This is a genomic window from Polaromonas sp. P5_D5 (genome assembly GCF_054049435.1).
On record NZ_JBFUMJ010000003.1, the window covers coordinates 345059 to 568279 of the forward strand.

Annotated in this window: 217 protein-coding genes, 1 tRNA gene and 1 pseudogene (2 of these 219 only partly in view); 103 read left to right on the forward strand and 116 right to left on the reverse strand. The window is 62.7% G+C overall.

Features of this window, described 5'->3' with window-relative positions; genetic code table 11:
- The 5 genes in view from ACXJKE_RS14385 to ACXJKE_RS14405 are tightly spaced (at most 5 nt apart) and all read right to left on the reverse strand, a layout consistent with a single transcriptional unit that may run on beyond the window.
- A protein-coding gene (locus ACXJKE_RS14385; RefSeq protein ID WP_457281280.1) for a hypothetical protein crosses the window boundary here: on the reverse strand, nucleotides 1-196 show its start. Its footprint begins 554 nt before the window's first position; only the first 196 of its 750 coding nucleotides appear in the window; it begins with the start codon at nucleotides 194-196; its stop codon lies beyond the left edge, outside the window.
- Nucleotide 197: 1 nt separating this feature from the next.
- On the reverse strand, nucleotides 198-1475 hold the full coding sequence (locus ACXJKE_RS14390) for a TRAP transporter large permease (protein WP_457281281.1): 1278 nt from the start codon (nucleotides 1473-1475) through the stop codon (nucleotides 198-200).
- Entirely contained in the window at nucleotides 1472-2044 is a 573-nt protein-coding gene (locus ACXJKE_RS14395) for a TRAP transporter small permease (protein ID WP_457281282.1), read from the reverse strand. Before ACXJKE_RS14395 ends, ACXJKE_RS14390 begins: the two co-directional genes overlap by 4 nt.
- 1 nt (nucleotide 2045) lies before the next feature.
- The gene (locus ACXJKE_RS14400; protein ID WP_457281283.1) at nucleotides 2046-2504 is read right to left on the reverse strand and encodes a type II 3-dehydroquinate dehydratase; all 459 of its coding nucleotides are present in this window, start codon (nucleotides 2502-2504) and stop codon (nucleotides 2046-2048) included.
- A gap of 5 nt (nucleotides 2505-2509) precedes the next feature.
- A complete protein-coding gene (locus tag ACXJKE_RS14405; RefSeq protein ID WP_457281284.1) occupies nucleotides 2510-3541 on the reverse strand; it encodes a TRAP transporter substrate-binding protein in 1032 nt (343 codons plus the stop codon).
- Nucleotides 3542-3746: 205 nt separating this feature from the next.
- On the opposite strand from ACXJKE_RS14405, the gene ACXJKE_RS14410 reads away from it, so the two are divergent.
- Both ACXJKE_RS14410 and ACXJKE_RS14415 read left to right on the forward strand, forming a co-directional pair.
- The gene (locus tag ACXJKE_RS14410; RefSeq protein WP_457281285.1) at nucleotides 3747-4526 is read left to right on the forward strand and encodes an IclR family transcriptional regulator; all 780 of its coding nucleotides are present in this window, start codon (nucleotides 3747-3749) and stop codon (nucleotides 4524-4526) included.
- A gap of 27 nt (nucleotides 4527-4553) precedes the next feature.
- Nucleotides 4554-4907: a hypothetical protein gene (locus ACXJKE_RS14415; protein ID WP_457281286.1), complete on the forward strand. Its 354-nt coding sequence runs from the start codon at nucleotides 4554-4556 to the stop codon at nucleotides 4905-4907.
- An 18-nt stretch (nucleotides 4908-4925) separates the two neighbouring features.
- Here the strand turns inward: ACXJKE_RS14415 and ACXJKE_RS14420 are convergent, their stop codons facing one another.
- Complete coding sequence (locus ACXJKE_RS14420) at nucleotides 4926-5120, reverse strand: hypothetical protein (RefSeq protein WP_457281287.1); 195 nt, start codon at nucleotides 5118-5120, stop codon at nucleotides 4926-4928.
- Here ACXJKE_RS14420 and ACXJKE_RS14425 point away from each other — a divergent pair.
- Nucleotides 5104-5253, forward strand: a complete 150-nt coding sequence (locus tag ACXJKE_RS14425; RefSeq protein ID WP_457281664.1) for a hypothetical protein — start codon at nucleotides 5104-5106, stop codon at nucleotides 5251-5253. The two genes, ACXJKE_RS14420 and ACXJKE_RS14425, sit on opposite strands and share 17 nt — an antisense overlap.
- A gap of 38 nt (nucleotides 5254-5291) precedes the next feature.
- Here the strand turns inward: ACXJKE_RS14425 and ACXJKE_RS14430 are convergent, their stop codons facing one another.
- The 3 genes from ACXJKE_RS14430 to ACXJKE_RS14440 all read right to left on the reverse strand — a co-directional run bounded on the left by ACXJKE_RS14430 (nucleotide 5292) and on the right by ACXJKE_RS14440 (nucleotide 9120).
- Nucleotides 5292-6440, reverse strand: coding sequence for an ABC transporter substrate-binding protein (locus tag ACXJKE_RS14430; protein WP_457281288.1), 1149 nt, complete (start codon nucleotides 6438-6440; stop codon nucleotides 5292-5294).
- 194 nt (nucleotides 6441-6634) lie between these two features.
- The gene (locus tag ACXJKE_RS14435; protein WP_457281289.1) at nucleotides 6635-8035 is read right to left on the reverse strand and encodes an MmgE/PrpD family protein; all 1401 of its coding nucleotides are present in this window, start codon (nucleotides 8033-8035) and stop codon (nucleotides 6635-6637) included.
- Between the two features lie 110 nt (nucleotides 8036-8145).
- A complete protein-coding gene (locus ACXJKE_RS14440; protein WP_457281290.1) occupies nucleotides 8146-9120 on the reverse strand; it encodes a Bug family tripartite tricarboxylate transporter substrate binding protein in 975 nt (324 codons plus the stop codon).
- A 176-nt stretch (nucleotides 9121-9296) separates the two neighbouring features.
- Here ACXJKE_RS14440 and ACXJKE_RS14445 point away from each other — a divergent pair, with 176 nt between their 5' ends.
- Nucleotides 9297-10202 (forward strand): LysR substrate-binding domain-containing protein, encoded by a 906-nt coding sequence (locus tag ACXJKE_RS14445; RefSeq protein ID WP_457281291.1) that lies wholly within the window; start codon nucleotides 9297-9299, stop codon nucleotides 10200-10202.
- Between the two features lie 556 nt (nucleotides 10203-10758).
- On the opposite strand, the gene ACXJKE_RS14450 is transcribed toward ACXJKE_RS14445, so the two are convergent.
- The 6 genes from ACXJKE_RS14450 to ACXJKE_RS14475 all read right to left on the reverse strand — a co-directional run bounded on the left by ACXJKE_RS14450 (nucleotide 10759) and on the right by ACXJKE_RS14475 (nucleotide 17903).
- The gene (locus tag ACXJKE_RS14450; RefSeq protein ID WP_457281292.1) at nucleotides 10759-13173 is read right to left on the reverse strand and encodes a TIM-barrel domain-containing protein; all 2415 of its coding nucleotides are present in this window, start codon (nucleotides 13171-13173) and stop codon (nucleotides 10759-10761) included.
- A 33-nt stretch (nucleotides 13174-13206) separates the two neighbouring features.
- Nucleotides 13207-14208, reverse strand: a complete 1002-nt coding sequence (locus ACXJKE_RS14455; RefSeq protein WP_457281293.1) for an ABC transporter ATP-binding protein — start codon at nucleotides 14206-14208, stop codon at nucleotides 13207-13209.
- 14 nt (nucleotides 14209-14222) lie between these two features.
- Nucleotides 14223-15278 carry a carbohydrate ABC transporter permease gene (locus ACXJKE_RS14460; protein WP_457281294.1) on the reverse strand — a complete coding sequence of 352 codons (1056 nt, stop codon included), beginning with the start codon at nucleotides 15276-15278 and terminating at the stop codon, nucleotides 14223-14225.
- A gap of 9 nt (nucleotides 15279-15287) precedes the next feature.
- Nucleotides 15288-16277 (reverse strand): carbohydrate ABC transporter permease, encoded by a 990-nt coding sequence (locus ACXJKE_RS14465; RefSeq protein WP_457281295.1) that lies wholly within the window; start codon nucleotides 16275-16277, stop codon nucleotides 15288-15290.
- A 143-nt stretch (nucleotides 16278-16420) separates the two neighbouring features.
- A complete protein-coding gene (locus tag ACXJKE_RS14470) occupies nucleotides 16421-17710 on the reverse strand; it encodes an ABC transporter substrate-binding protein (RefSeq protein ID WP_457281296.1) in 1290 nt (429 codons plus the stop codon).
- Between the two features lie 49 nt (nucleotides 17711-17759).
- Nucleotides 17760-17903 carry a hypothetical protein gene (locus tag ACXJKE_RS14475; RefSeq protein WP_457281297.1) on the reverse strand — a complete coding sequence of 48 codons (144 nt, stop codon included), beginning with the start codon at nucleotides 17901-17903 and terminating at the stop codon, nucleotides 17760-17762.
- Nucleotides 17904-18211: 308 nt separating this feature from the next.
- On the opposite strand from ACXJKE_RS14475, the gene ACXJKE_RS14480 reads away from it, so the two are divergent.
- Nucleotides 18212-19240, forward strand: a complete 1029-nt coding sequence (locus ACXJKE_RS14480) for a LacI family DNA-binding transcriptional regulator (RefSeq protein ID WP_457281298.1) — start codon at nucleotides 18212-18214, stop codon at nucleotides 19238-19240.
- A 508-nt stretch (nucleotides 19241-19748) separates the two neighbouring features.
- Entirely contained in the window at nucleotides 19749-21779 is a 2031-nt protein-coding gene (fusA, locus tag ACXJKE_RS14485) for an elongation factor G (protein WP_457281299.1), read from the forward strand.
- A gap of 137 nt (nucleotides 21780-21916) precedes the next feature.
- Here fusA and ACXJKE_RS14490 read toward each other — a convergent pair whose 3' ends face one another.
- The 7 genes from ACXJKE_RS14490 to ACXJKE_RS14520 form a co-directional block, all read right to left on the reverse strand.
- A complete protein-coding gene (locus tag ACXJKE_RS14490; RefSeq protein WP_457281300.1) occupies nucleotides 21917-22960 on the reverse strand; it encodes a hypothetical protein in 1044 nt (347 codons plus the stop codon).
- Nucleotides 22957-23994, reverse strand: coding sequence for a hypothetical protein (locus ACXJKE_RS14495; RefSeq protein WP_457281301.1), 1038 nt, complete (start codon nucleotides 23992-23994; stop codon nucleotides 22957-22959). Before ACXJKE_RS14495 ends, ACXJKE_RS14490 begins: the two co-directional genes overlap by 4 nt.
- Nucleotides 23995-24157: 163 nt before the next feature.
- Nucleotides 24158-24319, reverse strand: coding sequence for a hypothetical protein (locus tag ACXJKE_RS14500; protein ID WP_007863796.1), 162 nt, complete (start codon nucleotides 24317-24319; stop codon nucleotides 24158-24160).
- 76 nt (nucleotides 24320-24395) lie between these two features.
- Entirely contained in the window at nucleotides 24396-25232 is an 837-nt protein-coding gene (locus ACXJKE_RS14505; protein WP_457281302.1) for an amidohydrolase family protein, read from the reverse strand.
- Nucleotides 25233-25235: 3 nt separating this feature from the next.
- Nucleotides 25236-26264: a tripartite tricarboxylate transporter substrate binding protein gene (locus ACXJKE_RS14510; RefSeq protein WP_457281303.1), complete on the reverse strand. Its 1029-nt coding sequence runs from the start codon at nucleotides 26262-26264 to the stop codon at nucleotides 25236-25238.
- Between the two features lie 36 nt (nucleotides 26265-26300).
- Nucleotides 26301-27041, reverse strand: coding sequence for a GntR family transcriptional regulator (locus ACXJKE_RS14515; RefSeq protein WP_457281304.1), 741 nt, complete (start codon nucleotides 27039-27041; stop codon nucleotides 26301-26303).
- A gap of 159 nt (nucleotides 27042-27200) precedes the next feature.
- Complete coding sequence (locus tag ACXJKE_RS14520) at nucleotides 27201-28163, reverse strand: Bug family tripartite tricarboxylate transporter substrate binding protein (protein WP_457281305.1); 963 nt, start codon at nucleotides 28161-28163, stop codon at nucleotides 27201-27203.
- Between the two features lie 259 nt (nucleotides 28164-28422).
- On the opposite strand from ACXJKE_RS14520, the gene ACXJKE_RS14525 reads away from it, so the two are divergent.
- Nucleotides 28423-29151: a hypothetical protein gene (locus ACXJKE_RS14525; protein WP_457281306.1), complete on the forward strand. Its 729-nt coding sequence runs from the start codon at nucleotides 28423-28425 to the stop codon at nucleotides 29149-29151.
- Nucleotides 29152-29164: 13 nt separating this feature from the next.
- On the opposite strand, the gene ACXJKE_RS14530 is transcribed toward ACXJKE_RS14525, so the two are convergent.
- Entirely contained in the window at nucleotides 29165-29998 is an 834-nt protein-coding gene (locus ACXJKE_RS14530; RefSeq protein ID WP_457281307.1) for an aldo/keto reductase, read from the reverse strand.
- Between the two features lie 156 nt (nucleotides 29999-30154).
- Here ACXJKE_RS14530 and ACXJKE_RS14535 point away from each other — a divergent pair, with 156 nt between their 5' ends.
- Nucleotides 30155-30466: a cupin domain-containing protein gene (locus tag ACXJKE_RS14535; protein ID WP_457281308.1), complete on the forward strand. Its 312-nt coding sequence runs from the start codon at nucleotides 30155-30157 to the stop codon at nucleotides 30464-30466.
- A gap of 28 nt (nucleotides 30467-30494) precedes the next feature.
- On the opposite strand, the gene ACXJKE_RS14540 is transcribed toward ACXJKE_RS14535, so the two are convergent.
- Both ACXJKE_RS14540 and ACXJKE_RS14545 read right to left on the reverse strand, forming a co-directional pair.
- On the reverse strand, nucleotides 30495-31568 hold the full coding sequence (locus tag ACXJKE_RS14540) for a DUF6352 family protein (RefSeq protein WP_457281309.1): 1074 nt from the start codon (nucleotides 31566-31568) through the stop codon (nucleotides 30495-30497).
- A 12-nt stretch (nucleotides 31569-31580) separates the two neighbouring features.
- Nucleotides 31581-31733 (reverse strand): hypothetical protein, encoded by a 153-nt coding sequence (locus ACXJKE_RS14545; RefSeq protein WP_457281310.1) that lies wholly within the window; start codon nucleotides 31731-31733, stop codon nucleotides 31581-31583.
- 174 nt (nucleotides 31734-31907) lie between these two features.
- Between ACXJKE_RS14545 and ACXJKE_RS14550 the strand changes: the two genes are divergently transcribed.
- From ACXJKE_RS14550 to ACXJKE_RS14575, 6 genes are all read left to right on the forward strand, one after another.
- On the forward strand, nucleotides 31908-34304 hold the full coding sequence (locus ACXJKE_RS14550; protein WP_457281311.1) for a DUF6600 domain-containing protein: 2397 nt from the start codon (nucleotides 31908-31910) through the stop codon (nucleotides 34302-34304).
- A 545-nt stretch (nucleotides 34305-34849) separates the two neighbouring features.
- Nucleotides 34850-35623: an ABC transporter ATP-binding protein gene (locus tag ACXJKE_RS14555; RefSeq protein ID WP_457281312.1), complete on the forward strand. Its 774-nt coding sequence runs from the start codon at nucleotides 34850-34852 to the stop codon at nucleotides 35621-35623.
- Nucleotides 35624-36328, forward strand: coding sequence for an ABC transporter ATP-binding protein (locus tag ACXJKE_RS14560; RefSeq protein ID WP_457281313.1), 705 nt, complete (start codon nucleotides 35624-35626; stop codon nucleotides 36326-36328). It begins immediately after the preceding gene.
- A 77-nt stretch (nucleotides 36329-36405) separates the two neighbouring features.
- Nucleotides 36406-37599, forward strand: coding sequence for an ABC transporter substrate-binding protein (locus tag ACXJKE_RS14565; RefSeq protein ID WP_457281314.1), 1194 nt, complete (start codon nucleotides 36406-36408; stop codon nucleotides 37597-37599).
- A gap of 172 nt (nucleotides 37600-37771) precedes the next feature.
- On the forward strand, nucleotides 37772-38656 hold the full coding sequence (locus ACXJKE_RS14570; RefSeq protein ID WP_457281315.1) for a branched-chain amino acid ABC transporter permease: 885 nt from the start codon (nucleotides 37772-37774) through the stop codon (nucleotides 38654-38656).
- A gap of 2 nt (nucleotides 38657-38658) precedes the next feature.
- Nucleotides 38659-39639, forward strand: coding sequence for a branched-chain amino acid ABC transporter permease (locus ACXJKE_RS14575; protein ID WP_457281316.1), 981 nt, complete (start codon nucleotides 38659-38661; stop codon nucleotides 39637-39639).
- 114 nt (nucleotides 39640-39753) lie between these two features.
- On the opposite strand, the gene ACXJKE_RS14580 is transcribed toward ACXJKE_RS14575, so the two are convergent.
- Nucleotides 39754-40776, reverse strand: a complete 1023-nt coding sequence (locus ACXJKE_RS14580; RefSeq protein ID WP_457281317.1) for a GlxA family transcriptional regulator — start codon at nucleotides 40774-40776, stop codon at nucleotides 39754-39756.
- A 121-nt stretch (nucleotides 40777-40897) separates the two neighbouring features.
- Here ACXJKE_RS14580 and ACXJKE_RS14585 point away from each other — a divergent pair, with 121 nt between their 5' ends.
- Entirely contained in the window at nucleotides 40898-41545 is a 648-nt protein-coding gene (locus tag ACXJKE_RS14585) for a cysteine hydrolase family protein (protein WP_457281318.1), read from the forward strand.
- A 28-nt stretch (nucleotides 41546-41573) separates the two neighbouring features.
- Here the strand turns inward: ACXJKE_RS14585 and ACXJKE_RS14590 are convergent, their stop codons facing one another.
- From ACXJKE_RS14590 to ACXJKE_RS14605, 4 genes are all read right to left on the reverse strand, one after another.
- Entirely contained in the window at nucleotides 41574-42440 is an 867-nt protein-coding gene (locus ACXJKE_RS14590; protein WP_457281319.1) for a transglutaminase-like domain-containing protein, read from the reverse strand.
- A 358-nt stretch (nucleotides 42441-42798) separates the two neighbouring features.
- Complete coding sequence (gene dbpA, locus ACXJKE_RS14595) at nucleotides 42799-44247, reverse strand: ATP-dependent RNA helicase DbpA (RefSeq protein WP_457281320.1); 1449 nt, start codon at nucleotides 44245-44247, stop codon at nucleotides 42799-42801.
- A gap of 23 nt (nucleotides 44248-44270) precedes the next feature.
- Nucleotides 44271-45551: an alpha-hydroxy acid oxidase gene (locus ACXJKE_RS14600; RefSeq protein WP_457281321.1), complete on the reverse strand. Its 1281-nt coding sequence runs from the start codon at nucleotides 45549-45551 to the stop codon at nucleotides 44271-44273.
- A gap of 7 nt (nucleotides 45552-45558) precedes the next feature.
- Nucleotides 45559-46530, reverse strand: coding sequence for a Bug family tripartite tricarboxylate transporter substrate binding protein (locus tag ACXJKE_RS14605; RefSeq protein WP_457281322.1), 972 nt, complete (start codon nucleotides 46528-46530; stop codon nucleotides 45559-45561).
- Nucleotides 46531-46636: 106 nt separating this feature from the next.
- Here ACXJKE_RS14605 and ACXJKE_RS14610 point away from each other — a divergent pair, with 106 nt between their 5' ends.
- Nucleotides 46637-47437, forward strand: a complete 801-nt coding sequence (locus ACXJKE_RS14610) for an IclR family transcriptional regulator (protein ID WP_457281651.1) — start codon at nucleotides 46637-46639, stop codon at nucleotides 47435-47437.
- A gap of 88 nt (nucleotides 47438-47525) precedes the next feature.
- Here ACXJKE_RS14610 and ACXJKE_RS14615 read toward each other — a convergent pair whose 3' ends face one another.
- Together ACXJKE_RS14615 and ACXJKE_RS14620 are read right to left on the reverse strand one after the other, a co-directional pair.
- Nucleotides 47526-48311, reverse strand: a complete 786-nt coding sequence (locus tag ACXJKE_RS14615) for a crotonase/enoyl-CoA hydratase family protein (protein ID WP_457281323.1) — start codon at nucleotides 48309-48311, stop codon at nucleotides 47526-47528.
- A 17-nt stretch (nucleotides 48312-48328) separates the two neighbouring features.
- A complete protein-coding gene (locus ACXJKE_RS14620; protein ID WP_457281324.1) occupies nucleotides 48329-48580 on the reverse strand; it encodes a DUF2917 domain-containing protein in 252 nt (83 codons plus the stop codon).
- A 95-nt stretch (nucleotides 48581-48675) separates the two neighbouring features.
- Between ACXJKE_RS14620 and ACXJKE_RS14625 the strand changes: the two genes are divergently transcribed.
- Nucleotides 48676-49599 carry a LysR substrate-binding domain-containing protein gene (locus ACXJKE_RS14625; RefSeq protein ID WP_457281325.1) on the forward strand — a complete coding sequence of 308 codons (924 nt, stop codon included), beginning with the start codon at nucleotides 48676-48678 and terminating at the stop codon, nucleotides 49597-49599.
- On the opposite strand, the gene ACXJKE_RS14630 is transcribed toward ACXJKE_RS14625, so the two are convergent.
- The gene (locus ACXJKE_RS14630; RefSeq protein ID WP_457281326.1) at nucleotides 49596-50555 is read right to left on the reverse strand and encodes a pyridoxamine 5'-phosphate oxidase family protein; all 960 of its coding nucleotides are present in this window, start codon (nucleotides 50553-50555) and stop codon (nucleotides 49596-49598) included. The genes ACXJKE_RS14625 and ACXJKE_RS14630 overlap by 4 nt on opposite strands.
- Nucleotides 50552-51205, reverse strand: coding sequence for a glutathione S-transferase family protein (locus ACXJKE_RS14635; protein ID WP_457281327.1), 654 nt, complete (start codon nucleotides 51203-51205; stop codon nucleotides 50552-50554). Before ACXJKE_RS14635 ends, ACXJKE_RS14630 begins: the two co-directional genes overlap by 4 nt.
- 139 nt (nucleotides 51206-51344) lie before the next feature.
- Here ACXJKE_RS14635 and ACXJKE_RS14640 point away from each other — a divergent pair, with 139 nt between their 5' ends.
- Nucleotides 51345-52235: a LysR family transcriptional regulator gene (locus ACXJKE_RS14640; RefSeq protein WP_457281328.1), complete on the forward strand. Its 891-nt coding sequence runs from the start codon at nucleotides 51345-51347 to the stop codon at nucleotides 52233-52235.
- A 60-nt stretch (nucleotides 52236-52295) separates the two neighbouring features.
- Nucleotides 52296-53663, forward strand: a complete 1368-nt coding sequence (gene gorA / locus ACXJKE_RS14645; protein ID WP_457281329.1) for a glutathione-disulfide reductase — start codon at nucleotides 52296-52298, stop codon at nucleotides 53661-53663.
- Nucleotides 53664-53790: 127 nt separating this feature from the next.
- On the opposite strand, the gene ACXJKE_RS14650 is transcribed toward gorA, so the two are convergent.
- From ACXJKE_RS14650 to ACXJKE_RS14660, 3 genes are read right to left on the reverse strand one after another with little or no spacing between them, the layout of a single operon-like run.
- Nucleotides 53791-55419 carry an alpha/beta hydrolase family protein gene (locus ACXJKE_RS14650; protein ID WP_457281330.1) on the reverse strand — a complete coding sequence of 543 codons (1629 nt, stop codon included), beginning with the start codon at nucleotides 55417-55419 and terminating at the stop codon, nucleotides 53791-53793.
- A gap of 54 nt (nucleotides 55420-55473) precedes the next feature.
- A complete protein-coding gene (locus tag ACXJKE_RS14655; RefSeq protein WP_457281331.1) occupies nucleotides 55474-56472 on the reverse strand; it encodes an FHA domain-containing protein in 999 nt (332 codons plus the stop codon).
- A complete protein-coding gene (locus tag ACXJKE_RS14660; RefSeq protein ID WP_457281332.1) occupies nucleotides 56469-57827 on the reverse strand; it encodes a S1 family peptidase in 1359 nt (452 codons plus the stop codon). Before ACXJKE_RS14660 ends, ACXJKE_RS14655 begins: the two co-directional genes overlap by 4 nt.
- A 116-nt stretch (nucleotides 57828-57943) precedes the next feature.
- Between ACXJKE_RS14660 and ACXJKE_RS14665 the strand changes: the two genes are divergently transcribed.
- A complete protein-coding gene (locus tag ACXJKE_RS14665) occupies nucleotides 57944-59443 on the forward strand; it encodes an AMP nucleosidase (RefSeq protein WP_457281652.1) in 1500 nt (499 codons plus the stop codon).
- 85 nt (nucleotides 59444-59528) lie between these two features.
- Entirely contained in the window at nucleotides 59529-60125 is a 597-nt protein-coding gene (gene ddpX / locus ACXJKE_RS14670) for a D-alanyl-D-alanine dipeptidase (RefSeq protein WP_457281333.1), read from the forward strand.
- On the opposite strand, the gene ACXJKE_RS14675 is transcribed toward ddpX, so the two are convergent.
- On the reverse strand, nucleotides 60112-61221 hold the full coding sequence (locus tag ACXJKE_RS14675; RefSeq protein ID WP_457281334.1) for a mechanosensitive ion channel family protein: 1110 nt from the start codon (nucleotides 61219-61221) through the stop codon (nucleotides 60112-60114). The genes ddpX and ACXJKE_RS14675 overlap by 14 nt on opposite strands.
- 367 nt (nucleotides 61222-61588) lie before the next feature.
- On the opposite strand from ACXJKE_RS14675, the gene ACXJKE_RS14680 reads away from it, so the two are divergent.
- On the forward strand, nucleotides 61589-62404 hold the full coding sequence (locus ACXJKE_RS14680) for a siderophore-interacting protein (protein WP_457281335.1): 816 nt from the start codon (nucleotides 61589-61591) through the stop codon (nucleotides 62402-62404).
- A 228-nt stretch (nucleotides 62405-62632) separates the two neighbouring features.
- Here the strand turns inward: ACXJKE_RS14680 and ACXJKE_RS14685 are convergent, their stop codons facing one another.
- The 3 genes from ACXJKE_RS14685 to pcaH all read right to left on the reverse strand — a co-directional run bounded on the left by ACXJKE_RS14685 (nucleotide 62633) and on the right by pcaH (nucleotide 64578).
- Nucleotides 62633-63097 (reverse strand): VOC family protein, encoded by a 465-nt coding sequence (locus ACXJKE_RS14685; RefSeq protein WP_457281336.1) that lies wholly within the window; start codon nucleotides 63095-63097, stop codon nucleotides 62633-62635.
- Between the two features lie 142 nt (nucleotides 63098-63239).
- Complete coding sequence (gene pcaG / locus ACXJKE_RS14690; RefSeq protein WP_457281337.1) at nucleotides 63240-63845, reverse strand: protocatechuate 3,4-dioxygenase subunit alpha; 606 nt, start codon at nucleotides 63843-63845, stop codon at nucleotides 63240-63242.
- Nucleotides 63846-63864: 19 nt separating this feature from the next.
- Nucleotides 63865-64578, reverse strand: coding sequence for a protocatechuate 3,4-dioxygenase subunit beta (gene pcaH, locus ACXJKE_RS14695; RefSeq protein ID WP_457281338.1), 714 nt, complete (start codon nucleotides 64576-64578; stop codon nucleotides 63865-63867).
- A 147-nt stretch (nucleotides 64579-64725) separates the two neighbouring features.
- On the opposite strand from pcaH, the gene pcaQ reads away from it, so the two are divergent.
- Nucleotides 64726-65682, forward strand: coding sequence for a pca operon transcription factor PcaQ (gene pcaQ, locus ACXJKE_RS14700; RefSeq protein WP_457281339.1), 957 nt, complete (start codon nucleotides 64726-64728; stop codon nucleotides 65680-65682).
- Here the strand turns inward: pcaQ and ACXJKE_RS14705 are convergent.
- The gene (locus ACXJKE_RS14705; protein WP_457281340.1) at nucleotides 65679-66608 is read right to left on the reverse strand and encodes a class I SAM-dependent methyltransferase; all 930 of its coding nucleotides are present in this window, start codon (nucleotides 66606-66608) and stop codon (nucleotides 65679-65681) included. The two genes, pcaQ and ACXJKE_RS14705, sit on opposite strands and share 4 nt — an antisense overlap.
- A gap of 126 nt (nucleotides 66609-66734) precedes the next feature.
- Between ACXJKE_RS14705 and ACXJKE_RS14710 the strand changes: the two genes are divergently transcribed.
- The 4 genes from ACXJKE_RS14710 to ACXJKE_RS14725 all read left to right on the forward strand — a co-directional run bounded on the left by ACXJKE_RS14710 (nucleotide 66735) and on the right by ACXJKE_RS14725 (nucleotide 70209).
- A complete protein-coding gene (locus tag ACXJKE_RS14710; protein WP_457281341.1) occupies nucleotides 66735-67193 on the forward strand; it encodes a MarR family winged helix-turn-helix transcriptional regulator in 459 nt (152 codons plus the stop codon).
- Between the two features lie 67 nt (nucleotides 67194-67260).
- On the forward strand, nucleotides 67261-67677 hold the full coding sequence (locus ACXJKE_RS14715) for an organic hydroperoxide resistance protein (protein ID WP_457281342.1): 417 nt from the start codon (nucleotides 67261-67263) through the stop codon (nucleotides 67675-67677).
- A 210-nt stretch (nucleotides 67678-67887) separates the two neighbouring features.
- On the forward strand, nucleotides 67888-68991 hold the full coding sequence (locus ACXJKE_RS14720; RefSeq protein ID WP_457281343.1) for a DUF2855 family protein: 1104 nt from the start codon (nucleotides 67888-67890) through the stop codon (nucleotides 68989-68991).
- A 144-nt stretch (nucleotides 68992-69135) separates the two neighbouring features.
- Entirely contained in the window at nucleotides 69136-70209 is a 1074-nt protein-coding gene (locus tag ACXJKE_RS14725; protein WP_457281344.1) for a serine/threonine protein kinase, read from the forward strand.
- Between the two features lie 165 nt (nucleotides 70210-70374).
- On the opposite strand, the gene htpG is transcribed toward ACXJKE_RS14725, so the two are convergent.
- Nucleotides 70375-72264 carry a molecular chaperone HtpG gene (htpG, locus tag ACXJKE_RS14730; protein ID WP_457281345.1) on the reverse strand — a complete coding sequence of 630 codons (1890 nt, stop codon included), beginning with the start codon at nucleotides 72262-72264 and terminating at the stop codon, nucleotides 70375-70377.
- 274 nt (nucleotides 72265-72538) lie between these two features.
- Here htpG and ACXJKE_RS14735 point away from each other — a divergent pair, with 274 nt between their 5' ends.
- The 14 genes from ACXJKE_RS14735 (at nucleotide 72539) to ACXJKE_RS14800 (ending at nucleotide 86475) form a co-directional block, all read left to right on the forward strand.
- Nucleotides 72539-73006, forward strand: coding sequence for a Csu type fimbrial protein (locus ACXJKE_RS14735; protein WP_348044688.1), 468 nt, complete (start codon nucleotides 72539-72541; stop codon nucleotides 73004-73006).
- 37 nt (nucleotides 73007-73043) lie between these two features.
- Complete coding sequence (locus ACXJKE_RS14740) at nucleotides 73044-73598, forward strand: hypothetical protein (RefSeq protein ID WP_457281346.1); 555 nt, start codon at nucleotides 73044-73046, stop codon at nucleotides 73596-73598.
- 2 nt (nucleotides 73599-73600) lie between these two features.
- Nucleotides 73601-74332 (forward strand): fimbrial biogenesis chaperone, encoded by a 732-nt coding sequence (locus ACXJKE_RS14745; protein WP_457281347.1) that lies wholly within the window; start codon nucleotides 73601-73603, stop codon nucleotides 74330-74332.
- A gap of 17 nt (nucleotides 74333-74349) precedes the next feature.
- On the forward strand, nucleotides 74350-76740 hold the full coding sequence (locus ACXJKE_RS14750) for a fimbria/pilus outer membrane usher protein (RefSeq protein WP_457281348.1): 2391 nt from the start codon (nucleotides 74350-74352) through the stop codon (nucleotides 76738-76740).
- Complete coding sequence (locus tag ACXJKE_RS14755) at nucleotides 76737-77603, forward strand: spore coat protein U domain-containing protein (RefSeq protein ID WP_457281349.1); 867 nt, start codon at nucleotides 76737-76739, stop codon at nucleotides 77601-77603. The genes ACXJKE_RS14750 and ACXJKE_RS14755 overlap by 4 nt, the downstream gene beginning before the upstream one ends.
- 168 nt (nucleotides 77604-77771) lie before the next feature.
- Nucleotides 77772-78668 (forward strand): hypothetical protein, encoded by an 897-nt coding sequence (locus tag ACXJKE_RS14760; RefSeq protein ID WP_457281350.1) that lies wholly within the window; start codon nucleotides 77772-77774, stop codon nucleotides 78666-78668.
- Nucleotides 78669-78980: 312 nt separating this feature from the next.
- Nucleotides 78981-79355, forward strand: a complete 375-nt coding sequence (locus tag ACXJKE_RS14765) for a hypothetical protein (RefSeq protein ID WP_457281351.1) — start codon at nucleotides 78981-78983, stop codon at nucleotides 79353-79355.
- 847 nt (nucleotides 79356-80202) lie between these two features.
- A complete protein-coding gene (locus tag ACXJKE_RS14770; RefSeq protein ID WP_457281352.1) occupies nucleotides 80203-80838 on the forward strand; it encodes a hypothetical protein in 636 nt (211 codons plus the stop codon).
- 35 nt (nucleotides 80839-80873) lie between these two features.
- On the forward strand, nucleotides 80874-81512 hold the full coding sequence (locus ACXJKE_RS14775; protein ID WP_457281353.1) for a hypothetical protein: 639 nt from the start codon (nucleotides 80874-80876) through the stop codon (nucleotides 81510-81512).
- An 86-nt stretch (nucleotides 81513-81598) separates the two neighbouring features.
- A complete protein-coding gene (locus tag ACXJKE_RS14780; protein WP_457281354.1) occupies nucleotides 81599-82261 on the forward strand; it encodes a hypothetical protein in 663 nt (220 codons plus the stop codon).
- Complete coding sequence (locus ACXJKE_RS14785) at nucleotides 82258-82749, forward strand: hypothetical protein (protein ID WP_457281355.1); 492 nt, start codon at nucleotides 82258-82260, stop codon at nucleotides 82747-82749. Before ACXJKE_RS14780 ends, ACXJKE_RS14785 begins: the two co-directional genes overlap by 4 nt.
- Nucleotides 82746-83573: a COG1470 family protein gene (locus ACXJKE_RS14790; protein ID WP_457281356.1), complete on the forward strand. Its 828-nt coding sequence runs from the start codon at nucleotides 82746-82748 to the stop codon at nucleotides 83571-83573. The genes ACXJKE_RS14785 and ACXJKE_RS14790 overlap by 4 nt, the downstream gene beginning before the upstream one ends.
- A complete protein-coding gene (locus ACXJKE_RS14795; protein ID WP_457281357.1) occupies nucleotides 83570-85663 on the forward strand; it encodes an SdrD B-like domain-containing protein in 2094 nt (697 codons plus the stop codon). Before ACXJKE_RS14790 ends, ACXJKE_RS14795 begins: the two co-directional genes overlap by 4 nt.
- 314 nt (nucleotides 85664-85977) lie before the next feature.
- Complete coding sequence (locus ACXJKE_RS14800) at nucleotides 85978-86475, forward strand: hypothetical protein (RefSeq protein ID WP_457281358.1); 498 nt, start codon at nucleotides 85978-85980, stop codon at nucleotides 86473-86475.
- A 34-nt stretch (nucleotides 86476-86509) separates the two neighbouring features.
- On the opposite strand, the gene ACXJKE_RS14805 is transcribed toward ACXJKE_RS14800, so the two are convergent.
- From ACXJKE_RS14805 to ACXJKE_RS14860, 12 genes are all read right to left on the reverse strand, one after another.
- Complete coding sequence (locus tag ACXJKE_RS14805) at nucleotides 86510-87844, reverse strand: esterase/lipase family protein (RefSeq protein WP_457281359.1); 1335 nt, start codon at nucleotides 87842-87844, stop codon at nucleotides 86510-86512.
- A gap of 231 nt (nucleotides 87845-88075) precedes the next feature.
- Nucleotides 88076-88453, reverse strand: coding sequence for a response regulator (locus ACXJKE_RS14810; RefSeq protein ID WP_457281360.1), 378 nt, complete (start codon nucleotides 88451-88453; stop codon nucleotides 88076-88078).
- Nucleotides 88454-88563: 110 nt separating this feature from the next.
- The gene (locus ACXJKE_RS14815; RefSeq protein WP_457281361.1) at nucleotides 88564-89424 is read right to left on the reverse strand and encodes a pseudouridine synthase; all 861 of its coding nucleotides are present in this window, start codon (nucleotides 89422-89424) and stop codon (nucleotides 88564-88566) included.
- Nucleotides 89425-89508: 84 nt separating this feature from the next.
- The gene (kdpE, locus tag ACXJKE_RS14820; RefSeq protein WP_457281362.1) at nucleotides 89509-90213 is read right to left on the reverse strand and encodes a two-component system response regulator KdpE; all 705 of its coding nucleotides are present in this window, start codon (nucleotides 90211-90213) and stop codon (nucleotides 89509-89511) included.
- 19 nt (nucleotides 90214-90232) lie between these two features.
- Complete coding sequence (locus tag ACXJKE_RS14825) at nucleotides 90233-92941, reverse strand: DUF4118 domain-containing protein (RefSeq protein ID WP_457281363.1); 2709 nt, start codon at nucleotides 92939-92941, stop codon at nucleotides 90233-90235.
- A gap of 33 nt (nucleotides 92942-92974) precedes the next feature.
- Nucleotides 92975-93151, reverse strand: coding sequence for a hypothetical protein (locus ACXJKE_RS14830; RefSeq protein ID WP_457281364.1), 177 nt, complete (start codon nucleotides 93149-93151; stop codon nucleotides 92975-92977).
- 11 nt (nucleotides 93152-93162) lie between these two features.
- Nucleotides 93163-93735, reverse strand: a complete 573-nt coding sequence (gene kdpC / locus ACXJKE_RS14835; protein ID WP_457281365.1) for a potassium-transporting ATPase subunit KdpC — start codon at nucleotides 93733-93735, stop codon at nucleotides 93163-93165.
- A gap of 24 nt (nucleotides 93736-93759) precedes the next feature.
- Nucleotides 93760-95835, reverse strand: a complete 2076-nt coding sequence (gene kdpB, locus ACXJKE_RS14840; RefSeq protein WP_457281366.1) for a potassium-transporting ATPase subunit KdpB — start codon at nucleotides 95833-95835, stop codon at nucleotides 93760-93762.
- Between the two features lie 25 nt (nucleotides 95836-95860).
- Nucleotides 95861-97660 (reverse strand): potassium-transporting ATPase subunit KdpA, encoded by a 1800-nt coding sequence (gene kdpA / locus ACXJKE_RS14845; protein WP_457281367.1) that lies wholly within the window; start codon nucleotides 97658-97660, stop codon nucleotides 95861-95863.
- Nucleotides 97660-97758 (reverse strand): potassium-transporting ATPase subunit F, encoded by a 99-nt coding sequence (locus ACXJKE_RS14850; protein ID WP_457281368.1) that lies wholly within the window; start codon nucleotides 97756-97758, stop codon nucleotides 97660-97662. The genes kdpA and ACXJKE_RS14850 overlap by 1 nt, the downstream gene beginning before the upstream one ends.
- A gap of 217 nt (nucleotides 97759-97975) precedes the next feature.
- On the reverse strand, nucleotides 97976-98167 hold the full coding sequence (locus ACXJKE_RS14855) for a hypothetical protein (protein ID WP_457281369.1): 192 nt from the start codon (nucleotides 98165-98167) through the stop codon (nucleotides 97976-97978).
- A 13-nt stretch (nucleotides 98168-98180) separates the two neighbouring features.
- Complete coding sequence (locus ACXJKE_RS14860; RefSeq protein ID WP_457281370.1) at nucleotides 98181-98966, reverse strand: sulfite exporter TauE/SafE family protein; 786 nt, start codon at nucleotides 98964-98966, stop codon at nucleotides 98181-98183.
- A gap of 92 nt (nucleotides 98967-99058) precedes the next feature.
- On the opposite strand from ACXJKE_RS14860, the gene ACXJKE_RS14865 reads away from it, so the two are divergent.
- The 3 genes from ACXJKE_RS14865 to ACXJKE_RS14875 are packed head-to-tail and all read left to right on the forward strand — an operon-like array spanning nucleotide 99059 to nucleotide 101026.
- Nucleotides 99059-100000, forward strand: coding sequence for a LysR substrate-binding domain-containing protein (locus tag ACXJKE_RS14865; RefSeq protein WP_457281371.1), 942 nt, complete (start codon nucleotides 99059-99061; stop codon nucleotides 99998-100000).
- A 10-nt stretch (nucleotides 100001-100010) separates the two neighbouring features.
- Nucleotides 100011-100673 carry an HD domain-containing protein gene (locus tag ACXJKE_RS14870; protein WP_457281372.1) on the forward strand — a complete coding sequence of 221 codons (663 nt, stop codon included), beginning with the start codon at nucleotides 100011-100013 and terminating at the stop codon, nucleotides 100671-100673.
- A complete protein-coding gene (locus ACXJKE_RS14875) occupies nucleotides 100670-101026 on the forward strand; it encodes a hypothetical protein (protein WP_457281373.1) in 357 nt (118 codons plus the stop codon). Before ACXJKE_RS14870 ends, ACXJKE_RS14875 begins: the two co-directional genes overlap by 4 nt.
- A gap of 210 nt (nucleotides 101027-101236) precedes the next feature.
- Here the strand turns inward: ACXJKE_RS14875 and ACXJKE_RS14880 are convergent, their stop codons facing one another.
- Nucleotides 101237-101953: a Crp/Fnr family transcriptional regulator gene (locus tag ACXJKE_RS14880; protein ID WP_457281374.1), complete on the reverse strand. Its 717-nt coding sequence runs from the start codon at nucleotides 101951-101953 to the stop codon at nucleotides 101237-101239.
- A 171-nt stretch (nucleotides 101954-102124) separates the two neighbouring features.
- On the opposite strand from ACXJKE_RS14880, the gene ACXJKE_RS14885 reads away from it, so the two are divergent.
- The 10 genes from ACXJKE_RS14885 to ACXJKE_RS14930 all read left to right on the forward strand — a co-directional run bounded on the left by ACXJKE_RS14885 (nucleotide 102125) and on the right by ACXJKE_RS14930 (nucleotide 114650).
- Nucleotides 102125-103324: an ABC transporter substrate-binding protein gene (locus tag ACXJKE_RS14885; protein ID WP_457281375.1), complete on the forward strand. Its 1200-nt coding sequence runs from the start codon at nucleotides 102125-102127 to the stop codon at nucleotides 103322-103324.
- A gap of 147 nt (nucleotides 103325-103471) precedes the next feature.
- Nucleotides 103472-105418: an AMP-dependent synthetase/ligase gene (locus tag ACXJKE_RS14890; RefSeq protein ID WP_457281376.1), complete on the forward strand. Its 1947-nt coding sequence runs from the start codon at nucleotides 103472-103474 to the stop codon at nucleotides 105416-105418.
- A gap of 124 nt (nucleotides 105419-105542) precedes the next feature.
- Nucleotides 105543-106325 (forward strand): ABC transporter ATP-binding protein, encoded by a 783-nt coding sequence (locus ACXJKE_RS14895; protein WP_457281377.1) that lies wholly within the window; start codon nucleotides 105543-105545, stop codon nucleotides 106323-106325.
- A gap of 78 nt (nucleotides 106326-106403) precedes the next feature.
- Complete coding sequence (locus ACXJKE_RS14900) at nucleotides 106404-107333, forward strand: branched-chain amino acid ABC transporter permease (protein WP_457281378.1); 930 nt, start codon at nucleotides 106404-106406, stop codon at nucleotides 107331-107333.
- Between the two features lie 25 nt (nucleotides 107334-107358).
- Nucleotides 107359-108435 (forward strand): branched-chain amino acid ABC transporter permease, encoded by a 1077-nt coding sequence (locus ACXJKE_RS14905; RefSeq protein ID WP_457281379.1) that lies wholly within the window; start codon nucleotides 107359-107361, stop codon nucleotides 108433-108435.
- Nucleotides 108436-108561: 126 nt separating this feature from the next.
- A complete protein-coding gene (locus ACXJKE_RS14910) occupies nucleotides 108562-109896 on the forward strand; it encodes an ABC transporter substrate-binding protein (RefSeq protein WP_457281380.1) in 1335 nt (444 codons plus the stop codon).
- Between the two features lie 182 nt (nucleotides 109897-110078).
- Nucleotides 110079-110888 carry an ABC transporter ATP-binding protein gene (locus tag ACXJKE_RS14915; protein WP_457281381.1) on the forward strand — a complete coding sequence of 270 codons (810 nt, stop codon included), beginning with the start codon at nucleotides 110079-110081 and terminating at the stop codon, nucleotides 110886-110888.
- A gap of 131 nt (nucleotides 110889-111019) precedes the next feature.
- A complete protein-coding gene (locus ACXJKE_RS14920; protein ID WP_457281382.1) occupies nucleotides 111020-112279 on the forward strand; it encodes a phenylacetate--CoA ligase family protein in 1260 nt (419 codons plus the stop codon).
- A gap of 190 nt (nucleotides 112280-112469) precedes the next feature.
- Nucleotides 112470-113465, forward strand: a complete 996-nt coding sequence (locus ACXJKE_RS14925) for a tripartite tricarboxylate transporter substrate-binding protein (RefSeq protein ID WP_457281383.1) — start codon at nucleotides 112470-112472, stop codon at nucleotides 113463-113465.
- A gap of 231 nt (nucleotides 113466-113696) precedes the next feature.
- Nucleotides 113697-114650 carry a Bug family tripartite tricarboxylate transporter substrate binding protein gene (locus tag ACXJKE_RS14930; RefSeq protein ID WP_457281653.1) on the forward strand — a complete coding sequence of 318 codons (954 nt, stop codon included), beginning with the start codon at nucleotides 113697-113699 and terminating at the stop codon, nucleotides 114648-114650.
- 83 nt (nucleotides 114651-114733) lie between these two features.
- On the opposite strand, the gene ACXJKE_RS14935 is transcribed toward ACXJKE_RS14930, so the two are convergent.
- Entirely contained in the window at nucleotides 114734-115036 is a 303-nt protein-coding gene (locus ACXJKE_RS14935) for a DUF1840 domain-containing protein (protein WP_436156923.1), read from the reverse strand.
- Between the two features lie 140 nt (nucleotides 115037-115176).
- Here ACXJKE_RS14935 and ACXJKE_RS14940 point away from each other — a divergent pair, with 140 nt between their 5' ends.
- From ACXJKE_RS14940 to ACXJKE_RS14975, 8 genes are all read left to right on the forward strand, one after another.
- Nucleotides 115177-115926 carry a 2OG-Fe dioxygenase family protein gene (locus tag ACXJKE_RS14940; RefSeq protein WP_457281384.1) on the forward strand — a complete coding sequence of 250 codons (750 nt, stop codon included), beginning with the start codon at nucleotides 115177-115179 and terminating at the stop codon, nucleotides 115924-115926.
- Nucleotides 115927-116084: 158 nt separating this feature from the next.
- A complete protein-coding gene (locus ACXJKE_RS14945; protein WP_457281385.1) occupies nucleotides 116085-118421 on the forward strand; it encodes a bifunctional salicylyl-CoA 5-hydroxylase/oxidoreductase in 2337 nt (778 codons plus the stop codon).
- 37 nt (nucleotides 118422-118458) lie between these two features.
- Nucleotides 118459-118947, forward strand: a complete 489-nt coding sequence (locus tag ACXJKE_RS14950) for a MarR family winged helix-turn-helix transcriptional regulator (protein ID WP_457281386.1) — start codon at nucleotides 118459-118461, stop codon at nucleotides 118945-118947.
- The gene (locus tag ACXJKE_RS14955) at nucleotides 118944-119798 is read left to right on the forward strand and encodes an enoyl-CoA hydratase family protein (protein WP_457281387.1); all 855 of its coding nucleotides are present in this window, start codon (nucleotides 118944-118946) and stop codon (nucleotides 119796-119798) included. The genes ACXJKE_RS14950 and ACXJKE_RS14955 overlap by 4 nt, the downstream gene beginning before the upstream one ends.
- A 26-nt stretch (nucleotides 119799-119824) precedes the next feature.
- Complete coding sequence (locus ACXJKE_RS14960; protein WP_457281388.1) at nucleotides 119825-121006, forward strand: acyl-CoA dehydrogenase family protein; 1182 nt, start codon at nucleotides 119825-119827, stop codon at nucleotides 121004-121006.
- A complete protein-coding gene (locus ACXJKE_RS14965; protein WP_457281389.1) occupies nucleotides 121003-122658 on the forward strand; it encodes a benzoate-CoA ligase family protein in 1656 nt (551 codons plus the stop codon). Before ACXJKE_RS14960 ends, ACXJKE_RS14965 begins: the two co-directional genes overlap by 4 nt.
- Nucleotides 122655-123095, forward strand: a complete 441-nt coding sequence (locus ACXJKE_RS14970) for an acyl-CoA thioesterase (RefSeq protein WP_457281390.1) — start codon at nucleotides 122655-122657, stop codon at nucleotides 123093-123095. The genes ACXJKE_RS14965 and ACXJKE_RS14970 overlap by 4 nt, the downstream gene beginning before the upstream one ends.
- Nucleotides 123092-123487 (forward strand): RidA family protein, encoded by a 396-nt coding sequence (locus ACXJKE_RS14975; RefSeq protein ID WP_457281391.1) that lies wholly within the window; start codon nucleotides 123092-123094, stop codon nucleotides 123485-123487. Before ACXJKE_RS14970 ends, ACXJKE_RS14975 begins: the two co-directional genes overlap by 4 nt.
- Nucleotides 123488-123630: 143 nt before the next feature.
- On the opposite strand, the gene ACXJKE_RS14980 is transcribed toward ACXJKE_RS14975, so the two are convergent.
- The 26 genes from ACXJKE_RS14980 to ACXJKE_RS15105 all read right to left on the reverse strand — a co-directional run bounded on the left by ACXJKE_RS14980 (nucleotide 123631) and on the right by ACXJKE_RS15105 (nucleotide 140983).
- A tRNA-Met gene (locus tag ACXJKE_RS14980) sits at nucleotides 123631-123707 on the reverse strand.
- An 18-nt stretch (nucleotides 123708-123725) separates the two neighbouring features.
- Entirely contained in the window at nucleotides 123726-124127 is a 402-nt protein-coding gene (rplQ, locus tag ACXJKE_RS14985; RefSeq protein ID WP_122954335.1) for a 50S ribosomal protein L17, read from the reverse strand.
- Nucleotides 124128-124212: 85 nt separating this feature from the next.
- A complete protein-coding gene (locus ACXJKE_RS14990; protein ID WP_122954336.1) occupies nucleotides 124213-125202 on the reverse strand; it encodes a DNA-directed RNA polymerase subunit alpha in 990 nt (329 codons plus the stop codon).
- Nucleotides 125203-125297: 95 nt separating this feature from the next.
- Nucleotides 125298-125921, reverse strand: coding sequence for a 30S ribosomal protein S4 (gene rpsD, locus ACXJKE_RS14995; RefSeq protein ID WP_457281392.1), 624 nt, complete (start codon nucleotides 125919-125921; stop codon nucleotides 125298-125300).
- A 132-nt stretch (nucleotides 125922-126053) separates the two neighbouring features.
- Nucleotides 126054-126458, reverse strand: coding sequence for a 30S ribosomal protein S11 (gene rpsK / locus ACXJKE_RS15000; RefSeq protein ID WP_007869288.1), 405 nt, complete (start codon nucleotides 126456-126458; stop codon nucleotides 126054-126056).
- Between the two features lie 13 nt (nucleotides 126459-126471).
- On the reverse strand, nucleotides 126472-126837 hold the full coding sequence (gene rpsM, locus ACXJKE_RS15005; RefSeq protein ID WP_074579313.1) for a 30S ribosomal protein S13: 366 nt from the start codon (nucleotides 126835-126837) through the stop codon (nucleotides 126472-126474).
- A gap of 24 nt (nucleotides 126838-126861) precedes the next feature.
- Entirely contained in the window at nucleotides 126862-126975 is a 114-nt protein-coding gene (rpmJ, locus tag ACXJKE_RS15010) for a 50S ribosomal protein L36 (RefSeq protein ID WP_028820150.1), read from the reverse strand.
- Nucleotides 126976-127005: 30 nt separating this feature from the next.
- A complete protein-coding gene (gene infA / locus ACXJKE_RS15015; protein ID WP_007869286.1) occupies nucleotides 127006-127224 on the reverse strand; it encodes a translation initiation factor IF-1 in 219 nt (72 codons plus the stop codon).
- A gap of 18 nt (nucleotides 127225-127242) precedes the next feature.
- A complete protein-coding gene (secY, locus tag ACXJKE_RS15020; RefSeq protein ID WP_457281393.1) occupies nucleotides 127243-128562 on the reverse strand; it encodes a preprotein translocase subunit SecY in 1320 nt (439 codons plus the stop codon).
- A gap of 19 nt (nucleotides 128563-128581) precedes the next feature.
- Nucleotides 128582-129013, reverse strand: coding sequence for a 50S ribosomal protein L15 (rplO, locus tag ACXJKE_RS15025; protein WP_122954339.1), 432 nt, complete (start codon nucleotides 129011-129013; stop codon nucleotides 128582-128584).
- 13 nt (nucleotides 129014-129026) lie between these two features.
- Nucleotides 129027-129209, reverse strand: a complete 183-nt coding sequence (gene rpmD / locus ACXJKE_RS15030) for a 50S ribosomal protein L30 (protein ID WP_122954340.1) — start codon at nucleotides 129207-129209, stop codon at nucleotides 129027-129029.
- Nucleotides 129210-129221: 12 nt separating this feature from the next.
- The gene (gene rpsE, locus ACXJKE_RS15035; RefSeq protein ID WP_457281394.1) at nucleotides 129222-129740 is read right to left on the reverse strand and encodes a 30S ribosomal protein S5; all 519 of its coding nucleotides are present in this window, start codon (nucleotides 129738-129740) and stop codon (nucleotides 129222-129224) included.
- A gap of 17 nt (nucleotides 129741-129757) precedes the next feature.
- Entirely contained in the window at nucleotides 129758-130123 is a 366-nt protein-coding gene (gene rplR, locus ACXJKE_RS15040) for a 50S ribosomal protein L18 (RefSeq protein WP_457281395.1), read from the reverse strand.
- An 11-nt stretch (nucleotides 130124-130134) separates the two neighbouring features.
- Nucleotides 130135-130668, reverse strand: coding sequence for a 50S ribosomal protein L6 (rplF, locus tag ACXJKE_RS15045; protein WP_457281396.1), 534 nt, complete (start codon nucleotides 130666-130668; stop codon nucleotides 130135-130137).
- A gap of 24 nt (nucleotides 130669-130692) precedes the next feature.
- The gene (gene rpsH, locus ACXJKE_RS15050) at nucleotides 130693-131088 is read right to left on the reverse strand and encodes a 30S ribosomal protein S8 (RefSeq protein ID WP_371436766.1); all 396 of its coding nucleotides are present in this window, start codon (nucleotides 131086-131088) and stop codon (nucleotides 130693-130695) included.
- A gap of 18 nt (nucleotides 131089-131106) precedes the next feature.
- Nucleotides 131107-131412 (reverse strand): 30S ribosomal protein S14, encoded by a 306-nt coding sequence (gene rpsN / locus ACXJKE_RS15055; RefSeq protein ID WP_188709725.1) that lies wholly within the window; start codon nucleotides 131410-131412, stop codon nucleotides 131107-131109.
- Nucleotides 131413-131420: 8 nt separating this feature from the next.
- Complete coding sequence (gene rplE, locus ACXJKE_RS15060) at nucleotides 131421-131993, reverse strand: 50S ribosomal protein L5 (protein ID WP_092130238.1); 573 nt, start codon at nucleotides 131991-131993, stop codon at nucleotides 131421-131423.
- 1 nt (nucleotide 131994) lies between these two features.
- Entirely contained in the window at nucleotides 131995-132315 is a 321-nt protein-coding gene (gene rplX, locus ACXJKE_RS15065) for a 50S ribosomal protein L24 (RefSeq protein WP_348045257.1), read from the reverse strand.
- Nucleotides 132316-132324: 9 nt separating this feature from the next.
- On the reverse strand, nucleotides 132325-132693 hold the full coding sequence (rplN, locus tag ACXJKE_RS15070) for a 50S ribosomal protein L14 (protein WP_007869247.1): 369 nt from the start codon (nucleotides 132691-132693) through the stop codon (nucleotides 132325-132327).
- A gap of 406 nt (nucleotides 132694-133099) precedes the next feature.
- Nucleotides 133100-134686 carry an FAD-dependent oxidoreductase gene (locus ACXJKE_RS15075; protein ID WP_457281397.1) on the reverse strand — a complete coding sequence of 529 codons (1587 nt, stop codon included), beginning with the start codon at nucleotides 134684-134686 and terminating at the stop codon, nucleotides 133100-133102.
- A 128-nt stretch (nucleotides 134687-134814) separates the two neighbouring features.
- Nucleotides 134815-136545, reverse strand: a complete 1731-nt coding sequence (locus ACXJKE_RS15080; RefSeq protein ID WP_457281398.1) for an ABC transporter substrate-binding protein — start codon at nucleotides 136543-136545, stop codon at nucleotides 134815-134817.
- A gap of 85 nt (nucleotides 136546-136630) precedes the next feature.
- Complete coding sequence (locus ACXJKE_RS15085; RefSeq protein ID WP_457281399.1) at nucleotides 136631-136939, reverse strand: DUF2160 domain-containing protein; 309 nt, start codon at nucleotides 136937-136939, stop codon at nucleotides 136631-136633.
- 134 nt (nucleotides 136940-137073) lie between these two features.
- Nucleotides 137074-137895, reverse strand: a complete 822-nt coding sequence (locus ACXJKE_RS15090) for a carbohydrate ABC transporter permease (protein WP_457281400.1) — start codon at nucleotides 137893-137895, stop codon at nucleotides 137074-137076.
- A complete protein-coding gene (locus ACXJKE_RS15095) occupies nucleotides 137892-138782 on the reverse strand; it encodes a carbohydrate ABC transporter permease (RefSeq protein WP_457281401.1) in 891 nt (296 codons plus the stop codon). Before ACXJKE_RS15095 ends, ACXJKE_RS15090 begins: the two co-directional genes overlap by 4 nt.
- Nucleotides 138779-139858, reverse strand: coding sequence for an ABC transporter ATP-binding protein (locus tag ACXJKE_RS15100; protein WP_457281402.1), 1080 nt, complete (start codon nucleotides 139856-139858; stop codon nucleotides 138779-138781). The genes ACXJKE_RS15095 and ACXJKE_RS15100 overlap by 4 nt, the downstream gene beginning before the upstream one ends.
- A gap of 39 nt (nucleotides 139859-139897) precedes the next feature.
- Nucleotides 139898-140983 carry an ABC transporter ATP-binding protein gene (locus tag ACXJKE_RS15105; RefSeq protein ID WP_457281654.1) on the reverse strand — a complete coding sequence of 362 codons (1086 nt, stop codon included), beginning with the start codon at nucleotides 140981-140983 and terminating at the stop codon, nucleotides 139898-139900.
- A 268-nt stretch (nucleotides 140984-141251) separates the two neighbouring features.
- Here ACXJKE_RS15105 and ACXJKE_RS15110 point away from each other — a divergent pair, with 268 nt between their 5' ends.
- The 4 genes from ACXJKE_RS15110 to proC all read left to right on the forward strand — a co-directional run bounded on the left by ACXJKE_RS15110 (nucleotide 141252) and on the right by proC (nucleotide 145666).
- The gene (locus ACXJKE_RS15110; RefSeq protein WP_457281403.1) at nucleotides 141252-142019 is read left to right on the forward strand and encodes a DeoR/GlpR family DNA-binding transcription regulator; all 768 of its coding nucleotides are present in this window, start codon (nucleotides 141252-141254) and stop codon (nucleotides 142017-142019) included.
- 48 nt (nucleotides 142020-142067) lie between these two features.
- On the forward strand, nucleotides 142068-143561 hold the full coding sequence (gene glpK, locus ACXJKE_RS15115) for a glycerol kinase GlpK (RefSeq protein WP_457281404.1): 1494 nt from the start codon (nucleotides 142068-142070) through the stop codon (nucleotides 143559-143561).
- Nucleotides 143562-143638: 77 nt separating this feature from the next.
- Nucleotides 143639-144823: an esterase-like activity of phytase family protein gene (locus ACXJKE_RS15120; protein ID WP_457281405.1), complete on the forward strand. Its 1185-nt coding sequence runs from the start codon at nucleotides 143639-143641 to the stop codon at nucleotides 144821-144823.
- 6 nt (nucleotides 144824-144829) lie between these two features.
- Complete coding sequence (gene proC, locus ACXJKE_RS15125; RefSeq protein WP_457281406.1) at nucleotides 144830-145666, forward strand: pyrroline-5-carboxylate reductase; 837 nt, start codon at nucleotides 144830-144832, stop codon at nucleotides 145664-145666.
- Nucleotides 145667-145879: 213 nt separating this feature from the next.
- Here the strand turns inward: proC and ACXJKE_RS15130 are convergent, their stop codons facing one another.
- The 5 genes from ACXJKE_RS15130 to ACXJKE_RS15150 form a co-directional block, all read right to left on the reverse strand.
- The gene (locus ACXJKE_RS15130; RefSeq protein ID WP_457281407.1) at nucleotides 145880-148564 is read right to left on the reverse strand and encodes a hypothetical protein; all 2685 of its coding nucleotides are present in this window, start codon (nucleotides 148562-148564) and stop codon (nucleotides 145880-145882) included.
- Nucleotides 148565-148635: 71 nt separating this feature from the next.
- Nucleotides 148636-154674 carry an SdrD B-like domain-containing protein gene (locus ACXJKE_RS15135; protein ID WP_457281408.1) on the reverse strand — a complete coding sequence of 2013 codons (6039 nt, stop codon included), beginning with the start codon at nucleotides 154672-154674 and terminating at the stop codon, nucleotides 148636-148638.
- A gap of 116 nt (nucleotides 154675-154790) precedes the next feature.
- On the reverse strand, nucleotides 154791-157433 hold the full coding sequence (locus ACXJKE_RS15140; RefSeq protein ID WP_457281409.1) for a beta strand repeat-containing protein: 2643 nt from the start codon (nucleotides 157431-157433) through the stop codon (nucleotides 154791-154793).
- A 118-nt stretch (nucleotides 157434-157551) separates the two neighbouring features.
- Complete coding sequence (locus ACXJKE_RS15145; RefSeq protein ID WP_457281410.1) at nucleotides 157552-158052, reverse strand: hypothetical protein; 501 nt, start codon at nucleotides 158050-158052, stop codon at nucleotides 157552-157554.
- A 677-nt stretch (nucleotides 158053-158729) separates the two neighbouring features.
- On the reverse strand, nucleotides 158730-160220 hold the full coding sequence (locus tag ACXJKE_RS15150; protein WP_457281411.1) for an aminotransferase-like domain-containing protein: 1491 nt from the start codon (nucleotides 160218-160220) through the stop codon (nucleotides 158730-158732).
- A gap of 121 nt (nucleotides 160221-160341) precedes the next feature.
- Here ACXJKE_RS15150 and ACXJKE_RS15155 point away from each other — a divergent pair, with 121 nt between their 5' ends.
- The 15 genes from ACXJKE_RS15155 (at nucleotide 160342) to ACXJKE_RS15225 (ending at nucleotide 171719) form a co-directional block, all read left to right on the forward strand.
- Nucleotides 160342-160953, forward strand: coding sequence for a LysE family translocator (locus ACXJKE_RS15155; RefSeq protein WP_457281412.1), 612 nt, complete (start codon nucleotides 160342-160344; stop codon nucleotides 160951-160953).
- The gene (locus ACXJKE_RS15160; protein WP_457281413.1) at nucleotides 160950-161906 is read left to right on the forward strand and encodes a DMT family transporter; all 957 of its coding nucleotides are present in this window, start codon (nucleotides 160950-160952) and stop codon (nucleotides 161904-161906) included. Before ACXJKE_RS15155 ends, ACXJKE_RS15160 begins: the two co-directional genes overlap by 4 nt.
- A complete protein-coding gene (locus tag ACXJKE_RS15165) occupies nucleotides 161906-162238 on the forward strand; it encodes an antibiotic biosynthesis monooxygenase family protein (RefSeq protein ID WP_457281414.1) in 333 nt (110 codons plus the stop codon). The genes ACXJKE_RS15160 and ACXJKE_RS15165 overlap by 1 nt, the downstream gene beginning before the upstream one ends.
- 69 nt (nucleotides 162239-162307) lie before the next feature.
- Nucleotides 162308-162769 carry a RidA family protein gene (locus ACXJKE_RS15170; RefSeq protein ID WP_457281415.1) on the forward strand — a complete coding sequence of 154 codons (462 nt, stop codon included), beginning with the start codon at nucleotides 162308-162310 and terminating at the stop codon, nucleotides 162767-162769.
- Nucleotides 162770-162774: 5 nt separating this feature from the next.
- Complete coding sequence (locus ACXJKE_RS15175; RefSeq protein ID WP_457281416.1) at nucleotides 162775-163104, forward strand: DHCW motif cupin fold protein; 330 nt, start codon at nucleotides 162775-162777, stop codon at nucleotides 163102-163104.
- Nucleotides 163105-163211: 107 nt separating this feature from the next.
- Entirely contained in the window at nucleotides 163212-163859 is a 648-nt protein-coding gene (locus ACXJKE_RS15180; RefSeq protein ID WP_457281417.1) for a DJ-1/PfpI family protein, read from the forward strand.
- Nucleotides 163860-163878: 19 nt separating this feature from the next.
- Nucleotides 163879-164340 (forward strand): DUF6196 family protein, encoded by a 462-nt coding sequence (locus tag ACXJKE_RS15185; RefSeq protein ID WP_457281418.1) that lies wholly within the window; start codon nucleotides 163879-163881, stop codon nucleotides 164338-164340.
- 114 nt (nucleotides 164341-164454) lie between these two features.
- Nucleotides 164455-165648, forward strand: coding sequence for an aminotransferase-like domain-containing protein (locus ACXJKE_RS15190; protein WP_457281419.1), 1194 nt, complete (start codon nucleotides 164455-164457; stop codon nucleotides 165646-165648).
- 21 nt (nucleotides 165649-165669) lie between these two features.
- Nucleotides 165670-166290, forward strand: a complete 621-nt coding sequence (locus ACXJKE_RS15195; protein ID WP_457281420.1) for a glutathione S-transferase family protein — start codon at nucleotides 165670-165672, stop codon at nucleotides 166288-166290.
- Between the two features lie 35 nt (nucleotides 166291-166325).
- Nucleotides 166326-167240: a PhzF family phenazine biosynthesis protein gene (locus tag ACXJKE_RS15200; protein ID WP_457281421.1), complete on the forward strand. Its 915-nt coding sequence runs from the start codon at nucleotides 166326-166328 to the stop codon at nucleotides 167238-167240.
- Nucleotides 167241-167255: 15 nt separating this feature from the next.
- Nucleotides 167256-167969 (forward strand): VOC family protein, encoded by a 714-nt coding sequence (locus ACXJKE_RS15205; protein WP_457281422.1) that lies wholly within the window; start codon nucleotides 167256-167258, stop codon nucleotides 167967-167969.
- Between the two features lies 1 nt (nucleotide 167970).
- Nucleotides 167971-168609: a LysE family translocator gene (locus tag ACXJKE_RS15210; protein ID WP_457281423.1), complete on the forward strand. Its 639-nt coding sequence runs from the start codon at nucleotides 167971-167973 to the stop codon at nucleotides 168607-168609.
- A 55-nt stretch (nucleotides 168610-168664) separates the two neighbouring features.
- Complete coding sequence (locus ACXJKE_RS15215; RefSeq protein WP_457281424.1) at nucleotides 168665-169687, forward strand: threonine dehydratase; 1023 nt, start codon at nucleotides 168665-168667, stop codon at nucleotides 169685-169687.
- A gap of 139 nt (nucleotides 169688-169826) precedes the next feature.
- The gene (locus ACXJKE_RS15220) at nucleotides 169827-170495 is read left to right on the forward strand and encodes a histidine phosphatase family protein (RefSeq protein ID WP_457281425.1); all 669 of its coding nucleotides are present in this window, start codon (nucleotides 169827-169829) and stop codon (nucleotides 170493-170495) included.
- Nucleotides 170496-170588: 93 nt separating this feature from the next.
- Nucleotides 170589-171719: a hypothetical protein gene (locus ACXJKE_RS15225; RefSeq protein WP_457281655.1), complete on the forward strand. Its 1131-nt coding sequence runs from the start codon at nucleotides 170589-170591 to the stop codon at nucleotides 171717-171719.
- Between the two features lie 96 nt (nucleotides 171720-171815).
- On the opposite strand, the gene ACXJKE_RS15230 is transcribed toward ACXJKE_RS15225, so the two are convergent.
- Together ACXJKE_RS15230 and ACXJKE_RS15235 are read right to left on the reverse strand one after the other, a co-directional pair.
- Complete coding sequence (locus ACXJKE_RS15230; RefSeq protein ID WP_457281656.1) at nucleotides 171816-173156, reverse strand: PQQ-dependent sugar dehydrogenase; 1341 nt, start codon at nucleotides 173154-173156, stop codon at nucleotides 171816-171818.
- Between the two features lie 133 nt (nucleotides 173157-173289).
- A complete protein-coding gene (locus ACXJKE_RS15235) occupies nucleotides 173290-173748 on the reverse strand; it encodes an Lrp/AsnC family transcriptional regulator (protein ID WP_457281426.1) in 459 nt (152 codons plus the stop codon).
- A 155-nt stretch (nucleotides 173749-173903) separates the two neighbouring features.
- Here ACXJKE_RS15235 and ACXJKE_RS15240 point away from each other — a divergent pair, with 155 nt between their 5' ends.
- Nucleotides 173904-174164, forward strand: coding sequence for a hypothetical protein (locus ACXJKE_RS15240; RefSeq protein WP_457281427.1), 261 nt, complete (start codon nucleotides 173904-173906; stop codon nucleotides 174162-174164).
- A gap of 144 nt (nucleotides 174165-174308) precedes the next feature.
- On the opposite strand, the gene ACXJKE_RS15245 is transcribed toward ACXJKE_RS15240, so the two are convergent.
- Nucleotides 174309-176441 carry an ATP-binding protein gene (locus tag ACXJKE_RS15245; protein ID WP_457281428.1) on the reverse strand — a complete coding sequence of 711 codons (2133 nt, stop codon included), beginning with the start codon at nucleotides 176439-176441 and terminating at the stop codon, nucleotides 174309-174311.
- Complete coding sequence (locus ACXJKE_RS15250; protein ID WP_457281429.1) at nucleotides 176438-177163, reverse strand: response regulator transcription factor; 726 nt, start codon at nucleotides 177161-177163, stop codon at nucleotides 176438-176440. The genes ACXJKE_RS15245 and ACXJKE_RS15250 overlap by 4 nt, the downstream gene beginning before the upstream one ends.
- 208 nt (nucleotides 177164-177371) lie before the next feature.
- Between ACXJKE_RS15250 and ACXJKE_RS15255 the strand changes: the two genes are divergently transcribed.
- Together ACXJKE_RS15255 and ACXJKE_RS15260 are read left to right on the forward strand one after the other, a co-directional pair.
- Nucleotides 177372-178655 (forward strand): SPFH domain-containing protein, encoded by a 1284-nt coding sequence (locus tag ACXJKE_RS15255; protein WP_457281430.1) that lies wholly within the window; start codon nucleotides 177372-177374, stop codon nucleotides 178653-178655.
- Nucleotides 178655-180079, forward strand: coding sequence for a hypothetical protein (locus tag ACXJKE_RS15260; protein WP_457281431.1), 1425 nt, complete (start codon nucleotides 178655-178657; stop codon nucleotides 180077-180079). The genes ACXJKE_RS15255 and ACXJKE_RS15260 overlap by 1 nt, the downstream gene beginning before the upstream one ends.
- A gap of 19 nt (nucleotides 180080-180098) precedes the next feature.
- Here the strand turns inward: ACXJKE_RS15260 and ACXJKE_RS15265 are convergent, their stop codons facing one another.
- Both ACXJKE_RS15265 and ACXJKE_RS15270 read right to left on the reverse strand, forming a co-directional pair.
- Nucleotides 180099-180941 carry a creatininase family protein gene (locus tag ACXJKE_RS15265; protein ID WP_457281432.1) on the reverse strand — a complete coding sequence of 281 codons (843 nt, stop codon included), beginning with the start codon at nucleotides 180939-180941 and terminating at the stop codon, nucleotides 180099-180101.
- Nucleotides 180942-181108: 167 nt separating this feature from the next.
- Nucleotides 181109-181336: pseudogene (locus ACXJKE_RS15270) on the reverse strand (IS1595 family transposase); the annotation flags it as partial.
- A gap of 228 nt (nucleotides 181337-181564) precedes the next feature.
- Between ACXJKE_RS15270 and ACXJKE_RS15275 the strand changes: the two are divergent.
- Nucleotides 181565-181777, forward strand: coding sequence for a hypothetical protein (locus tag ACXJKE_RS15275; RefSeq protein ID WP_457281433.1), 213 nt, complete (start codon nucleotides 181565-181567; stop codon nucleotides 181775-181777).
- Nucleotides 181778-181875: 98 nt separating this feature from the next.
- On the opposite strand, the gene ubiA is transcribed toward ACXJKE_RS15275, so the two are convergent.
- The 4 genes from ubiA to recG form a co-directional block, all read right to left on the reverse strand.
- The gene (ubiA, locus tag ACXJKE_RS15280) at nucleotides 181876-182724 is read right to left on the reverse strand and encodes a 4-hydroxybenzoate octaprenyltransferase (RefSeq protein WP_457281434.1); all 849 of its coding nucleotides are present in this window, start codon (nucleotides 182722-182724) and stop codon (nucleotides 181876-181878) included.
- Between the two features lie 166 nt (nucleotides 182725-182890).
- Nucleotides 182891-183415 (reverse strand): Dps family protein, encoded by a 525-nt coding sequence (locus tag ACXJKE_RS15285; RefSeq protein ID WP_457281435.1) that lies wholly within the window; start codon nucleotides 183413-183415, stop codon nucleotides 182891-182893.
- Between the two features lie 91 nt (nucleotides 183416-183506).
- Entirely contained in the window at nucleotides 183507-184508 is a 1002-nt protein-coding gene (locus ACXJKE_RS15290) for a LysR substrate-binding domain-containing protein (protein WP_457281436.1), read from the reverse strand.
- A gap of 47 nt (nucleotides 184509-184555) precedes the next feature.
- Nucleotides 184556-186706, reverse strand: a complete 2151-nt coding sequence (recG, locus tag ACXJKE_RS15295; RefSeq protein WP_457281437.1) for an ATP-dependent DNA helicase RecG — start codon at nucleotides 186704-186706, stop codon at nucleotides 184556-184558.
- 256 nt (nucleotides 186707-186962) lie between these two features.
- Here recG and queA point away from each other — a divergent pair, with 256 nt between their 5' ends.
- Genes queA through ACXJKE_RS15325 form a run of 6 tightly spaced genes read left to right on the forward strand, consistent with a single transcriptional unit; the run spans nucleotide 186963 to nucleotide 193659 of the window.
- A complete protein-coding gene (gene queA / locus ACXJKE_RS15300; RefSeq protein ID WP_457281438.1) occupies nucleotides 186963-188024 on the forward strand; it encodes a tRNA preQ1(34) S-adenosylmethionine ribosyltransferase-isomerase QueA in 1062 nt (353 codons plus the stop codon).
- Nucleotides 188025-188055: 31 nt separating this feature from the next.
- The gene (gene tgt / locus ACXJKE_RS15305; RefSeq protein WP_457281439.1) at nucleotides 188056-189219 is read left to right on the forward strand and encodes a tRNA guanosine(34) transglycosylase Tgt; all 1164 of its coding nucleotides are present in this window, start codon (nucleotides 188056-188058) and stop codon (nucleotides 189217-189219) included.
- A gap of 3 nt (nucleotides 189220-189222) precedes the next feature.
- Nucleotides 189223-190455 (forward strand): glycosyltransferase family 9 protein, encoded by a 1233-nt coding sequence (locus ACXJKE_RS15310; protein WP_457281440.1) that lies wholly within the window; start codon nucleotides 189223-189225, stop codon nucleotides 190453-190455.
- Nucleotides 190456-190465: 10 nt separating this feature from the next.
- Nucleotides 190466-191005: a GtrA family protein gene (locus tag ACXJKE_RS15315; RefSeq protein WP_457281441.1), complete on the forward strand. Its 540-nt coding sequence runs from the start codon at nucleotides 190466-190468 to the stop codon at nucleotides 191003-191005.
- Nucleotides 190992-192791, forward strand: coding sequence for an ArnT family glycosyltransferase (locus tag ACXJKE_RS15320; RefSeq protein WP_457281442.1), 1800 nt, complete (start codon nucleotides 190992-190994; stop codon nucleotides 192789-192791). Before ACXJKE_RS15315 ends, ACXJKE_RS15320 begins: the two co-directional genes overlap by 14 nt.
- 55 nt (nucleotides 192792-192846) lie before the next feature.
- Nucleotides 192847-193659, forward strand: coding sequence for a YiiX/YebB-like N1pC/P60 family cysteine hydrolase (locus ACXJKE_RS15325; protein WP_457281443.1), 813 nt, complete (start codon nucleotides 192847-192849; stop codon nucleotides 193657-193659).
- Nucleotides 193660-193704: 45 nt separating this feature from the next.
- Here the strand turns inward: ACXJKE_RS15325 and ACXJKE_RS15330 are convergent, their stop codons facing one another.
- Complete coding sequence (locus ACXJKE_RS15330; protein ID WP_457281444.1) at nucleotides 193705-194178, reverse strand: hypothetical protein; 474 nt, start codon at nucleotides 194176-194178, stop codon at nucleotides 193705-193707.
- 253 nt (nucleotides 194179-194431) lie between these two features.
- Here ACXJKE_RS15330 and ACXJKE_RS15335 point away from each other — a divergent pair, with 253 nt between their 5' ends.
- Nucleotides 194432-195436 (forward strand): aldo/keto reductase, encoded by a 1005-nt coding sequence (locus tag ACXJKE_RS15335; protein ID WP_457281445.1) that lies wholly within the window; start codon nucleotides 194432-194434, stop codon nucleotides 195434-195436.
- A gap of 47 nt (nucleotides 195437-195483) precedes the next feature.
- On the opposite strand, the gene ACXJKE_RS15340 is transcribed toward ACXJKE_RS15335, so the two are convergent.
- The 12 genes from ACXJKE_RS15340 to ACXJKE_RS15395 all read right to left on the reverse strand — a co-directional run bounded on the left by ACXJKE_RS15340 (nucleotide 195484) and on the right by ACXJKE_RS15395 (nucleotide 207445).
- The gene (locus ACXJKE_RS15340) at nucleotides 195484-196902 is read right to left on the reverse strand and encodes an FAD-binding oxidoreductase (RefSeq protein ID WP_457281446.1); all 1419 of its coding nucleotides are present in this window, start codon (nucleotides 196900-196902) and stop codon (nucleotides 195484-195486) included.
- On the reverse strand, nucleotides 196902-197930 hold the full coding sequence (locus tag ACXJKE_RS15345) for a serine endopeptidase (RefSeq protein ID WP_457281447.1): 1029 nt from the start codon (nucleotides 197928-197930) through the stop codon (nucleotides 196902-196904). The genes ACXJKE_RS15340 and ACXJKE_RS15345 overlap by 1 nt, the downstream gene beginning before the upstream one ends.
- Before the next feature lie 30 nt (nucleotides 197931-197960).
- On the reverse strand, nucleotides 197961-198776 hold the full coding sequence (locus ACXJKE_RS15350) for a DUF2145 domain-containing protein (protein WP_457281448.1): 816 nt from the start codon (nucleotides 198774-198776) through the stop codon (nucleotides 197961-197963).
- Nucleotides 198777-198789: 13 nt separating this feature from the next.
- Complete coding sequence (locus ACXJKE_RS15355) at nucleotides 198790-199248, reverse strand: hypothetical protein (RefSeq protein ID WP_457281449.1); 459 nt, start codon at nucleotides 199246-199248, stop codon at nucleotides 198790-198792.
- 30 nt (nucleotides 199249-199278) lie between these two features.
- Entirely contained in the window at nucleotides 199279-199743 is a 465-nt protein-coding gene (locus ACXJKE_RS15360; RefSeq protein WP_457281450.1) for a YiaA/YiaB family inner membrane protein, read from the reverse strand.
- A 128-nt stretch (nucleotides 199744-199871) separates the two neighbouring features.
- The gene (locus ACXJKE_RS15365) at nucleotides 199872-200891 is read right to left on the reverse strand and encodes an alpha/beta fold hydrolase (protein ID WP_457281451.1); all 1020 of its coding nucleotides are present in this window, start codon (nucleotides 200889-200891) and stop codon (nucleotides 199872-199874) included.
- Nucleotides 200881-201918, reverse strand: a complete 1038-nt coding sequence (locus tag ACXJKE_RS15370) for a hypothetical protein (protein ID WP_457281452.1) — start codon at nucleotides 201916-201918, stop codon at nucleotides 200881-200883. Before ACXJKE_RS15370 ends, ACXJKE_RS15365 begins: the two co-directional genes overlap by 11 nt.
- Nucleotides 201915-202793 carry a methyltransferase domain-containing protein gene (locus tag ACXJKE_RS15375; protein WP_457281453.1) on the reverse strand — a complete coding sequence of 293 codons (879 nt, stop codon included), beginning with the start codon at nucleotides 202791-202793 and terminating at the stop codon, nucleotides 201915-201917. Before ACXJKE_RS15375 ends, ACXJKE_RS15370 begins: the two co-directional genes overlap by 4 nt.
- 15 nt (nucleotides 202794-202808) lie before the next feature.
- Entirely contained in the window at nucleotides 202809-204185 is a 1377-nt protein-coding gene (locus ACXJKE_RS15380; RefSeq protein WP_457281454.1) for an FAD-binding oxidoreductase, read from the reverse strand.
- A gap of 21 nt (nucleotides 204186-204206) precedes the next feature.
- Nucleotides 204207-204563 carry a DUF805 domain-containing protein gene (locus tag ACXJKE_RS15385; protein WP_457281455.1) on the reverse strand — a complete coding sequence of 119 codons (357 nt, stop codon included), beginning with the start codon at nucleotides 204561-204563 and terminating at the stop codon, nucleotides 204207-204209.
- Entirely contained in the window at nucleotides 204560-206518 is a 1959-nt protein-coding gene (locus ACXJKE_RS15390) for an MFS transporter (RefSeq protein ID WP_457281456.1), read from the reverse strand. The genes ACXJKE_RS15385 and ACXJKE_RS15390 overlap by 4 nt, the downstream gene beginning before the upstream one ends.
- A 15-nt stretch (nucleotides 206519-206533) precedes the next feature.
- Nucleotides 206534-207445, reverse strand: a complete 912-nt coding sequence (locus ACXJKE_RS15395) for a hypothetical protein (RefSeq protein WP_457281457.1) — start codon at nucleotides 207443-207445, stop codon at nucleotides 206534-206536.
- 113 nt (nucleotides 207446-207558) lie between these two features.
- Here ACXJKE_RS15395 and ACXJKE_RS15400 point away from each other — a divergent pair, with 113 nt between their 5' ends.
- Complete coding sequence (locus ACXJKE_RS15400; RefSeq protein WP_457281458.1) at nucleotides 207559-208317, forward strand: helix-turn-helix domain-containing protein; 759 nt, start codon at nucleotides 207559-207561, stop codon at nucleotides 208315-208317.
- A 206-nt stretch (nucleotides 208318-208523) separates the two neighbouring features.
- On the forward strand, nucleotides 208524-209681 hold the full coding sequence (locus ACXJKE_RS15405; RefSeq protein ID WP_457281459.1) for a hypothetical protein: 1158 nt from the start codon (nucleotides 208524-208526) through the stop codon (nucleotides 209679-209681).
- 114 nt (nucleotides 209682-209795) lie between these two features.
- Here the strand turns inward: ACXJKE_RS15405 and ACXJKE_RS15410 are convergent, their stop codons facing one another.
- Nucleotides 209796-211073 carry an FIST signal transduction protein gene (locus ACXJKE_RS15410; protein WP_457281460.1) on the reverse strand — a complete coding sequence of 426 codons (1278 nt, stop codon included), beginning with the start codon at nucleotides 211071-211073 and terminating at the stop codon, nucleotides 209796-209798.
- A 37-nt stretch (nucleotides 211074-211110) separates the two neighbouring features.
- Complete coding sequence (locus ACXJKE_RS15415; protein WP_457281461.1) at nucleotides 211111-211962, reverse strand: PhaM family polyhydroxyalkanoate granule multifunctional regulatory protein; 852 nt, start codon at nucleotides 211960-211962, stop codon at nucleotides 211111-211113.
- Between the two features lie 297 nt (nucleotides 211963-212259).
- Between ACXJKE_RS15415 and ACXJKE_RS15420 the strand changes: the two genes are divergently transcribed.
- The 3 genes from ACXJKE_RS15420 to ACXJKE_RS15430 are packed head-to-tail and all read left to right on the forward strand — an operon-like array spanning nucleotide 212260 to nucleotide 214467.
- The gene (locus tag ACXJKE_RS15420) at nucleotides 212260-212682 is read left to right on the forward strand and encodes a VOC family protein (RefSeq protein ID WP_457281462.1); all 423 of its coding nucleotides are present in this window, start codon (nucleotides 212260-212262) and stop codon (nucleotides 212680-212682) included.
- Nucleotides 212683-212689: 7 nt separating this feature from the next.
- Entirely contained in the window at nucleotides 212690-213295 is a 606-nt protein-coding gene (locus ACXJKE_RS15425) for a MarC family protein (protein ID WP_457281463.1), read from the forward strand.
- Nucleotides 213292-214467 carry a toxin-antitoxin system YwqK family antitoxin gene (locus tag ACXJKE_RS15430; protein ID WP_457281464.1) on the forward strand — a complete coding sequence of 392 codons (1176 nt, stop codon included), beginning with the start codon at nucleotides 213292-213294 and terminating at the stop codon, nucleotides 214465-214467. Before ACXJKE_RS15425 ends, ACXJKE_RS15430 begins: the two co-directional genes overlap by 4 nt.
- A 100-nt stretch (nucleotides 214468-214567) precedes the next feature.
- On the opposite strand, the gene ACXJKE_RS15435 is transcribed toward ACXJKE_RS15430, so the two are convergent.
- On the reverse strand, nucleotides 214568-215551 hold the full coding sequence (locus ACXJKE_RS15435) for a fumarylacetoacetate hydrolase family protein (RefSeq protein ID WP_457281465.1): 984 nt from the start codon (nucleotides 215549-215551) through the stop codon (nucleotides 214568-214570).
- A gap of 180 nt (nucleotides 215552-215731) precedes the next feature.
- Here ACXJKE_RS15435 and ACXJKE_RS15440 point away from each other — a divergent pair, with 180 nt between their 5' ends.
- The 3 genes from ACXJKE_RS15440 to ACXJKE_RS15450 all read left to right on the forward strand — a co-directional run bounded on the left by ACXJKE_RS15440 (nucleotide 215732) and on the right by ACXJKE_RS15450 (nucleotide 218058).
- Nucleotides 215732-216544: an IclR family transcriptional regulator gene (locus tag ACXJKE_RS15440; protein ID WP_457281657.1), complete on the forward strand. Its 813-nt coding sequence runs from the start codon at nucleotides 215732-215734 to the stop codon at nucleotides 216542-216544.
- Nucleotides 216541-217620 carry a DUF3108 domain-containing protein gene (locus ACXJKE_RS15445; protein ID WP_457281466.1) on the forward strand — a complete coding sequence of 360 codons (1080 nt, stop codon included), beginning with the start codon at nucleotides 216541-216543 and terminating at the stop codon, nucleotides 217618-217620. Before ACXJKE_RS15440 ends, ACXJKE_RS15445 begins: the two co-directional genes overlap by 4 nt.
- Nucleotides 217621-217776: 156 nt before the next feature.
- Nucleotides 217777-218058, forward strand: coding sequence for a BTH_I0359 family protein (locus ACXJKE_RS15450; protein WP_457281467.1), 282 nt, complete (start codon nucleotides 217777-217779; stop codon nucleotides 218056-218058).
- A 140-nt stretch (nucleotides 218059-218198) separates the two neighbouring features.
- On the opposite strand, the gene ACXJKE_RS15455 is transcribed toward ACXJKE_RS15450, so the two are convergent.
- On the reverse strand, nucleotides 218199-219284 hold the full coding sequence (locus ACXJKE_RS15455; protein WP_457281468.1) for an AbrB family transcriptional regulator: 1086 nt from the start codon (nucleotides 219282-219284) through the stop codon (nucleotides 218199-218201).
- 80 nt (nucleotides 219285-219364) lie between these two features.
- Here ACXJKE_RS15455 and ACXJKE_RS15460 point away from each other — a divergent pair, with 80 nt between their 5' ends.
- A complete protein-coding gene (locus ACXJKE_RS15460) occupies nucleotides 219365-220201 on the forward strand; it encodes a ChaN family lipoprotein (protein WP_457281469.1) in 837 nt (278 codons plus the stop codon).
- A gap of 30 nt (nucleotides 220202-220231) precedes the next feature.
- Here the strand turns inward: ACXJKE_RS15460 and ACXJKE_RS15465 are convergent, their stop codons facing one another.
- Nucleotides 220232-221572 (reverse strand): aminotransferase class III-fold pyridoxal phosphate-dependent enzyme, encoded by a 1341-nt coding sequence (locus ACXJKE_RS15465; RefSeq protein ID WP_457281470.1) that lies wholly within the window; start codon nucleotides 221570-221572, stop codon nucleotides 220232-220234.
- 144 nt (nucleotides 221573-221716) lie between these two features.
- On the opposite strand from ACXJKE_RS15465, the gene purU reads away from it, so the two are divergent.
- Together purU and ACXJKE_RS15475 are read left to right on the forward strand one after the other, a co-directional pair.
- On the forward strand, nucleotides 221717-222565 hold the full coding sequence (gene purU / locus ACXJKE_RS15470) for a formyltetrahydrofolate deformylase (protein ID WP_457281471.1): 849 nt from the start codon (nucleotides 221717-221719) through the stop codon (nucleotides 222563-222565).
- Between the two features lie 142 nt (nucleotides 222566-222707).
- Nucleotides 222708-223221: the 5' portion of a LysR substrate-binding domain-containing protein gene (locus ACXJKE_RS15475; protein WP_457281472.1), read on the forward strand. It continues 386 nt past the right edge of the window; only the first 514 of its 900 coding nucleotides appear in the window; the start codon lies at nucleotides 222708-222710; its stop codon lies off the right edge, out of view.

Consider the following 223221-nt stretch of genomic DNA (forward strand, 5'->3'; position numbering starts at 1 on the left):
CATACGATGCCAGCTCGTACATCACGAAGAACCCTGTTCCTCCGTCAATATTGGACCAGCGTGAACCGCGCAGAAAGCCTTCGATGCCCATGCGTTCCGGAAAGTGTTCGCGGGAGTGCCACTCCTGGAACTCCTCGCGTTGCGCGGGCAGGATGTCCCACCACATGGCGACTGCAGCGTTGCCTAAAAGTGCCATGTCAGTAAAACCAGCTGGCCGGAACCGTGACCAGTTTGGGGAAAACCACCATCAGGAACATCACCGCGAACTCGGCGATCATGAACGGGATGACACCCTTGGTGACGTCGTCCATGCTGATCTTGCCGACCCCCGCCACCACATTGAGCACCGTGCCCACCGGCGGCGTCACCAGCCCGATCGAGTTGTTGATGATGAACAGCACGCCGAAGTAGACCGGGTCTATGCCTGCGGCCTTGACCACGGGCATCAGCACTGGCGTGAGGATCAGGATGGTGGGTGTCATGTCCATCGCCGTGCCGACGACCATGACCAGCACCATGATGGCGGCCATCAGCAAGATCGGGCTGCCCATGAAAGGCTTGAGCAGGTCCACCACCATTCCCGGGAGGTTGGCGACGGTGATCAGCCAGGCGCTGACCATGGCCGCGGCGATCAGGAACATCACGATGGCGCTGGTCTTGGCCGACGACACGAACACACCGTAGAGCTGCGCAGGCTTGAGCTCGCGATAGATAAAGATGGAAACAAAAAGTGCGTAGACGGCGGCCACCACGGCTGCCTCGGTGGGCGTGAACACGCCCATGCGCAGGCCGACGAGGATGATGACCGGCAGGACCAGCGCCCAGGTGGCATCGCGGAAGGCCGTCATGATCTCGGTGGCCGACTTGCGCGGCGGCGGCACGATCTTCTCGCTGCGCACCAGCCAGGCCCAGGTGATCCAGAGCGCGCCGCCAATCAGCAGGCCCGGCACAACGGCTGCGAAGAAGAGCTTGGAGATCGACACGTTGGCCGCCACGCCGAAGATCACCAGCCCGATGCTGGGCGGGATCACAGGGCCGATCACCCCGACGGCGGCGATCAGGCCGCCAGCGCGCGCCTTCTCGTGCCCTGCCTTGACCATCATCGGCAGCAGTAACGCGGTGAGCGCGGCCGCGTCGGCCACAGCTGAGCCCGACAGCGCCGACAGCAGGCAGCCAGCCATGATGGTCACATAGCCCAGCCCGCCCTTGACGTGGCCGACCAGCGCCAGCGCCAGGTTGACGATGCGGCGCGACAGGCCGCCGACGTTCATGATCTCGCCGGCCAGCATGAAAAACGGCACGGCCAGCAGCGGGAAGCTGTCGGCGCCCCCGACCAGGTTCTGCGCCAGGATCTGCGCATCGAACAGTTGTAGGTGCCACATCAGGGCGACACCGCTGGCCAGCAGCGCAAACGCAATGGGAATGCCCAGGGTCATGGTGGCCAGCAGCGAGCCGACGAAAATGAGGATGGTCATGGCCGTGCTCCTGCGGTGTTGTCCGGCTGGCGCGCATCGTCCAGCACCTGCTTGAGCTGCACGGCCTCTTCCGACTCCTGCACCATGACCAGTTCGTCATCCGACAGCTGGCCGGTGACGACCTTCCACAAATCCAGCACCAGCAAGCCGCATGCCAGCACGCCGAACACAAGACCCGAGAGGTAGACGATGGACATGGACCAGCCGGTCGTCGGCGCCGTGACGTCCCAGTTGATCTTGACCTGCTCCCAACTGCCCATGGCCAGCAGCACTACGATGAAGATCATCAGCGCGTGGCCGATGATGAGGCAGATCTTCTTGCCCATGACCGGCAGCCGCCCGACCACCATGTCGATGCCGAGGTGGCCGTGTTCACGCAGCGCCACCAGGGCACCGAGGAAGGTACCCCAGATGAAGAGCCAGCGCGACACTTCTTCAGACACAGTGATGCCCGAGTTGAAGCCGTAGCGCAACACGACGTTGCCGAACACCAGCACGACCATGATGGCCAAGCCGAAGGCGATGAGGAACTCAATGCCTTTGCAGGCCTTGTCGACGAACTTGTCCATGTCAGTTTTGCGCGGCAAGGGCCTGCGCTTCGCGCGCGATGTCGGTCACGACTCGAAGGCCCTGCAGGTACGAGCGCGGGCCGAAGCCCTGGATCGTTCCTTTCACAGCCGGCGAGATGATCGAGTGGTGGCGCCAGGGCTCACGTGTCGCGAGGTTCGACATGTGCACCTCGACCACCGGGAAAGGCATGGCCTTGATCGCGTCATGCAGCGGCACGCCATGCTGCGTTAAGCCGGCGGGGTTGACCAGCGCGCCCTGCGCCGTGTCGATGTGCTGGTGCAGGAAATCAATCAGCGCCCCTTCGTGGTTCGACTGGATGGTTTCAAGCGTGACGCCCAGTTCCCCGGCCAGTTGTGCCAGCATGTCGTTGATCTGTGCGAGCGTCGTGGTACCGTAGATGTGGGGTTCGCGGCGGCCGAACAGGTTCAGGTTCGGCCCGTGGAGGACAAGTATTTTCATGGGATTCAGAACTTCGACACGCGTTCCAGCTCGGACTTGAAGAGGGTGACGATGGCCGGGTCATAGGCGGCAGAGAACTTTTCGTAGACGGGACGCACTTCGGCGCGCATCTTGGCCAGCTCGGCGGGCGGCACATCGTTGTACAGCATGCCTTTGGCCGTGAGCTCGCCCAGGGCCTTGGCCGAGACTTCACGGCTGACCACGCGCTGCCAGTTTTGGGCTTCGATGGCGGCGTCCTGCAGGATCTTGTGCTCCGTCGCGGAGAGCTTGTCCCAGAAGCGCTTGCTGATCTGGATCGGGTTGGTGGCATAGACATGGTTGGTACCGCTCACGTACTTCTGCACTTCGTAGAACTTGCTCGAGGCAATCACCGCGAAGGGGTTTTCCTGGCCATCCACAGCCTTGCTTTCGAGCGCGCCGTACAGTTCGGCAAAGGGCATCGGCACCGGGTTGGCCTTGAAGGTCTTGAAGGTCTCCAGGAACACCGGGTTCGGGATCACGCGCAGTTTCAGGCCTTCCAGGTCGGCGCCCTTCATGATGGGGCGCTTGCTGTTGGTGACGTTGCGAAAGCCCAGGTCGAAGAAGCCCAGCACCATCACGCCCTTTTCAGGCAGTTTGGCGGTGAGCATCTTGCCCAGTGGACCGTCGACCAGCGCGTCGGCCTGTTTCGCATTGGCGAAGAGGAAGGGAAAATCGAGCAGGCCGAATTCCTTGACGATACCGTTCAGCGACGTCGTCGAGGCCACCAGCATTTCCTGCACGCCGCCCTGCAGTGCGGACTGCTGCTGCAACTCGTTGCCGAGCTGGGAGGCCGCGAATTCCTGCACCTTGATCTTGCCGCCGCTCTTGGCGGCGACGATCTCGGCGAACTTGCGCACGCCCAGGCTGGTCGGGTGGTCGGGGTTGTTCAGGTGGCCGAACTTGATGGTGCGTTCCTGGATGTCCTGGGCCATGGCGGCGGTCGAGAGGCCCAACAGGGCGGCTGCGGCCAGGGCGAGGGTGCGGCGGGTGAAACGGGTGGAGGGCATCGACGTCATGGAAGGTCCTTTGTCTCGGATTTGAATAGGGGAAAGTGAGCGAACCGGCGGCGCCGATACGCGCGCCACCATCAGGGCAGGCTGGATCATCAATTAAAGTGGAAAATCTTTCCATAATGGAAAACCATTATCATTTTGTGATTCGCCCGACCTCACGACGTGGCCAAATACCGTCCATGCCCCTGCCCAAAACCGTTTCCTGCCCATGAGCACCCTTCTCGAACGAAGCTTCAAAACCCTGGAGCATCTGGCCGTGCACCCCGAGGGGCAAACCGTCTCCATGCTTGCCGCCACGCTCAACATGCCGCTCAGCGCCACCCACCGCCTGCTGGCCGAACTGTGCCGCTGCGGTTATGTGCGCCAGGTGCGCGAGCAGGGCGAATACGTGCTCACCATCAAGCTCGTGTCGCTAGGCTTGGGCTTTTTGAGCGCGTCGGGCGTGGTCGATGTGGCACAGCCGCTGCTCGACAGCTTGGCCGAAGAATCGGGCGAGCTGGTGCGTCTGGCTGTGGTCGACGGTGACGACCTCACCTTTGTCGCCAAGGCTCAGGGCGCACGCCGCGGCCTGCGTTATGACCCCGACATGGGCTTGTCGGTGCGCCTCTCGTGCAGCGCCGCCGGCCACGCCTGGCTATCGACCATGAGCGACGAAGAAGCCATGCGCCTCGTTGCCGGGCAGGGCTTTGGCTTGCCGAAAGACTTCGGCCCCAAGGCCCCCACCACCGTCAAGGCGCTGCTGGCTTATGTGCAGGCAGCACGCAAGCGTGGCTTCAGCATGATCAACGAAGTGTTTGCACCGCAGATGACGGCGATGGCCGCACCGGTGATGTCACCCACAGGCGCAATAGGCGTGGTCACCATCGCCGGCCCGCTGGTGCGCCTGACCGAGGCGCGCATGGAGGAGTTGTCGGAAGCTTTGCTCGCCACGGCCGAAGAGATTCGCGCGGCGAGCGGTGCGTCAGCCATGTTCAAGAAGCGGGCCTGAGCAAGCGACCGCGAGCAGCTCAGCCTGATGCGAAAGATCCTGATTTCCATTCTCGCCGCGCCTTTCGCCGGCGCGGCTCTGTTCGCCTTCTGGATCAAGTGCGAACACAGGCCGGCGGAGGCCATCGCAGCGACCCACGCGTACATCGAAGGGGTGGACACTGACGCCGGCTGGAAAGCCCGCCTGCGCCGCTGCGTCAAACCGACCGGGTTTACACCGTTCCAGACCAACGGCAACCGCCTTCGCCGGCTGGCCGGCAACCAAGACCCTGACCCGGTGGAGGTCAGCGTGGATTTTTTTGATTGTTCGGTTCGCTTCTACCTGCGCAAGCAGAAGTCGGGCTCCTGGCTGGTCTACAAGGCCCAGAGCCATGCGGGCTAGGACTTCGTCCTTGCCTCGCTAGAGCTTCAGGGTCAGCCGCCTCCAGGCGCCTGCCTCTTCCAGTTGGTCCTGCACCAACGTTGCACCAGTAAAATCCAGCGTTCGCCGCTCAGCCGCCGGCATCAGCAGGATGAGACTGTCTTGCACAAGCGGCTGCGCGCCCTCACGGTGAACCGCGATGTGCAGGCCTTGCGCGGTGGATTCGACGCTCAAGCGCCTGGAGCAGGCCGTGATCGAAAACCTCAATGTGTTCGAGGTGTTGATGGAGGCGGTGCGCGTCTGTTCGTTGGGGCAGATCACCAATGCGCTGCTCGAGGTGGGTGGGCAGTACCGGAGGAATATGTAAATCGCCGGGGGCTGCTATTACCCAACTGATCAATGGCACTATTGACGAATCCTGCCAGCACTGGTGACGATGGATAACTCGACGAAGCTGGAGCCAGAGTGCTGTCCCGGTTTAAAGCTGATCAAGTAACCACCCAGGTCAAAATTACTCATGCCGTCCAAGGCTAGAACGGTCCCCTCGCGGCTGGGCCTGCTGCCTTGGCGGCGTATCGCTTCAGAAATGACGCGAGCGGCAATATAGCCCTCCATCATGGCGTAGCTCACAGGCACTTCCAGGTTGGGTGTCTTGGCAGCGGTCTCAGTAAATTCCTTGACTAGCTGACTGGAGACCTTGTACGGACTTGGCGTCACTTGGGCGATAGCCACACCTTGCATCTGCTCCGGAGACAGTCGTTTCGAGAGTTGCTCGATGTCGGCGCCCGAATGCGAAAGCAGTTGAGCCGCGCCACCTGCGATACGGTACTTCTCAATGAAGCCAGCCGCAGCAGACCCGCTGGAAACCATGATGATCGCTTGCGGCTGCATGTTCATGAAAGTGTCCACGGCGTCGGTGACGTTGACCGTGTTGGCGACGTAGGAGGCGCGTCCTTCGATCGTCGCTCTGACTTTCCTAGCTGACTCCTCGGCCGCGGCGATTACCGCAGTTGAGCCCGGCCCAGCCTCATGGAAAAGCCCCAGGCGCTTAATCCCGATGGTGGCCAAATGCTCAATGAGTTTGGAAATCTCGTCGCGCAGGCCTGCCCGCACGCTATACAGGTAGGGGGTGTCCGGCTGAATCTCCGAAGTACGGTAGCCCACCAGAGCGATCTTTTCTTTTGCCAAAATTCCCGCAGACACCAAGTCTGCAACATTCTTGCCGCCAAAGTAACCGGCCAGAACCAGTGGCTTATCTTCAGCAATCATCTGCTTGGTCAACGTGACCGTGTCGTCGGGCCTCCCGCCATCATCCTTGCGCAAGAGTGTGAACTTATGACCGTTAATGCCACCGGCCTTGTTCATGGCGTTGAAATGCAATTGCATGCCGGCGGCGTAAGCGCGGCCCTGACCGGCCTCCGGCCCTGACATGGGGGCGACTTGGCCTACTATGATCTCTGCGGCGAGTACCGGACCGGCTCCCGTCACAAGGGCCCCCACGGCCAGTGCCATCAGGGCCTCGGCGAAAGCCGACGATAAACAACGGTTGTGCATGATGAGAGTTTCCTTTGTGCCGCGAATCTGACGGACTTGGATATCGATCAGTGGTCAACCTGCTGCAACACGGTCGCGGACTCTCCGTTGCCAGCGCCGCTTCGGCTGTGATCCGCGCGGGGGAACCGTCGGGTTCGGGCCCGCCTGAGCAAGCTGGATTCCATGGATCAAGGAAGGGGGCCCGACCCGCCTCCTCATGGACGGCCGAAACGCGCGCCATCATCAACCCGGGCTTCGAACTGCAGCAGAGCGAGCACTTGGCGGACCTTGACGCCTTGCGGTCGAGCCAGGTTGTCGCGAAGCGGTGCCAAACGCTCTTCCGGAAGGATGCCCATGGTGCATTGTTCGAATTTGATTTGCCGCTCCAACGGCGAAAACGGATTCAGGAATGACCCTTTGGCGTGGTGAACCACACGCTCCAGGCGTCGTCCGTCCTTCAAGGTTACGACTGTGGTGTGGGGGAGCAGCTGCGTTGCGGTTTCCACGCGTGTCGAATCCAGGCGCATTTCGACGCGTGGCATGAGGCGCCGGGTCACGTCGTCTTGCACCGCTTGCGGCGTGAAGTCGGCCAACGTGACCGTGCCATAACGGAGCATCGTTGCCACCGCGTAGGGCATGGAAAACATGGCCTCGCGGGGATCCCTCGGCTCCGGGTATTTGAGATTCACCAGGTTGACGCGCCCGACCAATGTTTCGACACGCTCCACGTCCTCCATGCCGAATCGGTGTTCCGTGGCCAGGGCTTGCAACGCGTCCAGACAGCGGTGTGTGGACGCACAGTTGGGATACAGCTTGAATCCCAGGCCGTGGCTGTCGATCGCCAGCGGGCCATCGTTGACTGCAGTCATGGACCGCCAGTCGGCCGCCAAGCCCCCAGCATAGAGTGCGCCAAACCCATGCGGGCCTTCCAGGGCTTTATCGCTGCCGGTGACGCCTGAGGCCGCAAGCGATGCGGCCAGCACACCGCCTTGAGCCGCCAGTCCGGCATGCACGGGTTTCGTGTCGGTGCCGAACTGGACCTTGGGTCCAGCTGCCATGGAAACAGCCAGGCTGAGGGCGTGTGTCATACCGCCGACGCCCAGCCCAAGCAGTCTGGCGCAAGCGGCTGCGGCAGCAATTACACCAATGGTTTGAGTACCATGCCAGCCTTTTTCGGCATGGGACCGGTCCATCGCCATCCCGACGCGGGCCATCACCTCGCTTCCGACGATCAGTGCATCCAGCACCGCATCGAGCGTGGCATCAATCTCGTGCGCTTGCGCCAGGATGGCTGGGATCACAGCGCAGCCAAAATGGCCACCGGCGACGAAAAACATCTCATCCAACTCCCGCGCATGGGCGGCCGTGCCGTTGGCCAATGCACTGAAGGCGGCACAAGTCCCGGTGTTGCTACCCACCACCGGGACCGGTCCCGCGACACGCAATCCCGCACGTACCGAGGCGCAAACCGGATCCCCAGCACCCGCCACCATGGCGACGATGGTGTCCTCCAGGGAGTGCTCCGCCGTGCGCAGGGTGGATTCACCCCATTGACTGGGGACCGTGGCAGCCCAGTGCGCGAGAACCTGGGTAGCGGGGACGGGGGAACTGAACATGCTTGTCCTTGGGGTCTGTTTTTGGTATGTGGTTGCGCCTGTCAGCGCATCCTTGTGTGAAGCGAATAGCCGAAACGCAACAGCAGGCCTACGCGAAAGGCCAGGCACATTCAGTCAAGCTTTACTCCGGCGTTGCGGATCACGTCACCCCATTTTTTCGCCTCGCTGTCAATATGTGTCTTGAAAAACTCGGGCGTTCCCCCAAGCGCGACCTGCCCCACTTGTGCGAATTCGGCTTTGGTCGCAGGTGCCTGCAGCCAGTTGTTGATCTCACGGTTCAGGCGCAGGATCACCGACCGAGGCGTGCCCGTCGGTGCCACAATGCCGCCCCAGGCCACCACCTCGAAGCCTGCAATGCCCGCCTCTTCCATGGTCGGCACGTTGGGCAGCAGCGCCGAGCGACGTTTACTGGTAACCGCGAGCGGACGCACCTTGCCCGACTGGATCGCGCCCACCATGGACGGCAGGTTGTCAAACATGAAGTCGATCTGCCCGCCGATCAGGTCGGTCTGCGCCTGCGGAGCCCCGCGGTAGGGAATGTGGCTGAAGCTGATGCCGGCTTTTTCCTTGAGGATTTCGCCGCTGAGGTGACTGGTGGTGCCGTTGCCGCCGGAACCCATGGTCAGATTGCCCGGGTGGCTCTTGGCATAGATGACCAATTCGCGAACCGAGGCGATGGGCAGGCCATGGCGGACCACCAGCACATTGGGCACCTGCGAGAGCACGGCCACCGGCGCCAGGTCTTTATCGGGGTTGTAGGGCATCTTGGAAATCAGGCTGCGGTTGATGGCCATGGTCACGATATTGCCGAAGCCCAGCGTATAGCCGTCGGGTTTGGCGGTGGCCACCGCCTGCATGGCAATGGTGCCTGCCGCGCCGGGGCGGTTCTCGACGATCACCGCTTGTTTGAGCTTGTCCTGAAGGTAGTAGGCCAGTTTTCGGCTGGTCTGGTCGGGCGTGCCGCCGGCGGCCGAGGGCACGATCAGTTTGATAGGCTGGGTGGCGGGCCAATCCGCCGCCAGGGCGGTGCCAGCCAGCGTGGCCGCCACCAGCAGCAGTACAAGGCGCGCTTGAAATTTCGACATCTGTGACTCCAACTTCTGTTCTTGAGGGGCCGCCCACTGCGGCGCCCTGAATATCTGACATGCGCGCCGGCCTGTCCAACGGAATAAACGCATACCCCCCTGCATTTATTTCATGCCCGCATAGCCTTTTTCATTGCGGGCGAACGGATGCCATGCCAATAATGGCCGTAACCGCCATGAAATATCCGACGCAGCGCCACCTGCCCTCCATCGTCAACCTCAACACCTTCGAGGTGATTGCACGGCGCCTGAGCATCACTGCCGCAGCCGATGAACTGGGTCTGACGCAAAGCGCGGTGAGCCGCCAGCTGTCGGACCTGGAGGGCTTTGTCGGCGTTGCACTGTGCCGGCGCACAACTAGCGGGATGGAGCTGACGGTTGACGGTGCCAGCTACCTGCGACGGGTGCGCACCCTGCTGGACGAGTTGGAGTCAGCGACCATCGCCGCGTCCATGGGCTCCATGCCAGGCAAGATACTGCGGCTGTCTGTGCCCACCACCTTTGGCACGCTGTGGGCCATGCCTCGGCTGTGCGCCTTCGCCATCGCGCACCGGCAAATCCAGCTGGACGTGGCCACGCATACCGGGCCCATCAGCATGCGCGACTCGGGGCTGGACGCGGCTATCGTCTACTGCGAAGGGCCGGAGCCCGGCTGCGTGGCCGACCTGCTACACCCCCTGCACTCCTTTCCTCTTGCGGCGCCCACGCTGAGCCGGCTGGCGGCGCCGCTGACGGGCACGCAAATGGCAGCGCTGCCCTTGCTGCACCAGAGCATGGTGCCCAACTCATGGCCGGCCTACCTGCGGCAGCTGGGCGCGTCTGTAGAAGTCCCGATGCCGGGCGCCCACTACGGTCTGCTGTCGCTTGCATTGACGGCAGCGGAGGCCGGACTTGGCATCGCACTGGCGCCGGACTATGTGAGCGCATCGGCGCTGCAGACCGGGCGCCTGGTCAAGCTGAATGACAAGCCCTTTATTTCGCCGCGCAGTTACTTTCTGGTGACGACGAACGAGCGCGCCAAGGCGCCCGTAATCCAATCACTGCGCCAGTGGTTGACGAGCCAGTCGCCGCCTGCCCCTTGAGGCTCCGGCGGTGGCCAGCTGAATGAGGCAGAGGCGGCGTGGTCCAGGAGACTGATCAACGCGCGAAGTTGCCGCTCCAGGCCAATCACACCAGAGACGCCGGAGAGTGCAATGGGCCAAGTCACAACTTCCGTCGAAGTCCACCTCAATGGTGAGGACCCCAGGGGCCTTCCCAAAGCGGCATCGCCGGGTTCGTACCCAGCGTGCGTTTTGCCGCGGCCCTGGTTTTGGCCGCGTTGACCGGTTTGACACTGTGGTCCGGCACACTCAGGGTTTGCGTTTGGCTGGCTGGGCTGACCGGGCGGCCGGCGGCAACGTCTGAGGCGTGTAGGCCGGTTGTGGTGAAAGCGGCCGCCAGGCCGACAGATGCAAGGGGTCGCAAGATCAGGACCAACATTTGAAGCCTCCCGTAGTGAATTGTCGTCACCGCAGGACAGCATGCAAAGGACGTGCCAGAACTCCAGCCATCGTGTTGCACCGTCACGGCTTACCGCCAAGGCTGGTGATCCGCTGCCCGGGATCGCAGCGGCCCAGGACACATTTCCCTCATATAGGGTCAAAGCTTCAGCGTCAGCCGCCTCCAGGCGCCTTCGAGCTGATCCTGCACCAGCGCCCCGCCGTCAAAGCTAAGCGGGCGTTGCTCTGTTGCCGGCAACAGCAAGACCAGGTTGTCTTGCACAGGTGGCTGTGCGCCCTCACGGAACACCGCGATGTGCAGGCCTCGCGCGGTGCAATCAACGCGCAGGCGCCACTGCCCATAAGCGCCGCTGCGCCAGGCCTGGCTATGGCCGTCGTCTTCAAAACAGCTGGCTTCGAAACTGCCATCCCCCTTGAAGGGAAATACCTGGAAGCCGCGCAGGTCTTGGACCTTTGCGAAATGGATCTCTCCGAGGTTCAGCGGTACGGCACAGCCTTCGCGTGCCAGCAATGGGGGCGGGCCATCCAGCGGCGCATCCAGCGTGATCCACTGGCCGGCTTTCACGTACCGCGCGGTGTGCGCCTCGTACCAACCGCCGGTGCCGGGCAGCCACACGCGGCGCTCGGTCTGACCGGGCTCGACCACCGAGGCCACCAGCAAATGGGCGCCCAGCAGCATGTCGTCGTTTTCTTCCAGGCAGTGCGTGTCTTCCGGGAAGTCGTGGTACGTCGGCCGGATGATGGGTTCGTAGGCGCTGTGGTAACGCCATACCAGGTCGTACAGGTAAGGCATGAGCCGGTAGCGCAGGCGGATCAGCTCGCGCACCTGGGGCGTCACCTCGGGGTACATCCAGGGTTCATTGACGGTTTTGTCGTCGTTCCACGAATGGATGCTGAAGCGCGGCAGGAAGATGCCGTGCTGCACCCAGCGCAGCAGCAACTCGGGCCCCGGCGCAGGACCGGAAAAACCGCCTATATCGTGCCCGGTGTTGGACACGCCCGACATCGCCAGGCCCAGGCCCATGCGGATGTTGTAGCGCAGCGTTTCCCAGGCCGTGTAGTTGTCGCCCGACCAGGTCTGCACATAGCGCTGCATGCCCGCGGCGCCTGAGCGCGACACCAGGTAGGGCCGCTCCGCGGGCGCGAACTCGGTCTGCGCGGCATGCGACGCCTGCATCATCAGCAAGGTCTGCAGCGGGCGCACCTCGCGCGCGGGACGGGGCGCGCCGAAGCCGTGGGCCAGCGCCTTGTCGCTCCAGATCTCGTATTCGTTGTTGTCATTCCAGGTGGCGGGGATGCCGTATTCGAGCAGCTGCTCAGTCACCTGCCTCTTCCACCAAGCGATGGTCTTGGGGTTGGTGAAGTCGAGGTACGCACCGGTGCCGTCCCAGAACTGTATGGCCGTGGGTTGGCCGTCCGGGTCTTGCACCAGCAAGCCGACCTGCCTGACCTCTTCGAAGCGCGGGTGGTTGCTGAGCAGCGCGGGCTTGATGTTGGGCACCAGGCGTACGCCGCATTCCAGGTAACTCTGCACAAACGCTGCGGGGTCGGGAAACTTCTCGCGGTTCCAGTTGAAGACGTAACGGCCCGGGCCAATGGAGGTGTAGCCCGACGACAGGTGGAACGAGTCGCAGGGAATGTCGTGCTCTTCACAGCGTTCGAGGAACTCGCCCATGCGCTCTTGCGCATTCGGTGCGTCTGTGTAGCTCATGGTCGAGCCGGAATAGCCCAGCGCGTAGCGCGGCGGGAAGATGGGCCTGCCCGTGAGCCAGGTGTAGCGGCGCGTGATGGCGGCCTGGTCGGCGCCGGCGATGTAATACAGGTCGAGGTCGCCGTGATCGGCTACGAAGTAACGGTAGTGGCCGTGGTAGTTGTCCATCTCGCGGCCCATGTCGAAGCTGCAATCGGACAAGGTGTCGTAGAACAAACCGAAACACAGGCCGGCGTCTTTTTCACCACCTTTGCGCGTGATGTAGAACGGGATGTGCTTGTACAGCGGGTCGGTGCTGCGTGCGTTGTAGCCCATGGGGTCGAGGTTGCACATGCGGTAGCGCTGGCCGGCACGGTTGGCGTCGCCGGCGCGCTCGCCCAGGCCGAAGTAGGCTTCGCCGCGTTCGCGCTGCAGGTAGTGGTAGACCTTTTCGTCCCACCATCCAAAGTTGTAGCTCTGCGTGGTGCGGTCGGAGGCTGTGGCCTGCCAGCGGCCCTGTTGCCGGCTTTCCCAGCGGCAAAAGAAGCCTTCGAGCGCGATGGTCAGGCGCACGGCGCCTGTGGTGATCTGTAGTTGCGAGCCCTCTTCCTTGAGTTCGAATGCGGGCAGCGAAAAGCCGCTCACGTCGAAGCGGTCGCGGCCTTCAACGGGCAAGTTTTCAAGTCCAGGCGCCACGGTCCAGCTGCGCGGCATCTGCAGCCGTCCTTGCGGCAGCACCAGCACACGAACGATGTCTTCTTCGAGCACCCAGATGTGGGCCGTGGCACCACTGGTGCTGTTCAGGACGAGGTGGTTGCCGCTGCGCGATTGCAGGGCGAAAGTGGGAGCTTGGTCAAGGCGCATGGTCGGCTGGTCAATGTTTCGGGTGGCGCAGGTTCAAAGACGCAAGCCGTTCTGGTCGAAGAAATGCAGGTGCTCTGCGGGTGCGGTCACCTTGACGGTGTCGCCGCGCTGGATGTTGGTCTGCCCGCTCAGGATGATTTCAAAAGGCGCATCGGGCACCACGTTGCCATGCAAGATGCTGGTGCTGCCGAGTTGCTCGACCTGCGACACCTTCATCTCCAGCGGACCGTCGTTGGTGAGCTGCGCATGCTCGGGCCGGATGCCCACCGTGCTTGTTCCAGGCTTGGCGCCAGGCATCTGAGCCACCGGCACGAAGTTCATGCGCGGGCTGCCGATGAAGCCGGCCACGAACTGGTTGCAGGGCCGGTTATACAGCTCCAGCGGCGAGCCGACCTGCTCGATGCGGCCGGCGCGCAGCACCACGATCTTGTCGGCCATGGTCATGGCCTCGACCTGGTCGTGTGTCACGTAAATCATGGTCGCGCCAAGCCGGGCATGCAGGTCGCGGATCTCGGCGCGCATCGAAACGCGCAGCTCGGCATCGAGGTTAGACAGCGGTTCGTCGAACAGGAAGAGCTTGGGTTCGCGCACGATGGAGCGGCCTATGGCTACGCGCTGACGCTGGCCGCCGGAGAGCTGGGTGGGCCTGCGCTGCAGCAGCGGCGCGAGCTGCAGCATGGTGGCGGCGGCATTGACCTTGCTCTCGATCACGGCTTTGGCCACGCCCAGGTTTTCCAGGCCGAAAGCCATGTTGTCGTAGACGCTCATGTGCGGGTAGAGCGCGTATGACTGGAACACCATCGAGCAGCCGCGGTGCGCGGCGCTCACGTCATTGACACGCTGGCCGTCGATGCGGATGTCGCCGCTGCTGGCGGGCTCCAGCCCCGAGATGATGCGTAGCAGCGTGGATTTTCCGCAGCCTGAGGGACCGACGAAGACCACAAATTCACCATCGGAAACGGTCAGGTCCACGCCATGGATGATGGTGGCTTTGTCGAAGGTTTTGACGACGTTGGCGAGTTCAAGAGTGGCCACGGGAAAGTCCTTGGTTATTTGACGCCGGCACTGGCGATGCCAGTGGCGATGTATTTCTGCAGGAAGGCAAAGACCAGGGTGATCGGAATCAAGGTGATCACGGTCATCGCCAGCAGGTAGTGCCACTGCGTGTTGAGTTCACCCTGGAAGGCATTGAGCGCGAGCTGCAAGGTGAAGTGCTCCGACTTGGACAGCACGATCAACGGCCAGAGAAAGTCGTTCCAGCGCCACATGAACGAGAAAATGGCCAGCACCGCCATCGCCGGAGCGGCCAGCGGCAGGATGATCTTCCAGTAGATGCGCCACTCGCTGGCGTTGTCCATGCGCGCGGCCTCCAGCAATTCGTCGGGAATGGTCAGCATGTACTGGCGCAGCAGGAACACGCCCGTCGGCGTGGCCACCGCGGGCAGGATCACGCCCCAGAGGTTGTTCAAGAGGTTCAGCTCCGAGATCACCAGGAAAGCCGGCACCAGGATGATGGTGGGCGGAATCATCAGCGTGGCGATGATCAGCACAAACACCGTCTTCTGCCCGGTGAACTGGTACTTGGACAGCGCGAAGGCCGCCATCGAATTGAACAGCAGCGTGAGGATGGTCGCCACCACGGTGATGAACACGCTGTTCCATAGATAGGTGCCGAAGGCGAACTTGCCGAACAGCTCGGTGTAGTTGCCGCCGGCGAATTTGAGTTCATTCACCGGTTTGCGGTCATTGATGTTCACGCGCAGTTCGGTCTGCGGCGCCGCGGGATCGACCATGGTGGCGACCAGGCCGATGCGGCGCACCTGGGCCAGTTCGCGGATATTGCCCTGTTCGTCCTTGGCACGGAACAGCGGCAGGGGTTTGTCGTATCCGGCCACCACCGCTTCCTTCTGGCTGTAGGGCAGAAAGGTCGGCGGGAACTGGCTCAGCGCGCTTTCGGTCTTGAAGGACGACATCACGAGCCACAGCACCGGGCCGAACATCACGATGAGGCCGGCCAGCAGGTAGGCATAGGAGACCCAGTCGGTCCAATGCAGGCTGGTGCCACCGTATTTGTAGCCCTTGGTGCGGGTGAGGAAATTGGCCATGGCTTTTCCTTACTTCTTGATTTTTCCGGCCTCACCGGCTTTGGACAGCCGCAGTTGCGCGAGCGTCAGGGCCATCAGGCCGGCGGCCAGGATCAGCGAGGCCGCGGCGGCCAGGCCGTAGAGGTGGATCTGTTCGGCGAAACCGGTCTGGTAGATGTATTGCACGATGAAGGTAGTGGCCGAGCCCGGGCCGCCGCCGGTGAGCACAAACACTTCGTCAAAGCTCTGCACCGCGCGGATCATCACCAACACCAGCACCACGATCAGGTTGGGCATGAGCAGGGGCAGCGTGATGCGCCTCAGCACGCGAAACGGCGGTGCAGCGTCCATCTCGGCGGCTTCGTAGACGTCTTTCGGAATGGCCTGCAGGCCGGCCAGCAGAATGAGTGTGTAAAAACCCATGTGAGCCCAGATCGACACCACCACCACCCAGAAGAATGCCCAGTGCCGGTCAAGCAGCCAGTCCATCGGCGAGCCGCCCATGGCCACCAGGCCGGCATTGAACACGCCCTGGCTTTGCAACAGCCATTTCCAGATCAGCGCCACCACCACCGGCGACAGCAGCACCGGGTAGAAGAACACACCGCGCCAGAAGCCGCGGCCTATGATCTTGCGGTTCAGCACCAGGGCCGTCACCAGCGAGAAGAACACCATCAAGGCCACCTGGATCAGGCTGAACTTCACCGTGTTGGCGATGGAACGCCAGAAGATGTCGGTGCGGCAGGTCTGCAGGTCGGTGTAGTCGCGGCATTCAAGCAGGATGGCGAAATTTTCCAGCCCCGTGAAAGGCCGCTGCATGGGCAGTAGATTTACCCCGCCGGTCACCGCATACACCAGGTTCACCACGATAGGTAAAAAGGTGAAGATGCTGATCACCACCAGGTTGGGGCCGACAAAGAGCCAGCCTATGCGCGAGGCGCCCAGCCATTTCTGGCCCAGCCGGAAGACCGGCTCGAACAGGTTGAACAAAAAGCCCAGGAAGGCCGAAAAAACCGACATACCGACTCCGATCTACTGTGCCCAACATGACGCCCTCTGCGCCGTCTTATGCCAGTGACACCGCGGAACTGGCTCCGCCAGGCCGCAGGTGTCGCCCCCTGCAAGGGGGAGGCGCGCACGCAGTGCGCGCCACGGGGGTGCGCCTATTTTTCGGCTTGTTTTACCGCTTCGGCCATGTCGGTGCCGATTTTGGTCACGGCCTCATCCACGCTGATCTCTCCCACGATGGCCTGGGTGACCCGGGTTACGGTCGGCAGCATCAGGGCGCGGTTGTACTTGTAGCCTTGCAGCGCGTAGGCCGGCGGCACGATGGTGGAGGTGCCGCTGGTGAACACGCCGAGCGCGGCACGCGCCGTCGGGCCGGCGCTCGGGTAGTCCACGCCTTTTTTGGCCACGCCTGCATGGGCCGGAATATTGTTGGTACGGGACGCGAATTCGGCGACATTGGCCTCCTGCGCCATGAAGTCCAGGAAGCGGCCCACTTCTTTCGGCGACTTGGTGGTCTTCAGCGCCACCCAGGCCGCGCCGCCGGGCATACCCGAGCAGGCAGCCGGGCCACAGGGATTGGGCACGGCGACCCAGTCGAAGGCATTGCCGATTTCCTTTTGCATGCGGTTGATCTGCCATGAGCCCGAAAGGATCATCACCACACGGCCGTTCTTGAACTCACCCACCGCATCGGCATAGCTGGAGCCGCCCGAGCCGCCCCACACATCTTTAAGCATGGTGCCGTCCTTGTGCCAGGCGACGAACTTGCCCACGGCGGCCTTGTAGCCTGCATCCACCGTGAGGTTTCCCTTGGCGTCGAAAATCTTCGCGCCATAGCTCACGGCGGGGCCGGCGAAGCGGTGGCCCGAGCGGTCCCAGGCCATGGCGGCCGGGGTTTGCGTGGCCTTGGCCACCTTGCGCGCTGCATCGGCCCACTCTTCCCAAGTAGCCTTGGGGCCTGGCATGGGTACCTTGGCCTGCTCGAACAAGGTCTTGTTGACGAAGGGGCCGGTCATGGTCATCTGCGAGAGGAAACCGTAGATGCCCTTGTCGCCTGCCTTGTTGCGCATCCAGGGCAAGGTGCTGCCGAAGTTGTCTTCCCAGTACTTGCGGTCCTTCACATGGGCGCTGATGTCGATGTAGTTCTTCGACAGGCCACCGATCTCGGCGACACGCGCGATGTCGGGGCCCTGACCCGCCGCCAGCTGGACGGGCAGCTGCTCGACCACCGTCTTGTAGGGCACGGTGTCGAGGATGACCTTGGCGCCGGGGTTCTGCGCCTCGTAGCGCTTGATGAGGTCGGCGGTCACGTCGCACTCGTTGCCGTCCTGGTAGCACATAACCCGGATTTCGGCGAAGGCGCTGGTGGCCAGCGTGGCGACGGTGGCGCCCAGGAGGCCGGCGCGCGTGGCGTGCCTGGCGAGGGAACGAAGCTGGAAGTTCATGGTTGTCTCTTTCTGGAAAAAGGAAGGTGGGGCCGATCGTTCGCCGGCTTCAGGAATGCGCGTCGGCCCCGGAACGCAGCGCGGCATCCGTTCCACCGCCGGGCAGCATTTCCTCGGTGCGCGGATACGGATCGAGCAGGAGCACCGACAGGGGCTTGCCGGCGCTGTGCGTGCTGGTGGAGATGGAACCCATGTCGTCTTGTGCCGTTGTTTTGCGATCGTGGCTGACTTTGGGCTATTATGGCAAACGTTTGCCAACGCTTGGCAATCGTTTGCCATACTTGTCAGTCACGGCTTTCTCGGTTATATGTTGTCCTGGCACGCACCGATCGCGCCGCCGGTCGGCCATCCGCCGTCGGCCCTTGTTTTCCAAAAATACGACCCATCGATGCTTCGCTTTCCACTCGCCGGACTCTCGCCTCGCCATCCGCATGACCGGCCTTCGCGCCAACCCAATATTCGCTGCGGCGTCCAGACCCGGCAGACCTGCCGCCCGCACCGATGACCGACGACACCCCGCGCAGGCGCAAGGGCGTCGGCCCGGTTTCGCTGAGCGAAGTCGCCGCGCAGGCCGGCGTCTCAATCTCCACCGTCTCGCGCATCGTGAACGGCGAGACCCGGCGGGCTTCGTCGGAAACGCTGGCGCGCGTGCGCGAGGCGATCAAGACCGTGGGCTACCACCCGAACCAGCTGGGGCGCGCGCTGCGCAACCGTGAGAGCCGCCTGGTCGCGATGCTGGCCGCCAACCTCGACAACCCCGTGATGGCCACACTGGCCGCCTCCACCGAGGCCGCGCTGCGCGAGGCCGGCTACACGATGATTCTGTGCGATACGCACGACCGGCCGGAGCTGCAGGACGACTATCTCAACGCCATGCGCTCGCAGGTCGTGCAGGGCTACGTGATGGTCGCGGCTCAGCCCAGTGCCGGCCTGCGCGACTTCGTGGAGCGCGGCGCGCCGATGGTCTTCGTGAGCCGGCGCAGCCCGTTCGGCACCTGCGCCTTCGTGGGGCCGGACAACCTGGCGGCCGGCGCCGCCGCCGCAGACTACCTGCTCGACCGCGGCATCGACGCGCCGGCCGTGGTATTTCCGTCGCGCGGATCGTCCACGACCCGGGAACGCGTGCAGGGCTTCTGCGAGCGGGCCGGCGCCAGAGGCTTGTCAGCCGACCGGATCCGTCGGGTAGAGGCTCCGGGCATCTCGCACCTGGAAATCGGCTACGCCGCCGCGGCCCAGTTCGCGGCGCCCGGTGCCTGGCCGCGTGGCGCGATGTGCATCAGCGACCAGGTCGCCTATGGGCTGCACCGCGTGGCCCGCGAGAGCGGGATCCGGGTGCCCGGCGACTGCGAGCTGGTCGGCATCGACGGCAACCCGATCAATGCCTGGCTCGCCCCGTGGCTCACCTCGGTCGAAATTCCGCACCAGGATTTCGGACCGGTCATCGTGGACCTGATGCTGAGCCTGTGGGGCGGCGAAGCGCCACGCGAACGCCTCATGCCGCACCGCATGGCGGCTGCGCTTGAGACCTGAAACCGGCCAGCCTGCGCGCCTTCAGGAAAGCTTACTTTCTATCCCACGGCTTGAACCGGTTCTGCGGTGCAGGCACAGCATCGCCGGAAGCTTGCCCCTTCTTCGCCAGGTGTTGCGGAGTTGCCCATGCACTCTTTTTCGTCTTGCCATTCCCATCAATGACAGTAATAATCCGACCTCTTATGAATCTCACCAACGTGATCAAGGCAACTTTCGCCACCTGACTTCGCCTTTCGATCGCGTTCGGAAGGCTTGTGCCTTCCGGACAACAAAACCCCGGCAGGCTTTCCCTCCGGGGTTTTGTTTTTTTGGGCTTTAACCATGCGTACCTACGACAAGCTGATTGCCACGATTCCCGACCGCCGGAGCGCAAGCACCGTGCGCCTGGGCTCCGGCCGCAATTTCAACCTTCAACGCTAGCATCCAGGCGAATCCCGCCTGGGCTGGCCTTTGCCAACCAGGCGGCAGCCGCTCGCAAAGCCGAGTGCGGCCGCAAGAAAGATTCACCATGACTGCAAAAACCCACAAGCTCCGCAATATCGGCGTCATCGCCCACGTCGACGCAGGCAAGACCACGACCACCGAACGCATCCTGTTCTACACAGGTGAAAGCCATCGCATCGGCGACGTGAATCACGGCACCACGCGCATGGACTTCGACCCCCAGGAACGCAAGCGCGGCATCACCATCAACAGTGCGGCCATCACCGTTCACTGGAAAGGCGCGCAGATCAATGTCATCGACACGCCCGGACACATCGACTTCAACATCGAGGTGAACAGGTCCTTGCGCGTTCTCGACGGAGCGGTTGTCGTCTTCGACGGCGTGGCCGGCGTGGAGCCGCAAACCGAGACCAACTGGCGCCTTGCGGACAAATACCAAGTGCCCAGGATCGCCTTCATCAACAAGCTTGACCGCGTCGGTTCGGATTTCCAGCGCGTCGTGGCCATGATGAAAGATCGCCTGGGTGTGACGGTCGTTCCGCTGCAACTGCCGATCGGCTCGGAAGGCGACTTCCGCGGCGTGGTCGACCTGGTGGCGATGCGCGCAATGTTCTGGGACAAGGACGATGCGAGCGAGCCTTTCCGCGAGGCGGACATTCCCTCCGACCTGGTGGATCTGGCCGTTCGTACACGCGCCAGCCTGGTCGAACTCGCGGCAGAGCAGGAGGATGCCGCGCTGCAGGCCTACGTCAACGGCGAGGAGATCGAACTCGCCGTGTTGCGCCGCTGCATCCGCAAAGGTGTGCTGACTGGAGCGTTTGTGCCTGCGCTCGGCGGTTCGGCATTCAAGAACCGTGGTGTGGAGCCTCTGCTGGATGCCGTCGTGGACTACCTGCCCGCGCCGGACGATATGGTTCGCGAAGATGGAAAACCGGCTTCCGCCAGTGATCCGCTTGCCGCGCTGGCGTTCAAGGTCACCACGGATGACCATGGCTCGAAGGTCTTCGTGCGTATGTACGGCGGCAGGCTTGGCCGTGGCGACGTCGTGCTCAACGCGACGACCGGCAAGACGGAACGCGTGACGCGGCTCTATGAGGTGCATGCGGACGACCTCATTGAACGCGAGGAACTGGTAGCGGGAGATATTGCCGCCGTTGTGGGTCTCAAGGACACGCTGACGGGCCACACCCTGTGCGATCCGTCTCATCCGGTTCATCTGGAAGAAATCAGCGTTCCAGAGCCGGTGATTCACGTGGCAATAGAACCCAGGACCAGCGGCGACCAGCAAGGCCTCTCCAAGGCACTGCAGGCGATGTTGAGGGAGGACCCGAGCCTGAAGCTCCGGCATGACGCGGAGTCCGGGCAAACAGTCCTCTCCGGCATGGGAGAGCTGCAGCTCGAGGTTTCTATCGAGAAGCTGCGGGCCAAATATGGTGTCGAAGTGTCGGTTGGCCAGCCACAGGTTGCCTACCGGGAAACAATTTCACGAAATGTGGAGGTGAACCATGTTCACAAGAAGCAAAGCGGAGGGCCCGGCCAGTTCGCCGAGGTCAAACTCCTGCTGACGCCTCTGAACCGAGGCGAAGGCATCCGTTTCGACAGCCGTGTTGTCGGCGGCGCTGTGCCGCGGGAATTTATTCCAGCGGTAGAGACCGGCATACGGCGTGCCGCGCTTTCGGGTGTGGTGGCAGGCTATCCCTGTGTCGATTTTTCAGTCACGCTACTGGATGGCGGTTTCCATGAAAGAGACTCGTCGACGGTTGCGTTCGAGTTGGCCGCCATGGCGGCTTTCCGGGAAGGCTTTGCAAAAGCGGGGCCACAGGTCCTGGAACCGGTCATGGCCGTTGAAGTCATCACACCGGTGGATTACCTGGGCGACTGTATTGGCGACCTGAATCGCCGGCGCGGCATGGTGCGCGGGCAAGGCCAGCGCGGCAATGCGGCGTTGATCGAAGCCGATGTGCCTTTGAAGGAGATGTTCGGTTATATCGGTAGCCTGCGCGCGCTGTCTTCGGGCCGCGCGCAGTATTCGATGCAGCTGGCTCACTATGAGGTGATCCCAGCGGTGCAGCTTGCTGCGTTGTTGCAGAACTAAGCGCCTTGGGCGTGGACCTTGTGTTCACGCCCTTTTTTTTGCTCTCACTGGCCCGGTCCGAGGTCACCGGGCAACTGGCCGGCGAAGGTGCAGAGTCGGTGCAGGGCCGCTTCATCGAACACCTCGCGCCGGATGCGTCACGCGCCGGGTTTAGGCCTTTTCCAGATCACGCCGTCCACCAGGTAGTGATGGAAATTCACGGTGAAATGCAAAATGAACACGGCGGGCAAGCCTAGCCAGATCAATTGCCGACCCGCCACCGACAGCGCTTCGTACATCACGGCGCCCAGCACCAGGCATAAGGCAAGGTATTTGGCCGCATTTTTGAATGGGTTCATCAGGCGCTGAAGGTCTTGGCCGTCAAGGGATCGTTGATCGACGGCGCCCGGCAGTTGCGCGTCACGGCGGACATTCTGCAGCCATACAAACTGCAGGTATTGCAGGTTGTGCCAGATATTGACCACCAGCCACCCCGACGTGATGTTCGTGGCCCACAGGTAAGCGACTGCCGTGACAAGCAGGTGCGATGCCACAAACAGGCAATGCCCCGCGTTGAGTTGACCGGCCAGCGCAAGGCGCAGCTGCCGATATCCCCACCATGCGCACACAAACACGGCGACGATGCCTGTTGCGCCTGTCAACGCGGCGTCAACGGATGGAAGATAGATGGGGTAGCCATAAAAGAATTCAGGGGCTGTTGTACACCGATGCATCAAGCCCCAAAGCGGAAAGAGATAGATCAGGCTTTCAGACAAGCGATCAGGGCCCGTTGCCTGCGGGTCGGCCCTTCTGTACGCCCTTGCAATGCCGAACGACTGCCGGGTGACATGGTAGGTCTGCGCAATGAAATACAAGGTAAACAGGCCGCCCAACTCATAGGCCAGCGCGACCATCGTGACCCCGACCAGCACGATGGGCGGCAAACCAAAAATCAGGAACCAGTGCTTTTTGGCTTGGGCTTTGTCAAACCCGATGCGGGTGTAGGTCGCAATGACGTGGGGGCTGGCAAATAGCCAGATGTCGACCAGTACCACCGCTACAAACATCGCGGGTGAGATCGTCGCCAAAGCGCCCAGGACCAGCGCGATGCCGGCGGTGCCAAAGAGGAACAGCCTGTCAAACCACGGATCGTAGAGAAGCGGGCCGTGATTGGCGGTACCGACCGGCCAGCGCAGGCTCATGTCACCGGCAGAATAATGGGAGGTGGCCGCGCTGAGCCGGGAGGAACGAATTTTGGCGGCCGGACGAACTGGGTTCTCGGCCGAAGATTGCGTTCCGTCGTCGCCTTGATCTGCTCGTATGCGCTGTTGAGGCCGGCCTCAAACCGCGAAGCCAGCGTCAGCCTGCCGGGCATGGCAGACAAACCAGCGGGGGGCAATGTCTGGTAGGGGTCATACGACGGCCTGGCTTCACAAGGGTAGCAAAGCCCATCGGCATCAAACTGGCTTCGGAATTGAATGGAATAGACCACCCCACCGGGTTTATCGCTGTCGATGGGAAATGAAAAATCCACAACAGAATCAGAGGCATCGGCGGCAGGATTGCTGTCGCGCAACAGGATGAAACCGGAATCAGTGAAGGCGCGGACCCACTCCCGCTTCAGATCCGGCAGTTTGACCTTGACGTAGGAGTTGTCGTAAGTCCAGCGATTACGCTCTCCGCCCCATGCGTTTTTGTAATCAAACCCGCGCTGGGGATCCAGGTAGTTCAGGGATTTGTTTTTGATGGACGAATACGCTTGGTCGATGTCCGGGTAGAGCCTGCTGCTCAGGTCGTACTGGACCATCCATGGAAATTTCCCGATGTCCGTTTCGTCCTGTATTTTTCCCCATCGCAAAAAACAGTTCATGCACCGGCCATTGACAACGGTGCCGTCTACCTTGAATCCAAAAATCACAACGCCGTATTTGCCATTCTTGTCCACGGGATAAGAAAACCGGAAGACCGTGGCGCTGTCTGCGTCTTTTTTGGCGGCAAGCAGGGTGAAGCCGGATTCCACAAACGAATCAATCAGGATTTGATTCAAATCCTGCACTTTGATGCTTTTGTAGATCGCCATCGGGAATGCGTTCGGCGTTCCTATCTGCCTTGTTGCAATCGGGTTTGCAAGCGGCTGGGCGCTTGAAATGGAAAAACATCCCAACCCCAGGATCAATGCCAGGAAAACCGCCATTCTGGACAACATTTTTCGGTACCCCCCGTTGACGTTATCCATGGATTAAACATCATGGCCGTCTTCCATCAAGAGGAGTTTTTATCTGGATTGGATACCGCATCGAACCCAATTCACCGAACGCCAGCCATTTTGGCCATGAAAAAAGCGCCCGAAGAGGCGCTTTTTTCATGGATGCGACCTGGGGCCGCATCAGCAAAACAGCTCAACCCTGGTGAGGGCGCTTGCCTGGGTTCTTTTTGCTGCGGGTGTGCGAACCGCGCTCCAGGCTGATCTTCTGGCCGCGGCCGGTCGTGATCGTGTAGCCCTTGGGAGGGACTGGCTTGGGGGCGCAGATGTCGGCTTCGACTCTGATTTTCTTGGGCATGGAAGACTCCGGGTTAAAAATGGCGTAGCCCGTGATTTTAAGCCACTCCGGGGCTGCAGGGCTCCCGCCGGGCTTATTAGGCGTACAAGGCGGCCGGCGCCTGCTCCCGGACGCACTGTGTTTGGGCCGCCGCCAGCGTGCGCGCCACGGGCTCCCAGGTGCTGGCATAGGCGGGGAGCGCGTCGGGTGCAAAGGCGGTGTGCGGCCAGTCGGAGCCCCAGACCATGCGCCGCCCGAACAGCCCCGCGACCTTGCGGATGGTCTCGTCTAGCGTCTCATACGGCGCCTGCGCCCCCAGGCGGTACCAGCCCGAGAGCTTGACCCAGGCGCCCTGGTCGGCGAGCTGCTCCAGCGCCAGCCAGGCCGGGTGATCCGGAGGAACGCCGGCGTACATGCCGGCGAGGTGGTCCAACACCGCCGGTACCGGGCTGGCCGCATGCAGGGCCGCGATCACGGGCAGGTCTTGCGGTGCCGCATACCACTGCACATGCCAGCCCAGCGCACGCAGGCGCGGCGCCAGGGCCTGGAAGCTGTCCCGGGCGCCGTCACCCTCCCCGGCCTTGAGGCTGTCCCCGACGGGAGACACCAGATTAAAGCGCACGCCACGCACGCCGAGCGCATGCATGGCCTGCAGTGCCGCATCGTCGATGGAAGGCGGCAGCACCACCACACCGCGATGTCGCCCGCCACCGACACGCAAGGTGTCCAGCAACACTGTGTTGTCGGTGCCATAAACGCTGGGCTGCACCAGCACCAGGTGGCCGAAGCCATGGCTTTGGGCCAGTTGCTCGATGTCCGCCAGCGGCCGGTGCGCGGGCTGGTAATGGCCCGGCGCGACAGCCGCAGCGGCGTCAAAGACGTGGACGTGGCTGTCCCAGCCGGGCGCCACCGGGTCAGGCGTGGAACTCTGCACCGCTTAACCCGTGGTGATCTTGCGGTCTTTGATGATGCGGCCCCATTTGAGCTGCTGGGCTTTGAGGAAAGCCTGGGTCAGCGCTTCGGGGCCCTCAGGGAAGGCTTCGCCGCTCAGGCTGCGGATGCGGCCCAGCACTTCGGGGTCGGCCATGGTCTTTCGGATGGCGGCGACCAGCGCGGCTTTGGACTTGGCGTCTATGCCGGCGGGCGCCAGCACCGGATTCCACTCGAGCACCTCATAAGCCGGCACGCCGGCTTCTTCCATGGTCGGCATGTCGGGCAGCGAGCGCGTGCGGCGCCGGCTGGTCACCGCCAGCGGGCGCAGCCGGCCCGACTGGATCTGTCCCAGCGAGGAGGCCACGTTGGCGAAGAAGAGCGGCACCTGGCCGGCCATCACGTCGTTCATGGCCGGGCCGCCGCCGCGGTAGGGCACGTGCACCAGCTTGACGCCGGCCAGGTCTTCAAACAGCGCGCCAGCCAGGTGCTGGGCCGAGCCGTTGCCGGAGGAGGCATAGGCGATCTGCCCGGGTTTGGCCTTGGCCAGGCGTATCAGGTCCTTGACGCTTTTGGCTTCAAAACCGGGCGTGCACACCAGCACGTTGGGGAACTGCGCCAACACGGCCAGAGGCGCGAAAGCCGTGTCGGTGTCGTAGGGTAACTTGGGGTAAAGCGCGGGATTGACGGCGAAGGACGAGGCATCGACCAGCAACTGCGTACCGTCGGGCACGGCGCGCGCCACCTGCGTCGCGGCGATCTGGCCGCCGGCGCCGGGCTTGTTGTCGACCAGCACGGGCTGGCCCAGGAACTCCGCCATGCGCGGTGCGATCAACCGCGCCATCAGATCGGCGCCGCCGCCCGCGGCATAAGACACGACCAGCGTGATCGGCTTGCCACCGGCGATCTGGCCCGCGGCATGAGCGGCAAAGGTCCAGGGTGCAGCGACGGCCGCGCCCGCGGCCTGCAGCACGAGGCGGCGCGAACGGTTCAGCGGCTGCGCGGCATTTGAAGGGTTGTTGCTTGGGTGTGGCATGGTTTTCTCCAGTTCCAGGGTGTGTTCAGGGTGTGTTCAGGTGATGGTGACGGTGTAGTGAAAGGCGTGGGCGTCGCCCCGCGTGTAGCGCACTTCGACGCAATGGCCGGCAAGGTCGTAGGCGCAGCGCGTGACCAGCGCACAGGGATGGCCGGCCGACAGGGCCAGGTGGCCGGCCTGCGCCGCCGTCAACGCGCCGAAGCCGATTTCATCGACCGCGCGGGCCACGTGCACGCCGCAGCGTTCGGCAAACATCGGGTAGAGCAGGTCGCCCCAGCTGTCGGTATCGCTCTCGGCGAGCTCGGCAAACAGGGCCGGGGGCAGCCAGATTTCCTCGTAAACACAGGGCTGGCCAGAGAGCGAGCGCACGCGTTGCAGCCGCAGCGCCGTATCGCCGCGTGCAAGGCCGAGGCGCCGCGCCACCTCGGCGGGTGCGACCAGCAGCCGGCGCGAGACGATGTGCGAGGCTGGCACTTCACCCGTGCCCTCGCCGAAGCGGAAAAACCGCATCATGGTGCCGCCCGTCATGCCGGCACGCACAAAGGTGCCGCGGCCGTGGATGCGTTCGATCAATCCCTGGTCGGCCAGGAGTTCCAGCGCGCGGCGCAGCGTGCCCAAGGCCACGCCGTGCTCGGCGGCCAGGGTCTGCTCGGCCGGCAAGGCGCTGCCCGGCGGCCACTCGCCCGCCACCACGCGCGCGCGCATAGCGGCGGCCAGGGCGGCATAACGGCTTTGGCCCGGTTCGGCGGGGACCACAGTGAGGGTGGGCTTATGCATAATTGATCTAGTCCTATAGATGACTAGATCATGTCATGCGTCCCCGCATCTGTTCTCAGGGTTTTCACGTAGTTTTCGGGACCAGGAGCGGCCTTCTCCGAAAAAAAAAAAGCGGCGCCCATCAGGGCGCCGCCTCTTTGCGGAGAAGCAGCGAACCACTTACTCGATGGTCGCGCCGGAAGCCTGCACAATGCCCTTCCATTTGAGGTAGTCGCTCTTGAGCAACGCGGAGAACTGCTCGGGCGTCATGTTTTGTACCTCAGCGCCTTGCGCGTGAATGGCCGCCTTCATTTCGGGTGTGGCCAGCAGCTTGTTGACCTCGGCATTGACCGTGGCAACGATGTCTTTGGACGTGCCGGCCGGCATGAAGAGGCCATACCAGGTGCTGACGTCAAAATCCTTGTAGCCCAGTTCGGCCACCGTGGGCACATCCGGCAGCGAGGTGCTGCGGCGGGCCGAGGTGACGGCCAGCGGGCGCAGCTTGCCCGATTTGACCTGGGCGATGGCCGAGGGCAGCGAGGACACCATGAGGTCCACATTGCCCGCCAGCACATCCATCATGGCCGGGTTGGAACCCTTGTAGGGCACGTGGCGCAGCTTGATGTTGGCCGCGCCGTTAAAAATCTCGCCCGCCAGATGGATGGTCGTGCCGTTGCCGGGCGAACCGTAGGTGATGGAGTCAGGCGCAGCTTTGGCTGCCGCCACCACGTCGGCCAGCGTCTTGAAGCGCGACTGCACGCCCGTGACGATCACGACCGGCGTGTAGGCGACGTGGGCCACTGCCACCAAATCCCTGGTCGGGTCGTAGCTCAGGTTTTTGTACAGCCAGGGGGCAACAACCAGGTTGTCCTTCTGGCCCATGACCATGTCGTAGCCCGTGGGCGCAGCGCGTACGGCCTCTGCAATGCCGATGGTGCCGCCGGCGCCGCCGCGGTTATCGGGCACCACGGTCCACTTGCTGGCCTCCGCCAGTTTGGTGGCCACCAGGCGTGACAGGATGTCGGTGCCGCCGCCGGGCGGGAACGGAACGATCAGGCGGATCGGCTTGGCCGGGTATGTTTGGGCCTGCGCGGCACAGAGCACGAGCGCGAGGGCAATGAACGACAAAAACTTGCGAAGCATGGGGGAAGGTCTCCTTATGGGGCTTGCCAAGCATAAGGCGAATGAAAAAGACGCACTCGCTTGCAGCCGGTTTGACCTTCAATTTTATTCGCCGGCCTGTCTATACAACATGGCGGTGTAGCGAGGCCGGACCGTGATCCGCGGGGTCCGGCGTCTCGATCGGCGATGCCCTGGGCGGGCTGCAGCGCCTGCCATGCACCACCAGCGCCCCCGCAAGCGCCGTTTATGATCAGCCCTTTAAAAAATAAGAGGGCCTTGCATGTCATCAAACTCTTCTGCCGCGCCGTCCATGGTGCGCACCGGCGCCAAAGCCGGTGTGGCGTTTGCCAGTTCTGTCGCCATGGGAGGTTTGCTGGCTTTCCTGCTGGGCGGTGGCGTGTTCTTCTTCTACCTGAGCCGGCTGTCCGGCCCTGGCATGCCCGCCGCTGCGCATGCAGGCGGCGCCGGCGCCATCCTCGCCTTGCTGTTTTCACCGCCCTTGCTGGTCAGCATGCTGCTGCTGGCCTTTGTTCCGATTTACCTGATGCTGGGCGTGGCGCGTGGCCGCAGCCGGGCCATACAACAAGTCGTGACGGGTCATGGAGAGGCCATGTCGCAGCGATTGACAGACGCGATTGCCGGACGTATCGAGGCCATGCCGCGAACCAAGGGTGCACTCGAACGGGTGTCAGAGATGCTGTCGGCCGATGCCATCGGTCAGCAATTGGCGCCCGTGCTGGGCCAGGGACGCGCCGTGCGCGGCATGATCAATTTTGTGGTGAACCGCCTGCCGCTGGCTGATGTACTGGCGCAATGGCAGCAGGCCCGCGCCGCCGAGGCCGCACCTGCGCCAGCACCAGGTTCGCCTGACCCGGTGTTGCGCACTCTGCTCGCGCAGCGTATTGGCCAGACGCTTCAGGATGCCGCCACGCCTTCCCGCAAGCCGCTCTACATCGCCATGGCCGTCCAGGCGGCCTTGCTGGCAATAGGGATGTGGCTGACGCGTTGACCCCTGGAAAGGTCTAGATCATCTCCAGCGAGGTGGCGCGGGAAGGCGGCTTGAACAACACATCCAGTGCAGCCAGTTGTTCATCGCTGAGCCGGATTTGCGCTGCCGCGGCGTTCTCGCGCAGCCGTTCCGGATGGCCCGTTTTGGGAATCGCGATGACGCCGTCCTGCGCCAGCACCCAGGCCAGCGCCGCCTGGGCGGGTTGCATGCCGTGGCGCACGGCGAAGCCGGTCAGGCCTGCATGGCGCAGAAGGCGCGCCTGCTCGATCGGTGAATACGCCATGACCGGCACGCTGCATTCGCGCAGCCAGGGCAGCAGATCCCACTCAATGCCGCGGCGCGTGAGGTTGTACAGCAGCTGGTTGGTTTGCACGCCCTGACCGCCGGGCACTTGCCACAGCTCCTGCATGTCGGAGAGGTCAAGGTTGCTCACGCCGTAATGACGTATCTTGCCGGCCTTTTGCAGCGCCATCAAAGCCTGCATGGTTTCGGCCAGCGGCACCGAACCCCGCCAGTGCAGCAAATAAAGGTCAATGCGGTCGGTGCGCAGCCGCCGCAGGCTGCGCTCGCACGCGGCCACTGTTCCCGCCTTTGAGGCATTGTGCGGATACACCTTGGTGACGATAAAGGCTTCGTCACGCCTTCCCTGCAGCGCCTCGCCAACGAGTTCTTCGGCCAGCCCCTCACCGTACATTTCCGCGGTATCAACCAGCGTACAGCCCAGGTCCAGGCCCAGCTGCAGAGTCGCGAGTTCGTCGGCGCGCCGCGCCGGCACGTCGCCCATGTTCCAGGTGCCCATGCCCAGGGCGGGAACGGCTTCGCCGCAGGGAAGCAATACGCTTTTCATGCAAACCATCTTAGCGCCGCGCAGTCCCGAACGGCGCATTTCAGTGATGCGGATACGGAATCAATGGCCCCCGAAGAATTCATGGTTCCGCCGGCCCCGCGACGTAGCATGGCGGAGCTTTCACTGCGCCAGCGCGCTCACCTGATGGAGACCGACATGAAGATCATCCGAAGCAAGGATTTCACCGCAGCACGCGCCTGGGGCGCGGTGACGGTAGCCAACATGCAGGGCATCACCACCCGGCTGCACTGGACCGACAAACCCTACAAATGGCATATCAACGAGGGCGAAGAAGTGTTTGCCGTGCTCGATGGCCGCGTGGAAATGCGCTACCGCGACAACTGCGGGCAATGCTCCGTGATGCTGGAAACCGGCGACATCTTTTTCGCGAGCGTGGGCACCGAGCATGTCGCCTCACCGGTGGGCGAGGCCCGCGTGCTGGTGGTGGAAGTGGAGGGCAGCGACTGAAACGATCCGGCTTGATCCGCGCACGCCCCTAGGACGCTGCAGGCAGCAGCGGCAGGTTCACCAGCAGGTTTTGCGGCTTGAGCCTCACCACCCCGTCGGCGTTCATCATCAATCCCAGGTACACCGGCTTGCCGGCCACATCGCTGCGCATTTCCCGCGTGTCCACAAATTCCAGCCGGAACAGGCTGACCAAGCGCTGCAGCCGGTCGGGCGCAACGTCCATTCCCTCATACAGGTCATTGAGCAAGGCTGTGGACTCCACGTCCAGCCCCACATGCCAGCGCCAGGCTTCATCGTCCACTTTCTGCACCGGCCGGATGGTGACTTCAACGCCGAGAAAATGCTTCACCCACTTCTGCAACACGCTTGCCAGCGCCTTGAGGCCTGAGCGGGCGCGCACCATGGTGAAGACCAGGCCGTGGCTCAGGTCGTTGCTGACCTCATGCGTCAGGTCCAGCAGAAAACGGTGGCGGCCCGGCTGCTGCCAATACGTGAAAGCGTTATCGTCATTGAGCACCTGCAGTTCAACCACGGGCACCGGCGCCTTGGCCTCAGCCAGGAAGCGGCCGAAGTCGCCCACACCGCCGGTCTCATTGAACATGTCGATCACTTCCTGGTCGCCGCTCAGCACCTGGCCGTCCTGCGTACTGATGCGCTGGGGGCGAAACAGCATTTCAGCGGCGCGCACTTCATATGCGTCGGTGGAACCCTGCAACACATTGTGGACAACCGCCTGGGCAATCAGGTCGATGAACAACGGCGGTATGTCGATGCGGCCCGTTCCGTCCCGCGGGAACAGGCCCAGGTAGTACGCCTCAAGCGTGCCGGCGGCGAGCAAGCCATCGCGAAAGCGCAAAAACAGGTTGTAGTTGTCACGCGCATCCGCATCTTGCAGGGCCGCCAATTCGGCGGGCTCTACCGGTCGGGAGGGTGCAGCCACCAGTGCGGCGTGCAAGGCACGTTCGGCATCGCATGACTCCGCCACCAGCGCGAGTTCGGGCCGCACGAGAAAGAGCCGCAGATAGTCGTCAGAGGGTGCGAGCCAGCCGCGTGCATTGCGCTGGAGCCGGGAAAAGCCGCTGGAAGGCCAGAAATCTTGCATGGGGCAATCGTCTCATATTGCACGCGCCATTTTTTCGCCGCAGTCCTGTCGCTCCTTTTTTGATAGCTGCTTGCGCCCATCTGCATTGGCCTGCAGACATTTTTCTCTAACAAAAGTATCATTAACAGAACGATCGGCCGCTGCAGGCATTACATCCCGTTTCATTCCAGCCTTCTGTTTCGCAATCTTTACCGCCTGTTAGCACTCCATCCATCGTCACGCACGTTGTACTGGGTAAGGTCTCCTCATCAGGCGGCGATCACGATGCGATCACGACGGTTACGTCAGCCCGCCTTCCAGTCCATCCATGTCCCGCAAGACAGGAAGAGAGCGTTCAACATGACAGCAATCGACACCGGCGACACAAACGTGTCCCATACCGATCACATGGCCTTCCGGCCTTCGCACCTTTACGGCTACCTCACGCTGCTGGCCTTTGCAGTCCTGCTGGCATTGCTGCAGCCCGTTGCCTGGGCGCAGGAGCCTGCGCCTCAGGGCGCCCAGTTGGATCCACCCGGCCGGGTCGCCCGGCTTAACCTGGCCGAAGGCGCCGTGAGCTTCGCACCGGGTGACGGCAACAACCCGGCAGGAGCGTCGGCCTGGACACCCGCCGTGCTGAACCGGCCGCTGACAGCCGGCGACAGGCTGTGGACGGGCCCCGGCGCCCGCTCGGAGCTGTACGTGGGCTCTACCGCGCTGCGCATGAACGGCCAGACCAGCCTGGATTTCCAGGCACTGGACGACAACACCACCCAGTTGCGCCTGGCCCAGGGCACGCTCAAGCTGCGCGTACGGGCCCTCTATGAAGGCCAGCGGCTGGAAGTGGATACGCCCAACCTCGCGTTTGTGGTGTCGCAGCCAGGTGACTACCGGCTGGACGTCGACCCTGCCGGCAACACGACGCGCGTGGTGGCCCAGTCGGGCAGCGGCGTGATCTACGGCGACGGCGTCGCCCCTGTGACACTGGAAAGCCGACAGCAGGCCAACTTCAGCGGCACGCAGCTCACCCCGGCGGCACCGGGCGCCGCACAGCAGGACAGCTTTGATCTGTGGGCCGCTGACCGCGACCGGCGTGAAGACCAGTCAGTTTCAGCGCGTTACATACCGCGCGAAACCGTGGGCTACCAGCAGCTCGACAGCTATGGCACCTGGAGCCAGGACCCGGGTTACGGCGCCGTCTGGATACCGCGCGCCGTGCCCGCCAATTGGGCGCCCTACCGCGTCGGCCACTGGGCCTGGGTTTCGCCCTGGGGCTGGACCTGGGTCGATGACGCGCCCTGGGGGTTTGCGCCGTTTCACTATGGCCGCTGGGCACAGATCGGCCCGCGCTGGGCCTGGGTACCGGGCCGGCTGGCACCGCGCCCTGTCTATGCGCCCGCCCTCGTCGCTTTTGTGGGCGGCAGCAGCGGCGGTGTGAACTGGAATATCTCCATCGGTGGTTCACCGCGGCCCGGTGTGGGCTGGTTCCCGCTGGCGCCCGGCGAAGCCTTTCGCCCGGCCTACCGCGTGAGCCCGCGCTATGTCACGCAGGTGAACCACAACATCGTGGTCAACAACACCGTCAACGTGACCAACATTTACCGCTACCAGCGCCAGCCTGCAGCGGTGACGGCTGTCAGCCGCGAGGACTTCGAGCGCGGCCGGCCGGTGCACGGCAATCCCCACCGGCTGAGCAGCGCCGACCTGGGCCGCGCACAACTCGTGGCCGACCGCGGCGCCCTGCCGCAGCGCCCGAATCCGTCGGAGCTGCACGCGCAGCAGCGCCCCGTGGCCGCCGCCGCATTGCCGCCGCCCGCCGTGGCCACGCGGCCGGTGGTCAGCAGCCGCGACGACCGCAGGGATGATCGCCGGGACGGCCGGCGCGATAACAACAACCGGGACGAGCACCGCGCCGGTCCCGCCGCCGGCAGGGACCACGACGCCCGGTCACAAGCCGCCGCTCCCGCTTCCCCCGCCGCGCCTGTCGGCGCAGCGCCAGCCGCACGGCCCTCGCCCGCACCGGACCGCAGCGCCCTCGAGGCCAGCCAGCGCGCGCAACGCGAGCAGCAGCGCCAGCAGCAGGAGCAAAAAGAACGCCTGCAAGGCCCCCAGCTGGAACAGCAACGCCGCCAGGGCGAAGAGGCCATAGGCCAGCGCGCCCTGCGCGAGCAAGCCCAGCGCGATGCGCGGGCCCGCCAGGAAGCGCAGGAACGCGCCCAGGCCGCGGATGCCAATGCCAATGCCGATGCACGCGCCAACGCCGACCGCCATGCCGCCGAACAGGCCCGTCGCAGCCAGCAACAAGCGCAGCGCGAACAGCTGCGCCAGCAACAGGAACAACGAGAAAAGCTTCAGGGTCCCCAGCTGGAACAGCAGCGCCGTTCCGGTGAAGAATCCATAGGCCAGCGCGCCCTGCGCGAACAGGCCCAGCGCGACCAGGAAAACACCCGCCAGCAACAGGCCGCGCAAAGACAGCAGCAACACCAACAGCAACTGCAGCAACAACAACGTTTGCAACAACAGCAGCAGCATTTGCAACAACAGCAACAACAGCAACAACGTGCGCAGCAGGAGCAGCAGCGCCAGGCCCAAGCCCAGGAACAACAACAGCGGCGGCAACACCAATTGCAGCAACAGCAGCAGCAACAGCAGTCACAACGCGACGCCACCCCAGACAAACCGTCCCGCCAGGCCGACGCAACCAATCCGCGCGGCCAGCGCGGCGAAGGCGGCCCAGGCCGCAACCGCGAGCAATAAAAAAGCCAATACGGGCGCCGGTTTTCTACCGGAGGGGGCACTCCTCATCAAGCAGGGGCCGCGGAACCGGTTTTGCCGGGCAGAACAAGCCCACCCCTGTCCAGGCTCACTTCGTGTAGCCTGCTCCCCCTCAAGGGGGCGGCGCCTAGGGCCGGCAAAGCCGTACCCTCGGCCCCCGTTTGGTTGGGCCCGCTGAACTCTTAAACCAGCAGGGGCCGCGGAACCGGCTTTGCCGGGCCGCAGGCGCAGCGCCCCCGAGGGGCTGGAGCCCGCGGCTCCAAGCCTGCCTGCGCAGGCTTGGACGGGCGACAGAGGCGAAGCGTCTCGCAAGCTGCGGCCTGCAAGGCCTCGCGAACCACACGCAATGGGGAGCGTGGGGGCCTTAGGGGATCACGCAAAACTACTTAAGGGTCTGACCCGGTACCGCCTCGGAGGGTGGGTGGCTAGGATGACCACCTGTGTTTCACGGGTTCGCGCCTGCTGCCGCATCAGCCGCCGCGGCACCTTGCGCCCGTGATATCCAACCCATCTTCCGGAGAGCCAATTTGTCAGTGGAGTTCATTCTCGAAACACGAGGACTGACCAAGGAATTCAAGGGATTCGTGGCGGTCAACAACGTGGACCTGAAAGTCCAGCGAGGGCATATCCATGCGCTGATCGGGCCCAACGGCGCCGGCAAGACGACTTTCTTCAACCTGCTGACGAAGTTCCTCATCCCCACGCGCGGAAGCATTGTCTACAACGGTAATGACATCACGTTTGAGCAACCCGCGCAGACCGCGCGGCGCGGCATCGTGCGGTCATTCCAGATCTCTGCGGTCTTCCCGCACATGACGGTGCTGGAGAACGTGCGCGCCGCCTTGCAGCGCAACCTCGGCACCTCGTTCCATTTCTGGAAAGCGGAAGACACCCTGTTTCACCTGCATGGCCGTGCTCGCGAGCTGCTGGCCGAGGTCGACCTCAGCGACTTCGCCGACGAGCTCACCGTGAACCTGCCCTACGGCCGCAAGCGTGCGCTCGAACTCGCCACCACGCTGGCGCTGGAACCCGAACTGATGCTGCTGGACGAACCCACGCAGGGCATGGGCCACGAAGACGTGGACCGCGTGACGCAGCTGATCAAGAAAGTCTCGGCCGGCCGCACCATCCTGATGGTCGAACACAACATGAACGTGGTGTCGTCGATCGCCGATCGCATCACGGTGCTGCAGCGCGGCGCCATCATTGCCGACGGGCCTTATACAGAAGTGTCAGCGAATCCGTTGGTGATCGAAGCTTATATGGGCACAGCGAACACCGAGCTTCAAGGGGCGCACTAGATGACCAAAGAGCTCCTCAAGATAGAAGACCTGCACGCCTGGTACGGCGAGTCGCACATCTTGCATGGCGTGAACCTCAGCGTCAACGAAGGCGAAGTGGTAACACTGCTGGGCCGCAACGGCGCCGGCCGCACCACCACCATGCGCGCCATCGTCGGCATGACGGGTGCACGCAAGGGCTCGATCCGCATCAACGGCGAAGAAGCCATCAAGCTGGCGCCGCACAAGGTGGCCCGGCTGGGCGTGGGCTACTGCCCTGAAGAGCGCGGCATTTTCGCCAGCCTGACAGCCGAAGAAAACCTGATGCTGCCGCCCACCATAGCGCCCGGCGGCATGAGCCTGGACGAAATCTACGCAATGTTTCCCAACCTCAAGGAACGCGCCAGCAGCCCCGGCACGCGGCTGTCCGGCGGCGAGCAGCAGATGCTGGCCGTGGCGCGCATTTTGCGCACAGGCGCGCGCCTCTTGCTTCTCGATGAAATTTCCGAAGGCCTGGCGCCGGTCATCGTGCAGAAGCTGGCAGAGATGATCCTCACGCTCAAGGCCAAGGGTTACACCATCGTGCTGGTCGAACAGAACTTCCGCTTCGCCGCGCCGCTGGCCGACCGCTTCTATGTCATGGAGCACGGCCGCATCGTCAAGCAATTTGCGCAGTCCGAGCTGACACAAAACATGGGCATGCTGCAGGAATACCTCGGCGTCTGAGGCCGGGTGCGCCGAATCCCTTTTCAGTCCTCATTTGGTCCCCCCCAGTTCACCCCCCATCCATAACAGGAGACATCATGAAACTCAAAGCACTTGCCGCCGCACTCGCCCTTGGCCTCACAGGCGCAGCCTTCGCACAGAACACCGGCCCGATCAAGATCGGCATCATCACCGACATGTCCAGCCTTTACGCCGACATCGACGGCCCCGCCGGCGCTGAAATGCTGAGGTGGGCCGTGCAGGATTTCGGCGGCAAGGTCCTGAACCGCCCCATCGAAGTGCTGAGCGCCGACCATCAGAACAAGGCCGACGTTGCATCATCCAAGGCGCGTGAGTGGATCGACAAGGATGGCCTGCAGATGCTGATTGGCGGCACCAACTCCGGCACGGCGCTGGCCATGTCCAAAGTCACCACCGAAAAGAAAAAGCCCTTCCTCGTCATCGGCGCCGGCTCGGCCCGCCTGACCAATGAAGACTGCTCGCCCTACACCATCCACTACGCCTACGACACGGTCTCGCTGGCCAAGGTCGCCGGTTCCGCGCTGGTCAAGGCCGGCAACAAGAGCTGGTACTTCCTGACCGCCGACTATGCGTTCGGCTACTCGCTCGAAGGCGATGCCTCCACCGTGGTCAAGGCCAACGGCGGCACCGTCGCCGGCACCGTCCGCCATCCGCTGAACGCCTCGGACTTTTCGTCTTTCCTGCTGCAGGCGCAGTCTTCCAAGGCGCAAATCCTGGCACTGGCCAATGCCGGCGGCGACTTCACCAACGCCATGAAGGCCGCCAAGGAATTCGGCATCGGCAAGACCATGAAGGTTGCCGGCCTGCTGGTGTTCATCAACGACGTGCACTCCCTGGGCCTGGCCAACACCGAAGGCCTGCAACTGGCGGACAGCTGGTACTGGAACCAGGACGACGCCTCGCGCAAGTTCGCCAAGCGCTTCTTCGATAAATACAAGCGCATGCCTTCCAGCCTGCAGGCGGCCGACTACTCCGCCACCCTGAGCTACCTGAAGGCCGTGCAAACCGCCGGCACGACCGATTCCGACAAGGTCATGAGCACGCTCAAGGGCATGAAGATCGAAGACTTCTACAACAAGGGCCAGATCCGCGCCGACGGCCGCATGATCCACGACATGTACCTGTATGAAGTCAAGAGCTCCAAGGATTCGGGCACGCCATGGGACTACTACAAGACCATCGCCAAGGTGCCTGGCGAGCAGGCTTTCACCACGGTGGCCGAATCCAAGTGCTCGGCTCTCAAGAAGTAAAGCATCACTGCAACTGCGCAAACGTTGAACTGACGAAAAAACAAAAAACGGGGTAGAACGAGGGTTCGATCCAGCCGGTCATTTCGCAGAAATGCAGAATGACCGGCTGCTTCTTTGAAAAACCCTTGCGCTCCCGCCACAACTCACGGTATCGGTGTCCTGACAGGTTCCCATGGAAATTTTCGGTATTCCCCTGCAAGCGTTTATGGGCCAGCTGATGCTGGGCCTGGTCAATGGCGCCTTCTACGCCATGCTGAGCCTGGGGCTCGCGGTGATTTTCGGCCTGCTGGGCATCGTCAACTTTGCGCACGGCGCGCTCTACATGCTGGGCGCCTTCGCCGCCTGGATCATGCTGGACCAGTTCGGCATGAATTACTGGTTCGCGCTGGTGTTGGCGCCGCTGACGGTCGGCATTCTCGGCGTCATCATTGAGCGGCTCTTCCTCAAGCATCTGTACAAATTGGACCCGCTCTACGGCCTGCTGCTGACCTTCGGCCTGGCGCTGGTGCTCGAGGGCGTCTTCCGTGAAATCTACGGCGTCTCGGGCCAGAACTACAACGTGCCAGACCTGCTGGCCGGCTCCATGGACCTCGGCTTCATGCGCCTGCCCATCTACCGCGCCTGGGTAGTCGTGGTGTCGCTGGTAGTCTGCCTGGGCACCTGGTTCCTGATCGAACGCACCCGGCTGGGCGCTTACCTGCGCGCCGGCACCGAAAACGCGCCGCTGGTGCAGGCCTTTGGCATCAACGTCCCCATGATGGTGATGCTGACCTACGGCGCGGGCGCCGCCCTGGCAGCCCTGGCCGGCGTGCTGGCCGCGCCCATCATCCAGGTCAACCCGCTGATGGGCTCCAACCTGATCATCGTGGTCTTTGCCGTCGTCGTGATCGGCGGCATGGGTTCCATCCTCGGCTCGGTCATCACCGGCCTGGGCCTGGGCATCGTCGAAGGCCTGACCCGGGTGTTTTATCCTGAAGCGTCCAACATCGTGGTATTCGTCATCATGGTCATCGTGTTGATGTTCCGGCCCGCCGGCCTCTTCGGAAAGGAAGCCTGACCATGAGCGCCCTCTCCACCAAAGCCGCCAACATGCTGCGCATCACTTACCTCGTCCTGCTGGCTTTTGCGCTGGCTGCGCCCTTCCTGGGTCTCTACCCGGTGTTTGTGATGAAGCTGCTGTGCTTTGCGCTCTTCGCCTGCGCCTTCAACCTGTTGCTGGGTTTTACCGGCCTGCTCTCGTTCGGCCATGCCGCATTCTTCGGCTCTGCCGCTTATGTCACCGGCTGGTTCATCAAGTCGCAAAACTGGACACCCGAACTGGCTCTGCTGGCCGGCGCGGTGGCGGCCGGGCTGATCGGCCTGCTGGTCGGCCTGGTGGCCATCCGCCGCCAGGGCATTTATTTCGCCATGATCACGCTGGCGATTGCGCAGATGGTCTACTTCGTCTGCCTGCAGGCGAGCTTTACCGGCGGCGAGGACGGCCTGCAGGGCGTGCCACGCGGCAAGCTGTTCGGCCTGCTGCCGCTTGAATCCGACGTCACGCTGTATTACGTGGTGGTGGCGATTTTTGTGGCCTGCTTTCTGTTCATCTCGCGCATCGTGCACTCGCCCTTCGGCCAGGTGCTCAAGATGATCCGCGAAAACGAACCCCGCGCCATCTCGCTGGGCTACAACGTCGACCGCTACAAGCTGTTGGCCTTTGTGCTGTCGGCCGCGCTGGCCGGCCTGGCCGGTTCGATGAAGACCCTGGTCATGGGTTTTGCCACGCTGTCGGATGTGCATTGGTCCATGTCGGGCGAGGTCATCCTGATGACCCTGCTGGGCGGCGTCGGCACTTTCTTCGGCCCGGTCATGGGCTCGGGCATCGTGATCGCGCTGCAGAACCTGCTGGCCGACAAGGTCGGCTCCTGGGTCACCGTCATCATCGGCGCGATCTTTGTGCTGTGCGTGCTCGCCTTCCGCAAGGGAGTGATCGGTGAGTTGCAGGCCTTCCTCGAACGCCGCCGCGCCGCGGCCAAGGCTGCCGCGGCAAAACCCTGACCGGCAGGGCCGGGCGGCCGTCCCGTCCGGCTGCTTTTAAAGTCCTTCATTTGCTATTATTTTAATAGCTGCTTGCGCCCGTCACCATTGGCTAACAGCCTCATTTCCTCAAAATCAGTTGCCCCGGAACTCGCGCCGGTACATCGACGGCGAGGTTCCAAGCGTCGCCGCAAAGTGCTGCCGCAGGGATACCGCCGAGCCGAAGCCTGCGTCCTGGGCGATCTGCTCCATCGAGCGGCCGGTTGATTCGAGTTGCCGCTGCGCCAGCGCCAGGCGCTGGCTTGCCAGCCATTGGCCCACGGTGGTGCCGGTGATGTGCCGGAAGTGCCGGGTGAAGGTGCGCCGGCTCATCAGGGCACGTGCCGCCAGCGTGTCGAGGCTGTGGGGCTGGCGCAGGTTTTCCTGCACCCACGCCAGGATGGCCGACAGCCGGTGGTCGGAGCCCGTGGCCGGCAAGGGTTGCTCCACATACTGCGCTTGGCCGCCCTGCCGCTGCGGCGCCACCACCATGCGGCGCGCCACCCGGTTGGCGGTTTCTGCGCCGAAGTCCCGGCGCAGCAAATGCAGGCAGCAATCAATGCCGGCGGCCGTGCCTGCCGAGGTCAGCACGTCACCGTCGTCCACATACAGCACATCGGGCTGCAGCCTGACCTGCGGATAGCGCTCGGCAAAAGCCGGCGCCAGCGCCCAGTGCGTGGCGGCAGGCCGGCCGTCCAGCAAGCCGGCCTCGGCCAGCACAAAAGCCCCCAGGCACAGCCCGACGATGCGCGCGCCGCGCTTGTGCGCCGCACGCAAAGCCTTGAGCAGGGCTTCGGACGGCCGCTCCATCGGGTCCCGCCATGACGGCACCACCACGGTTTGCGCCTTGGCCAGCACGCTCAAGCTGTGCTCCACCGCAATGGTGAAACCGGCGGTCGTGCGCAGGTTGCCCGGCGTTTCGGCGCACACCAGCAGCCTGAAGCGCGGCAGGTCTGGCCCTGAAAAATCGCTGCCAAACACCATGCACGGCACGGAGAGGTGGAACGGACTGATGCCGTCAAACGCCACCACAGCGACCGTGCTGAGCTGACTTGTGGTGCGCGACTTGATGCGTGACTTGCCAGCGGTCGGCACCTGTGAAAGTGTGTTTTTCGACATGACCCGATTCTATCGAATATTGTCAATTGGGCCACTTTCATGAAAGCTCCCCCAGCCCAACAATCACACCATCAGCATTCGTTGATCACTTGATTCAGCAACAACCCGCAGGAGCAAACACATGGCCATCCCGAACTCAAAGCCCGCAGCACCACGCCGCGCCCTCGTCGTCATCGATGTGCAAAAGGAATATTTCAGCGGCGGCGGCCTGCTCATCGAATACCCGCCGGTGGAAAAAACCTTGCCCAATATCGGCCGCGCCATGGACGCGGCGCGCGCTGCGGGTATCCCGGTGGTGGTGGTGCAGCACAGCGAATCGGCCGCGTCGCCGCTGTTCGCCAAAGGCTCCCCCCTGTGGGAACTGCATGAGACCGTGGCGAGCCGCCCGCGCGACCACTACGTTGAAAAATCCTGGCCCAGCGTCTACACCGGCACCGACTTCGCCGGATGGCTGGAAAAGAACCGCATCGACACCCTCACGGTGATCGGCTACATGACACACAACTGCGACGCTTCCACGATTTTTGAGGCCACGCACCGCGGCCTGCATGTGGAGTTTTTGCAGGATGCCAGTGGCGCACTGCCTTATGCCAACGAGGCCGGCCGGGCCAGCGCCGAAGAAATCCACCGCGTGTTCAGCGTGGTATTTCACTCGCGCTTTGCCGCCACAGGCTCCACCGACACCTGGATCGCCGCTGTCCAGGCCGGCGGGCGGCTGGAGAAGAACAACGTCCTCGCGTCGAACCGCGCGGCGCTCGCAGCACGCTAGCAGCCAAGCCGGCTACCGACTCCCGTGCTCAAAGGCCGTCGGTCGAAAGCGCATGGTTCACGCGCTGCGGCACGACCAGTTGCCCATAGCCATCGGGCACAGCCTGGATGTGGATGATGGGTGCGCTGGACGTGACGCTGCCGAACAACATGGCAAAAGCCGCGTCGGCCGCATCACGGCCGGTGGCAAACCGCACAAAGCCCATGGGAATGGCGGTGCCTGACGGATCGAACAGGTACCACCGATGGCCCAGGTAAACCTCGACATAGGCATGGAAGTCGGTGGGGCCGAGCGCGGGGTCGGCGCCGTAATCAATGCCGGTGGCAAAACGCGCCGGCAGGTTGAGGGCGCGGCATAGCGCAATCATCAGGTGCGCGAAATCGCGGCACACACCGACGCGCTCCACCACCGTGTCGATCGCCGAGGTGCTGCCGTGCGAGCTGTTGGACTCGAAACTCACGCGCTGCTGCACCCACTGGCAGATGGCCTCTGCCCGGCTGTAGCCTTGCTGCAAATGACCGAACTCGTTGGAGGCCAGCTTCTGCAGCCGGTCGGACTGGCAGTAGCGGCTCGGGTAGATGTAGGGCAGCACGGCACCGGGAAGCTGGCAGACCGGCACCTCGCCCAACTCACCGGGCGCCGCTGTGTAGTGGTAAATGTCTACGGTGGCTTCATAGCGCACGCTCAGTGGGCCGGGCTGGGCCTGCAGGCGCAGGTAGCGGTTCCGGCTCGCCGGGTCGGTGTCGATGGTGAAGGGCACCGGCTGGCTGACCTGCAGGTTTTCGGCCTGCACGATCTGTTGCTGCGTGTGCGCCGCGTGGACGTTGAAGATGAAGTCGCCGCCCGGAGGCGCGACGTCGTAGTTGAGTTCGACGGAAAACTGGAGCCTGACCATGGATTCTTTCCTTGCCGGCTGCGCAAGGGTCAGGCCTGGAGCAAGCCTGCCGCCGCGCAATCGTCAATCAATGAAGGGAGCCTCTCAGCGTGGCGCTCGCCGCAGGCGGGCACCTGCGCAAAAGCGCGCTGATCTGGGGTACCAGTCATTGTGGACCTCTTCGAGGCGGATACCGGCGATTTGCGGCGGTTTGCGGCTTTGGCGTCCGCCATGACCACGCGGCGTCCGCTTGCGGGTGGCATGGGCGCCTACACGTCAGGGCTGCCGGCACGAATCAGCGCTCTCTTCGCTATAAATTTAATAGCTGCTCGCGCAATTCAGGTATGGGCTGAGGGCCGATTTTGCTTAAAAATCCAGGTCAGCGGCCCTCAGGCTCGTCATCCAGCAGCCGCACTTTCACGCTTTTGCCCTTGACCCGCCCGGTGGACAGCTTGTGCAGGGCTTCGGCAGCAATCGCACGGTCCACCGCCACATAGGTGGAGAACTCGTTGACGTTGATCTTGCCGACCTGCTCACGCGTGAAGCCGGCCTCGCCGGTCAGCGCGCCCAGCACGTCGCCGGCGCGGATTTTTTCCTTGCGCCCGCCCACGATCTGCAGCGTCACCATGGGCGGCAGTAGCGGTTCATTGCTGGCGGGTGTCAGTTCGGTCAATTTGTGCCACTCGGATTCAGCCTTTTGCAGCACCTCGATTTTCCCGACATAACCCATCTCGTCCATGCTGGCCAGGCTGATGGCCCAACCCTCTTCATCAGCGCGGCCAGTGCGGCCGATGCGGTGAATGTGCACTTCGGCGTCCGGCGTCACGTCGACGTTGATGACCATCGCGAGCTGCGCGATGTCCAGGCCGCGGGCAGCCACATCGGTGGCCACCAGCACCGAGCAACTGCGATTGGCAAACTGCACCAGCACCTGGTCGCGCTCGCGCTGCTCCAGCTCGCCGAACAGCGCCAGCGCGCTAAAACCCTGCTCTTTCAAATAGGCCACCAGTGCGCGGCACTGCGACTTGGTGTTGCAGAACGCCAGCGTGCTGACCGGGCGGAAATGCCGCAACACCTGCGCGACGGCGCCCAGGCGGGCTTCGTCATGGTCGCTGTCCGGCACCTGGTACCAGCGCTGCTGGATTTTGGTTTTTTCATGCTGCGCCTGCACCGTGATGGTTTGCGGCGCCTTCATGAATTGCTGGCTCAACTTGGCAATGCCTTCAGGATAGGTTGCCGAGAACAGGAGTGTCTGCCGCTCTTTCGGGCACTGCTTGGCGACGGTGACGATGTCTTCGAAGAATCCCATGTCCAGCATGCGGTCGGCTTCATCGAGCACCAGGGTGTTCAGCGCTTCCAGGGTCAAATTGCCGCGCGCCAGGTGGTCCATGATGCGGCCGGGCGTGCCCACCACAATGTGCGCGCCGTTTTCCAGGCTGGCGGTCTGGTTGCGTAGCGGCACACCGCCGCACAGCACCACCACCTTGGTGTTTTCCTCGGCCCGCGCCAGACGGCGGATCTCGGTCGCCACCTGGTCGGCCAGCTCTCGCGTGGGGCACAACACCATGGCCTGTATGGCAAAGCGCCGTGCATTGAGGTTGGCCAGCAGAGGTATCGCAAAGGCGGCGGTCTTGCCGCTGCCGGTTTTGGCCTGGGCAATCAGGTCTTTGCCCAGCAGCGCCACCGGCAAGCTGGCAGCCTGGATGGGCGTCATGCTGAGGTAGCCGAGCTGCCGCAGGTTGGCCAGCACGGCGGCATTCAGGGGCAGGCTGGCGAAGTCGGTATTGCCGGCGGAAGAGGAGGAGGAAGGGGAAGGAGAGGAGCTCATCCCCCATTATCGGTGCCGGGCCTTCAGCGGCCTGAACCAGACTGCATTTGCAGCCCATGGCCACCATCCCTCGCGAGTGCCAGCTCGCGCAACTGTGCACCGTGTACTTCCGAAATGGAGGTCAGACCGAGCAGGCCCAGATCACGCTGGACTTCGTCGGCCAGGATGCGGATTGCATGGCGCACGCCCTCTTCGCCGGCGACGGCGGCCGCATAGTTGAACGGGCGGCCGACAAACACGAACCTGGCGCCAAGTGCGAGCGCCTTCAGGACGTCCGTCCCGCGCCGGATGCCGCTGTCCATCATGACCGGGAAGTCGGCGCCAACCGCCCGGACAACCTCGGGCAGTACGCGCAGCGGCGAGACCGTGCCATCGAGCTGGCGGCCGCCGTGGTTCGACACGATCAGACCGTCGGCGCCCATGTCCCGCACCTTGCGTGCGTCCTCGTGGTTCATGATGCCCTTGACCACCAGGGTGCGTTTCCACTTGCGGCGGATGAGGGCCAGGTGCTCCCAATCCAGGTGGTCCTTGGCGCCGAAGTCACGTGCCACCCGCGACGAGAGGATCGGAGCGCCACGGGTCGCGTACGAGTTCTCGAAGTGCGGCATGCCGTGCACCACCATCGTCCGCAGGAAGGTGCCGATCGTCCAGCGGGGGTGGGTGAGCCCCTCCCACGCCAGGTGCAAGCCCGGTCGCAGGGGCGTGGAAAAGCCTGCACGGATGTTGTTCTCGCGGTTGGCGAGCACGGCGGTGTCGACCGTCAGCACGAGCGTCTTGACGCCCGCACGGTCAACGCGGTCGATCAACGCCTCGATCTTGGCGGTCTCGCCCGGCAGGTAAGCCTGGAACCACGTCTCCGGGGCCGCGGCCATCACCTCTTCCAGCGGGATAAGTGAGGAGCCGCTCATGATCATCGGCACGCCCTCGGCCGCCGCTGCGCGGGCCTGCACGAGGTCGCCGCGATACGCGCTGAGCGCACTGATGCCCATAGGCGCGATGCCGAACGGTGATGCGTAGCGCCTCCCCAGAAGATCGACCGCCTGGCTGCGGCCGGACACGTTGCGCAGCACTCGCGTGATGAAACCGAACTCCGAGAACGCTGCGCGGTTATCGTGCAGCGAGGCCGAGTCTTCCGCTCCGCCGGCGATGTATTCAAAGAGCGGGCGCGGCAGGTGGCGCCGGGCGCCTGTTTCGAAATCCTGCAACGACAGGAATTTTCGCAAGCTCGGTACCGCGACGGGACGTGCTCCCGGTGACAGGCGCGTCACCCTCGGCACGGCCTCGGAAGAGGCGAATTGCGACATATGGAGATCAGTTCACCTGGATGTTTGCTTCGCGGATCACCTTGTCCCAAAGTCCGGTCTCCTTGCGGATCATGTCGGTGAGCTCGGCCGCGTCCGCAAGCTCGATGTCGACCCCCTGTTCTTCGAAACGCCTGGCCACCCCAGGGTCGAGCGACGCCTTCTTCATCGCCGCATAGAGGCGCGCGACGACGGGCGCCGGCGTTCCGTTGGGCGCGAAGATGGCATTCCAGCTCTTGTAGCCGAAGCCGCGAACGGTGTTCGAAATCAAGGGGATCCCCTTCAGAGGTACTGCGGCGCTGGGGGCGGTGAGGCCGATGACGCGCAGCGAGCCGTTCTGGGCCATGCCGGTGAACGAAGGCATGGTTCCGAACATCGCATGGATCTGGCCGGAGACAAGGTCCGTGGTCGCCGCCGATGCCCCGCGGTACGGCACGTGCTTGATGTCGATCTGCGCGGCGCGCGCGAACAGTTCCGTGCCGAGGTGAGCCAATCCCCCGACGCCTGCAGAGCCGAAGTTCAGTTGGCCCGGATGTGCCCTGGCATACGCAACCAGCTCCGCGATCGTCTTGAACGGCATCTTCGCCGTCACCACCAGCACGTGTGGTGCCGTGGCGATCATCCCCACCGGCGTGAGCTGGGTCAGGATGTCCACACGCGGCTTCTGCAGCAGGGGTTGTGCCGTGATGTTGCCGGAGGCGGCGAAGAGCAGCGTATGGCCATCGGCCTTCGAGCCTGTCACCTTCTGCATGGCAGGCACGCCGGCGCCGCCGCCGGCGTTCTCGATGATGAAAGGCTGTCCCAGGGCGGCGCTCATGGCCTGGGCCAGATCGCGGCCGAGGACGTCCGTCGCGCCACCGGCGGCGAATGGAATCACCATCCTGGTCGAAACCGAAGAGGCGCCCTGCGCCCAGGCGCCGAACGCGGCGATTGCAGCCGCCGAAGCAAGGAAGCTACGGCGCCTGGCGTGCATGTTTGTCATGGAACGTGTCTCCTGGATCAAGGAGCGCATGATCCGAACAAAGATACAGGATAGGCAATGCGTTACGCCTGACGTAACGGTGCGCGGGCTTGAATACAATCCGGCCATGCCGCAAGAGTCCAGGTCCAAGCCGCCGCATGCGACGCCGAAGCGACTTCTCGCGGACGGGCCGGTGGGAACCTCGACGCGTCCAGGCGACGAGAACGTCACGGCCGTGGCGCGTGCGCTGGCTATCCTCACTGCCTTCGAAGGCGACGAGCTCTTTCTCCCGCTGGCGGAGCTCGCACGCCGTACCAGCATGCACAAACCCACGGTGCTGCGGCTTGCGCGCACGCTCGCTGCAGCCAGATTCCTCGTCAGGCGCGAAGACGGTGCGTGGCGGCTCGGCCCTGCAGTAGGCTGGATGGGCTCCCGCTACCAGGCGCAGTTCGACCTCGACTCCGCCATCGAACCCATCCTTCGCCAGCTTGGTACGGCCACGGGAGAAAGCGCCTCGTTCTTCGTCTTCGAAGGCAACCTGCGCAGCTGCCTGATGCGTTGCGAGGGAACGGCAGGTGTTCAGAGCCAAATTCGCTCTGGCGAGGTTTTTCCCCTGGACCGCGGATCCGCCGGCCGGGTGATTCTGGCTGCCCTGGGCGAACCGGGTGATCTGAATGAGCGCATCCGTCGATGCGGTTTCCACATCACCCGCGGCGAGCGGAACTCGAAAATCGCGAGCGTCTCCGCGGCCGTGCGCGGACGCCATGGCGCCGTGCTGGGCTCTGTCAGCACGGCGGGCCCGGTGGAACGACTGACGGGTGCGGTACTCGCGCGTTACGCGCCCGCCACGGTTCTGGCGGCGAAGCAGCTCGGGCAAGCGCTCGGCGCCATGCCTTCCACGGCGCTGCGGGCAACCTGGCATCCGTGATCTGCGTCGCAAACGACGCGAAATGTCACCCGGGCGCACCTGATGTGATGTGATGCACTATCCTGTGCGGCCTGCGAAAAATGCAGCCTCAGCGATGAAGAAATACAGGCTGCCGCTTCTCCACAAACGCTGCCGTTCCCTCCCGTGCGTCTGGCGAAGCCGCGGCGATCATGAACTGCGCGGCCTCGATCGCCAGGCCTTCGTCGATGGAAACATTCAGGCCGCGCGTCACCGCACGCAGCGAGGCTGTCACGGCCACGGCGGAGTTTTCGGCGATGCGGTCGGCCATTCGCAGGCAGGCCGGTATCAGTTCATGGGCCGGCACCACATGGTTGATGAGGCCGATCAGCAGGGCTTCCTCTGCACTGATGGCGTCGCCGGTGAGGATCATTTCGTTGGCGCGCTTGCGCCCTATGTGGCGCGGCAGGCGCTGCGTGCCGCCAAAGGGCGGTGGAAAGCCCAGCCGGATTTCCGGTTTGGCAAAGCTGGCGTGCTCCGCCGCAATCGCCAGGCTGCAGGCTTCCATGGTTTCGCAACCGCCGCCGAAGGCGATGCCGTTGACGGCCGCGATGATGGGCTTGGGGTAGTTTTCGATGCGCCGCGTCATCGTCTGGCCGCGCATGACGAAGTTGCGGTAAGCCGCCTCGGGCGACGCTGCGATGTCGGGCGCAAAGCCCGCGATATCGGCGCCCGCGCTGAAAGCCTTGTCACCCTGCCCCGTCACCACCAGGCAGCGCACGCTGTCGTCGCGCTCCAGGGCACTCAGCCTGTCCATGAGTTCATCGATCAAGGCGTAGCTCAGCGCATTGAGTTTTTCGGGGCGATTCAGGGTCAGTACCACGTGCTGGCCATGGCGTTCGGTTTCTATCAGCATGGGGTCTCCTCAGGGCTTCAGGCAGCAGCGTCGGGGAATACGAACGACAGCACACCGCAACCGCGCGGGGCGCCCACAAAATAAGTCGCGGCTTGCGGCGTGACAAAGGACTGGCCGCTCTCCAGCACGACGTCGCTGTCCCGGCGCCCGGCCAACGCATCGCTGGTGATCCAGAGGCAGCCCCCAGTGCAGGCCAAAACCTGGCCGCGCGGCAGGCGCAGGGGTTTGGGGATGGACCCGAGCTCCAGCGGGGTTTGCGAGGCATGCATGGCGGACTCCTTGAAAAGTGTGGTTTGATTCTTCTTTGGAACCGGTCCGCGCGGCCGGATGGTTTGTCATACGGGGTATTCCAATCATTCATGCCATGCTGAACAGCCCTTCCACCAGCGCATTGCGCGCCATGTCGCTCGATGCCATCCGCGGTTTCGAATCCGCCGCGCGGCACCTGAGCTTTACGGCAGCGGCCGAAGAGCTTTGCATCACGCAATCAGCTGTGAGCAAGCAAGTGAAAAGCCTGGAAGATGCGCTGGGCACGACGCTGTTCCTGCGTGGCGGCAAGGGCCTGAGCCTGACGCCGCAAGGCCGTGAGCTTTATGAGACGGCCCGCGCCGCGCTGGCGCAGCTGGCCTCGGCCGTGGACCGCCTGCTGGCGGTGGACAGGGTCTCTGTGGCTGTCACCACCACGCCCTCTTTCGCCGCGCTGTGGCTGGCGCCCAAACTCGCCAGGTTCCAGTTGCTGGAGCCCGCCATCGATGTGCGCGTCGACGCCACGGAAGCGCGCGTCAACCTGGAGCGCGAAGGCATGGATCTGGCCGTGCGGCTCTACCCTGTGCTGCCGGGCGGCGAAGACCCGCCACCCCTGCTGCAGGAGCAGGCCCTGCTGGTGGCGGCGCCGGCCGTCGCGACGCGCATTCGTAACGCCGCCGACATCACGGCCACACCGCTACTGGTCTATTACGACCCGGCCACGCGTTTCCCCTGGATGTCGTGGCCGGACTGGTACGAGCGCCTGGGCTTGAAACAATCGGCGCAGCAGCCGTGCCTGTATTTTTCGCAGTATGAGCATGTCCTGACCGCGGCCGTGCAAGGCGCCGGCGTCGCGATAGGGCGCACGCCACTGGTGCTGCCGCTGTTGCGCAGCGGCCAGCTCACGGTTGTCTTGCCCGGCGAGACGGTCGCGGGTTTGGGCTATCGCATCGTGATCTCAGCCCACAGTGCAGAGCGGCCGGCCGTGCAGAAGTTTCGCGCGTGGCTGGAGCGCGAACTCGCGCTCGAAGCCATAGGCTAAGCCCAGGCGCCGGTAGCTTCCAGCACCGGGGAGAGTTCCGCCTCGCCCCAGCGCAGCGGCAAGGAAGATTCCACCAACCGCATGGACTGCACCTTGAAACGCATCAGGCGCTGCGCGCCGGTGAAGGACTGCACCTCGGGCCCGTCCCAGATGATGTCGGCCGTGACGGCCAGGTACAGCAGGTCGCCGTTGTCGAAATCAATGAACAGCAAGCCGGCACGCGGGTTCACTACCAGGTTGCCCAAGGTGTTGAAGAAGTAGTTGCCGACGAAGTCCGGCACGGTCAGGGTGCCGTCGGCCTCCACGCGCACAAAGCCGGGCTTGCCGCCGCGGTGCGACACGTCCACGCCGCCGGCGCGGCCGGCTTGCTCACCGTTGCCCTCATAGGCTGTGGCGATGAACAGCGTGTCCGCCTGTTCAATCATGCGGCGCGCCGCGTCATTGAGCTGCGCCGACGCGTGCACCACCGGCCCGGCTGCGGGCGCGGGACGGTCCGCATAGACAGGCTCGCGCGCCTGGATGTATTTGGGGCAGTTGCCGAAACTCTGGCTCAGCTCCACAGCGAAGCCCGAGGCACTCACGCCGCGAACGATGCCGTTCATGCGGTTACGCCTGCGCGTGTGCGGCTCTATGCCCAGCAGGCCTATCGCGGCGCCGTCTGCCAGCGTGCCTTGCAGGGGATCACCTGCGAGCGGCTGCGTGCGCACCACCAGGTGATGCGCATCGGGCGAGTGGATAAAACCCGGCGGCTGGGCCAGCACCGAGGCCCAGGGCTGGCCGCTCGCGTCCACCGTGCCGGCAACCACAAAAGGCAGTTGCTCAAAAAACTCACGGTGCTGGTCGGGCATGAAGTCGCGAATCACGCGCGGGCCGATTTCCGCCATGCGCGCGCGCACGGCCGCGCCCACGCGCGCTTGCGCAGCGCGCTCGCCTTCGTGGAAAGTGGCGGTGCTCATGCGGCCAGCCCTATCGGCGTCCTGACCATGGGCACAAAGCGCGGCAAGGCCTCTATGCGGGCCAGCCAGGCGCGTATGCGCGGGTAGGCTTCCAGCGAGACCTTGCCCTCCGGCGCATGGGCCGAATAACTGTAGTTGGCGATGTCGGCCAGTGTGGGGGTGCTGCCCGCGAGAAAAGCCGACTGGCCCAGCTGCTGCTCCATCACCGCGAACAGGGCATGCGCGCGCTCAATGGCTTCCGGACTTTCCGGCCGCTTGAACAGCTGGATGACGCGCGCGGCGGCCGGGCCGGAGGCGAGCTGCCCCGCAGCGACCGACAACCAGCGCTGCACCGCCGCAGCGGCCAACGGGTCGCGCGGCAGCCATTGCTCGGCATCCGGCGCGTAGCGTGCGTTGAGGTAGACCAGGATGGCGTTGGAATCGGCCAGCGTGACGTCGCCGTCCTGGATCACCGGCACCTGGCCGAAGGCGTTCATGGCCAGGAAGTCCGGCGTCTTGTGCCCTTTGGTGGCGAGGTCGATCTCGATGCGCTCGAAGGGCAGGCCCAGCAGCGAGAGAAACAGCTCCACCCGGTGCGAATGGCCGGAGATGGCGACGCGGTACAGGCGTATGGGTTGTGCGGGCTGGGCTTTGGCGGCGGGTGTGCTCATGGTGGGGCTTTCGGCGGGTTGAAAATCTTGCTCTCGGGAGTGGATTCTGTTTGAGCCGTTATTTTGAATAAATGGCTCTCAAGACATTTAACTAATCCACTTAGTGGATGAATCCCCGCAACCGGCGTAGCATGTCGCCATGGACAAACTCCGGGCCATGCAGGCCTTTATTCACATTGCCGAACAAGGCAGCCTTACGGCCGCGGCCCAGGTCATGGAATCCTCGTTGCCGGCGATGGTGCGTATGCTGGCCGGCTTCGAGGCCCAGCTGGGCGTGCGCCTTTTCAACCGCACCACCCGGCGCATCTCACTGACCGAGGAAGGCCGGCGCCACCTGGAGAGCTGTCGGCAGGTGCTGGCCACACTCGCGGACGCAGAAGCGGCACTGACGGCCGACGCGGCCGAACCCGCCGGACACCTGACCATTACCGCGCCCATGCTGTTCGGGCAAATGCACGTGGCACCTGCCGTGACGCGCTTTGTGCAGCACCATGACAAGATGCGCTGCTCCATGGTGCTGCTGGACCGCGTGGTGAATCTGCTGGAAGAAGGCATCGACGTCGGCATTCGCATCGGCGAGCCCGAAGACTCCAGCCTGGTGGCGCAGAAGGTGGGCACCATCCGCCGCCTGGTGGTGGCCAGCCCGGCCTGGGTTCGCCGCCACGGCGTACCAAAACACCCCAAGGACCTGCTCAAGGCCAACTGCGTGCGACTGACGGACCATTCCCCCACATGGGGTCCGTTCATAGACCAGGGCCGACCGCTTCGGCTTGCCGTCAGTGGTAATCTGGAGTTCAACCAGATCGCACCGGCCGTAGCGGCCTGCGCGGCGGGTGCGGGATTCGGTTCTTTTTTGTCTTACCAGGTGGCGCCGTTTTTAAAGACCAAACAATTGCGCACCGTGCTGGAGGATTTCGAGCCGCCGCCCCGGCCCATCAACATTGTTTACCCGCATGCCCGGCTGCTGCCCATGCGCACGCGGGTGTTCATTGAGTGGATGAAAAAAGAGCTCCGGGAATTCCAGTCTTGAGAGCCGGCATCAAGGCACCCGAAAAAGCAACGTCAGCAGACACCAGAACAAGGACAGCGAATGCAGACTTTTGATTTTGACCTTTTCGTGATCGGCGGCGGCAGCGGCGGTGTGCGCGCCGCGCGCATGTCGGCCCAGCGCGGCGCCCGTGTGGGACTGGCCGAATTCGCTGCGATGGGCGGCACCTGCGTGAACGTGGGCTGCATTCCCAAAAAGCTCTACAGCTATGCGGCCCACTACGGCGACAGCTTTGAAGAGTCGCGCGGCTTCGGCTGGACCGGCGAGGCGCCGGTGTTTGACTGGGACACGCTCAAGGCCAACCGTGTCCGCGAGATTTCGCGGCTCAACGGCATTTATGTGCAGCTGCTTGAAAGCGCCGGCGTGCAGATCATCACCGGCTGGGCACGGCTGCTTGACGAGCACACCGTCGAGGTCGACGACAAAAAGTTCACGGCCAAAAACATCCTGATCTCCACAGGCGGTACCGCCACAGTGCCTGCCGTGCCGGGACGCGAACATGTGGTGACCTCGGACCACATGTTTGACCTCAACCCCTTCCCGAAGCGCCTGCTGGTGGTGGGCGGCGGCTACATCGCTTGCGAATTCGCCTCGATCTTCAATGGGCTGGGCTCACAGGTCACCCAGGTGCATCGTCGCGACATGCTGCTGACCGGCTTTGACGATGATGTGCGGCGCTTCATTGCCGCCGAGATGAGCAAGACCGGCATCACCCTGCAGCTGGGCGCAGAGATCGCCGCTATCGCCAAAACCGCCACAGGCCTGCAGGTGACGCTCAAGGACGGCGGCGGCCTGGAGGTGGACACCGTGCTCTACGCCACGGGCCGGGTTCCCAATGCGAATGGCATCGGGCTTGAAGCTGCCGGTGTGGCCGTCAACGCAGCCGGTGCGATCCAGGTCAATGCGCACTACCAGACCTCGGTGCCGTCCATCTATGCGCTGGGCGATGTGACGGCGCGCATGCAGCTGACACCGGTGGCGTTGGGCGAAGCCATGGTGGTGGTGGACCAGCTCTTCGGGCCGGCCGCCGGCAAAAAGCCGCGCAACATGAGTTATGAGTTTGTGCCGACCGCCGTCTTCACCCATCCCAACATCGGCACGGTTGGCTATTCAGAGGCCGATGCGCGCGCAAAGTTCGGCAAGGTCACGGTGTTCCGCGCCGACTTCAAGGCACTCAAGCACACGCTGAGCGGCAGCACCGAACGCACGCTCATGAAGCTGCTGGTCGAAGACGCCACCGACCGTGTGGTCGGCCTGCACATGGTGGGGCCGGACGCCGGCGAAATCGTGCAGGGTTTTGCCGTGGCCATGAAGGCCGGTGCGACCAAGGCAATATTTGACAGCACCATCGGCATCCACCCCACGGTGGCGGAAGAGTTTGTGACGATGCGCGAGCCGGTCAAGGACTGATTTCAGCGCCCTCCCGGTGCAATCTCAACGCAATGCCCGGCACGCACGTTGGCGGGCCGATGCAGCTGTGTTTCAAGGTCTTTGATGCACGACATCGCCACGAAAAAATGGCAAAACCGCCGAAACTTCAGTTAGCACGCGCCGCCACGCCGATCTCGCTCAAATACTCTTTGAGGGCGGTGCGCCATAAAGCAGGTTTGTGATAAATATGATGTCCGTCACCCTCGATCGGGGGCTGAAGCAGCAAGCGTCCCTTGCCCCCTGCCGCCTGAAACGCTTCGTAGGAAGCGCGTATGGTGTTGGCGGTATAGCGGCTGTCGTTTTCCGCGAAGACCCAGAGCGTGGGAACGCGCGTGGTTTTTCCGAACTCCGCGAACCCATCCACCATCATCCGGTTGAGGTGGCCGGGGCCGCTGCCGATTTTTCTTATATCGTTTCGCCCGCCTGAAAAATCGATGGCCCCGATGAGCCCCGTCGGGCTCTGGCTGGCGAGGTACATCGAGAGGTAGCCTCCGGCCGACTGGCCCGAGAGGATGAGCCGGCTGGCATCAAGCTCCGGGCGGGTCTTGAGCCAGACCAATGCGGGCAAGACGTCTTCGGACTGTACACGCGCCTTGTAAGTGGCGTCGCCGTCCTCATGGGAAAAGTTTTTCGGATAAGTGCCTTCAGACATGCCCACGCCACGGCGTGCGGGCATCAGCACGGCCACGCCCATTTGCAGAAACTCGCGCGCAACCACCATATCGCGGAACCGTTCCTTGTCGCGATTGAATACGATATCCCCGTGACTGAATACCGTAACCGGATAAGGGCCCCCGCCAAAACGACGGACCTCGGGTAACAGCAAAGTGGCTTCCAGCCGGTTGGTGCCGAAGGTGCCGGGCACCTGGTAAGTGATGACTTCCTCTCGCCAGGCAATGGGCGGGCTGGCATAGCCGATAACAGGGGCCGGTTCCTGCCCCTCAAGCCAGCCGGCGACGGCCTTGGCCACAATGGCCTCCTGCCCCTGCAGCACGTGCTGGCTACCACGCCCGCAATCATCCTTGCCGTCCTGCTGCTCGTAACCTACCTGGACAAAAGTAAAACGGCTGCGCTGGGCCAGGATTTGCGCCTCCGGAAAAGGTGCACTGTCGCATTGAGCGCCAGGCGCGTGCAGCATCAGTACGGGCTTGCGCAAGGCGCTCCAGTCGCTGGTGCGGTTGTTCTTCAATACGCTGGAGGCCACGACGATCTTCCCGAATCCTTCCAGGTCGTCGGCGATGTCCAGCAGCGGAGCCACCAGGGAAAAGCCGGCCAGATGAACCTGCGCTCCGGGAAACGACTGCTGCGCCTGCTTGAGCGCCGCGGCAAGGTCTTGCCGCACCTCCCGGCGCGGCCTGGCGTTGAGGTTACGGCGTTCGGCATCGCTGGGCGGGTCCACGTACACCAGGGCCACACCCTGGGCCTGCAGCTGAACCGCCCCACGCACCCAGGGCCCGCCGAGGGTTAACGCGGCAGGGCCGTTGGCAACCTTGAGTTGGGGTACACCGCCGGGTTGCGGGTAGACCAGCACGTGCCTGACCGGCTGGTTGCCCCCAACCGCATCGCCGTAAAGGGCAATGGCCAGCGTGACACTCTGTCCGGTTGGCGATACACGGGTGGACAAAGTCTGCACGGTCCAGTCCTGGGCCTTCGACTGCAAAGCGCCGCCCAGCAGCAGCACAGCCAATGCAAAACGAATGCAGGCGGAAAGCACCATCAGATGACGTGATTGCATTTCCCGGGCTCCACCTCGACTTTGAACTTGCATGAAACAGGCCGGAGGCTTTGCCTAGTCCGCGTCCGGATCTTCAGGCGTATCCGAATCCGGCTCGCGGTCTTTCAGGCGTTCGTCGAGGCGCTGGCGGATGGTGCCGGCCTCTCCGAGAAACTGCACCAGGGGCACAGCCGGCGCCATGCGCAGGGACGGCGGGTAGAGGGTGGACATGTAGAGCTTGTTGGACAGGCGCTTGTTCTGCAGCCAGTTGGTGCCCAGCATGGCCACAATGCCCAGCACGGTCACGCCGGCCACCAGCCCCGCCAGTCCACGGCGGCGCTGCGGGACGATGACCGACAGGTGCACATAGATGGCCGCAGCCGCCCCCAATAGCAGCAGCGGCGTTTCAAAGCGCGCCAGGCTTTCGAGCGAGAACATGAAAGCCAGCAGGCCGGCCAGCGTGGCCGCCAGCTGTATCGCCACGGAACTGGTGCAGGCAATGCGGACATGGCGCCAGAACTGCAGATGGCCGGTAAATAGCTTGGTGGCGAGAGCCCACAGGCCCGCCCACACGGTGATCGCCATGGCCACCATCGCCATGAGGCCGGGCAATTGCCGCGCCAGCTGGGAAGGCTCGGTCAGGGTCAGCCACGATTGCCCCACCACCAGGGTCAGCATGGCGGCCAATGCCAGCAAAGTCCAGCCGGTCGTGCGCCACGGAAAGTGCGGCAGCCGCTCTTCAGCGGCCACCGGCGCTTCCGCCAGGCGCAGCCCCAGCTTCAGCCGGCCCAGGGTCAGGGCCTCGCCGGCAGGCCAGCTGAACTGCGTGCCCTGGCCATGCAGCGTCCGGTTCAGCGCGACACCGTTGACCGTGTCCAGCACCTGCACCATCACTTCGCCTTCCGGCGTGCGGTCTATGCGCAGGTGTTCAGCGGCCACATGGCCGTCATCCAATACCAGGTCGGCGGTGAGTGCACGGCCCACGGTAACGGGCCAGTGCCGCACGTCAAGGCGGCCCACCAGTGCGCCATTGCGGTCGGTGGCCTGCAGCAGGGCGAGATTGCCGGCGCTCATGGTGCGGCCTCCCATTTAAAACCGCCCAGGTAATGCGCCACCAGCTTGAGGCCGTTGTCAAAACTTACGCCCTGCGCGTCCATGCGTCCCTGCACACCGCGTGTGGACTGGTTGACGGACATCGTCAGCACCGACACGTCATACAGGCCCGGCAGCTTGCGGTAGGCACTCATGCACACCACGGCGCGCATGGGCATGCCGCCCGTTTCGACGAAGCGTTCAGAGCACTCGGCCGCCGTGGCCTTGCGTGAACCCCGGGTGGAGAAGTACTCATTACCGAAGCTTTGCGAATACATGACGGCAAAACGCAGAGGGCCCAGCTTGGGCGCGTTGTAGGCTTCGTAGCGCAGGCGGATGTAGCCGGTGTTGAAATCGCCCGCGAACACGTGGCTGTCAATCTGGCAGTCGGTGCGCTCCAGGTCAAAGGCCTTGAAGTCGGGCTCGCGCCCGCGGCCCCAGCAGCGGGCCAGGGAATCTTCGGGCACGGGCACGCTGTAGCCACCGTGCTTTTGCGCCGTGAGCGGCACCGCGGTGAATTTTTGCGTCAGCAGTGCCTGGTGCTCGCCCAGCTGGCGCGCCACCTCGGCATGCGCCGGCTTGGTAATGGGCTTGGCCGAAGCGGCCTTTGCCAACAATGCCTGGGCGAATTCGGCAGGGATCAGAAAACTCAGCAGGTCGCCGTCCAGCCGCTTGGATACGTTGATACCGACCACCTGGCCGGCGTCGTCCAAAGCCGGGCCGCCGCTCATGCCGGGGTTGAGCGCGCCGCCGAAAAAGATACGCGGGTAAAAGCTGCGCTGCACGAGGCCGTTGTAGGTGCCTTCCGTGACCGCAAAACCGATGTCCAGCGGATTGCCCAGTGAATAAATGCGTTCGCCGCGCGCCAGGGGCCTGTCCGCCCCGCGAAAAGCCAGCTGCGGCATTCCCGTTGCCGGCGTCTTCACGCGCAGCAGCGCCAGGTCGTTGCGCACGTCAAAGGCGAGCAATTCAACCTCGGCTTCCTTGCCGTCCACCGGCACGTAGACGCCGCGGTAGCGCTCGGGCTCCAGCGCCAGCTGGCTGGCCACATGGAAGTTGGTAATGATGAGCCCGTTGGCCGAGACAAAAAAGCCCGAGCCCACACTGGCCTGGGTGTTGGAGTTACGCAGCAGGGTGCGGATCTGCACCAGTTTGTCGCGCGTGGTTTCATAGGCGCGCTGGGCGTCACGGGAGATCTGCGCCGGTGCGGCGGCAGCAGGCGCCTGCGGGGCACGGCCCGGTGCCGGGGCCTGCGCCTGGGCCACCTGCAGGCACAGGGTACCGAGCAAGACTGCCGCCAGCGTGCGCAGGTGCCCCGAAAGGTTGTGGTGTTTCATCAGGGCATTCTAGGGTGTGCCGCGGCACTTGCAGCACAATGATGTGCATGCCCTGCGGTGCTACGCTTTGCGAAAACCACCTGATGGACCTTCACCATAAAAACAAGGCTTTTTTCATGCCCTATCTGCCGCCTTTCATAGCCCCGACCCGCTACAGCGACCCGGCCGCCGCACTGGCACAGGTTCGCGCCATTTATGACCAGCAGATTGCCCACCTGCGCGATGCAATGCAGCGCTATGTGGCCGGCGAAACCCTGCCCGGCCATGTGCGCGCCTGCTACCCTTTCGTGCGCATCCATACCGACACCGTGGCCCGCGCCATCCTGGAGACGCCCGACATCTCGCAGCTGAGTTTTGGTTTTGTGGCCGGTCCCGGCCGCTTTGAAACCACACTGACCCGGCCGGACCTCTACGGCAACTATTACCTTGAACAGTTCCGCCTGCTGATGCAGAACCACGATGTGGAGCTGGAAATAGGCACCAGCACGCAGCCCATCCCCATCCATTTCTCATTTGCAGAGAACGACCATATTGAAGGCAGTATGGACGCAGCCCGCCGCATGCTGATGCGCGACGTGTTCGACCTGCCCGACCTGGCCGCCATGGACGACGGCATCGCGAATGGTACGTATGAACCCCTGCCCGGCGAACCGCAGCCGCTGTCGCTGTTCACCGCGGCGCGCGTCGACTATTCGCTGCAGCGCCTGCGCCACTACACCGGCACTTCGCCGCACTGGTTCCAGAACTTCGTGCTGTTCACCAACTACCAGTTCTACATCGACGAGTTCGTGCGCCTGGGCCATGAAGCCATGGCCGACCCGGACAGCGAGTACACCGCCTTCATCGAGCCCGGCAACGTGGTGACCCGGCGCGCCGGCCTGCCCGCCGAGGCCGGCGACGAGCTTGGCGTGCAGCCGCCCCGCCTGCCGCAAATGCCGGGCTACCACCTGCTGCGCGCCGACCGCACCGGCATCACCATGGTCAACATCGGCGTGGGCCCGGCGAACGCCAAGAACATCACCGACCACATCGCCGTGCTGCGCCCGCACGCATGGATCATGCTGGGCCACTGCGCCGGCCTGCGCAACAGCCAGCAGCTGGGCGACTATGTGCTGGCGCACGGCTATGTGCGCGAAGACCATGTGCTGGACGAAGAGCTGCCGCTGTGGGTGCCGATCCCGGCGCTGGCCGAAATCCAGGTCGCACTGGAAAAAGCCGTGGCCGACGTGACCCACGCCGTCGGCCCCGACCTCAAGCGCATCATGCGCACCGGCACCGTGGCCTCCACCGACAACCGCAACTGGGAGCTGCTGCCCGGCAACCAGCCGCAGCGCCGCTTCAGCCAGAGCCGCGCCGTGGCGCTGGACATGGAAAGCGCGACGATTGCCGCCAACGGCTTTCGCTTTCGCGTGCCCTACGGCACCCTGCTGTGCGTGAGCGACAAGCCGCTGCACGGCGAGATCAAGCTGCCCGGCATGGCCAACCATTTCTACCGCGAGCGCGTCGACCAGCACCTGCGCATCGGCATCCGTGCCATCGAGCTACTGCGCGCCGAAGGCATCACGCAGCTGCACAGCCGCAAGCTGCGCAGCTTTTCGGAAGTCGCGTTCCAGTAGGTCCGTCAGTTGCTATACTTTTGGTAGCTGCTTGCGCACGACCCTATTGGCCTGCAGCCTTATTTTTTATAAATATCACCCGCCCATGGAAAATCTTTCACCGCTCGTTCCTGTCACAGAAGCCAGTCATGGCGTGGTGATCGACCTGATCTACGCAAGCACCAACAACTTCACCGGCCAGGTGATTTATGACAGCCCGCTGTGCTTCTTGCATCCGCAGGCAGACGCCGGCCTGCGCAAAGCCATAGCGGCCGCAAAAGACATGGGCTTTCAGCTCAAGATTTTCGACGCCTTCAGGCCGCAGGAAGCGCAGGAGGCACTTTGGGCCGTGGCGCCCAACCCCGCCTACATCGCCGATCCGGCCAAGGGCTCCAACCACACACGGGGCGTGGCGCTTGATGTCACGCTGCTGGCGCACGACGGGCAGGAGCTGGACATGGGCACGCCGGTCGACACCATGACGCACGGGTCCCATCACTTTCACACGGCACACCCTGTGGCCGTCCAGGTCAACCGCATGCGGCTGCTCACGGTCATGCTGGAAGCAGGCTTTGTGCACCACCCCAACGAATGGTGGCACTACCAGTTGCCGGACGCCAAAGGCTTTCCGCTGATCGACAGCCATGCCTTCATGCGCTGCGTGGGCGAGGGCCAGCAGCCCGCCCGGCTCAGGGCCGCCTGAGCTCGCCGGCCGGGCCGGCCACCGGCAGTTCCGCCGGCTGCCGCGACTCGGCCGACTCCGTACGCACCAGCGGCAAATGCTGCGGGTATTCGCGCTGCATGAAATCCACCAACGCCTCGCGCACCTTGCAGCGCAAGTCCCAGTTCAGGCTGGAGTTGGCGGACGTCACCAGCACCCGCAGCTGCATGCTGCGCTCGCCTGATTCCACCACCTGCAGCAGGCACAGCCGCTTGTCCCACTCGGGCGCCTCCTCGCAGGCGCGCCGCGCCGCGTCGCGTAACGGGGCCAGGGGCATGCGGTAATCAACCCAGATGAACACGGTGCCGATGATCTGGGCGCCGGTGCGCGTCCAGTTCTGGAACGGGTTTTCAATGAACCACTGCAACGGAACGATCAGGCGCCGCTCGTCCCAGATTTTCAGCACCACATAAGTGCCGGTGATCTCCTCCACCCGGCCCCATTCGCCCTGCACGATCAGCACGTCGTCCAGGCGGATGGGCTGCGCCAGCGCCAGCTGCAGGCCGGCAATCAGGTTGCTGAACACGGGCCGGGCCGCGATACCGATCACCAGCCCCGCCACACCCGCCGAAGCCAGCAGGCTGGCCCCGAACTGGCGGGCGCCGGGAAAGGTCATCAGCATCAGGGCCAGCCCGGTCAGCAGTACGATGAACATGGCGGTGCGCGCCAGCATGCGGGTCTGCGTATGGATGCGGCGGGCATTGAGGTTGTCCTCCACGTCAACCGGGTGCAGGCCGATCACGCCCAGCGCAGCCCCGCGCGCCGCGCGCATGCCCGCCCAGGTCAGGGCGGCGAGCAGCAACAGGCCATTGGCATGGCGCACTCCGTTGATCAGCGGAAAGGTATCCGGCGCGCCGTGCCACACGGCCTGCAGGGCAATCAGGGGCAACAGCACCTGCACCGGAGAGCGGCATTGTTCGGCAACCCGGGCCATCACAGGCATGGAACGCGTCAGCCGCAGGACAACGACAGCACCTATGGTGTGCGCCACCAGCGCCAGAACGATGCTGATGCCGGCCGCCAGCAGCACGTGCAGCGAAGAGTCGTCCGCCCAGGAAAGAAGTTCTGCGAAGTTCATTCAGTGGCCCCCTCGTTCACCCTTCAGCTCTCCGACGGCCCTGCACGACTTTGGGTGGCGCGGGGAAAGCGGAGGTTCCGATGGTGGTCATACGCTGGAGATGAAGTGGCAAATGGAAACGGGGGACGGAAAACGGGGAATGGGGTAACGCCGGGGGCCGGAGGCCTTGGGGCATGGGTAACAGCTCACGCCCGAGCTTTTTACTTTGCCCGTCCTTACTCTACTGCAGCAGAGTTGCGCCTCAAGTAGGACGCGTGCCAGTCTTTCCCCTGCAAACCATCAGTCCATTGCAATCAGATGATAATTATTCTCAATTAGAGTTTTAACCTGTGGGCCGCAGCATGCGCCGCCCTCCCTGAAAGACACCATGTCCACAACACCCTCAGCAGTCGTCCCTTCTCCCGACGCCGCGCCGCGCAAGCGCCGGCCGCCGCGCCATGTGCAGGTCACCCGCGTGCAAACCTTGAGCCCGCTGATGCGCCGCATCACGCTGCAAGGCGCTGAGCTGGAAGGCTTTGAGGTGGCCGACCCGGCCTGCTACATGAAACTGATTTTTCCTGAGCCAGGTCAGACCGAGCCCGAGCGCCCACTGCCCGATGGGCCGCGGCCGAAGTCCATGCGCACTTACACGCCGCTGGCAGTGCGCAACGATGTGCACGAGGTCGATGTGGATTTTGTGCTGCACGGCGACGGCCCTGCCTCCACCTGGGCTGCGCAGGCTCAACCGGGCCAGGTGCTGTATTTGATGGGCCCCGGCCCTGGCTACAAAGTTCAGCTGGATGCGCCTGCGCATTTCCTGATCGGTGACGACAGTGCCTTGCCCGCGTTTGAAACCATTCTGGCCGCCCTACCCGCCACGGCGCAGGCGCGCGTGCTGGTCGAAGTGGTGGATGCGGCGGAAGAACGCGCGCTGCACAGTGCTGCCAAAGTAGAAGCGCACTGGACCGCACGCGGCAGTGACAACACGCAGGCTGGCCAGGCACTGGAAGCCGCGTTGCGCAAAGCCGGCGCGCCCGCACCCGGCACGCGCATTTACCTGGCCTGCGAGGCCGCGGCCATGCGCCGCATTCGCAAGTTGCTGATTGAAGAGCTGGGCATGGAGCGTGGACACATCGTGGGCCGCGGTTACTGGAAGCTGGGCACCGTCAATCACCCGGATCACGATTACGGGGAGGGTGACTGAGCCCCCACGGTCGCTCACTTCGTGTAGCTCCCTGCCCCCCAAGGGGGCCGCCCGCCTGCGGTCTGGCAAAGCCAGTCCCGCGGCTCATGCTGGGTTAAGAATTCAGGAGCGTAACAGGGGCGAAGTTATTTACCAGCGGGGGCCGAGGGTCCGGCTTCGCCGGCCCCAGGCGCCGCCCCCTTGAGGGGGGAACAGGCTACACGCAGTGAGCCTGGACGGGGGTGGATCTCATCCACGCGCATAACTCACCGTGAGCATCTCCCACTGGTGTCCTTCGGGCTCGTTCCAGTAGATGCCCTTGCCGCCAAGGTATGTGCTGACCTGCATGTCCATGGGGCCGCGAACCGAGCTACGGTATTGGATTCCTGCCGCCTGGATGCGCCCCAGGATCGCATCGAATTCCTGCTCGCTCACGCGAAAGCAGAAATGCTCGACGGGAAAGTCTTCGTCGGTGTCGATGAAGTCCAGCGTCAAGCCGTCGTTGATGTAGACGGCTGAAAAAGGCCCTATCGTGGTTTCAGCCCACCGCACGCCGAGCAGCTCTGCCAAAAACCTGGCCGAAGCCACCTTGTCTCGCGCCGATACGATGAAGTGGTCCAGATGAATGGTCATGGCAGGCCTCTTGATGGTGATGGCCTGTTTTATAGCGCGGGCGGGCCGCGCCTGTATACCGGCGTGCGTAACAACCTTCATGGCGGCATTGCCGCCATGGCCGCATGGCTGTAGCCTTACGGGCGGTTCTTATAAGAAAAGTGGGCGTAGGCCAATAGGGACGAGCGCAACAAGCTATCTTATTGATAGCAGACAAGGCCAGCCGCACAACCCCGGTCCACACTCACAGGTCGAAGAACACCGTCTCCTTGCCAGCCGCGCTGTCCTGCATGCGGATGTCAAATCGGTAAACCGGTCCGGCGCCCGTCAGGTCGCGTTGGGCAACCAGGGTGGCACGCCGTTCGGCCGGCACGCTGGCCAGCACCGCGTCTTTGCCGTTCACTTCCGCCTCATCATCAAAGTAGATACGCGTGAAGGTATGCACCAGCAGGCCGCGCATGGTGACGCAGACGTTGATGAACGGTGCTTGCCCCGCCACAGCGCCGGGCTTGACGGTGAAGAATTCGTAATGGCTTTGCGGCAGGGTGCCGGTGCCGCAGCGGCCAAAGCCGGTGAAGCCGCGTGCTTCGGCATCGGCCACCGACGAGATGGGCTGCCCGCTGCCGTCGGGCTGGGCAATCTCGACCATCGCGTCCATCACGGCATTGCCGGCGCCGTCAAACACCTGGCCGGTGATACGGATGTGCTCGCCCTTGGCATTCGGCTGGGCCAGCACGGGCGTGAACAGGCTTTTGAGGTCGTAGCCGTATTGCGTAGGTGTGAGGCCATAGGCAAAGAAGGGGCCGACGGTTTGCGAAGGGGTTTGTTTAAGTGGGCTTGTAGTCGTCATGGCGTTGTCTTCCTGCCGCTTATTCAAAACGCGTGGCTTTGGGGCCGCGCAGCACGATGTCGAACACATAACCGAGCGCGTAGTCGGGCTGGGTCACGTCGAGACTGAATTTCGAGACCATCAGCTCGCGCACGCTTTCGGGCGCGCCCATGTACATGGGGTCGTAGCCGAGCAGCGGGTCGCCGGGGAAATACATCTGCGTCACCAGGCGGCTGGCGAAGTAATCACCAAACAGCGAGAAGTGAATATGCTGCGGCCGCCAGGCGTTGGGGTGGTTGCCCCAGGGGTAGGCACCGGGCTTGATGGTCTTGAAGCTGTAGCGGCCTTCGTTGTCGGTCATGCAGCGGCCGGCACCCAGGAAGTTCGGATCCAGCGGCGCGTCGTGCTGGTCGACCTTGTGCACGTAGCGGCCGGCGGCATTGGCCTGCCAGACTTCCACCAGCGTATTGCGCACGGGCCGGCCGTCTTCGTCCAGCACGCGGCCGGTGACGATGATGCGTTCGCCCAGCGGGTCGCCGTTCATGACGGCATTCTTCGTCAGATCGTTGTCCAGCAGTCCCAGTTGGTCGGCGCCATAGACAGGTGCATTGAGTTGCGCCAGCGCCTGCGTGATGGGCACCAGCGGCTGCTTGGGGCCGCGCAGCAAGGTGGATTTGTAGCCGGGGTAGATATGGGGCGAATGGCTGGTCCAGTCGCGCGGGGCCAGAAAACTGTTGTTCAGGTCGGGTTTCATCGATGTCTCCAGAGGTCGAAAGAGGTGGGCGCCTTTTTAGCAGGCGCTTTTCGGGCTTTTCGTGCTGAGCTGACTTTAATCGGCCAAAACAGTTATGTATATTGACATTTTCTCGACTTATCCATAACCAAATGGTCAAATTGGAGCATGGTTGATGAACGCATCAAATACCGGCACCTGCAGTGCTTTCTGGCGGTGGCGCAGCATGGCAGCCTGCAAAAGGCGGCCGACGTACTCGCCATCACGCAGCCCGCCGTATCCAAAACCCTGAAAGAACTTGAGGGCCTGCTGGCGGTGCGATTGTTTGAGCGCGGGCGCAAGGGCGCCGTGCCCACGCGCGAGGGCGAAGCCTTTTTGCGGCATGCCGGCGCCAGCGTGAGCGCGCTGCGCGAAGCTGTCGCCAGCGTTGCGCAGACGCGGCGGCAGGGCAGCGCGGTGATTGCCATCGGTGTGCTGCCGACGGTGGCACCGTGGCTGATGCCCTTGCTGCTGGCGCGGCAAGAGGCCCAGTCCGGGCCGGATGCGCACACCAGCCTGCGCATCCAGACCGGCGCCAACCCAGAACTGCTGGCCAGCCTGCGCCAGCGCGCGCTGGATTTGGTGATTGGGCGTTTTGCCGAACCGGCCCATATGCTGGGCCTGACGTTTGAGCACCTGTATGCCGACCCACTGGTACTGGCGGTACGCCCCGACCACCCGCTGCTGGCGCAAGCAGGGCGCAAGGCCGATCCGCTGGTCGGCTTGCAGGCCTTCACCACGATCCTGCCCACGCAGGGCACGGCCATACGCCATACCGCCGACGGATTTTTCCTCACACGCGGCCTGCCGCCCCCCGTGCGCCTGGTCGAAACGCTGTCGGTGTCCATCGCACGCGGCTACACGCAGCAAAGCGATGCAGTCTGGCTTTCGCCGCTGGGGGCTGTGCGGCCGGACCTGGAGAGCGGCACGCTGGTGCGCCTGCCCGTCAGCATGGCCGGCACCGAAGAGCTGGTGGGGTTGACGCTGCGCGCCGACATGGCGCCCACCGAGGCTCAGCACCAGCTGATCACCACCATCCGGGTGCTGGCGGCAGAGCGCCGCAGCGAAGCGCCGGCCCTGCTCTAGGCTGGCTCGGCCTGCACCGCAAAGCGGGCGGTCAGTTCACCCAGGCCCAACTCTTCAAGCACCTCACGCAAACGCGCTTGGGCGGCACGGGTTTTACCGGCCTGCGGCTGCGCAGGCCGGCTGGCAAGAATGAGTTCGTTCTTCATCGAATGCTCCCAGCCCACGAGCTCGGTCACGGTGACCTGGTAGCCGTTGGCTTCGAGCTGCAGGCAGCGCAGCACATTGGTGATCTGGCTGCCGAATTCACGCGTGTGCAGCGGGTGCCGCCAGAGTTCGGCCAGCGGCGTGCGGGACAGTGACAGGGCACGGCTTTTCTTCAGCACACCGGCCACTTCGGCCTGGCAGCACGGCACCAGCACCATGTGGCGGGCATTTTTGGCCAGCCCGAATGCAATGGCGTCATCGGTGGCGGTGTCGCAGGCATGCAGGGCGGTGACGATGTCCACGGTGGGCGGGAGTTCAGCCGAAGTGGTGGCCTCCTGCACCGACAGATTCAGGAACGACATGCGCGCAAAACCCAGCCGCTGGGCCAGCACGCGTGACTTTTCAACCAGCTCGGCACGCGTTTCGATGCCATACACATGGCCTGCGGTTTTTTCGCCGCGGTGCGCGACATTAAAGAACAGGTCGTACAGGATGAAGCCCAGGTAGGACTTGCCGGCGCCGTGGTCGGCCAGGCTGAAGGCGGCCTTCTCCGCAGCCACCTCATTGAGCAAGGGCTCGATGAACTGGTACAGGTGATAGACCTGCTTGAGCTTGCGCCGCGTGTCCTGGTTGAGCTTGCCTTCGCGCGTGAGGATGTGCAGTTCCTTGAGCAGCTCAATCGACTGGCCAGGGCGAAGTTCTTCGATGACTTGCGGAATGGGCGCGGGCTTTCCACTGCCTTTAAGAGGTTTTGCGGCGCGCGCGGTACTGGGGGGTTGCATGGCCTCAAGTTTAGTGGCGCGCCCTCGTTACAGGCTGCCCCGGTACAAAGCCCTTGAAAAGCGCCCATGGAACATCCGGAAACAATTAACTTGCACACAATTTAATTGCTCGCTATAATTCAAATCATGCCCAACAAAACCGACACCGCCAATGCCACTGACGCCATGCTGCAGCTGGACAACCAGCTGTGTTTTGCGCTGTATTCCACCTCTTTGGCCATGACCAAGCTGTACAAACCCATGCTCGAAGAGATGGGCCTCACCTATCCGCAATACCTCGCGATGCTGGTGTTGTGGGAGCAAGACGGCCTGACAGTCTCGGAACTTGGTGAACGGCTTTACCTGGACTCGGGCACTCTGACCCCGCTGCTCAAGCGCATGGAATCCGCCGGGCTGCTTTCACGCATCCGTGCAGTCGAAGACGAGCGCCGTGTTCACATCACGCTGACGGCGGCTGGCCGCAAGCTCAAGGCCAAAGCCGCCAGGATTCCGGGCTGCATCCTGAGCGCCACCCAATGCTCCATTCCCGAGCTGGTGTCACTGACGCAGCAAGTGCAGTCGTTTCGCAACCGCCTCACCGCCTGATTTCTTTCACCATTTCACTGAATTTTTAACCCGCCCCGATCCGGGGTATTTTCCAAAGGAAGCCACCATGACCACACTCGAAAAAGTTCTCTACACCGCCCACGCCCACACCACCGGCGGCCGTGACGGCAAGTCCAAGACCGACGACGGCCGCCTGGACGTCACGCTGAGCTCGCCCGGCACCGCCGGCACCGGCACCAACCCCGAGCAGTTGTTTGCTGCCGGCTACGCAGCCTGCTTCATCGGCGCGATGAAGGCTGTCGGCGGCATGAAGAAAATCGACGTGCCTGCAGACGTTTCCATCGACTCCAGCGTTGACCTCGGCAAGATCCCGAACGGCTACGGCATCGCCGTGCGCCTGGACATCACCCTGCCCGGCATGGACCGCGCCGCTGCACAAGCGCTGGTGGATGCAGCCCACCAGGTTTGCCCTTACTCCAACGCGACCCGCGGCAACATTGATGTTGTGATCACCCTGAAGTAATAGAGCCCCGGCTCATGCTGGATTGAAGAGTTCAGTGACGTAACCCAGCGGGGTATTCACCAGTGGGGGCCGAGGGTCCGGCTTCGCCGGCCCCAGGCGCCGCCCCCTCGAGGGGGGAACAAGCTACACGCAGTGAGCTTGGACGGGGGTGTGTCACTAATGCGGCCCGCCGGTGTTGAACCGGCGGGCCGTTTCATTTACGGTGTGCGCATGAACACCGCAGCTTCAACCACCTTCCAGGTCCGAAAGGACGCCCTTGCCGAAACCCGCTGGCATACCGATGCGCCTCTGCCGCTCACGCCCGGCCAGGTGCGGCTCGGCATCGAATCATTTGCGCTGACCTCCAACAACATCACCTATGCGGCCTTTGGCGACGCTATGAATTACTGGCAGTTTTTCCCGACCGGGGAAGAGGGCTGGGGCAGCATCCCCGTCTGGGGTTTTGCCGTGGTGGCGGAGTCGCAATGCAAAGGCGTGGCTGTGGGGGAAAAGTTTTACGGCTACTACCCCATGGCGAGCGAGCTGGTGCTGCAGCCGGCGCGCGTGACGCCCGCCGGTTTCTTCGATGGCGCCGCGCACCGGCGGGCCCTGCCGGTGGCCTACAACCAGTACATGCGCTGCGGCGCAGACCCGTTTTACGACGCGGCCACCGAAGATGTGCAGTCGCTGCTGCGCCCGCTGTTCATCACCTCCTTCCTGATTGACGACTTCCTGGCGGACAACGACTTCTTTGGTGCCAATGCCATGCTGCTGTCCAGCGCCTCCAGCAAAACGGCGTATGGCACGGCCTTTCAGCTGGCCAAGCGGCCGGGTATTGAGGTGATAGCGCTGACTTCGCCAGGCAACGTCGCTTTTTGTGAAAGCCTGGGGTGCTACAGCCGTGTGGTGACCTATGACCAGCTCGACGCGATTGGCGCCGACACGGCTTGCGTTTACGTCGACTTCGCGGGCAGCGCCAGCCTGCGCCAGCGCATTCACAGCCGCTTTGGCCAGCTTCGCTACAACTGCTCGATAGGCGGCACGCACGTGGACGACCTGGCCGCCAAAGGCAGCGCCAAGGAGTTGCCCGGCCCCCGGCCCACGCTGTTCTTTGCACCTTCACAGGTCAAGAAACGCATCACCGACTGGGGTGAAGAAGGCTTTGGAAAGCAGCTGGTGCGCGCCTGGCGGGATTTCACGCGGCAAGTGACGGGCGCCAAAACGCCTTGGCTCATCGCCCAGCGGCATGCCGGGCAAGTTGCGGTGCAAGCCGCTTACCAGGAAGTGCTGGCCGGCAAGGGAGACCCGCGCACCGGCCATATCCTGCAGCCCTGAATCATCCTGCCTCACCGGCAGTTGCTATGATTTTTATAGCTTCTCGCGCAGTTTGGTATTGCGCTGCAGGCCTTTTTCATCCGAGAAACAGGCGTTTACAAGCCCTTGCTGGCAGCGCACCATCATCTGCGCCGACAATCAGGCATGACAGAAAAACACAAGGCTGAGGCGCACGCAACGCTGCACGCATACGAGACATTGACACCCGACGTGGTGCTCGATGCGCTGGCCAGCGTCGGTTTGCTGGGCGACGGCCGCCTGATGGCACTTTCAAGCTACGAGAACCGGGTTTACCAGATTCACCTGGAGAGCCCCGTGGGTGACGCCGACCTGGCGGGCGATGTCGTGGTGGCCAAGTTTTACCGGCCGGACCGCTGGACCGACGAACAGATTGCCGAAGAACACGCCTTTGCCGCCGAGCTGATGGCCGCCGAGATACCGGTGGTGGGCGCGCTGGTGCTGGAAGGCCGCACCGTGCACCACTTCAAGGGCTTCAGTTTCAGCGTTTCGCCCAGCCGCGGCGGGCGGCGGCCCGAGCTGGACAACCTGGAAGTGCTGGAGTGGATAGGCCGTTTCCTGGCCCGCATCCACACCGTCGGCAGCGCCAAGCCCTTTGCGCACCGGCCGGCCCTGAACCTGCAAACCTTTGGTTATGCCTCGCGCGACATCCTGCTGGCGGGCAGCGACCATGGTGCCAAAGGTTCCCACGGCTACATCCCGCTGGACATGGAGTCGCGCTGGCGCAAGGCCTTTGAAGAAGCCATGCTGGTGGCGCAAACAATATTTGAAAGCGTGGGCGACGTGAAAAACCTGCGCCTGCACGGTGACTGCCACCCCGGCAACATCTTGTGGACGCCCGAGGGCCTGCCGCTGGCCGGCCCGCATTTTGTCGACCTGGACGATGCGCGTACGGGGCCGGCGGTGCAGGATTTGTGGATGCTGGTGTCAGGCGACCGCGCGCAGTGCACCCGCCAGTTGGGTGCGCTGGTGGACGGGTATGAGGAGTTTCGCGAATTCGACCGGCGTGAGCTTGCGCTGATCGAGCCGCTGCGCACGCTGCGCCTGGTGCACTACAGCGCCTGGCTGGCGCAGCGCTGGCATGACCCGATCTTCCCGATCAACTTCCCCTGGTTCGGCTCCAGCGACTACTGGAAGAGCCAGGTCGACATGCTGGAAGAGCAAACCGAGGCCATGCAGGATCCGCCGCTGGTGTGCTGAGGGACTGCTGGCTCTCTCCAGGCAGTCAGCCATGTCCATGCTGTCGCTATGAATTTAATAGCTGCTCGCGCACACCCTTAAAGGGCCAGAGGCCGAATTGACTCACAAAAAGGCCTCTCTCCGCCTTTCTGGAGGCCCTGTATTCGCTCAGCCGGCGCGCGGTGCCTACACCAGCAACGCGTTCACCCGGCGCACGTATGCCGCCGGGTCTTCAGGCATGCCGCCTTCGGCCAGCAAGGCCTGGTCAAACAGGATGTGGGCCAGGTCGTCAAAATGCGCACCGTCCACGCCAGCCTCGAGCTTTTTGACCAGCGGGTGCTGGGCATTGACTTCCAGGATGGGCTTGGACTCGGGCACGGCCTGGCCGGCCTGCTTGAGCATGCGGGCCAGCTGGGTCGACATGTCGCCGTCCTGCACCACAAGGCAGGCAGGTGAGTCGACGAGGCGCGAGGTGGCGCGCACATCCTTGGCTTTGTCTTTCAATGCTTCTTTCAGCTTGTCGAGGATGGGCTTGAACTGTGTCTGCGCCTCTTCGGCGGCCTTCTTCTCGTCTTCGTCCTGCAGCTTGCCCAGGTCTACCGCCCCCTTGGCGACCGACTGCAGCGGCGTGCCGTCAAAGTCGTGCAGGTAATTGAGCGCCCACTCGTCCACGCGGTCGGCCATCAACAGCACTTCGATGCCTTTCTTGCGGAAAATTTCGAGCTGGGGGCTGTTCTTTGCCGCGGCCAGTGTGTCGGCGGTGATGTAGTAGATCGCGTCCTGGCCTTCCTTCATGCGGGCTTTGTAGTCGGCAAAGCCCACGCTGACGGTATCCGTCGTTGAGCTGGCAAAGCGCAGCAGCCTGGCCAGTCGCTCGCGGTTGGCAAAGTCTTCGCCCAGGCCTTCCTTGAGCACGGCGCCGAACTCGCCATAAAAAGCCTTGAACTTGTCGGCGTCATTGGCGGCCAGGTCTTCAATCATCGACAACACGCGCTTGGTGCAGCCTTCGCGGATTGCCTTGACGGCGCGGCTTTCCTGCAGCAATTCGCGCGAGACATTGAGCGGCAGGTCGGACGAGTCCACCACGCCCTTGACGAAGCGCAGGTAGGTCGGCATCAGCGCCTGGGCGTCGTCCATGATGAAGACGCGCTTGACGTAGAGCTTGACGCCCGCGGCCTTGTCGCGGTTGAACATGTCCATGGGCGCCTTGGCCGGGATGAACAGCAGCTGCGTGTATTCGGTGGCGCCTTCCACGCGGTTGTGCGTGGTGGCCAGCGGCGCTTCGCTGTCGTAGCTGATCTGCTTGTAGAACTCGTCGTACTGGTCTTGCGTGATGTCTTTTTTGGCGCGCGTCCACAGCGCCGCGGCCTGGTTGACGGTTTCCCATTCGCCGGTCACCACCATCTCGCCGGGCTGGTCGTTTTCGCCTTCCTTCCATGCTTCTTTCTGCATCAGGATGGGCAGCGAAATGTGGTCGGAGTATTTGTTGATGATGCCTTTGAGTTTCCAGGCGTTCAGGTAGTCGAGCGACTCTTCTTTCAGGTGCAGGATGATGCTGCTTCCGCGCTCGGCGCGTTCGAGCTCGCTGACTTCAAACTCGCCAGTGCCGTCGCTGCTCCAACGCACACCCTGGTTTGCCGGAAGGCCGGCGCGGCGGCTTTCCACTGCGATGCGGTCGGCCACGATAAAGCCCGAATAAAACCCGACGCCGAACTGGCCGATCAGCTGCGCGTCATTCTTCTGGTCGCCCGAGAGTTTGGCCATGAAGTCGCGCGTGCCGCTCTTGGCAATCGTGCCGAGGTTGTCGATGGCTTCCTGCCGCGACAGGCCGATGCCGTTGTCGGTGATGGTCAACGTACCGGCCGCCTTGTCAAAGCTCACTTTCACCTTGAGCTCGGGATCACTTTCATACAGCGACGCATCGTTCAACGCTTCGAAGCGCAGCTTGTCGCAGGCATCCGACGCGTTGGAAACCAGCTCGCGCAAGAAGATGTCCGGGTTCGAGTACAGGGAGTGCGTGACCAGCTTGAGCAGCTGCGCGACTTCGGCTTGAAAAGACAGGGTTTGTTTCTGCATGGTTTGAGGCATGGTTGTTTCAGGTTTGTTACTTATTCACTGGATCCGGAAAGAAAAAGCCGTTTCAGACGGGAGTATTTACGCTTGTTACTTGTAAGTCTTTTGACTCTATTTATGAATAAATCCAATAATTTCAACGGTTTGACGTGACAAATTCCCCACTAGAGTGCGCTGTTACAGATACAAATCACCCGATTTCAGAAATATCTAGTTACAGTCCATTCACCTTCACATTTCCCTTGTTTGTTATTCGTTTTTTAACTGGAGAACAGTCATGAAAAAGCTCATTTTAGTAATCGCCCTCGGCCTTGCCGCTATCGCCACCCTGCCTGCTTACGCTGCCACGGCTGCCGGCACCTTCAACGTGGTGATCAACCTGACCTCGAAGTGCGAGATCAACTCCACCAACGCCGCCACCGGCGCGGTCATCAACAACGTGGTGTTCAACTACACCTCGTTCCAGACCACGGCGGCCACCTCCACCGGCGGCGGTTTCAATGTTCGTTGCACCAACTCCCTGCCTTACACCCTGGCACTGAGCAACTCCGGCGTGACCGATGATGCCGTCAACCTGGCTTATACCCTGGCACTGAGCGCTGCTGCGGGCACCGGCAACGGCACCGACCAGGCCTTCACGGTCAACGGCACCATGGCCGCCGGCCAGGCTGGTACCTGCGCCACGGCGACTTGCACCAATACCGCCGCGACCAACAAGACCAAGACCCTGACGATCACCTACTGATCGCCCCCCGGGCTTGATGTCAGCCACGTCGACAGTCATGATCCGCAAGGCCGCCTTCGGTGTTCTCCTGATGCTTGCCGCTGCTGCCTGCTTTGCGGGCGCGGCGGCGGGGCAGTTGTCGGTCCAGATCACGCTGAACGTCCCGGGAAACACCACCGGCAATGGCAACGCCTGTACCAGCGCCACCGGCTCTGGCGGCAGCGGCGCCTCGGTACAGGTGACCTGCAATTCGAATGTCTTTGTCAATATCTCGCAAGTCCGCAGCCTAGGGGATGCCCGCTTCATGCCCGGTTACCGGCCCACGCGGGACTCCCTGCTGCCCGACTACTGCCGCAATGAGTTGTCCCGCAACGACCCTGGCGCCCGCTTTACCTGCCGGCTTCAAGACCAGCGCCAGGTGGCCACGGCCGATGAAGAATCGGATGACGGCTGGGAAATCGAAAGCCGGCGTTACGCCCTTGACACAGATGCCGCAGCGGTTGAAAAACAGGCCCGTTTGCGGCTTCAGGATGACCGCGGTACCGTGACGGCACTGCACCTCGCCCATGCCGGTAACCTCTCTAAATCGGTTGAGATGCTGGTATCCTTCTGAGGATGAACGTCTCACAGCGCCGAAGCAAGCTTGTTACCTACGCCTTCCTGCTAAGCCTGCTGGGGCCTTGGGCGGCTGCTACGGCAGGCGTTTTTTCCGTGACACCGGTGCGGCTCTACATGACCCCGCGCGATCGCGCCATCGCCGTCACACTGTCCAACGAAGCCGATACCGAAGTCGTGCTGCAGGCTGACATCAACACCTGGACCCAGAAACCCGACGGTACTGACGAACTCGTCCTGACCGAAGACCTGATCCTGGCCCCTCCCATCATCAAGCTGGCACCCAAGGCCCGGCAAGTGGTACGCCTTGCCCTGCTGAAACCCGCAGATGCAAGCCGGCAGCTGACCTATCGCATGATCATTCGCGAAGTTCCTGAAGCTGTACCCGCAACTGGCATTCAGGTTCCCATCGCGCTGGCCTTGAGCATGCCCGTGTTCATCACGCCCCCTGTGGCCAAACGCCAGGTTAGTTGCACTAACCAGCTGGCGGACGCCAAAACCCTCAACCTGCAATGCAGCAATACCGGTACGGCTTACGCCCAGATACGGGAAGCGACCGTTACGCGCAGCACACAAGTCCTGGCCCGGTTTGAGGGTGGCAGTTACATCCTGCCCGGTGCCCGTAAAACGGTCGGGCTTAAGGCAGAGCAGGCCCTTACAAAAGGGGACGCCCAACTGGTGGTGACCTTTGATGACGGACAAAGCCTGACGACCAGCATCACGCTGCCTTGATTTGGTACCCGATTTCAATGAGGCGCTGGTGGACTTTACGAAAACACCCCGTAGCGATTGGCATTGCAGGCCTTTGTTACGGCCTGCTGGCACACGCCCAGACACCCGCCTCCTCTAATGCGCCGCCAGCGGCCCGGTCATCCAGCGACCGGCTCCTTCCGCTGGAAGTCTTCATCAACAGCACCAAGGGCGGCGTCTGGACCCTGCTTGAGCGCAACGGCATCCTGTATGCGCCGGAAGATGCCTTTGAAGAGTGGCGGCTGAACCATCGGCCCAGCGCGCAGGACGTTGATTTCCAGGGCCAAAAGTGGTTTCCGCTGTCTGCTATTCCGGGATTCGAAGCGCGGCTGAATTTTGCCGACCAGTCAGTGGATCTGGTGTTTTCGCCGGCCGCCTTCAACGCCGTGCGCCTGACGCAGGAATCGGCCATGCGCCCTCCGCTGTCACCGTCGATTCCCGCCGCATTTGCCAACTATGACCTGAACTACATCACCACCCGCAACCGCGTCGGCGGCAACACCATGGACTCGAAAGACCTGGGTGCCCTGACTGAATTCGGCGTGTCGGGCGAGATGGGGCTGTTGACAAGCAGCTACGTGGGTCGCAACCTCATCAGCCAGGACCCGACGCTCAAGGCCTCATGGCGTCGGCTTGAAACCACCTACACCCGGAATTTCCTGGACAGCAACAGCTCCCTGCGACTGGGTGACAGCAGCACGCGCACCGGCATTTCGGGACGCCAGGTGTATTTCGGCGGGATCCAGTTCAGCAAAAACTTCTCGCTGCAACCAGGCTTCGTCACCCAGCCCATTCCCACGGTGACCGGCCTGTCGGCGGCGCCCAGCACCGTTGAGCTCTATGTCAACGACGCACTGCGGCAAACTTCCAAGGTCCCATCCGGCCCCTTCAGTATCGACAACTTTCCCGCGTTGACCGGCGCCGGGGAAGCCCGCGTGGTGGTGCGCGACATCCTGGGCCGGGAGACCGTCATTACCCAGTCTTTTTTCAGCAATGCCAACCTGCTGGAAGAAAACCTCAGCGACTGGAGCTTTGAGCTGGGGGCCGTACGCCGCGATCTCGGGCTCGAGAATGCCGACTATGGTGATCGCTTCGTTTCTGGCCTCTGGCGCCAGGGTCTGAGCAAAAGCCTCACGGTCGAGGCCAACGGCGAATGGTCGAAGTCTCTGATGCGCGCCGGCGCCGGCGCCAGCTATGAGCTGCCCTTCCAGATGCTGGGGCAGACAGCGTTTTCGGCCAGCCGCAGCGACGCGGCGGGCCAAGGCACCAACTGGATGGTCGGGGTCGAGCGCAGCGGACTGCGGCACGGCGTGTCACTCAGCGCGGAAGGCGCATCGCGCGGCTACCGGCAAATCGGTATCGATACGCCATCGCCCCGCCTGCAAACCACCGCCAGTTACAGCTACAGCAGCGACAACTTCGGCGCCTTCAACGTGAGTTACGCTGGCTTTGACAACTACGACCTCGGAAAGCTCAACACTCTCAGTGTGAATTACACCCTGCGCCTCGGTCAACGCGCAGCCCTGACTTTGAGCGCCACCCGCCTCAGCGGCATCAGCTCGGGGACTTCAGTGGGCGCCACCCTGATCGTGCCGCTTGAAAATCGGGTCACCATCGCCGCAGGTGTCACTACCCGCAGTGGAAGCACCGAAGGATATGTAAACGCCAGCCGAGCAGTGAGTGCCGAAACCGGCTGGGGCTGGCGAACGGCGCTGGGCTCCCGTGCGGACGGCCGCTATGCGGAAGGCGGCGCTTATTACCAAGGCACCAAGGGCCTGTTTTCGGCTGACGTCAGCAATGGAGAGAGCCAGCAAAACCTGCGCCTGGGCCTGATCGGGGGCATGGTGGCGGCCGAAGGCCAAGTCTTTGCCACGCGCCGCGTACAGGAAAGCTTTGCCATTGTCGAGGTGCCAGGTTATGCCAACGTGGGCGTGGGCTTCCAGGGCAGTACCCTGACCCGAACCAATTCAGACGGCGTCGCGCTGCTGCCGCGCCTGCTACCGTTCCAGCGCAACAGCGTACGCCTGGATCCGAGCGAGCTGCCGATCAGCGCCGAACTCGACTCCATCGAGCTCGAAGCCGTGCCGGCGCTTCGGGGTGCGGTCAAGATCGCGTTTCCCGTCCGCTCAGGACGGGGCGCCTTGATTCGTATTGAGCTGGACGATGGCGAGCCGGCGCCCTCGGGTGCAGAGGTTGAGCTGATCGGCGACAAGAAAGAGTTTTTTACCGCTCGCCGCGGCGAGGCCTTTGTCACCGGGCTGCAGGCCCAGAACCGCCTGCGCCTGAAATGGAACGGGGCTACCTGCACATTTGCGGTGGAGTTGCCGCCCGGCAACCTTGAGGATATCGCCCGGGTAGGCCCGGTACGCTGCAGTGGTGTCAAACGATGATTGACACCAAACCCTGGCGCCTCGCCGCTGCGGCCTGCCTGTCCCTGCTGGGCGCGGCACCGGCCTGGGCCGCGCTGATCTGCAACGCCACGGCGACGCCTGTGCAGACGGTGTACTTTGAGAACGACCCGAATCCCACAGACGGCGCGTGGACCGTGACGATCAACTGCACGCGCGGCCCCACAGATCCAGCCAGCTCAGACTACACCTTGCAGGCCGATAACGGCTTCAACCCCACCGGGAACACCAACCAGGCGGTCAACGGCAACGGCCAGACCAACCGCATCGCTTACGAGCTTTACAGGACGGCACCAGGCAACGGCGCATGGGGCGGAACCACGGCCACTGACTTCGCCGGAACGGTCAACTTCGGCGGCGCCCTGACGGCCAGTGCCACCCATGTCTTCTACAGCCGCATAGCGGCCGGGCTTAACAAGAGCGCCAAACTCTTCACCGACACCGTGACCATGCGTCTGCGCTATGACAACGGCCCCGGCAACGTGGATGTCTTCCCCACATTCCCCGTGAGCATCAACAACCAGTCCGTCTGTCTGCTCAGCACGCCGCCGGGCAACATCCAGTTCAACTACGCCTCCTTTCAGCTCGCCGCGGCCGCAGCCAGCACGGCATATGCCGTGCGCTGCACCATCGGCGAAACCTACACCATGGCGCTGGACGCGACGGCGGGAAACCTGCTCGCGCTCAATTACACCCTGGCTTTGAGCAATCCCGCAGGTCAGACTGGCACGGGTTTTCCGCAGAATTTCGCGATCAACGGAACCATCCCAGGCGGCCAATCCGGCACCTGTGCAACGGGCGCGTGCACCAGCACGCAGATGCGGACCCTGACCATTACTTACTGACATCCATCTTGTTTTCCGCCGGCGTGATTTTTGTCACGATTTTTCGACACCAGTACCCACGGGAACGACGCAATACGGCACCATGCACAGTACTGCTACAAAACGTTACCATCAGCAGTTAGAAGTCGTCCCGCCAGCGAAGGCCCGGGCGATTAACGGAGCCCATCGATGATTGTCTCTTACGCATTGCGCATTGCCCTGGCAGCCCTGCTGTGCACCTGCGCGCTGCAAGCTAAAGCAGCCATTACCTGCACACTCGCAGCCACGTCTGTAGACCTCAATTACACCAACGGGGCCGCCGCCGCCAATGCCAGCGGCACCATCACCGTGAACTGCACCCGGCTGTCGACGGACGCCAACAGCACCACTTATTGGGTCAGCATTGATTACGGCAGCCGCACGGGCCTCTCCCGCCGGGTTTTCCGTCACGGCGGCGGCACCATCAATGCCGACCGGCTCGATGTCAATATCTACAAGAATGCGACCACGACCGACTGGGTCAATACCGGCACCGGGCGGGTGAATGGGACCTTGAATTTTGGCGCTGCGCTAAGCGCCAGCACCACCCTGACCTACAACTTCCGCGTGGTGGCCGGACAAACCGGAAACACGGCAGGCATTTATGACGAAACCTTTATCACGACCCTTCAGCTAGCCACTGCCGGCCCCGTCGTTGCCACCACGACCTTTACACCCACCGTGAGCATCATCGCCCAATGCTTTGTGGGGCAGGTGGCTGCAGGCAATACGGCCCCGGGCGCCATTTCTCCGTCCACACTGACGCTGAACTACATCTCTTTTGCGCCCACCCCCCAGACCAGTACCATGAACTTCACGGTCGACTGCACTCGCGGCACCAGTTATGCCCTGGCGCTATCGCCGGCAGCGGGCACATTGCTGGGTCTCAACTACACGTTGGCACTCAGCAGTGCAAGCGCAACGGGCGATGGCCGGGCTCAGCCCTATACGGTGACAGGCACCATTGCAGCCGGCCAGGCGGGCACCTGTTCCACAGCCACCTGCACTGCCACCCAGACCGGGGTTACGGTCACCGTCACCTATTAACACTAACGGCCAGCGCGCATCCCTGGCGCGCTATTAGCAAGCGCCTGCCGCCGGGCGCTTTGCTGTTTTTATGCCCAATAAGGGCAGCATTCCACAGCCCTGTCGCGCCCCAATTGAGGCTGACACCCCTCATACTGAAGAAAACCCCAATAAAATTGGGATTTCATCAATTAAATGAATAAATCAAATTAAAAAATCAATTTGTGTGAAATGTCACTAATTAACAGTTATGAGGTGACTTTTACCAATTGATTCAAATTAATAAATTCGATAGCATGACTGCAACAACTGATAGTTTTAAGGAGTTGCACCATGAAAACCATCAAATTTGCTTTTATCGCCGTCCTGGCCGCCCAGTCCCTGCTCGGGATTCACGGTGCAGCCCAGGCGCAAACCAGTTCCGGCTCCTTTGGTGTGACCATCATGCTGCGCAGTTTCAGCGAAGCCGTCACGGCAGACCATCGCTGCACCCATCGCGGCCAGCCAGACGGCCAGGCCGGTACCTTGCGCATCAGTTGCCCGGCGACCGTGGATATTCAGGCCATTGCTGCCGCATCGACCAATAGAAGCGGTCAGACGCAACGCATGAACACCATGTCTGATTCCGCCGCAGGTAGCCGCCTGGCTGTGGTGGCGGGCAAACCCATGAATTCCCGCGACCCGGTTGAATTGACCATTTCCTGGTAGCGGCAGGCGACGCACCGCCCCATCTTCGCTCCGCGCCTCGCGAATCCGGCCTTCAAGCTGCTGTTGGCAATCAGCATGCGTGCGGCTACGCGCCTGACCGCCTGACCGCCATCTCCGCAAAAGGAACGGCGACCTGCTGGCGCCCCTGGAATACACGTCCCCACAGCATCTACCGTGACGCCGACACTGAGCGTTGCAGTTCTGCCGATAACTCTTCGCACGCTACACAGCCAACAGATCAGCGATCCAGCCTCTGCTGCTGTGTTGTCTGCGCGCCTGCGAATGCAGCACGCGATCCCAGCGGCGCACTCATCGCTTCCACGGACAAAGACCCTCACAAGCTTCGCGCGCCAGACCTTCTCGTTAGGGGCGCAGGCAACCTGCTCAAACCAAGCTCCCTTCTCTCGTGATCGCTTGAATGCCCGCTTCGAGCTGGAGCTTCAAGCAGCGCGTTCTACGGGCTCATCGACCAATGCCACCGCTCATCGCTCACACAAGAGCAGAGCGCCACCCCTCAAGCAACCGTACTGCTTCGCGAAAAGCAGAGAAAAACATCCGCCGAGCAGGTGACGGTAATTTGTTTCTGACTCGTTACAGTAATTTGGGAAATATCTCACAGTTAGCGACCATCGGCTTTCGTTACACCTCTCTCAGCAGGCTTCTTTCTTGTCGCCATTTCGCATAAATCCATTGTTTTCAATGACTTAAGCGTGACGTATTTACCATTTGTCGCCCGCGTTACGAATGTAAAGCCACCTTTTTTCGAAACGCCTAGTTACAGTCCACTCACGTTCAAAAAAAGCCTGAACACCCGATTCACCTCATCACCATGATCTGGAGAAACTTAATGAAGAAAATTGTTTTAGTAAGCGCCTTGAGCCTCGCTGGCTTGTTGGCCGTACCGGCCCATGCAGAGTCCACATTCACCACGCCCGCAGTAACTGGTTCAACAGCCACTGCGCGCCTGGACTTTTCAATCGTCATCCCGCAGGTCCTGTTCCTGCGCGTCGGCACCAGCAGCGGCAACACGGCTACCGATGGCACCATCAACAGTATTTCCTTTACTGTGCCCGGCGCCAATGTGGGCGACAGCACCGTGATCGCCGGTGTCGGCGGCGACCTGACCGCAGGTGCCGTGACAGTGCGTGTTTATGGCAACGGTGGCAACATCAACCTGAACTCAAACACCACCGGTCCGCTCACAAACGCCACCGGCCAAACAATTCCGTGGAGCCAGATCAGTGTGGCCAGCGCCGCACTGGCAGCCACCACACCCGGCTTTACCAACGCCGCCATTACCCATCCCACGTTCAACGCGACCGGTGGAGCTGGCACGTTGACCAGTTTGACCGCCACCAACAGGCTGGTTCGCGTCGAAGGCAAGTGGACTTACACCTACCTCAACGCCACCCTTCCCGCAGCCGGCACCTATGGCACTTCCACCAACGGTGGTCGTGTTACCTATACCGCCACGCAGATGTAACTTAACCCTTAACCATTTATCCCTTAGGAACCATCATGAAAAAACTCCTTCTTGTCAGCACCCTGGGCTTGACTGGCCTGTTCAGCGCTACCGCCCATGCGGAATCCACATACGTCCCAGCCGCGGTGACCGGCTCCACAGCCAACGCGCGCGTGGACATGTCGATCGTGATTCCGCAAGTGCTGTTCCTGCGCGTCGGCACCAGCAGTGGCAACACGGCTACCGATGGCACCATCAACAGTATTTCCTTTACTGTGCCCGGCGCCAATGTGGGCGACAGCACCGTGATCGCCGGTGTCGGCGGCGACCTGACCGCAGGTGCCGTGACAGTGCGTGTTTATGGCAACGGTGGCAACATCAACCTCAATTCAAACACCACCGGCCAGTTGACGACCGGTGTCGCCGCCGAAGCAATCCCCTGGAGCCAGATCAGTGTGGCCAGCGCCGCACTGGCAGCCACCACACCCGGCTTTACCAACGCCGCCATTACCCATCCCACGTTCAACGCGACCGGTGGAGCTGGCACGTTGACCAGTTTGACCGCCACCAACAGGCTGGTTCGCGTCGAAGGCAAGTGGACTTACACCTACCTGAACTCCACGCTGCCTGCGGCTGGTACCTACGGCACATCTGCCAATGGTGGCCGCGTCACTTACACCGCCACCCAGATGTAAGCAGCGCCACATGAGCGCTTGAATGGAGGCCCCGTCTGACGGGGCTTTTTTTGTTAATGCTTGTCAGTTAGCGTAAAGTGACACTTATGCGCGCACCATCAAAGCTCCTCCTGCCCACTCGCAGCAGTGTGTTGCCAATGCTGCGCATCGTCACATTGTCAGGCAGCGCGTTGGCATGCGTGGGCGCCCAGGCCTTTGTCGTCACCATCACAGCAGGCACCAAGTCATTGTTTTTGCAGGTAGGCGCCGGAACCATGACCGGCGGCAATTTCAGTACAGGGGGCACGCCCGGCAACAATTCCACCATCAATCGCGTTTCGGTCACCATTCCAGCGGCCAACATCGGAGCCGGCACCAGCGCCATGACAACCGACAGCACCGTTACGGCCAGCCCTTATGACAGCTTTGCCTTTTGCACGGTGCCCGCGCAGGTTTACGTCGGCGGCTTTTACCGCACACCAGGCACCGGCGCCAACGCCACACTCACCGCCACCGCACCGGCCTCTCTGGTCAATGCCACGGGCGACACCATTCCGTTCAATACGATCTCCTGGGTTTCCGGCGGCGCATCAGACCCAACCGCCACCATCCCCAGCGGAACGTTTGTAGGCGGTGCATCACAAACGCTGCTCAGCGTTACACGCAACACCTGGTTTGAAAGCTGCCTGCAGTTCAACTACGCCAATACCCAACTGGTGGGTTCGGGCACCTTTACCGGCCGCGTCAGCTACACCCTGACCTCCCCATGATGATGAAAAGACCGGTCAGCCTGTCACACCTCATCGGATTTGCCGCCCTCCTGCTGCTTGCCAACGTGCTGACTGCGCAACACGCAGCCGCCACCACGACCCGCGTGGATGACACCGGCACCGTCGCGACCCAGAGCGTCGTCCCCATGCGCTGGCGGCAACTGGTTCCCGGCCGCGGTGCCGACAACTCCGTGGAGGCCAGCCTGCGGGTCGCCCTGCGCCTGAACCTCTCTCGCTGGCTGAACCAGCCGGTCAGGCTTTACATGGGACTTGCCCCAGTCGCGGGCGAGCCCATCTTTGTCACCTGGCGAACCCAGGGGCGTTTGCTGCCTGGCTCACTGCGCTCCGGCGGGCGCACCCTGATCTTCGACGGTGTCGTCAGTGCAGCTTCCCTGGAAGAAACCGTTGAGCTGCTTCTCAGAACAGATGGGCGCGCGCTGACGTCTTCCCAGGCCCTGCAGTTTTATTTCGAGGTAGATACGCCATGACCCGTCTCCAATTGCCTGCCATGCCGCGGTATGCCGCTGGCTTTCTTGGCTTGGCCTTTGCCCTGATTGCACCTGTCGCGACGGCAAGCGAATTTGCATTGGCAGTGTCGCCTCCCCGGTTTGAGCTTGAAGTCAAACCAGGCGAGCGAATCCGCCAGGTCATGGAAATAACCAATGCCTCCTCAATTGCCAACACGTTCAGCATCAAGACAGCGGACTGGCGGTTTGGCATGGACAACTCCGTCACTTTCACTGAGGAGTTGGGGCCCGGCAGCTGCCGCCCATGGGTGTCCATCGAGCGGCGCGAACTCACCGTCGCGGGTGGGCGCCCTTACCGGTTTCGTTTTGAGGTCAACGTGCCGCCCGACGCAAAGCCCGGTGAATGCCGTTTTGCCATCATGCTGGAAGGCCAGGAACAGGTCACCCGCATGGAGTCGGGCCCGCCCATTCCTTTTTCCGCCCGTCTCGGCGTGGTGGTCTACGTTGCCATCGGCGGCGCCACACCAGAGCTGAGCGTCGCCGGCTCGGGCGTCCAGACCGTGAATGGCAAGCCCACACCGGTCCTGCAGATCCGCAACAGCGGCACCGCCCACGGCCGTATCACCGGTTTTCTGAACGGCACCGATGCGTCCAACACCTCATTGGAATTCTCACCTGCCAACACCCCCATACTTCCCGGCGAAACGCGCACGATTTCGCTGAGTGCCACAAGGCCGGGAGACCAGGACACCGCCGCGCAAATCCGCTATCCCGTCACGGTGCGCGGCAAGCTCGAGTGGGGCAAAGGCCAAACACAAAGTATTGAGCAGCGCTTCGCCCCATGAAGCGACGGGCGCACACGCCGATCATCCCTTCTTCCTTCCCACCGAAGTGGTGGCGCATCGGCCTCGTGGGGCTTGGCGCCGGATTTGCAACGGCTACGGCCCTGGCGCAGGCAACCGCCACACCCGCTACCGATCAGCCTTATGTAGACCGTGTCATGGAGGGCGTGCCGGATCCTGACGGCGCCCTGCAGCTGAAGTCCAGCGAATACAACGAAGCCGGCTGGCCGCGCAGCTGGCGTGTTGATTACTCCCTGTTCAAACAAAGCGGCGGCGGCGACACAACCTCCCGCGCGTTGGGCATAGGCGGCTTCGTGGACACACCGAACCACGGCGCACTCTCGGTCAATGCCAACCTGGTCCAGCAGCAATCGAATGCGCCGGGCAACCAGGCCCAAAACAGCGGCAGCACCTGGCGCATTGATCAGCGCGCCCTGCCGCTGGACGACGGCTGGTTTGCCAACCACAACGCGGGTGACATCAATACCGTCAGCACCCGGCTGGCCCGCGGTACCGGGAGGGTATCGGTGCCGGCTACGCCCATCCGGGGTATTGGTGGGCAGTGGTACCTGAACGACGCCGTAGACCTGAACGCAGCCGCGGGACGTACCGGCCTCTTTAGCGGGCTGGATGCCGCCGGGTTCCAGACCTCCGGCGGCAGCATCGGGTCTGCCGGTGCGCAATTTCGCCTGCCCACCGGGGATGCACTGGGGGCGGGAAGCCGCACTGACGCCGCATTCCAGCTGATCGACGGCAAAAACATTTCGGACGGCGCGGGCTTCGGCAACGCACTGAACACCCGCGCTTACTTTGCTGCTGCGTCCTGGGAAGGCGCAGCGCCGTGGGGCCCGGGCCTGGCTACCGGCTATGGGTCGCCCAGTGAGCGCATCGGCGGCTTGCGCATGCAGGCCAACGTGGTACGCAGTGACAGCACGCAGGGCGGCGTCGCAACCGGCCTCTGGCTGGATGCCGCATGGCGAACCGAACGCTGGCGCAACACGGCCGGTGTTTTCCGCTTTGAACCCAATTTGCGCTGGGGCACAACAGTTCTCGCCAGCGACCTGCAAGGCGTCTACTGGCAGGCCGACACCTCTACCCGGCAGTGGCAAGCCGGGTATGCGGTCGAGCTGAGTGACAGCGTGAGCCGTGCCGGCGCAGGCAGCGGTGCGTCGGGACGCAGTGCTTTTATCAACGTCAACGGCCGCTATCTGCTCGATTCGCGCAACTCGGTGGGCGCGGCGCTGAGCTTTCGCACCATCACCAGCCCCGGCCAGTCGGCGCAGCTGTCCTGGAGTCGCGCCAGCGACTGGGGCCAAACCCAATGGCGCGCCGACCTGGCCAACGCATCCGGCGTCCGGACGACCCGGCTCGGGGTAGACCAAAGCTGGCCGGTTGTCTTGCCGGCCACCTTCGGCACGTCGCTGGCATGGGAGCGGATGAGCGGCAATGTGAGTCCCACTACCGGGCTGATCTGGGGCATTCTCGGCACCCTGTCGCCGTGGTCGCAATGGTCGCTGGATGGGTCGGTGCGAGGTGCGCGCCGCAGCGACGGAGGCGAGTCGGTCAATGCAAACGTCGGCGTGAGCTGGCAGCCTTATGGCGGCTGGACGCTTTCCCTCCGGTATACCGAGTCACGTGGCCAGGAGCCGCTTCCGGCACTGGTGGTCTCGGCCCTGACGGCAGCAACGCAGCAGGCCATTGCAACCACCCAGACCAACCGCAGCATCCAGCTGCTGCTGCGCTACGAGGACCGGGCCGGCACCTCCACAGCACCGCTAGGCGGCCTGCCCGGAACCGGCTCCGGCGGGCTCACAGGCACGGTGTTTTTCGACGCAGACAGCAATGGCCGCAGGGAAGCGTCTGAAGGCGGCGTGCCTGGCGTCACCGTCATCCTCGACCGGCGCTATGTGACACGAACCGACAGCCAGGGCCGCTACGAGTTTCCCTACGTGGCAGCCGGAGAGCATTTGATCGAAGTTTCTCCAGACAACGTCCCGCTGCCCTGGAGCCCGGTTCTTCGCGATCCTGCGAAGACCGTCATTCTGGTACGCCAAACCAATTCACTCGACTTCGCCGTGCAGCGCGAACGCTGAAAACACCGCCTCCACTCCACGGAGAGCCCGTGTGAGCTGAGATAGCTGCGTCAAGACTCAGAACGTCTGAGCTCGGGGCCGCGGCAGCCCTCGGAAAACTCAAAAATTGACAAATCGATGGGTTCGTCTGGCAGGAATTTGATGAAACAATCAAAATCAAACTGAAATTTGCTGAAAAACCGAATAAACCGGTAAATAAGTCACACATTTGCTGGCATTAATGTCTTGCATCACTTTTATCAATTTAGTTACTATTGAGGCGTACTTAATCACTTCACAGGCTCAGCTCCGTGTCCTCCTGCAGCACCTACCCAATGTCTTTCAGCCGCCTCATGGCGCTGTCGGCGCTGCTGGTGGCCATGTTCTGCATACCGCAGAGTTCACGAGCTGGCGAGATGCTGAGTGTTGACAAACCCCAAGCCAGCACAAAGCTGGATTTCGCCATCGTCATTCCAGCTGTGCTTCGTATCCTGGAAAACAGCCACCCGGCAGCCCTGCTTTCTGCCGACACCACGGGATCCCTCATTTCCGCCACACAGCGCATGGTGTTGGTATCGACCCTGGGCAAGGGCTTCTGCATGGACTTGCAGCTTAATCAGCAGCAGGTAGCGGGCTGGCAGCTGAACGTCAGCGGCAGCACGGGCACCCGCGTTGAGGCTGCCGATGGCGGCTACCGGGTCTGCGCACTGCGTCCCGGCCGTTTTGAACTGGCACTGCAACACGCCTTCAGCCTGAAGGAACGCAAACCCGGCGCAGACGCCTCGGCCTCCAACTTCAGCTGGCCCGTCAGTGTGAGCCTGGTCACCCCCTGACCAGATTGCGTAAAACCCCCGGCCGCCAGGAAGGCTAGCGGCCCAACCATTGCACCAGCTGGCGCGTCACCTCGGGGCGGCCCAGCAATTCCATGTGGTTCATGCCCTGCGCCACCCACTGGTTTTCCGGCGCAAACGCCAGCGTGCGGGCCGCCTCTTCATGCAGGCCCAGGGCGCTTTCCAGCGACACCAGCCCATCGCCCACCATCTTGCGCGCCAGTGCCTCCCTGACCGGGACCAGGGGGCCGCGGCCGGCTGACAGCGTGGTGGCGGCGACCGCATAACAATCCACGCCCGCGGGCAGGGGCACGACCTCCCGCACGTCGGGGCCACGCTCAAAACGCCCCGCCTGCCGCCAATCGGCTTCCAGCACGTTGCCGTGGCGCAAGTCAGTGATGCCGGCACTGCGCACCTGGCCGATCCTGGCGAAGGGCCGCGTCACCAGGTTGCTGCCCAGTACGCCGTCGACCCAGCTGCCCAGACGCTCCAGCGGCGCGCCGTGATGGGGTGTTCCCAAAAACACCATGGCCTTGAGCTGCTGCAGCCAGCTGTGGCCCGCCTGGGCTGCGTGGTGACAGGCGCTGCGCGCCACCAGGCCGCCCATGCTGTGCACCAGCAGCGTCACGTCCTGCACCGGCTGCGGCCAGGCCTTGACCAGCTGCTGCAACAGGCCGGCCAATTGCTCGCCATTGGCCGAGGTATGCAGCCCCGTGTTGTAGTGCAGGTATACCAGTGTGTAACCGAGGTCACGCGCCAGCTGGCCGCCATGGCCCTGCGGCAGCGCGCTGTTGCCGCACCACTGCAGGTCATTCATGCACAGCCCGTGAACCATCACCAGAATCTTTCCCGTCGCGCGCGGCAGCCGCGCAGCCAGCGCCTCTGGGTCCAGCACCAGCGGCTGGCCTTCATGGCGCAAGCTCATGTGGATAGCCAACGGGTTGCCCGTGTCCAGCAGCAGGTCTCCCAGGACGCCGTTCAGGGCCGAAAGCATGGCCTCGCGCTGCGGCGAAGAAGCCTGCGCGCCGGCCAGCGGCACTGCGCGCGACAACACCGCATTGGCCGCCCCACCAGCCAGCCGCGTGACGCCCCTGATGCTGCCGTAGACCCAGCCCGTGATGCCGGAAGGCTTGACACCGCTGCTTCCCGGCGCACTGTCGACAAACCTTGAACCCAGCAGGCCAAACGGTGCGGCAACGGCTTTGTACACATTGCCCTGCACGGTTTCTGCCAGGCCCGTGACGCCCAGGGTGGCCTGCGTGGCAAGCTGGGCCAGCCCCTGGATGTCGGAAACATGTAGCCAGGTCGGCAACCTGAAAGACCCGGGTTTGGGGATGGTGGCCGTGGCGTCAGGCCGTTCTGGTGTGCTCATGGCGCGATTGTGGCGCTATGGGAGCCCATGCGCCAGCGGGTCGTTCCACCGCAGCAGTTTTATAAGGAAAAAATGGCGTTAAGCCAAGCAGGACCAGCGCAATCAGCTATTAATTTAATAGCAGAAGAACTACGGTGTTGGTGGCTAAGACGAGCCACCAGACCGCAAGATGCCACCTTTCAGCGCGCCGTTCCAGGGGGAATGCCAAGAGTACGCGCCCTTGATCCCCACCTAGTGCAAGGTCGTTTGCTCCTGGCAATAGTCAAACAGGCCCTCGAGCTCACTGGACTTGTCGAACACCGCATCAGCCCCGAGTTCGGCGGCGCGCCTGCGGATTTCATCCGTCGCGTAGTTGCTCAGGACGACCACCTTCTGGTAGGGCTCACGGTTGCGGCAGCCTGCGAGCACGCCCAGCCCGCTGCCTTCCTTCAGGAAAAGGTCCACGATGGCCAGATGCCACTCACCGTTGTGCAGCTTCAGCCAGCGGGTGGCCTCGGTCTGGGTGGCGCCGTGGCCCGTTACCTGGACAGCGGCAATCTCCTTGAGCGCCTCTATCAGGTTCTCAAGAACGATTTCGTTGTCTTCTACCAGGTAAGTAATTAGTGCCATACAACCCACTTTAGGCTTTGGCCTACGGGAAACTGCCATCCGTTGACGCGCATCCGGGTAGGACAGAGGGACGCACGGCCCACAGGACGGGCAGAGCCTGACAGGGCAGACTAGAAGTGCTCGTGCGGTGCCAGGTAGCGCCATTGGCCGACCGGCAGGTGGCCCAGGTTGACATTGCCGATGCGCACGCGCTTCAGGCCGGTGACAAAGAGGCCCACCTGCTCGCACATGCGGCGAATCTGGCGCTTTTTGCCTTCCTTGAGCACAAAACGCAGCTGCTCCGGGTTTTGCCATGACACCTGCGCGGGCTTGAGTGCCTGCCCGTCCAGGCTCAGGCCGTGGTTCAGCAGCGCCAGTTTTTCGCGCGGGAACAAAGCCTGCACGTTGGCCGTTTCGTCCCCTTTTTCGGTTCTGTAGCTAACGCGCACCAAATACTCTTTTTCGATCTCCGAGTCTTCGCCGATGAGCTGGCGCGCCACGCGGCCGTCCTGCGTCAGCACCAGCAACCCGATGGAGTCAATGTCCAGCCGTCCGGCCGGCGCCAGTCCGCGCAACTGCTCATGGCCCCAGCGCATGCGGCTGTTGCATTCACGCCAGCGGTTTTGCGGCTGCACCAGCACCACGGCCGGTTCATGCCCGTCTTCGGCCTGGCCGCTGACATAACCGACCGGCTTGTTGATCAGGATGGTGACCTGCTGGCGCTGCTGCTGCTCGGCCTGGCGGTCGATCTCGATACGTGCGTCCACGGCCACCGGCTGCCCCATGACGGCCGGTGCACCGTTCACACGCACCCAACCGCGGGCGATCCAGTCATCAGCTTCACGGCGAGAGCAAAGGCCCAGCTCGGCCATGCGCTTGTTCAGCCGCACGGTGGGGGCCGGTGCGCCTAGTGCAGTCGCTGCCGGCGCGGCTTTCTGGATTCGTACGGCGGCGCCGACAGGCCTCGGGCCGGGTTTGAGAGGTTCAGTCATTTGCTATCTATTTTATAGCTGCTCGCGCAGGTTATTCGTGGGCTACAGGCGTATTTGGCACTTAAATGCCACCGGGTACGGCTCTCAGGCCACCCAAAGGCGGTATCCCACAGCCGTTTCCGTGAGCAGGTGTTTGGGCTGCGCCGGATCGGCCTCGAGCTTCTGGCGCAGGTGGCCCATGTAGATGCGCAGGTAGTGATTTTGCCCGGCATGGGCAGGGCCCCACACTTCGCGCAACAGCTGGCGATGCGTCAGCACCCGCCCGGCGTTGGTCATCAACACGGTGAGCAGGCGGTATTCGATCGGCGTGAGGTGCACCTCCACGCCGCCGCGGCGCACGAGCCGCGCCTGGCGGTCCACCACCACATCGCCAAAGGTAAAAAGCGGCTCGTCAGGCGTTCCGTCAGCGCTGGCAGCGCGCGGGCGGCGCAGGTTGGCGCGCACACGGGCCAGCAGTTCGCCCACGCCGAAGGGTTTGGTCAGGTAGTCGTCGGCGCCGGCGTCCAGCGCGGCGATCTTGTCGGCCTCATCGGCGCGCGCCGACAGCACCACAATCGGCACGGCCGACCAGCCGCGCACGTCGCGAATCACCTCCAGCCCGTCGCCGTCGGGCAAGCCAAGGTCCAACACCAGCAGGTCGGGCTTGCGCGTGCCGGCCTCGGTCAACCCGCGCTTGCCGGTGTCCGCCTCGAACACCTGCCAGCCTTCGGCCTCCAGCGCCGCGCGCACAAAGCGGCGTATCTGCGGCTCGTCTTCAATCACAACGGCAACGGGTGTGGGGTGGGACATGGGCAAAGAGGAAGAAAGATCAGGCGGTTTCGGGCAGGCCCTGCGGCGGCGGGCGGCGCGGCAGGGTGATGGTGAATTCTGCACCACCGCCCGGCGCATTGGCGGCTGTGATCTGCCCGCGGTGCGCCTGCACCACCGCCTGGCAGATGGCCAGGCCCAGCCCCACGCCCGGCGTGGCCGATTCGGTCTCGCCGCGCGTGAACTTCTCGAACAGCTCGTGCTCGCGGCCCTTGAGGGTGGCGGGCAGGCCGGGCCCGTGGTCACGCACCGCCAGCATCAGCGCCTGCTCCGTCGCCTCTGCGCTGATTTCTATAGGCGACCGCCCGTACTTGGCGGCGTTTTCCAGCAGGTTGGCGAGCACGCGCTCCATCAGCACCGCGTCAAATTCGACCAGCGGCAGATCGGCGGGTAGCGCCGCCGTGACAGCCTTGCCGGCCAGCGCGTGCTGCGCCTGGCGGATCGCCGAACCGACAATTTCCTCGACAGACTGCCATTCGCTCCTCAGGTTAACGGCACCGCTTTGCAGCCGCGCCATGTCCAGCAGGTTGTTGACCAGCGCGCTCAGGTGCCGCGCTTCGCCGGCGATGGCGCGCGCCGCCTGCGACTGTTCGCTACTGAGCGGCGGCGCCGTGCGCTGCAGGGAGTCGGCCAGGCCGATCAACGCAGTCAACGGCGTGCGCACATCGTGCGAAATCGCCGCGAGCAGCATGTTGCGCAATTTCTCGGACTCCATCTGCACCACCGCCTGCTGGGCCACCTCCACATAGTGCACGCGCTCCTGCGCGATGGCGATCTGCCGCGCCAGGGTTTCGAGCTGCTGCATCTGCTCGGGAATCAGCAGCCAGCGCGCCTGCGCAGGCTTGAGCGCCAGCACGCCGCGCACGCGCATCGGCGCCTTGAGCGGGATGTAATGCCATGCCTGGGCCGACAAGGTGGCGGTGGCCAGCCCCGCCGGCTGTTCGTTGCGGAACACCCAGTCGGCCACGCTGGCGTCAAAATCCGCGGGCGGTTTGGCGGGCGGCAGTAACTGGTCGTGGCTGTCGGTCACCATCACCAGCGCCTGCCCGCCGAAGTTGCGCTGCGCGGCCGCTTCGCCGAGTTCCATGACCTGCTCACTCAGCAGCGCCGCCGACAGGTCGCGCGTGAGCTCGAACAGCGACTGCGCGCGGCGCTCGCGGCCGGCCGCAATGCGCGCCTGAAAACGCAGGCCTGCCGTGAGTTGCCCGGTTAGCAGCCCCACCATCAGCATGACGGAAAATGTCAACAGGTACTGCACATCGCTGACGGCAAACGACAGGCGGGGCGGCACAAAGAAAAAGTCAAACGCCGCCACATTGAGGAAAGCCGCCAGCGCTGCCGGCCCGCGCCCGAACTTCAGCGCCACCAGCACCGTACCGAGCAGAAACAGCATCACGATGTTGGCGAGGTCAAAAAATCTGAGCAAAGGCAAAGCCAGCAAGGTGACTGCGGCGCTACCAGCCATTGCCCATGCGTATCGCGGCAGGCTCTCCTGCCAGGCCGCGGCGGCATCATCGTCGGCAGAACGCTGCACGGCGCGCGCCAGCCGCCGCGCACTGTCGGCATGGCCCACCTCCACAATGTCCAGTGTGGGCGCCAATGTCGCCAGCCGGCGCGTCATGGTGGAGCCGGCCCACAGCGCGCGCCAGCCCGGCAGCTGCGGGCGCCCCACCACCAGCGTGGCGCAATTGAGCTGCTGTGCCTGCGCCACCAGTTCGGCCGCGGCATCGCTGCCGGTCAGCACCGCCGTGGCCGCGCCCAGTTCTTCGGCCAGCTGGATAACGGCCAGGATGCGGTCGCGCCTGGCAACCTCCAACAGCTGCAGGCGCGGCGTTTCCACATACGCTGCATGCCAGCGCACATTGAGCTGGCCGGCCAGGCGCGCCGCCGTGCGCACGGTCTGCTCGGCGCCTTCACGCGGGCCTATGCAGGCGAGGATGGCGCCTTCGGTGTTCCAGACCGGGGCGATGGATTTTTCGACGCGGTAGCTGCGCACGTCGTCTTCCACATGCTCGGCCGTGCGCCGCAATGCAATCTCGCGCAGTGCGATCAAATTGCCTTTGCGGAAAAAATTCTGCGCCGCGCGCTCGGCCTGCTGCGGCAGGTAGACCTTGCCGGCTTTCAACCGCGCCATCAGTTCGTCAGGCGTGACGTCGACCAGGATGATTTCATCGGCGCCGTCCAGCACCGTGTCCGGGACCGTTTCATGCACGCGTATGCCGGTGATGGCACCCACCGTGCCATTGAGGCTTTCCAGGTGCTGCACATTGACCGCTGACCAGACGTCGATGCCGGCTTCCAGCAGCTCCTGCACATCCTGCCAGCGCTTGGCATGGCGCGAGCCCTCCACATTGCTGTGGGCGAGCTCGTCGACCAGCAGAAGTGCCGGCTTGCGCGCCAGCGCCGCGTCCAGGTCGAACTCTTTCAACCTGTGCCCGCGGTAGGCTACCTCCTGCAAGGGCAGTTGCTCAAGCCCGGTCAGCAGTTCCATGGTTTCACTGCGGCCATGGGTTTCGACCACACCGACCAATACATCCCGCCCGGCCTTACGCTCGCGCTGCGCGGCGCTGAGCATGGCGTAGGTCTTGCCCACGCCGGCACTGGCACCGAAGTAGATGCGCAAACGTCCCCGGCGCGCTTTTTCCTCCTCGCCGCGCAGACGGTCAAGGAGTTCGTCGGGGTCAGGGCGGGAGTCGGAAAAACTGGCCATGCCGTTGCGCTATTCCTGGGTGATTCAAAAGTTTCAAAGATCGCCTCGCAAAGGGTAACACCGGGTGTGTTTTTCCTGTTCGCCTGACTCGCCATCTTTTGGCATGCCGGACTCCCGCCTTTCACCGCGGCCCGCGATCCACCAGGCCACCGCCAGCGGCACGCCAAAGGCGGCCAGCGCACACAAGACCCGCAGAAGATCAGAGTCCATGGACATTTCTCTTAACGAAGCGCTTCCAGCGCGAGGTTGAGTTGCAGCACATTCACCTGGGCCTCGCCCAGAAAGCTCAGCAAAGGCTGCTCGGTGTACTGCCCGACCAGGGCCTGAACCTTCTCAAGCGCCAGGCCACGCGCTTTGGCCACACGGGCCACCTGGTAGCGCGCCGCAGCCGGGCTGATGTGCGGGTCCAGCCCGCTGGCAGACGCCGTGACCAGGTCCACCGGCACCTGGGCCGTGTTGCCCGGATCGGCCGCTTTCAGCGCTTCGACACGGCCCTTGACCGCGTCGACCAGCGCAGGATTCAGCGGGCCCTGGTTGGAGCCGCTGGAAGCCGATGCGTTGTAAGGCATGGGCCCCGTGGCCGATGGGCGGCCCCAGAAATTTTTGGGATCGCTGAAGTTTTGCCCGATCAGCGAAGAGCCGACAACCTTGCCGTCACGCTGGATCAGGCTGCCGCCGGCCTGCGCCGGAAACAACGATTGCGCGGCGCCGGTCACCACCAGGGGATAAGCCACGCCGGTGACCAGGGTCAGCACGGTGAACATCACAATTGCGGGGCGAAGAATATTTGTCATGAGGATTCCTTGATATGCAGGTGTTCAGGCGAGGTTCATTGCTACCAGCAGCAAGTCAATCGCCTTGATTCCGATAAAGGGCACGATGAGACCGCCCAGGCCGTAAATAAGCAGGTTGCGGCGCAGCAGCGTAGCGGCGCCCACAGCGCGGTATTTCACACCTTTGAGCGCGAGCGGGATCAGGAACATGATGATCAGGGCGTTGAAAATCACCGCCGACAAAATCGCCGACGACGGACTGCCCAGACGCATCACATTGAGTGCAGCCAGTTGCGGGTAAGTGGTCACAAAGATCGCCGGGATGATGGCGAAGTACTTGGCCACATCGTTGGCGATTGAAAACGTGGTGAGCGAGCCACGCGTCATCAGCAGGGCCTTGCCGGTTTCCACAATCTCCAGCAGCTTGGTGGGGTTGGAGTCGAGGTCCACCATGTTGCCGGCTTCCTTGGCGGCCTGGGTGCCGCTGTTCATGGCGACCGCCACGTCGGCCTGGGCCAGGGCCGGCGCGTCGTTGGTGCCGTCGCCCGTCATCGCCACCAGCCGGCCTTCGGCCTGGTACTGGCGTATCAGCTTGAGTTTGTCTTCGGGCGTGGCCTCTGCCAGGAAGTCATCGACGCCCGCCTCGGCGGCAATGGCGGCGGCCGTGAGCTTGTTGTCACCGGTGATCATCACCGTTTTGATGCCCATGCGGCGTAGCTCGCCGAAGCGTTCCTTGATGCCGGCCTTGACAATGTCTTTCAGCTCCACGATGCCCAGTACCGTGCTGCCGTCGGCCACGGCCAGCGGCGTGCTGCCGCGGCGCGACACGTCATCTGAAGCACGCAGGACTTCAGACGGGACGCTGCCGCCCAGTGCTTCCACATGCTTGCGCATCGCATCGACCGCGCCCTTGCGCAGTTGCCGCTTGCTTCCATCGGGGTTCAAGGCGTCCATTCCGCTCATGCGGGTTTGCGCAGTAAAGGGAACCTCGGTCACGGCCTGCATGGGCGACTGGCTGACGGCCAGCTTCAGGGCCAAAGCCACGATGCTGCGGCCTTCCGGCGTTTCGTCGGCATAGGATGCCTGCATGGCGCAGGTGGCGAGCACTTTTTCAGACACGCCGGGTGCGGGCAAAAAGCTTGAAGCCTGGCGGTTGCCGTGAGTGATGGTGCCGGTCTTGTCGAGCAGCAGCACATCCACGTCGCCGGCAGCCTCGACCGCGCGGCCCGAAGTGGCGATGACATTGGCCTGCATCATGCGGCTCATGCCGGCCACACCCACGGCCGACAGCAGGCCGCCAATCGTGGTCGGGATCAGGCAGACCAGCAGCGCTACCAGTGCGGTGATGCTCACCACCGTGCCCGCCCCCACCGCACCCACGCTGAAGACGGAGAACGGCAGCAACGTGACAGTAACCACCAGGAAAACAATGGTCAGCGCCACCAGCAAAATCGTCAAGGCGATTTCATTGGGCGTCTTCTGGCGTTTGGCACCTTCGACCATGCTGATCATGCGGTCCAGGAAGGATTCGCCGGGGTTGACGGTGATGCGCACCACCAGCCAGTCTGACAGCACGCGCGTGCCGCCGGTCACGGCGGAGAAGTCGCCGCCCGACTCGCGCACCACCGGGGCCGATTCGCCGGTGATGGCGCTTTCGTCGACCGAGGCCACGCCTTCAATCACTTCTCCGTCCAGCGGAATCATGTCGCCGGCATCGACCAGCACCACGTCCCCTTTCCGGAGATTTTCAGCTTCTTGCGGCAGGAACGTGGCGCCATGCCGGGGTTCCTTGAGCTTCTTGGCCCAGGTGCTTTTTTTCAGGCTCCGCAGCGACGCCGCTTGTGCCTTGCTACGGCCCTCGGCCAGCGCTTCGGCAAAGTTGGCGAACAGCACGGTGAACCACAGCCAGACGGCCACGGCAAAGATGAATCCGGCAGACGCTTCGCCCTGGCCCTGCAGGGCTTGCAGGCCCAGCAAGGTTGTGAGAATGCTGCCGATGTAGACGACAAACATCACGGGGTTGCGCCACTGCACGCGCGGGCTCAGCTTGGTGAACGAAGCCACGATGGCCGGCTTGAGCAGCGCGGGATCCAGCAGCATTAAAGTTTTTTGGGTACTCATATGGGTTTCTCTTTGAGCCTCGCGGTTATTGGCCTGGCCACAGCATCAGGTGCTCGACCACCGGGCCCAGCGCCAGGGCGGGCACGTAATTGAGCAGGCCCACCAGCAGCACAGTGCCTATCAACAGCATCACGAACAGCGGGCCGTGCGTGGGCATGGTGCCGGCCGTAACCGGCAGGCGTTTCTTGGTGGCCAGCGCACCGGCAATGGCGAGCACCGGAACGATGAAGCCGAAGCGCCCCAGCCACATCACGATGCCCAGCAGCGTGTTGTAGAACGGCGTGTTGGCCGACAGCCCCGCGAAGGCGCTGCCATTGTTGTTGCCGGCCGAGCTCAGCGCGTAAAGGATTTCAGAAAAGCCGTGCGCACCGGGGTTGGCAATGCCCGCCTTGCCTGCGCCGGCCAATACGGCGATGGCGGTGCCGGCCAGCACCAGGACAGGCGTGACCAGGATGGCGATTGAGGTCAGCTTCATCTCATGCGCCTCGATCTTCTTGCCCAGGTATTCCGGCGTGCGGCCAATCATGAGGCCGGCGATGAACACCGCCAGGATGGCGAAGATCAGCATGCCATAAAGGCCCGTGCCGACGCCGCCGAACACCACTTCGCCCAGCTGCATCATCACCATGGGCACCATGCCGCCCAGCGGCGTGAAGGAATCATGCATGGCGTTGACTGCGCCACAAGAAGCCGCCGTCGTGATGACCGCAAACAGGCTGGAGGCATTGATGCCGAAGCGGGTTTCCTTGCCTTCCATATTGCCGCCGGCCTGCAGCGCGCTGGCCGTCTGGTCCACACCCAAAGGCGGGAGCAACGGGTTGCCGGCCTGCTCGGCGGGCGTGATGGCCACGACCGCGATCACAAACATCACCGTCATGGCGGCGAGCACGGCCCAGCCCTGGCGCTGGTCGCCCACCGCGCGGCCGAAGGCGAAGCACAGCGCCGCCGGAATCAGGAAGATGGACAGCATCTGAAAGAAATTACTCAGCGCCGTCGGGTTTTCGTAAGGGTGGGCCGAGTTGGCGTTGAAGAAACCGCCGCCGTTGGTGCCCAGCATCTTGATGGCTTCCTGAGACGCGACCGGGCCCATGGCCAGGGTCTGCTTGTCGGATTTGGCATCCTCCATCACGGGATTGCCCTTGTCGTCTTTCAGCGCCTGGCCATCAGGGCCGTTTTTCGGCTGCTGATAGCTGGTCACTTCCAGTGTGCTCACGTCTTTGTAGGCATCAAAGTTCTGGATGACGCCCTGCCCCACAAGAAAGACGGCAAACACCAGCGACAACGGCAGCAGCAGCCAGGCCGTGATGCGCGTGATGTCCACCCAGAAGTTGCCGATGGCGCCGGTCGCGCGCGCGGCAAAACCGCGGAACAACGCAAACACCACGGCGATACCGGTGGCTGCGGAGAAGAAATTCTGCACAGCCAACACCAACATCTGCGTGAGGTAGCTCATGGTGGACTCACCGGCATAGCCCTGCCAGTTGGTGTTGGAGACAAAGCTGACGGCGGTGTTGAAGGCCGAGTCGGGCGTCACCGCGGCCATGCCGGCAGGGTTGAGCGGCAACCAGACCTGCAGGCGCTGCAGGGCATAGACAGCCAGCACGCCGAGCGCGTTGAAGGCCAGCAAGGCCAACGCGTATTGCGACCATTTCATGTTGGCGTCGGCCGAGGTGCCGGCCAGGCGGTACAGCGGCGCTTCCGCCTTGTGCATCCAGTTGGGGAGGCTACCGGAATACAGGCGGGCCAGCCAGATACCCAGCGACCAGGCCGTGACCAGCAGCGCACCGAGGAAGAGAGCGAGGAGCCCCCATGACACGTTGCTCATCAAAACTCCTCGGCGCAGATCAGCGCATAGACGAGGTAAGTGAGCAGCAGGACGGCGCAGACACCGCCAAAGCCGTACAAAACGTCGAGGCTGATCATGAGCGGCCTCCTTCGGGCTTTTCAAGCTTCTGGAAGCCCCAGACCAGCAAGACCATCACACCCCAGAGGGCGGCGGCGCCAAGAATAAACGCGAGATCCATGACTTTCTCCAACAAACAAACGATGGAAGAAGTTTCGGAGTCAGCGTGTAAAAACGGGGATGAAAGACCGGTAGCCGGTATAAAGAAAGCGTAAAAATCAGGGGTTTGGAACCTGTTCAAACCGGTGCGTGAGAGCGCATCACCACGCGCAGGTGCAGCGCACGCAAGGAGTCAATGTCGTCCAGCAGGGACGAGGCCTCGGACAGTGGGGAAACCGGGTCATCGGCGAGTTCCAGCAGCAAGACCAGACGCGCGGCTTTGGCATGGAGCGCCTCCATAGCCTGCGAAACCTCGCTGTGGTTTTCCATCGCACCGGCGTGGCTATCGCATCGCGCTGCGGGTGACCATGTAAACGCCTATCAGCAGCAGACCGGTGAAAAACAGGCGCCTGAAACCCTTCTCGCCCACTCGCCCGCGCAGCTTCTGGCCGACGACCATGCCCAACAAGGCGGCGGGCAATGGCAGCAGCAAACTCCAGCCACCCGGCATACTGCCCATGGCAAAAGAGCCCTCCATCACCAGGCGCAGAAAAAGTGCGCCGGTGGACACGGTAAAAGACAGGCCAAGCGCCTGCACCAGCTCGTCTTTCTTGAGCGACAAGGCCTGCAGGTAAGGCACGGCCGGAAAGACAAACACGCCGGTGGCCGAGGTGATGGCGCCGGTCGCCAGGCCGGCAGCGAAGGAAGAAACCCGCTCGCCGCGCGGCGTGACCACCAGCGGCAGCGCGCACAGCCCCAGCAGCGCATAAATGATCAGCGCGGCGCCCAGACCTGCCGAGGCGAGGTCCGCATCAAGGGTGACCAGGCTGACCGGTGCCCACAACGTTCCGGCGATCACGCCAGCCTGCAGCGGCCACAGGCGCCGCAACAGGCTTGCCAGCGCGGCGCCGTCCCACATCTGCCAGGCATTCGTCAGCAACGAAGGCAGGATCAGGATGACGGCTGCCTGCGCAGGCGGCATCACGCCGGCCAGCAAGCCCATGGAGAGCGTCGGCAACCCCAGGCCCACCACGCCCTTGACGAGGCCGGCCAGCAGGAATACGCCGGCGACGGCGGCCATCAAGAGGGTGTCGTTCCCTGCGCTCACGAAGTTGTTCATCGAGTTCATGCACCGATTCTGCGCAGCGGCGCGCTGGCGCTCAAGCGGTAATATCCGTTCACAGCCTTCGCCGTTGCCGAAGGCTAAAACGCCTGCAGCCCATGCCCGCCACCCTTCGCTTTGACCTCATCGACCTTCGGCTGTTTCTGCACACCGTCGATACCGGCAGCATCACGGCGGGCAGCAAGCTCTCGCACCTGGCGCTCGCCTCGGCCAGCGCACGCATACGCGGCATGGAAGACGCCCTGGGTGTGCCGCTGCTGGAACGCCTGCGCGCCGGCGTGAAGCCGACCAAGGCCGGCCTGGCCGTGGCCCACCATGCGCGGCTGGTGTTGCAGCAAATCGAGCGCATGCACGGCGAGATCGGCGACTATGCCGGCGGGCTGGCCGGCAAGGTGCGTTTGCTGTCGAACACCGCCGCCATCACCGACTACCTGCCGCAGGCGCTGGCGGATTTCCTCAACACCCATCCGGCCATCGACGTTGACCTGGAAGAGCGTCCCAGCCACCTGATCGTGTCGCAGTTGCTGGGCCAGGTGGCCGACCTCGGCATCGTGGCCGACTCCGCCGACATCTCCAGTCTTGAATCAAAACCTTTCCGGCGCGACCGGCTGGTGCTGGTGGTTCCAGCCGGCAGCGGCTTCGGCCGCCAGCGCCAGATACCGTTCGGGCAAACATTGAGCCATGACTTCGTCGGCCTGGGCGAGGACAGCGCACTGCAACAGCACCTGAACCTGCAGGCCGAACGCCTGGGGCTGCGCATGCGCACCCGCATACGGCTTCGCAGCTTTGAGGCGGTCTGCCGCATGGTGGAGGCCGGGGTCGGCGTGGCCGTGGTGCCGGCCATCGCGGCCGAACGCCATGCGGAGGCAGGCAAGCTGCGCATCCTCAAGCTGACCGACACCTGGGCCGACCGGCAGTTGCTGATCTGCGCGCGCCGCTTTGACCAGCTGTCGCTGCCGGCGCTGAGACTGGTCGAGTCCCTGTGCGCGCCTGCCGCGCCGCCGGAGCGCCCACACACGCACAAAACTCCCAAACGATAAAGTCATGCCCATGCAAACCCCTGACCCCACAGACCTGCTGGCCATATCCTGGCGGCTTTGCGCTGATGCCCTTGCCGCCCGGCCAATCGGGCGGGCGGTGTTCGACGGACTGGTGGCGCGCTACTCAGAGCCGCACCGCAAGTACCACACCGTGCAGCACCTGGGCGAATGCCTCTCGCATTTCGAAGGCGTCCGCGACCTGGCTGAACAGCCCGCAGAAGTCGAGATGGCACTGTGGTTCCATGATGCGATTTACGACACGCAGCGCCACGACAACGAGGAAAAAAGCGCCGACTGGGCTCGCGAGGTGCTGCTGGCGCACGGCACCGCCGAAGCCGCCGCGCAGCGCGTTCATGACCTGGTCATGGCCACCCGCCATACGGCGCTGCCGGACTCGCCCGACGAACAGCTGCTGGTCGATATCGACCTGTCCATCCTGGGCGCCGGCCCAGCCAGGTTTGCCGAATACGAGCAGCAGATCCGGGACGAATACGCTTTTGTACCCGCGGCCGTGTTCCGGCAAAAGCGGGGCGAAATCCTGCAGGGTTTCCTGGACCGGCCTGTGATCTACAGCACGGCGCATTTCCACGAAACACTGGAAGCGCGTGCGCGCGAGAACCTGCGCAAGGCGATTGCCGGCGCGACATCGGCAACCAGCCCTTCAGCACGATGAACATCTGCCCCCACTGCCGTCAGGCTGGAATCAAGATCTGGGAAAAACGTTTCTCCAGCCGCGGCAACCCCGCCACCTGCACCGTGTGCGGAGGGCTCTCGCATGTTCTGGCCAGCGCCGCCGGCGGCACATTTATCCTGACATCCGTCCTGTTGATGCTTGCCGTCCTTGCCGGTTTTTTGACCGGCTCATGGCTGGCCGGGTTGTCGGGTGGACTGCTGGCAGCGGCCTACAACCTGTGGGCATGGCAGCGCGAAGCGCTTTGGCCGATCCTCAAGGAAAACGCCCAGGCTGCAAACCGCGCCAATTGGGTGGTCGCCGCGGTTTCCATCTTTATTTCGTTTCTTTCCTGAGGGACGGTGCCCCCACCTGTCGCACCATAACGCTATCAATTTCATAGCTGCCAGCGCATATCCTGTTTGGTCCGAAGGCACTTTTGACATCAAAAAAATGTCGGGCACCACACGCCAAGTGCCAAAGATGGCTTCCCAGGATAGTTTTCTCTCTACAAATTGCTATTAATTCAATAGCTGCTTGCGCTTTCCCCCATTGGCCTGCAGCCATTATTTGCTTGAAAAAACACTGGACCGCAGGGCGCCCAGGTCCAGCACGCGCAGGCCGCCGTATTCGATGCGGATGAGGCCCTGGGCCTGCAAGGCATTGAGCGCCTCGTTCACGCGCTGGCGTGACAAACCCACCAGGTAAGCCAGTTCCTGCTGCGTGATGCGCAGGATTTCGCCCACACCCGGATACAGCACCGGGTTGAACAGCGAGGCCAGGCTGCGCGCCACACGGATGTCGGGGTTGTTCATGCGGTCGATCTCGCGCGCGGCGATGAACTGGCCGAGCCGCTCGTTGAGCTGGTTCATCACAAAGCGGTTAAAACCGATGGAGTGGTCCAGCAGCCAGTGGAAGGTTTCAACGGGCAGGCCCGCCACCACGCTTTTGCGCAGCGCCTGGATGTTGTAGCGGTAGGGCTCGCGCTTGAGCGCCGTGCCTTCACCGAACCAGCCGCCGGGCGGCACGCCGGTGAACGTCATGGTCATGCCCTGCTCGTTGTCGCTGCTCATCTTGAGCAGGCCTTCGACCACGCCAAACCAGTAGGTCACCGGCTTGCCCACACGGCACACATAGTCGCCCGGCGCGGCGTCGCCTACCTGCAGCCCCGCCAGCGCACGTGCCCTTTCTTCAGGCTGCAGCAAGGGCAGCCAGGGAATGCCGCGCAGCTCGTCGGGCGTGGGGTTCCTGCGGCGCTGGTGAAGAGGCGGTTCAGTGGACATGGCTCACAGCATTCGGGTGAAAGTCAGTGAAAGGGCAGGAAAAGGTCAGGGAAAGTCCGGGGCGGGCGCAACCCTTGGATTGTCGTCGGATAGACATTTCATTGCCAATCCAAAGCATAGCATCGGCCCCGCTGAGACAGCAAACCAACAACGAAAGCCAGGAGACCCGCCATGACCGAAAACCGCACACCTTCGCCGACCGATTCATTTCCTGCAGGCATCGACCCGCAGCGCACCCGCCTGACACGCCGCCGCATGCTGGGCGCACTCGCCGCCGTGCCCGCCGCACTTTACGGGCCGGCGCGCGCTCAGGACACCGGCCCGGTGCACATCGCGCAATCCATCGCGCTGAGCGGGCCGCTGGGCGAGCTGGGCCAGGCCATGCACCAGGGTGCAAAAGCCTGCTTTGCCAGCATCAACGCCAAGGGCGGCGTGAACGGCCGGCTGATCGAACTCACCGTGGCCGACGACGGCTACGACGTCAAACGCGCGCTGACCAATGTGAAAGGCTTCATCGACGACAAAAGCAATTTCGCGCTCTTCAATTGCATGGGGACACCCATGATCGAAGCCATGCTGCCTCAGGTGATGGAGTCGGGCATGCCTTTCTTCGCACCGTTTTCCGGTGCGCTGTCGGCACGGCCGGCCAATGCGCGCAATGTGTTCAACATCCGCGCGAGTTACGCCGACGAAGCCGAGCAGCTGGTGCAGCACCTGGCAACCATCGGGATCCGGCGCATCGCGATCGTCTACCAGAACAACTCCTTTGGGAAAGAAGTCTTCGACGCCACCCAGCGCTCCATGGCCAAACACAAGCTGGAAGCGACCGCGATTGTCACGGTGGAAAACAACTCTTCGGATACCGGCCCGGCAGCGGTAAAAATTGCGGGCTCCAACCCGGAAGCCGTGCTGGTGGGCCTGGCCGGCAAGCCGACCATCGACTTCGTGAAAGCGATACGCGTGCAGCGCAAGGGACTGCCGCTTTATGCGCTGTCCATCATGGGCGCAGCCGCCACACTCAAGGCTATGGGTGACGACGCCACCGGCATTGCCGTGTCTCAAGTCGTGCCCTTGCCGGGCAATACCGTGGTGCCTATGGTGCGCGAATTCCAGCAGGCCTGGAAAGCCGCGGGCGTGACGCTGGAGCCTTCACACCTGGCGCTGGAGGGTTACATCAATGCCCGCGTGTTTGCCGAGGCGCTGCGGCGTGCAGGCAAAAACCCCACGCGCGCCGGCTTCATCGACGGCACCTGGAATTTGAAGCGCTATGACCTGGGCGGCTTTGAAGTGAGCTTCAGCGACTCGGCCCGCAATGCCTCGCGCTTTGTGGAGCTCACCATGGTTTCGCGCGACGGGCGCTTTATCCGATAAACCGCGCCGACCCCGGGCACACCCCAGTAGGACTTACCCGGAAATTGTCGTCGCAATGACACCGTAACGTCAAAGCCGGTCCTACTATTCATTGCATACCAGCGGTTTTCAACGAAAAGCCGCACAAGAACGGAGACAAGAAAGCGAATGCAGACCACGTTCCCACGATTGCTGCTCAAACACGCGGCCGAACGCCCCGGCGCCGCCGCCATGCGCGAAAAAGAGTACGGCATCTGGCAGGCGCACAGCTGGGCCGGCATGGCGCAGCTGGTGGAGCGCATCGCCTGCGGCCTGCATGAAGCCGGGCTGCAGCGTGGCGAGCACATGGTCATCATCGGCGCCAACCGGCCGCGCCTGTACGCCACCATGCTGGCCGCGCAGTCGCTGGGCGCCATACCCATTCCGCTTTACCAGGACGCCGTGGGCGCCGAGTGTGTCTTTCCCATCAACAATGCCGACGTACGTTTTGCGCTGGTGGAAGACCAGGAGCAGGTCGACAAACTGCTGGAGATACGCAGCCAGTGCCCGCAACTGGACCAGATCATTTACGACGACCCGCGCGGCCTGCGCAACTATGCCGAGGCTGGCCTGCAATCGCTGGACGCCTTGCTGGAAAAGGGCGAAGCCTTTGCCGCGAAACAACCCGGCTTCTTCAAGAGCGAAGTCGAAAAATCCCGGCCGGATGATGTGGCCGCGATGTTTTTCACCTCGGGCACCACGGGCAATCCCAAGGGCGTGGTCCATACCCACAACACCCTGCTGGACCGCGCCAAGGCCGGCGCCAACTTCGATAAACTCACCTCCGGCGAGGAAGTACTGGCCTACTTGCCACCCGCGTGGGTCGGCCAGAATATCTTCAGCTATGCGCAATGGCTGGCCTGCGGCTATGTGGTGAATTGCCCCGAGAGCGCGAGCACCGTGATGATCGACCTGAAAGAAGTCGGCCCGACCTACTACTTTGCGCCACCGCGGATTTTCGAAAGCCTGCTGACCACCGTGATGATCCGCATGGAAGACGCGGGCCGCATCAAACGCGGCATGTTCAACTATTTCATGGGCGTGGCCAAACGCGCCGGCCCCGCATTGATGGACGGGAAGCCGGTGGGCGGGCTTGACCGCCTGCTATATGCACTGGGCAGCGTGATGGTCTATGGCCCGCTGCGCAATACGCTGGGTTTTTCGCGCGTTCGCGTGGCCTACACCGCGGGTGAAGCGATTGGGCCGGACCTCTTTACCTTCTACCGCTCTATCGGCATCAACCTGAAACAGCTGTATGGCTCGACCGAGACCGCCGTGTTTGTGTGCCTGCAGCCGGACAACGAAGCACGCGCCGATACGGTAGGGGTGCCGATCAGCGGCGTGCAAATCAAGGTGGCCGACAACGGGGAAATCCTGGTGAAGTCCGCCGGCCTGCTCAAGGAATACTACAAAAACCCGACCGCCACGGCAGAGGTGCTGACTGCCGACGGCTGGTACCACACCAGCGATGCGGGCTTTATCGATGCCGCCGGCCACCTCAAGATCATCGACCGCGTGAAAGACGTGGGCCGCATCAAGGGTGGCACCAACGACGGTGCCATGTTCGCGCCCAAGTACGTGGAAAACAAGCTCAAATTCTTCCCGCACATCAAGGAAGTCGTGGCCTACGGCGACGGCCGCGAAAAAGTCTGCGTGATGATCAACATCGACTTCGACGCCGTGGGCAACTGGGCCGAACGCCGCAATCTGCCTTACGCCGGCTACACCGACCTGGCGCAAAAGCCCGAGGTTTACCAGCTCATCAAGGAGTGCGTCGAAAAAGTCAACGCCGACCTCAGCGTGGACGCCCTGCTGGCCGGCTCACAGGTCAGCCGCTTCCTGGTGCTGCACAAGGAGCTGGACGCAGATGACGGTGAACTCACACGAACGAACAAGGTGCGACGCGGCTTCATTGCCGAGAAATACCTGCCGCTGATCGATGCGCTCTATGGCGACAAGACTGAGCAATTCATTGAAACCGTCGTGAAGTTTGAGGACGGCCGGTCTGGCAGCGTCAGCGCGACCCTGAAGATCAGCGACACCCAGACTTTTGCGCCAGTAAAGGCAGCAGCATGAACAACAAGCGACAGCAAGTCCCCCAGATACCAGCTCGAGCCGCGGAACCGGCTTTGCCGGGCCGCAGGCGGGCGGCCCCCTCGGGGGGCAGCGCAGTACACGCAGTGACAAGCGTGGGGGCAGCATGACCAAGAAGATCGGCGATGTCATCCTCGACGTCAACAACATCAGCCTGAGTTTTGGTGGCGTGAAAGCGCTGTCCGATATTTCCTTCAATGTGAAAGAGCATGAAATCCGCGCCATCATCGGACCCAACGGCGCCGGCAAAAGCTCCATGCTCAACTGCATCAACGGCGTCTATGCGCCGCAGCAGGGCTCCATCACCTTTCGCGGCCAGACCTTCAAGCATATGAACAGCCACCAGGTGGCCGTCATGGGCGTGGCGCGCACCTTCCAGAACCTGGCGCTCTTCAAGGGCATGAGCGTGCTCGACAACATCATGTCGGGCCGCAACCTCAAGATCAAAAGCAACCTGCTGCTGCAGGCGCTGCGCATAGGCCCCGCGGAAAAAGAAGAAATCATGCACCGCGAGGCTGTCGAAAAAATCATCGACTTCCTGGAAATTCAGGCCTATCGCAAAACGCCCGTGGGCCAGTTGCCCTACGGTTTGCAAAAACGCGTGGACCTCGGCCGTGCGCTGGCGATGGAGCCGCAGGTGTTGCTGCTCGACGAACCCATGGCCGGCATGAACGTCGAGGAAAAACAGGACATGTGCCGCTTTGTACTCGACGTGAACGACGAGTTCGGCACCACCGTCGTGCTGATCGAGCACGACATGGGCGTGGTGATGGACATCTCCGACCGCGTCGTGGTGCTCGACTACGGCAAAAAAATCGGCGACGGCACCCCCGACGAAGTACGCAACAACGAAGACGTGATCCGGGCATACCTCGGAACCAGCCACTGACATGGACGAGAACACCAAGATGAAACCACAGCGTTCCCCGCAACCCACGATGTCCCCATCCAGCGAAGGGAGCCAGTGATGGGTTCATTTTTAGAGACGATTATTGGCGGCCTGATGTCGGGCATGCTGTATTCGCTGGTCGCATTGGGCTTTGTGCTGATCTACAAAGCCTCGGGTGTCTTCAATTTCGCCCAGGGCGCGATGGTGCTGTTCGCGGCGCTGGCCATGGCGCGTTTTTCCGAGTGGATTCCGCAGTGGACGGGACTGGACAGCAAGTTCATCAACAATGCATTGGCCTTTGCAGTCGCGCTGGCCATCATGGTCGTGGTGGCCTGGTTGATTGAAAAGCTGGTGCTCAGCAAACTCGTGAACCAGGAAGGCGTCGCGCTGCTGATGGCGACGTTGGGCATTTCGTATTTCCTGGACGGCTTCGGCCAGACCATCTTTGGCTCCAGCATTTACAAGATTGACGTGGGCATGCCCAAGGATCCGATGTTCCTGCTGGAAGGTGTCTTCCAGGGTGGCCTGCTGGTGAACCAGGAAGACCTGGTCGCCGCGCTGATCGCCACCGCCCTGGTGGCGGCACTGGCCGCCTTCTTTCAGTACACCAGCACAGGCCGGGCCCTGCGCGCCGTAGCCGACGACCACCAGGCCGCGCAATCCATCGGCATTCCGCTCAACCGCATCTGGGTCATCGTCTGGAGCGTGGCGGGCTTCGTGGCCCTGGTGTCCGGCGTCATCTGGGGCAGCAAGCTGGGCGTGCAGTTTTCGCTGTCGGTGCTGGCGCTGAAGGCGCTGCCGCTGGTGATTTTGGGCGGCCTCACATCGGTGCCCGGCGCGATCGTCGGCGGCCTGATTCTGGGCGTTGGCGAAAAACTCGCCGAAGTGTTTCTCGGCCCTTACGTCGGCGGTGGCATCGAGATCTGGTTTGCCTATGTGCTGGCTTTGTGTGTCTTGCTGGTCCGGCCTCAGGGGCTGTTCGGCGAGAAGATCATTGACCGCGTCTGACGCCGTTTTTATCTAAAGAAAAATTATGTTTTACAGAGAAAACGGCCAGTTCAAAACCAACTACCGGGCTGACCAGCAGATCTTCCCAATCCTGCAGGACCGGATCGCCATCGGCTTGCTGTTGGCGTTCGCCTTCGTTGTCGTGCCATTGTTGGCCAGCGACTACCTGTTCCGCGCCATCCTGATTCCCTTCCTGATCTTTTCGCTGGCAGCCGTTGGGGTGAACATCCTGGTCGGCTATTGCGGACAGATCTCGCTGGGCTCGGGTGCCTTTATGGCGGTGGGGGCCTATGGCGCCTACAATTTCTTTGTGCGTATTCCCGGCATGCCGCTGATTCCAGCACTGATCCTGGGCGGCTTGTGTGCCATGCTGTTCGGCATCCTGTTCGGGCTGCCCAGCCTGCGCGTGAAAGGCCTGTACCTGGCGGTGACCACGCTGGCCGCGCAGTTCTTCAGCGACTGGATGTTTTTGCGCATCAAGTGGTTCACGATGGACACGCCTTCGGGTTCGGTGTCGGTCTCCAACCTGCAGGTGTTTGGACTGCCCATCGAAAGCGCGCTGAGCAAATACCTGTTTTGCCTGGCCATCGTGGTGGTGATCACCCTGCTGGCCAAAAACCTGGTGCGCAGCGCGATCGGCCGCGAGTGGATGGCCATTCGCGACATGGACGTGGCAGCCGCCGTGATCGGCATTCGCCCGATGTACGCCAAGCTCAGCGCCTTTGCAGTCAGCTCTTTCATCATCGGCATCGCTGGCGGCCTGTGGGCCTTTATTTACCTGGGCGCCTGGGAGCCCGCCGCGTTTTCAGTGGACTATTCCTTCCGCCTGCTGTTCATGGTGATCATCGGCGGCATGGGCGCGATCATGGGCAGCTTCTTCGGCGCGGCCTTCATCGTGGTGCTGCCCATCGTGCTGAGCCAGTTGCTGCCGGTACTGGCGGGTTGGCTGGGCATCTCGATCTCCACGGCGGGCATCTCGCATGCCGAACTGATGATTTTCGGTGGTTTGATCGTGTGGTTTTTGATTGTCGAGCCGCACGGGCTGGCCAAGCTGTGGGCCGTTGGAAAACAGAAATTGCGGCTATGGCCATTCCCCCACTGAAGCGTTCCGATGCGTCGGGCCTAGGGTTAAGAATTACTCGAAATCACCAATGCGCAATGGATTGTTAGGTCGTTTACTGAGGTGTCAGTTTTTTCGCGGTGTTTATAAATTTTCCAGGAGACAACAATGAAGATTCGTAACGTGATGTTGGCGGTGGCAATCCTCGCCACCGGCGCTTCGTCCCTCGTGGCGACCAGCGCATTCGCCCAGGCGAAAGAGCAGTTCTTTCCGGTGCTGTCCTACCGCACCGGGCCTTACGCGCCCAACGGTGTGCCCTGGGCCAACGGCTACGTGGACTACCTCAAGCTGGTCAATGCGCGCGGCGGCATCAACGGCGTGAAGATCTCGTTTGAAGAATGCGAGACCGGCTACGACACCGCGCGCAGTGTCGAATGCTACGAACGCCTGAAAGGCAAGAACGGCGGCGCCACGCTGGTGCAACCGCTGTCTACCGGTGCGACGTTTGCCATCACAGAAAAAGCCCCCGTCGACAAAATTCCGGTGGTGACCGTGGGCTATGGCCGCAGCGAGAGCGCAGACGGCTCCATCTTCAAATGGAACTTCCCGATTGCCGGCACCTACTGGGTCGCCGCCGACGCCATCCTCCAGGCCATCGCCAAGAAGGAAGGCGGCTTCGACAAGCTCAAGGGCAAACGCATTGCGCTGGTCTATCACGACTCGCCGTTCGGCAAAGAACCCATTCCGCTGATGCAGGAACGCGCCGCCATGCACGGCTTCACGCTGCAGCTGCTGCCCGTCACCGCGCCCGGTGTCGAGCAAAAAGCCACCTGGCTGCAGGTTCGCCAGTCGCGCCCAGACTACGTTGCACTGTGGGGCTGGGGCATCATGAACACCACCGCCATCAAGGAAGCGCAAGCCACCGGCTACCCACGCGAGAAGATGTACGGCGTGTGGTGGGCCGGCGCAGAGCCTGACGTGAAAGACGTGGCTGAAGGCGCCAAGGGCTACAACGCCGTGACCATGCAGCACGGCGCCGAGCCGAATTCCAAGCTGGCCAAAGACATGCTGACCCTGGTGCACGGCAAAGGCCAGGGCACAGGCCCCAAGGAAGAAGTCGGCCAGGTGCTTTACATGCGTGGCGCCATGAGCGCGATGCTGGGCGTGGAAGGTTTGCGCGCCGCGCAAGACCGTTTCGGCAAGGGAAAAATCATGACCGGCGAGCAAGTGCGCTGGGGCCTGGAAAACCTGAACCTGACGCAGGCCAAGCTGGATGCGCTGGGCTTTGCCGGCGTGATGCGGCCTATCAGCACCTCGTGCACCGACCACATGGGTTCGGCATGGGCGCGCATCCATACCTGGGATGGAAAGGAATGGAAATTTACCTCCGACTGGCTGCAGGCTGATGAGCAGGTGATCAAGCCCCTGGTCAAGTCCACCGCCGCCAAGTACGCCACCGAGAAAAAGCTGACGGCGCGCACACCCGCTGACTGCCAAAGCTAGGCTCCCCCCGTGGCGGCGCTCTGCGCCGCCTCCCCCTCAAGGGGCGGCACTGGTGGACCGGCAAAGCCGGATCCACGGTGCCCTTGCCTTGAAATCCTTCCGCCAGGCGGGAGGGGTGCGGCTCTCGCGAGCCGCCAACTGGAAGGCCTGCACGCAGGTCTTCCAATTGGTCAGGAAAAAATATGGACACACCTAACATCGTTCTCAATGTCAACGGCATCGAGGTTATCTACAACCACGTGATCCTGGTGCTCAAGGGCGTCTCGCTGCAAGTCCCGCAGGGCCGCATCGTGGCCATCCTGGGCGGCAACGGCGCGGGCAAGACCACCACACTGCGCGCGATTTCCAATCTGCTCAGGGGTGAGCGCGGCGAAGTCACCAAAGGCTCCATTGAGCTGCGCGGCGAGCGCATTGAAAACCTCTCGCCGGCCGACCTGGTGCAACGCGGCGTGGTGCAGGTGATGGAAGGGCGGCACTGCTTTGCCCACCTGACCATCGAGGAAAACCTGCTGACCGGCGCCTACACGCGCAGCAGCAAGGCCGAAGTGGCGGCCAACCTGGAGAAGGTCTACAACTATTTCCCGCGCCTGAAAACCCGGCGCACCTCGCAGGCGGCTTATACGTCTGGCGGTGAGCAGCAGATGTGCGCCATCGGCCGTGCGCTCATGGCCAGCCCTTCCATGGTGCTGCTGGACGAGCCCTCCATGGGCCTGGCGCCGCAGATCGTCGAAGAAGTCTTCAACATCGTGAAGGACCTGAACCAGAAGGAGCAGGTCACCTTCCTGCTGGCCGAGCAGAACACCAACATGGCACTCAAATATGCCGACTACGGCTACATCATGGAAAGCGGCCGCGTGGTGATGGATGGCGCGGCCAGCGACTTGGCCAATAACGAGGATGTCAAGGAGTTCTACCTTGGCGTGGGCGGCGGCGAGCGCAAGAGCTTCAAGGATGTGAAGAGCTACAAGCGCCGCAAACGGTGGCTGGCCTGAATGGCCCCCACGCTTGTCACTTCGTGTACTGCGCTGCCCCCCGAGGGGGCCGCTGCGCCTGCGGCCCGGCTAAGCCGGTTCCGCGGCCCCGGCTGGTTTAAGACCTCTCCTTGCCCAGGTTTTCTCCAAATATGACCACACATTACGACTCACTGGAAGTGCGAAGCCCTGCGGAACGCGAGGCGGCGCTGCTGACCGCCTTGCCGCAGCAGATTGCCCATGCCAAGACCCGGGCCCCCGCATTCACAGCCATCCTTAAAGACGTTGACGCCCAGGCCATCACATCACGTGCGGAACTGGCGCAATTGCCCGTCACGCGCAAGCATGAGTTGCTTGAGCGCCAGCAGGCCGAGCGCGCGCCCGGTGGCAGTGGCAATGCATTTGGCGGTTTCAGCGCCTTGCGCTACGGCGCGCATATGCCCCATGTTTTTGCCAGCCCTGGCACCATTTACGAGCCCGGCGGCAAGCGCAAGGACTACTGGCGCATGGCTAGGGCCTTGTATGCCGCCGGCTTTCGCGCCGGCCAGCTGATTCACAACAGTTTCAGCTACCACTTTGTGCCGGCGGGCTCCATGATGGAAACCGGCGCGCATGCCCTCGGTTGCACCGTGTTCCCGGGCGGCACCGGCCAGACGGAGCAGCAGGTACACGCCATGGCGGAACTCAGGCCGGCCGGCTACATCGGCACACCAAGCTTCCTGAAAATCATCATGGAGAAGGCCGCCGAAATGAAGGTGGAACTGCCGACCGTGACGCGGGCACTGGTTTCAGGCGAGGCGTTTCCCCCCAGCCTGCGCGACTGGCTGGGTGAGCGCGGCATTGCGGGCTACCAGTGCTATGCCTCGGCCGACCTGGGCCTGATTGCCTATGAAACCGAAGCGCGGGAAGGCCTGGTGCTGGATGAGGGCGTGATCGTGGAAATCGTGCGCCCTGGAACGGGTGACCCGGTGGCTGAGGGCGAAGTGGGAGAGCTGGTGGTGACCACCCTCAATCCCGGCTATCCGCTGATTCGCTTTGGTACGGGCGACCTTTCCGCCATCCTGGCGGGCACCTGCCCCACGGGACGCACCAATGCGCGCATCAAGGGCTGGATGGGACGAGCCGACCAGACCGTCAAGGTCCGCGGGATGTTTGTACACCCCGGACAGGTCGCCGATATCGCCCGGCGCTTTCCGGAAGTGATCAAGGCCAGGCTGGTCGTCAGCGGAGAGATGGCGAGCGACAACATGCATTTCCAGGTAGAAACCGCTTCCGCCCCGGATGGCCTGGACCAGCGTATCGGCGACGCCATCCGTGACGTCACCAAACTGCGTGGAACGGTCCAGCTAATGGCCCCGGGAAGTCTCCCCAACGACGGAAAGGTTATTGAGGATGCACGTAGTTACAAGTAGAGCCCCCAGCTTGTCGCTGCGCCTGCGGTCTGGCGAAGCCAGTCCCGCAGCCCCTGCTGGCCTGAACTCCCAAAGCCCGGGGTTGCGCGCTGCCCGCAAAGCGACCGGGGGCTAGCCCTTACGTAGTTCCCGCGATGTTTGCGCAGTAAGCGGACCGTAAACTTGGCGCGTTCATCACAAGGAGACGCTCATGAAACGCCTGTTAGTCCTCGCCGCTGCTGCAACGGCCATGTTTGCAGCCCACGCGCAAGCCCCCGCCTTCCCCGGCTCCAAGCCAGTCACTCTGGTGGTCCCATTCGCGGCCGGCGGCCCAACCGACCGTGTGGCACGCGACCTGGCCGAAGCCATGCGCAAAGCCATGGGCGGCAGTGCCAACTTCGTGGTGGAAAACGTCAACGGCGCCGGCGGCACCATCGGTGCGGCCAAGGTAGCCCGCGCAACACCCGATGGCCACACCCTGCTGGTGCACCACATCGGCATGGCGGCTGCGCCGGCCTTGTACCGCAAGCTGCCCTACAAGGTGCTGGACGACTTCGAGTTCCTGGGCATGATCAACGAAGTACCGATGACCATCATCGGCAAACCGCAGCTACCGGCCAACAACTACCGCGATTTCGAGAACTACATTCGCGCCAATGCCGGCAAACTCAACATCGCCCATGCCGGCCTGGGTTCCGCATCGCACCTCTGTGGCCTGATGTGGCAGGCAGCCATCAACGCCAAGGACGCGATGACCACCATCCCCTTCGGCGGTACAGCACCAGCCATGAATGCACTGGTGGGCGGACAGGTCGACATGATGTGTGACCAGACCACCAACACCACCGGCCAGATTGAAGCCGGCCGCGTCAAGGCGTTTGCGGTCACGACCGCCAAACCGCTGAAGAACAACAAGCTGCTCAAGGACTACCCGACGCTGCAGGAAATGGGCCTCAAAAACTTCGACCTGACGATCTGGCATGGCATGTACGCCCCCAAGGGAACGCCGCCGGCCGTGATGACCCAGCTCAACAACGCCCTGAAAGTGGCGCTCAAAGACCCCGACTTCATCAAGAAGCAGGAAGGCCTTGGCGCCGTGGTGGTGACCGACAAGCGCGTCGAACCTGCCGCCCACAAGGCTTTTGTATCGGCCGAGATCAACAAGCTCAAGCCCGTGATCGACGCCGCCGGCAAGTTCGCCGACTGATCCGTTGACCGTTTGATTGCCAGCCGCCCGGTTCACGCCGGGCGGCTTTTCTTTTTTTGGGTGGCTGGGTTGAAACCCTCTTGAAGCATGGACCCACGCACGCTATCTTCATGTGACCCCCGGCCGCGCCGGCCATCCCTGGAGCCCCTCTTGAACAACAACAGCAAGCCCTTTCTTTCCCGTCGCTACGGCGCTTTCCTGGCCACCGCGCTGACCGCCGTCGCCACCTTTATGGCCACGCCCTCCGCCTGGGCGCAAAGCGCCAGCTGGCCCACCAGGCCCGTCAAAATCGTCGTGCCCTTCGCGCCAGGCGGCACCACCGACATCCTGGCCCGCGCCATGGCACCTGAACTCTCCAAGGCATTCGGCCAGCCCTTTGTGGTTGAGAACCGTGCCGGTGCCGGCGGCAACATTGGCGCAGACGTGGTCGCCAAATCCACACCTGACGGCTACACCCTGCTGATGGGCACCGTGGGCACGCATGGCATCAACAAGTCGCTGTACAGCAAGATGGCCTACGACCCGCAAAAGGACTTCGCGCCCATCACGCTGGTCGCGGGCGTACCCAACGTGATGGTGGTGAATACCGAAAAGGCGAAAGCCGCCGGCATCAACAATGTCACGGACTTCATACGCGCGGCCAAAGCCAAGCCCGGCACTTTCAACATGGCCTCCAGCGGCAACGGCACGTCCATCCACCTGGCGGGTGAACTGTTCAAGACCATGAGCGGCACTTACATGACCCATTTCCCCTATAGCGGCTCCGGCCCGGCACTGCTGGCGCTTGTGGGTGGCGACATGGATGTGATGTTCGACAACCTGCCGTCTTCCATGCAGCTCATCAAGTCCGGCAAGCTCAAAGCCCTGGCCGTGACGAGCTCAGAACGCTCAGCCGCCCTGCCTGACGTCCCCACCATAGAACAGGCCGGCGGCCCGGCCATGAAAGGTTTCGACGCGAGCTCCTGGTTCGGCCTGCTTGCCCCCGCCGGCACGCCGCCCGACATCGTGAATCGCATCCAGCAGGAAACCGCCAAGGCGCTGGGCACGCCTGCGATGAAAGAAAAACTGCTGGCCCAGGGTGCGATTCCGAGCGGCAATACGCCGGCACAGTTCACGGCTTTTATTAACGCCGAACACAAGAAGTGGGCGCAGGTGGTGAAGGCTTCGGGGGCGAAGGTGGACTGAGTGCATATCAACTCACCACGCAAAAAGCCCTGTCACCAGGGCTTTTTTAATATGGCTCGGCGCGACCGCTGGCCCTGCTGAGCCTAAACGCCCCAAACCACCTCATGCCCCGACTTCAGGTTGCGCTGCAGCATGTCAATAAAAGGCACGGCGCGCTGGCGCAGGCCCAGGCCGTCGCCTGGGACGACGCCGTCTTCGGCATTGGCGTCGTGGGCTTCTTCATGCGCGATCGCTGCCTGCAGGGCGGCTATCGCGGCGGGCATTTGCTCGGGCAGGATGATGCCTTTGGGGGCGGGGTCTTTGCCGATGATTTCGAGGACCTTGCGGCCGTTGGCTTCGAGCATGATCACATCGCCGGCGTCTTTTGATTTGAATTTGTAAAGCATGGATGCTCCTCTAGTTGGACAGACAGGCCATTATGGAAAGTTTTCGGACGCGTGTATGTAGGCAGGTTTCACCTGTTGCGGCCTCGGGGTTCCGGCTGCGGCCGCCGGGCCGGCCGCGCGGCTCAAGCAAAATAGGGCCCATGTTCAATATCGCCACTGTCCCCAAGTCGGCTCGCCAGGCTCTCAGCCAGGATGGGCTGAGCCTGCTCAACCCTGCCGAGCTGACGGCCACGCTGGAACTGCCGACGCCGGCATGGACATCAGGCTGGCAGGCGCTGACAGACTCCTGGAACCGCTTGCCGCCTGACGCCCATCTGAAGGACGGCGGCCACTACCGCAAGCGCCGCCATTCCTGCTTCGTCCAGGAACTGGCCACAGGCACGCTCACGCAAACCCCGCATCGCGCCCACTGGCAACCCACCGATTACAACGCCCTGCACGGCGGCTTCGAGCGCTGGTTCGACCCGGTCGAGCCAGCGGTAGCTACAGCCCAGGCGTGGACGGACCTGCTGGCCAACCTGGGCAAGCTGTTTGCGCAAGTACAGCCCGCCGGGCGCTGGCATATTGAAGCGCACCAGTTCCGCATCGACACCGCGGGCGGCGTAGGCCGGCCCACGCCGGAAGGCGCACACCGCGACGGCGTGGACTTTGTGGTGGTGATGATGGTGGGGCGCCACGGCGTGAAGGGCGGCGAGACCCGGGTGTTTGACGCCAACGGCCCGCACGGCGTGCGTTTTGTGATGCAGGAGCCGCTGACAGCGCTGCTGCTGGACGACGCACGGGTGATTCACGAAACCACGCCCATACTGCCGGCAGACGATCGGACCGGCGGCGGTTTTCGGGATACGCTGGTGCTCACTTACCGGGCAGCTGGCTTTCAGGCACCCTGATATGCGGTTGGTGCGGCAGCCGTAAATACCCCCGCGGCCTCTACCCGCTGCAGTAACACCCGTTTTCCGGTGTTGCGGAAAACACCGGAAAACCCGCTTGACGGATTTAGTTTAAACCTAAACAATTAAGGTCAAATTAATCCAGAGAGTACGCATTCATGCACATTCTTTGCCTGGGCGGTGGTCCCGCAGGCTTGTATTTCGCCCTGCTGATGAAGCTGCAAAACCCGGCGCATCAGGTGACGGTGGTCGAGCGCAACCGGCCTTTTGACACCTTCGGCTGGGGCGTGGTGCTGTCGGACCAGACGCTGGGCAACCTGCGCGTGGCCGACCCGGTCAGCGCGCAACTGATCGGCGACGCTTTCAACCACTGGGATGACGTGGAGGTGTTTTTCAAGGGGCGCTCGGTGCGCTCCGGCGGCCACGGTTTTTGCGGCATCGGCCGCAAGCGTCTGCTCAACATCCTGCAGGAGCGCTGCATCGCGCTAGGCGTGGACCTGGTGTTCGAAACCGACGTGCAGGACGACCAGGCTATCGCTGCGCAATACAACGCCGACGTGGTGATCGCCAGCGACGGTCTGAACAGCCGCATCCGCAACCGGTATGCGGAGACCTTCAAGCCCGACGTCGAGCTGCGCGCCTGCCGTTTTGTCTGGCTGGGCACGCACAAGACGTTCGACGCCTTCACCTTTGCCTTCGAGCAGACTGAGCATGGCTGGTTCGCCGCGCATGCCTACAAGTTTGACGAGAACACTTCGACCTTTATCGTCGAGACACCCGAGGCCGTGTGGAAGGCGCACGGCCTGGACCAGATGAGCCAGGAAGACGGCATCGCATTTTGTGAACGTCTGTTTGCTAAATACCTGGACGGCAACCCGCTGATGAACAACGCGACGCACGTGCGCGGCTCGGCCATCTGGATACGTTTCCCGCGTGTGGTATGCGAGCGATGGGTACATGAGGTCGCCATCAATGGCAAGCAGGTGCCGATTGTGTTGATGGGCGATGCGGCGCACACGGCGCATTTCTCGATTGGCAGCGGGACCAAGCTGGCACTGGAAGACGCGATTGAGCTGACCAACTGCTTTGCCCAGCACGGTGATGCCACCGCGGCGCTGCAGGCTTATGAAGCGCTGCGCTCGGTCGAGGTGCTGAAGATACAAAACGCGGCGCGCAACTCGACCGAGTGGTTCGAGAATGTGGACCGCTACAGCGGCATGGAAGCCGAGCAGTTCTTTTATTCGCTGCTCACACGCTCGCAGCGCATCAGCCACGAGAACCTGCGTGTGCGCGATGCCGCCTGGCTGCAGGGCTATGAGCAATGGTTGGCTAAAAGCAGCGCACCGCATGCGCCGCCGCCCATGCTGCTGCCTTTGAAGACCCGCGAACTGAATCTGAAGAACCGCATCGTCGTTTCTCCCATGGCTACCTACAGCGCGGTAGACGGCGTGCCGCAGGACTTCCATCTGGTGCACCTTGGCGCACGCGCGCTGGGCGGCGCTGCACTGGTGTTTGTGGAAATGACCGCGCCATGCGCAGAGGGCCGCATCACCCCCGGCTGCCCGGGCCTCTGGAACGAGACGCAAGCCAAGGCGTTCAAACGCATCGTGGATTTTGTGCACGCCTCGGGCGCTGGCGCCAGGATTGGCATGCAGCTCGGCCACAGCGGCCCCAAGGGCTCGACACAAGTCGGCTGGGAGCAACCCGATGAGCCGCTCGCCACCGGCAACTGGCCGCTGCTGGCGGCCAGCGCCGTGGCTTACGGCCCCACCAACCAGGTGCCGAAAGCCATGACGCGCGCCGACATGGACCGCGTCAAGGCGGAGTTCGTGCAGTCCACGCATTACGCAGCCGAAGCGGGCTTTGACTGGCTGGAACTGCATTGCGCGCACGGCTACCTGCTGTCGAGCTTTATCACGCCGCTGACCAACCAGCGCACGGACGACTACGGCGGCAGCCTGGAAAACCGCTGCCGCTTTCCGCTGGAAGTGTTTGCCGCCATGCGTGAAGTGTGGCCGGCGCATCTGCCGATGAGCGTGCGCATTTCGGCGCACGACTGGGCGCCGGGCGGTAACACGGCGGATGACGCTGTGGCCATCGCCCGGATGTTCAAGTCAGCAGGGTGCGACTTCATCGACGTCTCGTCGGGCCAGACCACGCGCGCGGCCAGGCCGGTTTACGGCCGCATGTACCAGACGCCGTTTGCCGACCGCATCCGCAACGAGGTGGGCATAAAGACCATCGCCGTGGGCGCGATCTCGGAAGTCGACCATGTCAACAGCATCATCGCCGCCGGCCGTGCCGACCTGTGCGCCATTGCCCGGCCGCACCTGGCTGACCCCGCCTGGACGCTGCACGAGGCCGCCAGGCTGCAAAGCCGGCATGTGGACTGGCCTCTGCCCTACCTGAGCGGGCGCGACCAGCTCTACCGTGAACTCTCAAAGAAAAAAGAGCTTGTAGCCCAGGAAGAACGGGCGCAAGCAGCTATCAAATAGATAGCGCCAACGAATTACACCATCAAGGAGACAAGCCATGGACATGGAAGCAAGAGGGCACAGCGAACACCCCGAGGCCTTGCGGCTCTGGCTGCGCATGCTGACCTGCACGCAGCTGGTCGAGAAGCAGGTGCGTACCCAATTGCGCGAGCAGTTCGACACCACCTTGCCGCGCTTTGACCTGATGGCGCAACTTGAGCGCAGCCCGGAAGGGCTGAAGATGAACGAGCTGTCGCGCCGCATGATGGTGACCGGCGGCAACGTGACGGGCATTACCGACCAGCTGGTGAACGAAGGACTGGTGGAGCGTGTGGACGTGGAGGGCGACCGCCGGGCCTACCGCGTGCGCCTGACCCCCCGAGGACGAAAGCTGTTCGACGAAATGGCAAACGAGCATGAAGCCTGGATCGTCGCGGCCTTTGAGGCTTTGTCACCGCGCGAGGTGGAGTCCCTGCACAAACTGCTGGGCAAGGTCAAGCAACACCACAACGCCCTGCTGGCTGACAGCAAACTGGAAACGACATGAAGCACTACATCAAGCTGGGTAACCCCATGCACGCGCAGTTCGATGCGCTGGCCCATCACCAGGCCGAACACTTCGCCTATTCGTTCGACGCAGGCGTGGCAACGCTGACCCTCAATCGCCCCGAGCGCAAGAACCCGCTGACGTTTGACTCCTACGCAGAGCTGCGCGACCTGTTTCGCACGCTGAACAGCGCGACTGACGTGAAGGCCGTGGTCATCACCGGCGCCGGCGGCAACTTCTGTTCGGGCGGCGATGTGCACGAGATCATCGGTCCACTGACAAAAATGACCATGCCCGAACTGCTGGAGTTCACGCGGATGACGGGCGACCTGATCAAGGCCATGCGCCTGTGCCCGCAGCCTATCATCGCGGCGATTGACGGCATTTGCGCCGGCGCCGGTGCCATGATGGCGCTGGCCGCCGACATGCGGCTGGGCACGGCCCAGGCGAAGACGGCGTTCCTCTTCACGCGCGTCGGCCTGGCCGGTGCCGACATGGGCGCCTGCGCGTTGCTGCCGCGCCTGATCGGACAGGGGCGGGCATCGGAACTGCTGTTTACCGGCAGATCCATGAGCGCGCAGGAAGGCTTGCAGTGGGGCTTCTTCAACGCGCTGCACGAGCCGCAAGATGTGCTGGCGCAGGCGCAAAAGCTGGCGCAAGAGCTGGCCGACGGCCCGACCTTTGCGCACGGCATGACCAAAACCATGCTGCACCAGGAATGGGCCATGACGCTGGACCAGGCCATAGAAGCCGAAGCGCAGGCCCAGGCCATCTGCATGCAGACGCAAGACTTCACACGGGCGTACGAGGCCTTTTCAGCCAAACAGAAACCAGTGTTCCGCGGCGACTGAGCGCGGCAGGACGACAAGGATCACGCATGAGATCGACCACCGCCCACCTGGCGCTGCCTTTTTTTGACGAGGTTCACCGCGACCTGGCGCAGCGCCTGGCCGACTGGGTGCCGCAGCAGCACATCGACGAAAGCGATGACCGCCGGGCCTGCAAGGAGTGGGTGAGCCTGCTGGGTGCCAACGGCTGGCTGCGCTATTGCGTACCGGCGGGTAAGGACGGCACCCTGGGCGGCGCACTGGAAAAGCTGGACTCCCGCGCGCTTGTCATCCTGCGCGAGACGCTGGCCTTTCATTCGCCACTGGCCGATTTCGCGTTTGCGATGCAGGGACTGGGCAGCGGCGCCATCACACTGGCGGGCACACCGGCGCAGCAGGCTGCCTACCTGCCGCCGGTGGCCAGCGGCAAGAAGATCGCGGCCTTCGCCTTGAGCGAGCCCGACGCCGGCTCGGACGCCGGCGCCATGGTGACCTCCGCCACAGGCACGGGTGACGGCTGGGCCTTGAACGGCAGCAAGACATGGATCAGCAACGGCGGGATCGCGGATTTCTACGTGACCTTCGCCAAGACGGACCCGCAGGGCGGCACGCGCGGCATTACGGCCTTCATCGTCGATGCGGCGAACAAAGGCCTGGACAGCAGCGAGCACATCGCTGTGATGGCGCCGCACCCGCTGGCCACGCTGAAGTTCGCGCATTGCAAGCTGCCGCGGGATGCGCAGCTGGGCGCGCTGCACGGCGGGTTCAAGCTGGCGATGCAGACGCTGGACATCTTCCGAGCCTCTGTGGCCGCTGCCGCGCTGGGCATGGCGCGCCGTGCCTTGGCCGAGGCAGTGCATTTCTCGAAGGAACGCAAGATGTTCGGCCAGACCCTGGCCGACTTCCAGCTCACGCAGGCCAAGCTTGGCGAGATGGCGGCACTGGTGGACGCCGCTGCGCTGCTGACCTACCGCGCCGCCTGGATGCGCGACGAAAGCGAACGCCTGGGCAGCGGTGCGCGTATCACCGCCGAAGCGGCCATGGCCAAGATGACGGCCACCGAGAACGCGCAAAAGGTCATCGACATGGCGCTGCAGATGCACGGCGGCCTGGGCGTGAAAGTGGGCACCAAGGTGGAAAGCCTGTACCGCGATATCCGCTCGCTGCGCATTTACGAAGGCGCGACCGAAGTGCAGCAACTCATCATTGGAAAGGCCGTACTGCAATCATGAGCACCTCTGTCTCCGACCCAGTAGAAAAAGTGTCCGCGGCGCCCTCCGCGCAGGCAGACCGCTTTGTGCATGACCGCCTGCCGCAGCCCGGGCAACTGCCCCGCATGGTGTACGCGCTGCCCGAGCTGCGCATACCGGCGCAGGCCAATCTGGTGCAGGCCTTGTTTGACAAGGCCTTTCGCGAGGGACGCGCGGACAAACCGATGCTGCGCTCGGACAAGATCACCCTGACCTATGTCGACGCGCTGGAGCGCGTGAACCGCATCGCACAGGTGCTGATCGACGACTTCGGCCTGCAACCCGGCAACCGGGTGTTGCTGCGCGGCGGCAACTCGATCGGCATGGCGCTGGCCTGGCTGGGCGTGGTGCAGGCCGGGCTGGTGGCGGTGGCGACCATGCCGCTGCTGCGCGCCAAGGAACTCAGCGAGATCATTGAAAAGGCCCGGCCCGCGCTGGCATTGTGCGATGCAACGCTGCTGGATGAGCTGCAGGCGGCAAAGGCGCAAAGCGATACCTTGCCCACCGTCGTGCCCTTCAACCTGATGGACGCGCCGGGCTCGCTGGCGGTGCTGTCGGCGCAGAAGGACGGCAAATTTACGCCCTGCCCGGTGGCCGCCGACGACATCGCCTTGATGGCCTTCACTTCCGGCACTACAGGCAAGCCCAAGGCCGCGGTGCACACGCATCGCGACGTGCTGGCCGCCTGCGAGGCGTGGCCGCGCCATGTGCTCAAGGCCAAGCCGGACGACATCGTCATCGGCTCGCCACCGCTGGCTTTTACCTTTGGCCTGGGCGGCATGCTGATTTTCCCGATGTGGGCCGGTGCCTCTGTTTACTACCCCTCCATTGCCTATACGCCAGAAGCGATGGTCAAGCTGATCAACCAGGTCGGCGCAACGGTCTGCTACACGGCACCGACGTTTTACCGGCAGATGGCTGCGTTCGCCAAACAGCACGGCGTGCCCGGCTTGCGGATGTGCGTGAGTGCCGGCGAGAGCCTGCCTGACGCCACGCGGCAGCTATGGAAGGACGCTACCGGCATTGAGATGATCGACGGTATAGGCGCGACCGAGATGTTCCACATCTTTATCTCCGCAGCCGGCGCCGACGTGCGCCGCGGCGCCATCGGCAAGGTGGTGCCAGGCTACACCGCCAGGGTGGTGGACGACACCGGCGCGGAAGTGCCGCGCGGCACCATAGGCAAGCTGGCTGTGGTGGGCCCGACCGGCTGCCGCTACCTCGATGATGCGCGCCAGGGCAACTATGTGAAGGACGGCTGGAACTACCCGGGCGACGCCTTCATGCAGGACGCCGACGGTTATTTCTTCTACCAGGCGCGCGCCGACGACATGATCATTACCGCGGGCTACAACGTGGCGGGCCCTGAGGTGGAAGATGCCCTGCTCAAGCACCCTGCCGTGGCTGAATGCGGTGTTGTGGGCTTGCCCGACGACGACCGGGGGATGGTCGTCAAGGCCTTTGTTGTGCTCAAGCCTGACCAGGCAGCAAATGACGCCATGGCAAAGGCCCTGCAAGACCACGTCAAGGCGGCGCTTGCGCCTTTCAAATATCCCCGTCAGATCGAATTCGTGACCAAACTGCCGCGCACCGAAACCGGCAAGCTGCAACGCTTCAAGCTGCGCGAATCATGAAATTCACCGCGCAAAAGCTCGTCAGGTTTCACCATTGCGATCCGGCCGGCATCGTTTTTTACCCGCAGTTTCTCTATCTGTTGCATGAGGTGCAAGAGGATTTCCTGGCGCACATCGGCTTTCCCGAACATGTTCTGATTGCCGGTGGCACAGGCGTGCCGATTGTGGATCTGAAGGTCGAATTTCTCGGTATGTGCCGTCATGGCGACCCGCTGACAATCACGCTGGAACTGACTCGCCTGGGTAACGCGAGCATGGGTATGCAATACGAGATTCATGGCAGCCCAGCCTCGCCAGACGGCGCCGAAGTCATCAAGCTGAAAGCGCATGGCGTGGTGGTCTATTCAGAGCTCCCCAATGGCAAACCCCTGCCGCTTCCCGAACGAATGCGCAGCGCCCTGTTACCTTATTTGAAAACATCCTCAGGAAGCTCATGATCAAGAAACTACAACCGCCCGGCTGGGCCGAGCCCAAAGGTTATGCCAACGGCATCCTTGCACGCGGCGCCTTGCTTTTTGTGGGCGGCCAGATTGGCTGGAATGCACAGCAACAGTTCGAGAGCGACGATTTCATCGCGCAGACGCGCCAGGCGCTGCTGAACATTGCGGCCGTGCTGAAGGCCGGTGGCGCCGGACCCGAGCATATGGTCCGCATGACCTGGTATGTGTTGGATCGTGTCGAGTACGTGGCCAGGCTCAAGGAACTGGGTGCTGTCTACCGCGAAGTCATGGGAAAGAATTTTCCGGCCATGACATGTGTCGAGGTTGCGGGCCTGGTTGAAGACCGCGCCCAGGTGGAAATTGAAGTGACGGCGGTTGTGCCGGACTGAGCAACAGCTATACAGGCCTGCTGCAAGCAATGACTGCCGGCGACGTCACTGGCAGCAGAATCGCTGAACGCCGATGTAAGCCGGAAAGCAAAACGCCTGCTTGATGCAGGCGTTTTGCTGTTGGCCTCGAGAGGCTAACTTGTTGGTTGCGCGGGCAAGATTTGAACTTACGACCTTTGGGTTATGAGCCCAACGAGCTACCAGGCTGCTCCACCGCGCGGTATGTATGTATTGTAGCTTACTCTGCCTTGGCCGTGTCAGCTGTAGTGTCTTCTGACACTTCAGGACGATCCACCAGTTCAACCAGTGCCATGGGCGCATTGTCACCAACGCGGAAGCCCATCTTCAGAATGCGGGTGTAGCCGCCGGGACGTGCCTTGTAGCGTGGGCCGATCTCTGCGAACAGCTTGACGACCATATCGCGGTCACGCAGGCGATCAAATGCCAAGCGCTTGTTGGCCAGAGTAGGTTCTTTACCAAGGGTGATCATGGGTTCGACCACGCGGCGCAATTCCTTGGCCTTGGGCAGGGTGGTCTTGATGACTTCGTGCTGCAGCAGCGAGTTCATCATGTTGCGCAACATGGCGAGGCGGTGCTCGCTGGTGCGGTTGAGTTTACGTAATCCGTGTCCGTGGCGCATAGTGTTTCCTTTTTTAAAATCCAGGCAGCCGTATCAGGTACTGCCCGTGCGAGATCCCCTTTCCGGCGGGATCTTGTGGTTCAAATTAACGCTTGTCGAGGCCGGCGGGTGGCCAGCTTTCCAGGCGCATACCAAGAGTCAGGCCGCGCGAGGCAAGCACTTCCTTGATTTCGTTGAGCGATTTACGGCCCAGGTTCGGCGTCTTCAGCAGCTCATTCTCAGTGCGCTGGATCAGATCGCCGATGTAGTAAATGTTTTCCGCTTTGAGGCAGTTCGCCGAACGAACGGTAAGTTCGAGTTCGTCGACAGGGCGCAGCAGAATCGGATCGAACTGCTGCGAGCTGCGCTGAACGGGTGCGTCAAACGCGGCCAGTTCATTGCCTTCGAGCTGTGCGAACACGGCCAGCTGCTCCACCAGGATCTTGGCCGAGGCACGGACAGCATCTTCAGCCGTCACCGCGCCGTTGGTTTCGATTTCCAGCACGAGCTTGTCGAGGTCGGTGCGCTGCTCAACGCGGGCGCTTTCAACGATGTAGCTCACGCGCTTGACGGGCGAGAACGACGCGTCCAGCACAATACGGCCGATCGATTTTGGCGACTCATCGCCATAGCGGCGCTGGTTGCCCGGCACATAGCCGCGGCCATTTTCAACCTTGATCTGCATGTCGATCTTGCCACCGTGCGACAGGTTCACGATCACGTGCTCAGGGTTGATGATTTCCACGTCGTGCGGAGTCTGGATGTCGGCGGCAGTAACTGGGCCTTCGCCGTCCTTGCGCAGGCTCAGCGTGACTTCGTCGCGGTTGTGGAGCTTGAACACCACACCCTTGAGGTTCAACAGGATGTTGACGACGTCTTCCTGCACACCGTCGATGGATGAGTACTCGTGCAGGACGCCCGCGATGGTGACTTCGGTGGCGGCGTGGCCGACCATGGAAGACAACAGTACGCGGCGCAGCGCGTTGCCCAGCGTATGGCCGTAGCCACGCTCAAACGGCTCCAGAGTCACCTTGGCGCGGTTGGCGCCGAGCTGCTCAACATTAATGGTTTTTGGTTTCAACAAATTGGTCTGCATGCAGTCTTCCTCTCAATACCCTCGGTTCGTTACACCGATAAGGCCGGCGAAGCACACCCTGGCGATACGGTGCCCCGTATCGCAGGAACGAAAAATTAGCGTGAGTACAACTCGACAATCAACGATTCGTTGACGTCGGCGGCAAACTCGTCGCGATCAGGTACCTTCTTGAAGGTGCCTTCTCCCTTGTCGGCGTTCACATCGACCCAGGCGGGCAGACCGACCTGTTTTGCAAGCTCAAGGGCTTCCGTGATACGGGTCTGCTTCTTCGACTTGTCACGCACGGCAATGATGTCGCCGGCCTTGACCATGTACGAAGGAATGTTGACAGATCCGCCATTGACCGTGATGGCCTTGTGCGAAACCAGCTGACGCGCTTCAGCACGGGTCGAACCGAAGCCCATGCGATACACAACGTTGTCCAGACGCGACTCAAGAATGAACAGTAGATTGGCGCCGGTGTTGCCCTTGCGACGATCCGCTTCTTCAAAATAACGGCGAAACTGCTTTTCGAGCACACCATACATGCGCTTGACTTTTTGCTTTTCGCGCAATTGCAAGCCGAAGTCGGAAGTACGGGTACCAGAGGTACGGCCGTGCTGACCTGGCTTGGAGTCGAATTTGGCCTTGTCGCTGATGGCGCGGCGTGCACTCTTCAGGAACAGGTCGGTGCCTTCACGGCGGGATAGTTTGGCCTTGGGGCCTAGGTAACGTGCCACTTGAGTGTCCTTTTGTCATCTGCTGCAATGAATTGCAGGAGCCGGAGGTCGTAACCTGCGGCGGTGGGCTTGGTAAAAATGCCTGGTATCTGACGGGCTGAAACAACCCGCCGGATGCCTAGGCACGGGGAATTAAATGCGGCGGCGCTTTTGCGGGCGGCAGCCGTTATGCGGAACCGGGGTCACGTCGGCAATCGAATTGATCCGGATGCCGAGTGCGCCCAAAGCGCGGACAGATGATTCACGGCCTGGACCAGGACCCTTGATTTCGACGTCAAGATTCTTGATGCCTTGCTCAATGGCGGCGCGACCAGCCACTTCGGAAGCGACCTGCGCTGCGAAAGGGGTGGATTTGCGCGAACCTTTGAAACCCTGACCACCGGAAGACGCCCAGGACAAGGCATTGCCCTGGCGATCCGTGATAGTGATGATCGTGTTATTGAAAGAAGCGTGGACGTGGGCGATACCATCGGCCACGTTCTTGCGAACTTTCTTGCGAACGCGTTGTGCGGCGTTATTGCTTGGTGATTTTGCCATGACGACCTCTCAATTATTTCTTCAAAGCTGCAGCGGCCTTGCGCGGGCCCTTGCGGGTACGGGCATTGGTCCGGGTGCGCTGGCCACGCATGGGCAGGCCGCGACGGTGGCGGAAACCACGGTAGCAACCGATGTCCATCAGGCGCTTGATGTTCATCGTGGTTTCACGACGCAGGTCACCCTCGATGGTGAACAGGGCGATCTGCTCACGGATTTTTTCCAGGTCGCCATCGGTCAGATCTTTGACCTTTTTGGCGTAAGCGATGTCACATGCTTCGCAAATTTTGCGAGCGCGCGTGCGACCGATGCCAAAGATAGCAGTCAAGCCGATTTCGGCATGTTGCTGCGGCGGAATATTGATACCAGCGATACGAGCCATGTTCGTCCTCTAAAACTCTTGAAATCAGCCTTGACGCTGTTTGTGACGCGGATCCGTGCAAATCACACGGACAACGCCCTTGCGACGGATAACTTTGCAGTTACGGCAAATTTTCTTGACCGAAGCTGAAACTCTCATTTCTATTACTCCTAAACTTTCACTCTGTGCTTACTTGGCACGGAAAACAATTCGTGCGCGCGATAAATCGTAAGGCGTTAACTCAACCGTTACCTTGTCACCGGGAAGAATGCGGATGTAGTGCATACGCATTTTTCCCGAGATGTGCCCCAGTACAACATGTCCATTTTCCAGCTTCACCCTGAAAGTCGCATTGGGAAGGTTTTCTACAACCTCACCTTGCATCTGGATCACATCGTCTTTAGACATATCCCATCAAATACCCAGTTAACCGCCCAGTGACGTCTTGAAGTTCGCCTTTTTAAGCAACGACTCATACTGTTGCGACATCATGTAGTTCTGTACCTGGGCCATGAAATCCATGGTCACCACGACAATAATCATCAACGACGTACCGCCAAAATAAAACGGCACGTTGTATTTCAAAATCAAAAACTCCGGCAACAGGCACACGAATGTGATGTAAACCGCACCTGCCAGCGTCAAACGCACCAGGATTTTGTCAATGTAGCGCGCCGTCTGATCGCCCGGCCGAATACCCGGAATGAACGCACCGCTCTTTTTCAGGTTGTCCGCCGTTTCACGGCTGTTGAACACCAGCGCCGTATAGAAGAAGCAGAAGAACACGATCGCACTGGCATACAGCATTACGTAGATTGGCTGGCCCGGCGTCAGCGTGCTGGCGATGTCTTTGAGCCAGCGCATGCTTTCACCGGTGCTAAACCAGCCCACGACGGTAGCAGGCAGCAAAATGATCGATGAAGCGAAAATCGGGGGGATCACACCCGCCATGTTCAACTTCAACGGCAAGTGCGATGACTGCCCGCCGTAAACCTTGTTACCCACCTGGCGCCGCGCATAGTTCACAAGAATCTTGCGCTGTCCACGCTCTACGAACACCACGAAATAGGTCACCAGCACAACCACCGCGACGATCACAATGGCCACCAGAATGCTCATGGCGCCGGTACGCACCAGCTCCAGCAAGCCACCCATTGCGCTCGGCAAACCTGCCGCAATGCCTGCAAAAATCAGGATCGAAATGCCGTTACCCAAACCACGCTCGGTAATCTGCTCACCCAGCCACATCAGGAACATCGTGCCGGCCGTCAGGCTGAACACTGCCGTCATGCGGAAACCAAAGCCGGGCGCCAACACCAAGCCTGGCGAGCTTTCCAGCGCCACAGCAATGCCCATGGACTGGAACAATGCCAAAGCCAGCGTGCCGTAACGTGTGTACTGCGTAATCTTGCGCCTGCCGCTTTCGCCTTCTTTTTTCATCTGCTCGAACGTCGGAACGACGTACGTCAGTAGCTGCATGATGATCGATGCCGAGATGTACGGCATGATGCCCAGGGCGAATACCGTAAAGCGCGACAGGGCACCACCAGAAAACATATTGAACAAATTCAATATGCCGCCTTGTTGGCCCTTGAACAACTCCTTGAGCTGGCCAGGATCAATCCCTGGCACCGGGATGTGCGCGCCAATGCGGTACACCACGAGAGCCAGCAGCAAAAACACAAGCCGGTTACGCAAATCACCGTACTTGCCGGTTTTCGCAATTTGAGCTGAGTTGGTTGCCACTGATTTTCCAGTCAGGTATTTAAGCGACAGAGCCGCCGGCGGCTTCAATAATGGCCTTGGCACCCGCCGTGGCGGAGATGCCGTTCAGCTTGACAGCCTTGGACAGCTCACCCGACTTGATGACCTTGACGTTCTTGGCAAGCTGGCCCACCAGGCCGGCAGTCTTCAGTGCCAGCAGATCGACTTCAGCCAGACCCAGCTGCTCCAGCGCACTCAGAGTAACCTCGGCGTTGAACTTGAGCAGATGCGACTTGAAGCCACGCTTTGGCAAACGGCGCTGCATAGGCATTTGACCGCCTTCGAAGCCGACCTTGTGGTAGCCACCAGCACGTGATTTCTGGCCTTTGTGGCCGCGTCCAGATGTTTTACCCAGACCGGAGCCAATGCCACGACCGACGCGTCGCTTGGCATGTTTGGCACCTTGGCCAGGCTTGATTCCGTTCAATTCCATTTTGAGTCTCCGCTCAGACAATCTTGACCAGATAGCTGATCTTGTTGATCATGCCGCGCACTGCGGGCGTATCCTGCAATTCGCTGACGCTGTTGACACCACGAAGGCCCAGACCGCGCACAGTGGCGCGATGCGATTCCTTGGTGCCAATCGGGCTGCGAACCAGCTGGACTTTGACTTTGGTTTCTTTGGTCATTTCAATGCCGCCTTAGCCGAAGATCTCTTCGACCGATTTGCCACGTTTGGCCGCAATTTCAGAAGCGGTCGTGGAATTGTTCAGTGCATCCATGGTGGCACGCACCATGTTGTAAGGGTTGCTCGAACCATGACTCTTCGCCACGATGTCGGTAATGCCCATGACTTCGAAAACGGCGCGCATTGGGCCGCCAGCGATGATGCCGGTACCCTTGGGAGCCGGCGCCATCATGACGCTGGCTGCACCGTGGTGACCGAAAACATTGTGGTGGATGGTGCCGTTTTTCAACGAAACCTTGGTCATGTTGCGACGCGCTTCTTCCATCGCTTTTTGCACGGCTGCCGGCACTTCTTTCGACTTGCCTTTGCCCATGCCGACGCGGCCATCGCCGTCACCCACGACGGTCAACGCGGCGAAACCGAGGATACGGCCGCCCTTTACGACTTTGGTCACGCGGTTAACCGCGATCATTTTTTCCTTCAGACCATCGTCTGGAGCGTCGTTTTGCTGTTTTGCTTGAAACTTAGCCATACTTAATTCCAGTCTGCTTAGAACTGCAAACCAGCTTCGCGAGCCGCCTCAGCCAGCGCTTTGACGCGGCCGTGGTACGCAAAACCGGCGCGATCAAACGCCACTTTTTCAACACCTGCTGCTTTTGCCTTTTCGGCAATGCGTTTGCCAATGGCTTGCGCAGCAGCAACGTTTCCACCTTTACCCGAAGCGCCGATTTCCTTGCGGACTTCCACTTCCGCGGTGGAAGCAGCAGCCAGGACCTTGGTGCCGTCGCCAGAAATAACGCTGGCATAGATGTGCAGATTGGTGCGATTCACGGTCAAACGGGCAACACCTTGCGTAGCAATGCGAATGCGGGTCTGACGTGAACGACGAAGGCGCTGCTCTTTTTTGGTCAACATGATGCAGCTCCTTATTTCTTCTTGGTTTCTTTGATCGTGATCTTCTCATCCACATAGCGGATGCCCTTGCCCTTGTAAGGCTCGGGAGGACGAACAGCACGAACTTCAGCGGCGATCTGGCCGACGCGCTGGCGGTCGGAACCCTTGATCACCACTTCCGTGGGAGTCGGCGTTGCAACGGTGATGCCAGCAGGCATGTCCATGATCACAGGGTGCGAATACCCCACGGTCAGGTTCAGCTTGGCGCCCTGAGCTTGGGCCTTGTAGCCCACGCCGACCAGGCTGAGCTTCTTTTCGAAGCCCTTGGTCACACCAGTCACCATGTTGTTCACGAGCTGACGCATCGTGCCGCTCATGGCATTGGCTTCACGCGAATCATTGGCCGGCACAAAAGTCAGCTTGCCCGCATCATTCTTGATGGTGACAAGCGCGTTCTGCGTCAGCGCCAGGGTGCCGAGGGCACCCTTGACATTGATCTGGTCTGCTTTCATGGCCACGTCCACACCCTGAGGCACGGTCACTGGCATTTTTCCTACACGAGACATTTCAGTTTCTCCTCAATGCCGCCGTTAGGCCACGTAGCAAAGCACTTCACCACCGATACCGGTAGCGCGGGCTTTACGATCGGTCATGACGCCTTGCGGGGTCGTGACAATTGCCACACCAAGGCCATTCATGACCTGGGGGATGGCGCCATGGCCTTTGTAAACACGGAGGCCTGGGCGGCTGACGCGCTCAATGCGCTCAATCACGGGCTTGCCTGCGTAATACTTCAGGGCGATTTCCAGCTGGGACTTGCCTTCGTCGGTCTTGACGGAGAAGCCATCAATGTAGCCCTCATCTTTCAGAACCTGCGCGATGGCAACTTTGACTTTTGACGACGGCACCAGCACGACGGCTTTTTCAACCATCTGTGCATTGCGGATGCGGGTCAACATGTCGGCGATAGGATCACTCATGCTCATTTTGTGGTTCTCCTATGCTTACCAGCTTGCCTTGGTGATACCAGGGATATCACCAGCAAAAGCCAACTCACGGATCTTGGCGCGAGCCAGGCCGAACTGGCGGAAAGTACCGCGTGGGCGGCCCGTGATCGCGCAGCGGTTACGCTGGCGGGTCGGGTTCGCATTGCGGGGCAGTTTTTGCAGCTCGAGGCGAGCCAGCTGACGCTCTTCGTCAGAGCGCTTGGCGTCGTTGGACGTCGCCTTGAGTTCAGCGTATTTCTTGGCGAACTTCGCGGCGAGTTTCTCGCGCTTCAGTTCACGTTGCAGTAAAGCTTGTTTTGCCATGTCCCGCCTCAGTTCTTGAACGGAAAACGGAAGGCGGTGAGGAGTGCCTTGCACTCTTCATCGGTCTTTGCCGTTGTGGTGATGCTGATATTCAGGCCACGCAAGGCATCAACCTTGTCGTACTCGATCTCAGGGAAAATGATCTGCTCTTTCACGCCGATGTTGTAGTTTCCGCGGCCATCGAAGGCCCGGCCGGAAATACCGCGGAAGTCACGCACACGCGGCAGGGCCACAGTGACGAAACGATCGAGGAACTCATACATCTTCACGCCGCGCAGGGTCACCATGCAGCCGATAGGCAAGTCTTCGCGGATCTTGAAGCCGGCGATAGCCTTCTTGGCCTTGGTCACGACAGGCTTCTGACCGGCAATCTTGGTCATGTCGCCGACGGCGTTGTCCATGACCTTCTTGTCGGCAACAGCCTCGCTCACACCCATGTTGAGCGTGATCTTGGTGATGCGGGGAACCTGCATAGGCGAGGTATAGCCGAATTTTTCAATCAGGCCGGGGGCGATTTTTTCGCGGTACTGGGCTTGCAGGCGGGCCTGCGAAGCAGCTTGTACAGGTGCGGTCTTTGCCATGTTATGCAACCTTGATTTCTTCGCCACTGGACTTGAAGACGCGCACTTTTTTGCCGTCTGCCAGGAGCTTGATGCCAACGCGATCCGCCTTGCCGGTAGCGGCATTGAAAATTGCCACGTTCGACTGGTGAATCGGCATGCTTTTTTCGACGATGCCGCCGGTGGTGCCCTTGAGGGGGTTGGGCTTGGTGTGTTTTTTCACCAGGTTGATCCCATCCACCAGCACGTAGCTATCATCTTTGCGCAGCGAAATCTTGCCGCGCTTGCCTTTGTCGCGACCAGCGATCACGATGATCTCGTCGCCTTTACGGATTTTGTTCATGGCGAGTCCTTACAGAACTTCAGGAGCCAGGGACACGATCTTCATGAACTTTTCAGTGCGCAGCTCGCGCGTCACTGGTCCGAAGATGCGGGTGCCGATTGGCTCCAGCTTGGCGTTAAGCAACACTGCTGCGTTGCCGTCGAATTTGACGAGCGAACCATCGCCACGGCGAATGCCCTTGGCGGTGCGAACGACCACAGCGCTGTAAACCTCGCCTTTTTTGACGCGGCCACGCGGAGCGGCTTCTTTGATGCTCACCTTGATGACGTCACCAACGCTGGCGTACCGGCGCTTGGAGCCGCCCAGAACCTTGATGCACATCACGGACTTGGCACCCGTGTTGTCAGCAACATCGAGCTTGGATTGCGTTTGAATCATTTAAATGTGTTCCCAACTTGCACCGGAAGGCAACCCCTTGGGATTACCAGCCAATCAGTCTTGGGCCCGTCGTCCACACTGCAAACCACTTGCAATGCTTCCGTTAGGCAGAATTCCTCGCCTTTTTAGAGCGAAGCCCACGATTATGACTGAACGAAAAGCCACTGTCAACCGCTTGTTGTGAAAATATCCCCACAATAAAGCGGCGGTACCTCCAGAAGCCCGGGGAGCCCTCGGGTACCGGCCACGCTTCGCGCTTGTGCCACGGGCGGATTTTCGGCATTAAATCCGGCCTCAGACCAATAGGGATGCGCGCAACCAGCTATCAAAAAGAGAGCGAAATCTGCCCGGGCATCCAATTTCGCCCGCCTCCTTCCTCCTTTGCAGGACGGCAACTGGCGGCAATTCAGGCTGGCAGGCTGAGGTATTGGCCACACAGCGTCAGGAATTCGTCCAGCTGGGGATCCACGCCGTTTTCCTGCTGTAGCAGAGTGGCCACTTCCGGCGCCAGGGTTCTGGCCAGTGCCGCGTCGAGAAACAGCAGACGGGAACGCCGTGCCAGTACGTCTTCAACGGTGCGGGCATATTCATGGCGGGCAGCGAAACGCACCATTGCCTCCGTCAGCCCACCGCCTAATTCGCGGCTGGCACCCGGCAGGTTTTCCATGGCGGACGCCTCGCTGCCATACAGATGAGACCCTGGTGCCTCGCTAATTTTGTGATTCGAATTGTGAGCGCCAACTAACTTCAAGTTTGTGGTGACGCCGGCCCCGCGTGTTGGCAGCAACGCCGCGCCAAAACACTTAGCCAGGACATCTTCAGCCATCGCCCGATAGGTCGTCCACTTGCCGCCGGTCACCGTGACCAGGCCGCTTTTGCTGACCAGCACCGTGTGCTCACGCGACAACGCCTGGGTGCTTCCGGCATCCTCATCCGGCGGCTTGACCAGGGGCCGCAACCCCACCCAGATGCTTTTAATGTCAGCCGGACCGGGCGCGCGGCTCAGGTAGCGAGCCGATTCGCGCAGGATGAAGTCAACTTCTTCGCGGAAAGGCAGCGGCTCGCGGGCCAGGTCGTGGCGCGGCGTATCCGTGGTTCCCAGAATGGTTTTACCCAGCCATGGCACTGCAAACAGCACCCGGCCGTCGGCCGTCTTGGGCACCAGCAGGGCGTGGTCGCCAGGCAAAAACGAGCGATCCACCACAATATGAACACCCTGGCTGGGTGCCACCATGGGTTTGGCGTCCCGCCCTATGGCCTGCCCATCCTGCAGCCGCAACTGGTCTACCCAGACACCCGCCGCGTTCACCACGCAGTTGGCGCGGATTTCGAATGTGCGGCCCGTTTCCTGGTCCCGTGCATGCAGGCCGACCAGCTTGCCGCCCTCATGGATCAGGCCCGTTGCCGCGCAGTAATTCACCAGCAACGCACCCTGCCGCGCCGCCGTGCGGGCTAGCGCCAACGCCAGCCGCGCGTCATCAAACTGGCCATCCCAGTACTTGACGCCGCCCTTGAGATCTTGAGCCTGCACTGTCGGCAGGCAGGCAAGAGTTTCTTGCCGGTTCAGGAATTCCGTGGCGCCCAGACCCGCCTTGCCAGCCAGCGCGTCATACATCTTGAGCCCGATACCGTAGAACGGCGCCTCCCAGAACTTGTAGGAAGGCATGACAAAGGGCAAGGGCTGCGCCAGATGCGGCGCGTTGGCCAGCAGCGTGGTGCGTTCGTGCAAGGCCTCACGCACCAGCGAGATATTGCCCTGCGCGAGGTAGCGCACACCGCCATGCACCAGCTTGGTGGCGCGGGACGATGTGCCCTTGGCAAAGTCGTGCGATTCGACCAGCACGACAGAAAACCCGCGGGCGGCCGCATCCAGTGCGACCCCCAGGCCGGTAGCGCCGCCGCCAATGATCGCGATGTCGTAGTGGTACGGCTCGGCAAGCCGGGCCATTAAATCCTGGCGCCGCGTTTGCGCAGGCGCTAATTCAGTCGTCATGGGCTTTGCTTCCCGTTTCCATACAAACCCATTGGTAAAAAGTGCGCCGAGCTTACCCTGCGCTTGTTGCAATAACCTGAATCCAGAAAAAAAGCCGTGCAGCGCTCACGCACCGCACGGCCATCCGATCAGCGTACTTTTCCGTCTTTCCAGGCCTGCAGCAACTTGTCGTAGTTGATGGTTTCGCCCTTGGGTTTTTCATTGGCCAGCTTGGCCCATGGCGCCGACTTGTCGCTCAGCCATTTGGCGGGATCACCCTTGGGGTTGAGCTTGGGCGGGCACTTGGCCATGCCGGCGCGCTCCAGGCGGCCCATCACGTCGTCCATCTCGCCCGCCAGCGTGTCCATGGCTGCCTGCGGCGTCTTCTCGCCGGTCACTGCCTGGGCCACGTTCTTCCACCACAGCTGCGCAAGCTTGGGGTAGTCGGGTACGTTGGTACCAGTCGGCGACCAGGCCACTCGGGCGGGGCTGCGGTAGAACTCGACCAGGCCGCCCAGCTTGGGCGCCATGTCGGTCATGGCCTTGGACTGGATATCCGACTCGCGGATCGGCGTGAGGCCAACAATGGTCTTTTTCAGCGACGTGGTCTTGGCGGTGATGAACTGCGCGTACAGCCAGGCGGCGGCCGTCTTGTTCTCGTCGTGCGCGGCAAAGAAAGTCCAGCTGCCCACGTCCTGGTAGCCGTTTTGCATGCCCTGTTTCCAGTAGGGGCCGTTGGGGCCGGGGGCCATACGCCACTTCGGCGTACCGTCGGCATTCACCACGGGCAGGCCTTTCTTGGTCATGTCGGCGGTGAAGGCCGTGTACCAGAAAATCTGCTGGGCGATCTGGCCCTGGGCCGGCACCGGGCCGGCTTCCCCGAAGGTCATACCGGTGGCCTCCTTAGGCGCATATTTCTTCATCCAGTCGACGTACTTGGTCAACGCGTAAACAGCAGCCGGTGAATTGGTCGCGCCACCGCGCGCTACCGAGGCTCCCACCGGCGTGCACTTGTCGGCCGCCACCCGGATACCCCATTCGTCAATCGGCAGGCCGTTGGGCGTGCCGATGTCGGCCGTGCCGGCCATGGACAGCCACGCGTCGGTAAAGCGCCAGCCGAGCGACGGATCCTTCTTGCCGTAGTCCATGTGGCCGTAAATCGGCTTGCCGTCGATGGTCTTCACGTCGTTGGTGAAGAACTCGGCGATGTCTTCATAGGCGCTCCAGTTCAGCGGCACGCCCAGCTCGTAACCGTATTTGGCCTTGAACTTGTCCTGCAGGTCCTTGCGCGCGAACAGGTCGGCGCGGAACCAGTACAGGTTGGCAAACTGCTGGTCAGGCAGCTGGTACAGCTTGCCGTCCGGGCCGGTGGTGAACTTCGTGCCGATGAAGTCCTTGAGATCCAGGCCCGGGTTGGTGTATTCCTTGCCCTTGCCCGCCATGTAGTCGGTCAGGTTCATCACCTTGCCATAGCGGTAGTGGGTGCCGATCAGGTCCGAGTCGGAAATCCAGCCGTCGTATATCGACTTGCCGGACTGCATGGAAGTCTGCAGCTTCTCGACAACATCGCCTTCCTGGATCAGGTCGTGCTTGACCTTGATGCCGGTGATTTCCTCGAAGGCCTTGGCCAGCGTCTTCGATTCGTATTCGTGGGTGGTGATGGTCTCGGACACGACCGAGATTTCCTTCACGCCCTTGGCCTGCAGTTTCTTGGCCGCGTCAATGAACCATTTCATTTCCGCCTGCTGTTTGTCCTTGCTCAGGGTAGAGGGCTGGAATTCATTGTCAATCCACTTCTTGGCAGCCGCCTCGTCGGCCCACCCCGGGCTGGCCATGGCACACACTGCGGCCACTGCCAGGGCCGTATAACGCATCTTCATGATTTGTCTCCTCATTGGTTCACTCCCCGTGGTTGAAGGCTTATTCGGCTCCGGGGAATATGAGCCGGGTTCCTTTTCAAGATTTCTATCCCTTGCGCATGACAAGTGCGAGCAGGGCCATCGACAGCAAAAAACTGATCCAGATCGACGGGTCGCCCTCCAGACCCAGCCACCCGGCCAGCTTGCCGCTGATGCCCACAAAGATGAGGTTGACGTAGGCCGCACTGAGCAGGCCGATAAAAAGCCGGTCACCGCGGGTGGTTTCCAGCGGCAAAAAGCCGCGCCGTATCGTTGTCGGAGATTTCAATTCCCACACCGTCATGCCCACCAGCATCAGCACGATGCACGTAAAGAAAATTGCCACTGGCGTCGTCCAGGCCATCCAGTCAAACATGGGCTCCCCCCCGAACGCCTTCGGCGCTCCCCCTCAAGGGGGCGCCGCAAGCGGCCTGGCAAAGCCAGATCCGCGGCGGCCGCTTGATATACCGAGTGATAGTCATAGGGTCTCTCCTGTTCCTTCGCGCGGGGTCATACCCTGCCCATTGCGAAGCCTTTTGCGATGTAGTTGCGCACAAACCAGATCACGATGGCGCCCGGTACGATGGTCAGCACGCCGGCCGCCGCCAGCGTGGCCCAGTCCATGCCGGATGCCGACACCGTCCGTGTCATGGTCGCGACGATGGGCTTGGCATTGACGCTGGTCAGTGTGCGCGCCAGGAGCAATTCGACCCAGCTGAACATGAAGCAAAAGAACGCCGCCACACCGACACCGGCCTTGATGAGCGGCAGGAAGATGCGGACAAAGAAGCGGGGGAATGAATAGCCGTCGATGTACGCGGTCTCGTCAATCTCGCGCGGGATCCCGCTCATGAACCCCTCCAGGATCCACACCGCCAGCGGCACGTTGAACAGCAGATGCGCCAGGGCCACCGCGATGTGGGTGTCCATCAGCCCTACTGTGGTGTAGAGCTGGAAGAAGGGCAGCAAAAACACCGCCGGCGGTGTCATGCGGTTGGTCAGCAGCCAGAAGAACACATGCTTGTCGCCCAAAAAGCTGTACCGCGAAAACGCATAGGCGGCCGGCAGGGCCACAGTGACCGAAATCACGGTGTTGATGGCCACATAAATCAGGCTGTTGATGTAGCCCGAATACCAGGACGGGTCGGTGAAGATGGTCTTGTAGTTGTTCCAGGTGAAGTCCTGGGGGAAAAACGAGAAGCTCGACAGAATTTCAGCATTCGTCTTGAAGCTCATGTTGACCATCCAGTAGATGGGCAGCAGCGCAAACAGGATGTACGCGATCAGGAACAGCGTGCGCGCCTGGAATCTGGGTGCGTTAGGTGAGTTCATTCCACGCCCTCTTTCTCTTGCGTGCCCACGCGCTGCATCCAGTTGTAGAGGATGAAGCACAGCAGCAGGATGATCAAAAAGTAAATCAGCGAGAACGCCGCCGCCGGGCCCAGGTCAAACTGGCCGACGGCTTTTTGCGTGAGATATTGCGAAAGGAATGTCGTGGCATTGCCCGGCCCGCCACCCGTCAATACAAAAGGCTCGGTATAAATCATGAAGCTGTCCATGAAGCGCAGCAGCACGGCAATCATCAGCACACCGCGCATTTTGGGTAGCTGGATATAACGGAACACCGCAAATTTACTGGCGCCGTCGATGCGCGCGGCCTGGTAGTAGGCGTCGGGAATGGAGCGCAAACCGGCATAGCCCAGCAGCGCCACCAACGGCGTCCAATGCCAGACATCCATCATGAGCACCGTCACCCAGGCGTGCGTGGCATTGCCGGTGTAGCTGTAGTCAAAGCCCATCTTTTGCAGCATCGCGCCCAAAAGGCCAATGTCAGCCCGGCCATAGATCTGCCAGATAGTGCCCACCACGTTCCACGGAATCAGCAGCGAGAGCGAAACGAGCACCAGCACCAACGAGGCCTTCCAGCCTTGCGCCGGCATGGACAGCGCGAGTGCGATGCCCAGCGGAATTTCGACCGCCAGCACGGCCAGCGAGAACGTCAGTTGCCGCCAGAGCGCCGCATGCAGTTCTTCGTCACGCATGACGGATACAAACCACTCAGTGCCGACAAACACGCGCCGCTCGGGCGAGATGATGTCCTGCACCGAATAGTTAACCACGGTCATCAGCGGCAGAATGGCGGAGAACGCCACGCAGATGATGACGGGCAGCACCAGCAGCCAGGCCTTCTGATTAACGGGCTTAGTCGTCGTGCTCATGCATCCACCAGTTCGTCATTGAGGTACAGGCAGGTGTGTGGCCCCATCACCTGCAGCCAGACCTCCTCGCCAACTTGCGGCGCGCGGGAAGCAGGGTTCAACCGGGCCTTGATCGTGTGTTCACCGATCCGCGCCGTCAGCATCCAGTGCGTGCCGATGTCCTGCACCAGCGTGACAGTAAAAGGCAATGCGGCCGGATCGCCGGGCGCTGTCTTCACCACGTATTCAGGTCGAACGCCCAGCTTGAGCTCACCGTCGGGCATGGCGCGCTCGGGTGGCAGCGCCAACGGCCGCTCCGCGACGCGTAGCGCGCCACCGACGACGGTGGCCGGCAAGAAGTTCATGCCGGGCGATCCGATGAAGTGGCCTACAAACGTATGGCGGGGGCGCTCAAACAACGCATCGGCCGAGCCCGTCTGCACAGCACGGCCGCGCGTCATCACCACCACTTCTTCGGCAAAGGTCAATGCCTCAACCTGGTCGTGTGTCACATAAATCAGGGTGAGCTTCAATTCATGGTGAATCTGTTTGAGCTTGCGCCGCAGTTGCCATTTCAGGTGCGGGTCGATCACCGTGAGCGGCTCGTCAAACAGCACAGCAGACACATCGGGCCGCACAAGGCCGCGGCCCAGCGAGATTTTCTGCTTGGCATCTGCCGCAAGCCCAGCCGCGCGGTGGTTGAGCTGGCCGCTCATGTCCAGCATCTCGGCAATTTCACCAACGCGTTTTTTGATCTGGTCTTCCGGCACCTTGCGGTTGCGCAGCGGAAACGCCAGGTTTTCAGCCACCGTCATGGTGTCGTAGATCACCGGAAACTGGAACACCTGCGCAATATTGCGCTGCTGCGGCGAGGCGTGCGTCACATCTACGCCGTCAAACTTGACCGTGCCCTGCGACGGCACAAGCAAGCCCGACATGATGTTGAGCATGGTGGTCTTGCCGCAGCCCGACGGGCCCAGCAACGCATAAGCGCCGCCATCGCGAAAACTCATGGTGAGCGGGAGCAACGCGTAGTCGCTGTCTTCGCGCGGATTCGGCCGGTAGGCGTGGGCCAGGTCGAGATCAATACGCGCCATAAGGCCTCCGCAGCACAGAAGTCGTTGCAAAAAGGTGCTTCATGCAAGTCCTCCCTTGCGCTCTGGCGCCAAAAGCAAGGCACCGGTCGCATCAAAGACATACACCTGGGCGGGGCTGAGAAACAAGGTGATGGGCGCACCCAGCTCGAAGTAGTGCACGCCGGTCAGTTGGGCCACCAGCTCACCCACCGCCGTGGCAACGTGGACAAAAGTGTCGGAACCCGAAATTTCAGCCAACTCGACCTTTCCCGGCAGCGCCACATCACCCTCACGCTCTTGGACGCGCAGGGCGCTGCCGCGAACACCGGCCGTGAGGGTGGCCAGGTTTTGCGCCGGCGCATCGGGCAAGGCCAGCGCCAGGGTAGGCCCTGCCGCCAGCTGCAGGCCTTGCGCTGCGGGCAGGGCCGCTATCAGATTCATGGGCGGATCGCTGAACGCACGCGCAACGCGCAAGGATCGTGGCGAGTGGAAGACCTCGGCGGTCGGGCCGTACTGCAGCAGTTCACCACCGTCCATCACGGCGGTGTAGCCCCCCAATAACAAGGCCTCGCCCGGCTCGGTGGTGGCGTAGACCACAGTGGAATCCCCGGCGGCAAAAAGCTGGGTCAGCTCTTCGCGCAGTTCCTCGCGCAGCTTGTAGTCCAGGTTAACCAACGGCTCGTCCAGCAGCATCAGGGGAGCCCCCTTGGCCAGCGCACGCGCCAGGGCCACCCGCTGCTGTTGCCCGCCCGACAGCTCCGCAGGGTAGCGGTCCAGAAACATCTCGATATGCAGGCGTTCGGCCAGTTTTCGCACCGTCTGGTCAATGTTCTTTTCGCCGCGCAACTTGAGGGGCGAGGCGATGTTGTCCGCCACCCGTAGCGACGGGTAGTTGATGAACTGCTGGTAGACCATGGCGACGTTCCGCTCGCGAACCGGCATGCCGGTCACATCGGCGTCGTTCACCAGGACTTTTCCCTGCGTGGGGACATCCAGACCCGCCATGATGCGCATCAGGCTGGTTTTCCCGGCCTGCGTCGCGCCCAGCAACACAGTGACTTCGCCGCTGCGCGGCGCCAGGTTCATTTCATAAAGCCATTGTTCGGCGCCGACTTTTTTGCTGACGTGGTCCAGGGACAGCTGCATCACGCGCCCCCTCTGTGCAACCGGCCATTGAGAATGCGTCGCAGCGACCCGAAACGGCAGTGGAGCCTCTGTGCCGGGGCAGCGGCAGGCCAACAAAAAGAAGCAGTAGACAAGAGAAGGGCTCCCGGCGAAACTTTGAATGAAGTTCGGTTTTTTTCTATTTTTCTTCTTTTGTGATTGTTTTATCTAATTGTTTTCCCTTATCTGTTTCCTTTTGTTTCGATATAAAGTTTCCAGACCTCCACGATTCCATCAAACTTGAACCCGCGTGAACTCCAATCCCAGGCAAATCAAGCTTCTCGACGTCGTGCGAACCCATGGCTCGGCCTCCGTCGAGCAGCTCGCAGAAAAATTGGACGTGACCCTGCAGACCGTCCGGCGGGATGTGCAGCGCCTGGCGGAAGCAGGCTTGCTGACGCGCTTTCACGGCGGCGTGCGGGTGCCCAGCTCCACCATCGAAAACATTGCGCACCGCCAGCGCGAAAGCCTTAACGCCGAAGGCAAGGCGCGCATCGCGCGCGCGGTGGCCCGGCGTGTTCCGAACGACTGCTCATTGATCCTCAATATCGGCACCACCACCGAAGCCATCGCCAAGGCCCTGCTGCACCACAAGGGACTGCGGGTCATCACCAATAATTTGAACGTGGCCGGCATCCTGTGCAGCAATACCGATTGCGAAGTCATCGTCGCCGGTGGCGTAGTGCGTTCACGCGACCGCGGCATCGTGGGCGAAGCGGCAGTCGACTTCATACGCCAGTTCCGGGTAGACATCGCGATCATCGGCATTTCCGGGATCGAGCCTGACGGCTCCCTGCGCGACTTCGACTACCGCGAAGTCAAAGTTGCCCAGACCATCATCGAGCATGCCCGCGAAGTCTGGCTGGCGGCCGACAGCAGCAAGTTCAACCGGCCCGCCATGGTGGAGCTGGCCACGCTTTCCCAGATTGACCGGCTGTTTACCGACATGCCTCCGCCCGAGCCATTCCCCACCTTGCTGGAAGAGGCGGACGTCAACTGTGAAGTGGCCCATTCCTGAGCCCCGCGCACTTGTGCGCGCCTGCCACCCTTTCATACACTCCAGCGCATGACATACCTTCTCGCACTCGACCAGGGAACCTCCAGTTCCCGCAGCATCGTGTTTGACGAACACGGCCACATCGTGGCCCTGGCCCAGCAGGAGTTGCCGCAGATCTACCCCAGGCCAGGCTGGGTCGAGCACGACCTGATGGAGATCTGGCGCACGCAGCTGGCCACGGCCCGCGAGGTGCTGGCCAAGGCCCATATCAAGGCCAGTGACATCCGCGCGCTGGGCATCACCAACCAGCGCGAGACCACCGCCCTCTGGAACCGCAAGACCGGCCTGCCGGTTCATCACGCCATCGTCTGGCAGGACAGGCGCGCGGAAGCCACCTGCGCCGAGTTGCGTGAGCGCGGCAAGGAAAAGCTGATCCAGTCCAAAACCGGGCTGCTGATCGATGCCTATTTTTCTGGCACCAAGCTCAAATGGCTGCTGGACAACGTGCCCGGCGCACGCGCGCAGGCCGAGCGCGGCGAACTGGCCTTCGGCACCATCGACAGCTGGTTGATGTGGCAACTCACCGGCGGCGCGTTGCACGCCACCGATGTCAGCAATGCGTCACGCACCATGCTGTTCAATGTGCACACCAACCAGTGGGACGATGAGTTGCTTGACCTGCTGGGCATACCGGCCTCGCTCATGCCCAGGGTGTTGCCGTCGAGTGCGCATTACGGTGACGTGCGGCCCGACCTGCTGGGCCACGCCATTGCCATCGGCGGCGTTGCCGGCGACCAGCAAAGTGCCCTCTTCGGTCAGGCCTGCTTCAAGGCCGGCATGGCCAAGAACACCTACGGCACCGGCTGCTTCATGCTGATGCACACGGGCAGCCAGTTTCAAACCTCACACAACGGTCTGCTTACCACCAGCGCAGCCCAGGCAACAACCCAAACGCAGTTCGCCACTGAAGGCAGCGTGTTTGTTGGCGGCGCCGTGGTGCAGTGGCTGCGCGACGGCCTGCACGCCATCAAAGGCAGCGCCGAAGTGCAGGCGCTGGCCGAAAGCGTGCCTGATTCAGGCGGCGTGATGATGGTTCCGGCCTTCACCGGCCTGGGTGCACCCTACTGGAAACCGGACGCGCGCGGCACCATCACCGGCCTCACGCGCGGCACCACGGTGGCCCACATCGCACGCGCCGCACTCGAAAGCATCGCCTACCAAAGCGCAGCGCTGTTGCAGGCCATGAGCCGCGACGCGGTCAGTGCCGGCGCAGCGCCTGTGGCCGAGCTGCGTGTAGACGGCGGCGCCTGCGTCAACGACCTGCTGATGCAATTCCAGGCCGACCTGCTGGGCATACCGGTGATCCGTCCGGCCGTGATTGAAACCACCGCGCTGGGCGCCGCCTACCTGGCGGGGCTTTCCAGCGGCGTGTACGGCAGCACCGACGAGTTGTCAGGCATGTGGCGCGCCGAGCGCAAGTTTTTGCCGACTCTGGGCGCGGACCGGGCCGCTGAGTTGATGGCGCGGTGGGAACAGGCAGTGCGGCAGACCGTGCTGCAGTAAGCGCGGCCCTGCCCGACACGATTTGCGCGCCTGCGCTTGTCACACTCCCCTCAAGCGCGGCCGCTAGACTTGGCCGCATGAACCCTTACTCCACAACACCCTCCAGGCGCCGGCTGGTCCTCGGAGCCGGCGCGGCCGCTGTGCTGGGCCTGGCCGGTTGCGGAGCGCCGCAACCGGTGGCCGCAGCCACCCAGCCGCCTCGAACACGCCTGCGCCTGATCGGTGAATCCCGCATTCCACACCGGCTGCAATTCCAGGGCACCACGGTGGGCGGGCTCTCGGGCATCGACTACGACGCCGCCAGCGACCTGTATTACCTGATCAGCGACGACGCCTCCAACATCAACCCCGCGCGGTTTTACACCGCACGCATCGCGCTGGACATGAACAGCCTGGGCCAGCCGGAATTGCTGAGCGTCACCACCCTGCGCGAAGGCAATGGCGACGCGTATGCGGCCGTATTGCGGGGCATCCAGATTCCCGACCCGGAGGCGATTCGCTGGCGCCCCACCAGCCAGACGCTGCTGTGGACCAGTGAGGGGCACTCCCTGGCGGGCGTGGCACCGGAGCTGCGCGAAAGCCGGGCTGACGGCACGATGGTTCGCGAATTTACGCTGCCGCCCATGTTTGAGTTTCATCTCATCCGGGGGCCGCGCGTCAATCTGGCGCTGGAAGGCCTGGCGCTGACACCCGATGACAAGACAGCCTGGATCGCCATGGAAAACGCTTTCCGTCAAGATGGACCCGTACCCACGGTGAAAGCGAAGGGCGGGCCCTGCCGCTTCACCCAAATTGACCTTGCCAGCGGGAAAGCATTGCGGCAAATCGCGTATGTGCCCGACGCCATTCCGCGCGCACCTGTCGCACCAGCCACCTATGCCGACAACGGTGTGGTGGAAATCCTGATGCTCGATGCCGACCGCATGCTGGTGCTCGAGCGGGCCTATATGGCCGGCTGGGGCCCGCAAGCAGGTAACTCGCTGCGCCTGTACCTTATCGACACCCGGCAGGGATCCGACACGCTCGCAACGCCTGTCCTGCAGACTGGCACCTATCGCGCGGTGGACAAAACACTGATCGCCGACTTTTCCACCTTCACCGGCCCGGGGCCCGGCCTCCGGCTGGAACGTCTGGACAATACGGAAGGCATGGCCTGGGGCCCGGTACTGCCCAACGGAAATCGCAGTCTGGTCTTCATTAGCGACGACAATTTCAGCTCCCGGCAAATCAGCCAGTGGCTGGCCTTTGAATTTTTGGATTGACAACGCATGACCTCCACTTCCCGCACAAGCAACGAACACATTGCCTTCATAGGCGGCGGCAACATGGCCAGCGCCATCATTGGCGGCCTGCTTAAACAGGGCATGCCAGCCAGCCAGATCCAGGTGGTCGAGCCTTTTGAGGAGCAACGCAACAAGCTCACCCGGCAATTCGGCGTGCAGGTGCATGAAAAACCCGGCGCGCCACTGGCCAGCGCCGGCCTGGTGGTCTGGGCTGTAAAACCGCAGACTTTCAAGGATGCAGCCCTGCAAACACGCTTTCACACCAAAACCGCCCTGCACCTGAGCGTGGCAGCCGGCGTGCGGTCCAGCAGCATCGCGCGCTGGCTGGGCACCGAGCGCGTGGTGCGCGCCATGCCCAACACGCCGGCGCTGGTCGGCAAAGGCATGACGGCGCTGTTTGCGCGGGATGCCGTGACAGACGATGACAGGCTGGCCGTCGAGCAGGTGGTCAAGCCCACAGGGGATTTCCTGTGGCTCACCGAGGAAGCCCATCTGGACGCGGTCACCGCCATTTCGGGCTCCGGCCCGGCCTACGTCTTTTATTTTGTGGAAGCCATGATCGAGGCAGGCACGGACATGGGCCTTGCGCCGGAACAGGCGCGCAAGCTTGCCGTCGGCACCTTTGTAGGCGCTTCGGCGCTGCTGCAGGCGTCCGACGAGACGCCCCAGACCCTGCGCGCCCAGGTCACGTCCAAAGGGGGCACCACCTACGCCGCGCTGACCTCCATGGAGCAGGACCGCGTCAAGATGCTGTTCATGCGCGCCATCCACACGGCGAGGCAGCGAGCCGGTGAATTGGGTGATGAGTTTGGTGCGGGCTGAAGAGGTTTAAGAGAAAACCTCCTGCAACCCAATGTAGGAAAGCGCAAGCAGCTATCTATTTAGGAGCTTAGGAACTCAGCTCATCTGGTGATGAACTTTGCTTCCCAAGCCCCCAACTTAATAGCTGCTCAGGCACATATTCGATGTCAATGGCCAAAACTACAGAACAGCCTGAAAAAAGCCGTTTTCCGCCTCTGTGAGCACCAGGGAAGCCTACTGATCAACCTTGACACGGTAAGTGACGACGATTTGTGCCCCAGAGGCCAGCGAACCGGTAAAAGTCCACTTCAATGCCCCCTGCGCGTTCACGGCCGGTTGCGTGGTCACCGTGCAGCCCGTGATACCCGTGGGCAGCACGCCTGGGCAGGCGGTGGAGACGAAGCCGGTGAACGCCGGGGTCGAGTCGCTCACAAACAGCGTGGACAGCGCCTGTGTGCCGTTGTTGGTGGCCGTCAACGTGTACTGCAGCGTGTCGCCAGGGCTGGCGTTTACGCTGGTGGCCGAGGCGATAGCCTGGGTGACGTTGCTCACCAGCTTGGCCAGCGACAGGTCGCCAGCCTGGCCGACGGTGGTGATATCGGTGACAAGCAGGGTGCTGACGCTGAGCGCCGGGCTGGCGTTGGTGTAGCTGAAGGCCGCGCTCAAGGTTACGCTGTTCTGCGCGCCCTGGCCGGCCCCAGCGGGCACGAACTGCTTGACGATGAGGCAGACGGTCTGCCCGGCGGTGACGGTGAGAGCTGTGGTGACCTGCGCCTCGCTGGCCTCCAGCGCTGCGTTGCAATTGCTGTCCTGATACAGCACCTGGCTCCACGCAGGGCTGGCCGGCGTGGCGGTGTTGGCCATCGAGAAGGTGACTTGCCCGCCGGTGCCGGCGGTGTAGGTGTGGGCGTAAAACACGACCGTGCCGGGCTGGGCGGTTTGCGCGCCATTGGGGCTCAGGGTGTTGGGCGCCACCATGCCGAAGCTGATGCCGGTGCGGGCCAGGCCAGCGCCGGCGGTGTAGCTGACGCTGGGCCGGGTGTAGCTGCCGCCCGTGGTACCGGCCGAGCCGCCGGTGGCGGTGTAGCCGGCCGGCAGCACGGGCGTGATGACCACGGTGCCGCTGGTGACACCGGGAATCCACAGAATGAAGCTGCCATCGCTGGCAGTGGGTTCGGTGTCCACCGTCGTCGCACCCTGCATGGCGTTGACGGTGATGCCGGCCAGGCCGGGCTCCGTTCCGGCCTTCACGCCGTTGTTGGCAGTGCCGCCGCCCGCGCCGTTGTCGGCAAACACGTTGCCGCTCAGCGTGCTGCCGCTGTACAGACCAAAGTTCTGCGGTGGGGGCGGCGCGCCTACGATGCTGAACTGAATCACGCCGGTGGGGTTCTGCGTACCGATGAAGCCGGCCGGATACGCAGCCGCGATGTCGCTCAGCGTGTTGTTGCCGTCCACGATCAGGCAATAGTTGCCCTGCTGTATGTTGGTGAAGCTGTAGGCGCCGGTGGTGAGGTTGACCGATGCAGCCACGGTGGCCGGCCCAGTGCAAGTGCCGCCCGTGCGCGGCGCAAGCTTGACCCACAGCGCGCTGGCTCCGCCAATGCCAGCCTCGCCCGCGTCCAGGTTGCTGTTGTGGTTGGGGTCGCTGTAAACGTTGCCGCCGAAACCCAGGGCTACCGTACTGACCACGGGCGCAGCGCAGCCGGCGCTCGGCGTGTTGGCGGCAGTGCAGGTGGTGGCTGTCGGCGGGCTGGTGCCGCCGGCCGGATCCACGGCGGTGTAATTGGTGACCGTGATGTTGCTCGTCGGTCTTGCCGTAATTTGCAGGGTCGAGGTGCCGCCGCTCGCGGCGATGGTGCCGACGAAATCGCAGGTCACCAGCGTGCCGCCGGCATTGGCCGCGGTCGAGCAGGTCCAGCCGGTGCCGCTGCTGCTGACGTAGGTCATGTTGACAGGGAGCTGGTCGACCACGCGCGCCACAAAGGCCGGCGTCGTGGTGGTGGTTGCCACCGTGAGGGTGTAGACACTGTTGGCGCCCACCTGCAGCGCCGGGCTGGGCTGAGACTTGCTGACGGTCAGCGTGGGGTAGATCGGCGTGATGGTGACGGAGCCATTGCCGCCGGGGTTGCCTGTACCCGGCGCTGTGCCGGTTACGGAAGCGCCGCCCGCGCCGCCCGCCGAGGCGCTCGCGGTGAAGGCTGAAATCAGCACCGTGTCGCGGCAGGAGCCGCCTCCCGTGGCCTGGCGGGTGGCGTTGGCACCGCTGCTGTCCACCAGTTCCGCGCCACCCACACCGGCCGCACAACCGCCGCCACCACCGCCGCCGCCGGAACCGTCGCCGACACGCGTCGTGCCGGCGGTGCCGGCCCCGCCTTGCAAGGTGCCGATCGTTATCGCTGCCGGCAGGCCGGCGCGGCCCGGCACGTCGAGCGCGCCGCCCTGCCCGCCGCCACCGCCGCCGGCGATGATCAGCCTGGCATTGGCGGCCGTGGCCACCACGCTGGCGGCACCGCCGCCAGCACCGCCGCCGGACCAGCCGCTGCAGCCGGCCTGGCCACCGGAGCCGCCGGCCCAGCCCGGAGCACCGCCCGCAAGGCCGCCCGCGCCCGCCGCGTTGGCGCAGGTAAAAGCACCTTGCGATGTGTTGCCGGGCCGGCCACCCTGTCCGACGGCCACGTTGAGCACGGTGCCGGGAGCGATGTAGTAAGTGCCGGTGGCCCGCGCACCCGCGGCGCCAGCGCCGCCGTCGCCGTTCAAATCATTGCCACCGCTGCCGCCGCCCGCGCCGTTGGCCTGGATGATCACGCCGCCCGCCCCCGCAGGAACGGTGTAGGTCTGCAGGGCGCCGGTGTAATTAAGGGTCGTCTGAGCCATCGCCCACGGCGCTGCCACCAGCATGATGACAGCGGCCCACGCCATGCGACCTACCCTGCGGGACTGCGGGCGCAGACGAAGCGCATGGAGGGAGAAGCCTGGACGCGGAAAGAACATCATGATTTGGGGCCCGCCGTGTTGGTAGGTGAGGCAGTAGCCGTGCCAGCGGGTTCGAACACATTCTCGTCAAACTTGAAGCGTACACGCAGGTAGACACCGCGCTGGGTGTAGGCTTCGCCCGCCAGGTCAGCGGCCCTGAAACCCTTGATGTTGTAGCCCAGTGACACCCACATGTTTTTCCAGGCCAGGTAGCCGACTTCCACGCCCACCGCGGTCTCCGCGGCACCGTTACCCCACATGCGGTAGGCCTGCAGGCTGACGTCCCAGCGCTCGGTAAGGTCCCAGGTGGAGCGGCCGCCGATCAACTGTGTAAAGGAGCGGCTGCTGATGCCGTTGGACTTGTCGCGGCCCCATTTGGCGGCATAGCGCGCGCTCGTCACCCAGCTGCGGCTGGGCTGAATATTGAGGTGTGTGGAAAGAATCAGCCCGGACTCATCGCGGCTGACGCCCGGGCCCAGGGTGCTGTCCGAATCCTTTTTGTATTCGATGCGACCCAGCGCATTCCACACGTCAGTGCTCACCGGGCGATAGGCCACGCCGGACTGGGCTGTAATCAATTCACGCTTGCCGCCCGTGGCGCCGAGGTTGGTCTGCTCGCTGTAGAGGCCGCGATTGAGCAGGGTCCAGCTGTCGTCCAGCTTGTTGGCCAGCGCGCCCGTCAGCAGCCAGCTGCTCGAAGTGGTCGATGTCTGCCACTGCACCTGGCCGGACGCTTTCCAGGTGGCCGCGGCCGTGTAGTCGGCCCCGATGGTGACGGCGCTGGAATCGTCAATGGTCACACCCGACAACGGCTTGATGCGTTGCAAGCTGGCTGTCAGACCGACGCCGCTGTCCAGGCGCCAGAGCCTGCGCAGGCCAACAGCTGCTTCACTGCTGCGGCCGTTGATGCTGTCGCCCATGCGGTATTCATTGAACAGCTGCGTGCTGTCCGACAGTTCTGTGTTGATACCGGCAACGGTGGTGTATTGCGAAGTCGACGCATTGAGCGTGTAAATGCTTTTCAGACTATTGATGAAGTCATGGCGCGCATACAGACGCGTTGTGGAATTAATGGCATAGTTGCCGCCGACGCCGATCTCCCGGCCGCCGCTGCCGTCGATCGCGTATTCGGCCAGGCCGTAGACGTCGGCTTGGGGCACATCCGGAACCGGCACCGTCACCTTGACCCGCGCCGTGGTGTAACCCACCTCCTCGGACGAGCCTGAAGCCAGCGCCGTGGCGGAAGGCGTCACCGGAACGGTACTGCCAGGCAAGGCCGGACCGGAAAGCGCAGCGGCGGTGTTGGCGCTGCTGTAGCGCACGCCAACTTCCACCTTCACATTTCCGGGCAGGCTGTGTTCGAGCTTCAGGTCCGCGCCGGTTTGTGCCGCGCCTGTCACGCTGTTGGCAGTGCGCAGCGCTTCAGCGACAAGCCTGTTCTTGTCATCCACCGCGTAACCGATTTTTGCGCCGTATTCAGACTGCCCGGCCGACTGCACGCTGTTGGGGTTGTAAAAACCCGCACTGGTGCGCGCACCCCAGACGCGCGCCTGCAGCGCCTGGTCATCATGGCGGACTTCCACGCGCTGGCCTGAGCCGTTGCCCTGCAGATCTGTGCTGCTGCGGGCGATTTCACCGGTGGCCACGGTCTTTTCGCCCAGCTTCGCCGTCACGTTCAACCCGCTGAGGTTTTGGCGATTGGCGGGGTCGGTGTCCTGCACCGCCGTCGCGCCGAGCGATATACCCGGAAGGACTTCCAGGCGCGCATCGGCGCCGGCGACCGTATGTTTGGGGCCGCCCGAGTCCACCGAATAGCTGACCCGCACGAAGATCGGATTCAGGTCGGCGTCCACGCTCGGAACCGGAGTCTTGAGCAGGAGCTGGCCGCTGAAAGGTTCGATTTCGTAGTCGGTGAACTGCGCCAGCGGCGCGTCATTGATGATGACCGACGCCTGGCTGCGGCTTCGCGTGAGGATGTCGACCTGCTGGCTATTAACCACGCCGTTGATGTTGAGCCGGAACGGCCCGGAAGTGCCATTGGCGCGGAATTCCTGCACCAGCTGTGTCGTCGCCGTGCGGCTTGCAAAACCTTCCACGGTCACTGCGCCTTCCTGGTAACGGCCCTTGACACCGTTCAGGGCGCGCGCGTATTGCGTGAGCTGACGTGCGGCGTTGTCGCTCTGGGTTGAATAGTCGCCCAGCAGTGCGTAGTTGGTGCCGTTTTGCAGCATCACGTAGAGCTTGCCGGTGGACTGGGCGTCAAAGCCACGCGCCGACGAATCGCCATACACCGGGTAAAACTGGTTGGGCTGGATATCGCGGAACAGCGCCGTATCGGAAGGCTTGTCGGAATCGTAGGCCAGCGTCAGCAGGGAAGAGCCGAGCACCTTGCCTTTGAGGAACAGCGCAGTCCGCGCAGCCGCTTCGCCCTTGCCGCCCGCAAAGCTGCGCGACGTGCTCCGGATCTGCCGTTCAAAAACATCGCCGCTTTGCGCGGGTTGCAATGCGGAAGGATTGAGGCTGCGCAGGTTGAGGGTGCCCTCCACAATACCGGCCGCAATCATGGGCCGCAGGTTGGGCATGAACTCGATGGCCGCCACAGACTTGACGGTGCCGCTGGCAATACCAAGCTCCGCCTTTCCGGGCTGGGCTGGTGGCAACAACAAAAAGCGGCCCTCACCACCTTCAACGAAGACCTGCGTGCCGGGCTGGCGTGCATCCAGGTCGGGAGTCTGCCACTGGCCAAGGCTTGCCTGCAGCGTCACTTGGGTTCGCACGGCCACCGGCAGCCCTTGCGCATCGCGCAGCGAAATGGTGACAGGGACGGCAGTCGCACCGTCAGCAATCAGCTGCGCAGGCGCGCCAACTTCGATCTTTGCCAGGGCACCGGGAACCAGGATCGTGACTTGCGCCGTTCCACGTGCATTGCCAAAACCGTCAACAGCGCGCACACCCAGCGTGTTGCGGCCGGGCCGGAGGTCAACACCGATGTATTCCCAGGCGACGACGCGGTTCTTCTCAAGACTGCTCTTCTTGCCTACCTGTGTGGCGGGTACCAGTTGCCCATTGAGGGTGACCTCAAACGTGGCGCCTAGCGGGCCTTTCACCCGGACGCGGGTCTGGGCTGAAGGCAACACCTGCTCGTTGACCAGCCCGACAAAACCCGTTTCACCATTGAGCTCCGGCAGGAGATCTTCCAGTGGAACGACTGCCTGTAGTGATTCGGCAGCGGAAACCGCGGAAGGTGGCACAGACTCCGACGCGACCTCCAAAGGCGTGTAAATAGGTTTGGGCAACCCCTGGGCGTTAGGCGCGTATGGTCCGCCCGGATCGCCCACTGCGCCCAAGGTGCCCGGCAGCGGTGCCACCGAACCTGCGGGAGTATTGTTTTTCTGTGCTCCGGGCAGACCGAGCACGCCGCTGGAGGGAAGCGTCCGGCTGTCCACCGAGGCTGCACGGCTGGACTGCAGCAACTGGCCTGCAGCCTGGGCGATCTCCGACGGATTGCCCAAGGCCTTTCGGCGAAGCGCGATCTGCTCCTGAATGGCAGGCGTGCATTCGGCGATGGCAAAGTCGGCCTTGTGGAGTTCGCCATTGATCAAGTCCACAAAACGGCTGGCTGCATCCAGGGCATTCCGGTTGTTGAGCACCTGGAGCGAAGCACCTGCAGGCAATGTGATGCTGTCGATCTTGGCGATATGGGTGCGTGGCTCGAGGCCGTAGAAACTGTATTTGCCTTCCTCGTCCGTCACGGCATAGGTGCCGTCTTCCAGATAGATCCGAACGCCCGGAATGCCTGGCTCACCCGCGTCCTGCACACCATTACGGCTGCAATCGGCAAACACCTTGCCGATCACATAGGCTTTGTTGGAAAACACACCGCCGACGACCTGGACGCGAACGCTGGACCGGTTGGACCGCACCACTCCGCTGGCGGCCTGCGCCGTATTGATGCCGTCGCCGCCCTGGCTGCCCACGCCGACGCGCACGCGGTAGGTCAGCGTCGGCTGCGAGCCGGAGGCGATGGCACCCACCGCAAACTGAAGGCTGGGACCCGCACCGCCTGAAGGGTCTGAAAGGGGCACGCCGTTGAGCCGTGCCGTGCCGCGCACATAGGCAAAGCCGGCAGGCAGGCTGTCGCTGACCACAACACCGGGGAGTGCCCCTGCGCTGACGTTGTTGAACTTGATCGAGTAGTCAACAAAGTCCCCGACTTCTGCTGTCTTCTTGTTGGCTGTTTTCTGGATAAACAGGCCACCCGCATTCGCACCTGGATCCAGGGGTACGTCGAAATGCACAGGCACACCCGCCACGACGAAATTGCCCCCGTAAGAGCCCGGTGTATCGATCAGCCGACCCGCAGGCTGTACCCCGGCAGGAAGCAGCGATGGAAAGGTGAAGCCCGCCGGTTGGGTGATTACCAGCCGGTATGTGCTGTTGGCCACCAGCGGAAATTCATAAAACCCGTCGGCAGCTGTCACGACAACGCTGGGAGCCGGCGTTACCCCATCTATCTGGAACACGACGGCTGGCCCACCGGGAACCCCGCCATTGCCGGCACCGGTGACGTCGATCAGCGCTACCGTGGCGCCGGCAACAGGCTGGTTGGTGGATGAATTGAACACGATGCCGGAAGGATCCACCAGCAGCGTGGTCGTCGCCGAGACGGTGATGCCGCCGCAGGAGGAAATCGTGGCCGTCACCGTGTCGTTTCGCAGCACTTCCAGTATGCCGTCGCCGGAAGCCACGATGTGCGTCGCCGCATTGGCTGTGGGAACATTCGGCATGATGCGGAAGATGCCAGTGTTGGGGCCGGTTTCCACAGCCGTAAAGGTTTCCGAATCTCCCGTAAGCCGGCTCACCAGCGTGATGGGCACCGTACCTACTGTCGTGGAGTCAGCATTGCACACAGCAGCATTGGCCTGCACAAACAGTGGATGGCCCGGCGTACCGAGGGCGGTCCGGTTGGCATAAGAGGCGTTGCTGTAGAAAAGGATGTCTGCCGCGTATGCCGGCAACGGCAGCACCACCATATTGCTGGTGGTGGTCAACGGTGCAGCGGCGTCAGTCCAGTCCGCATAGGCCGTGCCCGACACATTGCCGGACGCGTTGGCGTTCACGCTGACATTAAATGTTCCCTGGAACAATCCGCCCTGGGGCAACGCGGCAATGCCCCAGGCAACGGCATCCACCGTGGCACCACCGGGTATTGCCGTGACATAGCTGTTGGTCGCTCCGCCCAGCAGGTGATACAGCGTCTGGGCACCGGGACTGGTAGACGGCAGGGCCGAGACAAAGGCCGTGTTGACCGGCACCGGGGCGCGCAGGATAAAAAGCGCCACCGGTGCGCCATTGACAAGCACATTCGCCGGGCTGGCCGCCATGTTTCCGTTGTTGATGGCCCTTGCGGTAAAGCTGAGAGCACCACCCTGAGTAGCGGTGGCCGACGAGGCTGAATAGCTGACCTGGATTGCCGCACCATTGGTGAGATTGATCGTATCGGTGTTGGTCGCGCTGGCCCCCTGGACCTGGCTCAACGCACTCAGGGTAATCTGGGCCGTCTGGCCAGGCGTCGCGCCCGGCGGGATCTGGCCCGTGATCAGCAATCCGGCATTGGCGCCAACGGCAACCATCACGGGACTTCCGGCAGGAACCACGGGTTCACCCGCATCCACCAGACCGTTGCCATTGACGTCCAGCACCACCTGGACATTGAGCGGTGTGAAGGCGCTGCCGCCGGACACACTGGCCGTGATCAGGTAGTTCGTCGTGCTGTTGCCGGTGTTGGCAAGGTTATGGTTGATCGTGAATGACGAACCTACGCCGATCAACAGGTTCTGGCTGGATGCCAGCGTGAGCGCTTCAAGCGTCGCCACCGTGGTGTTCACGGTGTTGGAGTTGAGGTGAACCGTCAGGCCCGTCGCCGTGTCCACAAAAGTCGCCGTCGCCGTGTTGCTGATCACCGTCCCCGCCGGGGTCGGCGCTGCCTGTGCTGCTGCCCAGAAGAGCAGCAACATGCAGGAGATCAGCAGCTTGCGCAGCGGGCGAGGAAGCATGGTTGATGGGCTTGTTGTTCGGTTTTCGACAGGGCGTCGCTTTCCAAAGGGCACGCGGCCGTGCCCTTTGAAAAGCGGGGAAGCTTTCGCTTCCCGCGCTTGAGGTCAGTCCCGGGTTAGGGGTTGATGCGTACACCGAAAGTCACGACAGCCGACTGACCAGGGGTCAGGGTGCCGATCGTCGCGGTGACGGTGCCCGCTGCGCCTGCGGAGGGGCCGGTCACGGTACCTACCGTGCTTGCCGCAGCGCTGCTCAGGGTGGTGTAGCTAGGCGTCGCGTCGGACACCACAACGGAGGTCGCATTCGCGGATCCCACGTTGGTCACGGTGATCTGGTACAGCACGCACTGGTTGGGACGGGCGCTGAGGGTAGCCGCCGCGTAGACCGTGCCGCCGTTGGCGCCTGCGCAAGCCGTGTCCAGGGATTGCGCCTTGGTAAGCGTCAGGTTGCCGGCGATCACGGTCGTACTGTCAACCGCAGTAGCCACGGCAGGAACCGTCGTCGCGTAGCTGCCATTGGTGGTCGTGACCGTGATGGTCGTGGCGTCCACTGCACCGGGGGTTGCACCGCTAGGAGCGATCACCTTGTTGAACACCGTGATCGATGCACCGGGAGCCAGACCCGCAGGCAGGACGCCCGCGGCGTGCAGCGTGCTGCTGATCTGAGGGTCGGTCGCGTCGAGTACGCCGTTGGCGTTGGCATCGTAGTACAGCGCGGAAGTCCAGCCGGCCTGGTTGTCGGCGCCGGCCAGGGTCAGCGTGCTGACTGTGCCGTTGCCTTCCAGCACGTTGCCGGTATTGGTCAAGGTGTGGCTGTAGACGTAGGAGCCGCCCGGGTAGGTCTGGCCGGCGCCATTGGGCGTCAGGGTGACCGAGCGGACAGCGCTCACGATCACGGCGTCATGCAGCGTGTCTGAAGCGTTCGACGTGGGCGACAGCGTGCGGAAATACAGCTGCGTGGTGCCTGCCGCAAAGCCGGCCGGCACACCCACCACCGCGCAGACGACGACGTTGCCGCCGGCGGCCACGGAGCCGGTGTTGGTGATGGTCGCGCCGGTGGTCGAGCAGTTGCCCACGCCGCCGTCGGCGCGGAAGCTGACCGTCCAGCCAGCGGGCAGCGTCACGCTGGCGAAGGTGTTCACCGTGCTGGCGCCCAGGTTGTAGCTGTCCGGCGACGGGCCGGTGTTGTTGGCCACGATGGTGAAGACCGTCGAAGCGCCCGGGTTCAGCGTGTTGGTGACCTGCGCGGCACCTTCACCGTTGGCAAACACACCCACGCCGGGAACACCCACGGCGGTCGGCAGATTGTTGGTCGCATCAACTGCCGCGGCAGTCACGGCGGTCAACTGGTCGTTGGTTGTGGCCGTCTTGGTCGGGTCAAACACCGAGGTGGCCGTCTTGGCAATGATGAAAGGCGCACCGGTGTTGGTCGCGTTCGGCGGCAGCGTGGCCTTGAGGATCACGTTGTAGGTGGCGCCTGCGGCCAGCGGGCCGGTGTCAACCGTGCCGTCGCTATTCGTATCGACCAACGGCGTGACGCCGTCGCTCTTGTAAAGCTGGAAGGTCGTGCCGGCCGGGAAGTTGCCCGTGCTCAGCGTCATGTTGAAGGTGTCGGAACCGTTACCGGTATTGGTCACCGTGTTGGTGAAGCTTACCGTCGAGCCGGGCGCGGCCGGGCCAGGCACCGTGGTGCCGGTCAGCGTCACGGCGGCGGTCTGCAGCACCGTGAACGGCACCGTATTGGAGCCGCCCGTTACCGTGGTAGCGCCGTTGTTGTAGGACGTCGTGGCGGTGTTGTTCAGCACGCCGGGTGCAGTTCCCCCGGCCACGGTCACGCCGAAGCTGATGGTGCCAGATTGGCCAGCCGTTACCTGGTTGAGCGTGACCAGCAAGGTCTTGGTGCCCAGGGTGTAGCCCGAAGTCAGGGTGTTGGGTGCAGAACCACTGGAGGCACCAGCGTCGCTCAACGCCGTGGCGCCCGTCACGCTCCAACGTGCAGAGCCTGCGGTATAGGTCAGGCCTGTCGGCAGAACGTCGGTGATCGCCACGGCGGTGGCCGTGCTGTTACCGGTGTTCGTGTAGGTCAGGGTGTAGGTGATGGCCGTGCCGGCGGAGCCGCTGGATACGCTGGCCGACTTGGTCAGCGTGACGACTGCGTTGGTCGTGGCCGTGGTCACGTCGGTGTTCGACTGGGTTTTCGTCGGGTCAAATACGCTGGTGCCGGTCACCGTGATGGTGTTGGTCTGTGCCGCCGTAGCCGTGCCCGGCAAGGTGGCGACCACGATGTACTTGAAGAGACCGCCTGCCGCCAGTGCGCCCGTCGAAGTGATCGCCGGGCCCGTTGGTGTGCCGCTGCCGTTGTCGGCAAAAATCTGGACGCTGGCCATCGAGAAGCCACCGGTATTGCTGGTGGTCAGGTTGAACGTGTCCGTGCCGTTACCCGTGTTGGTCAGGGTGTGCGGGTAGTACACCACGCTGCCGGGTGTCGCGTTCTGCGCGCCATTGGCCGCCAGGGTCAAGCTCGCAATCTGCTGCACCGTGGTCTGCACCACGTTCGACGTGACCGTGCGCGTTATGCCGGATGCATCCGAGTACGTGGCCGAGGCCTGGTTGCTGATGGACGTGCCCGCCGGCGGCGGCGCGGCGTGGGCCGCCAGGCCGGCCAGAGCCAGCGCAAGCGCGACAAACAATCCCACAATCCAGTGGGTGAAGAAGTGCTGCAACCCTAAAGGCTGCGGACTCGAAGGATTGGCATACATGGCTTTTTCTCCTGGCTACTTAACAACGGTGAATCAACAAACAATTAACGGGGAACGGAAAGGCGAAATGCGCCGCCCGCATGGCGGGAGGCGCAGCTGCGAAGGAAGCTGGCCGTCATCACGGTTTGGCAGCCAGTGCGGCCGCAGGTGAATCGATACGCACACGCAGACTGACCACGGTGCTGGCGCCTGCGGCCAAGGTGCCGGTTTCCCAGCGCAAGGCGCGATAGTCAGCCAGGGGAACGGGCTCTTTGCGCACGCTGCCGTCGGCCTGCTTGAACATGCGCGTCAGTGGCATGGGTGCGAAGACAGTTCCATCCGTGGAGGCCAGGGCCTGTGCAGGTTCGGCACTTGCCGCGATAAAGGTGGTGCCCGGAGGCACCGGTATGGTTGCCAGAAGCTTGCCGGCTGCAGCGGCGCTGGTATTGCGGTAGGTTGCGCTGTACTGCAGGACATCCCCCGGTTTGCCATCGCCGGCAGGCTTGAGCACGGGCTTGCCGCCCACCATCTCCACGCGCTGCGCCAGGAGCTGGGAAGACACCGGCGAGGCTTGGGCCAGCACGGCCTGGCCAAACACCAGCCCGACGGCAAAAATACAAAGTTTCAGGGCAGATTTCATGGGTAACGTCCTTTCGTGACTCTCGGCAAATGGCTGGCTCGGAGGCAGATCCATGTAGGGCCGGCAACATATGCGCATCGATATGTATTTGAGACGTAACTTTATGTTACTTATCAACTTTCAGAGCCTCGATTACTTCACATGAACGCAATAGATGTGAATAAAAACAAAAATTCCGTGAGAAAAATCGCACAAATGTCCGTATTTAGTTGAATTTCAGCCTTCAATTTGATCAATTGAAACAGTAAGTTACATGTTAAAACATTGGAAATCCACCAAAAACCCTGAAGAAACTAATGGAAATTAACTAAAAACCGGATCTTCAGTTGATCAATTAGAGTTAACTCGTAACCAATAGAAACGACCATCAGATTACCGGCCAAGCCGAGTGTCATTTTCGAAAGGGGATAGGTAGCCGGGCAGCGCCAACGGGAAGCCGGAGGATGAGGAAAACAAGGAGGAAAGGGAGGAAAGAGCAACGCTCCAGGCGCAACAAGCCAGGCGAACTCCAACGCGGAGCATGGCGGGCGGAAGACATACCCGCATAGTCGCGACCGTTCCCGGCGGGCAGCGTGGCGAAGACAAGCGGCCCGAACTCGGCACTAAGCTCGCTCAAAGCTCGCTTCTTCACTGCCGGCCCCGTTCTGCCAGGGCAAGCCGCGAAAAAAGGAGGAAAGTTACCTCACGGCATCACGCAAGCGCGCAAACACCTTCCAGAACGCAGCCTCCTGCGTGGTTGCAAAGTTGATGCGCATCAATGTGCTGGGTTTGCGCGCCGCGTGAAACAAGCCGCCAGGCGCAATCAGGTAGCCCTCGTCCAGCATGCGCTGGGACAACGCATCGGTATCGACGCCCGTGTCCACCCAGCCGAACAGGCCGGCGGGCTCCGCAGCAAATGTGCAGCCGTGAGCCAGGGCCAATTTGACGCTGCGTGCACGCGCGCCGTCAAGCCGGGTGCGAATACGCTCGGCATGCCGGCGTAACTGGCCCTGATCTATGCACCAGGCCAGCGCCTTCTCCAGCAGGGCTGGCGTGGTTAGCGTGGCCAGCAGTTTGGTGTCTAGCAGGCGCTCGATGAGGTCGGGGGGTGCGGCCATGAAGCCGACGCGCCAGCCGGGTGCCAGGATCTTGGCGAAGCCGCTGACATAAATCGTGCGCTGCAGCCCATCGAGGGCGCATAGCCGCGTGGCATGCTCAGGCGCCAGGTGGCTGTAGGTGTCGTCTTCAACAATGTGGAAGTTGTGTTGCATCGCCAACTGCAGCACGCGGTGGGCGCTGCCGGGCGTGAGGCAGTAGCCCGTCGGGTTGTGGAATACGCTGACACTGACAAACAGCTTGGGCTGGTGGATTTCGCAGTATTGGGCCATCACCGCCAGGTCCGGGCCGTCGGCGCGGCGCGGTACCGGCAGGATGCGCATGCCTAAAGCGTCCAGCCGGGCGAACTCCACCGCCCAGCCGGGCTCCTCCACCATCACACAGTCCCCGGCACGCAGCAGCGTCCGGCTGACGATGTCGAGCGCATGGGTGGCGCCAACGGTGGTGATGATCTGCTCGGGCGCGGCGTGCACATTGAGTGCACTGAGCTTCTGCGAAAGCGCGCGGCGCAGGCCGCTGTCGCCCATGGGTTCACCGTACTGAAGCGAAAAGTCCCGCAACGCGCTGACGCTGGTGACTTTGCGGACGGCGGCCGGCATGAAGGTGGTTTCGAGCCAGTCTGGTGGAAACACGCCCATGCCGGGTTGCGGCTTGTTGCTGACCTTGTGGAACATCCCGCGGATCAGCGCCGTCGCATCCACCGGCGCCTGGCGCGTGGCCATCCAGGTCGCAGTGCTCCAGGCGCCCGGGGGGGTGTGGCCCGCGGGCGTACCAGTTTTTGCGTCTGCTATATTTTTTATAGCTGCCGGCGCTTTGGGAGCCTGCGCCAGCGCCGCATTAAGCGAAGTATCACGGACAAAAAAACCGCGGTTCTTGCGCGCCACCACCAGGCCTTGCGCCAGCAACTGGTCATAAGCCGCCACCACGGTGGAGGCACTTACACCTTGCTGCTCGGCGCACAGCCGCACAGAAGGCAGGCGAGCACCAGGGGCCAACAGCCGGCTACGGATGCGCTCGGCAAAGCGCGCCGACAGCTGTTCGGTCAGGGACTGTGAAGCGGTTTTCATCAACATGGTGTGGCCTTGGCACGCCCTGCTGGCGGCATGTGTGCTGACAATTTAACCAATACAGTTTGGGAATTTGTACCAACAACTGTACTGGTGGTGTATTGCTTTCAACTATAAAGTTGAAAGCATGAACTGGCAAGAATTTACGGCCTTACTGGTGCTGGCAACGGCGATGAGCTTTTCGCCGGGACCCAACACGACGCTATCAACCGCACTGGGAGCCAACCATGGGTTGAAACGCGCGCTGCCTTTTGTCTGCGCGGTGCCGGTCGGCTGGGGCGTACTGCTGCTGGTGTGTGCCCTGGGGCTGGGCGCCCTGGTGCTGGCCGTGCCCTTGCTGAGCTGGGCCGTGAAGATCATCGGCGTGGCGTACTTGCTGTGGCTGGCCTGGAAGATTTCACAGTCGCGCCAGTTGAGCGAGGCGGACGCGGCGCGCCTGAACGTCACTTTCTGGCAAGGCGCCGCACTGCAGTTTGTCAACATCAAGGCATGGATGCTGGCGCTGGCCATCGTGAGCGGCTGGATTGCCGGCCGCGAGGCGCCGGCCGCGCGACTGGCCATCGTATTACCTGTGATGCTGGCCTACGCTTTTGTGAGCAACCTCACTTACGCGCTCGCCGGATCTTTGTTGCGCGAGTGGCTGACCGGCCCGTCCGGCAGCGGGCGTCGGCTCCAGTGGTTCAACCGCGCCATGGCGCTGGTACTCGTGGCTACCGCCATCTGGATGCTTTTTATATGACGTCCACATCTGCCGACACAACCAAAGGGCTATGGCTCGGCTTGCTGGGCATCGTGATTTTTGCCGTCACGCTGCCCATGACACGCCTGGCCGTGGGCACGCCGGATGCGCCGCAGATGTCGGGCGTTTTCATCGCGCTCGGGCGGGCCACGGTGGCGGCCGTGTTGTCGGCGGTGTTTTTGCTGGCCACCCGCGCAGCGCTACCGCAGCGAAAGGACTGGCTGCCGCTGGCCGTCACCGCGGGCGGCGTGGTGTTTGGTTTTCCGCTCTTCACCTCGATCGCCATGCGCTACGTGGAAGCCGTGCATGCAAGCGTCATTCTCGGCGTGCTGCCCCTGGCCACCGCGGCGGTGGGCGCCCTGCTGCACCGCCAGCGTCCGTCTGCCGGCTTCTGGCTGTGTGCGGCACTGGGCAGCGCGCTGGTGGTTCTGTTCGCCATGCTGCGTTCAAACAGTGTGGGCGGGCTGTCCATTCATTTTGCTGACCTTTTGTTGCTGGCCGCCTGTTTGTGCGCGGCCGTCGGTTACGGCTACGGTGCGCGGCTGTCCCAGCACATGCGCGCCGAGCACGTGATCTGCTGGGCCTTGGTGCTCTCGCTGCCCTTGACTTTGCCCCTGTCTCTTTTCAGCTGGCCCACAGCACCACTCAAGGTCAGCGCCTGGGCCGGCTTTGCCTACGTGGCGGTGTTCTCGGCCTGGTTGGGATTTTTTGCCTGGTACCGCGGCCTGGCGCTCGGCGGTACGGTGCGTGTCAGCCAGGTGCAGTTGGTGCAGCCGTTTTTGTCCATGTTGTTTTCTGTGCCGCTGCTTGGCGAGCACCTGGACGCCGTCACCGTCGGCTTCGGGCTGGCCGTGATTGCCACCGTTTTCATCGGAAAAAAAATGCCGGTGCAGTCAGGCGCTCGCGTCCGGGCCGCCGAACCTGGCTCTTTGCTTAACACCAGAAAGTTGTGATGTACTCAGCCGCCTTTATTTTTGAACCCGGCACCTACGACGAACGGTTCCACACGCTGGACGCGCTGATCGAAGAAGCCGCCCAGGCCACGCCTGGCTACCTGGGCGCGGAGTCCTGGCGCTCGCCGGATGGCGTGCTGACCAATGCCACTTACTTCTGGGAAACCGAAGAATCGCTGCGCGTTTTTTCAGCACACCCCAAGCACCTGGAAGCCAAACGCCAGTACACGCAGTGGTACAAAGGTTTTCACATCGTCATCTCACAGGTGTTGCGCTCTTACGGCGACGGCACCATTGCACACATCACGCCCAACCAGCGGAAACGGGCATGAAGTGGGCTTGAGGCGGCCCGCCGCTTTTGCACTTCTTTCCAGGATATCTCCTATAACAAGGAACCATCGATGACTCCCGAACAACGCCTGCAGCAACTCGGCCTGATCATGCCGCCCGTCGTGACACCTCGCGGTAATTTCGATGCCTGGGTGCTCGACGGTTCCATGCTGTACCTGTCGGGCAAGGGCTCGCCGCTGCGGCAAGACCTGGCCGTGGTGCCCAAGGTCGGGCGCGAGATCAGCGCGGAGGAAGCCCGCGACCATGCCCACGACGTCGGACTGAACCTGATTGCCACCATGAAGGCCGCCCTGGGCGAACTTTCGCGCGTGCGGCGCGTGGTCAAGCTGCTGGGAATGGTCAACGCAACACCCGACTTCATGGGTCATACCGAAGTCATCAACGGCTGCTCAGATCTGCTGGTGCAGGTATTCGGTGAGGCCGGCCGCCATGCGCGCTCGGCAGTCGGTGTGGGCTCCCTGCCGCGCGGATTTGCAGTGGAAATCGAAGCCATCGTGTCGGTCACGGAGTAATCAGCATGCAAATCAACGAAATCCCCTTCGGCACCACCGACTGGTCCAACGTGGAGCGCACCGAACATTCCGCCCTGGAAGGCAAGGCCTTCTGGCGCACTCGCAAGTTTGGCGACGTGCGCGTGCGCATGGTGGAGTACACACCCGGATATGTTTCCGACCACTGGTGCAGCAAAGGCCACATCCTGCTTTGCCTGGAAGGCGAGTTGCAGACGGAACTGGACAACGGCAGTGTGCATGTGCTGTTGCCCGGCATGAGCTACCAGGTGGCAGACGGCGCCGAGGCCCACCGGTCGACCTCGCCTTCGGGGGCCAAACTGTTTATCGTGGACTGACCCGTCGCGAACCGTCTCCACCCCCGGTACCGATAGACCGATTCACCACAACGTTTTTTTCTTCTTTCAGTGAAGTAGCTATTTCAACCCGCATCAGGACAGCTTTCATGCATATCGCCATCCTTACCTTCGACGGCTTCAACGAACTGGACTCCTTGATAGCCTACGGAATGCTGAGCCGCATTTCGCTGCGGGGTGATGCCGACTGGAGAGTCAGCATTGCCAGTCCCACCGAGCGGGTGACGTCCATGAACGGCCTCACCATCGATGCACATATCAACCTGAGGGAAGCCAACCAGGCTGATGCCGTGCTGATAGGCAGCGGCATGAAAACGCGCGAAGTCGCCAACGATGCGTCCATCCTCGGCCAACTGCAGCTCAATCCGCAAAGGCAGCTCATCGCAGCGCAGTGCTCCGGGACCTTTTTGCTCGCCAAGCTGGGGCTTGTCGGCCAAATGCCGGCGTGCACGGACTTGACCAGCAAGCCCTGGGTTCAGGCAGCCGGGGTGAGCATCCTGAACCAGGCCTTCTTTGCGAAGGGTAACCTGGCGACCGCGGGCGGCTGCATGTCCGCGCAATACATTTCCGCATGGCTGATTGCCCGGCTGAAGGGCATTGACGAAGCCCGTGAGGTGCTGCACTACTTTGCCCCGGTCGGTGAAAAGGAAGAATACGTCGCGCGGGGACTTGCTCACCTGGAGGCGAATTTGCAGGAGCGGCCCATGACGCCGGAAACGTCCGGCGTGCCATCGTGACAACAGCGGAACCAAGCCAATGGACGTGACGCCGGAAACCCCCGAACAAACACACAAACGGCTTTTGCGCGTGATGGCGCACGCGCGTGTGGACATGCTCCCGGGCGACTACACCTTCGCCGAGTTTCCCCTGGCGCAGTTTCCTGTACATCTGGTCGCAAACCCTGCCAGCGAAGCGCTCGCTTTGGTCCGCGACCATGCGGTCTGGAGCGCGCTGCTGCCCGCATCGGCATCCACGAAAGCCGAGGACCGCTACGCCGTGGTGTGCCTGCATTTCGCGCCCGATATTCCCAACAGCGGCTTTGTAGGCTGGCTCGCCAGCGAGTTCAAGCAGCAGCTGGGAACGGGGGTGTTTGTCGTCTGCGGGCACCACGCGGCCGACGGCGGCGTCTTTGATTACTGGGGAATTCCGGGAAGCGTGGCGCCGCAGGCCGTGAGCCTGATTCACGCCATGCAGGCGCGAGGAAGGGGTGCAGAATGAACGCGTTGACTCACCCTGCCGCCGGCCGCCGTCGCGGCAGCGCTTTAGCTAAATGCCTTGCAGAAGTTTTTGTGACCAGGCTTGTCTTTGACAGCCCATCAGGAGGAGAGTGAAATGGAATGGACCCAAGCGCAGCGCGCCAAAAAAATGAACCCCTCGGTGATCCGCGAGATCCTCAAGGTCACGGAGAAGCCCGGCATCATCAGTTTTGCCGGCGGACTGCCCTCGCCCAAGACCTTTCCGGTCGCCGCCTTTCGTGAAGCGTGCGACAAGGTACTGCGCGAAGACGGCCATGCCGCGCTGCAATACGCGGCCAGCGAAGGCTACGCCCCGCTGCGCGAGATGGTGGCCGCCATGCTGCCTTGGGATGTGGACCCAGCGCAGGTGTTGATCACCACCGGCTCGCAGCAGGGCCTGGATTTGATCGCCAAGATCCTGATCGACGCCGGTAGCCGCGTGCTGGTGGAAACGCCCACCTACCTGGGCGCGCTGCAGGCCTTCACACCGATGGAGCCCGAAATCGTCGGCGTGGCCAGCGATGACGAAGGCGTGGACATCAAGGATCTCGCCAGCAAAGCTGCTGGCGCGCGCTTCTTCTACGTGCTGCCCAACTTCCAGAACCCGACCGGCCGCACCATGACCGAGGCGCGCCGTGCCGCGCTGAGCGCCGAGGCTGCGCGCCTGGGCCTGCCCATCGTCGAAGACAACCCTTATGGCGACCTGTGGTTTGACACGCCGCCGCCGCTGCCGCTCACCGCGCGCAACCCGGAAGGCTGCGTCTACATGGGCTCGTTCTCGAAAATCCTGGCGCCGGGTTTGCGCCTGGGCTTTCTGGTCGCGCCCAAGTCGCTCTACCCCAAGCTGCTGCAAGCCAAGCAAGCGGCCGACCTGCACACGCCGGGCTTTAACCAGCGCATGGTGGTCGAGACCATGAAGAACAACTTCCTGGACCGCCACGTGCCGACCATTCGCGCGCTCTACAAATCGCAGCGCGACGCGATGCTGGCCGCGATGAAGCAGGGCATGCCCGAAGGTGTGAGCTGGAACACACCGGCCGGCGGCATGTTTTTGTGGGTGCGCCTGCCTGAAGGCATGAACGCCATCGACCTGCTGCCCAAGGCCGTGGAGCGCAACGTGGCCTTTGTGCCCGGCTGGGCCTTCTACGCCGACCATGCCGACGCCCGCACGCTGCGCCTCTCGTTCGTCACGTCCAGCGTCGAGCAGATCAACATCGGCATCGCCGCGCTGGCTGCGGCCATACGCGAGCAACTACCTGCCGGCGTGCCTCAACTGCGCGCGGCAGCATGATGAACGCGAAAGGGGTCTGACATGCTTCATCTTTGGGGGCGCATCAGCTCCATCAACGTGCGAAAAGTCGTGTGGGCCGCGCAGGAGCTGGGGCTCACGATGCAGCGAACCGACGCCGGGGGCCAGTTCGGTATCGTCAAGGAGGCCGATTACCGGCGCAAGAACCCGAATGCGCTGGTCCCGCTGATGGAAGACGGTGAAGTGCTCATCTGGGAGTCCAATGTCATCGTGCGCTACCTGTGCGCCAAGCACTCGCCAGGCAATTTTTATCCCACAGCGCTGCCGCAACGCTTTGCCGCCGAGCAGTGGATGGACTGGCAGCAGACCACCTTCAACCCGGCCGGACGCACGGCTTTCGTGCAGTGGATTCGCACGCCTGCGGAGCAGCGCAATGCAGAACTGATCGCGCAGTCCGTAGCCGCCACCGAAGCGCTGCTGGCACTGCTCGATGCGCACCTGGCTGACCATGCGTTCATGGGCGGCGACCAGTTCAGCATGGCCGACATCCCGCTGGGCTGCGAAATGCACCGCTGGTTCGGCTTGCCGCAGCCGCGGCCCATTCGGCCCCACCTGGACCGCTGGTACCAAACCCTCCTGGCACGGCCCGCCACGCGCGGCGTGCTGGACCTGCCTTTGTCATAAATCTTCAAACCTATCCTGGAAAACCGAGAAACCCCATGAAGCAGCGCGCATTCAAGCAAGTCGACGTGTTCACACCCACCCCTTACTTCGGCAACCCCCTGGCCGTGGTAATCGACGGCAGCGGCCTGGATGACGCCGCCATGCAGCGCTTTGCCAAGTGGACCAACCTCTCGGAAACCACTTTCCTGTTGCCACCCGCAGACGCCACGGCTGATTACAGCGTGCGCATCTTCACACCCGGCGGCGAACTGCCTTTTGCCGGCCACCCCACGCTGGGCAGCTGCCACAGCTGGCTGGAAGCCGGTGGGCAACCGCACAGCAAAGACTTTATCGTGCAGGAGTGCAAAGTAGGCTTGGTGAAGATTCGCCGCGAGACGGGCACAAGGCGCCTCGCATTTGCCGCGCCGGCCCTGAAGCGCTCCGCGCCCAGCCCCTCGTTGCTGGCACAGGTAGCCGGCGCGCTGGGATTAAAAGCGACAAGCATCCTCGCCGCCCAGTGCCTGGACAACGGCCCGATGTGGCTGGGCTTGCTGCTGGACAGCCCGGAGACCGTGCTGCAACTGGCGCCCGATCACAAGGCGCTGGCCAAGCTGGGCACCAAAGTCGGCGTGGTGGCGCGCTACCCACGTGAGGAAACCGCGCCGTTGATTGCACGCGCCAACCGCGAAGCCAAGGCGTTCGCAGCCTCCGCACCTGAAACAACCCCTGATTTCGAAGTGCGGGCCTTCGCCGCTCCCATCGGCGTCGACGAAGACCCCGTCACCGGCAGCCTCAATGCCAGCCTGGCCCAGTGGCTGATTGCCGAAGGCCACGCGCCCGAGCGCTATACCGCCTCGCAAGGTGTCTGCCTGGGCCGCGCCGGTCAGGTGCATATCGAGCGCGATGCAGCCGGCCAGGTGTGGGTGGGCGGCGAATCGGTCACCTGCATTGACGGAAGCGTGACGCTTTAGGAACCAGCCCTCACCATGGAACGCAGCACCGCACTCCCGCCGCTGGCCTCGCAGGTCGACCACCTCGTGGTGGTGGCGGCCAGCCTCGCCGAAGGCGTGCAGTGGTGCGAACGCGTGCTGGGCATCACGCCCGGGCCGGGCGGCGAGCATCCGCTGATGGGCACGCACAACCGGCTCTTCACAGTGGCCTCGCCGGCCTTTCCACGCGCCTATTTCGAAATCATTGCAATCAATCCGGACAAGCAAACCCCGCGTACGGCACCGGCCAGACGCTGGTATGACCTGGATGATCATGAGTTGCAGCTGCGGCTGAGCAAGACCGGCCCGCAGCTCGCGCACTTTGTCGCCTCGACGCCCCGTGTGATCGCGGCGGTGCGGGCGCTTTCCCGCCTGGGGCTGGATCGCGGTGAGGCGCTGGACGTCTCGCGCATGACGCCGCAAGGCCAGCTCAGCTGGAAAATTACCGTACGTGAAGATGGTCAGAGGCTGTTTTACGGTGCGCTGCCCACGCTGATCCAGTGGGGCGACGTGCATCCGGCCGATGGCATGGCGCCCTCAGGCGTCACGCTGCAATCGCTGCACGCCAGCCACCCGCGCCCCGACGCATTGCGCGGCGGCTACGAGGCCATAGGGCTGGCCGGTGTAGGCCTCTCGCAAGGCCCGCCCAATCTCATCGCCACGCTGCAGACGCCGCGCGGCCTCGTCACCCTGGAATCCAAAGGAGCCTGAAATGTTGACGTCCACTGAACTCGCCTGGTTTGCTCTCGCCGCCCTGGTGCTGGTGCTCACGCCCGGGCCTAACATGATTTACTGCATCTCACGCACGCTGTGCCAGGGCCCCCGCGCCGGGCTGGTATCGCTTAGCGGCGTGGCGCTGGGGTTTGTCGTCCATCTGCTGGCCGCGTCGTTCGGGCTAACCGCACTGCTGCTGGCCGTGCCGCTGGCCTTTGATGCGATCAAGGTGGCGGGCGCGGCCTATTTGCTCTGGATGGCCTGGCAAGCCGTCAAGCCCGGGGGCCTGGCGCCTTTTGAAACGCGCGAGCTGCCGCACGACCCGCCGCGCACTCTCTTCCTCATGGGTTTTATGACCAACCTGCTCAACCCCAAGGTCGCCATGTTTTATCTCTCGTTCTTCCCGCAGTTTTTGCACCCAGAACGCGGCGACCTGCTGCTGCAAAGCCTGACGCTGGGCGCCGTGCAGATCAGCGTCAGCACGGGTGTGAACACAGTGCTGATCTGCTTCGCCGCGGCGATTGCCGGTTTCCTCAACCGCAATATCAGCTGGATGCGCGTGCAGCGCTATGTGATGGGCACCGTGCTGGGCTTGCTGGCGCTGCGCCTGCTGACTGAAAAGCGGGTGGCCGCATGAGCCGCCGGGCCGTTCCCAAGGCGAATGCCGCAGCTCGCAAAGCGGAGGCCACCCAATGAGCGCCGTACTCGACCGCGCGCCGGAGCTGGGGAACAGCATGCTGCCTTCGCTGCAGGAGATTGAAGATGCGGCCCGTGTCGTCTACCGCGAGTTCCAGGCCACGCCGCAGTACCGCTGGGGCCTGTCCAGCCAGCGGCTGGGCGCCGACTGCTGGATCAAGCACGAGAACCACACACCGGTGGGCGCGTTCAAGCTGCGCGGCGGGCTCACCTACTTTGAGGCACTCAGGCAACGCGGCGAGCTGCCGCGAGAAGCCATCAGCGCCACACGCGGCAACCACGGCCAGAGCATAGGCTGGGCCGCCCGCGCGCACGGCGTGCCTTGCACCATCGTGGTTCCGCATGGCAATGCGGTGGAGAAAAACGCCGCCATGCGCGCACTGGGCGTCACACTGATCGAGCACGGCAACGACTTCCAGGAAAGCCGCGAGTTTGCAAAGAGGCTGGCTGCCGAACGCGGCGCCCACATGGTGCCGAGCTTTCATGCGGATTTGCTGCGCGGCGTCAGCACCTACTGGTGGGAATTCATGCTGGCGGTGCCGCAACTCGACGTGGTGTATGTGCCGATAGGCCAGGGCTCGGGCGCGTGTTCGGCCGTTGCCGCCAAGCTGGCGCTGGGCCGCAAGCTGCGCATCGTGGGCGTGGTCAGCGCGCACGCCACCACCTACGCCGACTCGCTGGCCGCGGGGCGCGTGATTGAAGCACCGGTGACTACCTACCTGGCCGACGGCATGGCCTGCCGCGTCGCCGACCAGGCAGCACTTGATATTTTGCTGCCGCACCTGGAACGCGTCGTGAAGGTGACGGACGACGAAGTAGCCCAGGCCATGCGCGACCTTTATGCCGACACACACAACGTGGCCGAAGGCGCGGGTGCGGCAAGTTTTGCTGCGGCCATGCAGGAGCGCGGCCGGCTCAAAGGCCTGGTGGTGGGCACCACCTTGTGCGGCGGGAATGTGGACACGGCGACTGTCGCCAAGGTGCTAGTGGCCAGCCCCCACGCTTCTCGCTTCGCGTAGTGCGCTGCCCCCCGAGGGGGCGCTGCGCCTGCGGCCCGGCAAAGCCGGTTCCGCGGCCCCGGCTGGATTGGCCTTTGGGTGCCGGCACCGGTCGCACGCGTGACTGGCCGCAGTTGCCACGCACGACACAATTCCAGCCATGGGAACCCTCTACCTCGTGCGCCATGGCCAGGCCTCATTTGGCGAAGACGACTACGACGTGCTCAGCCCCATGGGGCGCCAGCAAAGCGTGCGTCTGGGCGAGTACTTCAAGTACAAGGGCATCACCTTTGACGCCGCTTTCACCGGCACGCTGCAGCGGCAGATCAATACCTTTGCCGGGATCTGTGAAGGCATGGGTATCACCATGCAAGCCACACAGCGTCCCGGGCTCAATGAATATGACAGCCACGCCGTCATCGGCGCCATTCACCCGCACAAGCTCGAAAAACCCACCACGCCCGAGGAATACCGCGGCCACTTCCGGCTGTTGCGTGACGGGCTGGCACAGTGGATGGCCGGCGTGGTCAGCCCCCAGGGCATGCCAAGCTACACCGGGTTTGTTGAGGGTGTAACCTCTGTCCTGAACCACATTCGTGCCAGTTACAACGGCAATGTGCTGCTGGTTTCCAGCGGCGGACCCATCTCGACCGCTGTGGGCCATGTGCTGGGCACCAGCCCTGAAACCACGATAGAGCTGAACCTGCGCATACGCAACTGCTCACTTACCGAGTTTGCCTTTACGCCCAAGCGGCACATGCTGGTGACCTACAACACCTTGCCACACCTGGACGCGCCCGAACACGCAAGCTGGATTACTTACGCCTGACCGTGCCCGCGAGCAGCCGGCTTCGTGGTTTTTCCGCCATTGCCGAATCGACCACAAGCAAAGATACTTTGCGGCAATATGACCGCCGCCCTGATGCCCAGCCTTCGTCCTGTCGGAATTCGCCTTCACGGTGAAACAACCGGCGCGCTGGCAGCTTCCACTTACAGTTTCCTGGTGCAGCTTGAAAAGCTCGGCCTGCAGGACGCCGTGGAAACCACAGAGATTTTCCCGGGCTCCACCGCCGCAAGAAGCTTTTGCCTGCCGGACGGCCTCGCCGCACAATGGGCGCCCGGCCTGGACACCCTGGGCCTGGCAGACCGGCTGCAGCTGGATACGCTGAACAACAGCGAAGACCTGGAACGAGAGATTCTTCTGGCCATGCTGCTCAGCCCGGTCGCGTTTGAATTTCCCAGCCATGCGGAGCTGGCATCGGCAGTGCGCATACGCCGCAACATCGTGCTGGCTGCGCGCAAGACTGCACTGGAATTTCACACCACCGAAGTCAACCGGCCGGAGGACTGCTGGGTCTACTCGGAAGACGCTGGCTTTACCGTCAAGCCCGGTCACGCATTGATTCCCGCCCTGGAAAAAGCCACCCAACCCGAGGCCTCGGGCAAGCTGTATTCCTTTTCCTGCTACCGCGCGACCGAATACGTGATCCTGCTGGCCATCGCGCAGGAACTCGAAACCTGCAACCCGCCGTTGCTGGCCGCGCTGCAGCAGCGCTGGGAGCACCGCGCCATCATGTCGGGCAAATTCCACGACGTGTTCCTGCGCGAATACGGCACGATGGAACAACCCCTGCCGCCCAGGTATTACGTGCCCGGCGACCGCCTCTGGTTTCGCAACCCCGATGAACACTCTTCGGACGTTTCGGGCTATGAAGGCTCCTGGGTGTTCTACATCGGCAACGGGCAGTTCACCAACTTCTGGAAACGCGAGCAGCCCTACACCCTGACGGCCAAATGCCTGGAGCTGTTTCACTGGCGGCATGCCACCTACACCGACGAAGCCGGCGAGTTGCGTATCAATGAAAGCATCGTGGAAGCCGGCGTCAAGGCCTCCAGCACCGACCCGGCCGAGACGGCACGAATCCTGGAACAGATGCTGCGCATGCGTGAACCCAAGGGCGTGTATGTATCGGGCGGGTGCATAGACACCTCGCGGGAACACCCCCGCTGGGTCTGCCCCGGCACCGCCGACATGGTGTTGCCGACAGCCTGATGCGATTCAGGCAGCGTGACCGCTATTAAATTAATAGCTGCTTGCGCTCATCACATAAGGGTTTCAGGCGCTTTCCCTTTAAAACCCCCAAACCTTCTATTTCAGCTGGCTACCGCTCACCCGCCAGACCACGTTGCCCACATCGTCGGCCACCAGCAGCGCGCCGCGCTTGTCCATCGCCACGCCCACCGGCCGGCCGTAGGCATGGCCTTCGGGGCTCAGGAAGCCCGTGAGCACATCCACCGGCAAACCAGCCGGCAAGCCCTGGCGAAAAGGCACGAACACCACCTTGTACCCGCTGTGCGGCACGCGGTTCCAGGAACCGTGCTCACCGATAAAAACTCCCGAGGCCAGTGATGGCGGCAGCGCATTGCCTTCTGAAAACACCATGCCTAATGGCGCGACATGGGAGCCCAGTGCGTAGTCGGGTGAAACCGCTTGCGCCACCAGGTCCGGACGCGGCGGCTTGACGCGGTCGTCCACGTTCTGGCCGTAATAGCTGTAGGGCCAGCCGTAAAACACGCCATCGCGCACCGAAGTCAGGTAGTCGGGTACGAGGTCGCTGCCGATCTCGTCGCGCTCGTTCACCACCGTCCAGAGTGCGCCGCTGCCGGGTGCCCAACCCATGCCGTTGGGATTGCGCAGGCCCGAGGCAAACACGCGGTGGCTGCCGGTTTTGGCGTCGACCTCCCAGATGGCGGCGCGGCCGGTTTCGGCTTCCATGCCGCGTTCGCCCACATTGCTGTTGGAGCCGACGGTGACATACAGCTTGCTGCCGTCCGGGCTGGCGATGATGTTTTTTGTCCAGTGGTGGTTGATAGGGCCGGCCGGCAGGTCCACCACCTTGACGGGCCTCGCCGTAATGCGGGTCTGGCCCGGCTGGTAAGGGAAACGCACAACGGCATCGGTGTTGGCCACGTAAAAATCATTGCCCACCAGCACCATGCCGAAGGGCGAGTTGAGGTCTTCCAGAAACACGCTGCGGCTTTCGGCCTTGCCGTCGCCGTCGGCATCGCGCAGCAAAGTGATGCGGTTGGCCGTGGGCGCCCCGGCGCCGGCCCGGCCCATTACCTTTTTCATGAACCAGCCGCGGATACCCTTGCCGTCTTCCGGCTTGGGTGGCGCATTGCTTTCAGCCACCAGCACGTCGCCGTTGGGCAGCACGTAGACCCAGCGCGGATGGTCCAGGCCGCTGGCCAGGGCCGTTACACCCAGGCCCGCCATGGGCGTGGGCATTGCACCTTCGGGCCAACCTTTGGCTGGCGCGATGTTCACCGTGGGAAACAAGGTCTTGTTGGGTTTGGGCAGGGTTGGATTGGCGCCCATACCGGCCTCCGGCGGCAACAAGGCGGTGTCACCGCACGCGGCCAGCGTACAGGCGAATGCCGCGCACAGCGCCAGAACATGCCAGACGCGTTGACAGGCAATCGATCGCATAAAACCCCCTGAAGAAATGACGGCAATGCCCGCGCCCTGCATGATGCAGGGCATTCGTCAGTGTGGGCGGGTGAGGTTCGCGCAGCTGTCAGCCGGCCCCACCGGCCGCTGTCAGCGCTGACCTTCGCCTGGCTCAGCCCGTCAGCAGGGGCAGGTCAGCCTTCTTGAGGGTGCGCAGCACAAAGCTGGACTTGCTGTGGCGTATGCCTTTGATCTTGTAGAGCCGCTCGCGCAGCAGGCGCTCGTAGTCCTTGGTGTCGTGCACCGCGATGCGCAGCAGGTAGTCGTATTCGCCGGACACCAGATAAGCCTCTATCACCTCGGGGATCGCCGCCAGCGTCTCGCCGAATTTCTCCAACGTGTTGTCGGAATGGCTGTCCAGCGTGACCTGCACCATCACCGTGTCGCCCAGGCCCAGCGCCTGCGCATTGAGGCGCACCGTGTAGCCCTCGATCACGCCGGCTTCCTCCATCTTCTTGATGCGGCCCCAGCAGGGCGAGGGGCTCAGGCCCACGGCCTGACCGATGTCTTGCAGGCTGGTGCGCGCGTCAGCCTGCAAAACCTGAAGGATTTTCCGGTCTAAAGTATCCATTCAGGTAATTTATCTGAAATTTTCTATTTTACAGATTTTTTATCTGTTTATGGGAAATTCAGCAGCAAATCAGGCAAATTATTCGGCCACTCCCGGGAGATACTTTCTTCCATGGCAGCGGACTTACCGGTCCGTCTGGCAAGACAAGGCCCCCAGTGAGTTACCGCTCACTGGGGGCTTTGATTTTTATTCCATTGCTAATTCGCTGCGATAGGTCGTTACGCCGCCTTGCCGTGCCAGGGCCTGCCAATGCCATTTATGCAAATGCGAATGGGGTGAAAACGGTGCCAATCAAGGCGCGCGACGACGCCCAGACTTTTGTCTGGCTAGAAGCGCAACGCCGAGTGGCGCCGTTTTCACCCCATTCCCTCCGGGTTGCGATCAAAAAGGCCTTGCGCGGCGTTGCAAAGCCTTGACGGGGTCTGCCCCGCCTGCGTTTTGCGCCTTGCTCAAGGCCTTTTTGACTCGCAACGCATCTGCATAAATGGCATTGGCAGGCCCTAAGCACTGTCTGCGGCGGCGCGCCTACTCTCGCAGCGAATTAGCAATGGAATCAGGGATCAGCCGACAGCGCACTGCAGGCGCAACTCCAGGCAAACACCGCTATCCCGGTTGTACGCGGTGATGGTGCCGCCCATCTTGGCCATATAGGTTTTGGCGACAAACAGGCCCTGCCCGCGCTGTCCCGCCACGCCGGTATCTGGCTGGTCAGACACGCCGTACTCGAAAATCTTGTCCAACAGGCCGGCCTCGATCTGCGGGCCCTGGTTGCTGATGCTGATCACTGCCTCGGGCGCTGTGCCTTCCTGTGCCTGCCGCGACAGCGTGATGCGAATCAGGCTGCCGGGCAAACGGTAGCGATCAGCGTTGCGCAGCACATGTGACACGACATCTTCCAGCGAATACTCGTCGGCACGCACTCTGACCGGCTGGGCCAGCGGATCAAAAGCCACACCGGGAATGCCCGCGGCCTCAGCGTTGCGCGCCACATGGCTCAGGAATTCATTGGCATCCAGCGTCTGCACATTGAGCGCGGTGGATTCAAAGGCTTCGCTGGGCGACGCACTGCCGTAGAGCACGCGCACGGCCTGCTGCATGCGGCTGATGTAGCGGTGCGCCGGGTCGTCGGCACTTCCGTGCAGCACCATGAGCGATTGCAGGGGCGACATGATTTCGTGGCCTACCGCGTGCCAGGTGTCTTTTTCCTGGGCGACGCGGATCTGTTCGCGGCGCACGTCTTCATTGACGCGCTGCAGCAGGTCTTGCAGGCCGCCGGCCAGCACACCCAGCTCGTCGCCGCCGCGCAGGTCGGCCAGGTCAACCGTCGCCAGGTTGTCGCTGGCGCGCACGCCCTTGGACACGGTGGCGGCGCGGCGGGTGAGTTCGGTGATGCGGCGGATGATGCGCAGCTCAATGGCCAGCCAGGTCACAAAGATGGCCAGCAGCATGGCCCCCACAAACCAGGACACACGGGTGGCCACAGCCGTCAGGGCTTTGTTGACGGTGCGGATGTCGCCGGTCAGCGTGAGCTCATAGCGCCCCAGCGGCGTGCTGATGATGTCGGTGCTGGTGATGGGTGCGTCGTAGCCATCGACTTGCAGCCGGCGTATCAGGTAAGCGATCAGGGGGGAGGAGCGCTCTGTCGCCTCTGCGCCGGACAGCGCCACGATGTCGGTGCTGGCGCCGGCGGCGCCCAGCTTGCGGATGCGCAGCTTTTCGCCGGGCAACAGCAAGGGGGTGAGCTCAGCCCATGAGAATGGCGCCGTGGCGCCTGCGGCATTGCTGTCAAACAACGGCTTGCCCTCGCCGGGGGCCAGCATTTCCACCTGCACCTTGATCTGGTCCAGGTCAGCCGGCGGCCAGACGATGCCCGCAGGCCCTTTGGTAAACAGGGCTTCGCGAAAAAGCTCCACCGGCAGGCGCACGCTGACAAAGGCACGCCGGGCACAATCAGGGTCTGCCGCCAGCGTGCCGTCCACGCAGCGGCTGTCTTGCCAAAGCCAGCCGCGGAAGTCGCGCACGGGCCGGCTGGCCGGCGTGATCGGGCCCTCATCGGCAAAGCCGACCAGCCGGCCTCTGGCATTGGCAAGAGGCGAGGCGTTGCGCCCCTCGTCCATGGCCTGCATGGCCTGGAAAGGTGCGATCCAGCGGGAGCGCTGCCCGCGCATGTCGACCGTGATGCGGGCGCGGTGCGCCTGGCTTAAGTCCAGCGTTCCGGAGATGTGCGACACCAGGGGCCCGCTGTTGAAGCTGCCGACGGCATAAAGAAAACCGCCGGCAAAGGGGTTGTTGCCGACGGCCACGCACATCGACGCCGCGTCGGGGTATTGCACCAGGCAGCCGGCCATCTCCACTGCCTGCTGGGCCTTGTTGCGATCGTCGAAATCGAGGGCCGAAAAAGGCAGCACCAACGGGCGCAGCGGCGTCACCTCATGCTCGTAGGCCGTGGGGTTGAGCAGCACCAGCTGGCCCGTGGGATGGCGCAGCTTGGCGGCGATCTGCGCCTGGTTCTTGCGAAAGCCGTCCTGGTAATTGCGGTAGCTGCGCTCCTTTTCGTCTTGCAACACGGCGATGGCCAGGGCGACGGCGGCCAATGCCAGCAGAAAAAAAGCGCCGCGAAAAAATACGCGCAGGCCGAAGGGTACGCGCGCCGGCAGCAGGCGCTCGACATCCAGGCGGGTGGGCAGCTTCACGCCTTGCCTCTGCCGCGCGGGGGCTCCGGCGCCTCAGCCCAGCGAAAGCCTCGCATCGGGATGTTTTCAATGCCGTCAAAGGCCGCATCGATTTCCTTGAACGCGTCGCGAATCGTGCTGACGTGCTTGCGGATGTTGTCGCGGTTGCGGCCGCTCTTGACCACCTGGTAGAGGTCGTCGTAACTCACGACCTCGCCGCGGCGCGCGTGCAGCGCTGCCAGGATGCGTTGCGCCGTCAGCGGCAGATTCACGCGCTGACCGCGCCAGATGGCGGTGTTCTGTCGCAGCGGGTCCAGCTGCAGTTCCTGGCTGTCGCCGGCTGGCGCCCTGCCTGCGGGTTTGGCCTTGGCGGTCCGCAGGATGTCCAGGAAGGTCTCGATGAAGTCGGCCTCCTCAAACGTGGTTTTTTGCAGATAGTCCCAGGCGTCCAGAGCTTTCATGATGCCGCGGTAGATGGCGGCCGGCATGGCGGACACCACCAGCACGGGCGTACCCTGCCGCTGCTTGTTGATGGCGTTGATGATGGCCACGCCGGCATGGCGTTCGCGCCCCAGTTCGATGTCCAGCACCACGGCGTCATAGCCTTCGCGGGCAACGGCGGCCTCGGCATCGTCGCGGTTGAACCACTGGTCGACCTGGATGCCCGGACGGGCCGATTCAATCCAGCCCTTGAGCTGGTTGCTCATGGGCAGGTCGTCTTCGATCACGGCAATTTTGGTCATGAGGCCTCAAGAGGATGGGGTGTCGCCATTATGGGTGTGGCCTGCGCCAGGCCGTGTGAGTGTTTCTTCCGTTGGCGGAGGGTTGCCGCCGCCAAACCGTGCAAAGACACCGCGCAGGCGCATTGAATGCTCCGGGCCCGATTCGAACAATGGAGGCCAGAGAAAGCGCAACCCGCGCCTCTCGCCAAACCAACCGGAGGAGCCCATCATGAACCCACGCCTTAGCCGTATTTCCCTGCGCATCCGCGCCATCTTTTCCAGGGGGGTGCGCGGCACCCGCCGTATCGCTGCCACAGGGGTGCAGCGCGCCGCCAGCGCCAGCGGCCTGATGATCGCCACCGCCGCGGCGGGCGCGGTCGGCTACCTGCTGTGGGTGCACCCTCCCATGGAATCGGTGGCGCGCGGCGACGTGGCGATTCGCACCAACCAGCTGACCGGCGGCGTCGACGAATTCCGCGAAGGTTCCCTGCTGCTGCTGCCCGGCCTGCACGAGGTGCGTACCTTCTCGCTGCGCGACCAGGTCTACCGCCCTGAAGGCAGCAGCCGTGCCGACGGCCCCTCGCCCTTCCAGTCGATTGAAGGCATGTCGCTGGGTGTGGACATCACGGTGCGTTATGCACTGGACCCCACCAAGGTGAACGCACTGTCGAAAAACCTGCCTGACGACATTGCCGGCCAGATCGTACAGCCCGCCGTGCAAGGCGTGATCTACAAGACCTTCACCCGCTACACCGTACGGGAGATCTTCTCAAGCAAGCGTGCCGAGATCCAGCAGCTCATCGAAGCCGAACTCAAACCCAAGCTCGCGGCCGACGGCATCCTGCTGCGCACGGTGCAGATGGGCAAGGTCGACTTGCCCGCCGACTACCGCCAGGGCATGGACAAGCTGCTGGCCGAAGAGCTGGCCACGGAAAAGATGCGCTACACGTTGGCCCTGAAGGAAAAGCGCGTCAAGGAAACCGAGCTGGACGCGATGGCCGAAAAAATACGCCGTGAAACCAATGCGCAGGCCGCCGCCAGTGAACAGGTAATTGCAGCCAAAGCGCAGGAAGAAGCCATGAAACATGTCCTGCCCTTCAAGCAAAAGCAGATCGAGCAGCGCCAGCTCGAAGCCGAAGCCGACAAGCAGTCACGCATACGCACGGCGGAGGGCAGCGCCCAGGCGCGGCGCATCGAGGCATCGGGCGAAGCCGATTCGCGCCAGAAACTGGCGGATGCCGAAGCCTACCGGCTGGACCGCGTGGGCAAGATCAACAGCGAGCAGATGGCGCGCGAAGGCGTGCTGATCACGCGCCACCCGCTGCTGATCCAGAAGACCATGGCCGACAAGCTGAGCGACAAGATCACCGTGATCATCGCCCCGCCCTCCACCAGCGGCGGCTTTGTGGGCGCGGGCCTGCTGGGCGGCGCGCCCAAGGCCGGCCGCACCGTGGCGCAAGCGCCGCGCGACGCCGGCACGCAAGACAACAACGACAAAGAAGAGGCCGAATAATGATCACCACCGCACTTCTTACCCTCGCCATCGTGACGCAGGACCAGGCCACCCTGCGCGCCGCGCCGCGTGATTCGGCCGCACAGCAGGCGGCCCTGTGGCAAGGCGACGCGCTCGAGATCCGCGGCCAGCGCATGGATTACCTGCAGGTCTACGACCACAGGCGTGAACGCGCGGGCTTCATCCACGTGAGTCAGGTTCGCACGGTCTCGCTGCAGCCCGAGGACGCGCCGCAGCTCCTCTCGGTGGTGCGCTTCCTGCGCGAAAGCCCGGGCGCCGAAGCCCTGGGCATTGCGTACACGGCCGCTTACCTCAAGGCCGCGCCGGCAGACGCCATAGGCGCGGAAGCCTTTGATGCGTTGGGCACCATGGCCGAACGCCTGGCGCGCCGCGCCTCCATGAAGCACGGCAAGGCCACGAGTGACGTGATCTCTGCGCACATGGAAGTGGCCACCTTTTATGGCGTGAACTTTAAGGGTTATGAGCAGAACGGAAGCATGCAGCTTTGCTACAACGGCGAGGCCTTTCGCCGTGTGCTGGCGCTGCCATCCGACGCCGAGCAACGCGCACGCGCCGCGCTGGCCGTGACCCGCCCCGACTGCATGAGCCCCGACCTGCATCCGCAGGACCGCTTCACGCAAGACCAGTGGCGCGCCGAAGTGCTGGACAAGGTCAGCGCCGCGCAGTTCGCCCAGTTGCCTGAAGTCAGCAAAAACCGTTTGCGCCTGCGCCGTGCCGGCGTGCACGCCAGCCTGGCGTTTGAGCAGGCGCGCCGGGCCGAAGCACCCACGGCAGCCGCCCAGCGCGCCCTGGCGGAACTCGCGGCGGTGAACAAGCTGGAGCTGACGGACAACGACAGGCAGGACTACAACGACGCGGCGATTCGAGTGGGCGCCTCACGATGGGGCGCTGAAACCGCGCTACCCCGCTTCGCCAAACTGACGGTAGCCACCGAGACGGGCCAGGCCGGCGAAACCTGCGTGGCGCTGTACGAAAACAAGGCCGACGGCAAACCCGGCAAGGAGGCCGTGGCCAGGCGCTGCACCTACGGCATCGTGTGGACCGCGTCCGCCAGCGCCCACCCGGATGGCCAGGCCCTGGCGCTCGCGGTGCAGCCGCTGGACGCCTGGCGCGAGCTGTGGGTGTTTCGCAAAAGATCCGGGCAATGGACGATTGAGGTGCTGCCGCCCGCCAGCAATGGCCCCGAGTTGGGCTATGTGGAATTTGCCGGCTGGGTGCGCGGCACGCCTCACATGCTGCTGGCCCGCGAGACCCGCATTGCCGGGCGCCTGCGCCGCAGTTTCGAGGTGGCGCGCATGGACAGCTTGACGGCCGAGAAGCAGGCCGGTGACCCGGGAACGCTGGCGGCCTTCGCCCGTTCGCAGGACGCCGCGTGGAAGCGCCAGACCGTGATCCTGCGCTAAATACCCGCCCCGCAACAGCCTAGAACGCGGTTTTATCGCTCAGCGTATCAGCCGGCAGTTGGTCGATCTCCGACAGAAGCCGCGCCAGGCTGCGCCCCGCTGCATTCAGCAGGGCGCGGCCTTTGTCTGCTGTAGCGGCAGCCGCATTGCCCACCGCACCCTGCGGGTTGTAGTCCTGCATCTGCCAGGCCAGCTTGGCGCTGCGGCCGTCACCCAGGATGCTGAACTTCGCAGCCCTGTCCTGTGAAGTGGAGTGAAAGTTCTGCGCCTTGGCCATGTCGACCTGACCCGGCTTGAGCGCCAGCATCATGGAGGTTTCGATCTCGCCGGCGTGGATGCCGAAGCGGTGCTCTTCGGCACTGAACAAATCATTCACGGACTTGCCATCCTCACCTGTGAGCGGCAGGTTGAACCAGTTCACGCTGTAGACCAGCATGCCCAGCCGGGCCCGCAGGTCGCGCGCCACCACGTCCAGCAGGCCAACCTGGCCGCCGTGCGAATTGAGCAGCACCAATTTCTTGACCCCCGTTTGCACAACGGATTCGGCCAGCTCGGTCCAGAGCCGGATCACGGTCTCGGCTTTTAGCGTGAGCGTGCCGGCAAAGCGATCGTGCTCGGGGCTAAAGCCCACCGCCTGCGTGGGCAAAAACAGCACCGGCTGCGTTGGGGGTAAATGCGGCAAAGCGGCTGCAATCACACCTTCCACCAACGTCGCATCCACATTAAGCGGCAGGTGCGGGCCGTGCTGCTCCACCGCGGCCACCGGCAGCACCGCAATACAGCGGGCCAAGTCCAGGCGCGAAAAGTCAGGGCTTTTCAGATCGGGCCAGAAACGGGGTGGGTTGGCTGCATCGAAGGTCATGGAGGGTATTTTGAGCTATCTGGCGATGCCGGGGGCTGGGGACTTCTGGCTGGTGGCGAATCGAAACAGTTCTGACGAGCGGGCAAATCCCCAGGCTCTGGCGGCTCAACCGAGCGTGAAAGCGCACCGATCGCCATCAATCAGGGGCTTAAGAAGCAAAAATCCCGTTAAAGAGGATTGTTTCCCGACAAGGATAGCAGCGACTTGTACAGGCTGCAGTGGCGGTGGTTGAACCTGAACTCGGTTTCCTTCAAGTGCAGTTAGAAGGTGTGCCTGAGTGCACCGCTGAACTGCACCAGACGTCGCTTGGCATAGCGCCAGAAGCTCTCGATACCGTTGACGTGAACTGAGCCCCGGGCAAACTCATTGTTGCCGCGGTTGACCCGCAGGTGTCTTCTGGTGATGAACTTTGCCTCTTAAGCCCCTGAATTAATAGCAATATGATTCTTTTGTCGTGGCAGCACGTGGCCATGGGATTTGCGGATGACCGCGGCCGGGCAAGTCAACCGCCCTGCGAGGGAAGACGTTGAAGAAGAGCGTCTGTCACGGCTGCCCTGGTCCTTCGTGGACAGTTCACCCGGCAACACCCGCACCATAACTTTTCCAACATCCGGAGCTTCCCCATGAACAAATTACTGTCCACCCTCATCAGCGCAGCCGTCCTCGCCATGCCCCTGGCCGTGATCTCCACGCCAGCAGCGGCCCAGGCCGCCGCACCCGCAGCAGCCCCTGTCGCCGCACCTGCCGAAAAAGCCGCCGCGCCCACAAAAGCCAAGGCAAAAGCCAAACACAAGGTCAAGCACAAGGCCAAGGCAAAAGCCAAAAAATCGGTGTAATTTGCGGATGAAGTTCCGCTGAGCCCTTGATCAGGCGGCAGGAATTGAAAAAGCCCGCAGATGCGGGCTTTTTTATGGCCGTCTGTTTCGGCGCAGGCTCAACGGCCCAGGTACGACAGCGCAATTCCCGCAAATACCGTAAAGCCCAGCCAATGGTTGAGCCGAAACGCCTTGAAACAGTCATCGCGCTCGCGCTTGTGGATCAGCCAGCCGTGCCACAGCGCCTGCCCGAACGCCACCGTAATTGCTATTAAATAAATAGCTGGTTGCGCAATATCCATAATGGCTACAGCCCAAATTAACAGAAAAATCAGGTAGCTGAGCATGACGCCCGCCACATCGAACCGCCCCAGTGTGATGGCCGACGTTTTCATGCCGATCTTCAAGTCGTCATCACGGTCGACCATGGCGTATTCCGTGTCGTAGGCAATCACCCAGAACAGGTTGCCCAGCAATAGCACCCAGGCCAGCAGCGGAATGCGCGACTGTACGGCGGCAAAAGCCATCGGAATGCCAAAGCTGAAAGCGACCCCCAGCACCGCCTGCGGCATGGAGACATAACGCTTGGCATACGGATAGACCAGCGTTACAGCCAGCGCGGCGAATGACCAGGCGATGGTGACGGTATTGGTGGTGAGTACCAGGCCAAAAGCCAGCAGGGCCAGCACGGCTCCCAGCAACAGCGCCTCCCTGACGGAGACGGCGCCGCTGGTCACGGGCCGCTGCGCCGTGCGTTTGACGTGGCGGTCAAAATCGCGGTCGGCCACATCGTTGACGCAACAACCCGCGCTGCGCATCAGGAAGGTGCCCAAGGTAAACACGGCCAGCAGATGCCAGCCCGGAAAGCCGTGCGAAGCTACCCACAGCGCCGACAGGGTCGGCCACAGCAGCAGCAACCAGCCCGCCGGGCGATTCCAGCGGATCAGTTGCAAATAATTGGCCCCCACGCTTTTCACTTCGTGTAATGCGCTGCCCCCCGAGGGGGCGCTGCGCCTGCGGCCCGGCAAAGCCGGTTCCGCGGCCCCTGCTGGCGAAGAAGCGTCCCTCGCGCTGTTTGCCTGCAGCGGTGCTGATTTGCCGTTATCAGCCTCGTCTGAAACGCGCATGCAAGACTTACTCTTCGAGCAAGGAGCGCAGCATCCAGGCCGTCTGCTCGTGCACCGTCAGGCGCTGCGTCAGCAAGTCTGCGGTCGGCTCGTCACTGGCCTTGTCGGCCAGTGGAAATAATTCGCGTGCCGTGCGTGCGACGGCTTCATGGCCCTGCACCAGGATACGCACCATCTCCAGCGCCTTGGGCGGCACCATAGGCACATCGGGAATCGACGCCAGCTTGCCGAACTGAGCGTAAGAGCCCGGTGCGGGATGGCCCAGCGAGCGGATACGCTCGGCCACCGGGTCAACCGCGGCCCACAGTTCGGTGTACTGCGTCATGAACATCAGGTGCAGCGTGTTGAACATCGGCCCCGTCACATTCCAGTGGAAGTTATGGGTGGTCAAGTACAACGTGTAGGTGTCGGCCAGCAGGCGGCTCAGGCCCTTGGCGATCGCTGCGCGGTCTTTTTCATTGATGCCAATGTTGATGGAAGGTGCGGGCTTGCCGGTGGTTTTGCCGGCTGGTTTGGCAGAAGACTTGGCCATGGTGTTTCCTTTTTTAAAATTCAGGGATAACTTTAACGAAATCAGGACGACGGCCGCAACAGCCGCCGTCAATGCCGGTCATAGACGGGATTCAAGACAGGCGGATGACGCCGGGCAGTTCGCAGGCGTAAATGGCGTTGCGCAGCGCGGCAATGGCCTCGTATCGCGTGAAGCTGCGACGCCAGGCCAGCACCACGCGCCGGCTCGGCACATCGCCGTCAAACGGCAGGTATTTGATGAACGAAGGTTGCTCTGCTGCCACCTTGCTGCGGCTTGCGGCGGGTTTTCCCTTGGCGGGTTTCCTGGCAGCTGCGGCCTGCTCGGCAAGAGCCTCCTTGGGCACGCCCAGTCGGGGCACCAGCGTGATGCCCATGCCCGCCGCCACCATGTGCTTGATGGTTTCCAGCGACGAACCTTCGAAGCTTTTGCTGATGCCTTCGGCGCTGCTGGAAAAGCGTGCAAATTCGGGGCAAACCTCGAGCACGTGGTCGCGAAAGCAATGGCCGGTCCCCAGCAGCAGCATGGTTTCCTTCTTGAGCTCCTCGGCCGTCACGCTTTTGCGGGACGCCAGCGCATGGGCGCTGGGCACCGCCGCCATGAAAGGCTCGTCATACAACGGCGCAATGGCCAGGTTGGTGTCGGGAAAGGGCTCGGCCAGGATGGCGCAGTCAATTTCACCGGTACGCAACTCTTCCAGCAACTTGACGGTGAAGTTTTCCTGCAGCATCAGCGGCATCTGCGGCGTATGCGCAATCGCCTGGCGCACCAGGTCGGGCAACAGGTAGGGGCCAATCGTATAGATCACGCCCAGCCGCAGCGCACCCGCCAGCGGGTCTTTGCCGCGCTTGGCAATTTCACGGATGTTGTCGGCTTGCTCCAGCACGCTCTGGGCCTGGCGCACGATTTCTTCGCCCAGAGGCGTCACGGTGATTTCGTTGGCGTTGCGCTCAAACAGCTTGACCTGCAGCTCTTCTTCCAGCTTCTTGATGGCCACACTGAGGGTGGGCTGCGAGACGTGACAGGCGTCGGCGCCCTTGCCGAAATGCTTTTCGCGGGCCACAGCGACGATGTATTTGAGTTCGGTCAGCGTCATGGGCTTATTGTGCTGCTTTTCTCAATCGCTGTATCGCGGGATGGTGCTTAGGCCTTCAGGTAATCGGCTTTGCCCCCCAGCCATCGCAGGATGTGCCGATGAGCCAGTTCCGCATGCCGGTCCAGCATCAGTGGCGCCCGCTCGCGTGCCCAGGCCAGCAGCGCGGCATCGGTCTCGAGATCGGCAAACCGCAGCAGCGGCGCGCCCGATTGCCGCGCTCCCAGGAACTCGCCGGGCCCGCGGATTTCGAGGTCGCGCCGGGCGATTTCGAAGCCATCATTGGTTTGCGCCATGGCTTTGAGGCGTTCGCGCGCCATCTCGCCGAGCCGGGACGCATCGCCGGTCGAATACAGCAGCACGCATGCCGACGCTGCCGCGCCGCGCCCGACACGGCCGCGCAGCTGGTGCAACTGGCTCAGGCCAAAGCGCTCGGCATGCTCGATCACCATCAGCGAAGCATTGGGCACGTCAACGCCCACCTCGATCACCGTCGTACTCACCAGCACGCCCATTTTCCCGGCGGTGAACTGGCTCATTACGGCCTTCTTTTCTGCAACCGGCATACGCGAATGCAGCAGCCCCACACTGACGCCGGGCAAGGCCGCGCTCAACGCTTCATGCGTTTGCGTGGCATTGACCAGGTCAATGGACTCACTTTCCTCGATCAGTGGGCAGACCCAGTAAATCTGCCGCCCTTCCGCCAGCTGCCCGCGTATGCGCGTGATCACTTCGTCGCGCCGCGCGTCGCTCACCACCTTGGTCACGATGGGCGTGCGGCCGGGCGGCAGCTCGTCGATGGTGGAGACGTCAAGGTCAGCGTAATAACTCATCGCCAGCGTGCGCGGAATCGGCGTGGCGGTCATCATCAAAAGATGGGGTTCCTGCCCGCCTTCAGTCATTTTGCTGCGCAGGGCCAGCCGCTGCGCCACGCCAAAGCGGTGCTGCTCGTCAATGATGGCGAGCGCCAGGTTTTTGAACTTCACCTTGTCCTGGATCACAGCGTGTGTGCCTATGACCAGACCGGCCTCCCCGCTCTCGATCAGCGCCAGCATCTCGCGCCGCTCTTTTGTTTTCTGGCTGCCGGTCAACCAGGCGGTCTTGATGCCCAGCGGCTCCAGCCAGCCGATCAGCTTGCTGAAGTGCTGCTCGGCCAGGATTTCCGTAGGCGCCATCAGCGCGCACTGCCAGCCCGCATCCATGCAGCGTGCCGCAGCCAGCGCCGCCACCACCGTTTTGCCGGCGCCCACGTCGCCCTGTAACAGGCGGTGCATGGGGATGTTTTTTTTCAGGTCCGCTTCAATCTCGTTGCACACGCGCTGCTGGGCGGCGGTCAACCGGAAAGGCAGGCGCTCCAGCAACTGGTCATGCAGCGTGCACTGCGTGCCGCGCATGGGCGGGCCCACCAGCGAAGGTGCGCGCATGGCTGCGCGTATGCGCCGGGCCTGCAGCTGCGACAGCTGCTGGGCCAGCAGCTCTTCGGCCTTGAGCCGCTGCCAGGCCGGGTGGCTGCGGTCTTCCAGCGTGGCCAGCGAGACATCTGGCGTGGGGTGATGCAAAAACTGTAGCGCCTCGCGCAGGTTCCATAAGGGCTGCAGCCTGTTTTCACCTAAAACTTCAGGCGGAAAGGTCTCGCGGAGATCAGCCCGCGCCAGGCCGCTGAGCACGGCTTTTCGCAGGTAGGTTTGCGGCAGTCCGGCCACGGTGGGATACACCGGCGTCAGCGCGCCGGGCAGCTCACCGCCGGCCAGCCTGAAGCTGGGGTGGATCATTTCACGGCTGAGAAAGCCGCCGCGGATTTCACCCCGCACCCGAACATGGGCGCCTGTGCTCAGCGTTTTCTGGTGAGCCGGGTAAAAATTGATGAAGCGCAGCACGCAGGTGTCGCTGCCGTCGTCTACCGTCACCCGCAGCTGTCGGCGCGGGCGAAAGGCGATCTCGCTGTGCGTCACCTGGCCTTCGATTTGCACCAGATCGCCGTCCCGCGCGTCCGCCAGCCGCACGATGCGGGTTTCATCCTCGTAGCGCAGGGGCAGGTGCAAGGCCAGATCGATGTCGCGGCGCAGGCCCAGCTTCTCCAGGGCTTTTTGCGCAGGGGATTTGGGCGGGGCTTTCTCAACCTGCGGGCGGAGCACAGCGTTGTCCCCGACTGCAGTCTCAGGCGGGACAGTTTTTCGGACGGAGGCACCAGGAGGCGACATGGGACAATTGTGCCGTCAACCTAGCAACCGCAGTTGACCGCTTGCAAACCTCTCAGAATCCGCTTGAATACCGTCACCCCTCCCTTCGCTGGCACTCAGCTTGTGCATAACAACGCTATGCACCCGATTGCGCCACCCGCACAGCACCATGCGGCGTTGCTCCGCCTTGTGGGCAACAGCCCACAGCGTTGTCGCGCCTTGCCTGGCGCAGCGCGGGCGGCACACTCGGGCGCATCCAACTGCGGTTTCTAGGTTTATGAAGCCCCATTTCACCCTCAGCGATTTTGATTTCACGCTGCCCGAAGAACTCATTGCCCAACACCCTGCCGCCCAGCGCAGCGGCTCGCGCCTGCTTGACGGGCGTGAAGACCTGCCAGTGGACCGACGGTTCACCGAACTCCCCGGCCTGTTGCTGCCGGGCGACCTGCTGGTGTTCAACGACACCAAAGTCGTCAAAGCCCGGCTCTTCGGCCAGAAAGCCAGCGGAGGCAAACTGGAACTACTGATCGAACGCGTGCTGTCGCCCCATGCGGATGCCGGCCATGAAGTCGCCGCCCACATGAAGGTCAGCAAAAAACCCCTGCCGGGCGCGGTGCTGCAAATGGACGGTGGCTTCACCGCCACGCTGCTGGGCCGCTGGCCCGAGGAAAGCGGGCCTCTGTATCGTTTCCGCCTGAGCAGTGACCCCTATGCGCTGATGGCGCAGCATGGCCACGTACCGCTGCCGCCCTACATTACCCATACCGACTCCGCGGACGACGAGCAGCGCTACCAGACGGTGTTTGCCAAAAACCCGGGCGCCGTGGCCGCGCCCACCGCGGCACTGCACTTCGATGAAGCCATATTGGCGCAACTCGAAGCGCGCGGCATCCAGCGCGCGAGCGTGACGCTGCATGTGGGTGCCGGCACCTTCCAGCCCGTCAAGGCCGAAAACATTGCAGACCACACCATGCATTTCGAGCGTTTTGAGGTCCCTTTGGCCACGCAGCAAGCCATTGCCGCGTGCAAGGCGCGTGGTGGCCGCGTGGTGGCCGTGGGCACCACCACTGTCCGGGCGCTGGAGTCGCACGCCAAATTCGGCCCCGACTGCAACGACACCAACATCTTCATCACCCCGGGCTTTGAATTTGCCGTGGTTGACCTGCTGCTGACCAACTTTCACCTGCCCAAAAGCACGCTGATGATGCTGGTCAGCGCGTTTTCGGGCTACGAACACATCATGGCGCTGTACCGGCATGCGATTGCCGGGCGATACCGCTTTTTCAGCTATGGCGATGCCATGCTGCTGGCCCGTAAAACCCCTCTGGCAGGCGCCTGATACACCCCTATACACCTGCGACAATCCCAAGATGCTCGAATTTGAAGTTCTGAAGACCGACGCCCCGGCCGGCGAAGGGGCCGGCGCCTACCTCGGCTCCTACGCCCGGCGCGGCAAACTGACGCTCAACCACGGTGTGGTGCAAACCCCCATCTTCATGCCGGTCGGCACCTATGGCACGGTCAAGGGCGTGATGCCGCAGTCGCTGCACGACATGGGCGCGCAAATCATCCTGGGCAACACCTTCCATCTCTGGATGCGGCCCGGCCTGGACGTGATGCAGCAGTTCGGCGGCCTGCACAAGTTTGAAAGCTGGAACAAGCCCATCCTGACCGACAGCGGCGGCTTCCAGGTCTGGTCGCTGGGCGAGATGCGCAAGATTTCCGAGGAAGGTGTGAAGTTCGCCTCGCCCGTGAACGGCGACAAGCTGTTTTTGACCCCCGAGATCTCGATGCAGATCCAGACGGTGCTTAACAGCGACATCGTGATGCAATTCGACGAATGCACGCCTTACGACACCAAGGGCCACATCACCACCGAAAGCGAAGCGCGCAGCTCGATGGAGCTGAGCCTGCGCTGGGCCGGCCGCTGCATTGCCGAATTCAAAAAACTGGAGAACCCCAACGCACTCTTCGGCATCGTGCAGGGCGGCATGTTTGAAAACCTGCGCCAGGAATCGCTCGATGCCCTGGTCGAGCTGGATCTGCCCGGTTACGCCATAGGCGGCGTGAGTGTGGGCGAACCCAAGGAAGAAATGCAGCGCATCATGGCGCACACGCCGCATCGCCTGCCGACGAACAAACCGCGCTACCTGATGGGCGTGGGCACGCCTGAAGACCTGGTCGAGGGCGTGGCCGCCGGCGTCGATATGTTCGACTGCGTCATGCCGACCCGCAATGCGCGCAACGGCCACATGTTCACGCGTTTCGGTGACCTGAAGATCCGCAATGCGCGCTACAAGACCGAAGACCAGCCGGTCGACGCGACCTGCGGCTGCTACACCTGCAAGAACTTCTCGCGTGCCTATATGCACCACCTGGACCGCTGCGGCGAGATGCTGGGCCCCATGCTGTCGAGCATCCACAATCTGCATTACTACCTGAACCTGATGCAGGAAGTCCGCGACGCACTGGACGCCGGCCGTTTTGGTGAATTCACCGCGCAGTTCCACGCCGACAGGCAGCGTGGCGTTTAAACGATGAACATCAACCTGCAACGCTGGATTGACCGCTGGGTCGGCATACCGCTGTGCGCAGCAATATCGGGCGTCGATGCCGTACTGCGGCAATTCCGCTCCGGCGCCGATCCCGCGCCGCGTGCCATCGTGGTCATTTTGCTGTCGGAGATGGGCAGCCTGGTGTTGGCCCACGACATGTTCGCACGCCTGAAGCAGCGGTATCCCGACGCGCCGCTGCATGCCCTGCTCTTCGGCAAGAACCGCGAAATCCTCGACCTCATGCAGGTGGTGGACCCGGCCAACGTGCACACGGTGGACGACAAGTCGCTGGGCGGCCTGCTGTCCAGCCTGTGGAAGGCGATTGGCGAGCTGCGGCGCGCGAATGTTGACGTGGCGATTGACTGCGAGCTGTTCTCGCGGATCAGCAGCCTGCTGTCGTATGCCAGCGGCGCGCGCATCCGCGTGGGCTTTCACCGCCACACGCAGGAAGGCCTGTACCGCGGTTCGCACATCAACCGACCCGTTCCCTACAACCCCTACCAGCACATCAGCGCGCAGTTTCTGACGCTGGCGCGCGCGATTGATTCCACGGCCGTTCCCAAGTCCAAACTGCCCGCGAATCTGGCCGCGGCAGGCACCGGAAAACCACCGCCGCACGTACAGCTGGATGCGGCGCTGGTGCCAGGCATCCGGACGCGATTGGCTCAGGACTTTCCCGCGATTGCCGGCAAGCCTCTCGTGCTGGTCTATCCGGGCGGCGGCATCTTGCCGATACGCGCCTGGCCATTGGCTTCCTACACCGCCTTGTGTGAAGGCCTGGTGGCCGACGGCTGCGCCGTGGCCGTGATCGGCCTGAAAGACGACCAGGCACTGGCGCAGCAGCTGGTGGCCAATGTGCAGGCTGCCTTCCCGGGCAGCCCCGTGATTGACCTGACTGGCTATACGCGATCCATTTCCGAACTGCTGGCGCTCTTTCATGTGGCAAGCCTGCTGGTCACCAACGACGGCGGGCCCGGGCAGTTCGCGGCGCTCACGCCTATCTGGACACTGATGCTGTTTGGCCCCGAGACCCCGGGCCTGTATGCGCCGCTTACACCGCAGTGCCATTCCTTTTACAGCCAGTGGCCATGCTCGCCTTGCCTCACTGCCTATAACCACCGCTCGTCCTATTGCGACGGCGACAACCAGTGCCTCAAGGTCATTGCGCCCGAAGCCGTACTGGCCAAGGCGCGCGAGTGCCTGGCAACGCCCTGACCTCATTCCGATGACAACACTCCGATCCATAGCAGAGGCTCTTGTCAGCCGCCTGCCTGAGCGCCTGCAACCCATGGCGCGCTGGCGCTTCATCAAGTTCGGCGTGGTGGGCGCCAGCGGCACGGTGGTGAATGTCGCCGTGCTGTATGTTGCCCAGGAATTCCTGTTCAGCCACATTGCCGACTTCCATTCACGGCTGAACTACTCCATCGCGCTGGCCATCACGGTCGCCACCATCAGCAACTTTTACTGGAACCGGCGGCTGACCTGGCGCGACCGCAAGCATGAGGTGCACCACTCGGCACTTTTCCTTTTTTCAAAGTACGTGATGGCGGCTGGCCTGGCCATCGTGCTGCAGTCTCTACTGACCAAATGGCTGGCGCTGTACATGCACTATCTGCTGGCCAATGTGCTGGCGATTGTCTTGTCCAGCGTGTGTAATTTTGTGGCCAATGACCGCATGACATTTCGCCGCCGGCGCGCGAAAATCGTGGCCCCTGATGCCGATGGCGCTGCGCCGCCATCCACCGATATCCATGACAAGTCTTGAGTCCCTGAAAAACCGCGTCCCGGCCCACCGCATCTGGATAGCGCTGGCGCTGCTGGTCGCGCTGGCTTACCTGTTTGGCCTTGCCGGTGACCACATTCCGCGAAATGGCGATGAGTTGGTCTATGCCCATATCGCGCGGCTGACGGCTGCGACCGGCAAGTGGCTTCCGCTGGTCAGCTCCTACGATTTCATGCGCAACACCAAGCCACCCGTGCTGTTTTGGCAGGCGATGGTCGCCGGCGGATGGGGCGGGCACTGGACGCTCCTCAACCTGCGCCTGCCGAGTGTGGTCTATACGTGGGCAATTTCGCTCATGGTCGGGCTGCTGACCTGGAAGATCGTTCGCAACACGGCTACCGGCACTGTCGCTGAAGAGCCGGTCAGCCATGCCGCTTCAACCGATAGCAGCCGCCATGCCCTGACGATGGGCGCCATCGCGACCATCGTGTACCTGTCGTTCTTCAGCACCTACCGCTATGGCAGGCCCTACCTCACCAGTGCACCCGAAACTTTCTGGCTGTTTGGCGTGTTGTTTGCCGTTGCCTGGGCGCCGGCAAAGTTGCTGGCCTCTCGCTGGAAATTTCCATTGCTCGCCGGCCTGGCCATCGGCATAGGCTGCCTCTACAAATCATTTGTCATGGTGGTGCCGGTCGGGTTCGGCCTGGCCTTGTGTTACCAGATGCTGGGTGCGCAAAAAGCCCCTTGGGCAATTTCCCGGCCCGGCATCGTCGCCGACGGCATCAAGGTCACAGCCATCTGCGTGCTGGCACTTGCAATCTTCGGATTGTGGTTTGCCATCGACCCGCAACCAGGAGAAGTCTGGCGCGAGTTCGTCGTCGGCGAAAACGCCGGCAAGATGAACTCGTCCAAGGGCTACTTCGCCATCGCGTTCAGCGGCAGCAGCGGCGTGTTGACGATATTGACGGGTTACTTCTCCAACGCCCTTTTCCTGCTACCCGTCGCCGTGGGCTGCTTTGTGGCGGCGTGGCGCGCCTGGCGGCAGCGCAAGGGCACTGGCAAGACCATCAGCGATGCAGAAAAAGCCATGTGGCTCTGGATGCTGGCCTTTGCGCTGGTGTTCATGGTGCCCACCCAGCGCTCCACCCGCTACCTGATCCCCGCCATGCCGGCGCTGGCCGTAGTGATCGCGTTGTACTGGGAGCGCATCTCGCGCATCTGGTTCAGCCTGACCTTGCTGATCTGCCTGGGCGGCGCGCTGGCCATGGGACTGATCGGCTTTGGCGGTGTGCGGGCCACACAGAATGCCGGACTGTACTCATCGCTCTACTGGCTCTTTATTGGGGCTCTGGCCGTGGCCTGCATTGCGGGCATGATCAGACGTGAGCTGACGCGCCCGGTCGCTGCGCTGAGCAGCTTCGCCGTACTCTTTGCGCTCGCATGGGTGACCTTGCCCTTCAATGGCGACATGGGCCACTTCCGACCCGAGACCGACGCATTGCTCAAAGGCCAGTCCGTGTCGGTGCCGAGCAACTTCAACGGGCACTTTGAGCGCTACGAGTTCATCATTCCGGGTGCCAAAATCGTTCCCTACTTTGCCGCGCAACCGGTGGACTACGAGGACGTGAATACCCTGTTCAAGAACACGCGCTACGCCCTGGTGCAGCGCCGTGCCGGGCAAAAGCCCTGCGACGGTTGCCGCATCATCGACCAGCGCTGGGACCTGCGCTCACGGCAGGACGAAAAAGAAGGCACGCTGGGCGCGTTCAAGTCGCCCGAAACCTTCTGGTACGCCCGAGAATACCTGGTCGAGCGCGCCGCGCCCTGAGCGCCCGCTGCTTGTTTTGTTCATTCCAACCCCGTATTTGACTGGAGCCCTGCGCATGCCGAAAACCTCACCGCAGGCCACGATGGCCCGACTGCTGTCCCTGGTGACTGTCCTGGGCAGCTTGCTCCTTGCGCTTGGCGGCTGCGCCACGGCCATCAAGCCGCATGCGGAGACGGGTGCGCCTATGCTGGGTTTTCAGAACATGGCCCTGAACCCGGGCAATGGTGGAGAGCTGATCAGGCCCGACGTCCTGCTACCGGGCGACATCATCCTCACCGCTGAAAACGGCATCAACTCGGTGGGCATTCGCCTGATCACGCTATCGCCGGTCAGCCATGCTGCGATATATATGGGCAACCGGCAGATCGCTGAAGCCGTGGGCTCGGGTATTCGCGTGCGCAGCGTGGACGCGCTGCTCAATGATGAGGCGACGGTGGTGGCGTTTCGCCATCCCGACCTCACCGCCGAACAGGCCATCAAGATCAACACCTTCGCTGCCAGCCATGAAGGCAAGAAATACAACTATGTCGGCGTGATGCTGCAGGCGCCTTTCGCGCTGGAGCGCCGCATGTGCGAGCTGCCGCTGGTACCTTCCATGGTGCGCGACTTCTGTATTCGCGGCATCGCAGCCGTGCAGCTGGGGCTGGGTCGCAATGACCAGTTCTTCTGTTCGCAATTCATCCTGGAGGCCTACCGCAGCGCCGGCCTGCCGCTGACCGACGCCGACCCCCGGCTGATCAACCCCGGCGACCTGCTGCACATGCGGGAGGGCGATGTGCCCTCCATCATGATTCACAAGCCGCTGCGGTATGTGGGGCACCTCAAGGCAGCGCCCCAGATCGTCGCTGTCGAGCAGATGCAGCAGTAACCGGCGCCGCTGTTGGTAGTTATGGCGACGGCCATTTCAGTTGATTCAACCGCCGATGTGCATCGTGAACTGCGCGCCGTTGGAGAGCTTGCACTGCCCCGTCCCCATCGTTGACGAGTTCATCTGGTAGCGGCAACTGATATAGCTGCCCCGGCTGCCGGAGCCGTTGGCCACCCCTTCGCGCGTTGAAGAGCCTGCGATGCGCGTAGCTTCCCCGTTAAAGCTTTCACCGTTGATGTTGGTGGTGAAGGTGCCGCGCCCGTTCATGTCATTGGTCACCACCGCGCCCACCATGCCGTAGGCCTGGGCGGTGTCGTTCGCCGGGTACAGCCGCGCCGCAAAGGTCGTGCTTGCCGGCATGGCCGGTGTGACATACACCGTGGAGGAAACCGGCGGATGGCCGGGTTGGACCGGCACGACGTAGCAGCCCGTCAGGGCAGTGGCACCCAACACCGCAGCGGCCAAAGCCGTGCGACGCGTCAGGCGTGACAGGGAGAACAGGGAGGAATCGATCTTCATAAATAACCCGAAGGCCCAAGCACATGCTTGTAGAGGCAGTGTGGAGCGGAATGCCCTAAAAGTTTCGTTTAAAGATACAAGATCATTAAATTAGTACTATTAGCATCAAATAAAGATACCTCACCGAAAACCGACATATAGACAGCAGGTCTTCATGGCGGGGGCCGCAGTCACTAAATAGCCGACGTGCAGCGCAAAGATTCAGGCTCAGGCACCATCAGCGATCCTGCCCACTTTTTTTGCAAAGATGACCATGCAATACCGCCGCCTTGGAAACAGCAACCTCAAAGTCTCCGTCCTGTGCCTGGGCACCATGATGTTCGGCAAGCAGACGCCGTTTGAAGAAGCAGGCCGCATCGTGGCGTCGGCGCGCGAGCACGGGCTCAACTTCATCGACACGGCCGATGTCTACAACCAGGGCCAGTCCGAAAAAGACCTGGGCAAGCTGCTCGCGGGCCAGCGGAACCACTGGGTGTTGGCCAGCAAGCTGGGCAACCCTGTCAGCGAGGCCATCAATGAAGGCCACTACTCCCGCCGCTGGCTGGTGCAGGAAACGGAGGCCATCCTGGCCAGGTTGCAAACCGACTACCTGGACATTCTTTACCTGCACCGTGACTACCATGACGCCAACCTGGAGGAGGCGGTGCGTGCGCTGGGCGACCTGATCCGCGTGGGCAAGATCCGCAGCTTCGGCCTGTCCAATTTCAGGGGATGGCGCATTGCCGAGGTGGTGCACCTGTGCAAAGCGCTGGGCGTGCCGCAACCCGTGGTGTGCCAGCCGTACTACAACCTGCTCAACCGCGGCCCGGAGGTTGAAATCCTGCCGGCCTGCGGCCACTACGGCATGGGAGTGGTGCCTTACAGCCCGCTGGCGCGCGGCGTGCTGACCGGCAAGTACCCGCCAGGCCAGCCGCCGGCCGAAGGCACGCGCGCGGGCAGCGGCGACAAGCGCATCCTTGAGACCGAATTCCGCGAAGAGTCACTCGTTATCGCGCAGAAGATCAAGGCGCGCTGCGAAGCCCGGGGACAAGTGCCCGGCCAGTTCGCCGCAGCCTGGGTGCTGGCCAATCCACTGATCAGTTCGGTCATCGTCGGCCCGCGCACCCTGTCGCACCTGGAGGATGTGTATGGTGCGGTGGAACTTGTGCTGGACAAGGACGACGAAACCTTTATTGATGATCTGGTCGTGCCCGGCCACGCGTCCAGCCACGGCTATAACGACCCGGGTTACCCATTTTTTGGGCGGCCGATGGCCTGAGTCGAGGAACCTGCGGCTTCTGTCGGCCTTTCGGGAACGGCTTCACATCAGATCTGGTACTGCGACCACAAAGCATTCGTGAACCGCGACGCGCCAATATGCTCACGCAACTTGTTGAACCTTGGCGCCTGAGGGTAAGCACGAAGAAATTGTTCCTTTGTCGCGTGCAGCTGATACGGCAGGTAGTAGGTACCTTCATGTGCCAAGGCCAGATCGATCATTGAGCGAGTCCATTGCGCAGCGTGTCGCTGCGCATAGACCGACATGCCCTGCTTATAGTAAATCACGAAAGAAAATACATCTTGCCGCGCCCAAGCCATCAGTACCGCATGATCAGGCGGCGAGTGGCGTATTGAAACATTCACCGTTCCCGTAGGAATCGTTTGCAAGATGTCTGCCATCTTTCGCGCGAAGCTCGTGAAGTGGCGCTCCGGAACAAAATACTCTTGCAAAACATAAGTGGAAAAATCCCGGCTCGCTGGCTCCAGCTGCGCAACGTCAAGGCTGGCTTCATAATTGCGCCACACCACGGCCGGGGTATCTTCGATGGAAGTAGCGGCTTTTCCCCGGAGCAAAGCTCCGCCAGGCAACTCCGTCATGGCCCAGAAGAAAAATTTCTCTTTCGTGTAGGGGCGACCCGGCGGCGTCAGCCGCTCCTGGATGGTCAAGGGCTTGTCGGTGCGTGACCACGTGACGCAATGCGGATAGCCAAACCGGTCCGGGAATAAATCGGCGTTGTGCAACAGCACGTTCGGGTCAGACTGGATCTTCTCGCGGAACCAGCCCGGATAGTCTTCAATGGAAATGCGGTTCGTTGATCTTTCTATGCGAAAGTTTTCATCGAGATTGAGTTCAATCTCCGTGACGACGCCAACCCCTCCATATCCACCAATGGCGGCATGAAAAAGTTCTGAATTGATTTGCCTGCTGGCTTCAACCACCTCACCGTCAGGCAAAACGATCTGCAGGGCCCTGACGGAACGGCTCACAGGCCCGTGCCCGACATAACGCCCATGGCAATTCACCGACACCGAACCTCCCACCGTGAAACTGGCGTAGCTCTGCATGGTCTGGACCGCCAGCCCCTGCGGGTCGATGATTGTTTGCAAGTCGCGCCACCGCATACCGGCCTGGACTCTGGCGGTTCGTTTGGCAGGGTCGAATTTCACCACTGCATTCATGGAGCGCATATCCAGTTGCAGTCCGCCTTGAATTGCGGTTTGTCCACCCATGCTGAATCTGCCGCCGCCGACACTCACGCGGCCTTGCCATTTTTTTAAAGCCTGCCGGACATCATCGGACCCACGAATTTCCGCGATCCCGGCCACCGTCACAGAACTCAGATGCGTGACATTGCACACACTCAACGGATCGACCGGGCATTTCGCCTCGGCATTCAGTTGCGTCAGCGCAGCACCACCCGCGATTGCCGATAGCGCCCTCCTGCGCGATGGGTCAAAGCGCATTAGCTGGCACCGCAGGAATGGCAGAACCTGGCGAACGCGCTCTTGCGCGTGGAGCACTTCGCACAATGGTCGAACAGGCCAATGCCGCAGTGCGGACAGAAGTCAATCACCGGATTTTTCAGATCCACCACCCGCTCACAGCCCGGACACACGCCTTTGGAAAGCCTTGTCAGCGCCGTGTCGTAGCTCAGTTCCTCGCGGCGTTGCACGTTCGGCAGCTGCTCGATCAGCTTCTGCTTTTCCAGGTATCGGTTCAGCGAAACAATGGCCTGCCGGCCCACCAGCGCCGTGACGACAATGCCTACGATATAACGCACATAACCACCGTAGCTAGGCAGGTAAGGCACCAGCTCGACGAAGAAGGCAAACACAGCAAAGAAGATAAAACCCCACACAAAGGGCCAGTAAGTCGTCTCGCGCTTTTTCGCAAACAGCCAGCCGGCCGCCACCAGCAACGGGAGAGTCAGGGCCAGGCGATACAGAAAGACGCGCAGTTCCACACGCCGGTATTCGGCGTTGAGTTGCACCTGGGCAGCCTCTTCCATCTCCGCCAGCTTGCGGCGTTCGCGCGTCGCACCCTGCCGGGCATCCAGTGCCGCCTGCTGCTGAGCTTCTACGGCGACGCCCGCCGCGCGTTCACGGTCTTTCAGCCCGTCCAGCGCCCGCGTACGCGACAGCAACTCGGTGTCCTGTTCAGCCAGTTGCGTGGCACGCCGTGTAGACAGCCAGTTGTCGAAGGTTTCACGCGCTGCGGCCGAATCCGCCTGGGCTGCCCGGCGTTTAAGCTGGGCTTGCTCCAGCGCGGTTTGCGCGTCACGCTCGGCCCGCTCGGCCGTTTTGATGGTGCCGCGCAGCGCATTGCTGGCCGTGGCGTCCATGTAGTCGTCGACCGAGAGCTGCTTCTCGACTTTCGGCAAATCGCCGACCACCGTGCCACCCAAACCGATCAGGAAACCGGCAAACACCAAAGCCACCAGCCAGAGGCCGCGGTGCATCCATTTTTCCGTCAATCGCAAAGTGTTGGCCATGGTTATCTCCGTTTTCTGGAAAACAGGTTTTCACAGTTTGATGACGGTCACGGGCTTGCCGGGCACCGTCATTTGTGCGCGTTGCAGCCAGTCAAACACCGAATCCACCGTGACGGTCTCAATGCGGTCAGAAAACCGTTTGTCGTTGGGATGGTCGTCAAACGCGATATTCGCCGCGGTCACGCGCCCGCCCAGGCGGGTCAAAGGGCCCAGCTTGAGCGTGGTGGGCTCGTAGCCCTTGAATTGCAGCCAGGCCTGAGCCTTCTCACGTGTGGTCACCCCGGGTTCCATCGCGGCGGCCACGGTTTCAATCGCCCATTGGTTGGACTGCTGGTACTTGCGGCCCCACACGTAGCTCACGATGCTGTAAGGCTTGTGGTGCATGGCTGTCAACCGGCCCGGGTCTTGCAGCAGCGCCAGGAGGCGTGCCTGGACTTCCGGCGCAGGCGCCACCCAGGCGGCTTCGTAACGCCACGGGTCGTCCAGGAAAAACTCGCCCAGTCCCTGGCGATACACCGCTGAGTCGCCGGTGCCGCAGGTGTTGAGCTTGTGCACCACGCGCCAGGTCATGCCGCCCTGACCGTCGGGCAGCTGATAGGCCAGGCCCAGATGCGAATAGCGAATGCCGTACTTGCCCAGGTCTTGGCCTGCCCGCGCCAGCACCACCACCTTCTCGCCGCTGGCATTGAGCGACGCCAGCGTCTTCTCGGCCAGTGTCATGCCGCGCTCAACGGTCTGAGGGTTGGTCTTGCGCGCTTCGCAGGAACGCCCGGCATGGACAGTTGGGGTGGCGCCCAGGAAAAAAGCCGCCAGCAACAACGGCAGGAAGACTCGAGTGATTTTCATGGGGTACTCCGCCTTATTGGGTCAACCGCTCGTTGTGCAGCAACGCGCGGCCTAGCGCATTGGGAATAAAGGCAATGGCCTCTCCGGCCGCCGACAGCACCACCCCGGCGCTTACCACACTGACCACCACGGCGGTGCCGACGACCATGGAAACGCCGGCAACGCCCCGGCCGACCACCTCGATGCTGGCGCGGGCACCGTCGGAGGCGCGCTCCAGCACGTACACCGTTCCCCTTGCCGTGCTCTCCACCGTTTTGACCACCAGCACCGTACCGGCCGTAGACAAAACCACAGGCACAGCGACGACTGCACCCACCGCGGCGCTGGCCGTGACTACGACGGAGGCTACCGGCAGTGCCGAGACGGCACTGAGAGCGGAAGCCTCCGATTGGGCTTGCGCATTAAAAGATGCCGTAGCACCCGCCAATATTGCGCAAGCAGCTATTAAATATGTAGCAAATGACTTTTTCATGATGCGTTCCAGAAGCAGAGGTGTTGTTACTTAGTCGCTGGCCGCGTGACCGCGGGGCCCGCGGCCCATACGGGCTTCGCTCAAGTCGGCTTCGTGCCGGTCGCGCAGGGTTTTGGCCAGGGTAAAGCTGCAGGTGATCAGGTAGAGCCAGCTCACGCCCAGGAAAGCCTTGTAGGTTTCATTGATCTCCATGCGCCACAAACCCCAGCCCGTCAGCGACATCGCCAGGAAGAAGCCACCCCACACCACCAGCTTGAACATCGGGGTGTCCGTCAGCCGGCCTTCGGCCCGGCTTTGCTCCTGGTCACGCACATACTTGGCCAGCACGAAAGCGGCCGACAGGCAGAAGAAATACCCCATGATCATGAAAGCGCGGTCCAGGTCCTTGCCGGGCAGCCAGGACAAGCCCACAGCGCAAAGGAAAACTGCAATCACGAACGAGGCCCACACCTGAACCTGCCAGGGTTTGGAGTCACGGTGTATCAGCGTCTGCATAAAAACCTTGCGGTTGTTGAGGTGCCGCTACTGTGCGGGCCAACGCTGCAAAATCACGCGAGTAACGATACAGATCCTCAGCAATGATCGAAGAGTATCGAATTTTGATACTTATCCAAGGAACCGGTTCAAGGATGTCTTAGCGCCTCGGTCATGCGCATATTGAACAAGGCCGGATCCTCAATTTGCGGAATATGACCGACGCCAGGCAATACCAGCAGTCTTGATCCGGCGACCAGGCGCTGCAGGGTTTCGGCCTGGGACAGCGGCGTGATCGTGTCCTCCTGCCCCCAGACCAAGGTCAGCGGCATGGGCAGCTCGCGGAAACCTTCAGGTTTCTCGCTCAAGGACTTGCCGCTCTCGCCGGCAAATTGCGCGGCCCAGTCGCCCAGGCTGGCGGTGAAGCCGTCCAGCACGAAAGGCTGCCGATAAATTGCCGTGCGCGAAGGCGTGACGACCTCCTTGCGAGCCACGAACTGGCGCAACCAGAATTCGCTGAACAAGGGCTGAGTGCCCACCGTGGCAATCAGTGCCGTGCGCAGCGGGCGAATGCCAAAGAGGCTCGCCGCCACGCCGCCGCTTTTCGCTGGTGCGGGATATTCCATCAGGCCGATTGCCGCGTCGACCAGGATGAGATGGCGCACGCGGTCGGGTTGCAGCATGGCGGCTTCGGCCGCGGGCCCGCCGCCATAGGAGTGGCCCAGCAGTGTCACCGGGCCAAGCTTCAGCGCATCAATCAAGCCGATGATGCGGCGCGCCTGTGCGTTGCGACTGTAGTCGCGCGCAGCAGGCCGCGTGCTGAAGCCGAAGGGCGGCAGGTCCACCGCAATGACGCGATAGCCGGCGGCCGCCATGGCCTTCACGTTCTGGTCCCAGGTGCCGCTCCATGCGCCGGTGCCGTGGGTCAGTACCAGGGGCGGCGCGGCCGGGTCGCCGAATTCCTGCACATACAGGTCCACGTCATGCGCATGCAGCCAGCGCCCTTCCCTGGGTGCCGCCTCACGCGGGCTGTGGTCCTCAACCCACAGCATGCGGGCCCAGGAAAAAACCACGACCAGCAACAGGCAGGCCACCAGCGCCATGAGTACGCGCCACGGGTAAATAAGCCAGGTGCGCCCTGGCTTCTGCTCTCGCCGCTTAATAGTCAAAAATGTGCTCCACCTGCAGATTGCCGGCTTGCCACTGGCGCAACGACTCGGCCAGGTGTTTGACGGGCACCGTCAACACCACCCGCTGGATGCCGGGCCGGGTGAGGATGGGTTGCCTCAGCAGTGGCGTGGCGGGGCTGGTGGGCTCCCAGGTGCCTGGCGCCAGTACGCTGACCAGGATGAATGAATCATTGCCTGCGATCTCGCTGAAATTGACGCCTTGCACCGCCAATGCCTGGGCATAGCGCATGAATGCCTCATAGCGGGGGATGGTGACCAGGGCCGAACCGTCGGGCTTCGGTGAGAGCACTTTGAGTTCCGGCAGCGCGGCGTCGGCCCGCGGCACAGGCTTTGCCACCACGGCAGTGACCGGCAAGGGCGCATCGTAGATCGTCTGCGTACCCAACTTGATCAGCCGGGCATAACCCGCCTTGACCAGGTATTCGGTCGTGAGGGCAAAACGGCGTTCCCACTTGCGGACCATGTCCGGCCCGGTGAGAGGCACATCGCGCCAAAGGCCTGCCAGCGCCTTGTCGAAGTCATACAGGTACCAGGGCTCTACGCGGATAAACCGCACATAGTCCTGCGCAACGCTGGCCGCATGCCTGTCCTCGGGCGTGGGCCGGCCGGCCAGTGATTCGGCGAGCCGTCCGACGAGCGTCTCATAGGCCGACTTGAGCGCATATTCCACCGTCGTGCTGGTGCCTATCACCATGATCATCAGGTGATAGCCGGGGTTGAGGTCGAGCCCGCGGCGGCTCGTCTCGTCAAAGACGGCTTTGTAGCTTTCCCAGAACTGGCCGATGTGGCCATAAAAAGGAAAGCGGCTGGGCGCACTGGCACCTATGAACTCGCCGTACTCATAGGGGCTGAATACCAGGAACCACTCGGGATAAGTCAGCAGCGTCTGCTCGACGCCGCGCACATGCTCGGACCCCGCCACCGGCGCAGGGCCGGCGGCCGGCGCCATTCCGACAAGCGCGGCGAAGGCGCCCGCAACTGTGAGATTGCGCAGCCAGCGCATCACGCGGCAGCCTCGCCGGATTTTGTGAACGCCAGCAGCACGTTGTCGGAAGGATCGTGCGCCTGCAGCTCGCGCTTGCCGCTGTCCTTCAGTCCACGTTCGCCAAGGTAAGCCACCCACTCGGCGACAGGCCGGAAGTAGCGCAGCTCTCGCTGGTTGGTTTCCCATGCGCCGTTCAGGCCGGCATTGAAGACGGTGTGCACCAGCGAGACAAACGTGAACATCTCGGGCGTGGTGACGTCATGGTCGCGCAGGATGAACATGCCGCCCGGCTTAAGCACACGCACGATGGAGGCAACATAGGCATCCAGCTTGTCCAGCGGGCAGTGGTGCAGGCCGATATAGCAGGTCACCAGGTCCACGCTGGCATCGGGAATGCTCGCCGGCAGCGGGTCATAGTCGTTCATCGGCACAAAGCTGCCGATCTTGAACAGGCCGCCGCGCTCTGCGATGTCCACCGGCGAGTTGGTGGGCGCCACATCATTCACCAGGGTGACGGGGCCAGTCACCTTGATGCGCTTTTTCAGCTCGCTGATATAGCGGCCGGTGGAGCCGATCTCGACATAACCGTCAATCTGCTTTTTGTCGCCCAGCAGCCGCTGGGTCTGGTCGGCCATTTCCTTCTTCTGCTTGAAGAGTGCCGGCAACGCCAGCGTCAGGTCCGCCATGAAGGGCTTGATCTTCGGCAGTTCACGCTGGAGCCTGCGGTAAATGGCTTCATCGTTGTCGAGTTCGGCCGAGGTGTTCTTGATCAGTGTGTGAAACCGGTCCTCAGGATAAAGGCGGTAGATATTCTGCAGGAACTTGTAAAAACCGTCGTGCCAGCGGGTGACGCTGAAAACGGCGCGAAATTCCGAGACGGGTGAGGTGGTGGTCATGGCAGGTCCTGTCGTTCAGGTGTTGGAATCGTTCAGCGTGGGGTTCAATGTGGGGGCGTAGTATTTGTCCCAGAGCACATTGCGCAAGCGGAACTGCGGATCGAGCTTGCGTTTCAGGGCGAACAGCTCTTTGGCCCGCGGATAGGCGGCGTGGAACTGCTCCGGCGTTGCATGCGGCTGGTAGGGCAGGTAGTAGCTGCCGCCGACACTGATGGCCGCATCAATCAGCTCGCGCGTCCAGACCGACACGCGGTTGATGGCGTTGTCCCGGGTGCGCTGCTTGTAATAGAGGACAAACGCAAAGGTCTCACCCCGGGCCCAGGCCAGCAGGGTGCCGGGGTCGGGCCGCGCATGCCGCACCGACACGTTAAGCGCATTGACGCGATAGCGCTGCAGGATTTCCGCCATGATCGGCACGAAGTCGTCAAACCGCTCCACCGGAATGAAGTATTCCTGCAGCACATAGGTCGTGTACTTGCGCGAAGCCGGCTCAAGCTCCGCCACGTCGTAACCCGCCTCGAAGTTGCGCCAGTGCACCTTGCGGAAAAAATAAAGGAGGGGGTCGATCAGGTATTCGCGCCGCCATTTACCCAAGGGGGTCTCGGTCACGGCCCATACAAAGTAGCGGTTCACAGAGTAGGTTTCGCCGCCTTGCTGCAAACGTCTTGGCTCGGTGGTGGCTTCGTCAGTGCGCGCCCAGGTGACGGAGCGCACCTTGCGGTAATGCGGCGGGTACAGGTCGGCATTGTGAAAGACCGCGTCCTGGAAATACCTGACCTTGGCCTTGAAGTGGCTGATGTATTCGGCCGCGCTCATCTTGCGGGCCAGCCGCTTGACCTTGGTGTTGTCCGCCAGGTCCAGTTCGGCCTCAACGATCACGGCCACACCGCCATAGCCGCCGATCACAGCGTAAAAGAGTTCCGCATTGACGGAAGGCGAAGCATCCTGCACGCTACCGTCGGCCAGCACCACCCGGATCTCCCGCACCGACATCACCACTGCACCCAGGCCCATGTAGCGGCCATGGCAGTTCACACTGAGTGCGCCACCTACCGTGAAATTGGCATAGGTCTGCATGATTTTCACAGCAAGGTCGTGCGGATCGACAAAGCGCTGGATGTCGCACCAGCGAATGCCAGCCTGCACGCGTATGGTTTTCTCCATCGGCGAAAAGCGGATGATCTGGTTGAGTTCACGCATGTCCAGGTGCAGGCTGCCGGGGCTGGCAGTCTGCCCGCCCATGCTGAAATGCCCACCGCCCACCGACAGCGGGCCATCGGTACGGCGCACGGCATCGCACACCTCTTCCACGGTTTTGGGTTTGCTGATGGCCCAGACGGCAACCGGGTTGAGGCCGGTCACATCGTTCACGATCAAAGTGTTGTTGTGCATGTTGTGGTCCCGCGTCATCCTCTACCGCACCACCAGATAGTCGCCGCGCGGCGCCAACGGGTCGGGGCCCCAGCGATTGTCTTGCGGCAGGCCGCGCCTGAAGGCCAGTTGCCACGCCAGCCACAACGCACCGGCCACCGGCACCAGGACCAGCAGCAGCCACCAGCCCGAACGATTACGGTCATGCAGGCGCCGGATGCAGAGCAATATCAGCGCCGCCAGTACCGGACCATTGATGAGCCAGGCCAGCACCACCGAAGGGGCCGGCCCTGCGGCTGCCCAGGCCAGGTACAAAACCGCCCACGCGATGAGGCCATGCAGCCAGAAGCCACCGCGAGAAATCCTGCCGCCAGCTTTAAAAAATTGAAGCGCAGTCATGTCTTGTCCTGTCCCAGAAGTTGTTCCACCTTCGCCCTCAGATCCGAAGGCTCCACTTTGTCCGCAGCAATTGGCATGCCTACATTCAGGCCCACCCGGTTGAAGAGCCCGCGCCGAAAGGGTCTGGTCATGGCGACTCCTTTTTCGGCGCGGCTGAAAAATGAACCCCATAAGTCGGTCAGCGCCATCGGCACCACATTGACCTGCACACCATCACGCCGGGCATTCTCCAGAATCTTCATGACGCCGCCTTTGAACTCCTGCAGTTCGCCATTTTTTGTAATACCGCCCTCGGGAAATATTGCGAGCAAATCGCCGTCACGCAGCACCTTGGCGGCGGCTTCGAAAGCCGCCTCGTACAACGCCGGGTCTTCCGTCCGCGGTGCAATCGGGATCGCCTTGGCCAGCCGGAACAGCCAGCCCAGAACCGGCATTTTGAAGATGCGGTGGTCCATCACAAAGTAGATGGGGCGCGGGCTGGCGGCCATCAGCAGCACCGGGTCGACAAAGCTGACGTGGTTGCAGGTCAGCACGGCGGCGCCGGCGGCAGGGATGTTGTCGTCACCGGTGATCTTGAAGCGGTAGACCAGGCGCGAAGCAATCAGTGCGATAAAACGCAGCAGGTACTCGGGCACCAGCATGAAAATGTAGAACGCCACCACTGCATTGGCCAGTCCAACGAACAGGAATATTTGCGGAATGCTGAACCCGGCCTTGAGCAGGGCGCCGGCCAGGATGGCGCTGACGATCATGAACAGCGCATTGAGAATGTTGTTGGCCGCGATGATGCGCGCCCGGTGCGTGGACTGGCTGCGCAACTGGATCAGCGCGTACATCGGCACGCTGTAAAGGCCGGCAAAGAGGCTGAGCAAGGCCAGGTCGATCATTACGCGCCAATGCGCAGGCTGCGACATGAAGGCGCCCAAGGTCATGACGGGCGCTGACGGCAAGCCGCGCGAGGCGAAGTAAAGGTCAACCGCAAACACGCTCATGCCGATGGCTCCCACAGGAACCAGCCCTATCTCGACGTGGCGTTTGCTGAGCACCTCACAGAGCAGCGATCCGGTCGCGATGCCGATGGAGAAAACGACCAGCAGCAAAGACGCCACCTGTTCATTGCCGTGCAGCACCTCTTTGGCAAAACTCGGAAACTGGCTCAGAAATACCGCACCAAAAAACCACATCCAGCTGATACCCAGCATGGAGCGGAACACCACCAGGTTGCCGTTGGCAAGCTTGAGGTTGCGCCAGGTTTCTGTCACCGGGTTCCAGTTGATTTTCAGGCCCGGGTCAGTCGCAGGCGTCAGCGGAATGAACTGCGAGACAAGCCGGCCAACCAGTGCGAGGCCGATGCATGCAATGGCCACATAGTCCGGCCCGACCTGGGGTACGGCCACCATCAGCCCACCCACCACCTGGCCCAGCAAAATGGCCACAAAGGTGCCCATCTCAACCATGCCGTTGCCGCCGGTCAGCTCGCGCTCGTTGAGCGCCTGCGGCAGATAGGCAAATTTGACCGGGCCGAATATCGTGGAATGCAGCCCCATCAAAAACGTGCACCCCAAAAGCACGGGCACCTGGACATTGGCGTTGCTGCTCATGAAGCCGACCGCAGCGATCAGCATGATCACCACTTCCAGGTTTTTGACAAAACGGATCACGCGCGTCTTCTCGAACTTGTCCGTGAGCTGCCCGCTGGTAGCAGAGAACAGCAAAAACGGCAGGATGAACAAAGCTCCAATGGCCAGCCCCGCCAGCGCGGGAGGCAGCCAGCTCACGCTGAGCTGGTAGGTCACCATCACGGTGAAGGCAAACTTGAAAAGGTTGTCGTTGGCCGCGCCTGAAAACTGCGTCCAGAAGAAAGGGGCGAAGCGGCGCTGCTTGAGGAGCGCGAACTGGTTCGGATGCTCGTGAACGGGGGGTGGCGACACCGCGGCGGCCATATCAACAGGCATGCTTGACTCCTCTTTTCAGTTGTTGTGCGGCAAGCTGTGGCGAGATGGCCTGCCTGCTCTGTTTTTGAATGCTGCTGTGGATTCTGCCTTGAATTTCCGGGCGTCCAGAAGCGCCGCAACGACGGGCCAGGCAGCACAACTGGCCACCACGTGCTTCAGGGTGTGGCCCGAAACCAGCTGACCCGTCCATTCGAACACCGCGTGGTCACCCAGCTCGAGCAGCTTGGCCAGCGCATAAATGGCCACCACCAGCATCCAGCGGATGGGCAACACCCGCCCTGCCAGCGTGGGCCGCAAACAGGCGACGCCGACAATCAGCAACATGCCACCGAGTTGCAAAACGGCCCAGGGCAGCACATTGCCCGTCTGCGACCACAGGTGCACGGACAACGGTCCGAGAACGAGGACCATTGCAGCAACCGCCATACCGGCACGGGTGCTGACGGCCTGCATGGTGCCAAGCCCGAGCAGGCCGGCGAAGGCAAACACCATGCCGCCGCGATCCCAGACCAGCCCGGCATCTCCCGGCTGCAGATGGTAGGCCGCAGAAACCACGGAGGTGAGGGCCAAGCCGGAAAAGAACAGCCCTGCGAAACCTGCGGCTGCGGCGCTGACAGCCCGCGCCTTCACGGCACGCACAAGGGCCCAGGCACCCGCCATGCCCCACAGCACGAACGGCAGGTTGCTGAGGACGTCCATCGCATGCGGCAACCATCCCCAGGCTCGTTGGTCGGCGAAGTCGTGATAGTGCAAAGGCTGCGCCACCGACGGCCCCAGCAATGCCGCCGCCAGCATCGCAAGCAACACGCCGGCGAGCGCGGATTCGCGGCGGCAGGCCGGTGCGTTCCAGCCCGATACCTTCATCTGTGCGAACCAGGAAGGCGGTGGCACAACACGGCGGTGGGCGGTTTTTAGGCTGATTGGCATGGGGCAGCTCCTGTGTGAATGAAGCCGCACTGTGCAGGCCATGTCCCGAAAAAAGCACCGAAATTAGAACCAGTTCTCACCGTTCAGCCTTAAAGTACCGATAATCGATACTCATGAGCACTACCGCAGATCTGATCACCGCCCTCAAAAAAGAGCTCAAGGCTGCGCGCATGACGTACGCCGACCTGGCCGTCAAACTTGGCATGGCCGAGTCAAGCGTCAAGCGCATGCTGGCCAGGGGCGATATGCCCCTCTCGCGTATCGACGCGATCTGCCGCGCGCTCAAGCTGGACTTTGCCGACCTGGCCAGGCGCATCGCCGACACCCAGCCGCTGCTGGCGGAGCTGACCGAAGCACAGGAAAAAGCCGTGGTGGCCGACAAGAAGCTGTTGCTGGCCGCCATCTGTGTGCTGTCGCAATGGACGCTGGAGCAAATCACCACCAGTTACCGGCTGACCGAAGCCGAGTGCATCAAATACCTTGCGCAACTGGACCGTATCGGCATCATCGAGCTCAAGCCGCTGAACCGCTACCGGCTCAAGCTCGCCAAGACCTTCCGTTGGCGACCACACGGGCCGGTCATGGACTACTTCCGCGAAAACGCCCTGCTTGACTATTTTTCCGGTGGATTTGACGGCAACGGCGAAGGCCTGTTGCTGGTGCACGGCTCCATCAGCCGCGGCCTGGCGCCTTCGTTCCTTGAGCGCATGCAGCGGGTGGCGCAGGACTTTGCCCAACAGCACCAGACCGACCAGAAGCTGGGCGACAAGGACCGCGAAGGATTCACCTTGCTGCTGGCCATGCGGAGCTGGGAGTTCGAGGCCTTCGCTAATTTACGACGAACACCCCCGTCCGGGACTCACTTCGTGTAGCCCGTCCCCCCCTCAAAGGGGCGGCCCCCTGCGGCCCGGCAAAGCCGGTTCCGCGGGGCCTGCTGGTATTCAGTTCAGATCGCCGCCCGCGGCCTATTGCACGCAATTATATTAGTTGGCTAAGAAAATTCGGAGTTTACTGATAATATTCAGCGAATTGCAACCTGCAAGACTGATTTATGCATGCAATTTCCATCAGAAGCACGATGAACCCCACCTCCACCTACGTTGGCCTGCCCATCCCGGTCGCTGCAAATCTGACCGACACCAAATACTTCTTCCAGGCGCTGGACAACTTCTCGCGCGTGATGGCGATACGCCCCGGGGACTGGGTCCTGATGCTGGCCGACCCTCTGCTGGACCCGCGTGTGATCGACGCCGTGATCGGTATTGCCAAATCGCGCGGCGCCGAGGCGCGCATTTATATGGAGCCGAGCACGCAAGTGACCGCCGTACCTGAAGAAGTGCACGCCATGCTGAAGAAGGCCACTTTTGTGGTGTCTACCTGGTTCTGCTCCATCCTCGACCCTTTGTGCATCAACCTGCGCCGCGCCGGCCAGCGCTGGGTCAAGATCACCTACTTTCGCAACCTGGACCTGCTGCACACGCCGCAGGCGCGCTTTCCGGTCGACCTCATCGGCGAGATCATCCGCCAAACGGCCAGCCGTTACCCGATCGAAGGCGATTTCGACTTGCGCTTCACCGACTCTCGCGGCAGCGACTTCCGCATCAGCTTCACGCAGGCGATGCGCGCCAGCCAGCTGGCCACCAACCGCTGGCGCGGCCAGATGACAGCCGAGGAAGACGGCTGTTATGTGCACTACCTGCCGACACACGGCCCCAATCTGTGGGATCACAACTCGGTCAAAAATGATTTCAAGGCCGTGGTGCCCATGGCGGGCGTGCTTTACCCGCAATGGGCGGTCGGTTTTGCCAAACCGTTTGAGGAAAAAATCGCCGTGCATTTTGAAGGCGACACGATTTCCTCGGTCGATGGAATTTCAGAAGAAGCGGTGATCCTGCGCGAGATGCTGGTCGGCGGCCGAATGATCGAAGGCGGCGGCTGCGGTTTCAACCCCAAGGCACCGCGCCACACGGTGTACCCAGCCGGCTCGAACGCGCCCGGCGCGCTGCACTTCGGCATCGACCTGGCACAACCCAGCGACTACATACGCCGCGTCATGCCTGACTGGGAAGAGCCGCCGGTGCACATGGACCTCATCACGCTGGACGGCACCGTGACTGCAGGTAATCAGACCCTGATCAAGGACGGTTTTTTGTGCGCGCTGCGCGACCCGTCAGTGGTGGCACTGGCGGCGCGTTACGGCGATCCGGTGGAGCTGCTTGAAGCCCAGGTTTCGTAAGTCCCTTACCGTCGAGCAAGCGGGGGCCGCGGTCCGGCTTTGCCGGCCGCAAGGAGCCCGTCCCCTGGAAGGGGAAAAGGCGCTACACGCAGTGAGCGTCCGATAGGGGTAAGCCTATCCAGGCGACGTAAACACCGTCAGCACACCGGTGTAGCCGTAAAGGTGGTGCCGGGCGATCTCGCCGCCGGCGAAAAAGCCAACCAGCGGCACATCGCCCAGGGCCCGCCGCACGATCTGCAGTTCGGCACTGGGCGCACCGAAGTGCGGGCCGCCACGGCCGGAGCAACTGACATACACCGCGCCGGCTATGCGCCGGGCCGCGTGCGGCGCGGATTCGGCCTCTGACGCACTCAAGGCGCTGGCAACTTCCAGCGTAACTTCTTCCGGTTCCAGCTCTTCACGAATCTCGGCGCACACACGCACCAGGTCGGCGCGCGCGGCTTCCATGTTGCGTTCGCAGAAAGCCAGCTTCATGCCCACGACGGGCACCTCCGCAATGGCAATACCCTTGCGCGCCGGATCCAGCCCGATCAGGTGGCGTACCAGTACCTCTGCGCCAAACTGGCCGTGCCGGCCGGCGCCGTCATGGGGAACGTCTGCCGGGCGGCTCAGGCCGACCAGCGTGGTCCGCACCTTGGCCAGGGCCTCCCGCGGCTCATCAAGCGACACGTCCAGGTCCGCCAGCATCACCTCCAGTGCCGGCTGGCCATCGAGCTCCGTCACCACATTGGACTCGCAGGCTGTGATTTCATGATGCGCAGACACGGGCCGGCACCCCTGGGTAATGCGCGACATCAGTGCCGCGCCCTGGCCAAAAGCCACACCGCTGAGCCCCCCGGTGAAGACACCGCCGGCCGCGCCCTGCCCCTTGACATTGCCATGCCCGCTAAGGGCAAACTGCACCGTACTGGAGCGGCTGGAGGCCAGGCCGCCAAACACATAGCCGCTGCCGGTGCGCTGTGCCATTTCGTCGATCAGTTCGGCAACGTCGGGCGTTCCGGCGTCCGCATGCACCAGCGCCGTATGCGCCTTGAACCTTCCCTGGCTGGCCGGGGGCAAGGGCGACACCCCGGAGAACACACGGTACTGGTCGTGCGGAAGCTCGCAGAGCATGACGGTGAGCGCCGGCTCGTCAAAGTACTCGACGTTGTTGGAGGCGATACCCACACCCACCGTGCCGCTCCAGTCGGTGATGTCGGGCAATTCGGCGCTCAGGTGGTCAAGAATGTCCTGCGCATGTGCCGCATAGTGATCGGTGATGTAGAGCAGCGCCAGCGTGGGCGATTTGGCGTAGCCGGGCAATGCGAGGTAGGCGCGCAGTTGCGCCAGCACAAGGCCTGCCGCCATCTGCCATTGCGGATGGGTGGCGTGGCCGTAGGGGAAAAGCTTCATGGGGTCCTGGTGAAATTCAGTGAAAAGTCAGCCTGTATCAACGCGTGGTTTTGCGTGCGGTTTTGGTTGCAGCCTTGCGCGCTGGCGCCTTGGCCTTGGGTTTCGTTTTGGCGGCAGTTTTGCCGGCGGCCGGTGTAGGCCAGGCCTGGCTGCTGCGCAGGGCCGTGTTCATGGCCGCGCGTGCGCCGCCCGCCACGGTTTTACCGGCGGACTCCGCCATGTTGCGGGCCATGCCCGTTGCCATGCCGGTGGCGGTCTTCATCGCGTCCTTGGCAAGGCCGGTCGCCAGGCTTTTAGTGGTGTCCATGGCCGTTTTTTTGGCGGCGTCCTTCATGGCATCTGCCGCAATCGTCTGGAACTGCTGGGTCAGCGCGCCCCACCACTGCATCGGGTCCACCACGCCGGCCGGCTGCGCGCCGGCCTTGGCCGCGGCGGGTGGCTTGGATTTTGCGGCCGGCTTGTCTGCGCCAAAGCTCGTTGGCGGAACCTCCAGCCCCGAAAACGTGCGGGCCTTGTCGGCCACACGCTGCACGCCACCGGCCACGCTGTCGGCCACCTTGAGCTTGAAGGCATTGGCCACGTCGCCCATGTTGAAGTTCATGCCTTTGAGGGTAGCCAGCGTCATTTTCTGCACCTCCAGCGCCTGGATGGTCGCCTTGAGCGCTGTGGCGTTCTGGTCGAGCCAGAACTGGACGGCCTTGAGTTCATCGATGCGCTTGTCGAGCTCTTCGACATTCAGCGTGGGCGCTACCCAGTTGCCCAGATTGGGCAGCTGCGGAATGCTTTGTGTGGCGCTGCCTGCCGCCTGTTTGGCCAGGTTCTGCAAAAAGTCAAAGCCGGGCACCAGCTTGCCGAAACCGGGGAAAGAAGGGTTGTCCGCGTCACTCATGAATGTCTCCTGGCAGGTTGTGCACGATTTGCATCGGGCGGCTGGATGATCCAGCGCACGCCTTCATTGTGCAACGCCGCAGCAGCGCGTCAACCGCTTTTTGTGTTTTCACCAGGCAAACACCAGGGTCGAACCGGTCTCGATACGGATTCAAGCAAAAAACACCCACAGACCTTTATTGACAAGCGCAAGCAGCTATCTATTTCATAGCATTCATCGGCAGGCCTGGCGCCATGCCTGTTGCCGGCCAGGCTGCAAAAGCGTCTCTTTCGGACAATGCCCTGATAAGCTTGCACCATGAAAAGCCTCTTTCACTTTGCCTTCAATGTCAGAGACCTCAACGTGGCCCGCCAGTTTTATGGCGGGATCCTGGGATGCGCGGAAGGCCGCTCGGCCCCTACCTGGGTCGACTACGACTTTTTCGGCCACCAGCTGTCGCTCCACCTGGGCGAACCGTTCAAGACGGAGCGCACCGGCCATGTCGGCGACAAGCTCGTTCCCATGCCGCATTTCGGCCTGGTGCTTGCCCTGGCCGACTGGCAGGCCCTGGCGCAGCGCCTGCAGGCGGCCCGCATGGAGTTTGTGCTGGAGCCGCAAGTGCGCTTTGCCGGCGAAGCCGGCGAGCAATGGACCATGTTTTTCTGCGACCCCTTCGGCAACCCCATCGAGATCAAGGGTTTCCAATCACTTGAAGCCCTTTACTCGGCCAACCCGGCCTGAGATATATATGGCCTATACCTTTGCTTCCGCCACGGTGCTGCTCCTGCTGATCACCGATCCGTTCGGCAACATTCCGATTTTTGTCAATGCCCTGAAGGGTGTGGCGCCGGAGCGGCGCATGCGCGTCATCCTGCGTGAGGTGCTGATCGCGTTTTTGCTGCTGCTGGCCTTCATGTTTGTCGGCGACGGCTTCCTGCGCCTGATGAACCTCAGCGATTTGTCGCTGCAGATTGCCGGCGCGGTGGTCATGTTCCTGATCGCGCTGCGCATGATTTTCCCGTCGGACCAGCCCGAGGCCGCGCCGCTGCAGGGCGAGCCGCTGATTGTGCCGCTGGCGATTCCCGCACTGGCCGGCCCTTCGGCGCTGGCCACGGTCATGCTGCTGGTGTCCCAGGCGCCGGCACGGCGGCTCGAATGGATCGCGGCGCTGTGCGTGACCATGGCGGTGTGCGCCGTGGTGCTGGTGCTGTCCGAGCGGATCCAGCGGGTGGCGGGCGACCGCGTCATGATGGCTTTCGAGCGCCTGATGGGCCTGATCCTTGTGGCCATTTCAGTTGAAATGTTCCTGCGCGGTATACGGCTGTTCATCACCCAGACCGGAGCCACGTCATGAAGAACGCCGCGCAGCGCCTGGCCCTTCTTTGTGCCTGCGCGCTGGCCTCAGCCTCGGTGCATGCCGTGCAGGATTGTGAAGTCAGCGGCGAAAGCGTCAACCCAAACCACGGCGGCACCACCGCCGGCAAGACCGGCATCATGCGCTGCAAGGACCGCGACTCCGGACAGCTGGTGCGCGAGCAGGAGCTGCAGGGCGGCAAGTTCATGGGCTTGATGCGCTACTACCAGAACGGCAAACTGCAGCGGGAATACAGCGAAAACGAGCGTGGCAACCGCCATGGCCGCGCGCGCGAATTCGCACCGGACGGCCAGGTGCTGCGCGACTCCGTCTACGAAAACGGCACCGAGGCCGGCCTGGCGCGCAGCTTTCACACCAATGGACAATTGCGGCGCATCGTGTTTTACGGGCCGCGCGCAGGCGGTAGCGTAGAGCAGGCGTATGCCGAATTTAATGACCGCGGCCAGTTGCAGGCTTTGCGTTGCGGCGACAAGCCATTGCTCGCGCCGGCGGCAGACGATGCCCGCTGGTGCGGTTTTTCGGGGGGTACCTCGAAGGTCGAACTGTTCAGCGGCAAGGGGATATTGAACGGCAGCAGCAGTTACCTGGCCGGTAAACGAATTCGCCATGAAACGCTGGGTGACGGTGGAAAACCAGATTACCTGGATGAAGTATCGGGCAACATTCGCACTGAACGCTATTTCAACAATGCCGGCGTGAAACGCCGCGAAGTCCAGTGGCTGCTGGAAGCCAACCCGTCAAAAACCTCGTTCAAGGAACGCGAGCAGGAGTTCGCCGACAGCGGCGCGCTGACGCGCGACAGGCGCTGGTCGGCCGGCAAGCCGGTCAGCGACCAGACTTACTACCTGAACGGCCAGCCGCGCAGCAAAACCGAGTACGGTGGTGAAGGCGACACCGCCTGGCTGCAGACTACCGACTTCTTCGACAGCGGAAAAATCGCCGCCACCGGCCGCTACACAGCCTCCAACCGCTACCGGCAACTGCCCCAGGGTACGCATCAGCGTTTTAACGAAGCCGGCAGGCTGGTAGCCGAATCGAGCTACGACGAGCGCGGCCGCATCACGCGCGAAAAGGCCTGGGACGATGACGGCAAGCTGCTGCGCGACGATGCCGTCTTTGAAGACGGCTCAAGAAAAGCGTATTCCAGATAAAAAAATAGAGCCCCCACGCTCCCCGAGGGGGCCGCCCGCCTGCGGCCCGGCAAAGCCGGTTCCGCGGCTCATGCTGGCAGGGAAGGCCCCTTTGCGCGGCTCAGACCAAGGCTACAACCTTCTGGTCAATCGCGCCAAACACCGATTGCCCGTCTTTGCCTTTGGCTTCAATGCGAATGGTGTCGCCGAATTTCATGAACTCGGTTTTGGGCTTGCCATCCTCGATGGTTTCGATCGCGCGCTTTTCGGCGATGCAGCTGTAGCCGTGGCTCCAGTCCTTGTTGCTGACGGTGCCTGAACCGATGATGCTGCCGGCACGGACGTTGCGGGTCTTGCAGATATGGGCAATCAGCTGGCCGAAACTGAATGTCATCTCGGGGCCGGCTTCGCACATACCGACCTTGCGGCCGTTCCAGGTGCTTTGCAGCGTCATGTGCAGGCGGCCCTTGTCCCAGGCGTCGCCGACTTCGTCCAGCGTAACGGCAACCGGGCTGAAAGCGGTTGCCGGTTTGCTCTGGAAGAAACCGAAGCCCTTGGCCAGCTCATCGGGAATCAGGTTGCGCAAGGACACGTCGTTGGCCAGCATCAGCAGGCGCACGCCTTCCAGCGCCTGCTCGGGGGTGGCGCGCATGGGCACATCGCCGGTGATCACGGCGATCTCGGCCTCGAAGTCAATGCCGAACTCCTCGCTCGCCACCACCACATCGTCGCAGGGCCCAATGAAATCGTCGCTGCCGCCCTGGTACATCAGCGGGTTGGTGTAAAAACTTTCCGGCACTTCGGCGTTGCGCGCCTTGCGCACCAGTTCCACATGGTTGATGTAGGCCGAGCCGTCTGCCCACTGGTAGGCGCGCGGTAATGGCGCCATGCAGCGCGACGGCTCAAACGGGAAAGCGTGCCGTGCCTTGCCTTGGTTCAATGTTTCGTACAAGTCCTGCAACTGCGGCGACATGAAGTTCCAGTCGTCCAGCACCTGCTGCAATTTGCCCGCGATGCCCGTCGCATAATGGGCTGTTGAAAGATCGCGCGACACCACGACCAGCTGGCCGTCGCGTGAAGAGTCTTTGTAAGTGGCAAGTTTCATCAATATCCTGATTGGTGGCTGTCGGTGTTACCGAAGGGCCAATTGTGCCGTGGCTGGCGACCGGCCGGCATTGCGCCCCCTCGCGTTACGATCCCTGCATTCATTGACCGACGGCTAACCCGAAATTCTAGACAAGCCATGAAAGCAAGCCCAGGCACACCCGCCACAGCACGCAGCAGCCTGCCGCCGCAACGCGCGGGTATCCAGTCGGTCGAGGTTGGCTTCAGCTTACTGGAGGCACTCTCTACCTCACCCGGCCCGCTGATGCTTCGCGACCTGGCAGCCGCAGCGGGCATGAGCGCGGCCAAGGCGCACCGTTATCTCGTCAGTTTTCAGCGGCTGGCACTGGTCGTCCAGGACGAGGCAACCGCCCGATACGACCTCGGCCCGGCTGCGCTCAAGTTAGGACTCGCTGCCCTTTCGAGATTGGACAGCGTGAAGCTGGCCCGCCAGCTCATGCCGCGCCTGATGGTGCAAACCGGCCAGACCCTGGCACTGGCGGTCTGGGGCAACCAGGGACCGACCCTCGTCCACTGGGAAGAATCGCCGCAGTCTGTGACGGTTAATCTGCGGCTGGGCGATGTCATGCCGCTGCTGTCGTCCGCCACGGGCTTGTGCTTTGCCGCATTTTTGTCTTCCAGCCGGCCCAAGGCTAAAGCCAAACCACAGGGGCGGCTGGCGCTGCTGGTCAGGGCTGAACTGACACGCAACCAGAAGCTGGCGCGAAAAGATGTTCCCGCCACCATGGCCGAGCTGAATGCCTTGCTGGAAGATATCCGCCGCCGCGGCATGGCGCGGGCAGTCAATACCCTGCTGCCCGGCGTAGCCGGCTTCTGTGCGCCGGTGTTCGATGCCGACGGCCACCTCGCGCTCGGCATTGTGGCGCTGGGTTCGCTTGCAACGTTTGATCCGGACTGGGACGGCGTGGTGGCACGGCCGCTGGCCGCCGCCGCCCGGCAACTTTCCGGTGATCTTGGATTCACACAGGCGTGACCACGTCCACCGACCGCTATCCTTCGGCGCCTCGCTGGCGTGTGCTTGCAGCGCTGGCTGCAGGGGTGTTGGCTGTCCACACGCTGATGCTGAAGTCGTCGCCGGTACGATTCGGCCCCGAGCAAACTGCCACCTCCCCTCGCAGCCCGGCCTTCGCAACGCGCAGCATCGCACCGCCTCCTGCACCGACAGCGCTGGCACCCGCGCCCTCCACGCCGCCTCCAAAACCCAGGATTTTTAGGAAGAAACCCGTTGAAGTCCAGGAAAATCCAGCGCAACCTGCTACTGATTTAATAGCAAAGCCCTCTTCCGAGGTGATGACATCCAGCGCACCCGAGGCAAAAAATCCGGAAAGCCTGCCCGCGCAGGCGACGCCCACAATTGCGGCTGCCAGCGCCCCCGCGATAGCCGAACCAGGCCAGTCGGCGGTGACGGCGGTGGTCTTGCCGGAAAGCGCGCGACTGGAATACAAAATGACCGGCAGCGCAAAAGGCCTGAACTACCACGCAGACGCAGAACTGGGATGGCGCTATTCAGGCAACAACTACAGCGCCTCCATGCGCGTCAGCGCACTGTTTCTGGGTTCACGCAGCATGGCAAGCACCGGGCAGGTGGGTCCGGAAGGCCTGGCGCCGACCCGTTTTTCGGACAAATCAAGAAGCGAAGTGGCCGCGCATTTTGAAGCAGACAAGGGGCAGATCATCTTCAGCGCCAATACGCCGGCGGCCCCCTGGATCAAGGGTGCGCAGGACCGGGTCAGCGTCTTCATCCAGCTGGCTGCCATGCTCGCGGGCAACCCCACCGGCTTTCCGGCGGGCTCCACCATTTCGATTTACACCGTGGGACCGCGGGATGCAGACACCTGGACTTTCCGGGTGGAAGGCGAAGAGAAAATGGCACTTCCCTATGGCGAGCTGAATACGCTCAAACTCACTCGTCAGCCCCGGCGTGAGTTCGATCAGAAAGTGGAACTATGGTATGCCCCGTCACTGGGGTATCTTCCCGTTCGCAGCAGGATCACCCAGCAGAACGGGGATTTCATTGACCAGCAGCTCAGCGCGATCACCAAGAGCTGAGTTCAACCAACCGGCGTTGTTATGCCGCACGGAGGTGCCCGTTTTATGTGCGGTTTTACACGCACTACGCGCCTTTACCGCATGCTTTCGCACTTAACCCCCCGAGCCCTTGAACTTGGCCTCATCGTTGCTATCTGAAGCTAAAGGACCTACACCATGCAAATGCTTTACGACTCGGAATCTTTTGCTGTCATGCAGATTCACGCCAATGCGCCGGAAGAATCCGCGCCTGTCCCGGCCGTTCCGCAACTGGCCCGGCATGGCTTCGAAATCGTCGACAAACGTTCGGGCAAAGAGGTCTATCTGGATGGATCCTGGGCTGAAATGTTCCAGCAGCGCTTGAGCGCCTGGGCGCAAAACACCCCCACGCAAGAAGAAATCGAAGACACGCTGGAAGGCTACAGCGGGCTGGCCAACACCCCAATTTCACTTCATTAAGCCCCGCAGTCGCTCACTTCTGGCTTAAAGAATTCTGCAAGAACGACCAGTGGGTGCTGCGGGACTGGCTTTGCCAGACCGCAGGCGCCGCCCCTGGAAGGGGGAACGGGCTACACGCAGTGAGCCTGGACGGGGCGAGCTTATGACTCGGCTTGGTAAAACCAACGGTACATAGGCTCGGCCAGCACCAGCACGGCGGCCAGCCTGGTGACATGAAATGCCGTGACCACTGGCACACCCAGTTGCAGCACTTTGGCCGTAATGGCCATCTCGGCGATACCGCCGGGTGAGGTGCCCAACAGCAAGGTGGCCCAGTGAAGATCGGCAAACTGAGCCAGCCCCCATGCAAAAGCGGCGCACAACCCAATCATTCCCACCGTCGCCAGCGCCACCGAACCCAGCCAGCGCGGCGCCACGTGCACAAACCTGCGGGTGAACCGCACGCCCAGGCTGATGCCGATGACCAGCTGCGCTGCATTGGTCATGCCTTGCGGCAAGGCCGACAGCGTGACGCCGCAGGCCGTGAGCAGCAGCGACACCAGTAGCGCACCGATAAACCAGGGGTTGGTGCGATCGAGTTTCAGCATGACCCAACAACCGGCACCCGTCAACAAGGCCAGCAGGACAAGGCCCGGCAGTTGAACCACGCGCGCACCCGGCAAAGTAGCGTCCAACCCATGCAGCCCCGCCCATTGAAAGCCGAAAGGAATGACCAATGTGACCAGCAACACCCGCAGGCTGTGCGCCGACGCCACCAGATCGGTTTGCGCACCGTGGCGCTCTGCCATCAGCGTCATTTCCGATGCGGCGCCAATAGGCGCCGCGAAATAGGTGGTGATGCGTGACAGGCCAGCAACATGCAGGCGACCCGGGCCGTGATGCACGCCGTAGAGCCATGCCCCGAAAGCCAGGCCCAATACCAGTGCCCACACAATGTTCAGCGCAATCGCCCACCACAGGCCCCCCAGCAACGCCACCACCTGCGGCGTGAAGTACAACCCCAATGCACAACCGATGATCCATTGCCCGACGTTGCGCAGCGGCGTCCAGCTGGCCGTGGGTCCGCCCAGCATGGAGACCACCGCCGTCGCCAGCAAGGGGCCGATCATCCAGGGCAAAGGCGTGCGCAGCGCAATACACAAAGAAGCGGCACCCCAGGCCAGCAACAAGGTCAGGACGACACGCACGGGCGGGGACTGGGCGGCGCGGTGGGGCAAGGAAGGCATGGCAGAGCGTAACGGCGCGGAACAGAAGCCGCTGGAAGCGGTAGTATCCACCGATGCGCCATTTCTTCACCCCTCGTGCTTTGGCATGCCTTGTCTGCACTGCCACGATGGCTTTGGCGGGCGGTTGCGCGGGCCGGCCTGAAGCACCCATTCTGCAGGCGCAGGGCAGCGAAGCCGCACAAACATCCACCCGGCTGGAGGCGCTGCTCCCTGCCGACGTCCTGATCCTCGGGGAGCAGCACGATGCCGTTGAGCACCAGACAATCGAACAACAGGTGGTCGCCGCCCTGGCGGCCAAAGGGGTGCTGGCTGCCGTAGCCCTTGAGATGGCCGACACGGGTGCAAGCACTTCCGCGCTCAGGCCCAGTGCCACCGAGCAGCAGGCCCGCAATGCGCTCAACTGGAACGACAAGGGCTGGCCCTGGACAGCCTACGGTCCTGCCGTGATGACCGCGGTGCGCGCCGGTGTCCCCGTGATGGGCGCCAATCTGCCCCGGGCGCAAATGCCGGAAAGTATGGCCGACAACCGGCTTGACGCCCGCTTGCCAGGCCCCGCCCTCAAAGCCCAACAGCAGTTGATCCGTCTCGGCCACTGCAACCTGTTGCCCGAGAGCCAGATCACGCCCATGACACGTATCCAGATTGCCAAGGACATCACCATGGCCAACACCCTGGGGCAGGCCGTGCTGCCCGGCAAGACAGTGCTGCTGCTGGCCGGAAGCGGCCATGCGAACCGGCAATTGGGCGTACCGCTGCATCTGCCGACGGACATAAAAGCCAAAGTAGTGCGCCTGCTTGCCGGGAACCCTGCGAATGCCGAGAGGGCAGACGCTTTCGATGCGGTGTGGGCAACGGCCCCGCTCCCGGAGACCGATTATTGCGCGGGCCTGCAGAAGCAGCTGGTACCCAAACCTTGAAGAGCCTTTTGAGGCTCCTCCATCGGTGAATCAAGCGTTTTTGCGGATGGCGTCGGCAACCACATTGACGATGCGGTCGATATGTTCTTTTTCGACGATGTAGGGTGGGCAGACCACGACGTTGTCAGCCGCCGGCCTCACCAGCACACCGTTGTGGAAGCAGTCCATGAAGATGTCATAGGCGCGCTTGCCCGGCACACCCGCCACCGGCGCCAGCTCGACCGCGCCGGCCAGCCCCAGGCTGCGAATACCGATCACATTGGGCAGGCCCTTCAGGCCGCTGTGCATCGCGTCGCCCAATACCTTGCCCATCTGGCCGGCACGTTCATACAACTGTTCTTCCTTGAACAGCTCCAGCGTCGCGATTGCGGCCGCGCAAGCGACCGGGTGGCCGGAGTAGGTATAGCCGTGAAAGAACTCCACGGCATGCTCGGGCGCACCGGCATTGGCATTCATCATGCCGTCATAGATGCGGTCGGAGCAGATCACACCGCCCAGCGGGATGACACCGTTGGTCACGCATTTGGCGAAATTGAGCATGTCGGGCACCACACCGTAATAGTCCGCCCCGAAACCGGTGCCCAGGCGGCCGAAACCCGTGATAACTTCATCAAAAATCAGCAGGATGCCGTGCTTGTCGCAAATTTCGCGCAGGCGTTTCAGGTAGCCCTTGGGCGGCAGGTACCATCCGGCGCTTCCTGATACCGGCTCGACGATGACGGCAGCCACGTTGCTCGGGTCGTGCAGCGGCAGGATGCGATTTTCCAGCTCCAGCAGCAGGTCTTCCTGCCATACGGGCTCAGTACCGTTGATGTAGGCGTGGTTGACCGGGTCATGGATGAAACGCATGTGGTCCACGCGAGGCAGCAACGCGGCGCCATATACCTTGCGATTGGCCGGAATGCCGCCCACGCTCATGCCGCCGAAACCAACGCCGTGGTAGCCCTTTTCACGGCCGATGAATACATTACGGTGGCCTTCGCCCCGCGCACGGTGGTAAGCCAGCGCGACCTTCAACGACGTGTCCGCGGCTTCTGAGCCCGAATTGCAAAACAGCACCTTGTTGAGGTCGCCGGGCGCCATGCCTGCGATGATCTCGGCGGCCTTGAAGGCCTGGTCGTTGCTGGCCTGGAAAGCGGTCGCGTAGTCCAGCGTATCGAGCTGCTTCTTTATGGCGTCGTTGATGGGCTTGCGATTGTGGCCGGCGCCCACGCACCACAGGCTGGAAATACCGTCGATCACCTGGCGCCCGTCGTGCGTCGTGAAATGCATGCCGTCTGCGGCCACAAACACGCGCGGGTCTTTTTTGAAGCTGCGGTTGGGCGTGAACGGGAGCCACTGGTGCTCCATGTTGAAATTCTGGTAGGCCATGGTGATTTCTTTCCTGCGTCGAAAGGAGTGAAGCTGGGATAGCAGCGCTTGATCTTGCATTCTGGCACTCTTGCCGCCGCCCTGCACCGTCAATTGCCCGCCGGCCGGGCAGACACAGTCTTCACCTGCGACAATTCACCCCCTATGAATCACGCTTATATCCTTACCCTGTCCTGCCCGGACCGTATGGGCATTGTTCACGCGGTCTCTGGCTTCCTGTTGCAGAACGGCGGCAATATTGAGGAAGCTGCGCAGTACAACGACCACGACACCGGACTCTTCTTCATGCGGGTTCAGTTTGCCTGCGACCAGCTGACCCAGGAAGAACTGAAGGTGCAGCTCGAAGCATTCGCCTCACCTTTCAGCATGAAGTGGAAACTTCACTCGACAGAAGCTGCCATGCGTACCGTGATCATGGTCAGCCGCGACGGCCATTGCCTCAACGACCTGCTGTTTCGCTGGAAGTCCGGCATGGTGCCGCTGGATGTGCGCGCCATCATCAGCAACCACCGCGATTTTTACCAGCTGGCGGCAAGCTACAACGTTCCTTTCCACCACATCCCGGTGACGGCGGCCACCAAGGCGCAGGTCGAAGCAAAGCAACTTGAAATCATCGAGGCAGAGGGTGCCGAACTGGTCGTGCTGGCGCGCTACATGCAAGTGCTCAGCAACGACATGTGCAACTCGCTCTCGGGACGTGCCATCAATATCCACCACAGCATGCTTCCGAGCTTCAAGGGCGCCAGACCGTATTACCAGGCACATGAACGCGGTGTGAAGGTGATAGGCGCGACGGCGCATTACGTTACGGCAGACCTTGATGAAGGCCCGATCATCGAACAGGATGTGACCCGGGTTGATCACAAGGACACCGTCGAACACCTGACCGCCCGCGGCAAGGACACCGAAAGCCGGGTACTTGCACGCGCCGTCAAGTGGCACAGTGAACATCGTGTGCTTTTGAACGGCCACAAGACTGTCATCTTTAAATAGCCATGAGCCCCCACGGTCGCTCACTGCGTGTAGCTTCCTGCCCCCCTCGGGGGCCGCTGCGCCTGCGGCCCGGCAAAGCCGGTTCCGCGGCTCCTGCTTGCAAAGAAGCGTCGCAAACGACGCGTAGCGTTCACTAGTAGACATGGCTACTCCTGCCCGAATCCCACCCATTCAGTGCCTGCTGACCTTTGAAGCGCTGGCGCGGCTGCGTAGCGTGACCCAGGCGGCCGAAGAACTCTGCGTCACGCCCAGTGCGGTCAGCCACCGCGTCAAGCAGCTGGAGCAGATCATCGGCACCAAGCTGTTTGGCCGTGCCGATTTTTCATTGACCACCGAAGGCAGCGAATACCTGGCGCATGTGCGCGAAGGCCTGGCCACACTGCAGAAATTTCCCGGCGCTGCCGGGCAAAGCGCCGCCCCCGGCAAGCGCAAGTTACGGCTGGCGGTCACGCCCACGTTCGCACGCTCCATCCTGATTCCACGCCTGCGCCAGTTCACCGATGCCTATCCTGAAATCGACCTGACGCTGCAGGTGTCCATCCCCCTGCTGGACGTGGTGGCCGAGGATGCCGACCTCATCGTGCGCTTCGGCACAGGCCGCTATGCGGACCTGGAGCACGTCTGCCTCAGCAAGGACGAAGTCGCGCCGCTCGCCT

Excerpts from the sequence above, each read along its gene's own strand:
- ACXJKE_RS14390 (WP_457281281.1), bottom strand. The coding sequence starts at position 1,475 with ATGACCATCCTCATTTTCGTCGGCTCGCTGCTGGCCACCATGACCCTG.
- ACXJKE_RS14395 (WP_457281282.1), bottom strand. The coding sequence starts at position 2,044 with ATGGACAAGTTCGTCGACAAGGCCTGCAAAGGCATTGAGTTCCTCATC.
- ACXJKE_RS14400 (WP_457281283.1), bottom strand. The coding sequence starts at position 2,504 with ATGAAAATACTTGTCCTCCACGGGCCGAACCTGAACCTGTTCGGCCGC.
- ACXJKE_RS14405 (WP_457281284.1), bottom strand. The coding sequence starts at position 3,541 with ATGACGTCGATGCCCTCCACCCGTTTCACCCGCCGCACCCTCGCCCTG.
- ACXJKE_RS14410 (WP_457281285.1), top strand. The coding sequence starts at position 3,747 with ATGAGCACCCTTCTCGAACGAAGCTTCAAAACCCTGGAGCATCTGGCC.
- ACXJKE_RS14415 (WP_457281286.1), top strand. The coding sequence starts at position 4,554 with ATGCGAAAGATCCTGATTTCCATTCTCGCCGCGCCTTTCGCCGGCGCG.
- ACXJKE_RS14430 (WP_457281288.1), bottom strand. The coding sequence starts at position 6,440 with ATGCACAACCGTTGTTTATCGTCGGCTTTCGCCGAGGCCCTGATGGCA.
- ACXJKE_RS14435 (WP_457281289.1), bottom strand. The coding sequence starts at position 8,035 with ATGTTCAGTTCCCCCGTCCCCGCTACCCAGGTTCTCGCGCACTGGGCT.
- ACXJKE_RS14440 (WP_457281290.1), bottom strand. The coding sequence starts at position 9,120 with ATGTCGAAATTTCAAGCGCGCCTTGTACTGCTGCTGGTGGCGGCCACG.
- ACXJKE_RS14445 (WP_457281291.1), top strand. The coding sequence starts at position 9,297 with ATGAAATATCCGACGCAGCGCCACCTGCCCTCCATCGTCAACCTCAAC.
- ACXJKE_RS14450 (WP_457281292.1), bottom strand. The coding sequence starts at position 13,173 with ATGCGCCTTGACCAAGCTCCCACTTTCGCCCTGCAATCGCGCAGCGGC.
- ACXJKE_RS14460 (WP_457281294.1), bottom strand. The coding sequence starts at position 15,278 with ATGGCCAATTTCCTCACCCGCACCAAGGGCTACAAATACGGTGGCACC.
- ACXJKE_RS14465 (WP_457281295.1), bottom strand. The coding sequence starts at position 16,277 with ATGTCGGTTTTTTCGGCCTTCCTGGGCTTTTTGTTCAACCTGTTCGAG.
- ACXJKE_RS14470 (WP_457281296.1), bottom strand. The coding sequence starts at position 17,710 with ATGAACTTCCAGCTTCGTTCCCTCGCCAGGCACGCCACGCGCGCCGGC.
- ACXJKE_RS14475 (WP_457281297.1), bottom strand. The coding sequence starts at position 17,903 with ATGGGTTCCATCTCCACCAGCACGCACAGCGCCGGCAAGCCCCTGTCG.
- ACXJKE_RS14480 (WP_457281298.1), top strand. The coding sequence starts at position 18,212 with ATGACCGACGACACCCCGCGCAGGCGCAAGGGCGTCGGCCCGGTTTCG.
- fusA (WP_457281299.1), top strand. The coding sequence starts at position 19,749 with ATGACTGCAAAAACCCACAAGCTCCGCAATATCGGCGTCATCGCCCAC.
- ACXJKE_RS14490 (WP_457281300.1), bottom strand. The coding sequence starts at position 22,960 with ATGAGCCTGCGCTGGCCGGTCGGTACCGCCAATCACGGCCCGCTTCTC.
- ACXJKE_RS14495 (WP_457281301.1), bottom strand. The coding sequence starts at position 23,994 with ATGGATAACGTCAACGGGGGGTACCGAAAAATGTTGTCCAGAATGGCG.
- ACXJKE_RS14500 (WP_007863796.1), bottom strand. The coding sequence starts at position 24,319 with ATGCCCAAGAAAATCAGAGTCGAAGCCGACATCTGCGCCCCCAAGCCA.
- ACXJKE_RS14510 (WP_457281303.1), bottom strand. The coding sequence starts at position 26,264 with ATGCCACACCCAAGCAACAACCCTTCAAATGCCGCGCAGCCGCTGAAC.
- ACXJKE_RS14515 (WP_457281304.1), bottom strand. The coding sequence starts at position 27,041 with ATGCATAAGCCCACCCTCACTGTGGTCCCCGCCGAACCGGGCCAAAGC.
- ACXJKE_RS14520 (WP_457281305.1), bottom strand. The coding sequence starts at position 28,163 with ATGCTTCGCAAGTTTTTGTCGTTCATTGCCCTCGCGCTCGTGCTCTGT.
- ACXJKE_RS14525 (WP_457281306.1), top strand. The coding sequence starts at position 28,423 with ATGTCATCAAACTCTTCTGCCGCGCCGTCCATGGTGCGCACCGGCGCC.
- ACXJKE_RS14530 (WP_457281307.1), bottom strand. The coding sequence starts at position 29,998 with ATGAAAAGCGTATTGCTTCCCTGCGGCGAAGCCGTTCCCGCCCTGGGC.
- ACXJKE_RS14535 (WP_457281308.1), top strand. The coding sequence starts at position 30,155 with ATGAAGATCATCCGAAGCAAGGATTTCACCGCAGCACGCGCCTGGGGC.
- ACXJKE_RS14540 (WP_457281309.1), bottom strand. The coding sequence starts at position 31,568 with ATGCAAGATTTCTGGCCTTCCAGCGGCTTTTCCCGGCTCCAGCGCAAT.
- ACXJKE_RS14545 (WP_457281310.1), bottom strand. The coding sequence starts at position 31,733 with ATGAAACGGGATGTAATGCCTGCAGCGGCCGATCGTTCTGTTAATGAT.
- ACXJKE_RS14550 (WP_457281311.1), top strand. The coding sequence starts at position 31,908 with ATGACAGCAATCGACACCGGCGACACAAACGTGTCCCATACCGATCAC.
- ACXJKE_RS14560 (WP_457281313.1), top strand. The coding sequence starts at position 35,624 with ATGACCAAAGAGCTCCTCAAGATAGAAGACCTGCACGCCTGGTACGGC.
- ACXJKE_RS14565 (WP_457281314.1), top strand. The coding sequence starts at position 36,406 with ATGAAACTCAAAGCACTTGCCGCCGCACTCGCCCTTGGCCTCACAGGC.
- ACXJKE_RS14570 (WP_457281315.1), top strand. The coding sequence starts at position 37,772 with ATGGAAATTTTCGGTATTCCCCTGCAAGCGTTTATGGGCCAGCTGATG.
- ACXJKE_RS14575 (WP_457281316.1), top strand. The coding sequence starts at position 38,659 with ATGAGCGCCCTCTCCACCAAAGCCGCCAACATGCTGCGCATCACTTAC.
- ACXJKE_RS14580 (WP_457281317.1), bottom strand. The coding sequence starts at position 40,776 with ATGTCGAAAAACACACTTTCACAGGTGCCGACCGCTGGCAAGTCACGC.
- ACXJKE_RS14585 (WP_457281318.1), top strand. The coding sequence starts at position 40,898 with ATGGCCATCCCGAACTCAAAGCCCGCAGCACCACGCCGCGCCCTCGTC.
- ACXJKE_RS14590 (WP_457281319.1), bottom strand. The coding sequence starts at position 42,440 with ATGGTCAGGCTCCAGTTTTCCGTCGAACTCAACTACGACGTCGCGCCT.
- dbpA (WP_457281320.1), bottom strand. The coding sequence starts at position 44,247 with ATGAGCTCCTCTCCTTCCCCTTCCTCCTCCTCTTCCGCCGGCAATACC.
- ACXJKE_RS14600 (WP_457281321.1), bottom strand. The coding sequence starts at position 45,551 with ATGTCGCAATTCGCCTCTTCCGAGGCCGTGCCGAGGGTGACGCGCCTG.
- ACXJKE_RS14605 (WP_457281322.1), bottom strand. The coding sequence starts at position 46,530 with ATGACAAACATGCACGCCAGGCGCCGTAGCTTCCTTGCTTCGGCGGCT.
- ACXJKE_RS14610 (WP_457281651.1), top strand. The coding sequence starts at position 46,637 with ATGCCGCAAGAGTCCAGGTCCAAGCCGCCGCATGCGACGCCGAAGCGA.
- ACXJKE_RS14615 (WP_457281323.1), bottom strand. The coding sequence starts at position 48,311 with ATGCTGATAGAAACCGAACGCCATGGCCAGCACGTGGTACTGACCCTG.
- ACXJKE_RS14620 (WP_457281324.1), bottom strand. The coding sequence starts at position 48,580 with ATGCATGCCTCGCAAACCCCGCTGGAGCTCGGGTCCATCCCCAAACCC.
- ACXJKE_RS14625 (WP_457281325.1), top strand. The coding sequence starts at position 48,676 with ATGCTGAACAGCCCTTCCACCAGCGCATTGCGCGCCATGTCGCTCGAT.
- ACXJKE_RS14630 (WP_457281326.1), bottom strand. The coding sequence starts at position 50,555 with ATGAGCACCGCCACTTTCCACGAAGGCGAGCGCGCTGCGCAAGCGCGC.
- ACXJKE_RS14635 (WP_457281327.1), bottom strand. The coding sequence starts at position 51,205 with ATGAGCACACCCGCCGCCAAAGCCCAGCCCGCACAACCCATACGCCTG.
- ACXJKE_RS14640 (WP_457281328.1), top strand. The coding sequence starts at position 51,345 with ATGGACAAACTCCGGGCCATGCAGGCCTTTATTCACATTGCCGAACAA.
- gorA (WP_457281329.1), top strand. The coding sequence starts at position 52,296 with ATGCAGACTTTTGATTTTGACCTTTTCGTGATCGGCGGCGGCAGCGGC.
- ACXJKE_RS14650 (WP_457281330.1), bottom strand. The coding sequence starts at position 55,419 with ATGCAATCACGTCATCTGATGGTGCTTTCCGCCTGCATTCGTTTTGCA.
- ACXJKE_RS14655 (WP_457281331.1), bottom strand. The coding sequence starts at position 56,472 with ATGAGCGCCGGCAATCTCGCCCTGCTGCAGGCCACCGACCGCAATGGC.
- ACXJKE_RS14660 (WP_457281332.1), bottom strand. The coding sequence starts at position 57,827 with ATGAAACACCACAACCTTTCGGGGCACCTGCGCACGCTGGCGGCAGTC.
- ACXJKE_RS14665 (WP_457281652.1), top strand. The coding sequence starts at position 57,944 with ATGCCCTATCTGCCGCCTTTCATAGCCCCGACCCGCTACAGCGACCCG.
- ddpX (WP_457281333.1), top strand. The coding sequence starts at position 59,529 with ATGGAAAATCTTTCACCGCTCGTTCCTGTCACAGAAGCCAGTCATGGC.
- ACXJKE_RS14675 (WP_457281334.1), bottom strand. The coding sequence starts at position 61,221 with ATGAACTTCGCAGAACTTCTTTCCTGGGCGGACGACTCTTCGCTGCAC.
- ACXJKE_RS14680 (WP_457281335.1), top strand. The coding sequence starts at position 61,589 with ATGTCCACAACACCCTCAGCAGTCGTCCCTTCTCCCGACGCCGCGCCG.
- ACXJKE_RS14685 (WP_457281336.1), bottom strand. The coding sequence starts at position 63,097 with ATGAAGGTTGTTACGCACGCCGGTATACAGGCGCGGCCCGCCCGCGCT.
- pcaG (WP_457281337.1), bottom strand. The coding sequence starts at position 63,845 with ATGACGACTACAAGCCCACTTAAACAAACCCCTTCGCAAACCGTCGGC.
- pcaH (WP_457281338.1), bottom strand. The coding sequence starts at position 64,578 with ATGAAACCCGACCTGAACAACAGTTTTCTGGCCCCGCGCGACTGGACC.
- pcaQ (WP_457281339.1), top strand. The coding sequence starts at position 64,726 with ATGGTTGATGAACGCATCAAATACCGGCACCTGCAGTGCTTTCTGGCG.
- ACXJKE_RS14705 (WP_457281340.1), bottom strand. The coding sequence starts at position 66,608 with ATGCAACCCCCCAGTACCGCGCGCGCCGCAAAACCTCTTAAAGGCAGT.
- ACXJKE_RS14710 (WP_457281341.1), top strand. The coding sequence starts at position 66,735 with ATGCCCAACAAAACCGACACCGCCAATGCCACTGACGCCATGCTGCAG.
- ACXJKE_RS14715 (WP_457281342.1), top strand. The coding sequence starts at position 67,261 with ATGACCACACTCGAAAAAGTTCTCTACACCGCCCACGCCCACACCACC.
- ACXJKE_RS14720 (WP_457281343.1), top strand. The coding sequence starts at position 67,888 with ATGAACACCGCAGCTTCAACCACCTTCCAGGTCCGAAAGGACGCCCTT.
- ACXJKE_RS14725 (WP_457281344.1), top strand. The coding sequence starts at position 69,136 with ATGACAGAAAAACACAAGGCTGAGGCGCACGCAACGCTGCACGCATAC.
- htpG (WP_457281345.1), bottom strand. The coding sequence starts at position 72,264 with ATGCAGAAACAAACCCTGTCTTTTCAAGCCGAAGTCGCGCAGCTGCTC.
- ACXJKE_RS14735 (WP_348044688.1), top strand. The coding sequence starts at position 72,539 with ATGAAAAAGCTCATTTTAGTAATCGCCCTCGGCCTTGCCGCTATCGCC.
- ACXJKE_RS14740 (WP_457281346.1), top strand. The coding sequence starts at position 73,044 with ATGATCCGCAAGGCCGCCTTCGGTGTTCTCCTGATGCTTGCCGCTGCT.
- ACXJKE_RS14745 (WP_457281347.1), top strand. The coding sequence starts at position 73,601 with ATGAACGTCTCACAGCGCCGAAGCAAGCTTGTTACCTACGCCTTCCTG.
- ACXJKE_RS14750 (WP_457281348.1), top strand. The coding sequence starts at position 74,350 with ATGAGGCGCTGGTGGACTTTACGAAAACACCCCGTAGCGATTGGCATT.
- ACXJKE_RS14755 (WP_457281349.1), top strand. The coding sequence starts at position 76,737 with ATGATTGACACCAAACCCTGGCGCCTCGCCGCTGCGGCCTGCCTGTCC.
- ACXJKE_RS14760 (WP_457281350.1), top strand. The coding sequence starts at position 77,772 with ATGATTGTCTCTTACGCATTGCGCATTGCCCTGGCAGCCCTGCTGTGC.
- ACXJKE_RS14765 (WP_457281351.1), top strand. The coding sequence starts at position 78,981 with ATGAAAACCATCAAATTTGCTTTTATCGCCGTCCTGGCCGCCCAGTCC.
- ACXJKE_RS14770 (WP_457281352.1), top strand. The coding sequence starts at position 80,203 with ATGAAGAAAATTGTTTTAGTAAGCGCCTTGAGCCTCGCTGGCTTGTTG.
- ACXJKE_RS14775 (WP_457281353.1), top strand. The coding sequence starts at position 80,874 with ATGAAAAAACTCCTTCTTGTCAGCACCCTGGGCTTGACTGGCCTGTTC.
- ACXJKE_RS14780 (WP_457281354.1), top strand. The coding sequence starts at position 81,599 with ATGCGCGCACCATCAAAGCTCCTCCTGCCCACTCGCAGCAGTGTGTTG.
- ACXJKE_RS14785 (WP_457281355.1), top strand. The coding sequence starts at position 82,258 with ATGATGATGAAAAGACCGGTCAGCCTGTCACACCTCATCGGATTTGCC.
- ACXJKE_RS14790 (WP_457281356.1), top strand. The coding sequence starts at position 82,746 with ATGACCCGTCTCCAATTGCCTGCCATGCCGCGGTATGCCGCTGGCTTT.
- ACXJKE_RS14795 (WP_457281357.1), top strand. The coding sequence starts at position 83,570 with ATGAAGCGACGGGCGCACACGCCGATCATCCCTTCTTCCTTCCCACCG.
- ACXJKE_RS14800 (WP_457281358.1), top strand. The coding sequence starts at position 85,978 with ATGTCTTTCAGCCGCCTCATGGCGCTGTCGGCGCTGCTGGTGGCCATG.
- ACXJKE_RS14805 (WP_457281359.1), bottom strand. The coding sequence starts at position 87,844 with ATGAGCACACCAGAACGGCCTGACGCCACGGCCACCATCCCCAAACCC.
- ACXJKE_RS14810 (WP_457281360.1), bottom strand. The coding sequence starts at position 88,453 with ATGGCACTAATTACTTACCTGGTAGAAGACAACGAAATCGTTCTTGAG.
- ACXJKE_RS14815 (WP_457281361.1), bottom strand. The coding sequence starts at position 89,424 with ATGACTGAACCTCTCAAACCCGGCCCGAGGCCTGTCGGCGCCGCCGTA.
- kdpE (WP_457281362.1), bottom strand. The coding sequence starts at position 90,213 with ATGTCCCACCCCACACCCGTTGCCGTTGTGATTGAAGACGAGCCGCAG.
- ACXJKE_RS14825 (WP_457281363.1), bottom strand. The coding sequence starts at position 92,941 with ATGGCCAGTTTTTCCGACTCCCGCCCTGACCCCGACGAACTCCTTGAC.
- ACXJKE_RS14830 (WP_457281364.1), bottom strand. The coding sequence starts at position 93,151 with ATGGACTCTGATCTTCTGCGGGTCTTGTGTGCGCTGGCCGCCTTTGGC.
- kdpC (WP_457281365.1), bottom strand. The coding sequence starts at position 93,735 with ATGACAAATATTCTTCGCCCCGCAATTGTGATGTTCACCGTGCTGACC.
- kdpB (WP_457281366.1), bottom strand. The coding sequence starts at position 95,835 with ATGAGTACCCAAAAAACTTTAATGCTGCTGGATCCCGCGCTGCTCAAG.
- kdpA (WP_457281367.1), bottom strand. The coding sequence starts at position 97,660 with ATGAGCAACGTGTCATGGGGGCTCCTCGCTCTCTTCCTCGGTGCGCTG.
- ACXJKE_RS14850 (WP_457281368.1), bottom strand. The coding sequence starts at position 97,758 with ATGATCAGCCTCGACGTTTTGTACGGCTTTGGCGGTGTCTGCGCCGTC.
- ACXJKE_RS14855 (WP_457281369.1), bottom strand. The coding sequence starts at position 98,167 with ATGGAAAACCACAGCGAGGTTTCGCAGGCTATGGAGGCGCTCCATGCC.
- ACXJKE_RS14860 (WP_457281370.1), bottom strand. The coding sequence starts at position 98,966 with ATGAACTCGATGAACAACTTCGTGAGCGCAGGGAACGACACCCTCTTG.
- ACXJKE_RS14865 (WP_457281371.1), top strand. The coding sequence starts at position 99,059 with ATGCCCGCCACCCTTCGCTTTGACCTCATCGACCTTCGGCTGTTTCTG.
- ACXJKE_RS14870 (WP_457281372.1), top strand. The coding sequence starts at position 100,011 with ATGCAAACCCCTGACCCCACAGACCTGCTGGCCATATCCTGGCGGCTT.
- ACXJKE_RS14875 (WP_457281373.1), top strand. The coding sequence starts at position 100,670 with ATGAACATCTGCCCCCACTGCCGTCAGGCTGGAATCAAGATCTGGGAA.
- ACXJKE_RS14880 (WP_457281374.1), bottom strand. The coding sequence starts at position 101,953 with ATGTCCACTGAACCGCCTCTTCACCAGCGCCGCAGGAACCCCACGCCC.
- ACXJKE_RS14885 (WP_457281375.1), top strand. The coding sequence starts at position 102,125 with ATGACCGAAAACCGCACACCTTCGCCGACCGATTCATTTCCTGCAGGC.
- ACXJKE_RS14890 (WP_457281376.1), top strand. The coding sequence starts at position 103,472 with ATGCAGACCACGTTCCCACGATTGCTGCTCAAACACGCGGCCGAACGC.
- ACXJKE_RS14895 (WP_457281377.1), top strand. The coding sequence starts at position 105,543 with ATGACCAAGAAGATCGGCGATGTCATCCTCGACGTCAACAACATCAGC.
- ACXJKE_RS14900 (WP_457281378.1), top strand. The coding sequence starts at position 106,404 with ATGGGTTCATTTTTAGAGACGATTATTGGCGGCCTGATGTCGGGCATG.
- ACXJKE_RS14905 (WP_457281379.1), top strand. The coding sequence starts at position 107,359 with ATGTTTTACAGAGAAAACGGCCAGTTCAAAACCAACTACCGGGCTGAC.
- ACXJKE_RS14910 (WP_457281380.1), top strand. The coding sequence starts at position 108,562 with ATGAAGATTCGTAACGTGATGTTGGCGGTGGCAATCCTCGCCACCGGC.
- ACXJKE_RS14915 (WP_457281381.1), top strand. The coding sequence starts at position 110,079 with ATGGACACACCTAACATCGTTCTCAATGTCAACGGCATCGAGGTTATC.
- ACXJKE_RS14920 (WP_457281382.1), top strand. The coding sequence starts at position 111,020 with ATGACCACACATTACGACTCACTGGAAGTGCGAAGCCCTGCGGAACGC.
- ACXJKE_RS14925 (WP_457281383.1), top strand. The coding sequence starts at position 112,470 with ATGAAACGCCTGTTAGTCCTCGCCGCTGCTGCAACGGCCATGTTTGCA.
- ACXJKE_RS14930 (WP_457281653.1), top strand. The coding sequence starts at position 113,697 with ATGGCCACGCCCTCCGCCTGGGCGCAAAGCGCCAGCTGGCCCACCAGG.
- ACXJKE_RS14935 (WP_436156923.1), bottom strand. The coding sequence starts at position 115,036 with ATGCTTTACAAATTCAAATCAAAAGACGCCGGCGATGTGATCATGCTC.
- ACXJKE_RS14940 (WP_457281384.1), top strand. The coding sequence starts at position 115,177 with ATGTTCAATATCGCCACTGTCCCCAAGTCGGCTCGCCAGGCTCTCAGC.
- ACXJKE_RS14945 (WP_457281385.1), top strand. The coding sequence starts at position 116,085 with ATGCACATTCTTTGCCTGGGCGGTGGTCCCGCAGGCTTGTATTTCGCC.
- ACXJKE_RS14950 (WP_457281386.1), top strand. The coding sequence starts at position 118,459 with ATGGACATGGAAGCAAGAGGGCACAGCGAACACCCCGAGGCCTTGCGG.
- ACXJKE_RS14955 (WP_457281387.1), top strand. The coding sequence starts at position 118,944 with ATGAAGCACTACATCAAGCTGGGTAACCCCATGCACGCGCAGTTCGAT.
- ACXJKE_RS14960 (WP_457281388.1), top strand. The coding sequence starts at position 119,825 with ATGAGATCGACCACCGCCCACCTGGCGCTGCCTTTTTTTGACGAGGTT.
- ACXJKE_RS14965 (WP_457281389.1), top strand. The coding sequence starts at position 121,003 with ATGAGCACCTCTGTCTCCGACCCAGTAGAAAAAGTGTCCGCGGCGCCC.
- ACXJKE_RS14970 (WP_457281390.1), top strand. The coding sequence starts at position 122,655 with ATGAAATTCACCGCGCAAAAGCTCGTCAGGTTTCACCATTGCGATCCG.
- ACXJKE_RS14975 (WP_457281391.1), top strand. The coding sequence starts at position 123,092 with ATGATCAAGAAACTACAACCGCCCGGCTGGGCCGAGCCCAAAGGTTAT.
- rplQ (WP_122954335.1), bottom strand. The coding sequence starts at position 124,127 with ATGCGCCACGGACACGGATTACGTAAACTCAACCGCACCAGCGAGCAC.
- ACXJKE_RS14990 (WP_122954336.1), bottom strand. The coding sequence starts at position 125,202 with ATGCAGACCAATTTGTTGAAACCAAAAACCATTAATGTTGAGCAGCTC.
- rpsK (WP_007869288.1), bottom strand. The coding sequence starts at position 126,458 with ATGGCAAAATCACCAAGCAATAACGCCGCACAACGCGTTCGCAAGAAA.
- rpsM (WP_074579313.1), bottom strand. The coding sequence starts at position 126,837 with ATGGCTCGTATCGCTGGTATCAATATTCCGCCGCAGCAACATGCCGAA.
- rpmJ (WP_028820150.1), bottom strand. The coding sequence starts at position 126,975 with ATGAGAGTTTCAGCTTCGGTCAAGAAAATTTGCCGTAACTGCAAAGTT.
- infA (WP_007869286.1), bottom strand. The coding sequence starts at position 127,224 with ATGTCTAAAGACGATGTGATCCAGATGCAAGGTGAGGTTGTAGAAAAC.
- rplO (WP_122954339.1), bottom strand. The coding sequence starts at position 129,013 with ATGGAATTGAACGGAATCAAGCCTGGCCAAGGTGCCAAACATGCCAAG.
- rpmD (WP_122954340.1), bottom strand. The coding sequence starts at position 129,209 with ATGACCAAAGAAACCAAAGTCAAAGTCCAGCTGGTTCGCAGCCCGATT.
- rpsE (WP_457281394.1), bottom strand. The coding sequence starts at position 129,740 with ATGGCTAAGTTTCAAGCAAAACAGCAAAACGACGCTCCAGACGATGGT.
- rplR (WP_457281395.1), bottom strand. The coding sequence starts at position 130,123 with ATGTTGACCAAAAAAGAGCAGCGCCTTCGTCGTTCACGTCAGACCCGC.
- rplF (WP_457281396.1), bottom strand. The coding sequence starts at position 130,668 with ATGTCTCGTGTAGGAAAAATGCCAGTGACCGTGCCTCAGGGTGTGGAC.
- rpsH (WP_371436766.1), bottom strand. The coding sequence starts at position 131,088 with ATGAGCATGAGTGATCCTATCGCCGACATGTTGACCCGCATCCGCAAT.
- rpsN (WP_188709725.1), bottom strand. The coding sequence starts at position 131,412 with ATGGCAAAACAAGCTTTACTGCAACGTGAACTGAAGCGCGAGAAACTC.
- rplE (WP_092130238.1), bottom strand. The coding sequence starts at position 131,993 with ATGGCAAAGACCGCACCTGTACAAGCTGCTTCGCAGGCCCGCCTGCAA.
- rplX (WP_348045257.1), bottom strand. The coding sequence starts at position 132,315 with ATGAACAAAATCCGTAAAGGCGACGAGATCATCGTGATCGCTGGTCGC.
- rplN (WP_007869247.1), bottom strand. The coding sequence starts at position 132,693 with ATGATTCAAACGCAATCCAAGCTCGATGTTGCTGACAACACGGGTGCC.
- ACXJKE_RS15075 (WP_457281397.1), bottom strand. The coding sequence starts at position 134,686 with ATGACGACTGAATTAGCGCCTGCGCAAACGCGGCGCCAGGATTTAATG.
- ACXJKE_RS15080 (WP_457281398.1), bottom strand. The coding sequence starts at position 136,545 with ATGAAGATGCGTTATACGGCCCTGGCAGTGGCCGCAGTGTGTGCCATG.
- ACXJKE_RS15085 (WP_457281399.1), bottom strand. The coding sequence starts at position 136,939 with ATGTTTGACTGGATGGCCTGGACGACGCCAGTGGCAATTTTCTTTACG.
- ACXJKE_RS15090 (WP_457281400.1), bottom strand. The coding sequence starts at position 137,895 with ATGAACTCACCTAACGCACCCAGATTCCAGGCGCGCACGCTGTTCCTG.
- ACXJKE_RS15095 (WP_457281401.1), bottom strand. The coding sequence starts at position 138,782 with ATGAGCACGACGACTAAGCCCGTTAATCAGAAGGCCTGGCTGCTGGTG.
- ACXJKE_RS15100 (WP_457281402.1), bottom strand. The coding sequence starts at position 139,858 with ATGGCGCGTATTGATCTCGACCTGGCCCACGCCTACCGGCCGAATCCG.
- ACXJKE_RS15105 (WP_457281654.1), bottom strand. The coding sequence starts at position 140,983 with ATGCAGCTGTCCCTGGACCACGTCAGCAAAAAAGTCGGCGCCGAACAA.
- glpK (WP_457281404.1), top strand. The coding sequence starts at position 142,068 with ATGACATACCTTCTCGCACTCGACCAGGGAACCTCCAGTTCCCGCAGC.
- ACXJKE_RS15120 (WP_457281405.1), top strand. The coding sequence starts at position 143,639 with ATGAACCCTTACTCCACAACACCCTCCAGGCGCCGGCTGGTCCTCGGA.
- proC (WP_457281406.1), top strand. The coding sequence starts at position 144,830 with ATGACCTCCACTTCCCGCACAAGCAACGAACACATTGCCTTCATAGGC.
- ACXJKE_RS15130 (WP_457281407.1), bottom strand. The coding sequence starts at position 148,564 with ATGGCGTGGGCCGCTGTCATCATGCTGGTGGCAGCGCCGTGGGCGATG.
- ACXJKE_RS15135 (WP_457281408.1), bottom strand. The coding sequence starts at position 154,674 with ATGCTTCCTCGCCCGCTGCGCAAGCTGCTGATCTCCTGCATGTTGCTG.
- ACXJKE_RS15140 (WP_457281409.1), bottom strand. The coding sequence starts at position 157,433 with ATGTATGCCAATCCTTCGAGTCCGCAGCCTTTAGGGTTGCAGCACTTC.
- ACXJKE_RS15145 (WP_457281410.1), bottom strand. The coding sequence starts at position 158,052 with ATGAAATCTGCCCTGAAACTTTGTATTTTTGCCGTCGGGCTGGTGTTT.
- ACXJKE_RS15150 (WP_457281411.1), bottom strand. The coding sequence starts at position 160,220 with ATGTTGATGAAAACCGCTTCACAGTCCCTGACCGAACAGCTGTCGGCG.
- ACXJKE_RS15155 (WP_457281412.1), top strand. The coding sequence starts at position 160,342 with ATGAACTGGCAAGAATTTACGGCCTTACTGGTGCTGGCAACGGCGATG.
- ACXJKE_RS15160 (WP_457281413.1), top strand. The coding sequence starts at position 160,950 with ATGACGTCCACATCTGCCGACACAACCAAAGGGCTATGGCTCGGCTTG.
- ACXJKE_RS15165 (WP_457281414.1), top strand. The coding sequence starts at position 161,906 with ATGTACTCAGCCGCCTTTATTTTTGAACCCGGCACCTACGACGAACGG.
- ACXJKE_RS15170 (WP_457281415.1), top strand. The coding sequence starts at position 162,308 with ATGACTCCCGAACAACGCCTGCAGCAACTCGGCCTGATCATGCCGCCC.
- ACXJKE_RS15175 (WP_457281416.1), top strand. The coding sequence starts at position 162,775 with ATGCAAATCAACGAAATCCCCTTCGGCACCACCGACTGGTCCAACGTG.
- ACXJKE_RS15180 (WP_457281417.1), top strand. The coding sequence starts at position 163,212 with ATGCATATCGCCATCCTTACCTTCGACGGCTTCAACGAACTGGACTCC.
- ACXJKE_RS15185 (WP_457281418.1), top strand. The coding sequence starts at position 163,879 with ATGGACGTGACGCCGGAAACCCCCGAACAAACACACAAACGGCTTTTG.
- ACXJKE_RS15190 (WP_457281419.1), top strand. The coding sequence starts at position 164,455 with ATGGAATGGACCCAAGCGCAGCGCGCCAAAAAAATGAACCCCTCGGTG.
- ACXJKE_RS15195 (WP_457281420.1), top strand. The coding sequence starts at position 165,670 with ATGCTTCATCTTTGGGGGCGCATCAGCTCCATCAACGTGCGAAAAGTC.
- ACXJKE_RS15200 (WP_457281421.1), top strand. The coding sequence starts at position 166,326 with ATGAAGCAGCGCGCATTCAAGCAAGTCGACGTGTTCACACCCACCCCT.
- ACXJKE_RS15205 (WP_457281422.1), top strand. The coding sequence starts at position 167,256 with ATGGAACGCAGCACCGCACTCCCGCCGCTGGCCTCGCAGGTCGACCAC.
- ACXJKE_RS15210 (WP_457281423.1), top strand. The coding sequence starts at position 167,971 with ATGTTGACGTCCACTGAACTCGCCTGGTTTGCTCTCGCCGCCCTGGTG.
- ACXJKE_RS15215 (WP_457281424.1), top strand. The coding sequence starts at position 168,665 with ATGAGCGCCGTACTCGACCGCGCGCCGGAGCTGGGGAACAGCATGCTG.
- ACXJKE_RS15220 (WP_457281425.1), top strand. The coding sequence starts at position 169,827 with ATGGGAACCCTCTACCTCGTGCGCCATGGCCAGGCCTCATTTGGCGAA.
- ACXJKE_RS15225 (WP_457281655.1), top strand. The coding sequence starts at position 170,589 with ATGCCCAGCCTTCGTCCTGTCGGAATTCGCCTTCACGGTGAAACAACC.
- ACXJKE_RS15230 (WP_457281656.1), bottom strand. The coding sequence starts at position 173,156 with ATGCGATCGATTGCCTGTCAACGCGTCTGGCATGTTCTGGCGCTGTGC.
- ACXJKE_RS15235 (WP_457281426.1), bottom strand. The coding sequence starts at position 173,748 with ATGGATACTTTAGACCGGAAAATCCTTCAGGTTTTGCAGGCTGACGCG.
- ACXJKE_RS15250 (WP_457281429.1), bottom strand. The coding sequence starts at position 177,163 with ATGACCAAAATTGCCGTGATCGAAGACGACCTGCCCATGAGCAACCAG.
- ACXJKE_RS15255 (WP_457281430.1), top strand. The coding sequence starts at position 177,372 with ATGAACCCACGCCTTAGCCGTATTTCCCTGCGCATCCGCGCCATCTTT.
- ACXJKE_RS15260 (WP_457281431.1), top strand. The coding sequence starts at position 178,655 with ATGATCACCACCGCACTTCTTACCCTCGCCATCGTGACGCAGGACCAG.
- ACXJKE_RS15265 (WP_457281432.1), bottom strand. The coding sequence starts at position 180,941 with ATGACCTTCGATGCAGCCAACCCACCCCGTTTCTGGCCCGATCTGAAA.
- ACXJKE_RS15275 (WP_457281433.1), top strand. The coding sequence starts at position 181,565 with ATGAACAAATTACTGTCCACCCTCATCAGCGCAGCCGTCCTCGCCATG.
- ACXJKE_RS15285 (WP_457281435.1), bottom strand. The coding sequence starts at position 183,415 with ATGGCCAAGTCTTCTGCCAAACCAGCCGGCAAAACCACCGGCAAGCCC.
- ACXJKE_RS15290 (WP_457281436.1), bottom strand. The coding sequence starts at position 184,508 with ATGACGCTGACCGAACTCAAATACATCGTCGCTGTGGCCCGCGAAAAG.
- recG (WP_457281437.1), bottom strand. The coding sequence starts at position 186,706 with ATGTCGCCTCCTGGTGCCTCCGTCCGAAAAACTGTCCCGCCTGAGACT.
- queA (WP_457281438.1), top strand. The coding sequence starts at position 186,963 with ATGAAGCCCCATTTCACCCTCAGCGATTTTGATTTCACGCTGCCCGAA.
- tgt (WP_457281439.1), top strand. The coding sequence starts at position 188,056 with ATGCTCGAATTTGAAGTTCTGAAGACCGACGCCCCGGCCGGCGAAGGG.
- ACXJKE_RS15310 (WP_457281440.1), top strand. The coding sequence starts at position 189,223 with ATGAACATCAACCTGCAACGCTGGATTGACCGCTGGGTCGGCATACCG.
- ACXJKE_RS15315 (WP_457281441.1), top strand. The coding sequence starts at position 190,466 with ATGACAACACTCCGATCCATAGCAGAGGCTCTTGTCAGCCGCCTGCCT.
- ACXJKE_RS15320 (WP_457281442.1), top strand. The coding sequence starts at position 190,992 with ATGACAAGTCTTGAGTCCCTGAAAAACCGCGTCCCGGCCCACCGCATC.
- ACXJKE_RS15325 (WP_457281443.1), top strand. The coding sequence starts at position 192,847 with ATGCCGAAAACCTCACCGCAGGCCACGATGGCCCGACTGCTGTCCCTG.
- ACXJKE_RS15330 (WP_457281444.1), bottom strand. The coding sequence starts at position 194,178 with ATGAAGATCGATTCCTCCCTGTTCTCCCTGTCACGCCTGACGCGTCGC.
- ACXJKE_RS15335 (WP_457281445.1), top strand. The coding sequence starts at position 194,432 with ATGCAATACCGCCGCCTTGGAAACAGCAACCTCAAAGTCTCCGTCCTG.
- ACXJKE_RS15340 (WP_457281446.1), bottom strand. The coding sequence starts at position 196,902 with ATGCGCTTTGACCCATCGCGCAGGAGGGCGCTATCGGCAATCGCGGGT.
- ACXJKE_RS15345 (WP_457281447.1), bottom strand. The coding sequence starts at position 197,930 with ATGGCCAACACTTTGCGATTGACGGAAAAATGGATGCACCGCGGCCTC.
- ACXJKE_RS15350 (WP_457281448.1), bottom strand. The coding sequence starts at position 198,776 with ATGAAAATCACTCGAGTCTTCCTGCCGTTGTTGCTGGCGGCTTTTTTC.
- ACXJKE_RS15355 (WP_457281449.1), bottom strand. The coding sequence starts at position 199,248 with ATGAAAAAGTCATTTGCTACATATTTAATAGCTGCTTGCGCAATATTG.
- ACXJKE_RS15360 (WP_457281450.1), bottom strand. The coding sequence starts at position 199,743 with ATGCAGACGCTGATACACCGTGACTCCAAACCCTGGCAGGTTCAGGTG.
- ACXJKE_RS15375 (WP_457281453.1), bottom strand. The coding sequence starts at position 202,793 with ATGACCACCACCTCACCCGTCTCGGAATTTCGCGCCGTTTTCAGCGTC.
- ACXJKE_RS15380 (WP_457281454.1), bottom strand. The coding sequence starts at position 204,185 with ATGCACAACAACACTTTGATCGTGAACGATGTGACCGGCCTCAACCCG.
- ACXJKE_RS15385 (WP_457281455.1), bottom strand. The coding sequence starts at position 204,563 with ATGACTGCGCTTCAATTTTTTAAAGCTGGCGGCAGGATTTCTCGCGGT.
- ACXJKE_RS15390 (WP_457281456.1), bottom strand. The coding sequence starts at position 206,518 with ATGCCTGTTGATATGGCCGCCGCGGTGTCGCCACCCCCCGTTCACGAG.
- ACXJKE_RS15395 (WP_457281457.1), bottom strand. The coding sequence starts at position 207,445 with ATGCCAATCAGCCTAAAAACCGCCCACCGCCGTGTTGTGCCACCGCCT.
- ACXJKE_RS15400 (WP_457281458.1), top strand. The coding sequence starts at position 207,559 with ATGAGCACTACCGCAGATCTGATCACCGCCCTCAAAAAAGAGCTCAAG.
- ACXJKE_RS15405 (WP_457281459.1), top strand. The coding sequence starts at position 208,524 with ATGAACCCCACCTCCACCTACGTTGGCCTGCCCATCCCGGTCGCTGCA.
- ACXJKE_RS15410 (WP_457281460.1), bottom strand. The coding sequence starts at position 211,073 with ATGAAGCTTTTCCCCTACGGCCACGCCACCCATCCGCAATGGCAGATG.
- ACXJKE_RS15415 (WP_457281461.1), bottom strand. The coding sequence starts at position 211,962 with ATGAGTGACGCGGACAACCCTTCTTTCCCCGGTTTCGGCAAGCTGGTG.
- ACXJKE_RS15420 (WP_457281462.1), top strand. The coding sequence starts at position 212,260 with ATGAAAAGCCTCTTTCACTTTGCCTTCAATGTCAGAGACCTCAACGTG.
- ACXJKE_RS15425 (WP_457281463.1), top strand. The coding sequence starts at position 212,690 with ATGGCCTATACCTTTGCTTCCGCCACGGTGCTGCTCCTGCTGATCACC.
- ACXJKE_RS15430 (WP_457281464.1), top strand. The coding sequence starts at position 213,292 with ATGAAGAACGCCGCGCAGCGCCTGGCCCTTCTTTGTGCCTGCGCGCTG.
- ACXJKE_RS15435 (WP_457281465.1), bottom strand. The coding sequence starts at position 215,551 with ATGAAACTTGCCACTTACAAAGACTCTTCACGCGACGGCCAGCTGGTC.
- ACXJKE_RS15450 (WP_457281467.1), top strand. The coding sequence starts at position 217,777 with ATGCAAATGCTTTACGACTCGGAATCTTTTGCTGTCATGCAGATTCAC.
- ACXJKE_RS15455 (WP_457281468.1), bottom strand. The coding sequence starts at position 219,284 with ATGCCTTCCTTGCCCCACCGCGCCGCCCAGTCCCCGCCCGTGCGTGTC.
- ACXJKE_RS15465 (WP_457281470.1), bottom strand. The coding sequence starts at position 221,572 with ATGGCCTACCAGAATTTCAACATGGAGCACCAGTGGCTCCCGTTCACG.
- purU (WP_457281471.1), top strand. The coding sequence starts at position 221,717 with ATGAATCACGCTTATATCCTTACCCTGTCCTGCCCGGACCGTATGGGC.